General features: G+C 53.1%; 217 protein-coding genes, 1 tRNA gene, 4 pseudogenes and 3 riboswitches (1 of these 225 cut by a window edge). Of the genes and pseudogenes, 165 read left to right on the plus strand and 57 right to left on the minus strand.

The genetic code is table 11. The annotated features are described in order from the left end of the window. The first annotated feature begins 99 nt into the window (after positions 1-99). The 3 genes from KVT34_RS15800 (at position 100) to KVT34_RS15810 (ending at position 2,306) form a co-directional block, all read left to right on the plus strand. On the plus strand, positions 100-276 hold the full coding sequence (locus tag KVT34_RS15800; RefSeq protein WP_483311442.1) for a manganese catalase family protein: 177 nt from the start codon (positions 100-102) through the stop codon (positions 274-276). 374 nt (positions 277-650) lie between these two features. After that, positions 651-872, plus strand: coding sequence for a hypothetical protein (locus KVT34_RS15805; RefSeq protein WP_217559774.1), 222 nt, complete (start codon positions 651-653; stop codon positions 870-872). Between the two features lie 265 nt (positions 873-1,137). Then, positions 1,138-1,329: riboswitch (cyclic di-AMP (ydaO/yuaA leader) on the plus strand. Between the two features lie 11 nt (positions 1,330-1,340). Further along, complete coding sequence (locus KVT34_RS15810) at positions 1,341-2,306, plus strand: 3D domain-containing protein (RefSeq protein WP_217559776.1); 966 nt, start codon at positions 1,341-1,343, stop codon at positions 2,304-2,306. A gap of 46 nt (positions 2,307-2,352) precedes the next feature. Here the strand turns inward: KVT34_RS15810 and KVT34_RS15815 are convergent, their stop codons facing one another. After that, complete coding sequence (locus KVT34_RS15815) at positions 2,353-3,402, minus strand: polysaccharide deacetylase family protein (protein WP_217559777.1); 1,050 nt, start codon at positions 3,400-3,402, stop codon at positions 2,353-2,355. 145 nt (positions 3,403-3,547) lie between these two features. Beyond that, positions 3,548-3,689, plus strand: a riboswitch (cyclic di-AMP (ydaO/yuaA leader). A gap of 2 nt (positions 3,690-3,691) precedes the next feature. Between KVT34_RS15815 and KVT34_RS15820 the strand changes: the two genes are divergently transcribed. From KVT34_RS15820 to KVT34_RS15850, 7 genes are all read left to right on the plus strand, one after another. Continuing rightward, positions 3,692-4,546, plus strand: a complete 855-nt coding sequence (locus tag KVT34_RS15820; protein ID WP_217559778.1) for a C40 family peptidase — start codon at positions 3,692-3,694, stop codon at positions 4,544-4,546. A 129-nt stretch (positions 4,547-4,675) separates the two neighbouring features. Beyond that, positions 4,676-5,071, plus strand: coding sequence for a phage holin family protein (locus KVT34_RS15825; RefSeq protein ID WP_042229001.1), 396 nt, complete (start codon positions 4,676-4,678; stop codon positions 5,069-5,071). A gap of 383 nt (positions 5,072-5,454) precedes the next feature. Next, positions 5,455-6,156 (plus strand): pirin family protein, encoded by a 702-nt coding sequence (locus KVT34_RS15830; protein WP_217559779.1) that lies wholly within the window; start codon positions 5,455-5,457, stop codon positions 6,154-6,156. Positions 6,157-6,181: 25 nt separating this feature from the next. Beyond that, a complete protein-coding gene (locus tag KVT34_RS15835) occupies positions 6,182-6,511 on the plus strand; it encodes a hypothetical protein (protein WP_217559780.1) in 330 nt (109 codons plus the stop codon). Between the two features lie 143 nt (positions 6,512-6,654). After that, positions 6,655-6,921 carry a hypothetical protein gene (locus KVT34_RS15840; protein ID WP_042228996.1) on the plus strand — a complete coding sequence of 89 codons (267 nt, stop codon included), beginning with the start codon at positions 6,655-6,657 and terminating at the stop codon, positions 6,919-6,921. A 111-nt stretch (positions 6,922-7,032) separates the two neighbouring features. Next, positions 7,033-7,851: a sugar phosphate isomerase/epimerase family protein gene (locus KVT34_RS15845; RefSeq protein WP_217559781.1), complete on the plus strand. Its 819-nt coding sequence runs from the start codon at positions 7,033-7,035 to the stop codon at positions 7,849-7,851. 1 nt (position 7,852) lies between these two features. Further along, complete coding sequence (locus KVT34_RS15850) at positions 7,853-8,953, plus strand: Gfo/Idh/MocA family protein (RefSeq protein ID WP_217559782.1); 1,101 nt, start codon at positions 7,853-7,855, stop codon at positions 8,951-8,953. On the opposite strand, the gene KVT34_RS15855 is transcribed toward KVT34_RS15850, so the two are convergent. Beyond that, complete coding sequence (locus KVT34_RS15855) at positions 8,950-9,192, minus strand: hypothetical protein (protein ID WP_217559784.1); 243 nt, start codon at positions 9,190-9,192, stop codon at positions 8,950-8,952. The two genes, KVT34_RS15850 and KVT34_RS15855, sit on opposite strands and share 4 nt — an antisense overlap. Here KVT34_RS15855 and KVT34_RS15860 point away from each other — a divergent pair. Then, complete coding sequence (locus KVT34_RS15860; protein ID WP_217559785.1) at positions 9,191-10,399, plus strand: MFS transporter; 1,209 nt, start codon at positions 9,191-9,193, stop codon at positions 10,397-10,399. The genes KVT34_RS15855 and KVT34_RS15860 overlap by 2 nt on opposite strands. 136 nt (positions 10,400-10,535) lie before the next feature. After that, on the plus strand, positions 10,536-11,675 hold the full coding sequence (locus KVT34_RS15865) for an ROK family transcriptional regulator (protein ID WP_254634925.1): 1,140 nt from the start codon (positions 10,536-10,538) through the stop codon (positions 11,673-11,675). A 79-nt stretch (positions 11,676-11,754) separates the two neighbouring features. Here the strand turns inward: KVT34_RS15865 and nagA are convergent, their stop codons facing one another. From nagA to KVT34_RS15880, 3 genes are read right to left on the minus strand one after another with little or no spacing between them, the layout of a single operon-like run. After that, complete coding sequence (nagA, locus tag KVT34_RS15870; protein ID WP_217559786.1) at positions 11,755-12,951, minus strand: N-acetylglucosamine-6-phosphate deacetylase; 1,197 nt, start codon at positions 12,949-12,951, stop codon at positions 11,755-11,757. Further along, positions 12,948-13,676 carry a glucosamine-6-phosphate deaminase gene (nagB, locus tag KVT34_RS15875; RefSeq protein ID WP_217559787.1) on the minus strand — a complete coding sequence of 243 codons (729 nt, stop codon included), beginning with the start codon at positions 13,674-13,676 and terminating at the stop codon, positions 12,948-12,950. Before nagB ends, nagA begins: the two co-directional genes overlap by 4 nt. A 3-nt stretch (positions 13,677-13,679) precedes the next feature. Continuing rightward, positions 13,680-14,537 carry a MurR/RpiR family transcriptional regulator gene (locus KVT34_RS15880; protein ID WP_217559788.1) on the minus strand — a complete coding sequence of 286 codons (858 nt, stop codon included), beginning with the start codon at positions 14,535-14,537 and terminating at the stop codon, positions 13,680-13,682. Positions 14,538-14,754: 217 nt separating this feature from the next. Here KVT34_RS15880 and KVT34_RS15885 point away from each other — a divergent pair, with 217 nt between their 5' ends. Both KVT34_RS15885 and KVT34_RS15890 read left to right on the plus strand, forming a co-directional pair. Next, positions 14,755-15,435 carry an HAD family hydrolase gene (locus tag KVT34_RS15885; protein WP_217559789.1) on the plus strand — a complete coding sequence of 227 codons (681 nt, stop codon included), beginning with the start codon at positions 14,755-14,757 and terminating at the stop codon, positions 15,433-15,435. A 330-nt stretch (positions 15,436-15,765) separates the two neighbouring features. Continuing rightward, positions 15,766-17,031 carry an ArnT family glycosyltransferase gene (locus KVT34_RS15890; RefSeq protein ID WP_217559790.1) on the plus strand — a complete coding sequence of 422 codons (1,266 nt, stop codon included), beginning with the start codon at positions 15,766-15,768 and terminating at the stop codon, positions 17,029-17,031. 203 nt (positions 17,032-17,234) lie between these two features. On the opposite strand, the gene KVT34_RS15895 is transcribed toward KVT34_RS15890, so the two are convergent. Continuing rightward, positions 17,235-18,806 (minus strand): flotillin lipid rafts scaffold protein FloT, encoded by a 1,572-nt coding sequence (locus KVT34_RS15895; RefSeq protein ID WP_217559791.1) that lies wholly within the window; start codon positions 18,804-18,806, stop codon positions 17,235-17,237. A 21-nt stretch (positions 18,807-18,827) separates the two neighbouring features. Then, positions 18,828-19,364, minus strand: coding sequence for an NfeD family membrane protein (locus KVT34_RS15900; RefSeq protein WP_217559792.1), 537 nt, complete (start codon positions 19,362-19,364; stop codon positions 18,828-18,830). Between the two features lie 270 nt (positions 19,365-19,634). On the opposite strand from KVT34_RS15900, the gene KVT34_RS15905 reads away from it, so the two are divergent. From KVT34_RS15905 to KVT34_RS15920, 4 genes are read left to right on the plus strand one after another with little or no spacing between them, the layout of a single operon-like run. Further along, entirely contained in the window at positions 19,635-20,330 is a 696-nt protein-coding gene (locus tag KVT34_RS15905) for a glycosyltransferase family 2 protein (RefSeq protein ID WP_217559794.1), read from the plus strand. A 14-nt stretch (positions 20,331-20,344) separates the two neighbouring features. Continuing rightward, positions 20,345-20,734, plus strand: coding sequence for a DUF2304 domain-containing protein (locus KVT34_RS15910; protein WP_217559795.1), 390 nt, complete (start codon positions 20,345-20,347; stop codon positions 20,732-20,734). Then, positions 20,731-21,102: an EamA family transporter gene (locus tag KVT34_RS15915; RefSeq protein ID WP_217559796.1), complete on the plus strand. Its 372-nt coding sequence runs from the start codon at positions 20,731-20,733 to the stop codon at positions 21,100-21,102. Before KVT34_RS15910 ends, KVT34_RS15915 begins: the two co-directional genes overlap by 4 nt. A gap of 39 nt (positions 21,103-21,141) precedes the next feature. Further along, entirely contained in the window at positions 21,142-22,401 is a 1,260-nt protein-coding gene (locus KVT34_RS15920) for an ArnT family glycosyltransferase (protein ID WP_217559797.1), read from the plus strand. A 26-nt stretch (positions 22,402-22,427) separates the two neighbouring features. Here KVT34_RS15920 and KVT34_RS15925 read toward each other — a convergent pair whose 3' ends face one another. Genes KVT34_RS15925 through KVT34_RS15940 form a run of 4 tightly spaced genes read right to left on the minus strand, consistent with a single transcriptional unit; the run spans position 22,428 to position 27,479 of the window. Then, a complete protein-coding gene (locus KVT34_RS15925) occupies positions 22,428-23,555 on the minus strand; it encodes a YheC/YheD family endospore coat-associated protein (RefSeq protein ID WP_217559798.1) in 1,128 nt (375 codons plus the stop codon). After that, positions 23,555-24,922: a YheC/YheD family endospore coat-associated protein gene (locus KVT34_RS15930; protein WP_217559799.1), complete on the minus strand. Its 1,368-nt coding sequence runs from the start codon at positions 24,920-24,922 to the stop codon at positions 23,555-23,557. The genes KVT34_RS15925 and KVT34_RS15930 overlap by 1 nt, the downstream gene beginning before the upstream one ends. 4 nt (positions 24,923-24,926) lie before the next feature. Then, on the minus strand, positions 24,927-26,072 hold the full coding sequence (locus tag KVT34_RS15935) for a YheC/YheD family endospore coat-associated protein (protein WP_217559800.1): 1,146 nt from the start codon (positions 26,070-26,072) through the stop codon (positions 24,927-24,929). A 21-nt stretch (positions 26,073-26,093) separates the two neighbouring features. Further along, positions 26,094-27,479 (minus strand): YheC/YheD family endospore coat-associated protein, encoded by a 1,386-nt coding sequence (locus KVT34_RS15940; RefSeq protein ID WP_217559802.1) that lies wholly within the window; start codon positions 27,477-27,479, stop codon positions 26,094-26,096. Positions 27,480-27,940: 461 nt separating this feature from the next. Here KVT34_RS15940 and KVT34_RS15945 point away from each other — a divergent pair, with 461 nt between their 5' ends. The 6 genes from KVT34_RS15945 to KVT34_RS15970 all read left to right on the plus strand — a co-directional run bounded on the left by KVT34_RS15945 (position 27,941) and on the right by KVT34_RS15970 (position 34,632). Further along, positions 27,941-29,305: an ABC transporter substrate-binding protein gene (locus tag KVT34_RS15945; RefSeq protein WP_217559804.1), complete on the plus strand. Its 1,365-nt coding sequence runs from the start codon at positions 27,941-27,943 to the stop codon at positions 29,303-29,305. Positions 29,306-29,383: 78 nt separating this feature from the next. Further along, positions 29,384-30,337: a carbohydrate ABC transporter permease gene (locus KVT34_RS15950; RefSeq protein ID WP_217559805.1), complete on the plus strand. Its 954-nt coding sequence runs from the start codon at positions 29,384-29,386 to the stop codon at positions 30,335-30,337. 13 nt (positions 30,338-30,350) lie between these two features. Further along, a complete protein-coding gene (locus tag KVT34_RS15955; protein WP_217559806.1) occupies positions 30,351-31,196 on the plus strand; it encodes a carbohydrate ABC transporter permease in 846 nt (281 codons plus the stop codon). Between the two features lie 43 nt (positions 31,197-31,239). Next, positions 31,240-32,673, plus strand: a complete 1,434-nt coding sequence (locus tag KVT34_RS15960; RefSeq protein ID WP_217559807.1) for a PTS transporter subunit EIIC — start codon at positions 31,240-31,242, stop codon at positions 32,671-32,673. A gap of 16 nt (positions 32,674-32,689) precedes the next feature. Beyond that, positions 32,690-33,526, plus strand: a complete 837-nt coding sequence (locus tag KVT34_RS15965) for a PRD domain-containing protein (RefSeq protein ID WP_217559808.1) — start codon at positions 32,690-32,692, stop codon at positions 33,524-33,526. Between the two features lie 110 nt (positions 33,527-33,636). After that, a complete protein-coding gene (locus tag KVT34_RS15970) occupies positions 33,637-34,632 on the plus strand; it encodes an acrylyl-CoA reductase family protein (protein WP_217559809.1) in 996 nt (331 codons plus the stop codon). A 273-nt stretch (positions 34,633-34,905) separates the two neighbouring features. On the opposite strand, the gene KVT34_RS15975 is transcribed toward KVT34_RS15970, so the two are convergent. Next, positions 34,906-36,834 carry an ABC transporter substrate-binding protein gene (locus tag KVT34_RS15975; protein WP_217559810.1) on the minus strand — a complete coding sequence of 643 codons (1,929 nt, stop codon included), beginning with the start codon at positions 36,832-36,834 and terminating at the stop codon, positions 34,906-34,908. A 129-nt stretch (positions 36,835-36,963) separates the two neighbouring features. Between KVT34_RS15975 and KVT34_RS15980 the strand changes: the two genes are divergently transcribed. The 3 genes from KVT34_RS15980 (at position 36,964) to KVT34_RS15990 (ending at position 39,055) form a co-directional block, all read left to right on the plus strand. Further along, positions 36,964-37,131 (plus strand): hypothetical protein, encoded by a 168-nt coding sequence (locus tag KVT34_RS15980; protein WP_217559811.1) that lies wholly within the window; start codon positions 36,964-36,966, stop codon positions 37,129-37,131. A 123-nt stretch (positions 37,132-37,254) separates the two neighbouring features. Then, a complete protein-coding gene (locus KVT34_RS15985; protein ID WP_217559812.1) occupies positions 37,255-37,530 on the plus strand; it encodes a hypothetical protein in 276 nt (91 codons plus the stop codon). 187 nt (positions 37,531-37,717) lie between these two features. Then, entirely contained in the window at positions 37,718-39,055 is a 1,338-nt protein-coding gene (locus tag KVT34_RS15990; protein WP_009674567.1) for a DRTGG domain-containing protein, read from the plus strand. Here the strand turns inward: KVT34_RS15990 and KVT34_RS15995 are convergent, their stop codons facing one another. Then, positions 39,056-39,352 carry a YtpI family protein gene (locus KVT34_RS15995; protein ID WP_217559813.1) on the minus strand — a complete coding sequence of 99 codons (297 nt, stop codon included), beginning with the start codon at positions 39,350-39,352 and terminating at the stop codon, positions 39,056-39,058. Positions 39,353-39,518: 166 nt separating this feature from the next. Continuing rightward, positions 39,519-39,662, minus strand: coding sequence for a hypothetical protein (locus KVT34_RS16000; RefSeq protein WP_009674608.1), 144 nt, complete (start codon positions 39,660-39,662; stop codon positions 39,519-39,521). Positions 39,663-41,196: 1,534 nt separating this feature from the next. Here KVT34_RS16000 and KVT34_RS16005 point away from each other — a divergent pair. The 3 genes from KVT34_RS16005 to KVT34_RS16015 are packed head-to-tail and all read left to right on the plus strand — an operon-like array spanning position 41,197 to position 44,174. Further along, a complete protein-coding gene (locus tag KVT34_RS16005; protein ID WP_217559814.1) occupies positions 41,197-42,591 on the plus strand; it encodes a sensor histidine kinase in 1,395 nt (464 codons plus the stop codon). Beyond that, positions 42,588-43,211 carry a response regulator gene (locus KVT34_RS16010; RefSeq protein ID WP_042228946.1) on the plus strand — a complete coding sequence of 208 codons (624 nt, stop codon included), beginning with the start codon at positions 42,588-42,590 and terminating at the stop codon, positions 43,209-43,211. Before KVT34_RS16005 ends, KVT34_RS16010 begins: the two co-directional genes overlap by 4 nt. 24 nt (positions 43,212-43,235) lie before the next feature. Next, positions 43,236-44,174 (plus strand): polyprenyl synthetase family protein, encoded by a 939-nt coding sequence (locus KVT34_RS16015; protein ID WP_217559815.1) that lies wholly within the window; start codon positions 43,236-43,238, stop codon positions 44,172-44,174. Positions 44,175-44,215: 41 nt separating this feature from the next. On the opposite strand, the gene KVT34_RS16020 is transcribed toward KVT34_RS16015, so the two are convergent. Both KVT34_RS16020 and KVT34_RS16025 read right to left on the minus strand, forming a co-directional pair. Next, on the minus strand, positions 44,216-44,761 hold the full coding sequence (locus tag KVT34_RS16020; protein WP_241688885.1) for a sporulation membrane protein YtrI: 546 nt from the start codon (positions 44,759-44,761) through the stop codon (positions 44,216-44,218). Positions 44,762-44,763: 2 nt separating this feature from the next. Continuing rightward, entirely contained in the window at positions 44,764-45,096 is a 333-nt protein-coding gene (locus KVT34_RS16025) for a YtrH family sporulation protein (RefSeq protein WP_217559816.1), read from the minus strand. A 227-nt stretch (positions 45,097-45,323) separates the two neighbouring features. Between KVT34_RS16025 and hisC the strand changes: the two genes are divergently transcribed. The 10 genes from hisC to KVT34_RS16075 all read left to right on the plus strand — a co-directional run bounded on the left by hisC (position 45,324) and on the right by KVT34_RS16075 (position 58,112). Beyond that, on the plus strand, positions 45,324-46,418 hold the full coding sequence (hisC, locus tag KVT34_RS16030; RefSeq protein ID WP_217559817.1) for a histidinol-phosphate transaminase: 1,095 nt from the start codon (positions 45,324-45,326) through the stop codon (positions 46,416-46,418). Between the two features lie 47 nt (positions 46,419-46,465). Beyond that, positions 46,466-47,665, plus strand: coding sequence for a pyridoxal phosphate-dependent aminotransferase (locus KVT34_RS16035; protein ID WP_217559819.1), 1,200 nt, complete (start codon positions 46,466-46,468; stop codon positions 47,663-47,665). Positions 47,666-48,029: 364 nt separating this feature from the next. Further along, positions 48,030-52,241, plus strand: coding sequence for a DNA polymerase III subunit alpha (locus KVT34_RS16040; RefSeq protein ID WP_217559820.1), 4,212 nt, complete (start codon positions 48,030-48,032; stop codon positions 52,239-52,241). Positions 52,242-52,435: 194 nt separating this feature from the next. After that, positions 52,436-52,876: a phosphatidylglycerophosphatase A gene (locus tag KVT34_RS16045; protein WP_309244099.1), complete on the plus strand. Its 441-nt coding sequence runs from the start codon at positions 52,436-52,438 to the stop codon at positions 52,874-52,876. A gap of 432 nt (positions 52,877-53,308) precedes the next feature. Beyond that, positions 53,309-53,497: a hypothetical protein gene (locus tag KVT34_RS16050; RefSeq protein ID WP_009676703.1), complete on the plus strand. Its 189-nt coding sequence runs from the start codon at positions 53,309-53,311 to the stop codon at positions 53,495-53,497. A gap of 83 nt (positions 53,498-53,580) precedes the next feature. Then, positions 53,581-54,447, plus strand: coding sequence for an acetyl-CoA carboxylase, carboxyltransferase subunit beta (accD, locus tag KVT34_RS16055; RefSeq protein ID WP_217559821.1), 867 nt, complete (start codon positions 53,581-53,583; stop codon positions 54,445-54,447). Beyond that, on the plus strand, positions 54,437-55,411 hold the full coding sequence (accA, locus tag KVT34_RS16060; RefSeq protein ID WP_217559822.1) for an acetyl-CoA carboxylase carboxyl transferase subunit alpha: 975 nt from the start codon (positions 54,437-54,439) through the stop codon (positions 55,409-55,411). Before accD ends, accA begins: the two co-directional genes overlap by 11 nt. Next, a complete protein-coding gene (gene pyk / locus KVT34_RS16065) occupies positions 55,404-57,164 on the plus strand; it encodes a pyruvate kinase (RefSeq protein WP_217559823.1) in 1,761 nt (586 codons plus the stop codon). Before accA ends, pyk begins: the two co-directional genes overlap by 8 nt. 117 nt (positions 57,165-57,281) lie before the next feature. Further along, positions 57,282-57,713, plus strand: coding sequence for an acyl-CoA thioesterase (locus tag KVT34_RS16070; RefSeq protein WP_217559824.1), 432 nt, complete (start codon positions 57,282-57,284; stop codon positions 57,711-57,713). A gap of 3 nt (positions 57,714-57,716) precedes the next feature. Beyond that, entirely contained in the window at positions 57,717-58,112 is a 396-nt protein-coding gene (locus tag KVT34_RS16075) for an FxsA family protein (RefSeq protein ID WP_217559826.1), read from the plus strand. Between the two features lie 79 nt (positions 58,113-58,191). Here the strand turns inward: KVT34_RS16075 and ytvI are convergent, their stop codons facing one another. After that, a complete protein-coding gene (ytvI, locus tag KVT34_RS16080) occupies positions 58,192-59,325 on the minus strand; it encodes a sporulation integral membrane protein YtvI (RefSeq protein ID WP_217559827.1) in 1,134 nt (377 codons plus the stop codon). Positions 59,326-59,794: 469 nt separating this feature from the next. Between ytvI and ppk1 the strand changes: the two genes are divergently transcribed. Further along, entirely contained in the window at positions 59,795-61,903 is a 2,109-nt protein-coding gene (gene ppk1, locus KVT34_RS16085; protein ID WP_217559828.1) for a polyphosphate kinase 1, read from the plus strand. Here ppk1 and KVT34_RS16090 read toward each other — a convergent pair. Then, complete coding sequence (locus KVT34_RS16090) at positions 61,863-63,398, minus strand: Ppx/GppA family phosphatase (RefSeq protein WP_217559829.1); 1,536 nt, start codon at positions 63,396-63,398, stop codon at positions 61,863-61,865. The two genes, ppk1 and KVT34_RS16090, sit on opposite strands and share 41 nt — an antisense overlap. 274 nt (positions 63,399-63,672) lie before the next feature. On the opposite strand from KVT34_RS16090, the gene citZ reads away from it, so the two are divergent. The 4 genes from citZ (at position 63,673) to KVT34_RS16110 (ending at position 67,857) form a co-directional block, all read left to right on the plus strand. Next, on the plus strand, positions 63,673-64,785 hold the full coding sequence (gene citZ, locus KVT34_RS16095; RefSeq protein ID WP_042231153.1) for a citrate synthase: 1,113 nt from the start codon (positions 63,673-63,675) through the stop codon (positions 64,783-64,785). Between the two features lie 149 nt (positions 64,786-64,934). Beyond that, the gene (gene icd / locus KVT34_RS16100) at positions 64,935-66,233 is read left to right on the plus strand and encodes an NADP-dependent isocitrate dehydrogenase (protein WP_217559830.1); all 1,299 of its coding nucleotides are present in this window, start codon (positions 64,935-64,937) and stop codon (positions 66,231-66,233) included. A gap of 158 nt (positions 66,234-66,391) precedes the next feature. Beyond that, positions 66,392-67,336 (plus strand): malate dehydrogenase, encoded by a 945-nt coding sequence (gene mdh, locus KVT34_RS16105; RefSeq protein WP_217559831.1) that lies wholly within the window; start codon positions 66,392-66,394, stop codon positions 67,334-67,336. A gap of 107 nt (positions 67,337-67,443) precedes the next feature. Further along, positions 67,444-67,857 carry a hypothetical protein gene (locus tag KVT34_RS16110; RefSeq protein ID WP_309244100.1) on the plus strand — a complete coding sequence of 138 codons (414 nt, stop codon included), beginning with the start codon at positions 67,444-67,446 and terminating at the stop codon, positions 67,855-67,857. A 184-nt stretch (positions 67,858-68,041) separates the two neighbouring features. Here KVT34_RS16110 and yfbR read toward each other — a convergent pair whose 3' ends face one another. Both yfbR and KVT34_RS16120 read right to left on the minus strand, forming a co-directional pair. Further along, positions 68,042-68,623, minus strand: a complete 582-nt coding sequence (gene yfbR, locus KVT34_RS16115; protein ID WP_217559833.1) for a 5'-deoxynucleotidase — start codon at positions 68,621-68,623, stop codon at positions 68,042-68,044. A 1-nt stretch (position 68,624) separates the two neighbouring features. After that, positions 68,625-69,806, minus strand: a complete 1,182-nt coding sequence (locus KVT34_RS16120) for a polysaccharide deacetylase family protein (RefSeq protein WP_217559835.1) — start codon at positions 69,804-69,806, stop codon at positions 68,625-68,627. Positions 69,807-69,958: 152 nt separating this feature from the next. Between KVT34_RS16120 and KVT34_RS16125 the strand changes: the two genes are divergently transcribed. From KVT34_RS16125 to KVT34_RS16135, 3 genes are all read left to right on the plus strand, one after another. Beyond that, the gene (locus KVT34_RS16125; RefSeq protein ID WP_217559836.1) at positions 69,959-71,542 is read left to right on the plus strand and encodes a fumarate hydratase; all 1,584 of its coding nucleotides are present in this window, start codon (positions 69,959-69,961) and stop codon (positions 71,540-71,542) included. A 316-nt stretch (positions 71,543-71,858) separates the two neighbouring features. Continuing rightward, complete coding sequence (pnpS, locus tag KVT34_RS16130; protein ID WP_217559837.1) at positions 71,859-73,658, plus strand: two-component system histidine kinase PnpS; 1,800 nt, start codon at positions 71,859-71,861, stop codon at positions 73,656-73,658. 127 nt (positions 73,659-73,785) lie between these two features. Then, positions 73,786-74,505 (plus strand): response regulator transcription factor, encoded by a 720-nt coding sequence (locus KVT34_RS16135; protein WP_009676698.1) that lies wholly within the window; start codon positions 73,786-73,788, stop codon positions 74,503-74,505. A gap of 323 nt (positions 74,506-74,828) precedes the next feature. Here the strand turns inward: KVT34_RS16135 and KVT34_RS16140 are convergent, their stop codons facing one another. Then, complete coding sequence (locus KVT34_RS16140) at positions 74,829-75,698, minus strand: AraC family transcriptional regulator (protein WP_217559838.1); 870 nt, start codon at positions 75,696-75,698, stop codon at positions 74,829-74,831. Between the two features lie 205 nt (positions 75,699-75,903). Between KVT34_RS16140 and KVT34_RS16145 the strand changes: the two genes are divergently transcribed. Next, the gene (locus KVT34_RS16145) at positions 75,904-76,995 is read left to right on the plus strand and encodes a Gfo/Idh/MocA family protein (protein ID WP_042231144.1); all 1,092 of its coding nucleotides are present in this window, start codon (positions 75,904-75,906) and stop codon (positions 76,993-76,995) included. 432 nt (positions 76,996-77,427) lie between these two features. On the opposite strand, the gene cydS is transcribed toward KVT34_RS16145, so the two are convergent. The 5 genes and pseudogenes from cydS to KVT34_RS16170 form a co-directional block, all read right to left on the minus strand. After that, positions 77,428-77,562: a cytochrome bd oxidase small subunit CydS family protein gene (cydS, locus tag KVT34_RS32410; RefSeq protein WP_302695354.1), complete on the minus strand. Its 135-nt coding sequence runs from the start codon at positions 77,560-77,562 to the stop codon at positions 77,428-77,430. Positions 77,563-77,569: 7 nt separating this feature from the next. Continuing rightward, positions 77,570-78,595 (minus strand): cytochrome d ubiquinol oxidase subunit II, encoded by a 1,026-nt coding sequence (locus tag KVT34_RS16155; RefSeq protein WP_217559839.1) that lies wholly within the window; start codon positions 78,593-78,595, stop codon positions 77,570-77,572. Continuing rightward, positions 78,592-79,947, minus strand: a complete 1,356-nt coding sequence (locus KVT34_RS16160) for a cytochrome ubiquinol oxidase subunit I (RefSeq protein WP_217559840.1) — start codon at positions 79,945-79,947, stop codon at positions 78,592-78,594. Before KVT34_RS16160 ends, KVT34_RS16155 begins: the two co-directional genes overlap by 4 nt. 381 nt (positions 79,948-80,328) lie before the next feature. Then, positions 80,329-81,168 carry a hypothetical protein gene (locus KVT34_RS16165; RefSeq protein ID WP_217559841.1) on the minus strand — a complete coding sequence of 280 codons (840 nt, stop codon included), beginning with the start codon at positions 81,166-81,168 and terminating at the stop codon, positions 80,329-80,331. A 28-nt stretch (positions 81,169-81,196) separates the two neighbouring features. Further along, positions 81,197-81,541: pseudogene (locus tag KVT34_RS16170) on the minus strand (sensor histidine kinase); the annotation flags it as partial. 215 nt (positions 81,542-81,756) lie between these two features. Here KVT34_RS16170 and KVT34_RS16175 point away from each other — a divergent pair. Beyond that, positions 81,757-82,143, plus strand: coding sequence for a hypothetical protein (locus KVT34_RS16175; protein ID WP_217559842.1), 387 nt, complete (start codon positions 81,757-81,759; stop codon positions 82,141-82,143). Next, on the plus strand, positions 82,140-82,367 hold the full coding sequence (locus KVT34_RS16180) for a DUF7336 domain-containing protein (protein ID WP_217559844.1): 228 nt from the start codon (positions 82,140-82,142) through the stop codon (positions 82,365-82,367). The genes KVT34_RS16175 and KVT34_RS16180 overlap by 4 nt, the downstream gene beginning before the upstream one ends. A 268-nt stretch (positions 82,368-82,635) precedes the next feature. On the opposite strand, the gene KVT34_RS16185 is transcribed toward KVT34_RS16180, so the two are convergent. From KVT34_RS16185 to KVT34_RS16200, 4 genes are read right to left on the minus strand one after another with little or no spacing between them, the layout of a single operon-like run. Further along, complete coding sequence (locus tag KVT34_RS16185; protein WP_217559846.1) at positions 82,636-83,178, minus strand: phage tail protein; 543 nt, start codon at positions 83,176-83,178, stop codon at positions 82,636-82,638. Positions 83,179-83,194: 16 nt separating this feature from the next. Beyond that, positions 83,195-83,692, minus strand: coding sequence for a phage tail protein (locus tag KVT34_RS16190; protein ID WP_217559848.1), 498 nt, complete (start codon positions 83,690-83,692; stop codon positions 83,195-83,197). A gap of 24 nt (positions 83,693-83,716) precedes the next feature. Then, complete coding sequence (locus KVT34_RS16195; RefSeq protein ID WP_217559849.1) at positions 83,717-84,217, minus strand: phage tail protein; 501 nt, start codon at positions 84,215-84,217, stop codon at positions 83,717-83,719. An 11-nt stretch (positions 84,218-84,228) separates the two neighbouring features. Next, positions 84,229-84,711 (minus strand): GNAT family N-acetyltransferase, encoded by a 483-nt coding sequence (locus KVT34_RS16200; protein WP_217559850.1) that lies wholly within the window; start codon positions 84,709-84,711, stop codon positions 84,229-84,231. 246 nt (positions 84,712-84,957) lie between these two features. Between KVT34_RS16200 and KVT34_RS16205 the strand changes: the two genes are divergently transcribed. The 15 genes from KVT34_RS16205 (at position 84,958) to KVT34_RS16275 (ending at position 104,735) form a co-directional block, all read left to right on the plus strand. Beyond that, positions 84,958-91,059, plus strand: a complete 6,102-nt coding sequence (locus KVT34_RS16205) for a cadherin-like beta sandwich domain-containing protein (protein WP_217559851.1) — start codon at positions 84,958-84,960, stop codon at positions 91,057-91,059. Positions 91,060-91,302: 243 nt separating this feature from the next. Next, on the plus strand, positions 91,303-91,959 hold the full coding sequence (locus KVT34_RS16210) for a response regulator transcription factor (RefSeq protein WP_217559852.1): 657 nt from the start codon (positions 91,303-91,305) through the stop codon (positions 91,957-91,959). A 3-nt stretch (positions 91,960-91,962) separates the two neighbouring features. Beyond that, entirely contained in the window at positions 91,963-93,402 is a 1,440-nt protein-coding gene (locus KVT34_RS16215; protein ID WP_217559853.1) for a sensor histidine kinase, read from the plus strand. After that, the gene (locus KVT34_RS16220) at positions 93,399-94,151 is read left to right on the plus strand and encodes a hypothetical protein (protein ID WP_217559854.1); all 753 of its coding nucleotides are present in this window, start codon (positions 93,399-93,401) and stop codon (positions 94,149-94,151) included. The genes KVT34_RS16215 and KVT34_RS16220 overlap by 4 nt, the downstream gene beginning before the upstream one ends. A gap of 176 nt (positions 94,152-94,327) precedes the next feature. After that, positions 94,328-95,056 (plus strand): N-acetylmuramoyl-L-alanine amidase family protein, encoded by a 729-nt coding sequence (locus KVT34_RS16225; RefSeq protein WP_217559856.1) that lies wholly within the window; start codon positions 94,328-94,330, stop codon positions 95,054-95,056. Between the two features lie 30 nt (positions 95,057-95,086). Continuing rightward, the gene (locus KVT34_RS16230) at positions 95,087-96,487 is read left to right on the plus strand and encodes an ABC transporter substrate-binding protein (protein WP_217559857.1); all 1,401 of its coding nucleotides are present in this window, start codon (positions 95,087-95,089) and stop codon (positions 96,485-96,487) included. 20 nt (positions 96,488-96,507) lie between these two features. After that, positions 96,508-97,401: a carbohydrate ABC transporter permease gene (locus KVT34_RS16235; protein ID WP_217559858.1), complete on the plus strand. Its 894-nt coding sequence runs from the start codon at positions 96,508-96,510 to the stop codon at positions 97,399-97,401. A gap of 56 nt (positions 97,402-97,457) precedes the next feature. Then, positions 97,458-98,285 (plus strand): carbohydrate ABC transporter permease, encoded by an 828-nt coding sequence (locus KVT34_RS16240; RefSeq protein ID WP_217560156.1) that lies wholly within the window; start codon positions 97,458-97,460, stop codon positions 98,283-98,285. 50 nt (positions 98,286-98,335) lie between these two features. Continuing rightward, on the plus strand, positions 98,336-99,505 hold the full coding sequence (locus KVT34_RS16245; RefSeq protein ID WP_217559859.1) for an efflux RND transporter periplasmic adaptor subunit: 1,170 nt from the start codon (positions 98,336-98,338) through the stop codon (positions 99,503-99,505). Between the two features lie 243 nt (positions 99,506-99,748). Continuing rightward, a complete protein-coding gene (gap, locus tag KVT34_RS16250; RefSeq protein ID WP_254634928.1) occupies positions 99,749-100,816 on the plus strand; it encodes a type I glyceraldehyde-3-phosphate dehydrogenase in 1,068 nt (355 codons plus the stop codon). Positions 100,817-100,935: 119 nt separating this feature from the next. After that, positions 100,936-101,481: an RNA polymerase sigma factor gene (locus tag KVT34_RS16255; protein WP_217559860.1), complete on the plus strand. Its 546-nt coding sequence runs from the start codon at positions 100,936-100,938 to the stop codon at positions 101,479-101,481. After that, a complete protein-coding gene (gene lepB, locus KVT34_RS16260) occupies positions 101,462-102,694 on the plus strand; it encodes a signal peptidase I (RefSeq protein WP_217559861.1) in 1,233 nt (410 codons plus the stop codon). Before KVT34_RS16255 ends, lepB begins: the two co-directional genes overlap by 20 nt. Positions 102,695-102,923: 229 nt before the next feature. After that, positions 102,924-103,871 carry a helix-turn-helix transcriptional regulator gene (locus KVT34_RS16265; RefSeq protein ID WP_217559862.1) on the plus strand — a complete coding sequence of 316 codons (948 nt, stop codon included), beginning with the start codon at positions 102,924-102,926 and terminating at the stop codon, positions 103,869-103,871. 65 nt (positions 103,872-103,936) lie between these two features. Next, positions 103,937-104,515, plus strand: coding sequence for a DinB family protein (locus KVT34_RS16270; protein WP_217559864.1), 579 nt, complete (start codon positions 103,937-103,939; stop codon positions 104,513-104,515). 28 nt (positions 104,516-104,543) lie between these two features. After that, positions 104,544-104,735, plus strand: coding sequence for a hypothetical protein (locus KVT34_RS16275; RefSeq protein ID WP_217559866.1), 192 nt, complete (start codon positions 104,544-104,546; stop codon positions 104,733-104,735). 80 nt (positions 104,736-104,815) lie between these two features. Here KVT34_RS16275 and KVT34_RS16280 read toward each other — a convergent pair whose 3' ends face one another. Beyond that, the gene (locus tag KVT34_RS16280) at positions 104,816-105,994 is read right to left on the minus strand and encodes a DUF4272 domain-containing protein (RefSeq protein WP_217559867.1); all 1,179 of its coding nucleotides are present in this window, start codon (positions 105,992-105,994) and stop codon (positions 104,816-104,818) included. Positions 105,995-106,104: 110 nt separating this feature from the next. Here KVT34_RS16280 and pdxR point away from each other — a divergent pair, with 110 nt between their 5' ends. The 24 genes and pseudogenes from pdxR (at position 106,105) to KVT34_RS16400 (ending at position 129,422) form a co-directional block, all read left to right on the plus strand. After that, positions 106,105-107,553 carry a MocR-like pyridoxine biosynthesis transcription factor PdxR gene (pdxR, locus tag KVT34_RS16285; protein ID WP_217559868.1) on the plus strand — a complete coding sequence of 483 codons (1,449 nt, stop codon included), beginning with the start codon at positions 106,105-106,107 and terminating at the stop codon, positions 107,551-107,553. Between the two features lie 81 nt (positions 107,554-107,634). Then, complete coding sequence (locus KVT34_RS16290) at positions 107,635-108,324, plus strand: GNAT family N-acetyltransferase (RefSeq protein ID WP_217559869.1); 690 nt, start codon at positions 107,635-107,637, stop codon at positions 108,322-108,324. A 328-nt stretch (positions 108,325-108,652) separates the two neighbouring features. After that, positions 108,653-108,940, plus strand: coding sequence for a hypothetical protein (locus tag KVT34_RS16295; protein ID WP_217559870.1), 288 nt, complete (start codon positions 108,653-108,655; stop codon positions 108,938-108,940). Between the two features lie 182 nt (positions 108,941-109,122). Further along, positions 109,123-111,573, plus strand: a complete 2,451-nt coding sequence (locus KVT34_RS16300; protein WP_217559871.1) for a Kelch repeat-containing protein — start codon at positions 109,123-109,125, stop codon at positions 111,571-111,573. A gap of 15 nt (positions 111,574-111,588) precedes the next feature. Then, a complete protein-coding gene (locus tag KVT34_RS32610; RefSeq protein ID WP_217559873.1) occupies positions 111,589-116,388 on the plus strand; it encodes an RHS repeat domain-containing protein in 4,800 nt (1,599 codons plus the stop codon). Positions 116,389-116,722: 334 nt separating this feature from the next. Beyond that, entirely contained in the window at positions 116,723-117,571 is an 849-nt protein-coding gene (locus KVT34_RS16310; RefSeq protein WP_217559875.1) for a hypothetical protein, read from the plus strand. 74 nt (positions 117,572-117,645) lie between these two features. After that, the gene (locus KVT34_RS32735) at positions 117,646-117,798 is read left to right on the plus strand and encodes a hypothetical protein (RefSeq protein ID WP_217559877.1); all 153 of its coding nucleotides are present in this window, start codon (positions 117,646-117,648) and stop codon (positions 117,796-117,798) included. 12 nt (positions 117,799-117,810) lie between these two features. Next, a complete protein-coding gene (locus tag KVT34_RS16320) occupies positions 117,811-118,569 on the plus strand; it encodes a hypothetical protein (RefSeq protein WP_217559878.1) in 759 nt (252 codons plus the stop codon). 71 nt (positions 118,570-118,640) lie between these two features. Beyond that, a complete protein-coding gene (locus tag KVT34_RS16325) occupies positions 118,641-119,030 on the plus strand; it encodes a hypothetical protein (RefSeq protein ID WP_217559879.1) in 390 nt (129 codons plus the stop codon). A 95-nt stretch (positions 119,031-119,125) separates the two neighbouring features. Next, complete coding sequence (locus KVT34_RS16330; protein ID WP_217559880.1) at positions 119,126-119,572, plus strand: hypothetical protein; 447 nt, start codon at positions 119,126-119,128, stop codon at positions 119,570-119,572. A 10-nt stretch (positions 119,573-119,582) separates the two neighbouring features. Then, entirely contained in the window at positions 119,583-120,071 is a 489-nt protein-coding gene (locus tag KVT34_RS16335; RefSeq protein ID WP_217559881.1) for an immunity 26/phosphotriesterase HocA family protein, read from the plus strand. A gap of 203 nt (positions 120,072-120,274) precedes the next feature. Then, positions 120,275-120,973 (plus strand): hypothetical protein, encoded by a 699-nt coding sequence (locus KVT34_RS16340; protein WP_217559882.1) that lies wholly within the window; start codon positions 120,275-120,277, stop codon positions 120,971-120,973. Between the two features lie 134 nt (positions 120,974-121,107). Beyond that, positions 121,108-121,488 (plus strand): hypothetical protein, encoded by a 381-nt coding sequence (locus tag KVT34_RS16345; protein WP_217559883.1) that lies wholly within the window; start codon positions 121,108-121,110, stop codon positions 121,486-121,488. Between the two features lie 82 nt (positions 121,489-121,570). Then, positions 121,571-121,798, plus strand: coding sequence for a DUF7336 domain-containing protein (locus KVT34_RS16350; protein ID WP_217559885.1), 228 nt, complete (start codon positions 121,571-121,573; stop codon positions 121,796-121,798). A 463-nt stretch (positions 121,799-122,261) separates the two neighbouring features. Then, entirely contained in the window at positions 122,262-122,549 is a 288-nt protein-coding gene (locus tag KVT34_RS31850; RefSeq protein ID WP_309244101.1) for an Imm26 family immunity protein, read from the plus strand. Between the two features lie 146 nt (positions 122,550-122,695). After that, positions 122,696-122,845: a hypothetical protein gene (locus KVT34_RS16360; RefSeq protein ID WP_217559886.1), complete on the plus strand. Its 150-nt coding sequence runs from the start codon at positions 122,696-122,698 to the stop codon at positions 122,843-122,845. Between the two features lie 130 nt (positions 122,846-122,975). Further along, a complete protein-coding gene (locus KVT34_RS16365) occupies positions 122,976-123,164 on the plus strand; it encodes a hypothetical protein (RefSeq protein WP_217559887.1) in 189 nt (62 codons plus the stop codon). Positions 123,165-123,824: 660 nt separating this feature from the next. Then, on the plus strand, positions 123,825-124,133 hold the full coding sequence (locus tag KVT34_RS16370; RefSeq protein ID WP_217559888.1) for a hypothetical protein: 309 nt from the start codon (positions 123,825-123,827) through the stop codon (positions 124,131-124,133). Positions 124,134-124,187: 54 nt separating this feature from the next. Next, positions 124,188-124,379, plus strand: a pseudogene (locus tag KVT34_RS16375) (Imm53 family immunity protein); the annotation flags it as partial. A 57-nt stretch (positions 124,380-124,436) separates the two neighbouring features. Further along, a complete protein-coding gene (locus KVT34_RS31855; RefSeq protein ID WP_254634950.1) occupies positions 124,437-124,802 on the plus strand; it encodes an Imm64 family immunity protein in 366 nt (121 codons plus the stop codon). A gap of 294 nt (positions 124,803-125,096) precedes the next feature. Then, entirely contained in the window at positions 125,097-125,402 is a 306-nt protein-coding gene (locus tag KVT34_RS16385) for a hypothetical protein (protein ID WP_217559889.1), read from the plus strand. A gap of 197 nt (positions 125,403-125,599) precedes the next feature. Further along, a complete protein-coding gene (locus KVT34_RS16390) occupies positions 125,600-126,271 on the plus strand; it encodes a P-loop NTPase family protein (protein WP_254634929.1) in 672 nt (223 codons plus the stop codon). Positions 126,272-126,475: 204 nt separating this feature from the next. Further along, the gene (locus KVT34_RS16395) at positions 126,476-126,733 is read left to right on the plus strand and encodes a hypothetical protein (protein WP_217559890.1); all 258 of its coding nucleotides are present in this window, start codon (positions 126,476-126,478) and stop codon (positions 126,731-126,733) included. Between the two features lie 379 nt (positions 126,734-127,112). After that, positions 127,113-129,422: a M4 family metallopeptidase gene (locus KVT34_RS16400; RefSeq protein WP_217559891.1), complete on the plus strand. Its 2,310-nt coding sequence runs from the start codon at positions 127,113-127,115 to the stop codon at positions 129,420-129,422. A 338-nt stretch (positions 129,423-129,760) separates the two neighbouring features. Here the strand turns inward: KVT34_RS16400 and KVT34_RS16405 are convergent, their stop codons facing one another. Then, positions 129,761-130,807: a class I SAM-dependent methyltransferase gene (locus tag KVT34_RS16405; protein ID WP_217559892.1), complete on the minus strand. Its 1,047-nt coding sequence runs from the start codon at positions 130,805-130,807 to the stop codon at positions 129,761-129,763. Positions 130,808-131,006: 199 nt separating this feature from the next. Here KVT34_RS16405 and KVT34_RS16410 point away from each other — a divergent pair, with 199 nt between their 5' ends. The 11 genes from KVT34_RS16410 (at position 131,007) to KVT34_RS16465 (ending at position 142,561) form a co-directional block, all read left to right on the plus strand. Beyond that, the gene (locus tag KVT34_RS16410; RefSeq protein ID WP_217559894.1) at positions 131,007-131,888 is read left to right on the plus strand and encodes an aminoglycoside 6-adenylyltransferase; all 882 of its coding nucleotides are present in this window, start codon (positions 131,007-131,009) and stop codon (positions 131,886-131,888) included. A 25-nt stretch (positions 131,889-131,913) separates the two neighbouring features. Beyond that, the gene (locus KVT34_RS16415) at positions 131,914-132,183 is read left to right on the plus strand and encodes a magnesium and cobalt transport protein CorA (RefSeq protein ID WP_217559895.1); all 270 of its coding nucleotides are present in this window, start codon (positions 131,914-131,916) and stop codon (positions 132,181-132,183) included. Continuing rightward, positions 132,180-132,842, plus strand: coding sequence for a hypothetical protein (locus KVT34_RS16420; RefSeq protein WP_254634930.1), 663 nt, complete (start codon positions 132,180-132,182; stop codon positions 132,840-132,842). Before KVT34_RS16415 ends, KVT34_RS16420 begins: the two co-directional genes overlap by 4 nt. A 724-nt stretch (positions 132,843-133,566) precedes the next feature. Further along, entirely contained in the window at positions 133,567-135,102 is a 1,536-nt protein-coding gene (locus KVT34_RS16430) for a PucR family transcriptional regulator (protein ID WP_217559896.1), read from the plus strand. Between the two features lie 161 nt (positions 135,103-135,263). Then, complete coding sequence (locus KVT34_RS16435; protein ID WP_217559897.1) at positions 135,264-135,923, plus strand: aspartate/glutamate racemase family protein; 660 nt, start codon at positions 135,264-135,266, stop codon at positions 135,921-135,923. Between the two features lie 9 nt (positions 135,924-135,932). Beyond that, complete coding sequence (locus KVT34_RS16440; protein WP_217559898.1) at positions 135,933-136,856, plus strand: DMT family transporter; 924 nt, start codon at positions 135,933-135,935, stop codon at positions 136,854-136,856. A gap of 283 nt (positions 136,857-137,139) precedes the next feature. Then, a complete protein-coding gene (locus KVT34_RS16445; protein ID WP_217559899.1) occupies positions 137,140-138,762 on the plus strand; it encodes an OPT/YSL family transporter in 1,623 nt (540 codons plus the stop codon). 10 nt (positions 138,763-138,772) lie between these two features. Next, positions 138,773-139,834: an S-methyl thiohydantoin desulfurase family protein gene (locus KVT34_RS16450; RefSeq protein WP_217559900.1), complete on the plus strand. Its 1,062-nt coding sequence runs from the start codon at positions 138,773-138,775 to the stop codon at positions 139,832-139,834. A 53-nt stretch (positions 139,835-139,887) separates the two neighbouring features. Next, a complete protein-coding gene (locus KVT34_RS16455; RefSeq protein WP_217559902.1) occupies positions 139,888-140,820 on the plus strand; it encodes a DUF1177 domain-containing protein in 933 nt (310 codons plus the stop codon). Between the two features lie 86 nt (positions 140,821-140,906). Next, positions 140,907-141,578 carry an AroM family protein gene (locus KVT34_RS16460; RefSeq protein WP_254634931.1) on the plus strand — a complete coding sequence of 224 codons (672 nt, stop codon included), beginning with the start codon at positions 140,907-140,909 and terminating at the stop codon, positions 141,576-141,578. A 29-nt stretch (positions 141,579-141,607) separates the two neighbouring features. Continuing rightward, on the plus strand, positions 141,608-142,561 hold the full coding sequence (locus KVT34_RS16465; RefSeq protein WP_217559905.1) for an aminopeptidase: 954 nt from the start codon (positions 141,608-141,610) through the stop codon (positions 142,559-142,561). A 117-nt stretch (positions 142,562-142,678) separates the two neighbouring features. Here the strand turns inward: KVT34_RS16465 and KVT34_RS16470 are convergent, their stop codons facing one another. Then, positions 142,679-143,947: an ATP-binding protein gene (locus tag KVT34_RS16470; protein ID WP_217559906.1), complete on the minus strand. Its 1,269-nt coding sequence runs from the start codon at positions 143,945-143,947 to the stop codon at positions 142,679-142,681. 172 nt (positions 143,948-144,119) lie between these two features. Here KVT34_RS16470 and KVT34_RS16475 point away from each other — a divergent pair, with 172 nt between their 5' ends. The 4 genes from KVT34_RS16475 to KVT34_RS16490 all read left to right on the plus strand — a co-directional run bounded on the left by KVT34_RS16475 (position 144,120) and on the right by KVT34_RS16490 (position 147,900). Then, a complete protein-coding gene (locus KVT34_RS16475) occupies positions 144,120-144,713 on the plus strand; it encodes a TetR/AcrR family transcriptional regulator (RefSeq protein WP_217559907.1) in 594 nt (197 codons plus the stop codon). Positions 144,714-145,007: 294 nt separating this feature from the next. After that, positions 145,008-146,024: an aliphatic sulfonate ABC transporter substrate-binding protein gene (locus KVT34_RS16480; protein ID WP_217559908.1), complete on the plus strand. Its 1,017-nt coding sequence runs from the start codon at positions 145,008-145,010 to the stop codon at positions 146,022-146,024. Between the two features lie 130 nt (positions 146,025-146,154). Next, complete coding sequence (locus tag KVT34_RS16485; protein ID WP_254634952.1) at positions 146,155-146,910, plus strand: ABC transporter permease; 756 nt, start codon at positions 146,155-146,157, stop codon at positions 146,908-146,910. 78 nt (positions 146,911-146,988) lie between these two features. Further along, complete coding sequence (locus tag KVT34_RS16490) at positions 146,989-147,900, plus strand: TauD/TfdA dioxygenase family protein (RefSeq protein ID WP_217559910.1); 912 nt, start codon at positions 146,989-146,991, stop codon at positions 147,898-147,900. 526 nt (positions 147,901-148,426) lie between these two features. Here the strand turns inward: KVT34_RS16490 and KVT34_RS16495 are convergent. After that, the gene (locus KVT34_RS16495; RefSeq protein ID WP_217559911.1) at positions 148,427-149,101 is read right to left on the minus strand and encodes an SIMPL domain-containing protein; all 675 of its coding nucleotides are present in this window, start codon (positions 149,099-149,101) and stop codon (positions 148,427-148,429) included. A gap of 203 nt (positions 149,102-149,304) precedes the next feature. Here KVT34_RS16495 and KVT34_RS16500 point away from each other — a divergent pair, with 203 nt between their 5' ends. From KVT34_RS16500 to cysK, 15 genes are all read left to right on the plus strand, one after another. Then, positions 149,305-149,865: an AAA family ATPase gene (locus tag KVT34_RS16500; RefSeq protein WP_217559912.1), complete on the plus strand. Its 561-nt coding sequence runs from the start codon at positions 149,305-149,307 to the stop codon at positions 149,863-149,865. A 62-nt stretch (positions 149,866-149,927) separates the two neighbouring features. Then, positions 149,928-150,719 (plus strand): phosphotransferase enzyme family protein, encoded by a 792-nt coding sequence (locus KVT34_RS16505; RefSeq protein WP_217559913.1) that lies wholly within the window; start codon positions 149,928-149,930, stop codon positions 150,717-150,719. Positions 150,720-150,829: 110 nt separating this feature from the next. Continuing rightward, complete coding sequence (locus KVT34_RS16510) at positions 150,830-150,997, plus strand: hypothetical protein (protein WP_217559914.1); 168 nt, start codon at positions 150,830-150,832, stop codon at positions 150,995-150,997. Positions 150,998-151,142: 145 nt separating this feature from the next. Beyond that, a complete protein-coding gene (locus KVT34_RS16515; RefSeq protein WP_042231030.1) occupies positions 151,143-151,682 on the plus strand; it encodes a GNAT family N-acetyltransferase in 540 nt (179 codons plus the stop codon). 103 nt (positions 151,683-151,785) lie between these two features. Then, entirely contained in the window at positions 151,786-152,655 is an 870-nt protein-coding gene (locus KVT34_RS16520) for a transporter substrate-binding domain-containing protein (protein WP_217559916.1), read from the plus strand. A 33-nt stretch (positions 152,656-152,688) separates the two neighbouring features. Next, complete coding sequence (locus KVT34_RS16525) at positions 152,689-153,471, plus strand: amino acid ABC transporter permease (RefSeq protein ID WP_217559917.1); 783 nt, start codon at positions 152,689-152,691, stop codon at positions 153,469-153,471. Further along, positions 153,461-154,171: an amino acid ABC transporter permease gene (locus tag KVT34_RS16530; RefSeq protein WP_217559918.1), complete on the plus strand. Its 711-nt coding sequence runs from the start codon at positions 153,461-153,463 to the stop codon at positions 154,169-154,171. The genes KVT34_RS16525 and KVT34_RS16530 overlap by 11 nt, the downstream gene beginning before the upstream one ends. Beyond that, a complete protein-coding gene (locus tag KVT34_RS16535) occupies positions 154,168-154,920 on the plus strand; it encodes an amino acid ABC transporter ATP-binding protein (RefSeq protein ID WP_042231026.1) in 753 nt (250 codons plus the stop codon). Before KVT34_RS16530 ends, KVT34_RS16535 begins: the two co-directional genes overlap by 4 nt. A gap of 201 nt (positions 154,921-155,121) precedes the next feature. Further along, a complete protein-coding gene (locus tag KVT34_RS16540) occupies positions 155,122-156,183 on the plus strand; it encodes an LLM class flavin-dependent oxidoreductase (protein WP_217559919.1) in 1,062 nt (353 codons plus the stop codon). Positions 156,184-156,281: 98 nt separating this feature from the next. Further along, complete coding sequence (locus KVT34_RS16545) at positions 156,282-157,475, plus strand: amidohydrolase (protein ID WP_217559920.1); 1,194 nt, start codon at positions 156,282-156,284, stop codon at positions 157,473-157,475. Next, on the plus strand, positions 157,472-158,632 hold the full coding sequence (gene solA / locus KVT34_RS16550) for an N-methyl-L-tryptophan oxidase (protein WP_217559921.1): 1,161 nt from the start codon (positions 157,472-157,474) through the stop codon (positions 158,630-158,632). Before KVT34_RS16545 ends, solA begins: the two co-directional genes overlap by 4 nt. A 20-nt stretch (positions 158,633-158,652) precedes the next feature. Next, entirely contained in the window at positions 158,653-159,135 is a 483-nt protein-coding gene (locus KVT34_RS16555) for a DinB family protein (RefSeq protein WP_217559922.1), read from the plus strand. Between the two features lie 24 nt (positions 159,136-159,159). Continuing rightward, a complete protein-coding gene (locus KVT34_RS16560) occupies positions 159,160-160,485 on the plus strand; it encodes an LLM class flavin-dependent oxidoreductase (RefSeq protein ID WP_217559923.1) in 1,326 nt (441 codons plus the stop codon). A gap of 194 nt (positions 160,486-160,679) precedes the next feature. Continuing rightward, positions 160,680-161,243: an OsmC family protein gene (locus KVT34_RS16565; RefSeq protein ID WP_217559924.1), complete on the plus strand. Its 564-nt coding sequence runs from the start codon at positions 160,680-160,682 to the stop codon at positions 161,241-161,243. Between the two features lie 35 nt (positions 161,244-161,278). Then, on the plus strand, positions 161,279-162,244 hold the full coding sequence (cysK, locus tag KVT34_RS16570; protein ID WP_217559926.1) for a cysteine synthase A: 966 nt from the start codon (positions 161,279-161,281) through the stop codon (positions 162,242-162,244). A 257-nt stretch (positions 162,245-162,501) separates the two neighbouring features. On the opposite strand, the gene KVT34_RS16575 is transcribed toward cysK, so the two are convergent. After that, positions 162,502-163,848 carry an LLM class flavin-dependent oxidoreductase gene (locus KVT34_RS16575; RefSeq protein ID WP_217559928.1) on the minus strand — a complete coding sequence of 449 codons (1,347 nt, stop codon included), beginning with the start codon at positions 163,846-163,848 and terminating at the stop codon, positions 162,502-162,504. 276 nt (positions 163,849-164,124) lie between these two features. Here KVT34_RS16575 and KVT34_RS16580 point away from each other — a divergent pair, with 276 nt between their 5' ends. The 5 genes from KVT34_RS16580 (at position 164,125) to KVT34_RS16600 (ending at position 168,503) form a co-directional block, all read left to right on the plus strand. Beyond that, entirely contained in the window at positions 164,125-164,910 is a 786-nt protein-coding gene (locus tag KVT34_RS16580; protein WP_042231015.1) for a methionine ABC transporter ATP-binding protein, read from the plus strand. Further along, positions 164,907-165,575, plus strand: coding sequence for a methionine ABC transporter permease (locus KVT34_RS16585; RefSeq protein WP_217559929.1), 669 nt, complete (start codon positions 164,907-164,909; stop codon positions 165,573-165,575). Before KVT34_RS16580 ends, KVT34_RS16585 begins: the two co-directional genes overlap by 4 nt. A 56-nt stretch (positions 165,576-165,631) precedes the next feature. Then, the gene (locus tag KVT34_RS16590; RefSeq protein WP_217559930.1) at positions 165,632-166,498 is read left to right on the plus strand and encodes a MetQ/NlpA family ABC transporter substrate-binding protein; all 867 of its coding nucleotides are present in this window, start codon (positions 165,632-165,634) and stop codon (positions 166,496-166,498) included. A gap of 478 nt (positions 166,499-166,976) precedes the next feature. After that, positions 166,977-167,327 (plus strand): c2 calcium-dependent domain-containing protein 4C-like protein, encoded by a 351-nt coding sequence (locus KVT34_RS16595; protein ID WP_217559931.1) that lies wholly within the window; start codon positions 166,977-166,979, stop codon positions 167,325-167,327. A gap of 120 nt (positions 167,328-167,447) precedes the next feature. Continuing rightward, complete coding sequence (locus KVT34_RS16600; protein ID WP_217559932.1) at positions 167,448-168,503, plus strand: CotH kinase family protein; 1,056 nt, start codon at positions 167,448-167,450, stop codon at positions 168,501-168,503. 14 nt (positions 168,504-168,517) lie between these two features. On the opposite strand, the gene KVT34_RS16605 is transcribed toward KVT34_RS16600, so the two are convergent. Further along, positions 168,518-169,528 (minus strand): LacI family DNA-binding transcriptional regulator, encoded by a 1,011-nt coding sequence (locus KVT34_RS16605; protein WP_217559933.1) that lies wholly within the window; start codon positions 169,526-169,528, stop codon positions 168,518-168,520. A gap of 138 nt (positions 169,529-169,666) precedes the next feature. Between KVT34_RS16605 and fucU the strand changes: the two genes are divergently transcribed. The 6 genes from fucU to KVT34_RS16635 all read left to right on the plus strand — a co-directional run bounded on the left by fucU (position 169,667) and on the right by KVT34_RS16635 (position 178,256). Next, complete coding sequence (gene fucU / locus KVT34_RS16610; RefSeq protein ID WP_217559934.1) at positions 169,667-170,092, plus strand: L-fucose mutarotase; 426 nt, start codon at positions 169,667-169,669, stop codon at positions 170,090-170,092. 60 nt (positions 170,093-170,152) lie between these two features. After that, positions 170,153-171,943, plus strand: coding sequence for an L-fucose isomerase (locus tag KVT34_RS16615; RefSeq protein ID WP_217559935.1), 1,791 nt, complete (start codon positions 170,153-170,155; stop codon positions 171,941-171,943). A 27-nt stretch (positions 171,944-171,970) separates the two neighbouring features. Next, positions 171,971-173,497: a rhamnulokinase gene (locus KVT34_RS16620; protein ID WP_217559937.1), complete on the plus strand. Its 1,527-nt coding sequence runs from the start codon at positions 171,971-171,973 to the stop codon at positions 173,495-173,497. After that, entirely contained in the window at positions 173,490-174,152 is a 663-nt protein-coding gene (locus tag KVT34_RS16625) for a class II aldolase/adducin family protein (RefSeq protein ID WP_217559938.1), read from the plus strand. The genes KVT34_RS16620 and KVT34_RS16625 overlap by 8 nt, the downstream gene beginning before the upstream one ends. A gap of 352 nt (positions 174,153-174,504) precedes the next feature. Further along, complete coding sequence (locus KVT34_RS16630; RefSeq protein WP_217559939.1) at positions 174,505-177,561, plus strand: glycosyl hydrolase; 3,057 nt, start codon at positions 174,505-174,507, stop codon at positions 177,559-177,561. A gap of 164 nt (positions 177,562-177,725) precedes the next feature. Continuing rightward, a complete protein-coding gene (locus KVT34_RS16635) occupies positions 177,726-178,256 on the plus strand; it encodes a DinB family protein (RefSeq protein WP_217559940.1) in 531 nt (176 codons plus the stop codon). 261 nt (positions 178,257-178,517) lie between these two features. On the opposite strand, the gene KVT34_RS16640 is transcribed toward KVT34_RS16635, so the two are convergent. The 6 genes from KVT34_RS16640 to KVT34_RS16665 all read right to left on the minus strand — a co-directional run bounded on the left by KVT34_RS16640 (position 178,518) and on the right by KVT34_RS16665 (position 184,543). Then, the gene (locus KVT34_RS16640; protein ID WP_042231002.1) at positions 178,518-178,718 is read right to left on the minus strand and encodes a hypothetical protein; all 201 of its coding nucleotides are present in this window, start codon (positions 178,716-178,718) and stop codon (positions 178,518-178,520) included. A gap of 1 nt (position 178,719) precedes the next feature. Continuing rightward, on the minus strand, positions 178,720-179,727 hold the full coding sequence (locus KVT34_RS16645; RefSeq protein ID WP_217559941.1) for a TIR domain-containing protein: 1,008 nt from the start codon (positions 179,725-179,727) through the stop codon (positions 178,720-178,722). A gap of 127 nt (positions 179,728-179,854) precedes the next feature. After that, positions 179,855-180,406, minus strand: a complete 552-nt coding sequence (locus KVT34_RS16650; RefSeq protein ID WP_217559942.1) for a GNAT family N-acetyltransferase — start codon at positions 180,404-180,406, stop codon at positions 179,855-179,857. Between the two features lie 217 nt (positions 180,407-180,623). Continuing rightward, entirely contained in the window at positions 180,624-181,547 is a 924-nt protein-coding gene (locus KVT34_RS16655; RefSeq protein WP_217559943.1) for a Gfo/Idh/MocA family protein, read from the minus strand. A 165-nt stretch (positions 181,548-181,712) separates the two neighbouring features. Then, positions 181,713-182,612, minus strand: a complete 900-nt coding sequence (gene trhO / locus KVT34_RS16660) for an oxygen-dependent tRNA uridine(34) hydroxylase TrhO (protein WP_217559944.1) — start codon at positions 182,610-182,612, stop codon at positions 181,713-181,715. Between the two features lie 302 nt (positions 182,613-182,914). After that, a complete protein-coding gene (locus tag KVT34_RS16665) occupies positions 182,915-184,543 on the minus strand; it encodes a catalase (protein WP_217559945.1) in 1,629 nt (542 codons plus the stop codon). 312 nt (positions 184,544-184,855) lie between these two features. Continuing rightward, a riboswitch (cyclic di-GMP riboswitch) is annotated at positions 184,856-184,937 on the plus strand. Between the two features lie 129 nt (positions 184,938-185,066). Between KVT34_RS16665 and KVT34_RS16670 the strand changes: the two genes are divergently transcribed. After that, positions 185,067-187,754, plus strand: coding sequence for an EAL domain-containing protein (locus tag KVT34_RS16670; RefSeq protein WP_217559946.1), 2,688 nt, complete (start codon positions 185,067-185,069; stop codon positions 187,752-187,754). 24 nt (positions 187,755-187,778) lie between these two features. Then, on the plus strand, positions 187,779-189,107 hold the full coding sequence (locus KVT34_RS16675) for an ABC transporter substrate-binding protein (RefSeq protein ID WP_217559947.1): 1,329 nt from the start codon (positions 187,779-187,781) through the stop codon (positions 189,105-189,107). Positions 189,108-189,189: 82 nt separating this feature from the next. On the opposite strand, the gene KVT34_RS16680 is transcribed toward KVT34_RS16675, so the two are convergent. Beyond that, positions 189,190-193,179 (minus strand): glycosyl hydrolase family 18 protein, encoded by a 3,990-nt coding sequence (locus KVT34_RS16680; RefSeq protein ID WP_217559948.1) that lies wholly within the window; start codon positions 193,177-193,179, stop codon positions 189,190-189,192. A gap of 518 nt (positions 193,180-193,697) precedes the next feature. Next, positions 193,698-195,425, minus strand: a complete 1,728-nt coding sequence (locus KVT34_RS16685) for a methyl-accepting chemotaxis protein (protein WP_217559949.1) — start codon at positions 195,423-195,425, stop codon at positions 193,698-193,700. Positions 195,426-195,700: 275 nt separating this feature from the next. Between KVT34_RS16685 and KVT34_RS16690 the strand changes: the two genes are divergently transcribed. The 5 genes from KVT34_RS16690 to phoU all read left to right on the plus strand — a co-directional run bounded on the left by KVT34_RS16690 (position 195,701) and on the right by phoU (position 200,055). Continuing rightward, the gene (locus KVT34_RS16690) at positions 195,701-196,597 is read left to right on the plus strand and encodes a phosphate ABC transporter substrate-binding protein (RefSeq protein WP_217559950.1); all 897 of its coding nucleotides are present in this window, start codon (positions 195,701-195,703) and stop codon (positions 196,595-196,597) included. Between the two features lie 276 nt (positions 196,598-196,873). Further along, a complete protein-coding gene (gene pstC, locus KVT34_RS16695; protein ID WP_483311443.1) occupies positions 196,874-197,740 on the plus strand; it encodes a phosphate ABC transporter permease subunit PstC in 867 nt (288 codons plus the stop codon). Continuing rightward, positions 197,737-198,594, plus strand: a complete 858-nt coding sequence (pstA, locus tag KVT34_RS16700) for a phosphate ABC transporter permease PstA (RefSeq protein WP_042230989.1) — start codon at positions 197,737-197,739, stop codon at positions 198,592-198,594. Before pstC ends, pstA begins: the two co-directional genes overlap by 4 nt. A gap of 17 nt (positions 198,595-198,611) precedes the next feature. Next, positions 198,612-199,379, plus strand: a complete 768-nt coding sequence (gene pstB / locus KVT34_RS16705) for a phosphate ABC transporter ATP-binding protein PstB (RefSeq protein WP_217560158.1) — start codon at positions 198,612-198,614, stop codon at positions 199,377-199,379. A 16-nt stretch (positions 199,380-199,395) separates the two neighbouring features. Further along, positions 199,396-200,055, plus strand: coding sequence for a phosphate signaling complex protein PhoU (gene phoU / locus KVT34_RS16710; RefSeq protein WP_009671365.1), 660 nt, complete (start codon positions 199,396-199,398; stop codon positions 200,053-200,055). Between the two features lie 391 nt (positions 200,056-200,446). On the opposite strand, the gene KVT34_RS16715 is transcribed toward phoU, so the two are convergent. After that, entirely contained in the window at positions 200,447-201,196 is a 750-nt protein-coding gene (locus KVT34_RS16715; RefSeq protein ID WP_217559953.1) for an HAD family hydrolase, read from the minus strand. 207 nt (positions 201,197-201,403) lie between these two features. On the opposite strand from KVT34_RS16715, the gene polA reads away from it, so the two are divergent. The 5 genes from polA (at position 201,404) to KVT34_RS16740 (ending at position 207,021) form a co-directional block, all read left to right on the plus strand. Beyond that, complete coding sequence (gene polA, locus KVT34_RS16720) at positions 201,404-204,070, plus strand: DNA polymerase I (protein ID WP_217559954.1); 2,667 nt, start codon at positions 201,404-201,406, stop codon at positions 204,068-204,070. 40 nt (positions 204,071-204,110) lie between these two features. Next, positions 204,111-204,971, plus strand: coding sequence for a DNA-formamidopyrimidine glycosylase (mutM, locus tag KVT34_RS16725; protein ID WP_217559955.1), 861 nt, complete (start codon positions 204,111-204,113; stop codon positions 204,969-204,971). Positions 204,972-205,034: 63 nt separating this feature from the next. Beyond that, a complete protein-coding gene (locus KVT34_RS16730; RefSeq protein WP_217559956.1) occupies positions 205,035-205,805 on the plus strand; it encodes an MntP/YtaF family protein in 771 nt (256 codons plus the stop codon). Between the two features lie 44 nt (positions 205,806-205,849). After that, on the plus strand, positions 205,850-206,443 hold the full coding sequence (gene coaE / locus KVT34_RS16735) for a dephospho-CoA kinase (RefSeq protein WP_217559957.1): 594 nt from the start codon (positions 205,850-205,852) through the stop codon (positions 206,441-206,443). Then, positions 206,443-207,021, plus strand: a complete 579-nt coding sequence (locus tag KVT34_RS16740) for a lytic transglycosylase domain-containing protein (RefSeq protein WP_217559959.1) — start codon at positions 206,443-206,445, stop codon at positions 207,019-207,021. Before coaE ends, KVT34_RS16740 begins: the two co-directional genes overlap by 1 nt. A gap of 70 nt (positions 207,022-207,091) precedes the next feature. Here KVT34_RS16740 and KVT34_RS16745 read toward each other — a convergent pair whose 3' ends face one another. Then, the gene (locus KVT34_RS16745) at positions 207,092-207,322 is read right to left on the minus strand and encodes an alpha/beta-type small acid-soluble spore protein (protein WP_009671472.1); all 231 of its coding nucleotides are present in this window, start codon (positions 207,320-207,322) and stop codon (positions 207,092-207,094) included. Positions 207,323-207,433: 111 nt separating this feature from the next. On the opposite strand from KVT34_RS16745, the gene nrdR reads away from it, so the two are divergent. From nrdR to KVT34_RS16760, 3 genes are all read left to right on the plus strand, one after another. Then, a complete protein-coding gene (gene nrdR, locus KVT34_RS16750; RefSeq protein ID WP_042230981.1) occupies positions 207,434-207,916 on the plus strand; it encodes a transcriptional regulator NrdR in 483 nt (160 codons plus the stop codon). A 190-nt stretch (positions 207,917-208,106) separates the two neighbouring features. Further along, on the plus strand, positions 208,107-208,724 hold the full coding sequence (locus KVT34_RS16755) for a YuzF family protein (protein WP_217559960.1): 618 nt from the start codon (positions 208,107-208,109) through the stop codon (positions 208,722-208,724). Between the two features lie 190 nt (positions 208,725-208,914). Beyond that, positions 208,915-209,562 (plus strand): FMN-dependent NADH-azoreductase, encoded by a 648-nt coding sequence (locus KVT34_RS16760; protein WP_217559961.1) that lies wholly within the window; start codon positions 208,915-208,917, stop codon positions 209,560-209,562. 161 nt (positions 209,563-209,723) lie between these two features. On the opposite strand, the gene KVT34_RS16765 is transcribed toward KVT34_RS16760, so the two are convergent. Next, positions 209,724-210,176, minus strand: a complete 453-nt coding sequence (locus KVT34_RS16765; RefSeq protein WP_217559962.1) for a DUF441 domain-containing protein — start codon at positions 210,174-210,176, stop codon at positions 209,724-209,726. 188 nt (positions 210,177-210,364) lie between these two features. Here KVT34_RS16765 and KVT34_RS16770 point away from each other — a divergent pair, with 188 nt between their 5' ends. Continuing rightward, positions 210,365-210,700 carry a ribosomal protein L7/L12 gene (locus KVT34_RS16770; protein WP_217559963.1) on the plus strand — a complete coding sequence of 112 codons (336 nt, stop codon included), beginning with the start codon at positions 210,365-210,367 and terminating at the stop codon, positions 210,698-210,700. Between the two features lies 1 nt (position 210,701). Here the strand turns inward: KVT34_RS16770 and KVT34_RS16775 are convergent, their stop codons facing one another. The 3 genes from KVT34_RS16775 to KVT34_RS16785 all read right to left on the minus strand — a co-directional run bounded on the left by KVT34_RS16775 (position 210,702) and on the right by KVT34_RS16785 (position 213,050). Continuing rightward, the gene (locus KVT34_RS16775; RefSeq protein WP_217559964.1) at positions 210,702-211,466 is read right to left on the minus strand and encodes an SDR family oxidoreductase; all 765 of its coding nucleotides are present in this window, start codon (positions 211,464-211,466) and stop codon (positions 210,702-210,704) included. Positions 211,467-211,637: 171 nt separating this feature from the next. After that, positions 211,638-212,297: a FusB/FusC family EF-G-binding protein gene (locus KVT34_RS16780; protein ID WP_217559966.1), complete on the minus strand. Its 660-nt coding sequence runs from the start codon at positions 212,295-212,297 to the stop codon at positions 211,638-211,640. A 318-nt stretch (positions 212,298-212,615) separates the two neighbouring features. Beyond that, positions 212,616-213,050, minus strand: a complete 435-nt coding sequence (locus KVT34_RS16785) for an Lrp/AsnC family transcriptional regulator (RefSeq protein WP_217559968.1) — start codon at positions 213,048-213,050, stop codon at positions 212,616-212,618. A gap of 147 nt (positions 213,051-213,197) precedes the next feature. Here KVT34_RS16785 and KVT34_RS16790 point away from each other — a divergent pair, with 147 nt between their 5' ends. The 6 genes and pseudogenes from KVT34_RS16790 (at position 213,198) to KVT34_RS16815 (ending at position 218,029) form a co-directional block, all read left to right on the plus strand. Further along, the gene (locus KVT34_RS16790; RefSeq protein ID WP_217559969.1) at positions 213,198-214,199 is read left to right on the plus strand and encodes an oxidoreductase; all 1,002 of its coding nucleotides are present in this window, start codon (positions 213,198-213,200) and stop codon (positions 214,197-214,199) included. Between the two features lie 62 nt (positions 214,200-214,261). Beyond that, positions 214,262-214,768, plus strand: a pseudogene (locus KVT34_RS16795) (Rpn family recombination-promoting nuclease/putative transposase); the annotation flags it as partial. Between the two features lie 188 nt (positions 214,769-214,956). Beyond that, positions 214,957-215,742, plus strand: a complete 786-nt coding sequence (locus KVT34_RS16800) for an alpha/beta fold hydrolase (RefSeq protein ID WP_217559970.1) — start codon at positions 214,957-214,959, stop codon at positions 215,740-215,742. Further along, positions 215,717-216,304 carry a TetR/AcrR family transcriptional regulator gene (locus KVT34_RS16805; RefSeq protein WP_217559971.1) on the plus strand — a complete coding sequence of 196 codons (588 nt, stop codon included), beginning with the start codon at positions 215,717-215,719 and terminating at the stop codon, positions 216,302-216,304. Before KVT34_RS16800 ends, KVT34_RS16805 begins: the two co-directional genes overlap by 26 nt. A gap of 188 nt (positions 216,305-216,492) precedes the next feature. After that, entirely contained in the window at positions 216,493-217,065 is a 573-nt protein-coding gene (locus KVT34_RS16810) for a PadR family transcriptional regulator (RefSeq protein WP_217559972.1), read from the plus strand. After that, a complete protein-coding gene (locus KVT34_RS16815; protein ID WP_217559973.1) occupies positions 217,049-218,029 on the plus strand; it encodes a BtrH N-terminal domain-containing protein in 981 nt (326 codons plus the stop codon). Before KVT34_RS16810 ends, KVT34_RS16815 begins: the two co-directional genes overlap by 17 nt. 111 nt (positions 218,030-218,140) lie before the next feature. Here the strand turns inward: KVT34_RS16815 and KVT34_RS16820 are convergent. The 3 genes and pseudogenes from KVT34_RS16820 to KVT34_RS16830 all read right to left on the minus strand — a co-directional run. Then, positions 218,141-218,377 (minus strand): annotated as a pseudogene (locus KVT34_RS16820) (short-chain dehydrogenase); the annotation flags it as partial. Between the two features lie 395 nt (positions 218,378-218,772). Then, positions 218,773-219,027, minus strand: coding sequence for a hypothetical protein (locus KVT34_RS16825; protein WP_217559974.1), 255 nt, complete (start codon positions 219,025-219,027; stop codon positions 218,773-218,775). Positions 219,028-219,254: 227 nt separating this feature from the next. Continuing rightward, on the minus strand, positions 219,255-220,343 hold the full coding sequence (locus KVT34_RS16830; protein ID WP_217559976.1) for a hypothetical protein: 1,089 nt from the start codon (positions 220,341-220,343) through the stop codon (positions 219,255-219,257). 387 nt (positions 220,344-220,730) lie between these two features. On the opposite strand from KVT34_RS16830, the gene KVT34_RS16835 reads away from it, so the two are divergent. Beyond that, positions 220,731-220,880 (plus strand): hypothetical protein, encoded by a 150-nt coding sequence (locus tag KVT34_RS16835; protein ID WP_217559977.1) that lies wholly within the window; start codon positions 220,731-220,733, stop codon positions 220,878-220,880. Positions 220,881-221,133: 253 nt separating this feature from the next. Here the strand turns inward: KVT34_RS16835 and KVT34_RS16840 are convergent. Next, positions 221,134-221,206, minus strand: a tRNA-Ala gene (locus KVT34_RS16840). A gap of 191 nt (positions 221,207-221,397) precedes the next feature. On the opposite strand from KVT34_RS16840, the gene KVT34_RS16845 reads away from it, so the two are divergent. From KVT34_RS16845 to KVT34_RS16855, 3 genes are all read left to right on the plus strand, one after another. Further along, positions 221,398-221,745, plus strand: a complete 348-nt coding sequence (locus KVT34_RS16845) for a hypothetical protein (RefSeq protein WP_309244102.1) — start codon at positions 221,398-221,400, stop codon at positions 221,743-221,745. A 64-nt stretch (positions 221,746-221,809) separates the two neighbouring features. Next, complete coding sequence (locus KVT34_RS16850; protein ID WP_217559979.1) at positions 221,810-222,313, plus strand: VanZ family protein; 504 nt, start codon at positions 221,810-221,812, stop codon at positions 222,311-222,313. A gap of 61 nt (positions 222,314-222,374) precedes the next feature. Continuing rightward, a complete protein-coding gene (locus KVT34_RS16855) occupies positions 222,375-222,743 on the plus strand; it encodes a hypothetical protein (protein WP_217559980.1) in 369 nt (122 codons plus the stop codon). A 195-nt stretch (positions 222,744-222,938) separates the two neighbouring features. On the opposite strand, the gene KVT34_RS16860 is transcribed toward KVT34_RS16855, so the two are convergent. Then, on the minus strand, positions 222,939-223,232 hold the full coding sequence (locus KVT34_RS16860; protein WP_042230962.1) for a hypothetical protein: 294 nt from the start codon (positions 223,230-223,232) through the stop codon (positions 222,939-222,941). Positions 223,233-223,436: 204 nt separating this feature from the next. Between KVT34_RS16860 and KVT34_RS16865 the strand changes: the two genes are divergently transcribed. From KVT34_RS16865 to KVT34_RS16880, 4 genes are all read left to right on the plus strand, one after another. Next, on the plus strand, positions 223,437-224,102 hold the full coding sequence (locus KVT34_RS16865) for a tetratricopeptide repeat protein (protein WP_217559981.1): 666 nt from the start codon (positions 223,437-223,439) through the stop codon (positions 224,100-224,102). Positions 224,103-224,245: 143 nt separating this feature from the next. Beyond that, positions 224,246-224,398 (plus strand): hypothetical protein, encoded by a 153-nt coding sequence (locus KVT34_RS16870; RefSeq protein ID WP_217560172.1) that lies wholly within the window; start codon positions 224,246-224,248, stop codon positions 224,396-224,398. A gap of 5 nt (positions 224,399-224,403) precedes the next feature. Continuing rightward, positions 224,404-224,835 (plus strand): DUF86 domain-containing protein, encoded by a 432-nt coding sequence (locus tag KVT34_RS16875; protein WP_217559982.1) that lies wholly within the window; start codon positions 224,404-224,406, stop codon positions 224,833-224,835. Positions 224,836-224,946: 111 nt separating this feature from the next. Continuing rightward, positions 224,947-225,585, plus strand: a complete 639-nt coding sequence (locus KVT34_RS16880; protein WP_217559983.1) for a helix-turn-helix transcriptional regulator — start codon at positions 224,947-224,949, stop codon at positions 225,583-225,585. A gap of 313 nt (positions 225,586-225,898) precedes the next feature. Here KVT34_RS16880 and KVT34_RS16885 read toward each other — a convergent pair whose 3' ends face one another. Beyond that, entirely contained in the window at positions 225,899-226,684 is a 786-nt protein-coding gene (locus tag KVT34_RS16885) for an MBL fold metallo-hydrolase (RefSeq protein WP_217559984.1), read from the minus strand. Further along, the gene (locus KVT34_RS16890) at positions 226,672-227,331 is read right to left on the minus strand and encodes a bifunctional 4-hydroxy-2-oxoglutarate aldolase/2-dehydro-3-deoxy-phosphogluconate aldolase (RefSeq protein ID WP_217559985.1); all 660 of its coding nucleotides are present in this window, start codon (positions 227,329-227,331) and stop codon (positions 226,672-226,674) included. The genes KVT34_RS16885 and KVT34_RS16890 overlap by 13 nt, the downstream gene beginning before the upstream one ends. A gap of 188 nt (positions 227,332-227,519) precedes the next feature. On the opposite strand from KVT34_RS16890, the gene selD reads away from it, so the two are divergent. The 4 genes from selD to KVT34_RS16910 form a co-directional block, all read left to right on the plus strand. After that, a complete protein-coding gene (gene selD, locus KVT34_RS16895) occupies positions 227,520-228,581 on the plus strand; it encodes a selenide, water dikinase SelD (RefSeq protein WP_217559986.1) in 1,062 nt (353 codons plus the stop codon). Between the two features lie 39 nt (positions 228,582-228,620). Continuing rightward, positions 228,621-229,691: a tRNA 2-selenouridine(34) synthase MnmH gene (gene mnmH, locus KVT34_RS16900; RefSeq protein WP_217559987.1), complete on the plus strand. Its 1,071-nt coding sequence runs from the start codon at positions 228,621-228,623 to the stop codon at positions 229,689-229,691. Between the two features lie 191 nt (positions 229,692-229,882). Next, positions 229,883-230,404 carry a DUF948 domain-containing protein gene (locus tag KVT34_RS16905; RefSeq protein ID WP_217559989.1) on the plus strand — a complete coding sequence of 174 codons (522 nt, stop codon included), beginning with the start codon at positions 229,883-229,885 and terminating at the stop codon, positions 230,402-230,404. A 189-nt stretch (positions 230,405-230,593) separates the two neighbouring features. Next, on the plus strand, positions 230,594-230,686 hold the beginning of the coding sequence (locus KVT34_RS16910; protein WP_217559990.1) for a YtxH domain-containing protein. 249 nt of this gene lie beyond the right edge of the window; only the first 93 of its 342 coding nucleotides appear in the window; the start codon lies at positions 230,594-230,596; the stop codon falls past the right edge of the window.

Here is a 230,686-nt window from a genome sequence, read left to right on the forward strand (position 1 = left end):
TTTGGATCAGAAACCGAACTCCGAAGAAAGATAAATTAGTCTTGATAATTTGTTTCTTAAAATACAAAAGGCGATCCCATTGCCGACCTGTACGAAGATATCGCGGCGGAAGAAAAGGCCCGCGCCACCTATCAGTGGCTCATTGATATGACGGACGACGTCGATCTCCAGGATGGGCTGAAGTTCTTGCGTGAACGTGAGATCGTCCATTCCATGCGTTTCCGCGAAGCGGTCGAAATACTTAAAGACGAAAGGGCGGCACAGAAAATTTTCTAGCGCCCTAAACAAAAAGACGGGGAAACCCGTCTTTTTTCCGGGATTTTTGAGATACCCGGGCCGGTGCTTTCAATAGATATGGAAAAATTGAATAAGATTACTAATTTTTCCGGAACATCTCCCCTTCTGAAGGTGTCTTACTAATATAAAGGTTACAAGTAAACAGTCCGTTAAAACGGCGCATGCCTTCTAGGAGCAGTTGTTAGAAGCCGGGAATTGGCAAAAATTATGTCGCACTTACGAAATACCTTAAAAATTTCGTCAGCTTTCCGCGAAAAAATACCACATTTTTCCTATAATCATGTTAAAATGGAATAAGTTAGCAAGAAACTGAGGGCGAACTTTTATTTTGGAATATGGAGGAGGCTGCTATTATGGGAATCACATTAAGTCTGCTGATCGGCATGTTAGTTCTTTTGGCGGCATCATTGGGGCTGCGCAAACCGAAGGAATTCGACCGGTCCGATAACATGCCGTTTCGTCCTTTCGATGATATTTACGAGGGAAAGAAGAGGCCGACTGTAGAATCGGTACATAGCCAGGCAGTCGTGAAAATAGAAGAAAAGCCGAGAGAACGGAAACGAATCGCCAAATAAAGGTTTCCTCTTATGGGATGAATTACCTGGACATATGGTGAAGAAACCATGTCTTTTATGAGAAATAAATGAGAATTACATAAGCGGCTTGTGAGAAGGGCGTTAATTTTCTCTCCCGCGTTTATCCGGCCGAAAGGGCGGGGCAGGATTAAGATAGGCCTGACGGAGCAGCTTTTTACAGCGGGTTCACCTTTGGATTAAAAAAATGAAAAGGCTGTTTTCTGCCAATTTGTGTGTGTTTGTTTCTAAAGATGTATGTGATAGCTTGTGTAGAGAGCCGAAACTTCTTCCGTTTCCCGGATTTTCCAGGGGAGGATGAGGTGCGGGGGATGATTTATTTCGGAACCGTATGTGTAATGACTGCGGCGTCCGATAGGGGTGAATCGCTGTCATCAGCGTGGGCGACTTCTCAGTCCGAACCCGACAACTAACCTCGTAGGCAATACCGAGAAGGAGCGTACATCAACTATGGCTTTAAGGCATCATTGGAAAAAAACATGTGCTACTCTGCTGCTGGGTGCAGTGGTGGCGGCATCTTCCGCATTCCAGTCGCAGGCGGCTGAAACGGAAACGGCTAAAAACGACGGCCTGTTGTATTGGAAACTGGCCAAATCTTATCAGGAGATTGCAGCCGGAGTTACCGATACGGCAGGACAAGCGGCCGCTTCTGAACTTGCGCAATCTTTTATGACACCGGAAAATCAAACCCTGGTACTATTCGAGCCGAATTCCATGTGGAACTTCGCTTCCCAAATGAATATGGACGTTCTTGACCTGTTATCGTTAAATCCCGATGCGGATCCGCTTAGCCTGCCGGCAGGCAGCGAGTTGAAAATTGTGGGGGAAGCGGCCCCTGATCAGCTTAAAGCTTTAAACGCGACTGTAAAAGTCCCGGTCCAGGCACCGGCCAAAGTTCAGCTTGCATCTGCCTCGCCAAGTCAGACGATTAACATAAAACCTTCGGAGACTGTTCAAAAGACCGGCAAGCCGCAGGCTCCCGAACCGAAGAAAAGCGCGGAGAAGAAGGCCGTTAAGAAACCGGCTGTCCAAGCGAAAGCGGCTTCCGCAAAATCCGGCCAGACGCTGACCACCGCTGCGGGCAAACAGATTCAATACAAAAAAGTGCTGAATATCAAGGCATCGGCCTATTCAGCTGACCCGAGCGAGAACGGCGGATATGCCGGCATCGACTATTACGGCAACAAACTGACCGTCGGCACGATCGCGGTCGATCCGTCCGTAATTCCGCTTGGCTCCACCGTATATGTAACGGGTTATGCTTTCCCCGGCCTTCCGGCCAAGGGAATGATCGCCAAAGCGACGGACATCGGCGGCGCGATCAAAGGCAACCGGATCGATATTTTCGTTCCGGGTTCCAAAGATAGAGTAAACAACTTTGGCTATCAAAGTGTGAAAGTATACATTCTTAAATAACCATTAGCTAAAGAAGGCGGGAGCGAATGCTCCCGTCTTTTGTGCGTTACAAATCCTTTGGAATTCCCATTAGTTCCGGAACCGTGACTAGCTTGTAGCCGCTCGATTTCAAGGAACGGATCAAATCGGGAAGGGCCGTGATCGTGCCGCTGAGGTCGTGCTTGTCGTTTCCTCCCGCGCTGTGCTGCAGAATGACTGAACCGGCCCGGGCGTTGTCCACAATATTGTGGTACACCTGCTTGCCCGAAAGTCCTTTCCAGTCGAGAGAATCCACGTCCCAGTTCACGGCGAGCAGGTGATGGTCGGACATCCAGCGCACCTGCTCTTCATTGATGGCTCCGTAAGGAGGCCGCACCAGTCTGGGCGTATAACCGGTCAACGGTTTGATGACCTCTTGGGTACGCATAATTTGCGAAGAAAATTCCGAGGCGGTCAGTTTGGGCATAAAAGGATGGCTGTACGAGTGGTTGCCTACGACATGACCCTCCCGCACCATCCGGCGGATAATCTCGGGATGTGTTTGAGCGCGGCTTCCGATCACGAAAAAGGTCGCTTTCACCTGATGCTTTTTCAGAATATCGAGCACTTGCGGGGTATAGTTGAGATCAGGCCCGTCGTCAAACGTGAGCGCGACTTTTTTTCCTTGGGAGGTCCCTCTCATCCGGAAAACCGCCGGGTATTTGTGATGAATCTCGGCTAAGCTCAACTTCCGCTGTTCCGTTTTCTGAACGGCGTTAGCCTCCTGATGATTCTTCTGAACGGGGACGTCTTTCTTTTTCGGCTCCGGTTTGGGAACGGATGCGTTGTTAAGCTTTTTTGCGGCCACGGAAGGCGTAAGAATAGGAAGCGGAGCTGCCGGTGATACCGAAGGAGCCGCAGCGGTTTTTTCCTTGATCGCCGGAACTTTCGCGGGCCGGAATTTGGCTGGACCGGGTACGGATGACGGACCTGGATCTTCGCTTAGAGTGTGCGGGATAAAACGGTTTTCGTCCAGCCGGGAAGAGGCCGAGCCCTCGTCGGGCAGCTTTGCCGGAGAGCATGCGGAGACGAATGCCAGCAAAATGGCGGATGAGACAGCCAGGGCTGCACGTTTCATGGAGAACCCTCCTCTAATGGCGTTTTCACTAGTTTTGTTTAGATGGAGGAATTTTATCCGGGATTTGTTACAAAATAGACACAACAAAAAGGGTTGTCCGATTATGTAAATTATGTTAACCTTTCTAGGAGTGTCTTTGACACAATTTATACAAAAGCCGAATCCGGTGAATCAAAGCACCTGTACGGGGGACTTATTTCTGGGGTGAATGCCTGTTATTTCTTCAAGCTAGGGAACCTCTTTCCCGAACCCGTCAACTAACCTCGGAGGCCCAAGGAGGAAAATCGTTTTGAAGATTTGGGTACAAAGCGTTGTCGTTTCATGCGCCGTACTGACGGCCGGTCTATTCGCGGCCTCGGATGCTCATGCCAATGCCGCTCGTTCCGCTAAAGTGCAGGTCAACGACCAGCTGGTGAATACCGAAGGTACCGCACCTTTTATCGATTCCAGTAATAACCTGATGATTCCGCTTCGTCCTGTTGCGGAGAAATTGGGAGCTCAAATCGGATGGGAACGCGCAGGAACTCAAATGAGTATCTCGGTGACCGGGAACGGCCACAAGATTACGTTTACTACGGGGGAGAATCAGGCTCTCGTGGACGGCAAGAAGATCGACTTGCCAAGCAAAGCGCAGTTTTTGAACAATACAGTCTATGTTCCGATGAGATTTCTGGCGGATTCAATGTCTATCCGTGTGCAATGGGATAATGTGAATACGATTGCGATTTTCGATGCCGATGGACAGTACCATGCCCCGGCTTGGTATGCAACCGTGCCTCAGAAGTCGCAGAAGGAAAATACGATTGTAGCAACAGCCAATCAATACAAAGGCGTTCGTTACGTGTATGGCGGATCTTCGCCATCTGGATTTGACTGCTCCGGGTTTGTGCAATATGTATACGATAAGAATGGGGTAGATCTGCCTAGATCTTCTGCAAGTATGTATGCCAGCGCAGGGGTTAAAGTATCCAACCCGCAACCGGGCGATCTTGTATTCTTCGCAAGCAATTCCAAAATGCAGCATGTGGGTATTTACGTAGGGGCTGACAAATTCATTTCCGCGACAGATGATGGAGTGAAAGTGGACAGCTTGGGTAGCGCTTACTGGGGCTCTCGTTATGTTGGAGCCAAACGCGTTATGTAATCATACAAATTGTCATTTTTATGCCGTCCGGGTGCCACCGGGCGGTTTTTATTTATTTGTAAGCACTAGCCAAGTGTCGTTCCTTTCTACTGCCAGATTCATAGAATGGTAGAGAAAGGAGGGATTAAGATGAACCAAACGATTTTCGGAAGTTTGGCGGCTTTCGGCGCCTCGCTCGTTACGTATGCGTTTGGAGGGTGGTCTGAATTGCTTGGTTTCTTCCTCGTGGCTATCGCAATCGACTATGTAACCGGAGTTGCGGCCTCTTTGAAAGAAAAGTCCGGGTTGAACAGCAATATCGGCTTCTGGGGTCTCGCCAAGAAAGGACTTATACTGCTTATCATTTTGTTGGGCCACCGGATGGACATGCTCATTGGGAGCGACGTCGTGATGAATGCCGCTATTTATTTCTATCTGGTCAATGAGTTAATTTCCATTACTGAAAATTATGGCCGGCTCGGTCTGCCTCTTCCCGATAAAATCAGGGGAGTCATCGCTCAACTGAAAAATTCGAAGCAAGATTAAGTATTAATACCCGTTCCAAGCTGCTGTGAAACTCTTCCATTAGAAAAAGTTTCCTTCTTTTATTAAATTTATGATCGGACAAGGCTCTCGCTCAGGCGGGAGCTTTTTTTTATGACTTGGTCCTAATTCCTATTGTATGCGCTACTGAGGAAAGAAGGGTAACAAATTGATGACAAAATGAAATAATTGTAATATAAACGAAATATATAGTGACTTGAAATAAGTAAGTAAAAGGAGTATGATAAAGCAAAGAATGCGTGAAAAATAAGATCAAGAATTTAGCACGATTGTACTTCGCTATCAACTATCGTAACAAGGACATCCCGATGGCTCGGAAATTCATAAACGGCAGGACAAGCTTATATTGAAAGGTGTGTATGACAATGATCAAGATCTATCCCGCTTCATCCCGGTATTCCACGGATCACGGCTGGTTGGTCAGCCATTTTAGCTTTTCGTTCGCGGATTATTACGATCCGGACAATACCCGTTTCGGTCCCATGAGAGTGCTGAATGACGACACGGTGCAGGGCGGACGGGGATTCGGAGCCCATCCTCATCGCGAGATGGAAATCGTGACCATCGTTCTGGAAGGGCAGCTTCAGCACGAAGACAGCTCCGGCCACCGTGCGGTCACCACCTATGGAGGCGTTCAGCGGATGACCGCGGGAACCGGCATTATTCATTCGGAAATGAATCCGGGACAAGACGACGTTACGCTTTTGCAGATGTGGTTCGATCCGGAAGAGCGCGGTCTAGAACCTTCCTATGAGACGACCGAGTTCCAGATACAAGCGCTGAAAAATAATCTGCTGCCGGTGGTATCTAAACCAAAGGCCGGTCCCGGGGTCGCCGGCATCCATCAGGATATGAGCATCTACTTATCCGAATTGGACGGAGGAAAATCGGTTACGTTCGAGCAGCCGGAAGGCAGAAGGATTTTCTTCATGGTCCTGGACGGCGAGGCCGCGCTTAACAGCGGGACGATTTTGGGTAAAAGAGATTCAGCACGGATCACGGAAACTCCGTCGCTTACGATCAGCAGCGAGGCAGGCGCGCGTTTTATGCTGATTGATCTGCCTTGATACGCGGCAAAGAGGGGGAATACCTATGAGTGAAGCTCACCGTTTATATGTGAAGCATGCAGTTGGCAGCCGGACGCTGCTGGATACGAAGGAACTGGGCGGATTTCTGCATCTGTCCGAAGTTCCGGGAGGCTGGCGCTTTGAAATAAGCGGAGTCGATCTGGACGCGGCACGCGAAATCGCGGATTTCAGGGAGGAGCTCAACCTCTTTTACCTGGAGGAGGGAGAAGGGGAAGAACGCCAAAAATGGTGGTATTACGGCCATAAAACGCCGGATATCGACTATGAGGCCAACGGCCGAGTCCTCCACATTACGGTGGATACGCGAAAGGCTTACAGCAACCGGCACGTCTGAGGACGTCCGGTTTTTTTGTTGCGGATTTTTAGGATTGGCAAAAGTAGGCCGATTGCATTTTTACTTTCCGGGAATTATAATAAGAACAAATGTTCCTGTTTCGGTTCGGAAAATGTGATGACTCTAAAGGAGGCTGGCCGTTTATGTCAACGTTGGAGCGATACCTGGGAAGGAAAGTAGAGATTATCTATATGGACCGGAAAGGAGCGATCAGCCAACGCGACATTCGGCCGCTAGCTATAGCCGGCGATAAGGTTAAAGCTTATTGCTACGCGCAGCAGGGACTTCGCTTTTTCCGCAGCGGCCATATTCTGGCCTGGGTACCGCAACCCGAGGAAGAAACTTCAGGCAAACCGGAGTTTTACCCCCGCCGCAAAAAAACGCCGGGAAATCCCCGTCTTTATGGTTGACATCGCCGCAAAGACGGTTTAACATTTAAATTAAAGTGAACGTGATTTCACTTTTTTCTTTAATTAATTAATTTTTCCGCTGGAATAATTAATTCTCAGGAGGACTTACTTATGAAAGTATCAGTAGGCGGATTTTCTTTCAATCAGGCTTTTCTGAACGGAACGATGGATGTATTCGGTTACCTGGAAACGGTCCGGTACCGTTACGGGCTCAGCACCGTCGATTTATGGAACGGACAATTCGCGGACCGCTCTCATCCGCTGCTTAAACTGCCGGACCGGGAGTATTTAAAAAAAATCCGCCAGGCGATGGATGAGAAAGAAATGACGCTCGTGAACATTGCCATTGACGGAGCTCATCTGTGGGACCCCGATGCGGACAAAAGGGAAGCGCTTCACCAAAATGCGCTGGAATACCTGGACGCCTCTATTTTGCTGGGCGCGAAAACGGTCCGGATCGATACGGGCGGCCGCGGACAATCCGCTTTCTCGGACGAGGAACTGGATTATGTGGCGGGCCGCTACCGCGAATATTGTCAGATTGCGCAAGAGAACGGATTCACGATAGGTCCCGAGAATCACATGGGCCCGTCTCTCGTGCCGGGTGAAATGAAACGTCTGGCCGAAGCCGTGAATCATCCTTCCTACGGGTTTCTGCTTCATATGCACCGCTGGGATCAAGACCGGGAGCAGGGAGACGCTATCGTGGCCCCGTGGACCGTACACACGCATTTCGACGCTCAGACGGCCGGAGCGGACGATGCGGTTGAAACCATACGCATGCTGAAAAAGGCCGGCTACGACGGTTACTGGGGCGTTGAGCATCATGCTCACAAACAGCCTTATCTGGAAGTCGAATGGATGCTGACTACGGTCAAGCATCTGCTGCTCATGAGCGAAGACGAGAACAACGGGGAGGAACAGGTTTAACATGAACGCAATTCGGATCGGCATTATCGGAGTCGGACAAATCGGCAAAATTCATCTCGATCAATATAAATTAATTCCGGACGCGGAAATCGTGGCGGTCTGTGACGTGAATGAGGCGGAAGCACGCCGTGTAGCGGACCTGTACGGAATTCCGGAGGTTTACACGGACTATAACGAGCTGCTAAAGCGCGACGATCTGGATGCGGTGGATGTTTGCCTTCACAACAACTTTCACGCCCCCATCTCGATTGCCGCGATGAAAGCAGGCAAGCATGTATACTGCGAGAAACCGATCGCGGGCACTTACGCGGACGGTAAAGCGATGGTAGACGCTTCCCGCGAGTTCGGCAGGCTGCTGCACATCCAGCTCGGCACGCTTTACCGCAAGGAGACCAAAGCGGCCAAAGCGCTGATCGAAGGCGGCGAGCTGGGCCGCGTGTTCCACGCGCGCTCTACGGGCTACCGCAGACGGAACCGGCCATTTGTGGACGGCTACGGCACCCCGGCTTTTACGCGCAAGGAGACGGCTGCGGGCGGTGCGCTTTTCGATATGGGCGTCTACCATATCTCTCAGATGCTGTATTTGCTCGATTTGCCTAAAGTCGAGCGGATTTCCGGCAAGCTCTACCAGGAGACGGACATGGACCCGGGTCGCCGGGAATCCAGCGGTTTCGATGTGGAAGAGCTGGCGATCGGGCTTGTGCGCTTCGAGAAAGGCATCACGATGGACATCATCGAATCGTGGGCCGTTCATATGAATCCGTTCGAAGGAAGCTCCGTTCTTGGGTCCAAAGGCGGATTGCGCCTGCCGGTTAACGGGCCGGACGGCAATAAGCTGACGCATTACTCGACAAGATGCGACATGGATCTGGACACGACGATCGATCTGGACGCGGCCGATTTGCGCTGGCACCGTCTGCGTGCCGACGAAGAAGCCTACGATTCTTCCCAGCATCACTGGATCGCCGCTCTTCAGGGAAGAGTGAAGCTTCTGCCGACGGCGGAGATCGCTCTGCAGACCATGCTGATCAGCGAAGGCATGTACCTCTCCGATGCCCTAGGCCGCGAGGTTTCCGCTGATGAAGTGGAAAACCGGGCTTAAAGCTTAAGCGAAGCTTCGGCCAACCGGACACTAGCTCTTCCGGCTGAGGCATACAAAGAAGCGGGGCAGCGGGAGACCCGGCAGGGCACCGTTATCCCGTACAGCCTAAGCTGAAGCAGGGAGGCTCGGTATACGGCGGCAGAAAAGGAACCGCGTTTCCTGCCTGCCGCCGTTCCTTCCGGTTGGCGGAAGCCTGCCTGTTTACCTGCAACCGAATCGCAAAGGAGTTTGCTCATCATGACAACCGGGGCCGCCGAACGGCGCTCATTTACGATGTTTAAGCTGTATATTCTTTTTTTGTACGGCGCTTTTTCGCTCCTGTTCACTTATGTGCCGCTTCTGTTTCTGGAACACGGCTTGACCCGGTTTCAGATCGGCATGCTGATGGCGGGGGGCCCTTTTGTCTCCATCCTGGCCAATCCGTTCTGGGGTTATTGGAGTGACCGGATGCAAAATGTGCGGCGTACGCTCATTATTTTGGTCATTTGCAACCTCATCGTGGTTCAGCCTGTTTTTCACCTGCATTCGTTCTCTTGGCTTTATCTGGTCCTGCTTCTGTACTTTTTCTTTCAAAGCCCGACCTTTTCCCAGAGCAATAGTCTCATTCTAAGCACAATTGAAAATACTCCTTACAAGTTCGGCACGTTCCGCCTCTGGGGCTCGCTCGGCTGGGCGATTGCCGCCGTCGCGGCGGGACCTGTGCTGACTGCGGTTGGCATAGAACAGCTTTGGTGGCTGTACAGCGGTATTCTGATGATCTCGCTTCTGTTCGTTTTCAGCATTCCGCAGCCGAAACCCGCTGCTGCAAGCGATGCGCTGCCGGGAGGCGGATTCAAGCAGCTTTTGGGCAACCGTCCGTTTGTGATGCTACTTTTGCTGGGAGTTCTGATTTCGGTCCCGAACTCCATTAATTCGACCTTCGTGTCCATCTACCTGACGGATATGGGCGGATCTGCGACATGGATCGGCTGGGCCGCTTTTCTTTCTTCCGTTTTTGAGGCGCCGGTATTTCTTCTGCTGGACCGTTATCTGAAACGCGACTCCAGAACGATGTTTGTTTGCCTCGCCTTGGTCAGTCTGCTTTTCAGTATCCGCTGGCTGCTCATGATGCTTGTGGACAGCCCCATGCAGCTGATTTTTATTCAGCTTTTGCACTGCATTACATATGGAGGCTACTATTATATCGGAACGAACCTGACAGGTCATTTGATTCCGGCCCGTATGCGGGCGTCCGGCCAAGCGGCGTTTGCGCTTACTTGGGGCGGAGTGTCCGGAATTTTCGCGGGATTCGCGGGAGGCTGGATGTACGATACGCTCGGAGCCGGTAAAATGTACGGGATCGGAGCGGGAGTATCCTTGATCGGAATGGTCGGATTTCTGCTGATCTGGCACGGAATGCGGCAGTCGGCGGCTGATCGGGGAACGGATGCGGCTACAGGCGTTTGACAAATCCGGAAACATTTTAACGGAAATGGACCTGACACGGATTCGTAAGGAAAACGGGAAGCTTCCGGCATTGCGGGAAATCTGATGCCCGTGGCAAAATGATAGTGGATGAAATAAGCTTTGCAGGGAGTAGAGGATGATGAATCAGATTGGAAATCAACAAATGCTGCGGGAGATTAACAAGTCTCTGCTGCTGAACAATATTTATGAGCAGGGTCCGATTTCGAGAGTGGATTTGGCCCGGAAAACAAGACTAAGCCCGACGACGGTTTCCGTCCTGATGGAAGAAGCGATCCGCGAAGGGCTTGTGCGCGAGACAGGCACGGCCGGTTCGGGTGTCGGCAGGCGCATGACGCTTCTCGACATCAATGCCGCCGGCGGCTGTGTGCTTGGCGTAGATCTGTCCAACGCCCCGGCCCGCTGCGTTCTGCTGGACCTGCGGGGCAATTTGCTCGCATCGCAACCTTTGCAGCCGGCGCAGCCTCTCTTTGGGCCGGAAGCGATGTGCAGCGAGCTTCCCCAGCTCATCCGCGCCTTCCTGGAGGAGCAGGAGACGCCGCTTGCCACCATCCGGTGGATGGGCGTATCGATTCCGGGACGGATTGACGAGAAGCGCGAGAATGTCGTAAATTCGACCGTACTGGGCCTGGAGAATTTCCCGCTGAGAACGAAGCTTTACGAGGAGTTCAACATCCCGATGCATTTGGTGAACGATCTGGATGCCGCGGGTTTCGCCGAACGTTTTAACGGAACGGCCAAAGGTCTCCAGACGATCGTCTACATCCTCATCGATTACGGAATCGGCGCGGGTCTTGTGCTGAACAACCAGATCTACCGCGGCCGCCATGATCGTGCGGGACGTATCCGCGAGTTCAGCCGGTTCAGCACGGCGAATCTGTCCAAACGTCTGCTGGAGACGTACCCGGACACCTTCGGCGATGTGAGAGACGAAGAGCCGCTCGTCGTCCGCCGTTTCGTGGACTTGGGAATGCAGGGAGCGGAGCCCTTCGCGGGAGAGCTGGAGGAGATCATCGAGACGATCGCCTCCTACTGCGGGCACGTCCTGCAGCTGCTCAGCCCCGAGCAGCTCATTCTGGGCGGCTGGATAGGCGAGAGCGAGCCGTTCTTCACGCGGCTTGCGGAGCGCATCCAAAGCCGCGAGCAGGCGATCGTGCCGACGCCTGTCCATTCGCCCCGGTGGAAAGAGTACGGCGCTTCCATCGGCGCCGCTACGATCGGCCTCCACCGGATGTTCAAGTCGCGGACCATGAGCTGATCGCGATACGCATAAAAAAACCTCGTGCGGAACGAACGTAACGTTCCGCACGAGGTTTTTTGGTTTAAGGACGGAAGGCCTAAGCTTCCGTCACGAGGGAAAGTTCGCGTCCGAGTACCCAGGCGCGTTCGAGATCCAGCGATGGGCTGACGAGCAGGAAGTCCGCTTGTTTGCCGCGTGCGATGGAGCCCATGCGGTCCGCGACGCCCATCTGGCGGGCAGGGTTGCCGCTGGCGTATTCGCTCGCTTGCTGTACGCTGACTCCGATTTTGTTAACCATGAATTTGAAGGCGTCGATCATGGTCAGCGTGCTTCCTGCGAGGCTTCCGCCTTCTTTCAGGCGGCAGATGCCGTCCTTCATAATCACATCGAGTCCGCCGAGCTTGTAATCGCCGTCTTCCAGACCCGCGGCGGAAATCGCATCGGTGATCATGATGAGGTTATGCTGCTGCTTCGTCTGCGTCAGCAGCTGGACGCCGGCCGGGTGCACATGCACGCCGTCGGCGATAATTTCCGCATGAATCCGCGGATCGGTCAGCACGGCGCCGGCCGTGCCGGGATTCCGGTGATGCAGGGGAGTCATGGCGTTGAACGTATGAACGGCATGGCTCAAGCCGTGTTCAACCGCGCGCTGGATCGTCTCGTAGTCGGCATCCGTATGGCCTGCGGCCGCAACGATTCCGTGATCGCTGAGCCACTGGATGACGTTCATCGCTCCTTCCCGTTCGGGCGCGAGCGTCATCATTTTGATCAGGCCGGGGAAGCGGGCATGCCAATCTTCAAGCCACTCGGATGTCGGCAGGGAGATGAATTCCGGGTTCTGGGCGCCGCTCCATTTCGGAGAAATGAACGGACCTTCCAGATGAACCCCGATCAGCTGGGCATACGGCATTCCGCCGCGGATATAAGCGTCTGTGGCGGTGATAACCGCATCCAGCGCCTCGCGGGAGGCCGTGACGGAAGTGGCGAGCATCGCCGTCGTGCCTTTGGTGCTGTGGAAACGGGTGATCGTTTCCAGGGACTCCGCGGAAGCGTCCATGAAATCGGCCCCGTAGCCGCCGTGTACATGAACGTCGATAAAGCCCGGCAGCAGCCAGCTTCCTTGGGCGTCTACGGCGCCGGTCAAATCAAGCTCCGCGAGTTCATGCGCCTTGTAGATGCGTTCGATGCGGCCGTCTACGGCGAGCAGTGCGCCGTTGTCGACGATCGTATTTTCCGTCACAATTCGGGCGTTAACGATTAATATGCGCTCCTGCGCGGAAGTGGACGGGCTCATACGAAATTCCTCCCTGCTTCGGAATCGAGCAGAACGATGAGATGCGGGTGTGTCTGCAGCAGGCTTGCCGGACACTGGGTCGTAATCGGGCCGGTCAGCGCGCGGTGTACGATCTCCGCTTTGTCGGCGCCGCGGACAACGAGAAGAATCGTTCTGGCTTTAAGAATCGTTCCTACTCCCATCGTGAGAGCGTGCGTCGGAACGTCATTAATGGAAGGGAAGAAGCGTGCGTTGGCTTCGCGTGTTTTGTGGTCGAGCTCGACGAGATGAGTGCCGCTGTGAAGCTCGTCCGCCGGCTCATTGAAGCCGATGTGGCCGTTGTGGCCGAGTCCGAGAATTTGCAGGTCCACTTGTTTGATCTCGTCCAGCTCGCGATTGTAACGCGCGCACTCCTCCTGCGGGTCGGAGGCGTTGCCGTTCGGAATGCGGGTGCGTTCCGGCTGCACATCGATATGGCGGAACAAATGCTCGTTCATGTACGTACGGTAGCTTTCGGCATGACCGTCGGGAAGTCCCACATACTCGTCCAAATTGTACGTGCGTACGTTTTTAAAGCTCACGCGTCCCTTGTTGTAAGCTTTTACGATTTCTTCGTAAATGCCGATCGGCGTGCTTCCCGTAGCGAGACCGAGAACCGCATCGGGTTTCGTCTGTACAAGAGCGGTAATAATCCCCGCGCCCGCCTCGTTTAATTCCTGCTGATTTTCAAACTTGTGAATAATCATGGTTTACTCTCTCCCTTTGCTCCGGTATTTGCGGACCATCTGGTAGGTCCGTTCCAAACGGGTGACATGCTCGTCGAACCGGTCGCTGACCAGGCTCGTAAACAAAATGTCTATCACATGAAGCTGTGCGATCCGGGACGCCATATCTCCGCGGCGCATGCCTTCCTCCAAGGTAGAGGCGAACAGCTTGATGTCCGAAAGATCCGCCAGGGGGTTGGAGCCGTATTTGGTGAGGCTGATCGTCGTGGCCCCCCGTTCCTTGGCGCAAAGCAGCGCCTGAATCGTTTCAGGCGTATCGCCGGAGTAGGAAACCGCGAAGGCGACGTCGCCCGGCTGAAGGTTGGAAGCGGACGTGATCTGCATGTGAGGATCCGACCATGCGGTCGCGTACCTCCCGATCCGCACCAGCTTCTGGTGGAAGTCGAGCGCTACGACGCCCGAAGTGGCGACGCCGTAAAGGTCGATCTGCCTGGCGCTCTGAAGCGCGTCGACCGCAGACTGAACCTGCCTCAGGTCCAGCAGACGGGTCGTATCGGCAATAGAGCGCATATGGTTGGCTTCCATAGCCGACACGATTTCCTCCAGCGGATTCCCGGCGACAATATCTTGATAAGACTGGCCGGCAGGCTGAGTGGCGAGCTCCGCGCCGAGCTGGAACTTGAAATCCGTGTATCCTTGGAAGTGAAACGTTTTGCAAAAGCGGGAAATCGTAGCGGGACTCGTCTTCGACTGTTCCGCCAATTCCGTTATTCCCATGCGCACCACTTGACTGGAATGCTCGAGAATATAAATGGCAAGAACCTGTTCCTGGCGGTTCAGCCCGTGCTTCCGTTCTTCAATAGCCCGAAGAATGCTGGACATAGGTTTCCGCACCTTTTTTGAAAAAAATTTTAGTGAAATTGTAGTTTATAAAGAAAAACATTTTCATATTCATTCTAAAATATTTTATCCTCAACATCAATAGGAAGTCCTGGTGAAAAGCAGACGAACAGCGGAAAAATTTTCCGCGGGATAAGTTGACAAGCCCGGCACGGTTTGCCATCCTTAAAAGAAAACCTTTAGGATGTGGAGTCCAGCTATGAATCAGTCACCTGCACCGCAAGCGATGATTTTTGATTTGGATGGTACGCTCTTCAAAACGGAAACGCTTCTTCTGCCCGCCTATCATACGGCTTTCGACGCGCTTCGCCGCGAAGGGGTTTATGATGGCCCTACGCCGCCTGACGAGCGTATTCTCGGTGGGCTCGGCATGCTTCTCGAAGAAATCTGGGAGCGGGTTCTGCCCGATGTCCCGGCCGCGGTCCGCAGCCGCGCGGACGAGCTTCTGCTCGCCGAACAGATGGACCGGCTACGTCGGGGAGAAGGCATGCTCTACGATGGCATCGAGGAAACGCTGCAGGCGCTTCATGCCCGCGGGATCCGGCTTTTCGTCGCGAGCAACGGCCTGGAGGATTATGTCCGGGAAGTGATCCGGATGAAGGGGCTGGCGCCTCTTTTTACCGGGTTGTACAGTGCGGGCGAATACGCAACGAAGTCTAAAGTGGATCTTGTCAAACTGCTCCTGGAGCAGCACGGCTTACAAAGCGCCTGGATGGTAGGGGACCGCTCTTCCGATGTGGAAGCGGGTCACCGCAACGGGCTTAAGGTGATCGGCTGCGATTATGCGGGTTTCCGTTCCGAGCATGAGCTTGACGATGCCGATGTCCGGATTACGGCCTTTCCGGAGCTGCTCGAGCTGCTTCCACGAGTGGAAAACTGATCAGACGCTCCGACTTTTATAAATGAGCTGAATAAAGAAAATCCCCGGCGGGACAAGCTTTTATCCATCTGCCGGGGATTTTTGTTTCTAGGCGGAAGTGATTTCGGTATATATAGGATAGACCGTCCCGCGTTCCCGTATTTATTTTTTACGTAAAATTGAACGGACGCGGCATGGCCGTTGACGTTTCTCGGTTATGCTGGTACGACGGGAAGCGCAGCGGCGCTTTGAACGGAGTTTCTTATCAATTTTTAAGAAATGAAACCTTTTTAATCCAGCTAACGTTATAGGGACAGGAAGAATACGGTAATTCGGGGGAGGAAAAAGAGCGTGGGTGCATCCCGGTTGTGGAAAAAAATGCTGATTGTGTTCATCCTGGCTTTGGCGCTCGGCCTTAGGCTATTCTACGTACTGGGAGAACAATACGAGCCTGTGGAACATGATCAGAAGAATTATACGACGATGGCGGTACAAATGCTTGAAAAAGGGATTTACGGCTACAACGAGACCAAGTCCAACACGTTAGTGACTCCCGGCTTTCCCGTATTTCTGGCGGCGATTCTGGCCGTATTCGGATACACGGATATAGAACGCACGTTTATGGTGGTACGGGTTTTGCAAGTTTTTATCTCCCTCGGGGCCATTTGGTATATTTACAAGATCGGACTGAGGCTTTTCAACCGGACGACCGGCCTGATTGCGGCGTTTTTCGCTTCCATATACGGAACCTTCATTGTGGTGAATTCGTTGATCCTGACGGAGGTTATCTTCCTGACATCGTTTATGGCGCTCATTTATTACCAGGTCAAAATCGTACAGGAAAACCGCACCAGGGATCATCTCCTTGCAGGACTGCTCCTTGCCCTGGCCGTTCTGATCCGCCCGAATACGCTTGTGGTGGCGCCGGTTCCTTATATTTTCCTGTGGTTTCAGCACAAAAAACCTTATTTTAAAGAAATCAGCTTCGGGGTCCTCGCTTTCGCGCTGGGGATGCTTCCTTGGTGGATACGCAATGCGATCACCTTTCACGAAATTATTTTCATTTCCAAAGGGGGAGCGGGAAATCCGCTGCTGGGCGGAACCGATCCTTATTACCGGGGAACGCTGGACTGGAGCAAAGTCGACTTCAGCAACCAGCAGGGAGAGGCGATAAAACGCATCAAAGAAGGACTGCAGACCGATCCGGCTCTCTGGATCCGCTGGTTTACGGTGGGCAAAATGAAAGAGATGTTTCTGAACAAGTTGTACATAGGAGATTACGGCTCTTCGGTGCCTGCCTGGTATGCGCCCTGGATTCCACGGTTTCACAAGTTTCTGGTCTATGCGGGAATGGGTAGCTCCCTGATCGCCTTCTTTATCCATAAAAGCTACCGGTACCTGATTACCGTATTTCTTATTTTGCTGGGAACGCAGCTAATGTTTATCCCCGAAGCGCGTTACACGATCGGCATGATGCCGTTTCTTATGCTGATTATTTCCGCGCTGCTGGTTCAGGCGGTTTCCTATGCGGCAGGAATGGTCCGCGGCCGTAATAAGACGGTAAGCGAGGTCCCGAAAGATGTCCGTCCGGAAACGGACGGAAGTAAGGCTGTCTGAGGCGGTGCTGCCTCAAGGACCCTGCTCTGTCAAGCGAAAAGCCATGACCTTGTGAACTGCGGCGGCTCATGCCGGGATTCCGGTTCGCGCCTTCTGCCGTAAAAAGAAAATGAAAAAGCACTCGCATGGAGTGCTTTTTCATTACGTGGGGAGGGCGGCAGCTCTCCGCCCCCCATGTCGGTTGATTCCGGCCGGGGGGGCGATCAGCCCTGGTCCGGTTCGTCTTCCTTGGCGGCGGCGATTGCCCCAACTGCAGCAGCGGTTGCTGCGGGTGCGGGCTCCAGCTCCGCGGTCAGGGGCGCGGGCTTCGCTGCCGGCTTGGCGCTCCTCGACGTCAGGCCTTTGATAAGCCCCTCGACGTCGATTCCGGAGACGTTCTTGAGCATCTCGGGCGCGGTAGCCATCAGCGAGGTGACGTAGTTGCTGATGCGCGCGGCCCCTTCGCCGTGGCCCGTATCGACAACGGTCAGCTTGTCGATGCCTTTGATCGGTTCGGCGACCTTGCCGGCCAGCTCCGGAAGCATCTTGACGATGATGTCCAGCACGGCCGCTTCGCCGAACTTCTCGAACGCCTCGGCGAGCCGCTGCTTCGCTTCGGCCTCGGCCAGACCGCGCAGCCGGATGACGTCGGCTTCGGCCGTACCGCGGGCCCGCTCGGCATCGGCAAGGGCCAGACCGTCAAGCCGCTTCTGCTCGGCCATCGCCTTGGCCTCCGCTTCGATGCGGAACTGAAGCGCTTCCGCTTCGAGCATTTTGCGCGACTTCTCGGCTTCGGCGGCCTGCACGACCGAATACCGGTCCGCGTCGGCTTTCTTCTTCACCTCGGCGTCGTACTGCTTCTCGCGGCGCAAAATCTCTTTGGATTCGAGGTCGATCTCGCGCTCTTTCCGAACGAGTTCCACGCGCATCTGCTCTTCGACTACGCTTTGCTTGGAGCGAGCTTCCTGGATGTGGTAAGCCTGGTCGGCTTCCGCCTTGGCCATATCCTGGTCTTTCTTGAAGGCCGCGACCTTCAGTTCCTTCTCCTTGCTGGCCTCGGCGATGTTCGTATCCCGCAGAAGCTCGGCCTTCTGCCCTTCTTCTTCGGCTTTCGCCTTCTGGATACGGGCATCCCGCATGGCTTCCGCTTCGGCGATATCCGCATCGCGCTTAACGGCCGCGATTCTCGGTTTCCCGAGGGCATCGAGGTAACCGTGCTTGTCGCGGACGTCTTTGATCGTGAAGGAAACGATCTGCAGGCCCATTTTTTTGAGGTCCCGCGCCGCAACGCCCTGAACTTCTTGGGCAAACCGGTCCCGGTTGCGGTATACTTCCTCGACTGTCATGGAGCCGAGGATAGCCCGCAGGTGGCCTTCGAGAACCTCCTGGGCTTCGCTTTTCAGCGCTTCGGTCGGTTTGCCGAGAAACTGCTCGGCCGCGGTCGCCACATCTTCGACGGAACCGCCGATTTTAATAATGGCAACGGCGTCCGTCATGACCGGCACTCCCTGCTCGGTGTACACTTCCGGCGTCATGACGTCCAGCTTGTGCGAGAGCAGGGAAAGGAACTGGGCCTGCTGGAAGATCGGCAGTATAAACGCCCCACCGCCGCGCACGATTTTCATTTTGCGGCCGGATTCGTCGATGCTGACGTTTTTGCTCCCCAGAAAGGAGCCTGTGACGATCATCGCCTCATCGGGGCTGACCGTTTTGTAACGGGCCCAGAAGGCAATACCGAGAATAAGGATGACGCCGACTACGATGCCAGGGATGAGCAGTACATCTGGGTTCAGCATGGGCAAAACTCCTTTGTTTGGTTAGTTGAGAGGATCGGAATCCAGCGGGGAGACGAGCAGCACGCTGTTCTTTACCTCCACGACGACGACACGGAGGTGGCTCGGGATGCTCCGTCCGTCTAAGCTTTCCGCAATCTGATTGGTCACGCCGCCGCCGGTCCGCACCATGACTTCACCGTAACCAGAGGCGGGCACGGGCACGGTGACTTCACCGATTTTGCCGACCAGCTCCTGCAGCGAGAAGGCGACCGAATTTTCGCTGTTTTCCATCGGTTTGACGTAGACGAGGTACACCAAGCCGGATAAAACGACGGCTATCAGCAGAGAAAGCCCTCCGCTCTGCCAGGAAGTGAGTTCCGTGTACCTGGAGAGAAGAATGCCGGCCCCTCCGAAGGTTGTAATTCCCCCGACGAGAACCGCCGGCTGCAGGAATGGCAGGTGGTGTCCGGAGGCGGAGTCGAGCATACCCGAGAGATGGCCGAGAACTTCGCCGAAAATGAGGGTAGCCAAGGCAAAAAGAATGCCGGCTATAAATAGGCCCCAATACCAGGATTCCATGTCGTCCCTCCCTTATCAAATACTGGATATTGGATATGGGATTCTATACGGGTGAGACGGAGAAGGGTTTCGGTCCGGAATTCACAGGGGTAATGATTCAGGGGTTGTTCTTTCCAGCAGGAGGGATATCCTTTATACTGAATAAAGCTGATTTTGAACAAAATGATCGGGATTTTAAATCGTAGAGATTTCAATTTAACCGACTGCATAAGATAAACGAACAGCTGGACAAGGTGATTGAAAAGCAATGAAGGAGGAAGCAAGAAGGTTATGTCCAGACAAAGTGATGTACTCATTATTATTCCGGCTTATAATGAAGAAGACGCCATCCAACAGACCGTCGATCATTTGCGGGAACACGTTGAGTACGATTATCTGATCGTGGATGACGGCTCCAAAGACCGCACGGCGGCGATTATCCGGGAGCGGGGCTACAACGGTGTGCGTCTGCCCGTCAATCTCGGCATCGGCGGAGCCATGCAGACCGGGTACCGTTATGCCGCGAGACACGGCTATAAATATGCGATCCAGCTTGATGCGGACGGGCAGCACGACGCCCGGGACATAGACAAGCTGGTGCGGGAGATCCGCGAATCCGGCAACGATATGGTGATCGGATCCCGTTTTGTCGAGAAGAGTTCTTACAAAAGCAGCCTGCCCAGACGGATCGGCATCTACTATTTCTATATGTTGATCCGCATTCTTACAGGGAACCGGATCTTCGACCCGACGTCGGGATACCGGATCGTCAACAGCAAGATCATTAGGGAATTCGCCACCTATTATCCGGTTGATTATCCGGAAGTGGAAATTCTCGTCTCCATGGCCCGCAGCAAATACCGGATCAAAGAAATCAGCGTGGAAATGAAAAAACGGCAGGGCGGCGTTTCGTCCATTAATCCGGTTCGTTCCGTGTATTACATGCTGAAGGTAACCATGTTTTCGATCATCCGGAGAAGCTTCTAGGGAGGGCAATTATTTTGATTCAGGCTATTACGATCGGAATTACGGTCATTTTCTTGTTTCAGATTCTTTTCTACACGAGCAAGCATAAATTAAGAGACCGCCATGCGTTCACTTGGATTATGATCGCCCTGGCGGGACTTGTCACGGGCATTTGTATCCCGCTGCTCAACCGTTTCGCTCTCTGGATCGGCGTGTCATACATGCCGTCGCTGATCTTCCTGATCGTGATCGTGGTCACCTTGAGCCTGCTCGTCCATCAGACGATCCTGCTGTCCAAGCAGCAGGAGCAGATCAAGACGCTCGCACAAGAGCACGCGTACCTGGAGAACGAAGTGATGCGGCTTAAGGAACAAAGCCGAAACCAAGAAAGTTACACAGGAACGGGGAGACGGGAAACGCCATGAATCCGTTACATATCGGACTGATTTTACTGAATACGCTTATGCTGGTAAGCGGTCAATTTTTGTGGAAATTCGGGCTTTCGCGTAAAGCGGACCCTTTCGAAAGCCTGCAAAGTATCATTCATCTTATGTTTTCCCCGTTTATTCTGGGGGGGCTTTTCATCTACGGGCTTGCAACGGTTTTATGGCTGTTTATCCTGAATAAAGTGGACATCAGCATCGCCTACCCGATGCAGAGCATCGCTTATCTGATCACAGTCATCGGGGCGTATTATATTTTCAATGAACAAATGTCGGTACTTAAAATCGCCGGATGCGTTGTCATCCTGATCGGCGTGGGAATGATCGGTTTATCGGCGCGTTATTCGTAACGTGCTTTTGATTTTTTTACGGAAAGCGGGGAATGCGTCATGCCGCACAGGCTTCGATCTATACCGGTCCGGGGCTGGCTCTGGACGGTTGTGCTGCTCACGACCCTGTTGAAGCTGGTGGTGGTGTTTAAATACGGCTCCTCCTACAACTTGGGATCGGATGACCAGTCTTATCTGGAAACCGCGCGGATTTGGCTGGAAAAAGGAATGTTTACCTACAATGACCCGTCGAAGCCGACGGTGTTTATTACGCCTGCTCTTCCTGCTTTTATCGCCCTGTTTATGAGCGGTCTTGGAGCGGGGGACATGCTGGAACAGACGATCCGGGTTGTTCAGGTCGTCATGGTTTCTTTCTCGATGATTCTTTTGTTCAAAATCGGAATCCGGCTGTTTAACGAGAGAACCGCGCTGATCGCCGTCGTTTTGACGGCCGTTTATCCGCCGATGTGGAACATTTCGTTTTATATTTTGACGGAAGCTTTGTTTGTGCTCGCTCTGATGCTTCTGGTGCATGGCGCGCTGAAAGCGATGGACAAGCCGACCGCGGGAAATGCCGTCTGGTTCGGGCTGGTGTGGGCGTTTGCCGTTTACGTAAGGCCGACGATCGCGCTTTGGCCGGGATTTTTTCTGCTGCTGCTCATTTACTGGCGGACGATCCCGTGGAAAAAACTGGCGGCCTGTCTGGCGGTCTCCGCCCTGGTATTTGTCCTCTGCCTCATGCCGTGGTGGATCCGCAACTACGAAGTGTCCGGAGGGCAGTTTATTCCGCTGACGAAATCCAGCGGCAACCCGCTGCTCCTCGGCACGTTTCCTTACGGGCCTCCGACTGTAGCCGAACAGCGGACGTGGCACGCATCAAGCGATCTGTGGGTCAATGACGCGTTCGACACGCAGTGGGCCAAGGAGCGGATCCGAACGGGCTTTGCGGAGCAGCCGCTGTACTACCTCCAGTGGTACACGATCGGGAAGTTTGCAACCTTCTGGGGGGACGTGTACTATTGGAACGCCGTAAATTGGGTTAGTCTTATTCTGCCCGTAGGGATTCACTATACGATTCTCGGGTTCGGCATTCGGGGAATCTGGCTGGCGAGAGGAAAGCGGCTGACGTACCTTCTGACCGTGCTGTTCGCTTACATGTCCCTGCTTCACATGATTTATTTGGCGCATTCGCGGTATTCGGCTCCGCTGATGCCGTTTATGGCTCTTTTTGCCGGCTATGCGATTCTCCAGGCGTGGGAACGTAGAGGAAGAACAGGCGAAGCAGCCGGCCGTGAACATCAAAAACCATCCCTTCCGTAAAGCGGGGGGATGGTTTTTTTATGGGTTTATTTGGTCTTGTTTTTGTTTGCCAGATGCACGCTGTACCCGATAATGCGCGCCAGCGATTTTTTGCGGATGTGGGGTTCGTCGAATTTCATCGGTTTGGAGTTGGCTTCGAAAAACCAGATGCGTCCGTCGAGATCGACGCCCAGATCCATCGACATCTCCCCGAGTTTCTGCTTGGAGGTCTGTTCCACGCTGTTTGCCATAAGCAGTGCGGCGCTGCGCGCACGCTGGAGAATCCGCTTGGCCTTGAGTGATCCGAACGATTTCTCCAGAAGCCTTGCCGGATCGTCGATGGAACCTCCCCGAGGCACATGTGTCGTGATGCTCCGCTTGCCGGCGACTCTGGCTCCGATTCCGGTTACGCTCCACGTGCCTTTCGACGTCTTCTGAAGAAGCGCGCGCAGATCGAAAGGACGTTTGTTATAGCTTGAAAGGCGGATTCCCTGTTGAATGATATAGCTTTCGTCCTTTTTGTTCTCGACGATCCGGTTCCAGACATCGGTTAAGTTCGTGAATAACTCGTAATGCGAGTCCGCCGTTTCCTGCATGGTCAGCTTGTAAGTTTGCGCTCCGCTTTTCTTCGTGATCCGTTCCAGGCGCATGATCCCTTTGCCGGCTTTCCCTTCAACCGGTTTGAGGTAGATGAAAGGGAACCGTTTGAGCATCGACTCCAGGACGGCCTGGCTGCTCAACTGTTTCGTAACCGGCACGTATTTGCGGATTTCGGGAGATTGATCGAGCCATTCGAAGAGCGTCCATTTGTCGAAAAAGAACGGGTTGAACAAATGGACCTGCTTGCTGCGGATGCAGGCCTGGATCGTCCGCTGCACGTCACTCTGGATTTCGAGCCGGCGTGTCGGGATCCGGTTGTAAATGACGTCGGGAAGAGGCATCAGCTGCTTGCTCCATTTTTTTGAGGCAAGCTGATAACAGTAGGCCTGAACCTGCTTGCCGCTCAATTTCAGATCGGATGTAGTGACTACATAAACGAGAGCACCCTGTTCGTAGCCGGCTTTGATCAAATCAATGAAATTTTCACGATTTCCCGAGAATTGGCGTTTTGGATCGGGTGTTGTTAAAATTCCGATGCACAGAGGCTGCTGCTTTTTATGGGCGCTAACGTCCACTAACCATCCCTCCCCGCACGAAAGCGGCTTAAATAGACGCAGTGCTCATAGATATAGTTAAGGGAAGCTTTATCCTGGGATTTTAACCCCGGGTGTTTGAAGATGGAACGTCCCGGCTTCGCGTTCGCTTCGAACATCCATGTTTTCTCGTTCTGGTCGATGCCGAGATCGAAGCCGAGTTCCCCCAAACGGTGGTTATAGTTTTTTTCGATCGCTTCCGCAAGCTCGATGGACGTCTCTTTCATACGGGATAAAACGGCATCGCTTCTGCTGCCGTACACCTGCCTCAGCGCCTGCTCCGCCGTCATTAACTGGCCGCCGGTGCGCAGATGGGTCGTAACGCTTCCCTTGCCCGCCTTTTTAGCGCCGATGGCGGCGACGACCCATTGATTGCTGCCGTTCTTGGTCAGATGGAAGCGGAAATCTATGGGGCAGCCGTCGATCTCGATCAGCCGAATCCCCTGCTGGGTTACATAGCTGTTCAGCTTGCCGCGGTTGATGCCGAGCATTTTGACGAGCCCTTCGTATTTGTTGAAGCGCAGCAGCACATTTTTGCCGTTGCGGCGGTAGCGTACGAAATACCCGCGGTCGGTCGAATACGTGATGCGGTAAATGCCGATCCCGAGACTTCCCGCCGTCGGTTTCAAATAAATGAATTTGTGGCGGGTGAGAAGATCCTCCAGCTGTTCCGCCGTAGGATCCAGGACCGATTCGGGTACGTATTTAAAGGCCGGATCGTTTTCAAGCAGTCGGTACACATCCCATTTATCGAAGAAAGCCCAGTTGAATAAAGGGATATTTCGTCTGACGAAGCGCTGCTTGAAGTCCTCCATGGAGAGTAATTTCTCCGCTTTGCGGCTGGGAAGCCGGTTGTAAACCACATCCGGAAGCGGAACGGTTTTACGGACCCAGCCTCCCTGCGGTTGAAGCATATAGCCGTTTACAGTGCCCTGCTGCCAGTTGACATCCTTAGGCGAAAAGGCGATGTGGAACGATTTGCGTTCCCCCGGCTGCATCAGCGAGCGGATAAACGGTGTTCTCGTTCCGAAAGGACCGGCCGTGGTGTTGGACACATTCGTGAGAATTCCGATAACGGGACCGAGCCGGATATCTTTGCCGCTTCCGCTCGCTGCCAGGCACGGACCGATCCGCGGAAGTTTCACGGAAGTAATGACGGACTGGGGCAGATAGAGGTGGAGTCCGCTTTTTTTGATATATCGGGCCGGGAGTGTAATGGATTTGGAGCCGACCTGGAGCTGCAGCGTCTTGTTTTTTGACAAGCGCAGCGCCTTGGCCAGTTCACCGGATACCAAAATACTTTTTTCCTGTTTGGAATTTACGTGAACCGTGCACGTCGTCAAACTCATTGGGTTACCCTCCTAAACTTGTTGCCCCTGCCGGTTCCCGCTGCGTTCTCAGCAAATAGGCGGCATACCGGACCGGATTAGAGGCGGCTGAGCGGGCGGTTTTCCCGCCGTCAATGCTCTGGAAGGCTGCTCTGCCGGGCTTGGAATTAACCTCCAGAATGTGGATGCGTCCATCCCGGCAAACGCCGAAATCGATGCCCAGCTCGGCCAGACGCCCATGCGACGATTCCAGAATAAGCGCAATTCGATGGGATAAAACGGACAGTGTCTTCATTAGCCTGCCGGACGCCCCGCCGGGAAATTGTTCCCTCAGAAAAGCTTCGGCCTCGCTGGCGATGCCGCCGCCGTGGAGATTGGACGTCACGCTGCCCGGGCCGCCCGAGCGCACAACCATCCCGGTCAACTTCCATAGGCCGCGTCCGTCTTTTTGCATAAGAGAGCGGATATCGTAAGCCGTACCGTCCTGTGTAGTCAGCGGCAGGTACTGCTGGAGCAAATAGCGGCGTTTGCCTATGAAATCGCGGACCCAGCGCCGCATTTCCAGCGTCGTGCCGAAATCCTGCCGCACCGGGCGGTTCGCCAGGTCGCGGCCGCTTACGCTCCACGAAAAGTCCGTGCCGGGACTGCGGTAAACATGCAGGGTACCTTTGCCTTGCATGCCCGCTTCGGGCTTCAGAAAAGCGGCCCCGTGCAGCTCAAGCCACGGTTCCAGCTGGTGCGGATCAGTCAGGCGCCGGGTAAGCGGCAAATGCGGGGCGAGGGCCGGGTCGGCCGCCAGCAGACGCTGGACGTCCCATTTGCCCCGGAGGCCTCCGCCCAGAAACCGGATACCGGGCAGCCGGTGAAGCCGGTTCAACTGCCGGCGGTAAAGACGCTGCTCTGCGGAATTGGTGCAGAAGCAGCGGTCATAAAGGACGGCGGGAAGAGGGAAGGTGCCTTCTCTCCAAACGGAATCCGAGGGACTGTATAGGAAGCCGTCTACCGTCTCATATTCGAAAGAGATTCCGTCCGGGCTGAACACGATGACGTCGATTCCTTCTTCCGCCCCGTTCTGGCCCAGCCTCCGGAAAAAAGGTTCGGAATCTCCGGAGGGCGCCGTTTTACCCGGAGAGGCCAGAATGCCCAGACACCGATTCATTGTTTGATCCATACGACCCACCGCCTTCTTGTTCTACATAAAGCCGGCCAAATAAACGGCGTAGTCAAGGAGACGCCGGACGGACGGCCGCACAAGCGTTTCCTCAGCCGCGGAGGGAAGGGAGAATTCTTCGCGGGAAGGCTTGGAATTCACTTCCAGTAGTTTTACCTGCCCGGCGGTGTCAAGGGCCAGGTCCACGCCGAGCTCCCCGAACGTTCCCTTCACGTTTCTGCTGATGGCCTGAGCGACTGTCAGCGCCGTACTTTTTAAAGTACGCTGAATGCTCCCTTTGCGTGAGGCCAACGAAGTCCCGGCCAGCGCTTCCTGGACGGCTGTCATCGTTCCGCCTCTCGCAAGGTTGGATACGAAGTGCTGCTCCGCCGCGATCCGGGCCACGATGGAGCTCAGAACCCATTCTCCTCCGCCGTCTCGCTGAACGAGGGCACGGAAATCGACGGGACGGCCGCCGATCGTCAGCAGGTCCAAGCCTTCCTGGATCTGATAAGCCTGTGTCCGGATTTTTCCAGCCATATGGAAGTAAGCCTCGAATAGATCGGGATAGGGAAGGACGACGGTTCCGCTGAGCGCGGAGAACCGGACTTCACAGCTCCCGTCCTCCCGGACGTGCAGGCGGAAAATTCCTTTGCCGAGACTGCCGGAGGCCGGTTTAATAAATAAGGTCCGGTGCCGGGCGGACATGGCCTTCAACATGTGATAGTTGGAGAACGGATGAGACTCCGGCAGGCAGTTCTGAAGAGCGGTCTCACTGCCCAGAGCGGAGAATACGGCGTTCTTATCCAGGTATTTATCGTTGAAAATGTGCGTCTGGTGACGCAGTTGAACGGCTTTGAGGAAATGCTGGATTTCCGGTTTGTTTTCGTATTTGCGTGAAGTCAGCCGGTTGTAAATAACGTGCGGGACGGGAAAAATCCCTTTTCTCCATGCCTCGTCGAAATACAAGCCTCCCAGATCGGGAAAAGTGTGTATTTCCTCGGGAGAGAAAAAGAACAGGCTGACCCCGGCTTCCTCGCCTGCTTTGGTCAGCTCTCTGCAGAAGGTTGTCATGGAGCCGAACGGCATCTCCTGAGACGAGTAGAGCCTGCTGAGCAGAACCCCGACGAGCGGACCCGCGTAAAGCGTGGCGGCGGAAGGCTGATAAACGAGCGAGAGCCTGCACCCGCCAGGAATGCCGAGCCGGCGCCTCAGCGCCGGATGAAGGCATAGCTCTTCGTCCGGACTTCCGCCCGGTTCTGCAGCCGTTCGGACTACCGCTTCGCAGGACGCGGAACCGAAGCGAAGCTTGACGGCGCTGTCCGGGGCCAAGCGGCATGCCCGGATCATTTCCGGGCTCAGCAGGACGGTCCGTTCGTCTTCGTAGAGAGCGGGATCGAGGCTGCGGACATGGAAGATGCGGGTCATGGGAAAACTCCTTCGCTTCGCGGTATAAGCGGTGCCGGCGGCTGCAACTAAAGAATTACTTCATCATATGAGGACATATATCCCTTGGTGCAAGGGCGAATGCGGGGTTTCGGCCTTACGCCTGCCATGCCTTAGCGGCAGGAGGGTACCGGCACAAGATGACAAATATGGACAAAGTGTTAACAAAAGGATTGACGGGAGACAAAAGTCCTTGTAAGATGTAAGTAATTTCAATATTATCTTCATCCCGACAATTACATACCCAAACTTTAACATGTTACCGAAAGGGCATTAGTTAAAGAAGTGATCTTGCTTCTTTGACTATGCCCTTTTTTTGTGCTCTCGGGACCGCTAAGGAGGTGAGGAACTCCCGGTAAGAAGGCGTTGGTTGACAAAGCATCAGGGGGACCGCTTCAGTTTGTAACCGATTACAAAAGAACCTTTAAGGAGTGTTTGTACACATGAAAAGAAACAAATGGCTCAACATGGGAATTTCTTTGATGATGGTAACCGCAATCGCGGCAGGGTGCAGCAAAACGAACACAACGACTACGCCGGCAGCTACTCCGGGCGCGTCCTCGAACGCGAATTCGGGAGAAGCGGGCGGCAAGAAACTGACCGGCGAGTTCGAGATCCAATATTTTGTCGGCGGCTACGGCGACAGCTGGTGGAAGGCGGCCATCGACGAGTTCCAAAAGGCTAACCCGGACCTTAAGATCAAGCAGTCCGCAGGGGCCAAAATCAACGATCAAATGAAACCCCGCTGGATTCAAGGCAATCCGCCGGATGTGGTTTATATCGACGGAGCGGGCGCCAACGCGAGAACCATGTATCAGGACGGCCAGCTCATGGACATTACCGACTGGTTGAAAACCGCCAAAAACGCGGACGGCAAAAACATTATGGACCTGTTCATTTCCAAACCGGAAGAGTATGAAGCAGGCAAATACTACGATGTTCCGCTCGTCTTCGGATCGTGGGGAACGTTCTGGGACCGCGCCGAATTCAAGAAAAACAACTGGGAAGAGCCGAAAGACTGGGAGAGCTTCCTGGCTGTAGGCGACAAGATCAAGGATTCCGGCAAGATGAGCGTCTACATTCATACCGGCGTGTACCCGTATTACATTAACGGCGCGTTCCTGGATTCCGCAACCGTGGTGGCGAACAACTACGATACGTCCATTATCAAAAAAATCAACAACATGGAAGAAGGCGTATTCAAGAGCGAACCGGTCATGAAAGCGCTTGATAAGCTCATTCAAATGCGTGATAAGGGCTTCATCGACAAGGGCTCCGTCGCTTTGAACCACACGGACTCCCAAACGCAGTTCCTCCAGCATAAAGCGGCCTTTATCCCGAACGGACTCTGGGTTGAGAACGAAATGAAGAAGGACGTTCCGCAAGGCTTCGACTTCGGATTCATTCCGTCCGTTACCCAGGAAAAAGGCGGAAAAAACGTAGCGATTCCGACTACGGCCACGATGGGTATCGCCAAAAAAGCGAAAAACCCGGAAGCGGCAAAAGCGTTCATTCAGTTTATCTTTACCGAAAAACAAGCGGGAAAATGGGCGGAAGCGACAGGCGCTCTGCTTAACGTAAAAACGAACCTCGACAACACGTCCGCAAGCAACCTGGCAAAAACGGCCATCAAATCCTACAGCTCTCCGGAAACGGTTGTAGCTCCCGAGCCGGTTATTCCGGAAGACCTCAAAAAAGTGCGTAACGACTCCACGCTGGCTCTGACTCAAGGCACGATCACCAAAGAAGAGTGGGCGAAACGTATGGAAGACGAAGCAGCCAAGCAGCGCGCCAAATTGAAAAAATAAGCACCCATATCTCCGGAGTGATAATAAGGGAATGCGAATTCCCTTATTGTCGTTCCCAGGAAAGCGGAGGTTCACGCAATGAAAGGAAACCCTGTCACTAATCCGGCCGGAGTCATTACGGCGAAGAAGCCAAAGAGCGGACGCTCCAAGGTAAGGCGCAATCTGTTTATTGCCACCTTTATCCTTCCGACCCTGCTGCTCTATCTCGTATTCACCGTATATCCGATGCTCAAAGGCATCTACCTCAGCTTGTTCGACTGGTCCGGCGGCTCCATGGATTACAATTTTATCGGGCTGGACAATTTTAAAGAAATGTTCAAGGACCCCATTATTCCGAAAGCCCTGCTGAACGATTATTTCCTGGTGGCGGGCAAAGTGATCGGCTTTATGGTGCTCGCCCTGTTTTTTGCGGTGGCACTGACCCGTCTTAAGATCAAAGGCTCGGGGTTTTACCGGGCGATCTTTTTCCTTCCGAACGTAATCTCCGTCGTAGTCGTCGGCGTGCTATGGCGTTACGTGTACAACCCGAATCTGGGCTTCCTGAACTCCCTGATCGGCAAGATCAAAGGCGAGTCGTTCATATTTCCATGGCTGGGCGATGCGGCAACGGCGATGTGGGCACTGCTTCCTCCTTCGATCTGGGCCGGCGTCGGTTTCTGTACCCTGCTCCTCATCGCGGGAATTTTGAGTATCCCTGACTCTCTGTACGAAGCCGCAGGGCTTGACGGCGCCACCCAGTGGCAGCAGTTCTGGCACGTTACGCTTCCGCTCACATGGGAGCAGATTCAAACTTCCGTCATCTGGATCGTGATGACTACGCTCAACGGCTCCTTCATCATCGTCTCGATTATGACCGAGGGCGGGCCGGACAATGCGACCCAGGTACTGGGCTCCTACTTGTACCAGCAGGGCTTCAGGCAGTATCACCTGAGCTATGCGGCCGCGATCGGCGTATTGACGCTCGTTGTATCTCTGGTAACGACGGTTGCTTTGCAGCGGATTATGAAAAGAGAACCGTTAGAAATTTCGTAGAGGGGTTATACGCATGAGTGATGGACTGAAAAACCCGTTTTGGCGCATAGTCGTCAACCTGCTTTTAATCGTGTGGGCGATCATGGTGCTTTACCCGCTCGTCTGGACCGTCCTCGGTTCACTGAAGGATAACCAGCAGTTTTTCCAAGGTAACCCGTGGGATCTTCCCCAATTTCCGCTGTTGTTCTCCAACTTCAGCTACGTTTGGGATAAATACCAGTTCGGCGGCTATTTTATGAACTCGATCATTGTTACGGTTGTCAGTGTCCTGGCAGGTCTCGTCCTTTCGGCAATGACGGCTTACATCCTGGCCCGGTTTGCCTTCAAGGGAAGCGGCGTCCTCTATTACGTGTATATCGCTTCGATGATGATTCCCATGTTCCTCGGGATGATTCCCCTGTTCTTCCTGATGAGCGATATGGGATTGACCAATTCCCTTCTTGGGCTTATCATCGTATACACAGTTTCTACCATTCCGTTCAGCGTGTTCGTCCTGGTCGGATTCTTCAAAACCTTGCCGTCCGAAATCGAGGAAGCGGCCATGATGGATGGCGCCTCTTACTACGGCATTTTCTTCCGCATTATGATGCCTCTCGCCAAACCGGGACTCATTTCCGTCAGCATCATCAACGTGCTGAACACGTGGAATGAATACATTCTCGGCGTCGTACTCAATAGTGAACCTTCCAAATACACCCTTCCTGTGGGCATTGCCGTTATGCAGGGAGAGATGCAGTACCGGACGGAATGGGGTCCGCTGTTTGCGGCGCTTCTCATTTCCATGGTGCCTGTCATGATTTTCTATCTCATTTTTCAGCGTCAAATTGCCAGCGGAATTACAGCGGGTGCGGTTAAATAACGGCCCGCCGCTTTTTTCCGCAAGATGAAAAAGGTGAGCAAACATGCTGCATACGCTTCAAAAAATCGGCCGGTCTCTCATGATACCGATTGCCGTCCTGCCGGCCGCCGCAATTTTGCAGCGGCTCGGCGCTTTTACTTTCCAGGATCCGTTTCTGATCTTCATCTCGAAAATATTCAGCACCGGCGGCAATGCCATTGTGGATAACCTTCCTCTGCTGTTTGCGATCGGCATCGCTATCGGCATGACGTCCGGTCAAGGAGTGGCGGCGCTCGCGGCTACGGTAGGATACATCGTGTTTGTGAGAGCGCTTGCGACTTTTGAAAGCGTACCCGTAGAGCAGACGACGCCCGGATCCCATTTGGATATGGGCGTCCTCGGAGGGATGATGACGGGGCTTATCACCGTGATGCTGTTCAACCGGTTTCATAATATCAAACTTCCGGATTACCTCATGTTTTTCGGGGGCCGGCGTTTTGTACCTATCATTACCTCGCTCGTTATGGCAGGAATGGGAGGGATTATGGGCCTGATCTGGCCTCCCGTACAGGATGCGATCCGGGATGCGGGGCTCTGGATCGTTGATGCGGGGGGAATCGGCGTGTTCATGTACGGCTTTCTGAACCGGCTTCTTCTGGTTACGGGTCTGCACCACATTCTGAACAGTATCGTGTGGTTCCAGGTGGGCGAGTTTATGACAAATACCGGAACTTATGTTCATGGCGATATGACCCGCTACAACGCCGGCGATCCGAGCGCAGGCATGTTTATGAGCGGCTTTTTCCCGACGATGATGTTCGGCTTGCCTGCGGCCGCTTTGGCGATGATCAAATGCGCGCTGCCGGAGAAGCGGAAAAAAGTGGCCGCTCTGCTTTACAGCGCCGCACTTACCTCGATGCTCACCGGGGTGACCGAACCGCTTGAATTTTCGTTTATGTTTGCGGCACCGCTGCTGTACGGAGTTCATGCGGTTCTGAACGGACTTGCGATGCTGTTCATGCATCTGTTTAATATTAAGCTCGGTTTCAGTTTCTCGGGAGGATTTATCGATTTGTTGTTGAATTGGAAATTAAAGGAATTTCCTTTCGCGTTTCTGATCATAGGAGTTGTTTATTTTGTCGTCTACTACGGGTTGTTCCTGTTTCTGATTAAAGCCTTTAAATTAAAAACCCCGGGCAGGGAAGAAGACTTTCCCGGTTTGACCGCGGCGATCGTATCTTCGGCTCCGCCCCCGGAGGAAGAACGGATTACGGCTATCGTGAACAGCGTGGGAGGCATCGGCAATATCGTCAAAGTGGACTCCTGCATAACCCGGTTGAGGCTGTGGCTTAAAGAGGCTGAGGAAGTGGAGGAAGAAAAACTGAAGGAACTGGGTGCATTCGGAATTATGAACATGGGAAAGGGACACGTGCACGTTATTTTCGGGACGGACTCGGAGCTGATTAAGGAATCCATTGCCAAACGTTTAGCTGCATAGATGGAGGAGAACCTTTATGATTCAAAGAAAAATCATTCACGTGCTTTCCCATAATGTAGTCATGACGAAGCTTTCGACCGGCAAAAATTCAATTGCCTTCGGCAAAGGAATCGGATTCAAAAAACAACCGGGCATGATTATAGAGGACGCCGATATTTCGCAGGAATTTCTGCTGCATACTTCGGAAGTGCTGGAACATTACGAGCACATTCTTCATGCCGTCGACGTCAAAATTATCGGGATTACGGAAGAAGTGATCGCTTACGCGCAGGGGCATCTGGAAGGTGAGTTTTCCGAAACGATCCACGCCGCGCTGGTCGATCACATCAACTTTGCCGTGGAACGCTGCAAGCGGGGGGTTCATATCCTCAATCCGTTCGCTTACGAAATCAAGCACTTGTACGAGGAAGAATACCGGATAGCCAGCAAGGCGATCGATTTTCTGAATCAGCATCTGGATGTAAGGCTGCCGGACGATGAAATCGCGTTTCTGGCGATGCATTTCCATACGGCCCGGACCAAGGTGGAGAAAGGTACGGCGCTTGCGGTGGTCAGACTGGTCGCCCAGGTAATCGAGAGAGCCAAGGAGCTCGGTCTGGATTTTGACAATTCGTTTTCGACCGTCCGTTTTATTTCTCATTTAAAAGCGCTTATCGACCGGATCATGGAACAAAAAACGATACGGAATCCCCTGCTGGGTAAAATCAGCGAGGAATATCCCCTCGCGTTTCAAAAAGCGGTCCTTTTGGCGGAGCTGCTCAAGGCGAATCTCCAAAAACCGATTCCGATGGATGAAATCGGCTTTCTGGCTCTTCATCTCGAACGGCAGATGCAGCGCTCGGGGATGGACTAAACGCTTTCGCTGCTGCCGTAGGGAAAGTGGCGGGCTCCGGTCGGAAGCGGCACCCCCGCATTTTCTCGACGGCAGCAATCGTGATAAGATCGGAATGAGGAGGGATAATCATGACAGATTCCACATTCCGCGCCTTGCAGGTCGATAAGACCCGGCAGGGCGTTTCACTGGGTATACGCGAAATGACGGTGGAGGAGCTCCCCGAAGGCGAGCTGCTGGTGAAGGTTGCCTACTCCGGCGTCAACTTCAAGGACGGGCTGGCCTCCATGGCGGAGAGCAAGACCGTCCGTTCTTATCCGATGGTACTCGGCATCGATTTGTCGGGCACCGTCGTTTCATCGGCAGACCCGCGCTATAAGGAAGGGGACGAAATCCTCGTCACCGGCTACGCGCTCGGGACCGGCCATTTCGGCGGCTACAGCGAGCTGGCCCGGGTGCCGGCGGACTGGGCGGTGCCCGTGCCGGAAGGCCTGACGCCGAAGGACGTCATGGCGCTCGGCACAGCGGGCTTCACAGCCGCTCTCTCCATCCAGCGGCTGGAAGACAACGGCCTGCGCCCGGGCCAGGGTCCCGTGCTCGTCACGGGAGCTACCGGCGGCGTGGGCACCGCCGCCGTCTCCATGCTGGCGGGTCTCGGCTACGAGGTAGCCGCCAGCACGGGCAAAAGCTCCGAGCACGCGTACCTGCGCGGGCTCGGAGCAAGCGAGGTGCTGCCGCGCGAAGCGCTTGCGGCAGAAGACGGCAAGCCGCTCCGCAGCGAGCGGTGGAGCGCGGCGGTAGACCCTGTGGGCGGCGCGTCGCTTCCGTACGTGCTCGGCACGGTACGGTACGGCGGATCCGTCGCCCTCAGCGGGCTCACCGGCGGCGGGACGTTCCCCGCCACCGTGTACCCGTTCATCCTGCGCGGCGTGAACCTTCTGGGCATAGACTCCGTCTACTGCCCGGAAGGTTTGCGCAGGAAGCTGTGGGAGCGGCTTGCCGGCGACCTTAAGCCGCGCAGCCTGGGGGACATGATCCAGCGGGAAATCACGCTGGAGGAAGTGCCCGCTGCGCTGGAGGACATCCTGGCGGGCCGCATGCGCGGACGCGTCGTGGTGCGCCTGTAGCGCGCACGTGCCGGTGCGGCGATTCCCGCCGCGTATCATTTGCAGGGTCGTCTGTTCCTAAACGCTCCGCCCAAAGGCGGACGCCTATTAAAAAGCAGTCAGATGCGGGTTCCCGCGGCTGACTGCTTTTTTTTTGCGTATTGTCTTCCTTGCGGGGCGGCGCTGCTCTCGTCCGGCGCTGTTAGAGGCTCCATGCCGCCACAAGCACATATTTCCCTTGGGATAAAAATGCACGACCCGGCGCTGCTTCTCTTCCTAAGCTCAGCGTCTTTTTTACGGCCGTTCGTCCGCGGAATCCCGGACCCGGAAGCCGCTCCCGTCAACGGTTCTATCTCCCTCGTCAAGCGCTTCCTCGCCGGCTGTCTCCCTTAAGAAAAGATGACGGTAATCGACCCATCCCTGGCGGTCTGCACGAACGCCCCCGATCGAGGAGTGAGCGGCGACCCGGAACGTTTTTTTTAATAAAAAAAGCAGAGCCGTTTCCGCGTGGAGCATATCCTCGATCTTCAGCAGCTCCGCTGCCTGCCGTTCAAGGGAGGACTCGCGCTGGATTTGTCCCACCGCGTTTTGTATGCGGCTTTGGAGGGCGGAGCTCATATGCCTGTGGATGTAGTTGGTCGTTTGAAGGAGATAGCCGAGAAAACCTAGCGGAGAAGATGAAACCGGCATGAACATGCACATGTCTGCCTGATGGACATAGTCCCCGTCTGTAAAAGCGGCGATAGGCATCGTTTCGACTTTCACGCTGAGGCCGGCTTCCGTAAGTTTCCCGGCTATCCAGCGGGCATCTTCGCCGTGCTGGGCGTACGCAAGGAGCCGCAGCGTCTCACCGGTGTATCCCGATGTCCGGATCAGCTCGTCCACGGACAGAGACGTGCTGTCGCGCGCATATCCGGCGTTCAAAAGCAGTTCTTCCGGAAGCCGGGAACCTTGCTTCAACTGAAAATCCCGCATAATGCCCGACGAAGGCCCTACCCGGTTATCTCCGAGCTCCCGCGCCATGGCTCCGCGGTCGATAAGCCGGTCGATAGCCTGACGGAGGAGAGGGCTGCGGCACGGACCGCGTCTGGTGTTGAATGTGAGCACAGTGCTTCCGTCGAATACATGCTCCTCTTTGGCAAGAAAGCCTTGATCTTTATACGTCTGCGCAGGTATCGGGACATCCCCGTGGGAGACGATGAGCTTATCTTTCCCTTTCGGACGGTAGGAGGCAAGCTGTTCCGGTAAAATCCACATCTCGATCACATCCAGATGAGGCCGTACGCCGTAATAGCCGTCAAAGGCATGAAGCCGGCAAATATATTTGTCATAAAACTCCATCCGGAAAGGTCCTGTACCTATAGGAGAGCGGCCGAAAAGGGAGGGACTGTCCCGGACGATATCTTCCGGCACGATAGAAGCCGCGGGAAACGTCAGGAAGAAAGGCAGCAGATGATTGGACCGTTTGAGCCCGATCCGAAGCATGTAAGGGGTTATGGGAGTGAGAGACACCACATCTTGGATGAACCAGGACCAACTGGAGCCCGTAGCGGAATCGGCAAGCCGTTCCAGCGAGTATTTCACATCCCCCGCATCCATTTCCCGGCCGTGGTGGAAGTACACTTTTTTGCGCAGATAAAAGATCCACTCGGTGCCGTCCGCACTGCTTTCCCAATAATGGGCAAGCTGGGGGAGCAGATTTCCCGTTGCGGGATCGAGCTCGAGCAGCGTTGAAAACACATGGCTGATAAGTTGGCAGTCCGTAGCATAAATGGCGTGGGCGGGGTCGAGCGAAACGGGATGCCGGAACAAGGGCAGGCGCAGTGTATCCAGGACGGCTCCTTCGGAGGAGGCCGCAGTAAAGCCGAAATATCCGGACACCCAGTCCAGAAAACTGTCCTTAAGGGCGTAGTGACGCCCGTAGGTATGGATCAGTTCGACGGCGGCTTTGAAGTCGCCTTTGCGGGTTAAGTCCATCGCGGTCCGGGAGATGAGATCCGGAGCCGGGATCACGAAAGTAAGCAGCGAAGAGCGTCCGCGTCCGCAGCCCGGCTGCCAGCGGATCCAATCCAGCTGGGCCATTTTCTTAAGCAGGAGCTTTACATTTCGTACGGTGCAGAACCAGTGGCCGGCCAGCAGATCCAAGGTGATCGGAACCGGCTCGCCTTCGCGCGCATGCGGCTGGCTGACGCGCAGCTGCAAATAGTAATCGTAAAGCTGCATAGAGTCCGGTCTCCTTATAGTTGCAAAAAAGGGGAAAATATTAAAGGTAATTATACTCTTTTTGTTCCTCTTATTCCATCTATAATCGAAGATAGCCGGCCGCTTCACACAAAGAAAGGGGTTTGACGCATGTATCCGCAACCGTATTATCTGGAAAAAGAAATGGAACAGCACAACCGGGATCTGGATCGGAGACTCCGGGACTATACCAAGTTCGGACGTTTTCTCCACTCGAAACTTATGAACAGCAAGAACGGAACGAAGAACGCCAGTACAACCGCTAAATCCGCCGTATAAAACGTACTCATAAAGCTCCTGAGCCTGTCATAGGATGTAGTACAGGGCGGCATGTCCTTCAAGCTGCTGCGGGCAGAGGCTCGTAGGCGGGATGCCGTCACTTCAGGGGGAGCGTGAACAGTCGTGAAAGGATTCAAAAACGTGATTTTTATGAGCCTCGCGCTTGGAATGCTGCTGTACTCCGTACCGCAGCTTGATATTGGGGGAGGCTTTACCCTGCCGACGGTGTTCGGCGCGCTTTGGATCTGTTTCGCCCTGCTTATCATCGCGGCTCATCTGCACGAACTGCTCGGTGTCGATGAGGAGACCCGGCAGGAAATCGTCCGCGTCAAGCGGATGAAGCGCTGGCGGATGGAGCAGCGGCTGCAGGGCAAGAAAATGCTGGACCTGCGCAAGTAAAGTATCCGGCGGGCGCCGCAAACACCGCTGACACACCGGACACCGTAAGTCCCGTGAACACGCGGAGATGATACAGGCAGCGAAGAAAAACCAGACGGACGGCGCTTTCCGCGCTTTTCGTTTGGTTTTTCTTCGTCTATAATAAACTTAACAGACTAATACAGTGAATCGGACGGGGGTAGTACAGTTGGACGAAACGGGAACAGAGTCGTTAACGAAGCACGAACAGATTCTCCGCCATATCGAGAGCCTGAAGATCGGAAGCAAGATCAGCGTCCGTAAAATTGCGGATCAGCTCGAAGTGAGCGAAGGCACCGCTTACCGCGCTATTAAAGAAGCGGAGAATCAGGGCCTCGTTTCCACGAAGGAAAGAGTCGGCACGGTCAGGGTCGGCAAGCGGGAACGCCGCAATATCGATAAGCTGACCTTTGAAGAAGTCGTGAACATCGTGGACGGCGAAGTGCTCGGCGGCATGAACGGTCTGGAGAAGACGCTGCACAAGTTTGTGATCGGGGCCATGGAACTCGATGCGATGATGCGGTATGTGGAGGCGGGCTCGCTTCTTATCGTGGGCAACCGGGAGGAAGTGCACAGGTTGGCTCTGGAGCAGGGGTCGGGTGTTCTGATTACGGGCGGTTTCCATACGAGCCCCGAGATGACGAAGCTGGCGGATAAGCTGGAGCTTCCCATCATATCGAGCAGCTATGACTCCTTCACTGTGGCTTCGATGATTAACCGCGCCATTTACGACCGGCTGATCAAGAAAAAAATTCTGCTCGTCGAGGATATCTTGACGACGAACCCGCATGTTTTCGCTTTGAAAGCGAACAGCTCGGTCAAGGAATGGCGCGCGCTGGTCGAAGAGACGGGGCACAGTCGGTTTCCCGTCACGGACGAGTGGAACCGCGTTATCGGACTTGTGGCCCCCAAAGATATGCTGGGCGCCGATGCCGGCCAGACCGTCGACCGCCTGATGACGCGGAATCCTCTGACGGTCAGCCCGCAGACCTCCGTCGCTTCCGCCGCCCATATGATGGTATGGGAAGGGATCGAGCTGCTGCCGGTCGTGGACGGCAACCGCAAAATGCTCGGCGTGATCAACCGCAATGACGTGCTCAAGGCGATGCAGTATATCCAGAAACAGCCGCAGAACGGGGAGACGTTCGAGGATCTTATTTGGGGAAGATTCGAGGAGTTCCGGGACGAACAAGGGAACGTGGTGTTCCGCGGAACGATAACGCCCCAGATGACGAATCACCTGGGGACGGTTTCGGAAGGGGTCCTGACCACTCTCATGACGGAAGCGGCGTACCGCGTCGTGCAGACCGTCAAGAAGGGGGACCTCGTGATGGATAACATGTCGACCTACTTTATCAAACCGGTGCAGATCGAAAGCGAGATCCAGATCCGGCCCAACATTCTGGAAGTGAGCCGTAAATTCGGCAAAATCGATGTGCAGATTTACCATGCGGGCACTTTGGTGTGCCGGGCGATGTTGACGGCCCAGTTTATCGACGGCGTCTGATCAGCGGGACATACGGGAGAAATACGTATAATTGCGGATTCCCGCAAACAGGTTAAACAGTCCGAGCAGCAGGCAGACCGTCCCGAATATTCGGCGCACCGGCGTGTCCGAGAGGAAGAACAGCTGCGTCACGGCAATAAGAATAAGCATCAGCCCCATGCTGATATTCATCAGCGCGGCGTTGGTGCCTCTTTGCTTTGGATCGGTTTTCCGGCGGGAGCGGAAGCTGAAGACGACCGAGAAGAGCAGGGTAATAAAAATAAGCGTAGACAGTACGATTTGAACCGTTTCTAACATGTACGGAAAGCCCCCTACAGATTGTTTTGCCTTAACTGTACCGATTTTTCTTGGAAAAAGCAACGAAGCCGGGGCCTCTAAGGGCAACCGGCTGTCAAGAGTAAAAAAGGGATTTAATTCTTTCTGTCGAATAGATATCTAATCATTAAAGAAGACACAACACGGGTTAGTTGCTGATCTCTAATTTTTGCTGCAGTTTCTCCCAGGAGGATTCCAGCTGCAGCCGTGGTACTTCCACAGTTTCGAACTTTTCGATCAGCGTATCTTTGAGAAGATCTTCAAAAAAGTTATCGAATTGGTACTGGGTCATAAATAACACTCCTAAGTTCTGGTCTATGGATAAAAATGTATACTTTTATATTATCTTTAAAACCTTACAGAATCAGCGCAATTTTGTTTCGCAAGGATGCAAAATAATTTTCACTGATGCGCAAGAAAAGAAGGATAATAATGGAAAAAACTAGGTCTTGGATTAAAGACGTACCCGGGAACAGATGTCTTAAAAGCGTGTTCGGTGGTGCAATCAGCCCTGTTCCGTGAACAAGTACGCAATCAAGCTTGCGCATATATGCAGTCTAGTGCATACGAACCATAAAAAAGATTGCCTATCAGCAGTGAGCTGATAGGCAATCTTTTTGTTTTTTGCTATGATGTGGATAGGTTTACCACATAATATATCTTACTTCTGGTTTTTCGCTTGCCAAAGCTTTCTGTAAGGAATTCACTTCCATCTTAGTTAGAGATTCGGAGGATGCGGATGCGGATTTGGAACCAACTGCTTCTTTGACAGCTTGTTTCAGTTCGCGGGACCATAGTACTGCCGTTTGCATGACAGACACCTCGCTTTGTTCAGGATATATAACTTATTACCTATACTACAATAAAAACTGGAAATAGAAAAGGTGATTTTAATGAATTACAAAAAGAAATGGGTCATCTTGCTATTATTAGTAATCGTTTTCCTGCAGGTTGCTTTTTTTAAAGTAGCTTACCGATATCCTTACTTAGGAATACTGGCGGATCAGAATGCGGCAGGGCAATGGTACATAGCAGGATTAGAGAAAATAAGCATCGGCGATAAGGTTGGTTTTAAAACTAACGATATTGTAATTTCCATTGATGGTAAAGATCCGTCGGAACATGCGACTGTGCAAAAATATCACAGTATAGAACAAGCGGACAAAATCACTATTCAAAGAGACGGTCAAACCATGGAGTTTTCTCTGAAGGAATACTCCACGTCGATGACGATTGATATTCTTTCATTGATCGGAGAAATCTTCGCTTTTTTGTTTGCTTATTTCTTATATACTCGAATAGCAAATTCAGTATCGGCTTCCATGCTTTCCGTAGTATTTGCAAATATTGCGCTGATTTTTATGGCCATAGGCGCCTCGACACGGGCGGACATTCTGGCTAAAGGAGTGACTATGACCCTGGTCGCTGCTCTCCCTTTTGTGTTTCTTCACTTTCTTATTATGTTTTTTAAAGAGAGATCAAGCTTCAGCTTGCCGACCTATTTTATGAAATATGTTTATGTAGGACTGATTATTTTTACCGGGATACAGGCAGTGATGTTTCTGCCCTCTGCCGAATTTGAATTTTATTCCGAAGTTTATTACGGAACCATTTTTATTTTCATCTTGGGATTTACACTGAATCTGGCGCTGCTGGCATACTTGTACATTAAGTACCGAAAAACGAATGATTATTTGTTTACGGTGATTAAGACGGTTGTAATTGCTCTCACCTGTTCATTTTTTCCGTTGGTCTTTCTTACTTTCCTGCCAAGGTTAATTCTTAAACAAGAGCTTGCGTTTTCATATTACAGCGGGTGGTTTGTGATGATCTTTCCGGTTGTTTTCGGTTATTTGATGATGTCCAAGCAGCTGTATGATCTCGAAATTATATTGAGGAGAATCTACTACACGGCCTTTATTTCCACTCTGCCCAGTGGGGTATTGGTAATTGTCAATTACTTCATTTTCCAGAAGGATGCAAGTCTCAAGCATTTGGTCATCAGCTTCTTGACGACCTTAATCGTGCTTACTTTCGTCACCTATTCTCTCGAATATTTCGCCACCAGGCTTGAGAAGATTATGTTTCCCAGGAAATATTACCTGCAGCAGGCGCTGAAAAAGATCGCGAACGATCTTGGCGGAATTACAAATTTTCGTGAGTTGAGAGACATTATCCTGGTTGATATCGTGGATACCTTGCAGGTGCTAGGGGGAGCGATCGTGATCCAATACGCGGATGGAAATCTGGAAATTATCAGTGAAGGCAGCATTGACGAGAAGGAAGTACGACGCCGGGTCATGGGAAACGACTGGTTTGATTCCGATTATACGCGGACGTTCATCAAAGGGCATGAAGAGTATATCTCCTTTCTAGTCATGACGAAGAAAAAAACGAACACGTTCATGAACCGGGAAGAGACCGAATGGCTGAGCCTCATTATCTCGTATTTATCCGTCAGCCTGGAGAACTTGTATCTGATCCGCAAGCTGAACATGAAGCTGCTGGAGCTGGCCTCTGAGCTTCCCAACCAGGAAGGCAGCGAGGAATATGTCTGGTTCCGCAAAACGATGTTCGACCTTCAGGAGAAGGAACGGACGCGAATCGCGACCGATCTGCACGATACGACGATGCAGGATATTTTCTTCGTTCAACGGAAATTGAAAAATCTTCAGAAGCAGATGCTTAATCCCGATGAACACCGGCAGCTTAAAGATATTTTGAATCACCTGGAACTGATCAATATGAATTTGCGGCAGTGCTGCTTCGAGCTGAACCCTTATCTGCTTAAAAATATCGGGCTTGTCCGGGCGCTGCAGAACCTCGTGGATACCGAGTCGAGTCTCGGCGATTACGAAATTCAGTTCGTGACGGAAGGAAAGACGACGGCGATGGAGAATCTCGATTATGAGGCGAAACGTCATATTTTCCGCGTCATTCAAGAATTGATTACAAATGCGAAGAAACATTCGCAGGCCAGCAGGCTTTTCATCCGGCTTGTCGCAAGCGGGAACGAAGTTAGTATTCACTATGAAGACGATGGTATCGGATTTAAACCGAATTCGTCGTCAGGCAAGACGGTCGGCCGTTCCGGTATGGGCCTGGAGCAGATGAAAGGCCGGGTCCTGCATTTAAACGGACAGTTCACAATGGAATCCATGACGGGTAAAGGCGTTGAAGTCAGAATTCAGATCCCTATAAAGGAAGGCATACCGACATGAACAAAATACAACATATCCTAATAGTTGATGACCACCCCGCCATGGCTTACGGCACAAAGTTTATTCTGGAGCAGGAGGAGAATATTCAAGTGGTCGGCGTCGCGACGACCGGGGAAATGGGCGTCGAAATGATGGTGGAGCTCAATCCTTCCATCATTTTTCTCGATTTTCACCTTCCGGATTTAACGGGCATGGAAGTCGCGGTCAAGATGAGGGAATTGAACAAGGACGTTCAGATCGTGATTTTCACGGGCATCGATTATATGCCGATTCTGAACAATCTTCTGGAGCTCGGCGTTTGCGGCATCATGTCCAAAGACTCGAGCGAGGACCAGATCCGCAACATGATGCGGGCCTTGAAGGAAGGGCAGTCCGTCATTCCGATCTCCCTCCTGCATCAGATGAGGCTCAGCCACCCGGACGATGATTTGTCGAGTCTGACCGACGAGGAAATCAACATCATGAACCAGATCGTCAAAGGCGCCACCAATGAGCAGATTGCCGACGAGATTCATATGAGCAAGCGGTCGGTGGATAACTACGTGCGCAAGATCTACGACAAGTTCGGGGTGAAATCCCGGGCTCAGGCTATCGAGAAGTTTTTACAAATCAAGCGTTGACCAATCCCTAAAAGGCGGTGCAGTATGAAGGCTGAAGTTTGGAGCGATATTCAGGATCTCATTGAAACTTATTTTACCGTACCTTCCTTGAAAGAATTGCTGTTAAAAAGCGTGGCGGACAAGAAAGAAGAGCATTCCATCTGGGGGGAACTCACCTGGAGTGTTCACGATCTGCTCGGCGGAAGCAATCCGGCCATTCACCGGGCCGCCGCATTGACCGAGCTTATGCTGCTTGCGCTGGATATCATGGACGATATCCAGGATCAGGACAATACGGAGAAGCCGTGGATGACCGTGCCGCAGGAGCAGGCGCTGAACGTATACACGGGACTCGTGACGGCGTCCGTCTCCGAACTCGGAGCCTTGCGCCGCCAATACCCGGCCGCCCCTCTGCCCGATCCCGCCAAAGTATGCGAATTTATTACGGAGGCGATTAACGGCCAGCACCTGGACGTGACGAATGCCGTGCAGACGGAAGAAGACTATGTGGGAATGGTTCAGCGCAAATCCGGAACGCTGGTTCAACTGGCTCTGTACATGGGCTACGCCTGCACGGATGCGAACGCCGATGAAGATACCGTCGGCAAGCTGAACCGTCTGGCCGTCTACATGGGATTGATGGCTCAGCTCGACAACGATTTGAGCGATCTGCTCCGCTTCGACTACAAGAACGATCTCGTGCAGAAGAAGAAAACCATTCCGGTCCTGTTCCTGCTGGACGAGGAAGACACGGAATTCCCGGTTATCCGGCAGTATTACAACGGTGAAATCGACCAGCCTCAATTTTTAAAACATAAGCCGCAGTGCGTCCAGTATGTCGTGGACTCCGGCTGTATCGAATACACGCGTACGATTCAGAACTTGTATCTGCACCATGCGGACGAGCTGTTTGCCGAAATTCCGGCCGCTTCCGCGAATAAAGAGGCTTTCCGGGAGATCGCTCTGGCCCGTTTCGAGCTGTAACGCCCGTTTGCAGCCTGTCCTGCCTATTTTAATAGGAAAGGCTAGTAAGAGCCGTTAAAGGCGTCGTGATCCGGCACGATCGTTCCTTTGTCGGGAAGAGCTTGCTTCTTCGGTTCGTCCGCCGTAATCCACACGGTCAGCTCCGATTGTACGAGCGCCATCGCTTTGACATTGACGATGTAGTCTTTATCGATTACGCCGTAATACGTTTTGTTCGCGATAAGGCGTTCGTACAATTGGGGCGAATCCCGGATTTCCCCCAGCTTCTGCCCTTCGACGATTTTCAGATCCCTTTTGACCCGGTCCTCCAGCGCTTTCTGAACATGGCTTTCCAGCGGATGCTGAATATCATTGTACAAATGGACGGTCACACGCGTGATTAGTCCTTGTTTGTTTTTGAATTTGTTCAGCGTTTCGATATCCAGTTGAAGTCCGTTGTTTTCTTTTTTTAGGTTCCAGTTCTCGATCACAAGCACGTTGTAGGTATGATGATACAAGCTTAGAAACACGGCGCTGCCCACAATCCCCCCCGCTAAAAAAAGCCCGATACCCGCGAGGAAGCGGGGGTAACGATCGAAGCTGGGCATTTTCAAGACTGCCCGCCCCCCTTGCAGATCATCTGGATGAGCGATGTGCCCGTATGCGCCCCGATATAGGCGCTGATGATCAGCAGAATTTGCTTGAAAGCGGGAGAAAGCTGCCCGTCCTGAAAGTTGTCCTGGATCATCCGGATGGGGTCGATCGTGCCTCCGATTGCGGCGACCATCGCCCAAATTTTAATGTTCTCGGCGATAAGCAGCATCTTATAGGTCGGGGGCTGGAGCGACAGAACCGAGCCGATTCCCGCCAGCATGCTTCCTCCCATAACGACGCCGAAAGCTACGAAAAAATTGAGTATCGCGGAAGTGACAAAGCCCGTCACCTGATTCCCTTCTTTCTTTTTTGGACTTCTGTGCGGTTTTATTAGGGTCCCTTTGGTAAAGTCTATGAAGTTCCGTGAACGTTTATGATAGAGAAAAGAGACAAAGCCGGGGATTCTTGCAGAACGGCTCCGGTCTATATTTTTTTGCTAGAATCTCCGGGAAATTGCGTTATACTGATTAAAAGAAATTTTATCGGAGATCGCCAGGAGCAAAGGAGGCAGGTTTCTTGTACGCCAAAGCCCACATTCGCAGTATGGCTCCCTACATACCCGGCTTTCAGCCGGAAGCGGAGCAGCAGGTCATCAAGCTCAACTCAAACGAAAATCCTTATCCGCCCTCACCCGATGTGAGGAAAGCGCTGGCAGGTTTCGATTACGCTTTGCTGAGGCGCTATCCCAATGCGACGGCCGAGCCCGTAAGGGAAGTGCTGGCGGAGATTTACGGGGTAAACCGCAATCAGGTGTTCTGCGGCAACGGTTCCGATGAGATCATTTCTCTCCTGTTCAAAGCGTTCCTGGAGGAGGGAAGCACCATCGCCCTGCCGTATCCGACCTATTCGCTCTACCGGACCGCGGCGGACATCCACCGGGTGCACTGCGAATTCGTACCGACCCGGGATGATTTCAGCATCGATACGGAAGCTCTGCTCACCGTTCCTTCCCAGGCCATCATTCTCGTAAATCCCAATGCCCCTACGGGATTGCTAGTGTCCGTGGATGTGATTGAAGAGCTTGCCGGCCGATACAAAGGGCTTCTGATCGTAGATGAAGCTTATATCGATTTTGCCGACGGAGAAGCGAGCGCCTTGAGGCTGATCGGCTCCTGTCCGAACCTGCTGATTCTGCGCACGTTATCTAAATCGTATTCGCTTTGCGGAATTCGCTTCGGCTATGCGTTTGCGGACGAGGCTCTGATCGAGGCGCTCGACAAATGCAAAGATTCCTACAATGTAAGTATGCTTACGCAAACAATCGCGGCCGCCGCGCTGAGGGACCGGTCCTATTTCGACGAAACCGTCGGCCGTATCCGCGCGTCCAGAGGCAGCTTGGGCGGCAGTCTCCGCAGCCTCGGTTTTGCCGTTCCCGATTCGGAGACGAACTTCCTGCTCTGCACGCCTCCGGCCGGATCGGGATTATCCGCAAGAAGGATTACGGAGTGGCTCGCGGAGCGGCACGTGTACATCCGGCATTTCGATTCCCCGCTGCTTGAGGACAAAATCCGGATCAGCATAGGCACGGAGGAGGAGAACAGCAAGCTGCTGACACTCCTTGAAGACCTGCTTAACAGGCCGGAGGATGAAACGGCACCATCGGGAGATTAAATCTTCTTTTCGTTTACAAAAATAAAATGGTTTAAAGGAGCAACGCTATGACATCTCCAGCGAAAGGCGCAATTTCCGAAAAACTCGCAGGCCAGCTTGAAAAAGGCTCCTGGATCCGCAAACTCTTCGATGAAGGGAAGCGGCTGATCGACATTTACGGAGCCGACGAAGTGTACGATTTCTCGCTCGGAAATCCGGTAGTCGAGCCGCCCGAGGCTTTCCTGAAAGCACTGGCCGATACGGTAAACAGCGGCGAGCTGGGCAAGCACCAGTACATTCCGAACCAGGGGCTGCCTTCGGCAAGACAGAAAGTGGCGGATTATCTTAACGGCCGTTACGGAGGCAGCGTCAAGCCCGAACATATCGTCATGACGGTCGGAGCGGGCGGAGGGCTGAACGTGGTCCTGAAAAGCATCCTGAATCCGGGCGATGAAGTGATTCTGCTGACGCCTTACTTCGTGGAATACGACTACTATGCCGACAATCACGGCGGCGTGGCGGTTCATGTTCCCCTCGCGGACGATTTCAGCGTCGATACGGAACGTGTGGCCGGGGCGATCACGGAGAAAACACGCGCGATCATTATCAACACGCCGGGCAATCCGACCGGCACGCTTCTTACGCAGGACAATTTGAACGAATTGGGAAAAGTACTCGCCGAGGGCGAGAAAAAACACGGCGGCCTGATCTACATGGTGTACGACGATCCGTACAGCCAACTGGTCTACGACGCGGTTCCGCCGAACCCGTTTGCGGCATACGGGCGTACGATTCTCGTCAGCTCGTTCAGCAAAGACCTCGGAATCGCCGGAGAGCGTCTCGGTTACGTCGCGGTAGACGCTTCGGCAGACGATGCGCAGCTGCTCGCCCAGGCGTTCGTTTTCAGCAACCGCACGCTCGGATTTGTCAACGCGCCGGTTATGATGCAGCGTGTCATTACGCGTATGGATACGCTCGCCGTCGAGCAGCAGGAATACCGCAAGCGGCGCGATCTTATGGTCGGCGTGCTGCAGGAGGCCGGTTATGAATTCACCGTGCCGCAGGGAGGCTTCTTCATCTTCCCGAAGACACCGATTGCCGACGACGTCGAGTTCTGCCTGAAAGCGGTGCAGGAGCATCGCCTTCTGATTGTGCCGGGAAGCGGCTTCGGACGAGGCGGACATTTCCGGCTGTCCTACAGCGTGCCGATCAGGCAGATCGAGCGCTCCGGCAAAGTATTTAAGGCACTTCTGGATTCTTACCGGTAATCAAGCGGCGAGAAAGAGGAAAAGTCAGGCTGCTTGCCGTTTCCGGCGTGGCGCGGCCGTGGTTGACCAACGTCATGTGACGCCGAGCACCGCGTTGCTGTGATCTTCGCGCGGAGCGGAAAACTCCGGGTGCGCATTCCGGCACCGAGTGCCGAACCGTCCAACCCGGGACAAAAAGAAGCTCCCGCTGAGGCCGCATGGGAGCAAAATGACAACCAAAACCGTCTGCCCTTTCGGGTGCAGGCGGTTTTTTTAAAAGATAAAAACGGGACGGAGGTTAAATTTTTTTCGGGGCGAACGCATTTTCGCCTTTTTGAAAATTGTGATAGAATAGAAGAAAGGAAGTTTCGGAGGAGTAATGGCCATGAATTCGTTTGTACATCTGCATGTTCACAGTGAATACAGCCTGCTTGACGGGGCCGCCCGCATTCAGGACCTCGTGGAAACCGCCTCGCAGCTGGGCATGAAATCACTTGCGCTGACGGATCATGGCGTCATGTACGGGGCTGTACCGTTTTATAAGGCGTGCCGGGCCAAGGGCATCAAGCCTATTTTGGGCTGCGAAGCTTATTTTACGGAAGGGACGATCCGCACCAAGGGAACGCGGCAGGAGCAGCCGATCTATCATCTCATTCTGCTGGTCAAAAACATGCAGGGCTATCAGAACCTGATGAAGCTGTGCTCGGTCGGTCATCTGGAAGGGTTCCACTATAAACCGCGCATTGATCACGACCACCTCGCCCGCTATTCGGAAGGGCTTGTTTGTCTGAGCGCATGCCTGGGGGGAGAGGTGTCCCAGCATCTGCTTCACGACCGCAAGGAACAGGCAAAAGCGGCCGCCGAGCGGTATCGTTCTATTTTCGGCGAAGATTTTTATCTTGAGATTCAGGATCACGGGTCCATCGAGCAGAAAAAAGTCATGCAAGGCATGATCGAGCTGAGCCGAGAGACGGGCATCCCGCTTGTCGCCACCAACGACGTGCATTACGTCAGGGAACAGGATCATGTGGTGCAGGATGTGCTTCTGTGCATCGGAACCGGCAAGACGGTGGACGATCCCCAGCGGCTCAAGTTCGAGACGAGCCAGCTTTACCTGAAAAGCGAAGACGAGATGCGCAAGCTGTTCGCACATGTACCCGAGGCGCTCGACAATACGCTGCTTGTGGCGAAGAAGTGCGAACTGGTTTTGAATTTCGACCAGTCCATCCTGCCGAAATTCAAACCGATCCCCGAGGGGCTCAGCGCGGGAGAATACCTCAGGGAGCTGTGCACGGAGGGGCTTGCACGGCGCTACGAAAATCAGCCGGGCTGGAATGACCTGCAGGGGGAATACCGGCAGACGCTGGAGACGAGGCTTTCCTACGAGCTTGGCGTTATCGAGAGCATGGGATTCTCGGATTATTTTCTCATCGTTTGGGATTTTATCCGCTTCTCGCATGAGCACGGTATTATGACGGGACCCGGAAGGGGGTCTTCCGCAGGAAGTCTCGTTGCGTACGTGCTCCGGATTACCGATGTGGACCCAATCCGGTATAAGCTGCTCTTTGAGCGTTTTCTGAACCCGGAGCGGGTCACGATGCCGGATATCGATATTGACTTTAACGACGAGCGGCGGGACGAAGTTATCGATTATGTCGTGCAGAAGTACGGGCAGGAACACGTCGCTCAGATCATCACGTTCGGGACGATGGCCGCCAAGGCCGCCGTACGCGATGTGGGCCGGGTGCTGAACGTTCCGTACAACGAAGTGGACCGCGCCGCGAAAATGATTCCGGGACAGCTCGGCATGACGCTGGAAGCGGCCCTCAAAGTAAACCCGGATCTGAAGGAGCTGGCCGCGAAACAGCCTAAAACCGCAGAACTGCTGAATATGGCGAAACGTGTCGAGGGCATGCCGCGTCACGCTTCGACACATGCCGCGGGAGTTGTCATTTCGCGCGAACCGCTGACACACTATGTTCCCTTACAGGAGGGAACCGGCCAAACACCGCTGACCCAATACTCTATGGAGAATTTGGAGGCCATCGGTCTGCTGAAGATGGATTTTCTCGGCCTGCGGACCTTGTCCATCATCGAGCGGACCTTGAAATCCATTGAGGAGCAGGAAGGCATCAAGCTGGATTTGGCGAAGCTGGACATGGATAACGATCCTTTGACGTACGAGCTTCTCGGGAAAGGGGAGACAACCGGTATTTTCCAACTGGAGTCTCCGGGAATACGCAAGGTGCTTCGGGATTTGAAGCCATCGGGATTTGAAGATATCATTTCCGTTAACGCCTTGTACCGTCCGGGTCCGATGGAGTTTATCCCCCGGTACATCGAATGCAAGCACGGGCTGACGCAGCCGCAGATTCCGCATGAAGCGCTGGTGCCGATCCTTAAGGATACGTACGGCATTATCGTCTATCAGGAGCAGATCATGCAGATCGCTTCGGTCATGGCGGGATTTTCGCTCGGCGAAGCGGACCTGCTCCGTCGTGCCGTTTCCAAGAAGAAGCGCGAAGTGTTGGACGAGCAGCGCGCACACTTCGTGGAAGGCAGCGTCGGGTTAGGCTATAAGGAGGAAGAGGCGAACGGCGTCTATGACATGATCGTCCGGTTCGCGGATTACGGGTTCCCGCGTGCGCATGCAACCGCTTATGGCGTGCTGGCTTTCCAGACAGCGTACTTAAAGGCACATTATCCGCGGCATTTTATGGCTTCCATGCTGACGGCCGTCGTCGGTAATCACCGGAAAACGGCCGAATATGTCGACGAATGCAGACGGATGAAGCTTGAAGTGCTGCCGCCGGATGTGAATGAGAGCGGCGTTAATTTTACGCCTGTCGCTCCCAAAGCATCCCCGCAAGCTGCGGAAGAGACAGGCGAAGGGCATGCAGGGACGGACAACGGAGATAAGAACTCCGAGGAAGCCGCCGTTAGGGCCGAAAGCATTCGTTCCAAGGAAGAAAACCGGATAACTGGGGATTCCGGGGGATCCGCCAAGAGCGATGCCGGCGCTTCTCATGGCGGTAAGGGAGCCATCCGCTTCGGCCTGGCGGCGATCAAAAACGTCGGCACGAACGCTATAGAAGCGATTCTCAAGGAACGGCGGGAGAAACCTTACGAAAGCCTGCTCGATTTCTGCCGGAGAGTAGATCTGCGCGTCTGCAACAAACGCGTGATCGAATCTCTCATTCAGGGAGGGGCGCTTGACGGCTTTCCCGGTCACCGAGCCCAATTTGTCGCTATGCTGGACGATACGGTGGAGGCGGCTGTGAAATGGCGGAAAGAGCGGGATGATCTGCAGCTTCACTTATTCGGCTTCGTTGAGGAACCGAACTGGGAAGTGGAGATTCCGCAGGTTGCCAAGCTTTCCCGCACACAGCAGCTGGAGTATGAACGTGAGCTGCTGGGACTTTATATATCCGGTCATCCGCTTGATGACCATCAAGAGCTGTTGCAGGACCTGGAAGCGGACCCGCTGCATTATTTGCAGGATTATGCCGATAACAGCGAAGTTATCGTGGCGGGTATGGTTGTCTCCAGCAAAACGATCGTCACGAAGAAAGGCCAGCCTATGGCCTTCATGGATCTGGAAGACCGGATTGCGCGGGTCGAAGTGGTCTTGTTCCCGGAAGCGTGGAAAAAACATGCTCCGCTCGTGCAGAAAGGCAGCGTCGTCCTTGTCAAAGCGAAGCTTCAACTGCAGGACGAAGATCCGCCGAAGCTGCTGGCGGAAGCGCTGGCCGCGCCGGACGATCCGGCCGTCCGCCGCTGGCAGCGCCGCCCGCTGCGTCCGGGCGGCCAATCCGCCTCCGGCGGCAGTGCGCCGCGGGGAGCCGGAGCTGCGCCCCAAGGAGGGCGCGGCGCTGCGGCCGGGAACGCCCGCAGCGGGCAGCCGGGCGGAGGCCCGGGAGCAGGCAGCGGCGCGAACGTGAGCCCGGGCGCCGGCACGCGCACGGGCGGAGAAGCCGGCGCCCGAGCGGGCGTAAGCGGCGGCGCACGGGCTGCCGAAGGCAGCGGCCGGGCGGACGCGGCCACCGGAGGCGCGCAGGCGCCCGGCCGTTCCGCAGGCTCTGCGCGCGGCTCCAGCGTGGTGCGCGAGACACGCCGCGGAGCCGTCGGCTATGGCGCCGGAGAGCCCGGCCCTGCAGCCGGCGAAGCCCGCGGCGGGCAAGACGGCGGCCCGCGTCCGGGCGGCGGAGCCAGCGCTCACGCGGGCTCGACCGGCGCGGACGCAGGCCGGCCCGGCTCGTCCGGGCGAGCCGCAGACCGCGGCAGCGCTCATCCGCAGCGCTCATCCGCAGCCAAGCCTGCGGATGAGTCACGGCGCCCCGCCGCGCAGGGCACACCCGCCGGGACGCCCCGGCAGCGGGTGTACGTCAAGATTGCGGCTCATATGGAAGAGCCGCATAACCTTGTGAAGCTGCAGGAGCTGCTGCAGCTTCACGCGGGTCCGCTGGAAGTCGCGCTGTTTTACGAGCGCACCCAGCGGCTGCTGGCTTTGAGCGGCCAATACCGCGTCAAGCCTTCTCCGGAGCTGTTCCGTTCGATCGAACAGCTGATGGGCAAAGATTGTGTAAAGGTGAAATAATCCTCCATTTTCCGGCATATATTTGTAAAACTGCCAAAAACGACAGCCTGTCCGCGGCCGCGCGTTAACAGCCGGATAAGGGAGAAATGTAGCATGAGTGCGGAACTGGTGCTGCAAATGCTGCGGGAAAGAGGTGTAACCGCGGAAAGTATTGGCGAAATCGTTCTCAGCTCCAGAAGCCGTATAACAAGGCTTTGACGACAGAGGTTTGCCTGGAGAGCGTGATGACGGTGCTTGCCAAACGCGAAGTACAGCACACCCTGATGACCGGTATCGCACTGGACGAGCTGACGGAACGCAAGCTTCTTCCGGAACCGCTGCAAAGCATTTTGGAAGCGGACGAGCCCCTGTACGGGGGGGACGAGACGCCGGCTTTGGGAATTGTACATGTGTATGGTATGATCGGACTGACGAGCTTCGGCTATCTGGATAAGCGGAAAATAGGCGTTAACCGCGATCTCGACGACCATCGGCGGGAGATTCACGTGTTTCTCGACGATCTCGTGGCCGGGCTGGCCGCAGCGGCATTCGCCAGAATCGCTCATCAAAACAAACCCGATTCGGCTTATATCGAGGAACTTTGCGAAACCAGCGAAACCGGCGAGACCGGTGCGTATACGAAAGAGCCTGCATAGCCGGATTTAACTGCGGCAGGTGTCCGAACGGTCGAGCGCCGCCCTAGGCGAAGCGGCCTGGACCGCGGCGATAACGTCTGCGTGTCCGATTCACAAAAACTTCACCAGCCCGCGGGCGTGGGAAGTTTTTTTTGTCGGGAGATGCAGGCTAGGGAATATCTCACAGGGGAAATGCCTTGGTAATCGGGCTATGAATGCGGCAGTGCGGCTTGTTTAATCCTTCTTTTTCCATTCTTCGTAACCGATGTAAATTCATCCGCGTCCTCCTGTGGAAGACAACCCTTCCTTGCGGTAAAATTAGAGGTTGTGTTATCATTATTCCATTGTATAGACTTGCGAGAACGGAAAGTGAAGGCTAGAGATACGCTGCCGCGTCATTTTCATTTTGGCGCTATCCATTTTACCCGGGTACTGTTGAGGAGGTATATCCCCATGTGGACCGTGATTTATATTGCCCCCACCGCCAAAATTGCGGAGCGTATAAAGCAACGCCTGTCGGAGGAGGGGTTTCTGGTCCAAATCAGAGCAATCTCCATGACCAAGAACCAATTTGAAATCGTGGTTCCCGAGGGTGAAGTGGAAGAGGTTCAAGAAGTACTCAACACCATTTTACATCGCTGACCGCAGCGGTTGCGAAGGCGTGTTTTACGAAACCTCCGCAGCGAACGGCTGGAGCGGAAATTGTAAGCCAGAGAGGTGCAAATGTGCTAAAGGATCTTTTTCAGAAACGCAAATATGCAACTATCCCTTCCGAGAAAGCGAAACGCGATATACCCGAAGGGCTGATGAATAAATGTCCGCGCTGCGGAACTATTCAATACAGTAAAGAGCTTGAGAAGAACTTGAAAGTCTGTACGTCCTGCAATTATCATTACAAATTAAATGCGATGGAACGTATGACGATGACCCTCGATGAAGGGCGTCTGTTCGAGTATGACGAGAACATGGTTTCGGAAGATCCGCTCAGTTTTCCGGATTATGAGAATAAAATCACCAAAGCGAAGGACAAGACCGGCCTGAAGGATGCCGTCGTTACCGGTGAAGGTACGATCGGCGGATATCCGGTCGTCTTTGGCGCGATGAGTTTTGACTTTATGGGCGGCTCCCTCGGTTCCGTCGTTGGCGAGAAGCTGACACGCGCCATCGAGAGCGCCATCCAGAAGAAGTATCCGCTCATTCTGTTTTCGACCTCGGGCGGTGCCCGCATGCAGGAGAGCATTCTCAGTCTGATGCAAATGGCTAAAACGAGCGCGGCTATTCAGAAGCTGGACGAAGAAGGCGGCTTGTTTATCTCCGTCATTACCGATCCGACTTTCGGAGGGGTTTCGGCAAGCTTTGCCATGCTCGGCGATATTATTATCGCGGAGCCCGCGGCATCGTTCGGCTTTACCGGCCGGCGTGTCATCGAGCAGACGATCAGGCAGAAACTGCCCGACAACTTCCAAACCGCGGAATTCAACCTTCTGCGCGGACAGGTGGACAAGGTCGTGGCCCGCAAAGACATGCGGACAATGCTGATCAAACTGCTTGATATGCACGTGATGAAAGGGGATGCGAATTATGGCGGGTGAATTGTCATTTGAGCAGCCACTGACCGAGCTTCGCAGCAAAATTGACGAACTGAAGCGTTTCGGTGAAGAAAAGAAAATCGATTTCACGGATGAAATCCGGCGTCTTGAGGAACGGTATGCCGAGCTGCAGCAGGAATTGTATTCCACGATGTCCGCATCGGAGAAAATGCAGCTTGCCCGGCATCCGCAGCGTCCGACGACGATCGACTACATAGAGAGAATCTTTACGGACTTCGTGGAGCTTCACGGAGACCGTCTGTATGGGGACGATCTGGCCATTATCGGCGGCGTCGCCAAGCTGGACGGGCTTCCCGTTACGGTTGTCGGTCATCAGAAGGGCAAGGACACGAAGGACAACATTGCCCGCAACTTCGGCTCTCCGCATCCGGAAGGCTTCCGTAAAGCCCTTCGTCTGATGAAACAGGCGGACAAGTTCGGCCGTCCCGTCATTACGTTCATCGATACGAAAGGCGCGTTTCCGGGCAACGCCGCCGAAGAGAGGGGCCAAGGGGAAGCGATTGCGCGCAACCTGCTTGTCATGGCCGGTCTTCGCGTGCCTGTCGTCTGCGTCGTGATCGGCGAAGGGGGTAGCGGCGGAGCGCTCGCGCTTGGCGTCGGCAACCGGGTGCTGATGCTTGAGAATGCCATTTACTCGGTTATCAGTCCCGAAGGGGCCGCATCCATTTTGTACAACGATGCATCCAAATCCCTGCAAGCCGCCGAAGCGATGAAAATCACCGCCAAAGATATTGCGGAATTAGGCGTTATCGATAGCATCGTCCCTGAACCGCAGGGTGGTGCCCATCGTGATCTGGAGCTCCAGTCAGCGAATATTAAAGCGGCCGTTCTGGAGCACATGCAGCCGCTGTTAGCAATGTCGGAAGAGGAACTTAAAGAAGACAGGTACCTGAAATTCAGACAAATCGGCAGATACACATTTACTCAGGAGGGTAACCATGCGTAAGACAAAAATTGTATGTACGATCGGACCGGCAAGCGAGTCCAAAGAAAACCTTAAGAAGCTCGTAACGGCAGGAATGAACGTGATGAGACTGAACTTCTCTCACGGCGATTTTGAAGAGCACGGCGGCCGGATCAAAAATATCCGCGCTGCCTGCGAAGAACTCGGAGGCCGTAACGTATCCATTTTGCTGGATACGAAGGGGCCCGAGATCCGTCTCGGCAAGCTGAAAGAAGAACCGATCGAATTGGCAGCAGGCGAGATGATTACTCTGACGACCGAGGAAATTCTCGGAGATCGTGAACGCGTGTCCGTGACTTATGAAGGCCTGGCGGATGACGTTAAGCCCGGCGACACGATTCTGATCGACGACGGTTTGATCGGTCTGACGGTTGAAGCCGTTCAAGGAAACGATATCAAATGCCGCATCGTGAACAGCGGTCCGATTAAAAGCAAAAAAGGCGTGAACGTTCCGGGCGTCAGCATCTCGCTGCCGGGTATTACGGAAAAAGACGCTAACGATATCATATTCGGTATCGAGCAGGGCATCGATTTCATCGCCGCTTCTTTCGTCCGTAAAGCAAGCGACGTGCTTGAAATCCGCGAACTGCTTGAGCGCCACAACGCTTCGCATATCCAGATCATCTCCAAGATCGAGAACCAGGAAGGCGTTGACAACCTGGATGAAATCCTGGAAGTTTCCGACGGCCTGATGGTTGCCCGCGGCGACCTTGGCGTGGAAATTCCGCCGGAAGACGTACCGGTTGTACAGAAGCAGATGATCAAGAAGTGTAACCTGGTCGGCAAACCGGTTATTACCGCGACCATGATGCTTGACTCGATGCAGCGCAATCCGCGCCCGACCCGTGCCGAAGCAAGTGACGTGGCTAACGCCGTGTTCGACGGCTCCGACGCGGTTATGCTGTCCGGCGAGACGGCTGCCGGGAAATATCCGGTTGAAGCGGTAGAAACCATGTCCCGCATCGCACAGCGTGCGGAAGCGGCTCTGGAATACCGCGAAATTTTCCTGCGTCAAGCGCACGCGCTGCAAACGACGGTCACGGAATCCATTTCCCAATCCGTTGCGAACGCCGCTCTTGAACTGGATGCCAAAGCGATCGTAACCGCTACGGAAAGCGGCTATACCGCAAGAATGGTATCCAAATACCGTCCGAAGGCGCCGATCGTTGCGGTAACACGCAACCCGCAGGTTATGCGCCGTCTGAACCTCGTATGGGGCGTGCAGCCTGTCCTTCTCCACGGGGACGCGCAAACGACGGACGAGCTGTTTGAGCAAGCGGTCGACGGAAGCATCCGTGAAGGCTATGTGGATCTCGGCGATATCGTCGTGATCACGGCCGGCGTGCCGATCGGAAGCTCCGGTACTACGAACTTGATGAAGGTTCACCAGGTCGGCGAAATGATCGCCAAAGGAACCGGTATCGGCACCCAGCACGCGAAAGGCGTTGTCGTGACGGCCGAAACGGCCGAGGAAGCGGTCAGCAAAATGAAAGACGGCGCTATCCTGGTTACCAATACGACCGACAAGGATTACATGCCGGCTATCGAGCGTGCGGCAGGTCTGATCACGGATGTGGGCGGGATTACTTCCCACGCCGCAGTAGTGGCTCTGAGCCTGGGTATCCCGGTTATCGTGGGCGTCGACCGTGCCCTTGACCTGATCAAGGACGACATGGAAGTCACCTTGTTCCCTGAAGTAGGCATCGTGTACTCGGGACGTGCGCGCGTCCTGTAAGCGATTCGGATAAGAAAGGAGTGAGTCCGCCTGGTGCGGGTTCACTCTTTTTTTCAAACTGCGGGGACAGTGAATTGCATCCGAAATTCCCAAACGATGAAGACAGGAGGAAGGGCTGTGTCGAATGAAGCGACGAAGGAACGCGAATGGTTTCCGTACGGCGTCCGGGTCAGGTATCAGGAAACCGACCAGATGGGAGTCGTTTACCATGCCAATTACTTGACCTGGCTGGAAATCGCCCGCACGGAATATATCCGGGACAAAGGGTTTCCGTACAAGCGGATGGAGGAGTTGGGGCTGCTGCTGCCGGTCGTCGGTGCCGAACTGAAATATGTGCGTCCGGCCCGATATGACGACGAGATAACGATTCTGACCCGTGTCACAAGCTACACGACGGTGAAGCTGGAGTTTGAGTACGAAGTGCGGCGTGGAGAAGAACTTCTTGTAACGGGCCTTACGAGGCATGCTTGGGTGAATCTTTCTTGGAAGCCTGTACGTATAGATAAAGAAGTGCCTGAATTATACGAATGGCTGCAAAGGGGTGGATAGCCGTTGTTACGCATTGCGCTTGCCGTCTTTATTATCGTGCCGGTCCTTGAGATCGCTTGTATCATCGGTATGGCCCATCTGATTGGGGGCTGGATGACGTTCGGGCTGATTCTGCTGACGGGTCTTCTTGGGGCTCTTATCGTGAGAAAGGAAGCGTCCCGTTTCCTGCCTTACGCCCGCAATCAGCTGTCTGTGGGCCAGAACCCGACGGATTCCGTGCTGGACAGCGTCTGCATCTTTGTCGGCGGACTGCTGCTGATCGTGCCGGGCTTCCTTACCGATTTGGCGGGGCTGCTTCTGGTGCTTCCGTTCACACGGTCCTTGTTTAAAATGGGGCTGCTCGTTCTGCTGCAGAAGCTGATGAGAAACGGACGGTTCATGTTTATTAACCGCAGGTAAAATGAAATACGGAAGAGGCGATACGGCAAACTGCGCCGTTTCGCCGTTTTCGATTAAGCAGGTCGAAAAAAAAGCCCGGTCAGCGAACCTCCGTGTTCGCGGCCGGGCCATTTTTTATGTAACGGGCAATATCGTGAAAGACTTTCGCTTTATAGACCGCCGTGAGGACTACCATAAGCACGGGGCCGAGGATAAGTCCTACGACGCCGAACAGCTTAAGTCCCACAAACAATGCGATCAAGGCGGCGAGCGGATCCAGCCCTACACTTGAGGCGAGCACTTTGGGCTCCATTATTTGCCGCACTACGACGATCAGGCCGTACAGGACGGACAAACCGATTCCGAGGAAGAGGTTGCCTTTGAAAAAGCAGTAAATGATCCACGGAACGAGGACGGCTCCGGTGCCGAGATAAGGCATCAGATCGCACAAGCCGATCAGAAGGCCGATGGTGACGGCGAAATCCACACGCAGAATGATCAGCCCGATAATGACCGCGACCGTCGTCAGGGAAATGAGAATAAGCTGAGCGCGCATAAAGCCGAACAGCGCCTTCTGCAGATCGCTGGAAATGAGACGAGTCGCTTTGCGGACGGTTTCCGGTACCAGCATGGTGTAGCGCATCACGAGACGGTACCAGTCTTTGCTGATAAAGAAGGTCGCCATCAGCACGATGATCGACACGGTCGCTATGTTAGGCAGGGACTGGATGATATGAATCAGCGAGTTGACGATATATTTTAAGGCGTTGGAACTGAAATCGGCAATCGTCCCCGTAACGGAGCTGAGGTTGCTGCTGAGATCCAGATTGTTGGCTTTCATGAAATCGTTTAACTGCCCGACAATCCCCTGAAACCAGGCCGAATTCAAAAATTCGCTCGCCTGATCTTTCCAGCCATTGATCATACTTTGTAAATTTTCGGCCAGCGTTCCCAGTTCTACGATCACTTTCGTCACCAGCAGGGTCATGGCTGTAACCATGATGGCGATCAATAGAAGGATGACCAGCGTCGCGGACAGCCAGCGCGGCATTTTGGCCTTCCGCTGCAGCATGTTGACGATCGGATTGAGTACATAGGCCAGCAGCCAGCCGATGATGAAGGGATAAATCAGCGGGGACACGTACCGCAGCAGCAGCCAGCCCGCCACGAGGCACAGCAGGACCAGAGCTCCCCGGAAAATTTTGTGCAGCAGGTACGGATTGAACACTCTCATAGGCTTCCTCTTTCTGGCTCGAAATGAGTTTACTACAGGACCGGATGAATTCCTAAATCACAAGGAGCAAGTATAGTGTTTCTCTGAACTTCCCCGATTATAGGACCGTGCCTGTCTTAAGTTCTGACTTAGGTTCCGACTTAAGTTCTGAGAAACAATACCCGCAACAAGCCTCTGCTGAATCTGCGTCTGTGGATAGACTATGCGCTTTTTCATACGGATATCTCCTTTCTTAATATCTCTTTTGCCTGAAAAAGCGTAAAGATTCTGCTTCGTTCTATTCGACTTTATCGGAGTAAATCCTTGGCTGAACGCCGAAACGGGGCGAATTTAATACGGAGAAAACATTCCTCGAAACTTTTACATAAAATTAACATAACAAAAATACAGCGCGAACATGCCCCCTGAACAACCCTTGTACAATAGAGATATCGAATAGAAATTGCAGACAAGTGGGAGCTGGGGTTCCGTGGAAAACAAGCAAAAGACGGAAGGCGTTAAAAGCAACGATTGCTATAAGTATGTAAACCGTGATTTGAGCTGGATCGAGTTTAACCGCCGCGTGCTGGAAGAAGCTCAGGACCCGACGGCTCCGCTGCTCGAAAGAGCAAAATTTCTGTCCATCGTATCCAGCAATTTGGATGAGTTTATGAGTGTAAGGGTAGCGGGAATTCTGGACCAGATGAAAGCCGGCTATCATAAAAAAGACTTCACCGGCTATACGCCGTCCGGTCTGCTCAAGCGTCTCTTGAAGAGAGCGAACCGCATGGTAGCGGATCAGTATAAAACTTTTCGCGATTTGACACGCCAATTGGCCCGCGAGGGAATTTTTTTCCCTTCCTACGATGAACTCAACAGCACTCAGCAGAAGGAAATGGACACCTATTTTCATGAAATCGTATTTCCCGTGCTGACGCCGATGGCCGTGGACCAGAGTCGTCCTTTTCCGCTGGTGCACACGCAGTCCAATTATTTGGCCGTCGTTCTGGAAAGCTGTGTGCCGACGGACCTCCGCACGTATTTCGCCATTGTGAGAGTCCCGCATAATCTGGGCAGGCTTGTCCGGGTGCCCGTGCGCACCAACAGTAAGAAGCTGGAGTTTATCCGGATGGAGGAGCTGATCAAGCATCATATCGAGTCTTTGTTCAGCGGGTATAAGCCCATCGCCGTCAACGGTTTCCGGCTCACACGCAATGCGGACTTGACTCTGAACGAGGAAGGCGCGGAGGACCTTCTGGAAGAGATCGAGAAGGAGCTTAAGCAGCGCAGATGGGGGGCGCCTGTCCGGCTCGAGGTGGAGAAAGGAATCCACCCCTATGCCTTGGAACTATTGCGGGATGAGTTTGAAATCGGAGAAGGCTGTTTCGAAATCGACGGCCCGATCGATTTGACTTACCTGATCAAGCAATTGCCTCAGCTGGTCAGCGGGCGCGCCCATTTGTACTATCCTGTCCTGGAGCAGGTTTACGCCGAAGAGTTTGAGCATACGGACGATTTTTTCGAGGTGATCCGGGAGCGGGATGTGCTGCTTTATCATCCTTACGAGTGCTTCGATACGGTGGCGGATTTTATTTTGCAGGCATCCGACGATCCTTACGTGCTTGCCATTAAAATGACGTTGTACCGCGTAAGCGGAAATTCGCCGCTTATCGGAGCGCTGGCCAGAGCGGCAGAATCGGGCAAGCAGGTGACGGTCGTCGTCGAGCTTAAAGCCCGTTTTGACGAGGAACGGAATATCGCTTGGGCCAGAAAGCTGGAAAAAGCGGGGTGCCATGTCGTGTACGGTCTGGTCGGACTCAAAACCCATGCCAAAATCACGCTGGTCGTCCGTCAGGAGCAGGAAAGCCTCCGGAGATATGTCCATGTCGGAACCGGCAATTACAACGACAACACGGCCAAGCTGTACACGGATGTGGGGTTGTTTACGAGCCATCAGGTGATCGGCGAAGACGCCTCGGCCTTGTTCAACGAAATGACCGGCTATTCGTCGCCTCATGACTGGCAGGCGTTTATTGTCGCTCCCGCGGATATGAAGACGCGGCTTATCGAGCTTATCGAAAGAGAAGGACGCCACGCGCGTGCCGGCAAGCCGGCGCGTATCGTGGCCAAGATGAACTCGCTTTCGAATCAGGAAGTGGTGGACGCGCTGTACGAGGCTTCGCAGGCGGGCGTGAAGATCGACCTAATCGTGCGAGGGGTCTGTGTTCTTCGTCCCGGCGTTGCGGATCTGAGCGAAAACATCACCGTGCGGAGTATCGTCGACCGTTTTCTGGAGCATTCGAGGCTGTACTGGTTCGAGAACGGTGGCAGCCCCGACGTCTACTTGTCGAGCGCCGATTGGATGACCCGCAACTTGACGCGGCGGATTGAACTGATGTGCCCCGTCAGGGACGAAGAGCTGCAGCAGAGTGTGATCCATCTGCTTGAATTATGTCTGCAGGACAATGTAAAAGCCCGTTTCCTGCAGCCCGGAGGAAATTATATCCGGGCGGCTGAAAACGGGCCTAAAGTGAGAAGCCAGTTCGATGCCATGAATATTAATCGGTGGAAAGTGCGGAAGCGTGAATATACGCGGTAAAGGACCAGTATTTTCCGGTCTCCTCCGCGGTTTCTTCGATCGTTCCGATTTCCGACGGGTCCTGCTCTTTGCAAAGCAGATGCAAATGCAGCTCGCCCGGAACGAAACGCACGTCCAGTTCGGCGACGTTCCCGTTCTCGCCGTAATCCAAGGAGGAGGCCAGGCGGAGAAGAGAGCCGAGCTTGGCCGCGATGTCTTCATCGGACCTGTCCAGCACGCTTGCGAAAGGAAGCGCCTGCTGACGGGTCCGGTTTTTGTTTTTGAAGGTGGCGATCAGGGCGCACAGCACGATCTCCCGGTGGGTAAGCCCGTCGATGCGGGATTCCGTGATGAGGTGGAACGTATGGCGCCAGTGCTGGTAGCTGCCCACCGTGTAGCCTATCCGCTGCAGCAGCGCTGCGGCGTGAAGAAGCGAACGGTGGCGGGGCTGCAGCTCGGGCGCGCTATCCGCCAGCACATCGTACAAGGCTGCCGCATGGGCGGCTGCGCGGCGGAGATGATCGTGCGGCAGAGGCGTGTGCAGCTTCAGCATGTTGTCCACGCTGAATTGCAGCACATCGGTGATGGGCAGCCGCTCCGGCATGGCCGTTTCGTAGAACAGGCCGTCGCGCAGCCCCGCACTGCTCACGATAATCCGCGCTGCGGAAGTCTGCCGGTAAACGGAGTGAAGGAGGACGACTCCGGCAACAATAATATCGGCGCGTCCTTTGGACAGGCCGTCGAGCTTTTTGCGCTTCTCCACGGGAAGGGACGGGAGAAGGTCCATGTAGCTCTGGAGGTCGTTTTCCTCCAGCTCATAGTTGTGCATCACCGGGAGCGGGTAATCCACGCGCTTCTGGTTAAGCTTCGCCAGCGCCCGCCCGGCTCCGCCCAGGCTGATCAGGGGCAGCTGCGCATGCTCCCGGATCCAGGGGTGAAGGTCGATCGTGTCCCGGACGAGCGCCTTGAGCGCCTCGATCCGTTCCGGCCGGACGATTCCGCCAGGCGTGTACTCGCGGGCAGCCGTCACGGCGCCGAACGGGAAGGAAACGCTGTTCACCCGTTTGCGGTCCAGGAAAAGGGTGATCTCGGTGCTTCCGCCGCCGATATCCACGATGAACCCGTCCCGGACGTCGAGCGTGCTGACCACGCCTTGAAACCCGAGGCGGGCTTCTTCTTCGCCGGAGAGAATGTCGATGACGATGCCGGAACGCTCCGCAAGCTCCCGCGCGATATCTTCGGCGTTCGCGGCATTGCGGATAGCGGCCGTAGCGGCAGCCTTCACCGAATCGACGGAATAGGCGCCGCATATCCGTTTGAAACGGCGCAGCAGCGGCACGACGGACAGGATGCCGTCGTGAGTCATCGCTCCGTCTTCGCCGATGCGCTCGGACAGACGGGCCGTCTCTTTCGTTTCATGCAGAATCCGGTAGGCGCCCGGAGGCGTCACTTCGTAAATGACCAGACGGACCGAGTTCGATCCGATGTCGATAATGGCGTAGCGGCTGCTGTTCATATGCGTTCGGGCTCCTATATACGAGAAAATTTGTGAGCAATGTGGTATGATAAAAGAATGGCCGATTTGTCGGCTGCTCCGGTTCCTATTGTACCAATACCGAGTATAGACCACAAACCGGGCGAATGTGCACGAATGATGCAAGAAAGTTTATTTATTGTACTGATAATGAAGTTTTATGGGCTTTTGTTTCACATAATGGTCAAAATCCTTTATTATTAGTAAGAAAGCTAACGCAGTTTTTGTCAATCCAGTGAAATAAGGAGAGGTTTCCATGACAGCTACCAAAGGCTTGGAAGGTATTGTTGCCACAACATCGTCGATCAGCTCCATCGTGGACGGTGTGTTGACTTATCGCGGTCTAGATATCGATGATTTGGCGGAGAATGCCTCCTTTGAAGAAGTCATTTACCTGCTTTGGTTCGGCAAATTGCCCAATCAGGCCGAGTTGGACCAGCTCCGCAGCGATTTAAATGCGAGTTCTTCCATTCCGGACCAGGTTCTTGAACAAATTAAATTGTATCCTTCCGATACAAACGCGATGGCAGCGCTCCGTACGGCTGTATCCGCTCTTGCTTTGTATGATAAAGAAGCTAACGAGATGAGCCGCGAATCCAACGTTCGCAAGGCGATCAAGCTTCAAGCGCAAATTCCGACGATTATTGCGGCTTTCGCCCGCATCCGTGCAGGCAAAGAGCCTCTTGCTTCCAAAGGATACCCGTCCCTGGCTGCAAACTTCCTCTATATGCTTACTGGAGAAGAGCCGGATGAAACCGCTATCACAGCTTTGGATAAGGCGCTTGTGCTTCATGCCGACCATGAGCTTAACGCTTCCACGTTCGCGGCACGCGTAACCGTGGCGACGCTGACGGACATCTACTCCGGCATCACTTCCGCAATCGGCACCCTCAAAGGGCCTTTGCACGGCGGCGCGAACGAAGCCGTAATGGCGATGCTCGAGGATATCGGCGAAGTGGATAACGTCGTTCCTTACATCAACAAGATGTTGGAGAACAAAGAGAAGGTTATGGGCTTCGGACACCGCGTTTACAAGAACGGCGATCCGCGCGCGAAGCATCTGCAGAAGATGTCCCAGCAGCTGACGGAATCGACGGGTCTTGGCAAGTGGTACCAAATGTCCATTCAGATCGACGAGCTGGTAACAAGCCTGAAAGGCTTGAAGCCGAACGTCGACTTCTACTCCGCTTCCGTTTATACGTCCTTGAAAATCCCTCGTGATTTATTCACGCCGATTTTCGCCATCAGCCGCACATCCGGCTGGACTGCTCACATCTTGGAGCAATACGACAACAACCGTCTGATCCGTCCTCGTGCCGAATACACAGGCCCTACGAATCAGAAGTACATTCCGATCGAAGAACGTTAAATAAGCAGGCCGGCAATGAAGACGGGCGGCTGCGGGAGAAATGGCTGAGCCATCCCCCGCCCGGACAATCCGGCTTTCTCTTTGCGTGCGCCCGCAGTTAAACCGGGTGCGCAAGCTATGATCTTATAATCGATTAGGAGGATATTAACATGCCGAAATTTGAAAATTATGCACTGCCTACCGAAGGACAAGCGATTACGATTGAAAACGGTAAGCTGAACGTACCGAACAACCCGATCATCCCGTTCATCGAAGGTGACGGCACAGGTCCCGATATCTGGGCAGCTTCCCAACGCGTTCTGGACGCGGCTGTAGAGAAAGCCTACAAAGGCGAGAAGAAAATCGCATGGTACGAAGTATTTGCCGGCGAAAAAGCGTTCAACACCTACAACAACTGGCTGCCGAACGATACGCTCGAAGCTATCCGCGAGTACATCGTAGCCATCAAAGGACCTCTGACTACACCGGTAGGCGGCGGTATCCGTTCCCTGAACGTGGCGCTTCGCCAAGAACTGGATCTGTACACTTGCCTGCGTCCTGTTCGCTACTTCAACGGTGTGCCTTCCCCGGTTAAACACCCTGAGCTGGTTGACATGGTTATTTTCCGTGAGAACACGGAAGACATCTATGCGGGTATCGAGTATCAAGAAGGTTCCCCAGAAGTGAAGAAAGTCATCGAATTCCTGCAAAAAGAAATGGGCGCGAACAAAATCCGCTTCCCTGAAACTTCCGGTATCGGCATCAAGCCGGTTTCCAAAGAAGGTTCCGAGCGTCTGATCCGCGCGGCTATCGAATATGCAATCAAGCACGGCCGCAAGAGCGTTACGCTCGTTCACAAAGGTAACATCATGAAGTTCACCGAAGGTGCCTTCAAAAACTGGGGTTATGCGCTTGCCGAGAAAGAGTTCGGCGATAAAGTATTCACATGGACCGAATACGACAGAATCAAAGAAGAAAAAGGTACCGACGCTGCTAACCAGGCTCAAAAAGAAGCCGAAGAAGCCGGCAAAATCGTCGTAAAAGACGCGATCGCCGACATCGCCCTGCAGCAAGTCCTGACTCGTCCGACTGATTTTGAAGTTATCGCAACCCTGAACCTGAACGGCGACTACCTGTCCGACGCTCTGGCGGCACAAGTTGGCGGTATCGGTATCGCACCGGGAGCGAACATTAACTACATGACAGGCCACGCTATTTTCGAAGCGACTCACGGTACGGCTCCGAAGTATGCCGGACTTGACGTGGTTAACCCGGGTTCCGTTATTCTGTCCGGCGTTATGATGCTTGAGCACCTGGGCTGGCAGGAAGCGGCTGACCTGATCTATAAAGGTATCGAGTCCGCAATCGACGCGAAAACCGTTACTTATGACTTCGCACGTCTGATGGACGGCGCGACTAAAATCAAGTGCTCCGAGTTCGGCGACGAAATCATCAAGCACATGGGCTAATTGTTTGACGAATAAAAGGACCAGCCGGGCTTGCCCGGCTATTCCTTCATGTTCCGGCTTATTTGCCGGGACGGCAAGGGTAAGGCTGTTTTTACCATTTTCCTAAAAAACATGCCCGCTGTCCAAAGCGTGCAACAATGACCAGGAGGTAACTAAAAATGGCTATCCGTCGCAACAAAATTACGGTTGTAGGTGCAGGTTTTACAGGAGCGACAACGGCTCTTATGCTGGCTCAAAAAGAACTGGGTGACGTTGTCCTCGTTGATATTCCGCAGCTCGAAAACCCGACAAAAGGTAAAGCGCTGGATATGATGGAAGCTAGCCCCGTCCAAGGGTTTGACAGCAACATCGTAGGCACTTCTTCTTATGAAGACGCTGCCGGCTCCGATATCGTGATCATTACGGCAGGCATCGCCCGCAAACCGGGTATGAGCCGTGACGACCTCGTGAATACCAATGCGGGAATCGTAAGATCCGTTTGCGAAAACGTGAAAACACACTGCCCGGATTCCATCGTTATTATCTTGAGCAACCCGGTTGATGCCATGACTTACGTGGCTTATGAAGCACTTGGCTTTGAGAAAAACCGCGTAATCGGCCAGTCCGGTGTCCTGGATACAGCCCGTTACTGCACGTTTATCGCGCAAGAACTGAACGTATCCGTAGAAGACGTTCGCGGCTTCGTGCTTGGCGGCCACGGCGACGATATGGTTCCGCTCGTTCGTTATTCCAACGTAGGCGGTATTCCGATCGAGAAGCTGATCCCTACGGAGCGCATTGAGGCAATCGTACAGCGCACACGTACGGGCGGCGGCGAAATCGTGAACTTGCTCGGCAACGGCAGCGCATATTACGCGCCGGCGGCTTCTCTGGTTCAAATGGCCGAAGCTATCCTGAAAGACAAAAAACGCATTATTCCGGCTATCGCTCTCCTTCAAGGCGAGTACGGCTATGACAACCTGTTCATGGGTGTACCGACCCTGCTGGGCGCGAGCGGCATCGAGAAAGTATTCGAGCTGGAACTTACAAGCGAAGAGAAAGCGGCTTTGGACAAATCCGCGGACTCCGTTCGCAATGTAATCAAAGTCGTGACAGGCGCTTAAGTTAGGCCGGTTACCGCATATAACCCGGGCAGAAGAAAAGAGCCGATCCGGCTCTTTTCTTCTGCCCGGGTTCAAACGGGTGGAACTCCGGAAGGATGGGTCTTATTGTGCTTATTCTGCAAACTTTATTGTTTTTGCATGTGACAGGTGCTATTACGCTGGGCTTTTATCTGCTGCTTCCGCTTCTGCTTCACTCCAGCCTGAAACAACCGGAGGACGCCAGGCTGGGGCAGCTCAGGCTGATCCGGCACCTGAACCGGATCGGGCAGTGGATTTTGCTGGTACAGCTTGCAACCGGCGGCTATTTGATCAGCTTGGGCACTTACTCGGCAGCCTGGATAACGGCTGTCATCATGCTGTTCACTGCAGTCGGAGCCGCCGGAGGCATGCTCGGCGTGGTCCTCCGCCGCGTCATTAGCGGGCGGACGGAAGCGATGCGCCAGGCTTTCTGGTACAGCGCGGCCGCGGGGCTGGCTTTTGTGCTGCTTCTGGTGCTGAAGAAATTTCCGCAGATATTGTGAGAGACCGGCCGGTGATGAGGCGAGAGAGAGACCCAGGCAAAGAGGTGTGAGCGAGGACCAGGCAAAAAGGTACAAGCGAGTCCAAGTAAAAAGGCACACGAGCTGTCTGAGCAAAAGCTACGAGCGAGGTCCAAGCAAAAAGACGCGCGGACGGTCCGAGCAAAAAAACGAGCTGTCCGGCTAACTAATCGGACAGCTCGTCTAGGGTTTTCTCCAGGCTCGGAGCGAGCCGCGTCAGGAAGTACTCGACTTCCGGCATGTTCAGCTCCGTGATGGATTGCTCGATCTGCTTCTTGGCGGTGCCGAACTCCCGGTTGCCCGCCGACAGCTCGGCGGCGCATTTGAGGTAGGCGTCCAGCAGATCCGCGGCTTTGACAATCCTCGCAAGCTCGGGGTCCGCCGGGCCGAGTATAAGCGGCTCGTAAGCATGCCGGAGCTCGTCCGGGATCATCTGGACGAGCTTGTCGGCCGCCAACTGCTCCAGCTCGCGGAAATTCCGCAGAATGTGCGGGTTGTGATGCTTTACCGGCGTAGGAATATCGCCGGTGATGACTTCCGTCGCATCATGGAACAAAGCCATGGATACGACGCGGTCGGTCGGCCAGCTTCGGCCGAACACTTCGTTGCCGATGGTGCAGAGCACGTGGGTGAGAAGAGAGACGTGGAAGGAATGTTCCGCCACGTTCTCCCGCACCGTGCTCCGCATCAGGCTCCATCTTTCTATGTAACGCATCCGGTACAAGTAAGCGAAAAAATGATGTTCCATCTTACGGAGTTCCTCCCTGATGACTCTTACTGTCTTGGAATGTCAGGATTCGGGGTTCCTGCCGCCAATAGATCTGGCCGGTAGAGCGATTGTAGGTCACTTCGCGCCCGAGCAGCCGCTCCAGATCCGACAGGCCGATGACCAGTTCGCCGTGTTCGCGGCGTACGGGTTCGGACAGCTCGACGACTGAGGAAGCGGATTTAAACCGGCGGCTGCCGATCGAACCCGAGAAAACGCGGTTGTCCGAGCGGATCGTCACCGATTGCCCGTCGTCGGTAACGGCACCGCCCAGATGATCGACGGCCTCCGTCAGACGTACGGAGGCGGACGCCTGAGGCTGGGCGACCGCCCGGCGTTTGAGCGTCGTGTGCAGCCGCTCCGGCGTGATCCACGGGCTTCCCGCATTGATCCGCGGAATATGCATCCGGTCGGCATCGCGGGTCGCCATCTGCGGGATGATCGTAAAGCCGTAACGGAAGCCGGCTTTGCTGTACATCTCCGCGCCTTCGTCTGCGATAATGCCGTAAGGATAGGCAACCGTATCGACGGGCAGCTCCTGCAGCGGAGACAGGTTGGATGCGCAGGCTGCGGCATCGTTATAAATCCGGCTGCGGTACTGCTCGTCCGTTTCCTGAACGCCGTTTACCGTTTCGCGGCCGACGAGGGCGGCTTCTCCGCTATCCAGCTTCCGGTGTGAAGCGTTGGTGTGGCACTGATTTTCGATAAAATTCGTCTCGTGCGACATCCGGGTCAGTTCTTCCTTGGACATGGACGGAATCATGGTCCCTTTGGGATCGGCCAGCGTTTCGGTAATGATGAAGTTGACGGCGGGAATTTTTAATTCCTTCAGTACGGGATAGGCGTGCGAATACACGCTCTCATAACCATCGTCGAAAGTGACGAGAACGGCATTATCCGGGACGCTCGCACCCGCCAGATACTGTTTGAACTCCTGCAGAGTAATAAAATGATAGCCTTTGGCGAGCAAATAGTTGATCTGATCGCGGAACAGCTTGCTTGTAATGGTGCTGCTGCTTGTGTCTTGATCATGGATGTGGTGGTACATCAGTACGGCTACCTGATCCCTGTACCACATTTGGTACCGGTCGGCACCGGTCGGTATCAGCAGCGCGCTAAGCCCGAAGACGGCAAGCAGCAGCGCGCTCAGAAGTCTTTTGTACATGAATGGCCATGCTCCTTGTATCATATTTCCGTGGTAACAAGCGGCGTGAACGGTGTGTTATAATTAAAGCATAGTAAGAATAGCGGTGACTACCACAGAAATCACGGTCTTACGGTTGTTCTGATGCGACAAGAGGAGAGGAGATTAACACCATGCAGCATTTTCTACAAAGCGTATACGATTTGATTGTGGAAACATCCACTAACCTTCCGGCCGACGTCCGCCGGGCGATCCGCAATGCCCAGTCCCTGGAGGATAAGGGGACCCGTGCGGCGCTTTCGTTAAGCACCATTGCACAAAACATTGAGATGGCGGAAACGAACGTATCACCGATTTGCCAGGATACGGGAATGCCTACGTTTATTATACACTGTCCGGTCGGAGCTGACCAAATCACGATGAAGCGTCAAATCCGTGAAGCCGTCGCTCAAGCGACCAAAGACAGTAAATTACGGACGAATTCGGTCGATTCACTGACAGGCGCCAATACGGGCGATAACTTGGGTCCCGGCACACCGGTTATTCACTTCGAGCAGTGGGAACGCGACGATATCGAAGTCAAGCTCATACTGAAAGGCGGCGGCTGCGAGAACAAAAACATCCAGTACAGCCTTCCGGCGGAAATCCCCGGCCTGGGCAAAGCGGGACGCGATCTGGACGGAATCCGCAAATGCGTCATGCATTCCGTGTATCAGGCGCAGGGTCAAGGATGCAGCGCGGGTGTGATCGGAGTCGGCATCGGGGGCGACCGCACGACCGGCTACGAGCTGGCCAAGCATCAGCTGTTCCGTTCCCTGGACGATGTAAACCCGAACGAAGATCTCCGTAAGCTGGAAGATTACGTGATGGAGAATGCCAACAAGCTGGGCATCGGTACGATGGGCTTCGGCGGCCAAGTTACGCTGCTCGGCTGCAAGGTCGGTGTTATGAACCGTCTTCCTGCAAGTTTCTTCGTTTCGGTTGCCTATAACTGCTGGGCCTACCGCCGCCAAGGGGTTGTACTGAACGCCCAAACCGGCGAAATCGAGGATTGGGTGTATGAGCGCGGTTCCGACCAGCCGATGAACGAGGCGGCTCAGCCGGTAGCTGCAGCGGAAGCTTCGCAGCCGGAAGCCGTAGCTGCCGCTCCCGATGCCGACGAATCTGACGAGCGTCGTGAGATCGTTCTGCAAACGCCGATCAGCGAAGAGCAGATCCGCCAGCTGAAAGTGGGCGACGTGGTTATCATCAACGGAATGATGCATACCGGACGTGACGCGCTTCATAAATATTTGATGGATCACGACTCGCCGGTCGATCTGAACGGTGCGGCTATTTATCACTGCGGGCCGGTTATGAGTAAAGATCAAGCGGGCAACTGGAAAGTGAGAGCGGCAGGCCCAACCACGAGTATCCGCGAGGAACCTTACCAAGGGGATATTATTAAGAAGTTCGGCATTCGCGCCGTCATCGGTAAGGGCGGTATGGGCCCCAAAACGCTGGCTGCCCTGAAGGAGCATGGCGGGGTCTATCTGAATGCGATCGGCGGAGCCGCGCAATACTATGCGAGATGTTTCAAGAAAGTCGAAGGCGTTGACTTTATGGAATTCGGGATTCCGGAAGCCATGTGGCATCTGCAGACCGAGGGTTTTGCGGCCATCGTAACGATGGATTCTCACGGAAACAGTCTCCATGCGGATGTAGAGAAAGATTCGCTGCAAAAACTGGAGCAGTTCAAGGAGCCTGTTTTCGCCTAAGTGCATCCGTGGAGGCAAGCAATGCCGGTCCGTTCCAGAAATCGGACGAATCGGGTGGACGGTACGTTAGGATTAGACCTATTTGTTCGTGAGTTTTTTGCGATAGTATAGACGGACTTATTTCGCGGGTGGAAGCTCTGCCCGCAGGGCCGGAGGCGGGAAGCCTCCGGTTTTTTTACATTTTTTTAATGCCGGTTCTGCAGCGCTTCTTTACATAATCTTTACTTTTTTTACGTGCGGGGGAAGCGTACACTAAGGATTGATCTCCTATAGAAAACCGTTATGATGACCTCATGTTTGGAGTGAAGGTAAACTTATGCTCAAATTCAGAGCCCGATTGACACTGATTCTTATGCTGATGATCGGAGTTTCCATGCTGATCGCCGGTATTTTCATGGCAAAGCTGCTGGAAGATTCACATATCAAAGAGCTGGAAGCCAATCTGGTGCGCGAACTTCGAGTGATCGAAATGACCGGCGATTGGAACAAAGCCGGAGATTTGGCTTTCCTTATGCCTTATTATACGTCTCAGACGAAGCGGCTGAAGGAATTTACGGATGCCCGAGTGACGTATATCCGGGAAGACGGCAAGGTGCTGGGAGATTCGGATGAAAATCCCGAAGAACTGGACAACCACGCGGGCCGCAGCGAAATTCAGCAGGCAAACCGGGAAGGCGTCGGATATGCGATCCGGTACAGCGATACGCTTAAACGTAACATGCTGTATGCGGCTATCCCGGTACAGACAGCGGGCGGGGAGAAAACGGGATATCTGCGTCTGGCCATAAGCCTTGCGCAGGTAGAGAATACGATCCGCCAATTATGGCTGTTCCTTCTTATCGGGCTGGGGATCCTATTCCTTATTGCGGGTGTGACCAGCTACCGGATTGCCAGTGGGCTGACCCGGCCGATCGAGAACATAACGAATGTGGCGAAACAGATTACCAACCGCAACTATAAAGCGCGTGTGGAAACGAAAAGTTTGGACGAAGTGGGCCAGTTGGGTCAGGCTATCAACCGGATGGCGGACAGTCTGCATATGCAGATGAACCGTATTCTGGAGAACGAAGGCCGCCTCAAAGGCGTGTTGGAAAATATGGGGAGCGGCATTCTGATGGTAGACCGCGACCAGAGAATCGTGCTCGTGAACCGTTCGGCCGAAGATATTCTCGGTTTTTCTTCCAATGAATTGTATGGAAAAAAGTACGACGAAGCGAAGCAGCAGTTTGAGCTGACGCGGCTCATTCAGGAATGCATCGAAACAAATGAGCATATCCGCGAAGAAATCATTTTCTATTATCCGTCGGAACGGATTCTGGAAATCAACTTGAGCCCTATCTCGCAAGCGGATGGAGAATGGTCGGGCGTGCTAGTCGTTCTCCACGACATAACGGCGATGCGGCGGCTGGAGCGGATGCGCAGCGAATTTGTCGCGAACGTGTCCCATGAGCTGAAAACGCCGATTGCCGCGGTGAAGGGTTTTTCCGAAACGCTGCTGGCCGGGGCGCTGGATGACAAGGAAACGGCAAGGTCGTTCCTGCAAATTATTTTTGACGAAAGCGAGCGGCTCAACCGGCTGGTCGGGGATATTCTGGAGCTGTCGAAAATCGAATCGAAGCGAATTCCTCTGCAGTTGTCGCCGACGCATCTCCAAAGCATCATTCAAAAATCGCTTGACATGATGAAAGCGGAGGCGGACAAGAAGAAGATCTCGCTCAGCATGAATGTGGATGAAGCGCTGTTCCTGGAAGCGGATGAAGACCGCCTGAGGCAGATTCTGATTAATCTGATGGCCAACGGAATCAATTATACGCCGGAAGGGGGCCGTGTCTCGGTTTCGGCCGAACTCGCGGGATCGGGAACCGAAGGAGAGGACGAGCGGATCCGGATATCTATTAAAGATACGGGAATCGGAATTCCGAAAAAGGATCTTCCGCGGATTTTCGAAAGATTTTACCGGGTGGACAAAGCTCGTTCCCGCAGTTCAGGCGGGACAGGCCTGGGTCTGTCGATTGTGAAGCATCTGGTAGAGATGCATCACGGAACGATCCGGGTTGAGAGCGAGGTCGGCTACGGCACGGAATTTATTATCGAACTTCCGGTGATTCATCCGTAGGGACGGAGGAGTTTCATTTTTCGGACAAGTTTACGCGGCGTTAATATTTTATTTACATTCGATTTACATTCCACTGCTATGATAAACTTAAGATAGTAGTATAAGACGTTCAAGCGTGGGGGACACGATGTCACAAAAAATTTTGGTTATCGAGGACGAGCCTACGTTAGCGAGGCTGCTCTCTTATAATTTGACTCAGGAAGGTTACGAAACGAAAGTCGTGGATCACGGGGGAGACGGTCTGCAGGCGGCTATGCAGCAGCCGTACGATCTGATCATTCTGGACATTATGCTTCCGGGGTTGAATGGGTTTGAGGTGCTGTCCAAACTGCGGCAGAAGGGCAATGCGACGCCGGTCGTCATTCTGACGGCCCGTAATGCCGAGGAAGAAGTCGTGCAGGGACTGAAGCACGGTGCGGACGACTACATTACGAAGCCGTTCGGCGTCGCCGAGCTTCTGGCGCGGGTGGCGGCGGTTCTGCGCCGCACGCAGGCGGACGAGCCCGGCGGCGAGGGCAAGAAATCGACCGACAAGGTGATTGCGGTCGGCGATCTGCAAATCTTCCCCGAGAAGTACGAAGTCTATCTCGGGGAAGAATCCATCCCGCTGCGTCCGAAGGAGTTCGAGGTGCTGCTTTATCTTGTGCAGCGCCCCGGAGTCGTGATTACGCGGGATGACCTGATGAACATCGTCTGGGGCTTCGATTATATCGGAGGCCAGCGGACGGTGGATGTTCATGTAAGCTCGCTTCGCAAGAAGCTGGAGATGAACCAGCAGTCGGTTCAGATCGAATCCATCCGCGGCGTGGGGTACAAGCTCGTTGCCCATCAGGGCCGCAAGGTGTAGACGGGATCGGCGCGGCTCAGTGCCGCCGGTCTTGAGATCGCACCGCGCAGGCGATGCGCGTCCGATACGGAAAGTCCCGGGCTGCTGCCGGGACTGTTCCGCGTGCCGGCGCAGCAAGAAGAAAAGGCAGGTCCCGATGGGGCCTGCCTTTTCTTCGGTTGCTTGCGGCGCTATACGGCGGCTGTGCGGGATTTTTCCGGACGGCAGTGACTTTCGTCAGCACTGCCGGATGGGCCGCAAGGCCGGGGACGCCCCGGATGCCTGGCATACGCCGATCCGGCACGGTGTCCCAGCCTCTAAGGCGGCGAAGCCGAAATCCGCGCTTAGCGGTTCCATTCCAGCATTTTTTTGCGGAACTCGTGGGGCGAGCAGTGGTTGATCTTTTTGAAGGTTTTGTAGAAGTGAGCCATGTTCGGCATGCCGATCTGTTCGCCGACCTGGGCGACACTTATGTCCTGAGTCAGCAGGATTTTCTCGGCTTTTTTGATTTTCTTGAAATTCACGTAATCGAGGAAAGAAATGCCGAGTACTTTTTTGAAATATTTCACAAAATAATAATAGGAAATGTTGGCCGCCTTGCTGGCTTCATCCACGTAAACCTTGCCGTCGATATTCCGGTCAATGTACTCGAAAACCGGCTTCAAGCGGATCAGCTCGGCACTGTTGCCGTAATCGAGCAGGCGCTTCTCGTCGCTGCGGAGCAGAGAGAGCACGATCTGTTTCACGAGGATGGAGATGGCGATTTCATAGCCGACTTTTTTGCCGGCATACTCGGTGTAAATGTTGCGGATGCAAGCGAAAACCTCGTCGCGGATAGCGGGATTTTCCCGGAAAATATAATTCAACTTGCTTAGCGCGGACTGGGTCTCCGAAAAATAACGCAAATAAGCGATCCCGCTTTCGTCAAAGTAATGCTCCAGATCGAACTGGAACACATAGTAGACGAGTGTGGTGTCTGCCGACGAACGGTCCCGGTGGAGCTCGGAGGAACCGATGAGGACGACGTCTCCGGCTTTCAGGTTCACTCTTTCATTTTCAAGGTAAACGTCGAGTTCTCCTTCGACAATGGCGAGCATTTCGACTTCCTTGTGGTAATGCCACGGACTCGTCCGCTCGTCGTCACGACGGGCTTGAAAGACCCGCATGGACAAAAAAGGGTTTTCATAATTAATCTGTTCGTTATAGATTTCCACCAGCTCTGCCCCCGAATGACAAAATCGCATATAAGTATCGCCATATCTGTGATTTTATTTTGGCGAGGTATCTTCTATACTTTATTGTAGTACGATCGAGCAGGCAGGGGAAGTCGCTAAATTTTAGAACGCGCGTACATTTTGCCGCCATCCTGTCTGATTGTTAGTTACATACTCATGCTTACCATTTGAAGGAGGAACTGCAATGTCACAAAAGTACCGGATCGGAATTATCGGATGCGGAGGGATTGCAAACGGCAAACACCTGCCGAGTCTGGCGAAACTGCCTAACGTTGAATTGGTCGCATTCTGCGATATTGTCATCGAACGGGCGGAAAAAGCCAAGGAACAATACGGTTCCGGCGATGCTTGCGTTTACCAAGATTACCGTGAACTGCTGAAAGATTCCTCCCTTGATATAGTTCATGTCTGCACACCGAACGATTCTCACGCGGACATTACCATCGATGCACTGGAAGCCGGCAAACACGTCATGTGTGAAAAGCCGATGGCTAAAACGTCCGTGGACGCCCGCCGCATGGTGGACGCCGCCAAACGGACCGGCAAGAAACTGACGATCGGATATAACAACCGTTTCCGTTCCGATTCCCAGTATCTGAAAAAGCTTTGCGAAGACGGCGAGCTTGGGGAAGTTTACTTCGCCAAAGCACACGCTATCCGTCGCCGGGCCGTTCCGACTTGGGGCGTATTCCTGGATGAAGAAAAGCAGGGCGGAGGCCCGCTGATCGATATCGGGACTCACGCGCTCGACCTCACGTTGTGGATGATGGACAACTACAAACCGAAGGTTGTGCTGGGCACCTCGTACCACAAGCTCTCTCACCGGGCTAACGCGGCGAATGCGTGGGGACCTTGGGACCCGGCGAAGTTCACGGTGGAAGATTCCGCTTTCGGCATGATCACGATGGAAAACGGCGCAACGATCATTCTGGAATCGAGCTGGGCACTGAATACGCTTGAAGTCGACGAAGCGAAATGTACGTTGAGCGGTACCGAAGGCGGAGCCGACATGAAGGACGGCCTGCGCATCAACGGCGAGAAGAACAGCCGCCTGTACACGCAGAATATCGAGCTTTCCAGCGGCGGCGTAGCCTTCTACGAGGGTGCTTCCGAGAACGCACCCGATCTGGAGATGCGCATGTGGATCGACGCGATCGAAAACGACAAAGATCCGGTCGTCACGCCGGAACAGGCGCTTGTCGTATCGGAGATTCTCGAAGCGATCTACGAATCGGCGAAAACCGGCAAAGCGGTTTACCTGAACGAAGAGAAGTAAGGGCGGCCGCAGTCCGCTTAAAACAAAAAAGCATAGACAAAAATAAGCTCGTTTCCGTTAGCGGAGAACGGGCTTTTTTGCCGTCTGGGAGAAAGAGTTACGCACAATCAAAGAGGAGACAATAGGCAGAAGAAGCGGGGTGTCACATTCATGGAGCTTCATGGGGCCGCTCGAGGCTGGATTGCTTATCCTTCGTTCTCGTTATCGGCTGCGTCGTCTTCAAACGGTTCGCGATCTTCTTCGTAGTACATAGAGTCGGCACCTCCTTCCGTTCATCTATTCTTACATACTAGTTTATGATCGTTTTCTGCAAATTATCACCATGTAAGCGGCAGGTAAAATAAAAAAGGCGATTCTCTTACGGGAATCGCCTTTCTTTTCGCCAATGATAAGAATGGGTTGGCTAATCGGCACGGCTAGGGCAGAAAAGATTTAGTGCATACGCCGCTGTCGATCGCTTTCCGGCTCGTCCGTAACATCTTTGGCCCGTGGTGCCCACAGAAACAAGAAGAGCAGCGAGACCGCAATGACAATGGGAGGAGCATACATGATCATAAAATGTTCCACGTCAGCATCATCCTTTCTTATCCCGGTTTCCTTGAACGTAGCTCGCATCAAACAGGAACAGTCTCATCAGCAGAACAAGCGAAGGAATGAGGATCAGCAGGCCGGCGATAAAAGCGATAATAAGCGCCGTGCCCATGGCGGGATTGGTGAAATTTTCATGAATCGTGATGTACGGATACAGTATATAAGGCAGATGGGAGGCTCCGTACCCGAAAAAAGCAAAGGCGAACTGAAGCAGAACGAAGAGGAAGCCGAGACCCAAATGTCTTTTTTTCCAGACGGCGTAGACGGCAATCAGGAAACAGAGGAACGAGACGACGAACATCCAGGCGAGATCGAGCATTTTGGTGAAATGTTCGGGGTTATGCCGGGAGATCGCGAAAAAGACGAGTACGCTGGCCAGAATGGTCGGAATGCTCCAGAAAAGCGCATACCCGCGTACGATTTCAAAAGCGGCCTTATCCTGCGCCTTATGCGCATAGTAGGCCAGGAACATGGCGGAGATGTACAGCACGCTGACGATAGCGAGCAGCACGACCGACCAGGTATAGACGCTGCCCAGGAGGGCGCCCCAATCCAGGGTGATTTGGCCGGCGGTCTCCACGATCAGGCCGCCTTCCGAAATGGCCAGCACGGTCGATAAAGCAGCCGGGATCAGCAGTCCGGTAGCCCCGTAGATGAGCATGTACCACTGGTTGTCTTTGGACCCGTAGGTGCTGAACGCGTAGTAGGAACCCCGTAGTGCGAGAAGAATGAGCGCCAGGGACCCCGGGACGAGCAGCGCCGTGCCGTAATAGCGGGCGGTTTCCGGAAAGAATCCGACCAGGCCGATGTAGAAGAAGATAAGAAATACATTGGTGACTTCCCAGACGGGAGAAAGATAGCGCTCGATGATGCGGTGCGTGATATTTTTGCTGCCCGTAACGACGGAATAATAGCTGAAAAAACCGGCTCCGAAGTCAATGGAAGCCACGATCAGGTAGCCGAACAGAAACACCCACAGAACGGTAATGCCGAGCAGCTCCAGATTCATTCCAGGGGCCCCCTTTTCTCGAAAACGCCGAATGCGATCAATTCATCCGCAACGTCGTTGTTTTTGAACAGCTTGGACAGCACTTTTATCGCGGTCAAACCCAGGACGAGATACAGCAGACAGAACAGGAGCAGCATCGTGTCCACATGGGCCGACGTTGTGGCGGCTTCGGCCACTTTCATATAGCCGCGGAGAATCCACGGCTGCCGGCCTACCTCGGCATAGAACCAGCCGAGCCAGATGCCGAGCATGGAGAGCGGTCCGCAGGCGACGATTACCCGGAGCAGCCAGCGCGGAGCCGGCTTCGAGGCGCGTTTGCTGCGGCTGAGCCACAGATAGAGAGCCGCGATCACGATGGTGAGCATCCCGATGGTGACCATGCCGTCGAAGAAGTAGTGCACATAGAGAGGAGGCTCCAGCTCGTCGGGAATCTGATCCAGTCCTTTGACTTCAAAGCCGGGATTGCCGCCGGCGAGGATGCTCAGGGCGTACGGGATTTTCAGCCCGTATTTGATTTCTTTGTCCTCTGTCAAAATTCCGCCGAACACCAGAGGAGCTTTGGTCTGCGTCTCGAAATGCCATTCGGCCGCCGCCAGCTTCTCGGGCTGATACGCCGCCAGGAACTTGCCCGAGAGGTCGCCGATCGCGGCCGTTGCCAGCGCGAACACGAGACCCGCGGTTAGCGTAAGCTTGAGCGCCTTCTTGGCGTAAAGCCGGTCTCCTTTGCGGCGCAGCAGCGAGAAGGCCGCTATGGCCGCGAGAATGAACGCGCACGTCATGTAAGCCGAAGCGAGGACGTGGGAGACTTTCGTGGGCGTCGCCGGGTTGAACATGGCCGCGATCGGGTCCACGTTCGTGATTTTGCCGTTTTCAAGCGTAAAACCCTGCGGCGTGTTCATAAACGCGTTTACGGTCGTAATAAAAAAGGCCGAGGCGGAAGACCCGATGGCGACCGGGATGAGCAGCATCAGATGCCGTTTCGGCTTGAACCGGTCCCAGGTATACAAATAAATGCCGAGAAAAATCGCTTCGACGAAGAACGCGAACGTCTCCATAAACAGGGGCAGCGCGATGGCCTGCCCGGCGATTTCCATAAAGCTCGGCCACAGCAGGCTGAGCTGAAGGCCGATGGCCGTTCCGGTCACGACGCCGATGGCGACCGTAATGACGAAGCCGCGCGCCCAGCGGCGGGCCAGCAGGGTGTAGTACCGGTCGTTCTTGCGGATGCCCGTCCATTCGGCCAGAGCGATCATCACCGGAACGCCGACACCGATCGTGGCGAAAATAATGTGGAACGCGAGCGTGACTTCGGTGAGTATGCGGCTGTACAGCACAGGATCATAATGAAACACGGTGCATCATCTCCCCCTGGAATGTTCTTGTTTCGGGTACATGCAGGTGTATGCAGGCTCATACAGGCTTATGCAAACAATCTGCGCAGAAAGGAAAGCAGCATAACGGCGGCCACGACGAACATGAGGATCATCAGCCGTTTCTCCTGACGTTTAAACGGTTTCATGCTTTCACCGCCCCGGGAAATGATTGTAAAACGAAGAGATCTTAGAAAAATCAAACCAAATGCTTCTATGTTTATCTTACACACGTAGCTGTGATTATTTTCACAATACCTGTGAGTAAACGGTGAAGAATGGTTGACAAAATATTGACGGATGATCAAAAGAAGAAGCACCGTCCGGAAGCACGGGAAACGTGCGTCTGGACGGTGCTATTTGCTACTCCTGCTCTTTCTGGATTTTAGCGGGATTGTTGATTTTGTAAGGCACGGGATAGCGCGTCAGCTTCTTGGCCACGATTTTGGCTTCGAACGTGATCGTATCGCCGACTTCGAGCTCCAGCTTTTTCAGCGTCGCGCTATGGCTGGACCAGGCGGTGCCGATATCCGTTTCCGGCTCCACAATAGCCACATTTTCGTAAATGATGACCTCATCGTCGTTATCGGAAAAATGATTGGGAACCGTCGTGAAATCCTGTACCGTAGCGGTCATCTTCACTTTTCCTTCCGGAAGCTGAAGCTTGGGCGCTTTTTCTTTCTTGGCCTTCGCTGTAGGCGCATCGACGGCTTCGGATGCGGCGGCGGGCTTGTCGGGACCGGCCGGAGCGGCTTGTCCGGATATGCTCTCCGACTGTGGCGCCGTCACGGGCTCTGCGGCAGGCTGCGCTTGCTGCAAGGCACTTGCCGAAGTTTCGACGGCCTCATCCGCCGCGGTTTCCACATTCCCGGCCGACTCGTTCTCTTCCGAAGCATCGGCTTCGGGGGCGGCTTCGCCGGAGGACCACTGTCTCTGCCCGTAATTCGCCGCCTGCATTTCCTTCAAATAGGAAGGATGGATGCAGTGCTGCTGCTTGTTGTCAAGCTCGATGACAGCCGTCATTTTGTCGGTGTACCCGACGATGGTGCAGGGAACGTTCAGTCCGTTTCCCTTATAAAAAAAGGCTTTTGTCTTGACTGCCTTGCCGGACAGAAGGCCCCATTCCTTGCATTGTTCAATCTGCTCCGCCTCGTCTTCGAAGGCGTGGTAGATGCCGGGCTGAATCGTAAACGTGTATACCATCGCTTCTCCGCCTTTCTGTTTATCCCGTTTATTTTAACACTTTTCCGCCGTTACTTTCACTGTTTTCAGGGAAGATGAGCACGAACGTCGAACCGGCGCCTTCCCGGCTTCGGACGGAGATCGTACCGCCGTGGGCTTCGACGATCGACTTCGTGATCGACAGCCCAAGTCCGGCGCCGCCGTGTTTGCGGGTTCTGGAGGAATCGCTGCGGTAAAAGCGCTCGAACACATGTGCCGCGTGTTCTTCGGGGATGCCCGGACCGTTGTCCTTGACCTTCAGTGGGATCCCGTCCCTGTCCGCGGATAAAATAACCGTGATGACGCCGGTGTCCGGGTCCGTATGCTGGACCGCGTTATGAAACAGATTCAGAATCGGAAGTCCTGAGGGGGAAACCTTGGGGGCGGCCGGTCTTTTTTATATGGCGGTGTGTTATTTTGTGTATCTGGATGTAAGATTTATTTTCGACAAAATTTCCTAATGTTTAACCGTGAAATATTTTATATGATGTTAGTAAGGATTACATCGAGATTATTAAGCATAAAAACACTTTAATATCCTTTGAATGATATGAAAAATGAGGTCAGTCAATGGCGATTAAACATTTGGTGCTGGAATTGTATTGCTCGAAAACATGGTCTGATGCCGCCAAAGCGGCTGCAATGCCTTCCTTTTGCAAAAATGGCATAGGAGAGCCGGGATATCACTGCTTTGATAACGGCTGCGCGTACATGGCTTCTACTTATGCCCCTTATGAAATTGCTTATGCAGGAGAATACGGCGAAGTACTCGATATGGATGCATGGATTGGATTTGGCGGTGAAATGATCCCGGCTGACGCAGATGAGGCCAGAATCTCAGAACTTAAAAAAACATGGGAAGAAGTTTGCCGGAGAAAAATTCAGGAAGCGTATGAGGAGTATTTAAAATTAATGGGGGACCAGCCTCCCGAATTTGGAGGTAAAGGACAACTATGAGAACAGTTTTCTTATTACAACATAGCTATGAATGGAATGAAACCGAAAACACGAAAATAATCGGTATCTATTCTTCCAAAGAGAAAGCCGAAGCTGTGATCGAGAAATATAAAGAATTGCCGGGCTTTAAGCAATTTCCGGATGATTTTTACATAGATGCTTATAGAGTCGATGAAAATGAGTGGACCGAAGGGTTTATGTTTGGCTTGATCCGCGGAAATTAATCCGTATAAAAATGAACGTATTGACTCCTCAATGAGAATGACAGCCTGCGTATCTGATTTAAACTAAATGATCGTGAAAAAAGACGCCGTATAAAAAAGCCTTCCGCCCTATTGAGGTGCACCTCTTAGAGTGGAGAGTGGTCCCTTCTGGGTGAAATCCGATAAAATTCTAGGGGATGCATTTTTTTATGCCGGCGAATAAGCGGCAAACCTAATTTTCTACGAAAAAACCCTCCCGTTCTTTTAAGAAACGGAAGGGTTTTTGTTTTTACGATTTAGGCGGGAAGTCGCCGCTTAAACAGATGATGTAATTCATCGCGAGATACGGCTGCATGTTGTTATGAGGCAGGCTGCCGCCTGTCAGCTGAAGAAGTTGTGGATTCATTTGTACAGTCGGTGTCGGGTCATAAAGATTTCGTTGCTTTTGCCGACCGGGAAGGCCTTGCGGAGGGGACTGCGCCCAGTAAGCCTGACTTGGACCTGTTTGGTTGCCTACGGCATTGACCGACTGAGGGATATGGGTATGTGCCGGAATCTCGTTGGTCGTCAGAGTCACGGTAGGAGCCCCCGTAACCGAACCGACCGTACGGGGAGTGAGTCCGGAGCCGGTGCCTTGGTGCACAGGAGCCCGTCCCATCAAGTTCGGCAGGGCGAAGGTCGTTTTGCCGTCTCCGCCGTACTGTACGCCAAGGATAGCGTACAAGGCTGAATATTGTACGATCTGCAAAAGCTGTCCGTCGCAGAGCGCCCAGCCTCTCGGTGCAAAATTACCAGCGAATATGCGTATTTCTCCTAGATAAGCGTCAGCCATAAAATTGCTCCTTTCTTCAGTTCCTCGAAGGATAGATGCCTGTGAGGGCGATGGCGAAATTAACGGCCAGATAAGGCTGCATGTTGCTGTGAGGCTGGCTTTGTCCGGCTGCGGAAAGGGCGTCGTAATTCATTTGAACCGGGGCTTCCAAAGGTCCGTAAAGAGCGGATGTCTCCGCCCAAACGTTGTTTGCCGGCGTAAAGGCGGAAGCGGCATTACCGGAGCCGGATACCTGATGGGTATGCTGAGGCATTTCGTTGACGGTAAGAGTATGTGAGTCTTCGCCAGCGGATTGGCCATGCGGTATAGTCGCACTGACATGGATCGGAACGCGCCCGCGAAGGTCGGGAAGCTTAAACTCGTTGACCCCGTCTCCGCCGTATACGTTGCCGAGAAGAGAGTAAAGCACCTGATTCCTTTGAATCGACAAGGTTTGTCCTTCGCAGAACGCCCAGCCGCGCGGAGCATAACCGTTGGCGAAAACTCGGATTTCGCCCACAAAAGGTTCGGACATCGTTATTCCTCCTTAAAGATGATTTTAGTCTTGTGGCGGGTAGACCCCGTAAAGGGAAATAATAAAGGATACGGATAGCGTAGGCATCATATTGCTGTGCGGCTGGTTGCCGCCTGCGGAAGAAACGGTTAGCGCACTCATGGGAGTCGTGGTGCCGGTATTGGAGTAAATATTGGTAGGGGCGGAGGTCCAGGTCGCATTTACCGGTGAATCGACCGTACCTGCATTCATCGTCGCGTTCACAATGTGGGTATGCTGAGGCAATTGGCTCGATGTCAAGGTAACGGTTTCAGTGCCTCCTTTCGATGCTCGTGCATAGGACGGACTCGGATGGACGGGAACGCGGCCCTGCAAATCGGGAAGGGCAAAAGTTGTTCGACCATCTCCCCCGTAGGTAGTTCCAAGCAGGGCAAAAAGCGCCTCATTTTCCGAAATGTTTAAAATCTGTCCGTTGCACAGCGCCCATCCCTGCGGAGCGTAATTGCCGGCGAAGATTCTTATTTCGCCTAAGTAAGATTCACTCATACGTTTTCACCTCATCTACAAATTTCTTTCGACCATTCCATGGCCAGATACATATCGTCCTGTCTCGCATCAGCAGGTTGAAATCCGAGCCGTTCATACAGGGCAATCGCCCGGTGATTTCCTTTCAGAACGGAAAGTTGAAGCGGCAAGTTTCGGATGCGGGCTTCTTTCATAAAGCTTTGAAGCAGTTTTGTACCAAATCCTTGGTTCTGGAATTGCGGGAGGAGGGTGACGTCCACAATTCTTATGCTGCGGGGAGTTCGGTGGACCAGCATTCTTCCGGCTTTTTCGTCGCCGTGACAGTAGACCAGGTAATGATCGGCATCCGGGTATTGCAGCCGGTAGGAGCTTGTCTGAGCGTTGTACTGCATATGCAGAAAAGGACGCGCGACGGCCTCATCCCACCCCCATGCCCGTACTTCTGCCAGCCGGGAACTGCAGTACAGCTCGAACAGAAACGGCAGGTCTTCCGGTTCGGACACTTTTTTTAACACAGAAATCCCTCATCTCAAGGAGATAAGAACTATTTTCCATTTCAGAATAACACATGGCTTAGTCAAATTACATACATTTTGTGCTCTTAAAAGGACTAAATACCTATATTTTTTTGGTGAGTTTTTCCACTGTTTCTATTAAGATGTAGGTAGGCCTCAACGAAGGAAAGGAGCATCATTTACGACTTTATGAAAAATCGGCATGCATAGATTCAGTCACAAGAAAAAACGAATCGGGAGGATCACATGAGGGAGAAGAGTAAAACGGAATTCTGGGGCCGCTTTCTGCGGGTATTCCTAGTTTTTCTGCTTGCGGCCGGGACCGGCGGAGCGGGGAACTGGATTACGACAGCGGAGGCGGCGGGCACATGGGGCACCATAACTTCCGGAGTAGCGGATGATTTGAATCAAGTCGCTTTCGGAAACGGAAAATGGGTGGCCGTCGGTAACAACGGGATGATTTTAACGTCTTCCGACGGGATAAGCTGGAGCAAAACGAACATCGCCATTTACTCGGCCGTAGGGGTGACCTATGCGGGAAACCAATGGATAGTGACGGGAGCGAGCGGTAAAATCGCGACCTCGCCCGATGCCGTAACTTGGACGGTTCGCTCTACGGGAACGTCCGCTGATCTGAGTGCGCCTGCTTATAACGGCACCGTATGGGTCATTGTCGGATATAACGGGACTATCCTGAGCTCGACGGATGGCATCACGTGGACTCCCAGGACTTCAGGAACTACCGCCCATTTTTACGGCATTACGTACGGGGGCGGGTTGTTCGTAGCGGTCGGCGATGGAGGCGTGATAAGAACTTCCCCTGACGGCATCACCTGGACAACCCGTTCGGGCGGCGTGGAAACCTTGATGGACGTTACTTACGGAGCTAATCAATTCGTGGCGGTAGGATGGAATCAGAAGGTGCTGACTTCTACCGACGGCATCATTTGGACGCCCAGAACCGCTTCTGTTTCGGGGCTGAGCTTGTTCGGTATCGCCTACGGATCAAACAAGTATGTGGCCGTAGGGGATATCGGGGGGGCCGGCGCGATAGCCTCTTCTCCAGATGGCATTACATGGACCACGGAAAAAACGAACCTCAGCAACTTTTTAAACCGTGTGGGATTTGCAGGCGGAAGGTTTGTCACCGTAGGGGGGGCCGGCACTATGCTGACCCAGTATAACACGGTGTCTACAAACGCGAATCTGAGCAACTTGACGCTAAGTGCGGGAACGCTCAGCCCGGCGTTTGCATCCGGGACAACTGGTTATACGGCGGATGTATCAAACGGCACGGCAAGCATCAATGTGACCCCGACGGTAGCAGATGGCACGGCGACGGTAAAAGTGAACGGCAGCACGGTTACGAGCGGCAGTCCGTCGTCCATATCGCTTAGCGTGGGAGCCAACACTATCACCGTTGTGGTAACGGCGCAGGACGGCACGACACAGAAGACCTACACGGTCACGGTTACCCGAGCGGCACCGTTATCCACGAATGCGAATTTGAACAACTTAACGCTCAGCGCCGGAATGCTCAACCCGTCTTTCGCCTCCGGTACGACGACCTACACGGCCGGAGTGGCAAACAACGTGACGAGCGTCGACGTAACGCCGACCCTTGCGGACGGCACGGCGACGGTTAAAATGAACGGCAGCGCGGTGGCCAGCGGCAGTCCGTCGCCCGTATCGCTTAGCGTGGGAGCCAACACTATCACTGTTGTGGTAACGGCGCAGGATGGCACGACACAGAAGACCTACACGGTCACGGTAACCCGAGCGGCACCTTTATCTACGAATGCGAATTTGAACAACTTAACGCTCAGCGCCGGAACGCTCAACCCGTCTTTCGCCTCCGGTACGACGACCTACACGGCCGGAGTGGCAAACAACGTGACGAGCGTCGACGTAACGCCGACCCTTGCGGACGGCACGGCGACGGTTAAAGTGAACGGCAGCACGGTTGCCAGCGGCAGTCCGTCGTCCATATCGCTGAACGTGGGAGCCAACACTATCAACATTGTGGTAACGGCGCAGGATGGCACGACACAGAAGACCTACACGGTCACGGTAACCCGAGCGGCACCGTTATCCACGAATGCGAATTTGAACAACTTAACGCTCAGCGCCGGAACGCTCAACCCGTCTTTCGCCTCCGGTACGACGACCTACACGGCCGGAGTGGCAAACAACGTGACGAGCGTCGACGTAACGCCGACCCTTGCGGACGGCACGGCGACGGTAAAAGTGAACGGCAGCACGGTTGCCAGCGGCAGCCCGTCGTCCATATCGCTGAGCGTGGGAGCCAACACTATCAACATTGTGGTAACGGCGCAGGACGGCACGACGCAGAAGACCTACACGGTCACGGTAACCCGAGCGGCACCTTTATCCACGAATGCGAATTTGAACAACTTAACGCTCAGCGCCGGAATGCTCAACCCGTCTTTCGCCTCCGGTACGACGACCTACACGGCCGGAGTGGCAAACAACGTGACGAGCGTCGACGTAACGCCGACCCTTGCGGACGGCACGGCGACGGTTAAAGTGAACGGCAGCACGGTTACCAGCGGCAGCCCGTCGTCCATATCGCTGAGCGTGGGAGCCAACACTATCACCGTTGTGGTAACGGCGCAGGACGGCACGACACAGAAGACCTACACGGTCACGGTTACGCGAGCGGTGCCGTTATCCGGAATTGCCGATTTAAGTAACTTGGTTCTGAGCGGAGCCGCCTTAAATCCCGGATTTGCCTCCGGTACGATTACGTACACGTCCAGTGTGGCCTATGGAGTCACTGCTCTTGACGTAACGCCTACAGTGGCGGACAGCCACGCGACGGTTACGGTGGACGGCCGTCCCGCAACGAGCGGATCGGCATCATCCGTGACGCTGAACGTAGGGCCTAACCCGATTCCGGTTCTAGTTACGGCAGAGAATGGTTCCACAAAGACCTATACGGTCACGGTAACTAGGGCGGCAAGCTCCAATAACGCGGATCTGAGCGGAATCACGCTAAGCGGAGGCGCAGCGCTCAGCCCCGTTTTTGCACCGGGGACGACCCTTTATACGGTAAATGTTCCGAACAGTGTCTTCGGTTTGGACGTAACGCCGTCGGTGGCGGACAGCACGGCGGCGCTTAAAGTCAACGGCGCGGCAGCGGCAAGCGGTACTCCGGTTCCCGTCTCGTTGAACGTGGGCAACAATACGGTTACGCTGCTCGTCATCGCGCAGGACGGTACGCCCAAAATGTATACGCTGACGATCACCCGGGCACCTTCAAGCAACGCGCTGTTAAGCAGCTTAACGCTGAGTGCAGGCACGTTGACACCGGTATTCGATTCCGGCACAACGAGCTATACGGCGCAAGTGGCAACCGGCGTATCGAGCATTGATGTGACGCCCGTAGTCGCGGACGGCACGGCAATCATGACCGTGAACGGCAGCTCGGCACTAAGCGGTGCGGCGACTCCGGTGTCGCTCAACGTCGGCGACAACACGATTACCTTTGTAGTGACGGCGCAGGACGGAACGACGAGCAAAACGTACACGGTAACGGTTAATCGCGCGGCTCCGCTATCGGGCAATGCGGACTTAAGCTCGATCGCCTTAAGCGCAGGCACGCTCAACCCTGCATTCGCACCGGGAACTGCGGCCTATACGGTAAATGTGGCCAACGCTGTGAACACCGTTGACGTTACACCTACGACAGCGGACAGCACGGCTTCCGTCAAGGTGGAGGGAAAACCCGTGACGAGCGGAACCGCTTCTGCCGTATCGTTGAACGTAGGTTCCAATACGGTAAAGGTTCAGGTGATGGCGCAGAACGGGGGCGTTAAAACATACACGTTGACGATCACCCGGGCCGCATCCGGCAACGCGGATTTAAGCGGCATCTCGCTCAGCGAGGGGACGCTGACGCCCGTGTTTGATCCGGCACAGCTTAGCTACACGGCGTCTGTACCGAACGCTTCGGCCGGAATAGATGTAACGGCCGTGACGGCCGATGCGACCGCTTCAATCACCGTGAACGGAGACGCCGTAGTCAGCGGAACCCCTAAACCGGTTGCGCTGAATGTGGGCGATAACCCGATCACAATTGTCGTTAAAGCGGCGGACAACACGCTTAAAACGTATACCGTGACGGTCACACGCGCGGCTTCAAGCAACGCGGATCTCAGCGCTCTGACGCTCAGCGAGGGAACGCTGACGCCCGCCTTCGCCGCAGGAACGAAATTGTACACCGCCACTGTGGCATCGGATGTGTACGATCTGGATCTGACCGCACAGCTTGCGGACTTTACTGCGACGATGACCATCGGCGGAAATTCCGCTTCGAGCGGCCAGACCGTCAACATCTCGCTAAACACGGGGGCAAATCCGATAGCGATCGTCGTGACGGCGCAGGACGGATCAACGAAGACCTATACAGTCACGATCAACCGGGAAGCTCCGCCTTCGAGCAACGCGCTGTTAAGCGGGCTGACGATCAGCCCCGGCACGCTCAGTCCGGTTTTTGCCGGAACCCAGACCAGTTATACAGCGGATGTCGCCCACGATATAACCGAAATTACGGTAACGCCGGCGGCTGCCGACAGTACGTCAACGGTATCGGTTAACGGACACGTTCTGTCCGCGGGCGGCTCCGAAATCGTTCCGCTCCTGACGGGAGCGAACACGATAACCGTCCAAGTTACGGCACAGGACGGAACGAAGAATTCCTACGTTATCATCGTCACCCGGGCTGTTCCTCCGTCCGGCAACGCGGACCTCAGCGGTCTGGCCGTAAGCGCGGGAACGCTGACTCCGGCATTTGCACCGGGCGTGACGGCATACGCGGCTTCCGTGAACCACTCCGTATCGGAAGTTACGGTAACGCCGGCGGCTGCGGATCCTACCGCCACGGTATCGGTTAACGGAAGTGCCGTTTCGGCCGGCAGCGGCCGTCAGATCACGCTGAGCGTCGGCGCCAATCCGGTAACGATTGTTGTCACCGCGCAGAACGGGACCACCAAAACCTACACCGTTACGTTTACGCGCGAAAGCAGCGGAGGCGGTGGCGGAGGTGGCGGCGGCTCAACAGAGCGCCCGATCGACGGACGTATCGAGGTCGTTTCCTCTTCGGGAGAGGTGCTTAACCAATCCGTCAACAAGCTCATCGGAGATAACGTGAAGCTGTTTGCGGACATTTACAGCAATGACGGCGCCACGCTGTTCAAGCAAAATGTGAGCGTCGACACTTCAGGAAAGTTCACGCTTTACTCGCTTTCCGCCGGAACTTATAAAATCGTTCTTTCCTTGACTGCTCCTAATGGCGAAAAGCTTGCCGGAGCGGCCGGAACGCTTGTCGTAAGCTCCGACACGGCGGTGTTCCGGACGCCTGAAATCAACCCGTTCGGCACGATCCGAGACTTCGAGACAGGCGCTGCGCTTGCGGGCGTTAAGGTGACCCTGTACTGGGCCGATACGGAAAAAAATCGTTCCGCCGGAAAAATCGCGGGAACGCCGGTTTCTTTGCCGGAGCTTGCGCAAATGCTGCCGGGACAGAACAAGAATGCCCAAACCACTTCGAGTGACGGTCGTTACGGCTGGCTCGTATATCCGGACGGTGCCTACTATCTGATCGCCGAAAAAGACGGGTATGAAACCTATAACAGCAGAAGCGACCGGGGCGGCGGAATCGTTGCGAAAGATTTTACTTCTTTAAAACTCGATATCGCTCTGAAACCTTCGGGGACTTACCACGAACACAAGCCTTACATGGAAGGCTATCCGGACGGAACGTTCCGGCCGGGCAAAGGAATTTCGCGGGCGGAGCTGGCAGCCATACTGGCCAGACTTTTCGCGAATGAAACTTCCGCCACCGTGCAAAATCCGTTTGCCGATGTACCGGCCACGCACTGGGCTTCCCAGTATGTGACGGCCGTGTTCGGAGGCAAGCTTATGGACGGCTACCCGGACCGCAACTTTAATCCGGAACGAATTCTGACACGTGCCGAGATGGCCACGATTCTCGTGAAGCTGAAACAGCTTCCGGCCGTGCAGGGAAATTCCGCTTTCACGGACGTTCAAGGCCACTGGGCCGCTGAAAATATCCGGAAAGCGGAGAAGGCCGGTCTGCTGACGGGATTCGAGGACGGTTCGTTCAGACCGGATCAGTCGCTTACCCGGGCGCAGGCGGTCGTCATCTTCAACAAGCTGCTCGGCCGTCAGCCGGAAAGTGTTCCTGCGGGCATTCCGCAGGCATGGTCTGATGTTCCCGCCGGCTTCTGGGGATATAAGGACGTGACGGAAGCTTCCGTTTATCATGCATACAAGCACGTGAACGGCCGGGAAATTTGGAAATAACAACCCGAAAATAATAAACTTCAGCCGGACGAATCCTGAGGATTAACCGCATCTTATTTATAAGATGCGGCTTTTTTTGCCGATGAAGCTTGCCGGGTTCCTTCTGGGTTTCCGAATTTTTTGAGACGACTGAAGGTGATTGGATGCAGTTGGAGACATACATGCCGTGTGCATGTTTAATGCCGGTGCGTTATCATATAGAATGGATAGCAGAAGCTCAAACTAAAAGTAGGGGATTACCGGATGCAGAAGAAGATTTTGATCGTGGAAGACGATATCCATATATCCAACATCATTAAAATGAATCTCAACCTCGTGAACTATGCGACGGCAGAAGTCTACGACGGTATATCCGCGCTCGATGCGGTAAAACAGGACAAGTTTGATCTCATCCTGCTGGATGTCATGATCCCTAAGCTGGACGGATTTGCGTTAATGGAAAAAATGAAGTCCTGCGGGGTTCCGGTCATTTTTTTGACGGCAAGAAATTCGGTGTACGACAAAGTCAACGGACTGAGGCTGGGGGCCGACGACTATATGGTCAAACCGTTCGAAGCCATCGAGCTGCTGGCCCGGATCGAAACCGTGCTGCGCAGGTACGGCAAAGAAGAACAAGTGATAGCGTTTCAGAACCTCCAGGCGGATTTGAACAAAAGAGAAGTGACCGTGCAAGGAGAGCCCGTCGAGCTGACGCCGAAGGAGTACGACCTGCTGATCGTGCTGCTGAGAAATAAGAACATTGCCCTCTCCCGGGAACAATTCATTGATAAAGTTTGGGGGAGCGACTATTACGGGGAAACCAGAACCGTTGATATGCATATCAAATCGCTGCGCAAGAAGCTTCACCTGCAGGATCACATTAAGACTATTTACAAAATCGGTTACCGGCTGGAGGATTAACCGATGAAATTTTGGCAGAAAATTTATTTGTTTTCGATTCTGGTCTTCGTGTTCATCTTCAATGCGGCCTCAGTTATGGTCATCGAGCGGAGCCACGGGAAAATGCTGGATCAGGAAATCAACGGCGCGTTAAGTCAGAACATGAGCATTCATTCCAGCGTCGATGCGATTGTTCCGATTCTTCGTATTTACGATTCCATCGATTATGAGAAAACGGTACTAACGAATATGGCGAGCGAATTTGTGGCGAAGAATAGCGACCAGCGCATGTATTTAGAGATTTTGGACGATACGAACCGGGTTATTTTCAGCAACAACGATTTCAAGATGCCCGAGCACCGCGAGGAACTGGACAAGCTGGCCATGGATGAAATCCATTATATTTTACGGGATATCGGCAATCGCACGCTGTTGTTTACATCGAACCATACGGAAATCAATCACAAGAACTATGTGTTCACCTACACGAAAGACGTGACTTCCTTATACCAGGATCGCATGGATCAGTACCGGTTTTTCATCAAAGTGGATATCGCTGCCTGTTTGCTCTACATGCTCATTATGTTTTTCGTGAGCAGGGGATTGACCAAACCGATTGACCGTCTAAACCGGACGGCTCGGGTGATCGCACAGGGCGGCTTCTCGGAACGCGTCCGCTTGAAATCAAAGGATGAAATCGGCGTTCTGGCACAAAATTTTAATGAGATGGCCTCGGCTGTCGAGGAAAAAATAAATGACCTGAAGCGGCATAATGAAGAAAAACAAAGGTTTATTGATAATTTTACCCATGAATTAAAAACGCCGTTGACGTCGATTATCGGGTATGCCAACTTCTTAAGGACTACCAAATACAATGAAGAGCTGTACGTGGACGGATTAAACGTTATTTATTCGGAAGGCAAACGTCTGGAGTCACTTTCGATGAAGCTGATGGATCTGATTTTTCTTCAGGAGGATCATTTCCGCTTGGAGGAGCATGATCTGGGAATTCTCATTGCCGAAATAAAACCTGCTTTGGCGATGATGGCCAAAGAACACCGGGTAACGATCGTCACCGATTTGGAAGAGGGCAGGCTGAGGCTGGAAAAGGATTTGATTAAAATGTTGATTTTTAATCTGGTCGACAATGCGATTAAGGCTTCCGCAGAACAACAGAGCATTACGATTCGTACTTACTGGCGGGGCAGCCGCTGCACGCTTGAAGTGATTGACCAAGGCATCGGGATTGCCGAAGAGCATCGGGACAAAATTTTCGAACCCTTCTATATGGCGGATAAAGCGAGAACGAGAAGCAGCAACGGAGCGGGCCTGGGCCTCTCGATTTGTCAAAGCATCGCAAGTATTCACCATGCCGTGATCGAAGTGAGCAGCCTGGAAAATCAGGGCACGACGATTAGGGTCATATTCGACCGGACAAATCCGAAAGGCGGAATGAATCCATGAACAAGTTCATCGCGGTTGTCCTATGCGCGTCGTTCCTGGTTTTGACGACAGGGTGCGAAGGATTGTTCAACACGGTCAAGAAAGACGCGGTCTTGGTAAAAAAGATTTCGCAAGAGCATAAAATGAGCGAAGTGAAATACGAAGGCGTTCTTGCTCAGGATACGGTGAAGACACTCAGCCTCAATGCGGTCAACAAAACCTTCAACCAAAAGCTGAAGTTGGAAGAAGCCCGATTCGAACTGATGGCGGTGGACCGGAAGAATCTCGAAGATCTGCTGAATAAGACGGAGTACGGAGTCAGACCGATGCTGGAACGGAATCAGAAGATAAAGATGAATTCCGAGACGGAATTGAATAAAGTCCAGGGCGGTTTATTTTATGTAACCCTGACCCGCGCGGCCGATCCCGATGAAGTGTATGAACTTGTTCTGAACGCGAGAGACGGCGAGGTGTTGAAAGTTTCCAGTGACATCGCAAAGCCGGCCCCTATTGAAAAGGATCCGATCGTAATCCCGGACGGGGGGATCGAGATCGCTAACCGGTTTATTCAGGAAAAGGGAGCTTATGCCTTAGCCGATATGATTCCGGAAGAGAAAACAGCCCGACAGGGCGTCGCTGTGGAAGTGTATTATAAGAACAAGGAAACTGAATCGTTAGTCTACAGTGTCAAGGTTAATCTAAGAACGCAGCAAGTAGTCGGATTCAGCAAGGACATCATGGCTATACTCGGATATTTTTCGGATTCATAGACTAGCATAAAAAAAGCCGGCTGCAAATGCAGCCGGTTTTTTGTGCTGCCTTTTTTGTCTTTTTTACAAGTTCTATATAAGTCCATCTAACTTATCCTATAATCGCGTACTACACTGATGGAGTGCCACCCGGGAGTGTAGGAGAACGTCAGAGAAAATGGGAGTAAAGAGAGAGCATGAAAAGGAGCAGCAGAAAACAACTTCAGTCCCGCCGGGCGATATGGATAAGCATAATCGTGTTAACGGGAATGGTCTGGTCGCTATATAAGCTGTCCGCGTCCCTGACTTTGGCGAGTGCAAGCATACCTTCGGCGGAATTGGCCGTCTCGCCCGGCAAAAGTCATGTAGCGCTGCAAAATGGGACAAGCCGCTATAAAATCGTGATCGACCCGGGGCACGGGGGCAAGGACCCCGGTGCTGCGGGAGTGAGCGGTAATCAGGAGAAAGCGTACACGCTCGCGCTTTCCAAAAAGGTGTTCGATCAGCTCCGGCAGGATCCGGCATTTGAGGTGGTTATGACACGTACGGATGACACCTTCGTCGAACTGGGGGGGCGCGCCCAAATCGCGAATGAGCTTGGTGCGGACGCATTCATCTCCATTCATGGGAACACCTACAAGGACCCCGAAGTATCCGGCACCGAGACGTTTTATTATGCGGACGATAGTTCTGCGCTCGCACACAAGGTTCATGAGCAGCTGGTAAAAACGACCGGATTCAAGGACCGCGGTGTTAAAAAGGAAGGCTGGCAGGTACTGAGAGACAGTAAACAACGGGCTGTACTTCTGGAAGTCGGGTATCTCACGAACCCGGATAACGAAACGGATATGCTGAATGAAGCCCGCCAGATTCGAACGGCTGAAGCCATTGCGAATGGAATCAAGAAATATTTCACGGAGTTTTAACCTCGCATACAAAAGAAAGGAAGGATTTCAATGAGAAAAATTTCGTTCATTTTAATCGCCGTCATCCTAATGATTTCGGCCTCGGCTTGCAGCAGCCGTACGGGTAATGGAGAGGCGGCCGGCACCCAGAACGGGGATAAGACAACGGAAAGTCCAGACGGGGGAAAGACGGAAGGAAAGAAACCGGACGACAGCCCCAAAACGATCGTGTTTTCCACGTTTTTTCCGGATGATTTCTTTAAGGAAGCCAAAAAGCGGTATGAAGCGAAACATCCGAATATTACAATCGAGCTGAAATATGTGGAGACTGACGATGCACATGGAGAAGAGAATGTTGAAAAATTTATAAAAACGACGAATACCGCCCTATTATCCGGGAAAGGCCCCGATCTGATCGAAATGGATTTACTGCCTATCGGAAATTATGTGAATAAAAAATTGTTGGCTAATATAAGCGAAATGATGGATAAAGATCCAACCTTTAAGAGAGAGCAGTATTTCACGAACATATTGGACAACGTCAAGTTAAACGGCGGGGTTTACGGGATGCCCTTGAATTTCTTTACCTACGCATTCATCGGGAATGAAACGGCGATAGAGAAAAGCGGAGTGAAGATCGACGATAAGAACTGGAATTGGAGCCAATTTGCCGACGTGGCCAGAGAGTTGATGAAAGACGGGAATCAGAAGAACAAATCCGCCTTATATAGTATGCCGGAGTCTCTGCTGAATGAGATGGTTAAGGAGCAGTATGCCACGTTTGTGGATCCGGTGAATAAAAAGGCGAATTTCGAGACAGCTGCTTTTACCGGGCTCATGAAGCAGGTGAAATCTCTTTTCGATGACCAAATCGCCACAGATAAGCCGGTTCAAGCTTTGTTCAGAAGTGAATCGATCGTTTCGCCGGAATATTATATCCGCGATTTGAAGCAGAGCGAATATTTATCGAAAGGGGATGAGTTTACATCCAAGCTTTACGCCAAACCGCACGCGGATGGACAGAAAGCCGGAGGATACTTCCGGCCGTACAAAACCATCGGGATTAACGAAAAGTCTTCCGTGAAAGAGGAAGCATGGGATTTCCTTAAATTTATGCTGTCCGGCGAGGTTCAACAAGGGCCGGACCATGCCGGATTTCCGCTGAATAAATCCGTTTACGAGAAGCGAGTGCAGGAGCTGCTGAAAGTAGGGAAAGTGAAATCCGATCAGGAAATGGGTGTTTTGAAGGACAAAGTGTTCGATATCACGGCCAAGGATATTCAAGATTTGGACCGGTTCCTTTCCGAAGCGATTTATCCTTACGAATTTAAGCCCTCCAAGATCGGAGAAATTATCATAGAAGAGGCCAAATCTTATTTCAAAGGGCAGAAATCAGCCGAAGCCGCGGCAAAGTTAATTCAGAACAGAGTGACAACTTTCCTGAATGAATAATCGGGAATCGGGGTGAGGACATGGCGGACAAGCTTTATCGGAGCAATTCGTTTAAACGAAGGGGCAAGAATTGGATAGACGTTTTTCTTTTCTTGGGACCGAGTTTAGCGGGGTTTGCGATTTTTTATCTGATTCCGTTTGCTATGGGGTTCTTCTACTCTTTTCAGGACAGTACGCTTGGCGGCTCTTTTGTCGGTATCGAAAATTATAAGGAATTGCTGGCGAGCGGATCTTTCCGCAATGCGGCAGCCAACACTTTTCTTTTTACCATTGTAAGTGTGCCGCTGATCCTTGTCCTGTCCTTGATAGCTGCTCTCTTGCTGAACCGGAAACTGTTTATCCGGAATTGGCTGCAGACGGCTTTTGTTTTGCCGCTGGTGGTGCCTGCAGCCTCTGTCGTGATGATTTGGCAAATTTTATTCGACTGGAACGGTTCTGTGAACGCGTGGATGCAGAGCTTTCATTTGGAGCGGGTCGACTGGATGAAATCGGACTGGTCCGTGGGGGTGCTGGCGGTCGTATACAGCTGGAAAAATATCGGGTATAACATCATTTTATTTTTGGCGGGTCTCCAGAGTATACCGAAGGACTATTACGAAACGGCGGATATCGAAGGTGCCGGAACATTCCACAAGACCATTCATATTACGCTCGTGTATTTGACTCCGACGATGTTTTTGGTCGTTCTGATGTCCATTATCAATTCTTTTAAGATTTTCCGGGAAACGTACCTGATTGCAGGTGATTATCCGTACGACCGGATTTATATGCTGCAGCATTATATGAACAACATGTTTCTGTCCCTGGATATTCAGAAGCTGACGGCCGCGGCAAGTTTAATGGTAGGCTGTATTCTCATCCTGGTGACTCTTATGCTGTTTATAGAGCGACGCTTTAGACAGTTCATTGATTAGACGCAAGGACGGTGATAACGTTGGCTTTATTCCGGAAGGTCTCGCTGACGCTTGTCATGGGAGTTATCGCTGTGGTGATGCTGTTTCCCATTGGGGTTACCTTTGTAAACTCGCTTATGACGGAGGGTGAAATCGCCCATAATTATGATCTCATCGGCAAAATGTCCGATACTGCGGCAGGAGAAGGCTTCGTCAATCTGAAGCTGATTCCGGACTGGCTGTCGTTCCAACAATACATGGAAGTGCTGGTGTACAAGCCGGTATTCCTCCAAATGTTCTGGAACTCCGTCGGACTGGTCGCGCCTATCATCGCCGGGCAAGCTCTGGTCGCCTCTTTGGCCGGTTACGCTTTTGCCAAGCTCCGGTTTTGGGGGCGGGATAAACTGTTTGTCGTGTATCTCATGACGATGCTGATGCCGTTTCAGGTGACCCTCGTCCCCAATTACATGATGGCTCAGAAGCTTGGGCTTCTGAACTCGGCATCCGCCATTATTTTGCCGGGAATTTTCAGCGCCTTCGGGGTTTTTATGCTTAGACAATTCATGCTGCATATTCCGAATTCCTATATCGAAGCCGCCCAAATGGATGAGGCCGGGCATCTGAGGATTTTTTACAACATTATTCTTCCTCTTATTCAGCCCGGAATCGCCGGGTTGATCGTCCTGCTGTTTGTTGACAACTGGAATATGGTCGAGCAGCCGCTTATTTTTCTGGAGGATTCGTTCAAACAGCCGTTATCTTTATATTTATCACGTATCAACGAAGGAGCCAGGGGCGTCGCTTTTGCCGCATCCGTGCTGTATATGACTCCCATGGTGCTGCTGTTCTTGCATGCAGAGTCCCATTTTATCGAAGGAATTCAGTTGTCGGGAATTAAAGGATAGCCGGAACCTGCGAGTCAAAAGCTCCTTCTGAAATGTAAGAGGTGGTCTTAATGGAATTGCTGCATGCCGGGCAGGCGAGTGACAGACGCAAAAGAAAAATTCGTCTCTTTTCCGGTTTATTTATCGGGCTTCTGGTCGTATTTACGCTGCTCAGCAACACGTTTATGGCTTTGACTATCCCTAAGGTCGCGGTTGTAGTGCCGAGCCGGGGCCAGCTTGTTCATACGTTCAAAGGCAGCGGCGTTATCAAGTGGAGGGCTGAAACCGCCTTAACGAACAGCACGGGGTGGAAAGTGAAGAAGGTAGAAGTGAAGGAAGGGGATCGCGTCAAGAAAGGGCAGACGCTGGTGACTTACGACAGCCATGATGCGGAGCAGGATATCCTGGACCAGCAGGCCGGTCTTAATAAGCTCAAGCTTACTATGGAAGAGCTGCAAAGCCATTTTATCGAGGCGTCCCAGAACGGAGAAGACAAAAGCATTGAGGACGCCAAGCGTGCCATGGACATTCATAAAATCGATCTGGAAGTCCAGCAGCGGAAAATACAAAATCTTCAGGAAAAGCTGAAAAAGAACGTCAAGTTGACGGCTCCGTTCAATGGAATCGTCACGAAGATAAACGCTAAGGAAGGGCTTTCTTCCGAAAACGGAGGCTATGATGTCCGCCTATCCGACGAAAGCCTCGGTTTTGAATTTGAGCTGTCAGTCCCGGTCGACACCGCTGCCGAGTTAAAAACGGGAGACAAGCTGGAAGTTCAAGTGGAGGGGCCTGCTGCCGAAAAAGTCGAAGGGCAAATTTCGGAAATCCGCGAGCCCGGTAGCCCGGATACAAGCAAGACAGAGGAAGGCAGCACCGGTGACGGCGGTAAAACGGCCATGAATTTGCCGATGAAGCGTCTTCTCGTGACGCTGCAGGGTACAGGCACGGGCTTGAAGGAAGGCGCCGGTGTCCGGGTGGAACTGAGCAGAGCGACAGATCCCGATATACTACTGGTAGCCAATAAAGCCATTCACGAAGATAACACCGGAAAATACGTCTTTACAATCGAAGAAAGAAACGGTCCGCTCGGCAACGCCTTTTACATCCACAGAACATATATCACCGTCGCTGACTCCGATGATAAAGTATCGACGGTCATCCAAGGCCTGTTCGAACAACAGCAAATCGTAATCGAGAGCAGCGAGCCTTTGCAGGATGGCGATAAGGTGCGGATGCAATAAGGACGGATGAGGTGGAGATCCGAAGGAGTCAAAGAAACGGAACCGTAAACGTTAGCGGTGGGAGAGAGATCTTTAGGGACTCTCTCTTTTTTTTGATTTAATTAACCTGTGTATAATACTCATATATAAACAATTAAAACATACTATTGTCTTTTATGACGTCATAAATTATAATTGTGATGTACTAATTAAGCGACCAATGCGAATCAACTTAATATTTCACCTTACGGAGGAGGAGTTAGCTTGTCACAGGCTGCAGGAATTAGAGGAATCGGGATCAGCGGGATGGGGAGAATCGGACGCCTTGTCGTCCGGAAAATGTTTTCGGATAAAGGGCAGACTTCTCCGCTCAAGGCGATCAATACCATTTATCCGGCGGAGACGCTGGCTCACCTTTTAAAATACGATTCGGTCCACGGAAGATGGGACGCGAATGTGACGATCGCAGACGGGTGCCTGGTCATTAACGGGCAATCCATCCGGCTGACGTACGAAAGGGAACCGGAGAACATTTTGTGGGGACAAATGGGAGTCGATCTCGTCATTGACGCCACCGGCAAATTCAACGACCGTCAAGGTTCTCAGAGACATCTGAGCGCCGGAGCTTCCCGAGTTCTCATTACCGCTCCCGGCAAGCAGATGGATTTCACCGTCGTGATGGGCGTCAACGATCACCTCTATGATCCCATCAAGCATACCCTTGTATCCGCCGCATCCTGCACGACGAACTGCGTCGCTCCCGTGCTTCATATACTGGATCAGGCGTTCGGCGTACAGAGCGGTTGGATGAGCACAGTGCATTCGTATACGTCGGATCAGAAGCATCTGGACAATCCGCACAACGATTTGCGCAGGGCGCGGGCGTGCACGGAGTCGATCGTTCCTACCACGACGGGTGTAGGTAAAGCGCTTACAGATGTCCTGCCTCACTTGGCGGCTCATGTTCAGGGCGTTTCCCTGCGCGTGCCGACGCAGGATGTATCGCTGGTGGATTTGACGGTAAAAGTGTCCCGTCCGGCCGGGCTGGACGAGATCCAAGCGGCTTTCAAAAGCGCGGCCGCAGGCTCCATGTCCCCGTATGTCGCCTACTCCGACGAGCCGCTCGTGTCGGTCGATTATGTGGGCTGCCCGAATTCCGCCGTCGTAGACGGTCTCTCCCTGATGGCGATGGGCGATCAGATCAAAGTGCTCGCCTGGTATGACAACGAATGGGCTTACGCCTGCCGTGTCGTGGAGCTGGCGGAGCTTATGCGGGACAAAGTCAAGACCATTCAGTCCCGCGATGCCGAGGTCAGCAGCATGTTCGCCTAAAATTCCCGTGCTCTGTATGATAAACTAACAACAGAAAATAAAATGTACAAAGTTCCCTAAAACGGGAACTTTTTCTTTTGCGGGGAGTCTGTTTGTTCAGATAAGAAAGGGGGGAGCCCGTGGACGACGAGTATTTGAAGTACGTGTCCGAACTTCATCCGTCCGATTTAAGAACCTTAATGGAACAGCACGGGGAAGACGTATGGAACTATGCGTATTTTTTAACGAAAAAAAGGGACCTTGTCGACGACATCGCGCAGGATGTGTTTGTAAAAGCGTTCCGCAGCGTCGGTTCCTTCCGGGGCGAATGCAGCGTAAAGACCTGGCTGCTGAAAATCACCCGGAATACCGCGTTTTCGTACCGGAGAAAAGCTTTTTTCCGGCGGGTGATCCTGGCTGACTACGTCCGGGGAGAAAGCCCTTCCGCCGAAAGCGAATTTCTGGAACGCCACTTGGCCGATGAGGCATGGAAAATCGTGCTGGAGCTTCCCGCCCCCTACAGGGAGGTGCTGGTGCTGCAATCGATGCACGGGATGACGGTGGCGGAAATGGCGGCCGCCCTGGGAATTTCGGAAGGGACGGTAAAGTCCCGCATCCATAGAGCGCGCCGTAAAGCGGCTCAACTAGCGAAAGGAGGATTCCGGTATGAAGAGAACGGAAATTGAGACGGATCCGTTTGAGCTTTCGGAGAGGCCCTTTAACAAGCCCATGTTTGGAACGGAGTTGATGGATGCCGTGGAACGGAAAGTATGGAACGGGAGCGGTCTTGAAGCGGGCAGGCCCGCAAATAGGCGCAAGCGGTTCTATCTGGCGGGAACGGCTTTGACTGCCTTGCTCGTTTGTTGTGCCGTTCTGTTTATGGGGCCTCTCGGAGATAAAGCGAACGGAACGATCCGGGACTTAACGACACCACGGTATCCCCAGCGTGTAGAAGCGAAAGAAGGCTTGATGCTGGTAGACGATTATTCGATGAGCATGGTCGGCCAGAAAATGGAATACTACAGCGGCGGTTACGGCAGGTTAGTCGTCGATCCCCGGTTTAAGGCGGTACAGCAGTTCCGCCGCGGAGATGTGCTGTATTACCGGCTGCCGGTCACTCCCGGGTTTACGCCCAATCCCGAAATCAGCGGGTCTGACTCACAAACAGCCCGTGTGATCGGGCTGCCGGGGGAGAAGATTAGGATCGAGAAAGGCCGGGTTTACGTGAACGGGAAGAAGTTGGATACGTTCTACGGACAGGCGAGGATTGCTGGGCTTGACGAAGCCGCATACTTCAAGAACACGGAAGCGTCGGGCAGAAAGGATGCCTGTCCCCCGGATTGTGTGCAAGACAGCAAAGCCTATTTCAACGTGAATATGGCGGAGACGACCGTGCCGGACGGTTCTCTCTTCGTCCTGGGAGATTTCTGGTCGAAGAGCCATGACAGCCGGGAGTTCGGGGCCTTGGCGCAGGGGAACATTCAGGGAAAGGTGCTGGGATACGACGAAGCTGGAGCCCGCAGTCCTCACCAGACCTTTGCTTCCAGCAACCTGTGGCTTTACGGAATTCCGGATAAAATCGGCTTCCTGAGAGGTCAAATTCTTACCTCCCCCCCTAATAAAATCGTCTGGCATTTCTGGGGTGCCCGGGAAGAGTTCGAAGGCAAAAATTTGCGGATCGAAGGCATCCATACGAGTGACGGCGTTAAAAAACCGGTGCTGATCAACGAAGACGACAGCATTGTCTGGGAGTATGAGTGGGGACCGACCTACGGTCCGGTCAACGGGGCGGACGCGACCCAGCCCTCGCTTATCAAGCTGGACGAGAGCGGACAGTGGCGCCTCGATATTTATTTGGGCGGGAAATTTTTCGCAAGTATGTTCGTTAACGCGGAGTAGGACGCGATAAACCATAAGCGGCCGGGATGAAACGATTTTTCTGCCGATATCAATCGCGTAAACTCGACCTGCCGCGAACAGGCAGCAAAACAGGGAAGGAGCCGGCCGCCGGAAGGAGCTACGGCTCCTTCTTCCTTTCTTTGCTTGTAAGAAAAGCTGGCACACTTTCGCCGCCGGAGTTACGATAGGAGTAACTATCCGAACGTTGGCGACAAGGGGGCTTCACGCTATGAACAAAACCGACCGCATGCTGGCGATCATTTTGCGGCTCCAGCGCAAGGGCACGCAGCGCGCGGAAGATCTCGCCGCGGCCTTCGAGACGAGCGTGCGCACGATCTACCGCGACATGCAGGCGCTCTGCGAAGCGGGTGTCCCGGTCGTCGGGGCGCCGGGACAAGGGTACTCGCTCGTCGAAGGCTACTTCCTGCCGCCGGTCAGCTTCACGGCGGAAGAAGCCGTCACCCTGCTGCTCGGTCTCGAGTTTGTCGAGCAGCAGTTCGACGAGGCTTCCCGCGCCCAGGCGGGTGCCGCGCGGGCCAAGCTCGAGGGCGTACTCCCGGATCGGGTGCGCCGGGAGTCCCAGAAGCACCGCGAGGGCATGAAGCTCCTCGCGGGCCCGGGAAGCGCCGCCGGTAACGGAGCGGCGGCGCTGGCTCTGCTGCGCGGCGCGGTGCTGCAGGAGCGCACGGTGCGCTTTGCCTACGCGGCGAAGGATACGGCCATGCCGGGAGGCGAACGGCTGACGGTGCGCGAAGCCGATCCTTACGGGCTGGTCTACTTGAACAGCGCGTGGATGCTGATCGCCTTCTGCCGGCTCCGGCAGGAGGTCCGGCATTTCCGGCTGTCCCGAATCAGCGAGCTTACGCTGCTGGAGACCGTCTTCGAGAAGCCGGAAGAGTTCGACCTCCGGTTGTACAAGCCGGCGGATGACCGGCAGGGGGAAGTCCGCCTGCTTTTTCGCCGCGAGCTTGCAAACCGGGTTCGGGAAACGAACTACTATTATATAGAAGAAACGCAAAATGTGGAGCAGGGCCTGCTCGTCACGTTAAAGGTCAGATCGCCCGAGGAAATCCTCCATTGGGTATTGAGCTGGGGAGCGGGTGTTGAAGTGCTGGAACCCGAATCGCTGCGTGTTCGGCTGCGGGAAGAAATTCGGCGCATGGCAAAACGCTACTGACATACTGTTGTCAGCAGCGCTTTTGTATACTGGGTTCAACTTCATCTTAAAGGAGAGAACAACCCATGCAAACGAACCAGAACCAAAGCCAGAACCTCAACACGATCGACATCCTGAACCGCTTCGAACAACTGACCGAAACCTATATTCAGGAATTGGAGAATTACAGCCTGGAAGAGCTGACCCGCAAGCCCGAAGAAGATCAGTGGTCACTGGGGCAAATGTACGTGCATTTGATCGGGTCGGTTTTGTACCGGCATCTGCCTATTATGGAGGCCTGCCGCACTTCGTCCGGTTCGGAAGAGGCGGCCGGGAAAACGGAGAGTGGCATAGAAGCTTACGCCCGTGGCAGTTACCCGCCGATCCGGATTCAGATTCCGCCGTCCAAGGAATACACGCCGCTTCAACCGGAAAACAAAGATGAGCTCGTCAGCGGCCTTCGTGACGTCATTCGCGCCATGCGAGCTATCGAGCCGACGCTGGCCGATATTCCGTCGGCCAATACGGTGACGCACCCGGGTTTTGGCGAATTGAACGCGGTGGAATGGTTCGCGCTGGTGGAGATGCACTACCGCCACCATCTGCGCCAGAAGGAGCGTTTGGACGCTTTTTTGCGGGAGACAAAGGAAGCTTCCGGGGCCTGATAGGTGCGGATGGAGGCAAGACGCCTTCGTGCGAAAGCGAATTTCCCGGCGTGAATTCATAGGCAATGCGGACCCCGAGATTCACATAAGCGGCGGCCGCCTGTATCTGCCAAGGACGGACAAATACCGGAAAACCGGAAAACCGGAAAACCGGAAACCGGTTAAAATCAAAAGCCGCCTGTCAGTCGCGCAGGCAGCCCAAAAAGGAGCAGGCTCATAAAGAGCTGCTCCTTTTTGTATAGGGCGGCGTGGTTTATCGACTAGGCTTGGAGTCTCATCTTATGCCCTGGGTACCTGCGCCTACGTATCGGTGCTTACGTCATCCCACTCCGCATCCATATAGCGGACGAGCCAGTTCAAAGCCCGGTGCCTCTCCAGAACGACGCCGTCGTTCAGTCCGGCCGGGGCGGGATTGCCTTTGATCCGGGCATCTACGCAAGCCCAGTCATAGCGGTAAATCCGGTCCGCTTCCTCGAGAATGTCTGCTTTCGGCCGGACTTTTGCCTGCTCAAGGAACGTTTCAAAATTCCCGGCCAGCCTCAAAGCGTCCACGGCGGCCTGAACGTCGCATACGGAATCGGGATAGCCCAATTCTTCCGCGTACCCGAGGGACCAGAGCAGAACCCAGTAGCATTCGTACATCCAGGCGAACTGGATGGCATCCGTCGGATCGGGCGAATCGCTTTCGAGGAAAGCCCGTTCCTTCTCCGTAAAGAAAGAGGAAGCGCCGTACAGCTCGATAACGCCCTCGATAAACTCTTTCGCTTCTTTGATGTCCGCGCCTTCGGCAAGATCCGCGCCGTACATGGCGATCATGCATAGAGCGGTTGCGCGCGCGGCGATTTCCTCTTTGGTCCGGATAGCGGCGAATTCATCCCCGTCGATGACGGGTAAATGCTCGATGACAGGCACGCCCTGTTCCGTCAGCAGAGCCATATTCCGTTCTTTCCGCGCTTCCGCGGACGGAGACGACTGAATATGGGCGTCGATCAGATCCGTGCTGACCGTGACGGTGAAATCTTCTACCTCGGACTCGCCCTGTGCGCTCAACACCACCTGGCCTTCCGGGTTCAGCAGCTGGCCGGTCGGCAGGAACAAGACGGCATGCACGCGGGACGCCGCCTCCAATATCCGGTTCAGGGTGTCCGGGTCGATCTCCTTGGAAGAGACGATGCCGACAGCCGCGTTAAGAGCGGAAATCTGCTTGAGCACTTTGGCTTGAATGTGTTCGTGCGGCGTTTCGATCTGGCTGAAAAAGCCGTACATGCCCCGGATCATCGGCTCGAATTCGCCGGGATTGCCGTCCAGCGTCATCAAGGAAAACGTGACGGTCGTTTTGCTGAAAAGCTTTTTATCCACAACGGTAATCTGGTTCCCGTCCGGAGACAGCTGAACCTGCTTGTCCCCGAAGGCGCTGCGGATGGCTTCCGTTATTTTTTCGTACCCTTTTATCGAGATATAAAGCGTACATTGATTCATGCTGCACTTCCTCTCATCGCGTCGTTAACCCTATCATCATACCGAAAAACCGGTAAAGTTGTAAAATGTGGTATTCTAGCATTAAACCTAGAAAGATAGGAAGGATTCACGTGATTGGTTACCCTAAGCTGGACGAGCGGGACCCGCAGCCGCTGTATATGCAGCTCTACGTTCATATCAAGACCGGCATTATCCGGGGCGAGATCGCCGAACATACCCGTCTGCCGTCTATCCGCAAGCTGGCCGGTTTTCTCGGGCTGAGTACGACACCGGTCGAATCGGCTTACCATCAGCTTCTTTCGGAAGGCTATATCGCGAGCAGACCCAAGAGCGGCTATTACGTGGAAAAGCTCCCCGAGCCCTATGGGAAACTCGGTTCCTTACACATGGGAGAACTCCCGTCAGCCCACGAGGAGGAGCCTGACGCTGTCAGGAAACGCAGGTTCCGCTACGATTTTCATTTGTCGCGGAACGACTTCACGGCTTTTCCATACGGGACCTGGAAAAAGCTTGCGAACGAACTGCTCGTCCCGGACAACGAGAACCTGCTGTTTTTCGGCGACCCGAGAGGCGAGCGCAGGCTAAGGGAACAAATCGCCGCCTACCTCCGGCAGATGCGTGGCGTGGAATGTTCCCCGGGGCAGGTTGTCGTCGGAGCCGACCAGTTTAATCTGGGCGTCATTTTGAGCCAGATTTTGAAGCGGTACGGTTCGCGGCTCGCCGTGGAGAACCCCGGGTACCCGCTTATCCCGTCGATTTTCGGCAGGGCGGGCTACGAGATCTTGCCTGTGCCGCTGGAAGCGGACGGCATCGACGTCGGACGGCTTCACGCCGCCGGGGCCCGCCTCGTCACTGTCACGCCTTCGCACCAGTTTCCCCGCGGCATGGTGATGCCGGTCTCCAAGCGGCTGAAGCTGCTCCAGTGGGCGCGAGACACGGACGGCTTCATTCTCGAAGACGACTACGACGGGGAATTCCGCTACCACGGGCGTCCCGTTCCGGCTCTGCAGGCGCTCGTTCCCGGCGCTCCCGTCATTTATTTGGGCGGCTTCGGCCAAATTATGGCCCCGGCTCTCTGTGTCAGCTATATGGTGCTGCCGGACAAGCTCGTGCCGCTTTTCGACGCGCTGCGCAGAGAGATGATGTTCGAGCAGTCCGCCTCCAGGCTGCATCAGCATACGCTGGCGCTTTTTATGGAGCGGGGCTATCTGGAGAAGCATGTGCGCAGGATGCGCAAGCTTTACCGGAAAAAGCACGACAGGCTGACGGCAGCCGTCGGGCGTTTTTTCGGCAGCCGGGCCGCGGTGATCGGCAGAGACGCCGGATTCCATATCGTGCTCCGCGTGCGTGACGATCGGCCGGAGGCGGAACTGCTCCGGCTGGCGGAAGCGGACGGCGTTCATGTGTCATCGGCGGCGTTTTATTGGCCGGGGACGGTTCCGCCGGAAGGCGAGAAAGATTTTATGGTCGGATTCAGCGGGATTGCGGAAGAGGACATCGAGCCGGGTATACAGAAACTGAAGGAAGCGTGGTTCGGCGACGAGAATCTGTCGTCTTGAATTTTGTAAATCTGCTCATTTTGAAATGGATAGTTTGCTGGTATAACGGAGATAGACATGATCTATGGAGGTTTGAAAGCTATGAATGAACCTGTGAATGAATCAGTGAGGGAGCCTGTGAATACAGCTGTGAATGAACCTGTGAATGAACACGTGAACGGACCCGGGAGTGCCGTACCGGACCGCCCCCAAAGCGGCTCTCCGAACAAAGCCGGCGCCCCGGTGCCCGTACGTTTTCTGGAAGGGAAAAAGGTTTATTTGCGCCCCCTTGATACCGGGGACACGGAGACGTATTTCCAGCAGTTGTTTCAGCCGGAAACCCGCAAATTGACCGGCACGCAGAAACATTTTACAAGAAGCCAGATCGAGCGCTACATCGAAGGAAAAGCGCAGGACACGTCGAGCATTCTGCTGCTGATCGCCCTGGCCGAAACCGACGAGGTGATCGGGGACATCGCCCTGCAGGCTATCGACAGCTACAACTGCAGTGCGGGCATCCGCATCTCTATCGACAGCAGCAGAAACCAGGGCAAAGGCTGCGGCACGGAAGCGCTCAACCTTATGCTGGATTACGGATTCGGCATCGTAAATCTGCACCGGATCGAGCTGAACGTATTTGCCTATAACGAGCGTGCCCTCCACGTGTACGAGAAAGTCGGTTTCAAAAAAGAAGGTGTGCAGAAAGAAGCCCTCTACTATAATCACAAGTACCACGACTCGATTCTGATGGCGATCCTTGAACACGAGTACCGGGAACTTCACGGACTGTAGGGTTTGGGCGGAGCTGCTCCTATAGTGTTCTCACCCCGTTCACGCAAAAAAAGATCCTTCTTCCACTAACCATGGGTTAGGTGGAGAAGGATCTTTTTAACGGCTTAATTTGCCGGCTTTGCCTCTCTCATCACTCTGCATACCAGCCGCATCAGCTTTCATTACATGGCGGGGAAGAGGTGGAAGAACACTTTCGTCGTGAAGGAGCAGATATCTATGATTTTGAGCCTAAATACGACGTGTGGCGGTGTCCCGAATGTGCCCGAATTTATGTATTTAAGGGTGTGAGTTTGTTGTACCAATACAAATTGGAAAAGTAGGCGATTCGATGGTCCTTAACGGTATCGACTTTTCAGCGGAAGAAATCGAGGAAATTGAGCTTCTAAAAGAACTTTGTGAGGGCATAACCGTCGACGGAGTTGAAATTGTCGGTTTTAAGGTGCTTTCGGATTTATTGAACAATCGTGTTAGGTTCGAAGACTTTCCGCAGGAAGTATTACAGACTACGCAGCTTCAGGTGAACGATTATGTTTATTTCTGGTCGGATGTCGATTGGTTTGACAGCCGGCTGGCTGAGAGCGTGGCTATAAAATTTAGTAAAATGTTAGGGAATTGAGGTCAGCCGGGAAGTCCGGCTGGCTTTTTTTATACCGATAAATGCTCAGTTGGATTAATTCAAATTTAATGGGCTTCGACAAAAAGAGCTAAACAATCTGTTTGGGAAGGAGTCGATACTAATGTAGTTTGTTCGGAAAGGAGTTCAGAAAATAAAAGTACAATAAAAGAGGAGAACATAAAATGAAAAAACGTTATTTAAATTTTGTATGCTTGATGATTATTGTTGCTTTATTTTCGACTCAAACCGTGTCGGCTCATGTCCTCGGAGACTTCGTCAGCTCGATTGAGGAGAAGAATCCAACGGATCTTTTGCAAAGTCCATCGGTTTCTTCAAGTGTTTACGGGGACGTCTATAGTCAGCGAGGGCTTGTAGCCGCAAGTGGAGGCACTAAAATAGTCACCTACCAAGATGTATTTAAAGATGAACTTCATGGCCACGGCCAGAGTACGCTGCCTAACGATTCTATCCTTATAACAGGGGGACACGAATCTTATCCTACGGATAAGATATACACCTACTACCCGTTGGAAAATTCTCTGATCCGCAACTACGATCACCTCTTGCAACAAACATTCCATGATCATTCACAAACAACTATGCCTGACGGGCGTGTGCTGATCACAGGGGGGGAAAGTTATCCGTCCATATACAATTGGATGACGATTTATGATAAACAAAATTTTTATCGGCCCTTTTCCTCTCCAAAAGTTTCTTTACCTACAGGGCTAAGTAGACACGCTTACTCCGATATGGCGGGTAGTAAAATCTTGTTCACTGGGGGCAGATCATTTTATTCAGTGCCAGGTGGTTCTACAAACGTTATATATCCTAATTCTTATATCTACGATATTCAAAAGGAAGAAATCATAAGTGCCGCTTCCATGCCCAAAAAATTGTACAGTCATGCTCAGAGTACATTACCGGACGGCAAGGTGATGGTAACCGGCGGGGTTTCCGAGGATTTAAAGTCGTCCCATTCAACTTATATTTATAATCCGGGGACTAATGCCTGGAAGGAAGCTGCACCTTTACCGGTACCGATAGACAGCCATAGACAAGCTACTTTAGCAGATGGACGTGTTGTGGTCATCGGGGGAGAAACTAACGATGTGGAACGGAACACGATTTATTTTTATAATCCGCAAACCGATACATGGAAGCTCTCATCCACTCAACTTCCTTTTTCTTTGGCTAGGTTTGGCATGAGTTCTTTAAAAGATGGAAGACTGGTACTGACCGGGGGACACGGAAGCGGGAACGGACGGGCGGTGCTCATCATTACATTTAATAAATTACCTGTTTTGTCGGTAAACAGTACCAATCAAACGGTCAATCCGAATTATGGGAACTCGGTAATAACGCTATCCGGTACAGTAGCGGACCCGAACAATGATCCGGTAACGATAAGCGCAACAATTGCGGGTGTCACGAAATCGACGGTTGCGACGGTGTCAGGGCAATCTTGGTATCTGCAGTGGGATACGCAGAAAGATCCCATTCCGCAAGGGAGCTATACGAACATACCGGTTACCGCTAGCGATGGAGAAGACGAGGTGACGGCTGTTTTCAACGGGGTCGTTCAAGTGGACCGTAATCAAGCACCCTACGCTCCCAGTCATTTGGCGCCTGCGGGAAGCAAAGCTTCTCCGGCTATAACGGCGAGTACTCAATCGACACTGTCTTGGAGGTTTACCGATCCGGATAGCGGGGACGCACAATCAGCCTATCAAGTCATCATTAATAATGCGGCTACGAATGCAGCTGTTTTGGATACCAATTGGATTAGTTCTTCTCTATCCTCCTATTCTGTACCTGCCGGTATACTGAGCGGGGGAAGCATCTACGAGTGGAAGGTTCGTACCAAGGACAGCCGAGGCATGGTGTCTGATTATTCAGGTTCCGGCTATATTCGCCTAAACCAGATTCCTGTCCTTTCCTTGACTTCTTATACGGACGGAGAAGTTTTATCCGATAATATTTTGAATTTCTCATGGACCTATAAGGATGAACAGCCTCAACAAAGTTATCAAATTATGGGTACTCAGGACAATTGGTTAACTACGGGATACAATTCGGGTGTCATTTATTCAAATGCAGGCAGTCATACTACGACCCCGTTAGCCAACGGGATGTGGAGTTTTGCGATCGCGGTCAACGACGGCTTGGATTGGTCGGCTAAGGCGTACCGCAACAATTTGAAGCTGCCCAATGCTTTGGAGCCCAATGATACATTTAGCACCGCTTTTCCGATTCAATACCGGCTAACCTACAATTCTCAAATCAACCCTGCATCAGATAAAGATTTCTTCAGCTATAAGGCAATCTCTTCGGGAATTGACAAAGTTGGGTTGAAAGTCCCGGCGGGCAAAAATTATGATGTGCATGTTTATGATGCGAACCGGAATTTAATCGCGGCCGGAATTCGAGAATCAGGACAAGAAGAGAACGTATTGTATGAAGTAAGCGAAGGGAAATTATATTACATTGAAATTGTAGGTGTGAATGGAGACTTCCATTCCTCGGAAAGTTACGCCTTAACTGTAAGTCCCATTCAAGTACGTGTCCGAACCGATTACAAGTACGACAATAACGGTAATCTCATTACCAAAACCACAACTCAATCGGATTAAAGGGGAGGCTTAACTGTGAGAAGAATAGGGACTAGCGCCTTAGCCCTGCTGCTAATTCTGTCTTCCTTATTCGGAGACGGCAGTGTGATCTCGGCAGCAAATGAACCTGCTGCCGGATCGAATCCGGATACCATTTTTAGCAAGGCGGCACGTTACCATTACCCTGACGAAGTTATTCAACAATTGTTGGATGAAGGGTTTAGCTCGCAAGAAATCCAGCATTATATTCAAGATCCGACAATCAATAAAGATACGATTCAGAAAAAAATGCGGGCCCAAAGAAAAACCTTCATAAATGATTCCAAAAAAGCGGAAGGCACAGTGGTAAATGAGCTGACTGAAAAGTTCAGTACATCCTCTACGGGTATGGGGCAGTTGTCTTCTGAAATTCCTGATCACTCTTACGTTAGAACCCGTCCCGACGAAGCACCATACTCCGTACATACGGACAACGAATCCATATCTACTCTAAGTGGCGGGATATCCAGAAAAGAAACCGATTTGGTTCTTCCGGGGAGGAACGGACTTTCGTTTGCCTTAACCCGGATTTATGACAGTACCGATTCACAGTTCGGAGCTATGTATGTGGAAGGCGGATCGAATGCAAAGAGAACTCCGTATGATATGACGTTGTATCAAATCGGAGCAGGCTGGAAGTGGGATATCAGTTCGATCGAATATGATTACGGAACCAGATATTTGCACCTGGCCGGAGGCGGAGTGTATGAAATCGATAACACTAGCCTGCTCTTAAAAGGCTACCCTTGGCAGGATCTTACTTTAGCTAAAGATAATACGGTTACAGTGGATAACGAGACGTCCTATTTTGTTTTAAAAACGAACTCCGGAGTCCGGCAATATTTTAATTTCGAAGGACGTATTCTTCAAATTAAAGATTTGTATGGAAATAAAATAGAATTCCGGTATGCGGAGCATTCTTCGTTCGGTAAAGTTTTAAATTCCGTCACGGATTCAATCGGCAATGTTATTCAGATAGAATATAACGAGCAGAGTATTGTATTGACCAAGGGAAAGGAAATTGTCACGTATCACAAGAAAACGGAGCAGAATTTTTCCCTGCTCTCCAAAGTGGTCGATCAGGCTGGACGTGTAACAGCTTACGATTATCATCTGAAAACAGCGAGGTTTAACCTAGTTGGACCTAGCGGAGGAGGTTTTAATCCCTACGCTCTTTTGACAGGTATCTCCCATCCAACCGGTGCCAAAACTCTCTACGCTTACGAAGACAGTCCGGTTACCAGGTACACAAGTGAAATGTCCATTAACGAAGTTTACCGGGTGAAAAACAGAAAAGAGCAGATTGCTTATCAAGATGGATCGTTGGAAACGTATAATGACAAGACCGTCGAATATGAGGATGATATCGGGAGCTCTTATGGTAAAGATATTTATTTTACTCTTATTCTGTCAGACGGACTGACCCGTACTTCCTATCACAACAAAAAGGATTTTACGGACAAAATGACGCCGGTTGCCTATTATACCGAGCGCATATCCGAAGTCAGCGGCGATTCGCAGAAAACAACGGAATACAAGTACGACGTATCACGCAATTTTACTATTCCTACTTCTATCACCACTCAAACGACTAATTTACAAACTCATCAGCAATCTCCGCCGATTACGGTAGTAAGGTCGTATGACGGGTATAAAAACTTGTTAAGCGAAACCGATCCGATGGGAGTTCAATCAACGTATACGTACGATGATAAGTTCCATTTGCCCAGCAGTGTAACAAAGCCCGTTGGTGACCGGGTAATGCAGTATACGGAATTCACCCGGAATGACCGGGGAAGCTTGCTGCAAATCACGACTAAAGAAGGGGGCGCAGGAGGGAACATACTTAAGAAGACATCGTACGAAAATTACGATCCATACGGAAACTCACAACAGATCAGGCTGAAAGATACCCATAGAGATATCCTGGTTCAAACCGAATTCAGTGAAAGGAGTCAATTCGCGTTTCCAAGCAGGCAAAGTATCCAAACAGTCAATGCAGACGGTCAAGTCTCCACGGTTACCAAGGAATTTATTTTTCAACCGTCAACCGGGGCTTTAGAGAAATATAAAGACGGCAATGGGCATGAGACTATTTATGAGTACGACAAGATTGGCCGCTTGACCAAAGCCATGTTTCCGGACCAAAGTAATATTACCAATCTCTATCAAGATAATGAGAATAAAATTATTAGCAAGGACGAGTCCGGGTTAACATCCTACGCTTCATGGAACCCCATTGGATTGAAAATGGAAAGCGGCCTGGTTGAGTTTGGCACGTACAAAGCCAAAGCCAAATACGGCTACGATACGTACGGCCGCCAAATCTGGAACGAAGACGCCGTAGGGAACCGTACGCAGATCGGTTATGACGCCTGGAACCGGCAGAACCAGGTCACCTATGCGGATCAGGCCGTCTCCAGAATCGCTACGGACGACTACAATCTCACCCAGACGACAACCGATCCGGAAGGGAATATATTCAGGCAGACGGCAGACAAGCTCGGCAGAATCATTAAGAAAGAGCAGATCGCTCCAACCGCCAAAGTGCTCGGAACGTATCAATACAATTTTGCGGGGAACGTCGTTGCCAGCACGGATGCGAACGGCGGCACCACCGAGTTCCGCTACGACCCTCTGGGACAGCTGACCGCCGTCATCAATGCCAAAAAAGAAGAAACGAAATACACCTACGACCAGTTAGGGCAAATGATCCGCATCACGTATCCCGACAACAACACGACGCAGAAGAAGTATGATGAGCTGGGCCGTCTCATTCAGACCACCGATGCCACCGGCAAAGTGGAGAAGCTGTACTACGACGGCAACAACAACCAGATCCGGGCGACCGACAGGAACGGCACAGAGCTCAGCTACGTGTACGATGCGCGCAATTTCCTGATCGAGAAGAAAGCGCCGGACGAAACGATCCGCTATGCGTACGACCTTGCCGGACGGCGCACCCGGATGACAGATAACACGGGCACGACGCAGTACACGTACCAGCCGTCCACGGGGCAACTGTCCAAGGTTGTTTACCCGGACGGTAAAACGCTCGCGTACGATTACAACGCACTGGGCCTGCGAAGCTCCCTGAACGATCCGTCCGGCCAAAACACCTACTACCAGTACGACTCGCGCAACCGCCTGTCGAGCGTATCCTCTTCCCTCGCGGACGAGGAAGCGGCCTACAGCTATTACCGCAACGATCTTATCAAGCAGACCAGGCAGCGCAACGGAATCACGACCGCGTATACCTACAACGGGCTGCAGCTGCAAACGCTGACGCATAAGCAGGCGGACGGAACCGCGCTCAACACCTATGCCTACGAGTACGACGCCAACGAGAACGAAACCGCCAAAACCGAGAACGGCCAAACCTATCAATTCGGCTACGACCCGCTCAACCGGATCACTTCATCCAGCCAATACCGGGAAAGCTACGCGTATGATGCCCGCGGCAACCGGACTTCGTTCCAAACCAACCATGAAGTGAACAGCCCGGACGCCGACTACGTCTATGATAAAAAAGACCGGCTCTCCGCCGTAAAATTGAAGGATGGCAGCACCATCTCCTATACCTATAACGGAGACGGACTGCTGTACGAGCGCACAGACAAAGATGGAACCGCGCGCTACTATTACGATGGAGACCAGGTCATCGCCGAAGGCGACGGCAGCGGCAGCCTCAAAGCCCGCTATGTGCGGGGAAGAGAGCTTGTAGCCCGAGAGAGCGGCGGGAGCAAAGCCTACTACCTCCACAACGGACACGGAGATGTCGTCGAGCTTCGCAGCGAAACCGGAACTCGGTTGAACCAGTACGCCTATGACATCTGGGGCAACCCGACCGTAAGCGAGGAAAACATCTCCAACCCGTTCCGCTATTCCGGGGAATACTGGGATTCCGCAACCAAGCTCCAGTACCTCCGCGCCCGCTGGTACGATCCGAGTATGGGACGGTTTATTAATGAGGATACGTATGAAGGGCAGCTGGATAATCCGCTGAGTTTGAATTTGTATACGTATGTGGAGAATAATCCACTTACTCATGTTGATCCCTCAGGATTTTGGTGTACTTCGGATGACAAGAAATATTCGCATCCCGGCGGATGTAGTGACTCGAGTAACTGGAAAAACTATTCAGATGATATGAATCATGATGGTGATCAAATCCTAACCGGTTCTAATTTTGTAGGTCCTCCTGCTAGTTACACTTACCCAATAGAACTACGTTATGCACGATGGTATGCTGGGGAAGCTGCTGCATTTGAAGGGGCTTCAGATAGTGTGAAGCAGCAACTGGCTCATATGGCAAAGAGTGATTGGACATGGAGTGACGCTGTCAAATGGTTTGGTGCAGGAGCATTAACAGGAGCAGTAATGTTGGCACCATCAGCGGGTTTAGCTGCAATGGAGGTAGCAACTACAGGTACTTTTACTTACAATGCAACATTGATGTCTGGGGGGTCAATTGCTTTTGTAAGAATTCTATCAGGAATGAAATCGGCAAGTGCTGTACCTGCTCTTAATCAAATTGCTCAAAAATCTCTTGCAGTAAATAGACCAATAACAGGTATAATACGAAGTGATAGAACGGTTGAAGCATATGTTCAAGATGCGTCATATTCATTCTCACATAAAGGATTAGGACTTACAAAAGCTGACACTGGATTCAATATGTCTTTTTATGAAGGGAAATGGAGCATTACCGGATCAGGGTATGCAGCGAGTCAAGGTTGGAATAGGCCAACTGCGGCTCAAGAAAAGATGCTTCTTACAATGTTTGGGGTGAAGTAGAAATGGGTCTCTTCGATTTAATAAGACACAAGTATGCTGTTTTTTGTCCGATTTGTAAAAATGAGTTAAATTTGTATTCTTACGATTCGGATGATTCTATGTTATTCAAATGTATCTCGTGCAATGAATACTATGAGCGACCTGAACATTCATTGGATTTACAGCCAACAGATCGAGGTCACAGACTAAACGAACAACTAAAGAACATCGATTATCAGGAGTTCTACAATGGAAGTCCATCAAGCGAAGCTTTGGGACCGAGATGGATCAAATTCTTGAATAGACTTTCAAAAAGATAATAAGATGATTTATTCCACATGAGAGTAAAAGAATTGTGCTTTTCTTTAAGGGCTTAGTTAAAAGCTTCTTTAAAACGAGTATTTTAAACGAAATTTCTTTTAAAAACCATCTTGCAACTCGCTTGATGGTTTTCTTTTTTACTGTGGTGGTACAAAAATTATTAACGATGAGGAAAGGTGGAAAGCGTGTGAAGGAAATATCTCTTACCCTATTTACCTACCAAATCTTCAACAAACAGAATATAGCGGAAAGTGTATTTGATTCTTTAAGTGAGAATGGATTTTTATTTACTAAGATGGGAGTGACAGAACCTCTTAAAGTTAGTTATTCACGAGAAGAAGCCATTTCTTTATGGTGCTCGGAGACAGAAGGATGCTATGACATAGAATTAGAAAAAATGGTGGGGAAAGCCGGAAACTTCATGGCAAAAGGCCCAAAATCATTGTTCATGGGGAGTCAATGGTGGCATTGCCCGAATAAGAAAAAGCTAAATTATATGTACTTCATCTTCTCGGTTGATGTGTTTGATTCCAAAAAACAAGGAATCCTAAAGTTGTTTAAAGAGTTTATTGTACTTTTTGAAGCCGTATATGGAGAATTAACACATTCTGACGCTTTAAAAAGACAGCATGTCACAGGTACTCCGGATTTGAGATTGCCCGGTGTGTTCTGGTGCAATTATTATTCAAACGAGTATCTAGCATTCATGAATTGCAGAGAGCAAGTGGAATCTTTTAAGTGGTGGAAGAAAGAGGACATGGAAGAAGGCACGATGACCTTCCTGAGCGAAGACCCTAAAGAGTTGGTGGAGCCCAATTATCTAGAGGAAAATGCCAGACAGCATTTTGGCGAAGAGGTGTTTCTTGCGAAAGAAAGAATGTAAATAGGTACGAAAGAAAGTGAGGCAGCAGTTGATTTCAATTGTTGCCTTTCTTTTTATTAGGAGGAAGTAAATTGGTGTACTACATCGTAGGAGCTTATCTTAGTCAACATTCATGTGCGGCCAAAATCTCAGCTGCTATTTATGTGGCCTATAGAGCAGTAAGGTTAGCTCCGTCACTTTTACCGCCACTTTGGCCAACAATTTCTGCGAATATAGCAGTTCCTTAAGGAGCGAACGGTATGAATATAAAAAAGGCATTGGACAAGTATGTTGGTCCCAAACTAGCTGTATACGGGTTTGATTATGCTGGACGCAGGGATAATTTATCCTGGATGTATACACGAGAAATAAACAAGGTGACCCAATATATTGTTTTTTTCAAAAGCAGGTATGTACCTAATGGGTTAAGATTAGAGTTATATACTTCGTTAAAAATAACAGATGTAACCTATGGACATCAATTGATGGAAGATAATCTGATCTTGGGAGATTTTTGGAGTTTTCAAGATGACGACAGCCTAAAAGAAGTTCTGGAAGAGTTCGTATCCTTAACGATAGAAAAAGGGATACATTTGCTGGAACTAAAAAGTATCCCTATTCTGCAGCCTACGTTAGAACAGGCAAAAGAACTGCTTGAAAATCATGAATTATGGTTCTCAAAGTTCTATCTAAAAAAGAAGTTCAGCTTAGACCCATCAACACTCAAAGAAGTTGAAGATTTAATATTGGCTGAAAAAATGAAGCAGGTAGAATTAGACTGGAACTTTATCTTTGAAGTAAGTGCTTATGTCGGTGAAGTATATAAGAAGGCTTCCATGGGAGTTTGGGATTGGAATAAGTATTTTGATACGGTAACTATCCTGGATTCACAAGGCGAACCTTTAGCAAACCCATTAAATGAAGTTTTGCGATTTTGGAGTAACCCGGAAATGAAGTCCTATGGACTTCTGGAGGATTTTCAATTTTCGTATCAACTATATATGAAAGAAAATGACTAACCTCTTTATTAGGAGGGAGCAAATTGGTGTACTACATCGTAGGAGCTTATCTTAGTCAATAAAACTCCATTGTGTTAAATGCTACAGCTACAAATCAAATCGGTTTGAACGCTTCAACAAACAGATATACGGTAATAGATCCTCCTTATACTGCTGAAGAAGTGGGAACAGAAATACTAAAGTTGTTTCAACTATGTTTGAACGAGCCCGATTTGAAGGAAGAGATTTCGGGAAATCTTCCGGAAATGCTGAGGTATAAAACACCCAGTAAATTTAACAAAGCTTATTATCATGTCATTATACAGATGTTTTTAGACAGGCAAGTTTATGAATTTACACCTATGAAAAAAGAAGGTCCTGGTTACATTAATAACGGCAAAACCAAAGTAGCGATACCTTTTAATGCAACAAAAGATCAAATAGGAGAAGCATTATTGGAAGTATTTAAAATGTGTAAATAGTTAGTCAGCTCACGCTCAAAAATCAGTTGGGAAGTGTTAATATCGACCGCCTTGTGTTTGTCACTTGGCGGTCTTATCAAAGAGTGGAGGAAGTCATGAACCGGCTAATGGTATCTGCTTCGATGAATAAAAATAAAGACTTCATCATCTTTAATTCACTTGCTAAAGACAGTCTTGGACTAAGTTCTTCCACAAATCGAGTACTTTTTGTACATGCCCCCTTTAAAGCAGAAGATCTAGGGGGACTATTGATACAGGCATTTAAAATATGTAAGGAAGCTCCGTATTTAACTGAGAATATAAAAGGTAATCTGCATGAGGTAGTGGGTATAAAAACAGTTAATCAGTTTGTGAAAGAGTATGTACAAGTTATGATTACGTTGGATACGGATAAAGAGATATACGTATATTCCCCCACGAAAAGATACAAAACGAAAGGATATTTACGAGAAAAAGGTGACATGGAAATCCAAATACCTCAAATTTCATTATCGAGTGTAATAGGAGAAACCTTAATGAAATCATTTGAATGGAGCAAATGAGGTGAACTAAATGACAGAGGAATTTACAGAACTTCGAGTATTGAAGCGAACAAGAAAGAACCCAAAAATCGGTGATATTTTCGTTATGGAGCCAAAGGAAGATTTGTTTTATTTCGGCAAGGTCATCGATGCCAATGTAGTGAGTAAAAATCCCTTATTTAATGGAGGCTACTTAATCTATTTATATAATTATCCTGCAAAAACAAAAGAAATTCCAAATCAATTGGACCCCCACAATTTATTAATTCCCCCGTTAGTAACAAAGAAACAAGGCTGGTTAAAAGGATACTTTGAAACCGTTGGTTCAAGCGAGGTTACGAGTGATGAAAAGAATCTTGATTACGGTTTTTGGCACAGCACCTCAGAAAAATTTTATTCTCTTTCTTGGGAGATACTTAAAGAAAAGCCGAGTCAATTTATAAGAAACGGATTAATTAGCTACGGAGGAATAGACCGGGGTATTCACAGATTGCTTTCAGGCCAACCGCACAATTTATAAAGCATTTTTAATTAACTTACAAGAAACTTTTATGGGCCAATGGAGTATCTTATCCCTGAATGGTTTTAAACCGTCAGGGTTTCTTTTTGTGGAGCAGGTTCTTCGACTAATCAAATTTTGCTGCATGAGCCAGAGTATCAAAATGCAAAAATCGGACAAAACGGGAGCTATACAAACTACTAAGGGTACAAGGGGTGAACAAGATGTCTGAAATCATGTTAGTGATATTTACCTATCAAACCTTTAACAAAAAGTATATAGCTGAAAATTTTTTCGATACTCTATCAGAGTCTGGGACGGTTATTTCAAAAATTGGGCTAACAGAACCTTTAAAAATTAAATATTCTCGAGAAAAAGCTATAGAACTTTGGTGCAGTGAGACTGAGGGATGTTATGATCTAGAACTTGAAAAAATGGTTGGAAAAACAGGTTGCTTTAAGGGGAAAGCGGAAAAGCAAGCACTTTTCATAAATTCACATTGGTGGGAGTGGCCTAATAAGAAATCTATGAACTTTATTATTTTATCGTTTTCCGTAAAGATTTTTTTGCAAAAAAAGTGGGAGTTAACCTCTATTTTTAAACATTATATTAAATTATTTAATGGTCAATTTGGTTATATAACACATCGATTTTCGAAAGATCGACAGCATGTCACAGGTACTCCGGATTTGAGATTGCCCGGTGTGTTTTGGTGCAATTATTATTCAAACGAATACTTAGCGTTAATGAATTGCAGAGAACAAGTGGAATCATTTAAGTGGTGGAAGAAAGAGGATTTGGAAGAAGGGACAATGACCTTTCTAAGCGAAGACCCTAAAGAGTTGGCGGCGCCCAATTATCTAGAGGAAAATGCCAGACAGCATTTTGGCGAAGAGGTGTTTCTTGCGAAAGAAAGAAGTTAAATACGTAAGAAAGAAGATGAGGCGGCAAATTGGTGCATCACATCTTAGGTGCTTGTCAAGGAAGAACCCCAAGATCGGTGATATTCTTTTATTTAATGGAGGCCGCTTAATCTATTTATAAAGTGGGTGAGCAAATGTACTTGTCTGAAACCTCAGCGTTGAGATTAAAAGAACTTGGCTTTAAGAGAACTTATTATATTGATGAGATAGCACCATTTGACTTTTACAAAGTTAACGAAGAAGTATGGGTGTTAGGTGGTAGAATCTTGCCCGAAGGAGACTTACTAGCACCTTCAGACATTACTATTAAAGGAACATGGTTACCTAGTTTGACTGATTTAATGACGTGGTTGGCCGATAATAACTATACTTATACGTTAGAGTGCAAAGAAAGAGGTCATGGTTATGTAGTTCACGCATTAGATAGCGAAGGTAATACAACTAAGGGTAAAGGCGGTACTGCCGAACTTGCCTTTAGTAAAGTCATAGAGCATATATTAAAATCTACAAGATAATTCTCGTAATCTACATTACTCCTAATGATAGAAAGAATAAAGGTGAAAGATTTAGTGGAGTAGAGTTGAAGGGGGAATAACCATGCAAACAGTTTTTTTGCTGCAACATAGTTATGAAATAAACCAAATTGAATATACAAAAACAATTGGTATCTATTCTTCTAGAGATAAAGCACAGGATGTAATTAATAAATATAAAGAATTGCCTGGTTTTAAAGAATATCCGGAAGATTTTTATATAGATGAATATCATGTGGATAAAAATGAGTGGCAGGAAGGCTTCTTGAGTTCTAGTGCATTTGAAGATTGATTCTTGCTATAAGTATAAGTTATGCAAGGAGAGTTTATATTTCCACAAAGGACAACAACGGAGGTTGTGGTCCTTTGTTTAATTTTTGGAATGTATGATCTATATTTGAATGATCGCTGAATTAATAGACTGGATGTCTATATTACCTTTACGGTGGGTGAATTTGACGCTGTAACGGGTGGATAAACAGTACGAAAGAAAGTGAGGCAGCAATTGGTTTCAATTGATGCCTTCCTTTTGCTAAGTTATAGAAAGAGGGGATGAACGTAATGACAGAAGAATTTACAGAACTTCGTTTATTAAAACGAACAAGGAAGAAGCCGCAGGATGGAGACATTTTTGTCATGGAACCGAAGGAAAATCTTTTTTATTTCGGCAAAGTGATCAACGACAGTGTGGAGAGTAAAAATCTAAAGGATGGTATCTTGTTTATCTTTACAATACCCCTTCTGACACTAAACAGATTCCGAATAATCTCGATCCCTATAATTTGTTAATTCCCCCCATGGTTATTAATAAACAAGGTTGGTTGCAAGGTTATTTTGAGACGATTGGCTCAGAAATCGTTACTGATGAAGAGAAAAGTATTGATTTCGGATTTTGGGACATGACAAGGGAAAAATTCTATTCTCTTTCAGGAGAAGTCTTGAAGAAAAAACCTGAAATTTTTACTGGTTACGGATTAATAAGCTACGGAGGAATAGGTCGGGGTATTCACAGATTGCTTTCAGGAAAGCCGCATAACTTATAAGGGTTAATTCGCAATAATGGATATTTATATCAAGTAGGGATGATTTCAAATGCCCAGAAAGCTTGAAGCATGAATGCCGAATTATTTAAGACATGGGTACAGGAGGATGACTCACCATTGTAGATATCGAGGGAAAACACTACTTAGTGAAGCCGCTGCATAACATCGTTCAGGAGGAAATCGAGAGCGATGAGGAATTAAAGATGCTGATCAGGCAGGCCAAAAGGGACATTGCAGGTAACGAGACGTACACAACCGAAGAAATCCTGGTGGCCATTGAAAAGGGTGACCTATGAACATCAAATGGACCAAGCAGCCAGGGATAATTTAAAGCAACCAGAGTCAGCACTACACGCGGAAGAGACGTTTGAATCGGGCGGTTAAGCCCAATCGAACATGACCTAAGTTCATTGGAGGTATGAATACATGGGCCCACTAACAATTTTGGGAGCAGTTTCTGCAAGTATGGGTTTGGTTCAAATTATGTTTCCAAAGTTCATTTTAAAACTAAAACCACTTGGTATAAAAAGCTCAAAACAAATTAAGCAAGGAGGTTATATTACTCTACCATTGGGTGTAACTGTAATCATTTTTGATAGTATAGTATTAAAATAAGTCTTTGTAGATTTGAAAAAACACATCGTGATTTGCAATACAATGTGTTTTTTTGTGTTGATTTAACAATGTCAAGGATGCATGTTTAATGGAACAGAATCCCGTCTTTTTGTTTTGCTTGCAGCGATTTATAAATTAGGATAGGCAGGATATTGGTGCCATAGGGAGGATAAAAATGAACACATTTGAAAATTTAGATTCGATATTCCGGACTTGGTGAAGAAAATTGTCGTTCCACTGAGAGGTAAGGAAATAGACGAGCATTCTTTCGCAGAACTATTTAAGAAATTAGTATATTTACAAGGTGCGATAAAGGATGAACCGGTTATTAGCAGGAAAATTGCCGGGTATCTATTCTACCTCTACACTCAACTTGAGATTCAGAAAATCTATGCGAATAATGAGAAGGCTATAGCCATTCAAGAAAAGAGAACACGATTACTAACGTATCTTAGACAAATTTTTGGAGATATTCGCGAAAATAGCTAATTTTGACTAAACACAGATGATCAAGAAATATTAGAATATCTGGCGTGTTGTATCTGTTATATTTTGTATATAAGTGATTTATACTTAAGGGGGAAATTGGATTTGGTCATACCGCAGCTTAAAAGAATTCTAACAAGTAGTGAACCGCAATCTGCAGTATGAGGTGAAATCATGTTTGAAAACATAAATTTTTATCCTGGAGTAGTTAAATATAACGAGTATAAGATCGATAACAGTACCCTATTGCATGGGGACAATGACGATTTACAGGAAGATATGTTTTTTGTTAGGTACCCGAATAACTATGCATTAGATGTAGGTTGGTATTTGGGAACTCAGAGTTTTTTGATTTTTATTGTACGGAATTTAAACTGGGACGAGCCGGTCCTTAGAAAGGAATGTTTTACTTATAGCGAATTAGAAACGAATGTTATTCAATTATCAGATTGGTTAAAGGAATTAAACAAAGATTTTTTATGATATTTTTCTTGCACGAAATAGAGTAAAACATCAGGAGGAAGGCCATTGGAGATTTTGAGATGGTTACAGGAGTGGTACGCGTCACACTGTAATGGAGATTGGGAACATGATAGTGGTATTTGAATAACTACCATTGATAATCCCGGATGGTATGTTTCCATAAATCTGAGTGAGACGGAGCTGGCGAGCAGACAGGTAGATGTGGTTCAGATTGAGCGAACGGATGACGATTGGGTTCACTGTAAAATAGAAAAGGGTCTGGGCAACGAACGATTAAGTTTCACAACGGAACAGGACCCTACATTGCCATTTGATTATGCGTTTTGTGACCATGAAGCACAGATCGAGTTCTCTCCACGAGAATTCAAACCGGAAAGATACTCGCGGTCTTTTTGGCCGGACTTATCGAACGGTGAATTGAAGATAGCAAAAAGTAGTTGGCATATTAACGGATTAACGGAAAGACAGGAGCAATTATCAGGAGAGAGGTGTCCAATGACAAAGAAACCGTACAAAGAAATAGGCTCTTTAAGCATTCATTCTGTTTTTGAAGAAGACTCTGGAGTTTTAAAAGTATCCTTGAACGAGGCGGGTTATGTAGAGGTTAGTATTTCTGAGACCCATGAGCATGGAATGACTGCCGAGATAGATTTAACTTTCGAAGAGTAAGAGAGAGTATTAAAAAGCAGTAGCTAAAGCAAATGACATCCTTTTAAGCGATATTTTTCATCAAGAAAGGTATACAGTCGATTTTATAAACGTAAGCTGGCCGTCATTAAAAAGACAGGGATTTATATTAGTCAATGTTTTTGAACATTCGATTATTCTCGTAGTATCACTAACGCGCGGCGCAGATGCGGATATTATGATCGGTAAAGAAGAGATTTCACTGTTAGTATCTTTATTTAAAAAAGTTGAAATGAATAAATAACAAATTACTTAGTTAGCTATCAGGAGGTTGGAATGATCCTTGATATCAAACGTTTTGATGAATTGAAAAATTATTTGGGGATAAGGGTTACTGAAGAACCTCCGTTTGGTGGAGTTGATTACTTCTTCCCGTTTTTTGAAAAAATGAAGTCGGATTCTTCGGTACTCATTATAAAACTGGATGGAGAGAGGAAAGAAAATATGTACACCGCGCTGGTTTCAGGAAAATTATTAGGTGATGAAGGGTCGATTAGAGTAGATAATTCAAACCTTACAGAAGGTGTAGCATATGTAATTATAGAATATGCCAAGAGAGTTTGGGGATGGACTGATAATTAATAAGTCGTGCCATTTACTATCCCAATAGTACTATCATCAGAGCCTGAGAGCAGATTATCCCCATGAGTCCCCAACTTCAGCAAATGTTGAATGATAATTCTTAGCTGCTTTAGATTTCAAAATCATTTTTGTAACTTTGGAGCCGGTACATTATGAATGACTAAAGATACTCTTGAGAGGAGGCAGGCTCTAAACCAATGGTACAACCCATCGACACGGTTCGAGTAAAGAATTTGACGGTATTGGGCGATCCCAAGTTAGCTAACTATGGGCAGATGCGGGATTATTGCGAAAATTTTTCCTATGAGTTTAGAGGCGGGCATGTATACGGAATTATCGGCGAATGCGGTTCGGGAGGCTGGGTGTTATCCTATTTTTTAACGGGGAGGGAAAAAGCGCAGAACGGGACCTTATACCTGAATAACGTTCTTGCCGCGGACTCGTCTGTACTTGCTGAAGTTGGATGTTATGTTGGTGAGGGTGTCATTTCAAGAAAACGATTTGGAGGCATGACAGTACGGCAGCAAATCGAAAAGGGGTTAAAACAAACCAACAAATTCACTTTGAATGAGCTCGTAGAATGGTTTGAACTGTCGTCCTCACGTTTAGATCGAAACATAGAGCATATCAGTAACGAGAGATGGAACGCCTCCATAGCTATTGGACTCGCGCACGGCAAAACCCTATTTTGTTTTCCCTGGTTGAATACGGCGTGGATCCATTCTTTGAGAAGCCGAATTACAGCAAGTGTTAAGATACTGAAAGATCAAGGGGCAATCACCATAATCCCCACTGCCAAGACAGAGGCGTTAAATAATATTGCCGATTATTCTGTTGATATTTCCCTTGAAGAGGAGAAACTTAGTTGAGCTGGAATCCTCTTGGCTGAAAGAAGGGCTGGGTTTTGAGCGCCATGGATCTGGCACAGAAAGATTTAAAAGATCTTACGTAAAAAAAGTAGTAGGGGAGGATGTTTATTGGAATATGCGGAAACGGCTTTTTGGAATTTGGTGCGATGAGCGAAATGTACAGCAAATAAGCGGTGTCATCAAAAAATTCAAGGAGGAGAACTGTTGACCGCGAATTTCTACAAAATCCAAGAAATCATTAACGAATGGAATCCCATTGAGATTGAGCCCTTACTGGATGATGAGTATTCTTTAGAAATCAGATACATTATGGAATTTATAAATGAACAGAGATCCGATCTGTCCCTTCTTGCACTTAGAGATACAATAAACGAAGTATTCAATCAAGAATTTGAACGTTTTTATATACAAAGCGAACAAGCGCTTGCCATCGCGAAAAGGATTATGCATGTGTGTTTGTAGGCCGGCTAGGCGTAGATCTTCTAGAACCGGCAGGTTCTACAGCTTCGAACAGCAGCCCTCTTTTTAAAAATATTCCTTCTCAACTAAAAAATTTTTTTCTTAGATTCAACCCGCGGTCAATTGACAACTCGCAAAACCGATAGTATTATGAAATTGTAAAAATAACATAATAATTACATATTTACCAATGAAATTGCAGCCAAGAATAACTAACAGTTTGAAAATGGCTGTTTTTTTGTGCCATTCCAAGCGTGCATCCGGTTCAACTAACATAGAGATTTGAGATAATGAGCTTTTTGAAAGGGGAGTGTTTTGAAAGCGTTATCATCATAGGGTTGAAGAGCCTTGCATTAAAAAAATGATGGGAGATGAATGATGAATGAAAAAGAGTTTATCCGTGATTGTACTGAGTACAGTAATGGCGTTGTCCGCAATTCCGGTAGGCGCAGCCTCCGGCAATTCCGCGTCGGGTTCGCCGGCTGATTTGGCCGCTCCGCGTTTTATCGGGGAGAAGTGGGTTGCTCCGCAGAATGCTTCTCTGGAAGCGAAAGTATGGGGTTATCTGAACGCCAAGAAGGGGCTCCTCAATTTGACGGGGGATGCGGAGCAGACCATCCGGATCACGGATCAGGCGACGGATGCCGAGACAGGAACCCAGCACGTGCGTCTGAAGCAGTATATCCAGGGAATTCCGGTGTTCGGTACGGATCAGACGCTTCATTTTGACAAGGAGGGCAACGTCTCGGCGTATCTGGGCAGTACGGTTGCCGACAACGGCCAGCAGTCACTCACCGCTATCGCGCCGAAGATCAGTGCGGAGAAGGCGATTGCGATCGCGAACAAAGATATGGAGAAGCGGATCGGCAAGCTGGGTGCCCAGGAGCGGGAGCAGCAGGCGGAGCTGAACTTCTATCCGGTCAACGGGCAGAACGTGCTGGTATACATCACGGAAGTGAATGTGCTTGAGCCTTCCCCGCAGCGCGAGACGTATTTTATCGATGCGGCCACGGGCAAAATCGTGAACCAGTACGGCATGCTGGACCATGCGACCGGTACGGGCGTCGGTGTGCTAGGTGATACGAAAACGTTTACAACAACGCAAAGCGGCACCCAATACGTGATGCAGGATACGACGCGTGGCGGCGGCATCATTACTTATTCGGCGGGCAACACGCAATCGCTTCCGGGAACGCTGATGAGAGATGCGGACAACGTGTGGACGGACCCGGCGGCAGTCGATGCGCATGCTTATGCGGCAGTCGTTTATGATTACTTCAAAAATAATTTTAACCGCGACAGCCTGGACGGCAGAGGAATGGCGATCAAGTCGACGGTGCATTACGGAAGCCGCTATAACAACGCCTTCTGGAACGGTACGCAAATCGCATACGGTGACGGCGACGGCTCGACATTCCGCTCGTTCTCCGGCGATCTCGACGTCATCGGCCATGAGTTGACGCACGGAATTACCGAGAAAACGGCGGGACTCATTTATCAAGGAGAGTCCGGTGCGCTTAACGAGTCGATTTCGGACGTTTTCGGCAATACCATCCAAGGAACGAACTGGCTGATCGGGGATGACATCTATACACCGTCCATCCCGGGCGATGCGCTGCGCTCAATGGAAAATCCGACGCTGTTCAACCAGCCGGACCATTACAGCAACATTTACCGGGGGTCCGACGATAACGGCGGGGTGCATAAAAACAGCGGCATTCCCAACAAAGCGTTCTACCTGCTTGCTCAGGGCGGCACGCATCGCGGCGTCAGCGTAACCGGTATCGGCCGCGGGGATGCTGCCAAGATTGTCTATAAAGCTCTTACTTACTACTTGACGAGCACGTCCAATTTTGCGGCCATGCGTCAAGCGGCTATCAGTTCGGCCACCGATCTTTTCGGTGCCAACTCAGCACAGGTTAACTCGGTAAAAGCGGCTTATGCCGCTGTCGGCATCGGAAGCCCTCCAACTCAAGATACCCAAGCGCCGACGGCACCGGGAAATCTGGTCTCGACAGGCAAAACTTCGAGCAGCGTAACCTTGTCGTGGAGCGCGTCGACGGATAATGTGGGCGTGACCGGCTATGACGTGTACAGAGGCTCCGTGCTGGCGGCATCCGTCTCCGGCACAAGCGCGACCGTCAGCGGTCTGAGCCCAAGCACGGCTTACACCTTCACGGTGAAAGCGAAGGACGCGGCCGGCAACGTATCCCCGGCGAGCAGCCCGGTGACGGTAACGACCAACCCGTCGACCGACCCGACGGATACGCAGCCGCCTACGGCTCCGGGAAATCTGGTGGCGGCAGCCAAAACGTCCAGCAGTGTATCCCTGTCGTGGAGCGCATCGACAGATAATGTGGGCGTAGCCGGCTATGACGTGTACAACGGCTCGACGCTTGCTACTACAGTGACAGGTACGAGCGCGACCGTCAGCGGTCTGCAGGGCGGAACGTCCTACACCTTCACCGTCAAAGCGAGAGACGCTGCGGGCAACGTATCTCCGGCGAGCAACGCGGTGACCGTTACAACGGATACAGGCTCCGGCGCTGCCGCTTGGGCTGCGTATACCACTTACCAAGTCAACGATCTCGTCACCTACCAAGGGAAGACTTACAGAGCTCTTCAGGGTCACACGGCTATGCCAGGCTGGGAACCGGCTAACGTTCCGGCTTTGTGGGCAGTCGTTAGTTAAGATATAAAGTTAAGAGGCGGCCTGTTCCCGGTGTTGAACCGGGGACGGGGCGCTTTTTTTTATGGAAACGTTGCTTGTTATAACATATCTTACCGAGCATAGTTAGTACGTAACTATGGACTAATGTACCACTATTTTAAACTTGTAAATTTAAGAAAAATGTAAGATCGAGGAAGACTTAAATAAAGCGGGGGGGTGTGATATGCTGAATCAGCCCAAATTATAATCAAGACTTAAGACGCCACTTTTGAACAGCACAAAGACGTGACCGGACTGATCATTCACAATGACCAAGGATTCCAGTACACGTCTGCCTATGATGAATGTATGTTTTTCAGCTATTTAAGCAGCTTCGAGGTATCCAGTGAATAAGAATTCAAGTATTTACTGCAGTACTCTTCGTCAATCGGCAATGCGTATTCGAAATCAACTAGAATTGGTTCATCAGCTGGATTGGAAAGGGAGGCATTGTGTTTATACTCGTCACGTTTCTCAAGCTCGGCCGCGATCCTAAACTCTGATAATGCCTCATTGAGATCACCTTGTTTCCAAAGGATGACGCCAAGCGTATTGTGCGCCAGAGACCAATCAGGTCTTAATTGGATAGCGGTTCGTGCATCGCTGGCTCTGGCATCCAGATAGAATCCGCCTTGCAAGATGCCACAAATTGCCACGTCTAAATGTGCTTCAGATGCATGGATAGGATTTGCGTAATTGAAACCATCCTGAGAATCAATCACTTCATATTTGAAATGGTCCTCCCAATAAAATTGTACATTCGTAAGGTTTTTAAACTCCCAATGCAACAATAATTGCCCTTCTTGTGAACTCGGAAACGCACTCATTCCCAGATGTCGCAAAGAATGCCGAATGAATTTTCGTCTCTCAAAAACGATTGTATCTCCCTCGACTGACACAAACCAATTGTGAGACGGATTTGGCCCGAAAAGAAGTTCAAATTTCTTTTGGGGCGTCTCGATAAAACCGCGTTTTGAAACGCGCATCATTTCTTTGCAAGCATCGCTTGGAGAGTTTGTATGCTCAAACACTTGTCTGGAAATGGCAAAATCAAACGATTTGTTATCGAAAGGCAAATCTTCCGCGAAACATTCTAAATATTCAATGCCAGGCTTTACCTGCCTGCCTGATCGATGTGCAGAATATTCGAGATAGGGTTCTGTAACAACAGTTGCCTTGGAAAACGGGTTCGATCCTCCTCCGATATCAAGGACCTTATCCGAGTCGGTTACATTTAAAACATTTGCTAATATGTCGTCAAGCAAAACGGGATATACATTGCCGAACGAATTGGTCAAAGGGATAGGACGAGTGTAGCCTCTGAAATTTATATTGATAACTTGGTTAAAGTTAAAATTAGGATGCATGTGATTCCCTCTATTCTGATTTGATTCTATTATTCGACCAAAGTTTACCACGAAATAAATTTGAATGCTATTGAAAAACCATACTTCTTCTTGTAAGAGAACATGGACGTACTTAACATAAAGATTGAAGTTGGAGCAGTTAAGAGGACTATCAAGGAGCTTGCTTGTATTTAATATTGACCTAAGAGAGGGATTGCGGATGAGAACAGAGAAAGAAATGTTTGATTTATTAGAAGAGACTGCTCGCAAGGACGGACGAATTCGTGCGGTGTATATGAACGGCTCGCGCACCAATTCTAATGTCCCCAAAGATATTTTTCAGGACTTTGATATTGTTTATGTAGTAACGGAAACAGCTTCATTTATTAATGATGCAAATTGGATACACACTTTTGGTGACTTGCTTATGTTGCAAGAACCTGATAAAAATGACCAATCGATAGGCATGGATATGGATTTTACTCAATCATACGGGTATTTAATGCTATTTAAGGATGGAAACCGAGTAGATCTTCGCATTGAAACGAAAGAATCCATGCTTGAAAGATATGGCGGAGATAAATTGACAGTTCCATTGATAGATAAGGACGACTGCCTGCCACTCATTCCTGCTCCAACCGATATCGATTATCAGATAAAACAGCCTTCCGAGCAACGGTATAGAGTGTGCTGCAATAATTTTTGGTGGTGCCTGCAAAATGTAGCAAAGGGGATATGGCGCGACGAATTACCTTATGCGAAACAAATGTTTGAACAAGTCATTAGACCCCGGTTGGACGAGATGATTGCATGGTGGGTGGGCACTAAAAATGATTTTCAAGTTTCCATAGGAAAAATGGGGAAGTATCTGAAAATCTATCTTCCCGAACCTTATTGGGACCTGTATAAAGAAACCTATTCGGACAGCACTTATGAAAATGTGTGGAATTCGGTGTTCACGGCCTGTGAATTATTTAGAATTCTCGCCAAACATGTAGCTGAACATTTTGGGTTTACATACGAAAACAAGGATGATACGAATATGACTCATTATCTGATGCAGGTCAGGGAATTGCCTAGGGATGCGAAAGGAATATTTTGAATAGCATGAGGCAGGGGGATCTCAAATGGAACGGACACCCAAAGAGCGCCTGTGTTGGCTGCTAAGACTATACAAGGATAAAGAAATTCAAGCAGAAGAATTCTGCGAAGAATTTCATTTAACATACAATCACGATCTTGACGAGGAATTAACTGAAACGGAGAGAGTTCTTTTTAGAGAAATTGCTGCAGTAGCGGCGAGATTCTCTCCGTTTGAAGAGGATCACCAAAAATACCCGGGGGTGTATTTTACAACAGAGGATGTAGAGCGTGTAGTAGAGGGGAATGTTGGATGATTCATTTTTCTTTTAAGACAAACGAAGAATCTTATGCCCTATGTTATGAAATCGTAGAGTGCATGATGAGAGAGTTTACAATAGAGGAAAGCGAAGCTGTCTGCCGGATAAATCTTCAATGGTCGGAGATGGACTTTTTGGATGAAGACGATATCCGGTATCATGAAACTCCCGATGATTGGGCCTATATTATTTATTATGGACACGAGTCCCAATGGTGGGCTAGAAAAAACGATCCTACTTTAAAACCCAAACCGATTCATGAAAATACTAATAAAGAGCCTATAAAATGGACTTCTGTCCCTCGGGGGCAAGAATCTTTCATTATGAAAAAAGCGTTAATCGACATTTTACTAGATCCATATTCAACGGAAGCTGAAAAAGATGATGCGGCGATAGATCTGGGCGAACATTTTGAAGATGAAGAAACAATCGCTATCCTGCTGAAGGTATCTAATCAAGACGTTATAGGTGAAATGGTTGCTGCAAGCTGTGGCGAATCGTTAGCATACATATGGTTAAGAAAATCGGAAATCAATTACGATCAATTATTGCTTCTAAAGGAGGCGGCTTTATGTGAAGCCCTTTCTTTGATAAAAGCGCACAGATATGATTGGTTCGCGGAGTATGAACGAAGATTATCGCCGAAGGGAATTTAGAAACAGTGATGTTCAGATGGGCTGGCAAGAAGGACAGATAGACGTTCGGTGGAGGACACTTATGCATTCGTATAGGAGTGAGGCATTTTCATGGTGATGCCGAAAGCACCTCTTTACAGCATGAATCCGCTTTGCATGAAATAACGGTTTTGGATGATTTGATTAGGATCCAGAGCTCCTTCAAGCTTCGACCACCAATGGGTAGCGAGGAATAAGCTGGTTTCTATAACTCAATTAGGGGAGTACAGAATTTCATGAGAAAGCGATGTAGGAGTTGTAACGGTTATCTGAAATGGAGTAAAGTCTTCGTAGTTTTACATAAGAATAAGAAAGTAATCTGCGCTCACTGTATGAGTGAAGTTGAAGTCAGTTTGTTCAGTAAATGTATCTTTTTCTTCGTTAGTTTAGCACCCGTATTTGCGAATCTGATTGTTTATGTTAAAAGCGGAGATTTTTTTCAAATAGGTAAGCTCCCTCTAACCACAGCCTATATGATTTGGTACTGGCTGATTGCAATGATCGCCCCTTTTCTGGTCCCAATAAAACCCAAGCCACTCCCTCAAAAAGAAGGAGCCTCCTAACAGGCATCCTTCTTTTCCCTTGCCTGCCACGCCCCTCCTTCCCCACAAAAAAACGCAGAAATGATACAATAGACGCAGAAGTTTTTTTACCTTTGCCCCACGCACCAAGAAACGCACAAACTGTCTGAAATCGGGTGAACACGATGAATCTCAAAGGGATGACGGTCCGGGAGCTGCTCCAGCTTCCGATATTAAAAGACGCGTCGCTGATCAGCGGAGAAGAAGGGCTGGACCGCGTCGTGCGCTATATCGACATTATGGAGGTCCCGGATATCAAGGGCTGGCTGCGGGAAGGCGAGCTGATTCTGACCACCGGCTATTCCATGCGCAACGATCCGGGCCTGGTGCTGGAGCTGATGGAAGAGCTGAGAAGGGCGGATGCCGCGGCGCTTGCGATCAAACCGGAGCGGTTCATGGGCGGCATTCCCGCCGAAATGGTGGAGCTGAGCAACCGGTACCGGATTCCGGTGATCCAGATTCCGCCGGGAATTCCGTATATCGATATTACGCATACGGTGATGGAGCAGATTTTGAATACACAAGCGGCTCTGCTGCGCAGGTCCGAGGAAGTGAACAAGACGCTGACCGGTCTTGTGCTGCATAACAAAGGCATCCAGGTGGTGGCGGACAGCGTGGCGGAGCTGGTCCAGGCGCCCATCTGGGTGATCCACAAGAACGGCCGCGTCATCGTTTCGTCGCCGGCGGATGCGGGAGATCCGCCGGCCGGCCGGACGAAGAGCTGGGACGTGTCGGTGGACAAGCAGTTCGCCGGGCGCCTCATCATCGGGAAGGAACAGCTCGACGAGCTGGAGCAGGTCTGCATCGAGCATGCGCGGCTGGTGTTCTCGCTGGAGCTGATGCGCCGCAAGATCGCCTACGACACGGAGCAGCGGCTGCAGGGCAGCTTCTTCGAAGAGCTGCTGATGGGCTTGCCCTTGTCCAGGCAGGACGCGGAAAACAAAGGGAGGCAGCTCGGCCTCCAGCCGGACTGGTGCTGGGAAGTCTGCATCGTTGAAGGCGAGCCGCATCTGTTCGAGGAGCACGCCTCTCTGCCGGCCGCCCTGGGCGAGCTGACGGAAAGCGAGTCGGCCGCCCGCAAGGTCAAGTCCCATCTGTTCCGGCAGGGGGACCGGCTTGTCCTGCTGCTGGCATCGCCGGCGCCGAGCACGAAGCAGCCGGGCGCCGGCAAAACGGCCGGGTGGGCCGACGTTCTGGCCCCGCTGCTGGACTCCCACAGCCAAATCCGGACCGGTTTCGGCGGCAAAGCTCCGCTCTGGGAAGTGTATCGCAGCTACGTGAAGGCCAAAAAAGCGATGACCATCGGCGGCCGTCTGGACAAGGAACGCCGTACGTTCAGCTACGACGAGATCGAGATGTTCGATCTGCTGCTGGAATCGTCGGCCTATGTAGGGTTCGATGCGTTCACGGAGAAGAAGATCGGCAAGCTCTCCAAGTATGACCGGGACAACGGAACCGATCTTGTGCCCACCTTCTATGCTTACCTGGCGGCCGGGGGCAGTCTGATCGAAGCGGCGAACAAGCTGTACATCCACCGGAACTCCGTGAAATACCGGCTGGACCGCATCAAAGACATAGCTGACATAGACATGGAAGATACGTCGAAACGGCTGATGTATTATTTGTGCACGTCGTTTTATTTATTGAAAAATTTGGAATGAAATCCGGCCTTTTGTGCTCTGAGCACAAAGGGCCTTCGTTATTTTTGGCAGCCGAGAACATGGTCCGCCTCATTGGAAACGAATACAATATTACCAATCCAACATTAACAAGCCACACGAAGTCTACAAAAGCAAACGAAAACGAGGAAGGATGGGAAGCCATGATCGGAGTGATTCGCGTATTAACGACAGAAGATACGAAAGTTCTCGAGCAGCACGGAAAGTTACTGGAGCAGACGTACGGACTGCCGGTTGTGAGCAAATGCATTCCGGATCAGCCTCTCGGCATTTATAACGGGGAGACGGAAGCCATCGCCGTTCCGAAAATTGTCGAGCTGGGCAAGAGGATGGAGTCGGAAGGCTGCACGGTGCTGGTCATCTCCTGCGCGGCGGACCCGGCGATCGAGCCTCTGCGCGAAAGCGTCTCGGTGCCGGTCATCGGAGCGGGAAGCGCCGCGGCGTACGCGGCATTGTCCATGGGCCGGCCCGTCGGCGTATTGGGCATCACGGAAGAAGCGCCTGGGGTCATCCGCGATCTGCTCGGCGATAAGCTTGTCCGCTACGCGCGTCCCGAAGGCGTCACCAACACGACGGATCTCATGACACCGGCCGGACGCGAGAAAGCGGTCGAAGCCGCCCGCTCCTTGCTGGATGCGGGGACGAAGGTCATCGTGTTCGCCTGCACGGGCTTCTCGACCATCGGCCTGGCCGCCGTCCTCCGGAGCGAACTGCATGTTCCGGTCGTCGACGCCGTCGAAGCGGAGGGCTTGTTCGCCTCCCATTACTTCAAGCAGCTCGATGATGTCCGCGAGCCGAATTAAGCCCAGCCCGTGACTTGGACATCGGCCAGATCGTACCTGCTTCTGATCTTCTGCGTCTTCGTCTGGGCGCTGAATTACATGGTCCGCCAGGTACTGCTCCGGGAGTTTCCTCCCATGTTTCTCTCGGCGCTGAGCTTGACGATCGTGTCCGGCACCTTTCTGCTGTGGGCGTGGGGAACGCGCACTTTTGTGAAAATAACGGGAAAAGACGCGCTCTGGCTCTGCTGTTCGGCCGGAATCGGCCTCATTGCGAACCAGATCCTGCTGTTCCGGGGACTCCAGCTCACGACGGCCACGAACGCGTCGCTTATTTTTACACTGTCGCCTTTGTTTACGGCCGGCCTGGCCGCTCTTTTCCTGAAAGAACGGGTGACCTGGCGCATGGTGGCGGGCAGTGTGATCGCGATTTCGGGTCTGGCTTTCGCCTTGAATGTCCGCGGTTTGCAGTTTAATGCAGGCGACTGGATTATGGCGGGCGCGACGTTTACCTTTTCGTGCAACCTGATTTTTGTCCGCATTCTGACGAGGCGGCTGTCTCCCTTTATCGTGACGGTTTACAGCTTCGCGCTCAGCACCGTGCTCTTCGATCCGTTCGTTCTGGCGGCCGGGGAGGCCACCTGGATACATCCCGCGGGGATGTGGGCGCTCGTGATCGTGACGGTGATCGTGGCACAGGGGCTTACGGGGGTCATGTGGAACAAAGGGATGCAGACGCTAGGCGCGGCGAAAGCGGCCATCGTGCTGAATTTGCAGCCGCTAATGACGATGCTGCTGGAATTTCTTCTTTTCGGCCGCGCCGTTACGACTCCTCAGCTATTCGGGGCTGCGCTTGTTTTTACCGGGGTTCTCCTCGGAACGGTTCAACTGCGTATATTTTCCATGAAAAAGAAACGGACGTTACCGGAGGTTTTGCCGGAATCGGCCGGAAAGTAATTTCGTTCGGAAAGCGCCCGCGAGCCGGTTTTGTCATACCCTTGGGCTATATTCTAGTAAAGCTTTAAAGCGGTATGGGCGTGATGGAATGGGATGTTTATTACAAGGCGATTTTACCGAATTGCACTTTTATTTGTCGGAACATTCCATTTTGCACATACTACTTGTATAAAAAATACTTGCACCTCTGCCTTCGGCTTCATTCCCGTAACAGAGAAAAGTTTCCTCAAGGAAACAGATGACGGGAGAATGGTTCTACATCAAGTGATTAGGGGGATTGTCCATGGAAGAGAAAGAGGTAAAGGAAAAGGAAAAGGAAAAGAAGCACCCGAGTATTTTCGAGCCGTTCGCGCTGATCTTGAACATTGTCACCAGTGTGATCGGGGCCATTATCGGGATGCAGCTCGTCACGACGCTGGGGGTAACCCCGAATACCGCGATTATCGGAGCGCTTGTCGCGATGCTGATCGCACGGATTCCCGTGATGATATTCCGTAAATACAAATCGATTCACCGCCAAAATCTGGTTCAGACGTCTATTTCCTCGGCGACGTTCGGAGCGGCCAACAGCCTGCTCATTCCGATCGGGATTCCGTTTGCGATGGGCGCGACGGAACTGATCGTGCCGATGCTGATCGGAGCCGCGCTGGCGATGTTCGTCGACGCGACGCTGCTGTACAAGCTCTACGACTCCAAACTTTTCCCGGCAAAAGGAACTTGGGCGCCCGGCGTAGCTACCGCGGAGTCTATCCTGGCGGGGGACAAAGGCGGCAAGCGTGCGCTGCTGCTCGGCGTCGGTACCGTTATCGGGCTCATTGGCTCATATTTTAAAATCTCGATGTCCGCTTTCGGTGTCGCGTTTATCGGGAACATCTGGGCGCTGACGATGTTCGGCATCGGCCTGATGATCCGGCAGTATTCGGTGCCGTGGTTCGATATCGACGTCAATCAGCTGTACATCGCCCACGGGGTCATGATCGGCGCAGGTATCGTCGCGCTCATCCAGGCGGGGCTGCTCATTTTCAAGCGTCCGAAATCGGCGGAGTCCGAAGCGGGAGGCGAGGAAGAAATCACGGACAGCAGGCTGACCCGGACGGATAAAGAAGCCCGCCGCACCCTCAGCCTCGGTTTTGCCGCTTACCTGGTCATCGCGCTGCTCATTGCCGTCATCGGCGGGATTATGACGAAAATGTCGCTCGGCATGCTGATCGGCTTCATCATTTTCGCCGCTTTCGCGGCCTTCGTGCACGAGATTATCGTAGGGATCGCCGCTATGCATTCCGGCTGGTTCCCGGCATTTGCCGTCGCTTTTATTACGCTGCTGTTCGGTATGCTGATCGGGTTTCCGCCGGTTGCGCTTGCGCTTCTGGCCGGCTTTAGCGCGGCGACGGGACCGGCGTTTGCGGATATGGGTTACGACTTGAAAGCCGGATACATTCTCCGGGGCAACGGCAAAGATCCCGAGCTGGAGCTTCACGGGAGAAAACAGCAGTACATCACGGCGATGATCGCCTTTGGTGTCGCGCTGCTGACCGTGCTGCTCTCGTACAAAGGCTATTTCGCGCAAAACCTCGTTCCGCCTATCGACAAAGTGTACGTATCCACGATCCAGGCCGGAGCTTCGGCCGATATTGCCCGCCAGCTGCTGCTTTGGGCGATTCCGGGTGCGATTGTCCAATTGATCGGGGGGCCGTCCCGTCAGATCGGGGTGCTTTTCGCAACGGGTCTTCTGATCGTTTCGCCGAATGCGTGCTGGGCGGTACTCGTCGGTATTCTGATCCGGATCGTTGTTCTGAAAATTTTCAAGAAAAAAGCCGAAACGCCGATGAGCATTCTCGCCGCAGGCTTTATCGCGGGGGATGCTCTGTACAGCTTCTTTAGTTCCGTATTCAAACTCAAAAAATGAGGTGGCTTCCATGACGAGACTCAAGCTGAACGAAGAAATGGTAGAGCAGGCCGTTTACGGCGGTGCCGTTCTGGGCGGCGGTGGCGGCGGCTGGATCGAAGAGGGACTGAAGCTCGGACGCCTGGCGCTCGAAGTCGGCGAGCCCGAGCTGATCTCTCTCGACGAATTCGGGGACGACGACCTGCTGGTCACCGTCTCCATGGTCGGCGCTCCCGCGGCCAAAGAACAGTTCGTGAAGCCCGTTCACTATGCGAAGGCGCTTGAGATGCTCGCGGCCAAAATCGGCCGGCCCATCCAAGGGCTCCACACGAACGAGAACGGAGCCGGGACGACGGTCAACGGCTGGTTCCAGTCGGCGATCACCGGCGTGCCGCTCGTCGATTTCGCCTGCAACGGACGGGCTCACCCGACCGGCTCCATGGGCTCGATGAACTTGTCCGAGGTGGAGGACTACGTGTCCCATCAAGCGGCCGCAGGCGGCCGTGGCGACCGCTACATCGAGCTGAGCATCTCCGGGTCGCTGGACAAGGCGTCGACGATGATCCGCAAGGCTTCCATCGAAGCGGGCGGTCTGGTCGCCGTTGCCCGGAACCCCGTGACGGCGGCTTACGCGAGAGCCAACGGCGCGGCCGGGGCCATTACGCAGGCGATCGAAGTCGGCCGGGCGCTGCTCTCCGCGAAGGGAGAGGCCGCCATCGAGGCCGTGGTCGCGCAGCTCGGCGGCAGGGTCGTAACCGCCGGTACGGTAACGGACTTCTCACTGGAAACGGCGGGCGGTTTCGATGCCGGAACCGTTCGGATCGACGACGCGTACGAGATGACGTTCTGGAACGAGTACATGACGCTGGAGAAAGACGGGGAGCGATTTGCCACTTTCCCGGATCTGATCATGACGCTGGATGCGAAAACAGCGAAGCCGATCGTATCGGCCGCCATCGCGAAGGGGCAGCAAATTGCAATCATTGCGGTGCCCGCCGAGAAGCTCCTGCTCAGCACGACGATGAGAAACCGCAAGCTGCTGCAGGCGGTGGAAGACATTATCAAGAAGCCGGTACTTTCTTATCTGGATTAGATCCCGACTCATTCATTTCGACATCAAAGTGAATTCATACGGAGGAAGTTAACATGACCCTTAAACAAACGATGACCGTTCTCGATACACTGGACAGTATTTATGCAAGCGGAGCGAAGGTCAAAGAATTGTTCGACGCCTATCCCGGCGTATCGGTGACCGTTTCCAAAGTCAGCGGAGAAAAAGGAAGCACGGATTTCGTCAAAGTCGTAATCCCCGGCACGGACGGCAAAAGCAAGGGCGGCAGCGCGCCGACCTTCGGCATTATCGGCCGTCTGGGCGGCATCGGAGCGCGCCCGAGCCGCATCGGCCTCGTATCGGATGCGGACGGAGCGGTTGCGGCTGTCGCGGCCGCATTGAAGCTGGCGGATATGCAGACGAAGGGCGACGCGCTCCCGGGCGATGTGATCGTAACGACTCACATTTGCCCGGACGCGCCGACCCGCCCGCATGAACCGGTCGATTTTATGGATTCGCCGGTCGATATCCTGACGATGAACCGGGAGGAAGTCGTGCCCGAAATGGACGCGATTCTGTCCATCGACACGACGAAGGGCAACCGCGTAATCAATCACAAAGGCATCGCGATATCGCCGACTGTGAAGGAAGGGTACATCCTCCGCGTCAGCGACGATCTGCTCCGCATTATGGAGATGACGACCGGTCAGCATGCGGTGACGTTCCCGGTTACGATGCAGGACATCACGCCGTACGGCAACGACCTGTATCACATCAACTCCATCCTTCAGCCGTGCGTAGCGACGGATGCTCCCGTCGTCGGCGTCGCGGTCACGGCGCAATCCGTCGTGCCGGGCTGCGGAACGGGAGCGAGCCACGAGACGGACATCGCGACAGCGGCGCGTTTCGCCATTGAAGCGGCCAAGGAAACGACGTCGGGGACGTGCGCTTTCTACGACCCGGAGGAATTTAGCCTGATCACGAAGCTGTACGGGTCCATGAAAATTTTGCAGACCAGCGGCAAGTAAGCGGGGATCGGGACAGCAGACAGGGGAGGTTCCCCTGTCCTTTTTTTTCAGCCGCTTCGGGCGGATCTTACATGGGGGTGGAGAACATGGGAAAACTGGGAATGATCACAATCGGCCAAGCGCCCCGGACGGACGTGGCGCCGATTATCGAGCGCTGCCTGGAGGGACGGGCGGAACTCGTTCAAGGCGGCGCTTTGGACGGGCTGGATAAAGCGGACATCGAGAGGGAGCTTTTTCCGGAAGAAGGGCAATACGTACTGACGTCGCGTCTGGCGACCGGCGAATCCGTCGTAATGTCGCGCGAGAAGCTGCAACCTCTGCTGCAGAAGCGGATTAGCGAATTCGAGGAGGCCGGAATCCGGCACATTTTGCTGCTGTGCACAGGCGTATTCCCCGGCCTCCGGGCAGAGCGGTCGTATCTGATCGAGCCCGACCATCTTATCCCTCCTGCCGTCAAAGCGATGGCCGGCGGCCGCAGGCTCGGCGTGCTCGTACCGCTGCAGGAGCAGTGCGCAACGCTTGCGCAGAAGTACGAGCCCCACGGCTTGAGCCCGGTTTTTGCCGTCGCGTCGCCGTACAAACGGGATGAAGCCGAATTCCGGCGTGCCGCCGAGGAACTGAAAGAGAAGAGCGATATCATCGTACTGGACTGTATGGGGTACACGGAGGAAGCTCGGCAGTTCATGGCGGAGGCTTCGGGCAAGCCGGTGGTTCTATCCAATGCCCTGATGGGCAAGCTCGTATCGGAAATGATATAGAGGACGCCAAATTAGAAAGGATGAAGATCATGAACGAATCGCTCATCGAAGTCGGCAAACACGTGCTGCAAAGCAGTCTGGGACTGCAGGCCCGGGAATCATTCCTTGTCGTCTCGGACGAAGATAAGAGACATCTTGCGGAGCCGCTTTACGAAGCGGGAAAAGCGCTTGGCGCGGAGGCGGTGCTTATGGTCATGAAGGACCGGTACAGACCGGGGGAAGAGCCTCCTTCCGCAGTTGCCGCCGCGATGATCACCTCGAACGTGGTCGTCTGCATCACGAAGCAGTCCCTCACGCATACGCAGGCCCGCAAAAATGCGGCTGCCGCCGGAGCAAGGCTGGCCACGATGCCGGGCATTACGGAGGATATGTTCCTCCACGGCGCCATCTCGGCCGATTATGCCGAGGTTAAGCGTCTGACGGATCAAGTGACGAAGCTCTTAACCGGGGCCCGGGAGGTGCGCATCGAGAAGGGCGGCTACACGCTCGCTTTCCCTGTGGAGGGAAGAAACGGCGTGCCGAGCACGGGGCTGTATCTGAATCCTGGCGAGTCGGGGAATTTGCCGTCCGGCGAAGCGTACATCGCGCCGCTGGAAGGAACGGCGGAAGGGCAAATCCTGATCGACGGGTCCATTGCCGGAATCGGCAAGCTGAGCGAGCCTCTTCTGCTCACCATCGAACAGGGCCGTATCGTAAAAGCGGAAGGCGAAGCCGGTCCGCAGCTCCTGGGCATGCTCGGTGACAAAGACGGCCGGCTTCTCTGCGAATTCGGAGTCGGAACGAACGATAAAGCGAGAATTACCGGGGTCATCCTGGAAGACGAGAAGGTGTACGGCACGATACATGTGGCCTTCGGCAGCAACAATACGTTCGGTGGAACGATCACGGCCGGCGTCCATATCGACGGGCTCGTTAAGGAGCCGACCGTATATCTGGACGGCAAGCTGCTCATGGAGAAGGGGAAGCTGGCTCTTCAGGGGTAACACTCTGCCGGTTCCCGCCCCGTACTCTGTACAATCGGGGTCGCCCGCGGCCCATAAATCAATCGCCGGTCCTCTTATGCTCCGATAGAGCGTGAAGAGGCCGGCGATTTTTTTTTATCATCCTTCGGGATTGTTGGAAGCAAGGGGAAGCGAGAGCGTGAATTCCGTTCCCTTATGAAGCTCGCTGAACACCGAGACCGTGCCGTTCATGGAACGGATCACCTGATAAGAATACGTAAGGCCCAGGCCGGTGCCCGTATTTTTGGTGGAATAATAGATGGAGCCGAGCCGCCTCAACTGTTCTTTATTCATCCCGATTCCATTATCCCGGATATGTACTTTCACGAGCAGCCCGTCCGTATGCATACGCAGCGTGACGTTTCCTTTTTGTATGGCGGAACAGGCTTCGACGGCGTTTTTTACGAAATTGACAAGGAGCTGCTTCATTTCGGCTCTGTTAGCGGATAATCGCACGGGTTCGGACGGGACATGCAGGATCAGCGACACATTGTTCATTGTGGCATAGGGCGTCATAACCTCCGCGACAGCCTCCAGCTCATGGGCGAGATCGATGACTTCGCGTTTTTGCGTTAAAGGCTTGGACATGGATAAATACTCCGACAGAATCGCTTCCGTCCGCTTCACTTCCTCGATGCTGATGTCGATGAACCGGTGAAGTTTTTCGGGGGGCATTGCCTGATCTTGACGGATGAGCTTTAAAAAACCGAGCACGGTGGTGAGCGGGTTGCGCACTTCATGTACCAGGGAAGCGGCGACCTGGCCGACGGCCTCGATTTTTTCGCTCTGCAGGTACCTGAGGTACATGTCCTTATCCGTGGCGGATTTTTCAAACAAGTAGATCAGCAGCAGAACTCCGACCGAGTTGTGAACGGGTATGATCAGAATATGGTACGTCAAATGAGTCAGAATATAATCGGGCCGGTTGATATACAAGAGAAGAAGGGGAAAGAAAGAATAACAGAGTCCGGCCATAACGGCGACCAGGTACTTCTGGCTTGTCCTGTGGTAGACACTGCACAGCAAGACCGACAGGGGGAACGTAACCAGCAAAATGCCCAGAGCCGAAGAGGTCCCGGGACCTCCCAAATAAAGGCGGTACAGAACGAACTCCAGCATAAGCAGAAGGCCGACGCGAAACCCGCCGAACACAAGCGCGAAAAAAAGAATGACGTAACGGACATCGAACTGAATGCCTTTTTCGACGCTGGAAGCGAATGTCATGGAAAGAAACAGGCAGATCATGGAGGTAATCAGAATAAATTTTTGGGTGTAATTGGTGTCTCTGTCCCGGTAATAGAAGCTGTACAGTACGAAAGGCATAAGGGAAAAAAAGAGCTGAAGTAAAAGATCTTTGATCTGCGCCAATATCGCTCACCTTCTGGACGTGGTTATCTTCATCCGATCCCTAACACTATTCGGCAGGCAGAAGGAATTTTCTGGGGTTCAAAATGAATATTTCCAGGAAGCGGGAGAAACCGCAGTTTTCTGATTTCCTAAATGTGTTATAATCCACGGTATCGGAGAAAGGGGACCCGTTATGTCTGTGAATAACCCGGAAAAAGTAACGCGGCAGAGAGAAGAACGCAGGTCGCAGATTCTTCAGGCTTCCATCGGAATTTTCGCGAAAAAGGGCCTCGCGGCGGCCAAAATATCGGATATTGCGGAAGCGGCGGGGATTTCCCACGGCCATGTATACAACTATTATGCCTCCAAAGAAGAGCTGTTCGTCAGTCTGGTCAAGATGCTACAGGAAAGATACGGCAGAGTCTGCGAAGAGGCCCGCAGCCGGGCAGGAAATGCGCGCGATAAGCTTCTTTGGCATGCCCGGAAAATCGGGGAGGACGAGAATGCGCTGAACGGCATGCATGTCGTTCTGCATGCGGAGACGATCGCCGGTATTTCCGCGGAGGAAAAGCGGGAAATACCGCGCAGGGCCGTCGAAAACCTCCAGCCGATTATCGCGATCGTGAAGCAGGGACAAGAAGAGGGGACGTTCCGGGAAGGAAGACCCGAAGATTTGGCGGTGCTTTACTTCGCTTTGCTCAACGGTGTCAGCGGGGCCCGGCGCAGAGGACTTGGAGCCGTAGCGAGCCCGGATGAAGAGCAGCTGGTCGGGCTGCTTTGCAAATAAGCCGGGAAATATGGATGAGGGGCGGCCTTCTTTTCAAGTATTGTTAAAAAAGTATTGACTTCCCAAAAAGGGGCTGATAGAATCATTCCAACAAGGAGTGACTGACTAGTCAGTTAGTACATTTTTAAAACCGACTATTTTTATGTGAATATTAGGTTTAATTGTTTTAGGAGTGAATCGCGATAATTCTGGTATCCTACCGGTCCACTGGTGGCACCTTGCACGGCCCGCTTAACGCGCGCTGTCGGGTGTCTTTTTTTGTACTCAAAATTTTTGTGCAAAGGGGAACGGCGGATGAACAAACTTCAAGCATCGCTGGCGGCTGCGGCACTCGCCATAGGCTTGGCCGGACTTACGGGATGCGGCGCCGGACAGGCCGCGACAACCGCCTCGGGGACGGATGCGCCCAAGGGCACATATACCGTCAACCTCGCAAACAACGGGGGCGGCGGGCTGTTCCTCCTGGCCAAGGAGAAAGGCTGGTTCGAGGAGGAATTCGCTAAAATCGGCGGAGACGTCAAATGGTCCGAGTTTCCGAGCGGACCGGCTCTTCTGGAGGCGCTGGCCGCGGGACGCGTCGATTTCTCCTGGCTCGGGGACGGGGCGGCGATATCCGCTCAGGCGAACAACCTGCCGGTCACGACGCTGTCTCTGCTCTCCGAAGGCTTGAAAGGGCTCAACATCGTGATCGTCCCGGCCAAAAGCACCGCCCGGAGTCTTGCGGATTTGAAGGGAAAAAAGATCGCGATTGCCAAGGGGACTACGCTTCATGTTTTTTTCATCAAAGCGGTTAAGCAGGCGGGGCTGAAAGAATCCGACTTCCAGCTTATCCAGCTCCAGGCGGAAGAAGCTGTCGCCGCATTCGAATCGGGAGCGGTGGATGCCTGGGTCGGACTCGACCCGTATACGAGCATCCAGAAAGCCAAAAACGGCGCGCGCGTCTTGACGAGCGGGGAAGCTCTGAACATCAAAGCGCCGGTACTTACGATCGGCCGGACCGATTTTGTCAAGGAGCATCCGGGAGCGGCGGAAGCTTTTCTGAAAGGATTCGAGAAAGCGATAGCTTTTCAGAAGGAGCACCGGGATGAGGTCGTCGACTTCATAGCGAAGGCGAAGAAGGCGGACCGGGCGACGATCGAGCTGGTGGTACACAATACCGAGTATTCGAACGTTCCGATTTCAAAAGAGATTTTCGGCGTCCAGCAGGCCTCGGCGGACATTCTCCTGGAAGCGGGCTTTATCAAGAAGAAAATCGACGTGACGCAAAACACGGACAGCAAAGCGATTGAAGCCGTGAAAGCGGCTAAATAAGGAGAAGGAGGCGAAGACCGTGTCAGCTTTGGGACAATTGAACCCGTCTTCCCCGGCCGCCAAGGGCCTGGATGAGGGGGAAGGAAGACGAGCCGCCGCAGGAAGAGTATCCGCCAGACGCGGAGGCAAACTGAAAATTGCCCTGCTCGGGCTCGTGCTGCCGCTGGCGGCGCTTGCCGCCTGGCAGACGGCAAGCGGGCTGAAGCTGGTCTCCGCGACGTTATTTCCATCGCCGCTCAGCATTGCGGAGGAATTCGCGGGAATGGTTCAATCCGGAGAGCTTTTCCATCATCTGAGGGTGAGCGTGCAGCGGGCCGCCTATGGATTTCTGCTCGGCGGCTCGCTCGGTCTCCTGACCGGTATGCTGGTCGGATTGAGAAAAAGAGCCGAGTACATGCTCGACCCTACTCTACAGATGCTCCGCACCGTTCCGCATCTTGCGATCACGCCGCTTTTTATCCTCTGGTTCGGGTTCGACGAGTTGTCCAAAATTTTGCTGATCGCGCTGGGAGCTTTTTTCCCGCTGTATGTAAATACATTCCTGGGCGTCCGGAACGTGGACTCCAAGCTGTTTGATGTAGCCAAAGTGCTGGAGTTCAGCCGCTTCCGGCAAATTACGAAGCTGGTGCTCCCTTCGGCGCTGCCGAATGTCCTGCTCGGTCTCAGGCTGTCGCTGGGCGTCGCCTGGCTGGGACTCGTCGTGGCGGAGCTGATGGGATCAAGCGAGGGCATCGGGTATATGATCCAGGATGCCCGGCAGTTTTCCAGAACGACCGCCGTGTTTGTGGGCATCCTTATTTTCGCTGTTGTCGGCAAGCTTGTGGATTCCGTCGTGCGGCTGCTGGAAGAGCGGCTGTTGAAATGGCGCGACAATTACAAGGGATAGTCCCGGTAAGGGCAGACGCGCTGCCGGTCCGGGCTTGCCGCTGACGATAAATCAACCATTTTAAAGGAGGAAAAGAACATGAGTGAACAAGTGAAGGTAACCCCGGTTTCAGGAAGAATTGGTGCCATTATTGAAGGAATTTCATTGTCCGGCAGTCTCGATGAAAGCACGGTAGGTTTTATCCGCGAAAAGCTGCTCAAACATAAGGTTATTTTCTTCCGGGAACAAAATCACCTGGATAATGCCGGACAGGAAGAGTTTACAAAGCTGCTCGGCAGCCCGGTCGCTCATCCGACGATTAAGCCCAAAGACGGCACGGATTACGTGCTGGAGCTGGATTCGACCCACGGGGGCCGCGCCAACGTGTGGCATACGGATGTGACGTTTGTCGATGCATATCCGGCCGCTTCCATCCTCCGGGGGATTGTGATTCCCGAAGCGGGCGGGGATACGGTGTGGGCGAATACGGCAGCCGCTTATGAACTGCTTCCTGCGGAGCTGCGGGAGCTGGCCGACAAGCTGCGGGTGCTGCACACCAATGAATTCGATTATGCGGCCACGATCAGAACGGTTAACGCCTTGGGCAGCGAAGCGGCGCGCAAATACCGGGAGAGCTTCGCTTCCACGGTCTACGAAACGGAGCATCCGCTCGTCCGCGTTCACCCGGAAACGGGAGAGAAGACACTTGTTTTGGGCGGCTTCGCCAAAAAAATCGAAGGCTTCTCCGTTGCCGATTCCCAGAAGCTGATCGCCTTGTTCCAGGAACATATCACGAGCCTGGAAAATACCGTGCGCTGGCGCTGGGCCGAAGGCGACGTGGCGATCTGGGATAACCGCGCCACGCAGCATTACGCCGTGAACGATTACGGCGATCAGCACCGGGTCGTCCGCCGGGTCACGATTGCCGGCGACGTTCCGGTCGGCGTGGACGGCCGCAAGAGCGTCACGCGCATCGTCTCGGAGCCGGCGGCTGCGGCGAGCGCGTCGTAAGCGGGCTGCGGGCGCTCAGCCCTGCGCAGGGCTGGCGCGGGCGAGAGACGGAACGCCGACTGGAGGGAAGGCAGAGCCGAACGGGCGTGCAGCCGTAGAGGGAGCGCAGTCAAGCGAGAGCCGAAGGAGTGCGAAGCGGTAGAGGGAGCACGGTTAAGCGAGAGCCGAAGGAGTACGAAGCGGTAGAGGGAGCGTAGTCGAGCGAGAGCCGACAGGGAGCGCAGCCGGAGCCGAGCCATAGCGGAGCGGACACAGCGCCCGCCTGACCCGGCCCGCGCCTTCAGCGCGAGCCTTCGTGACGGCAGCAGGCAAGCGCCGTTCCCGCGGAGCCGCCGGGCTCGCCCACGAAGCACGGGTGCGTGTTCCGGCGTTGCTCCGGTATGGCCGCTTACCTCCCGCGCCCCTGCTCCCAACGTAAGAGAGCGTATCCCGGCTGGCGGATACGCTCTCTTCGTTGTGCTGTCCGGCCCAAAAAGAGCGTCCCCGACTGACGAGATAGGCTCTTTTTTCGTTGTGCCCGGCCGCGCTAGCTGAAGGTGTACCGCGCGCTCACGGCGGCATAAACATGCAGCTCACCCGGCTGAATCGGGGTGGTGGGACCGGCGGCCAGCATAGAGGCTTTGAACGGGACGGGCTCGTTCTGGCCGCTAAGCTCCCGGACGGACTCCGGAACCGTCGCCAAGGTGACCCCGAGGGACGCCGCTATCGTCAGCGCCTTCTCCCGGGCGTTCCGGACGGCGAGGGTCAGCGCTTCCTTGCTGTATTTCTGCGGCTGGGACGTCCGGAAAGAAATTCCCGAAACGGAGTTGGCCCCTTTGGAGACGGCGGTATCGACAATCGTTCCGGTTTCTCCGACCCGATCCGTCGTAATTTTCAGCAGATGAGTGACCCGGTAGCCGCGAAAAATCTGTTTGCCGTCCTGAAAGTCGTACTGGGGATCGATCCGGAATTCGTCCGTCTGGATGCTGCTCCGGGGGATTCCGAGCTGCAGGAGGGAGTCGATCACGGCCGAGATGATCCGGGCGTTCTCGGCCTGCGCGGGCGAGAGGGCTTCTCCCTCCGTGACGGCTCCCAGCACGATCACGGCTTGGTCGGGAATGACGGAAACGATTCCGTCGCCCCTAACTTCAATGACAGCCGGTTTGCCTGCCCGGTATCCGGGTGACGGGGGAAGCGGCGGCGGGGGTGCAAAACCGTACATGGCCGGTCTCCTTTCTGGATGCGAGAGGTGTTATATCTTAGTGTATGGAATCCGGGCCTTCCGCATGCCGGCAGCATGGATACGCCGTTCCACGGACGGACCGGCGGCAGGTTTGATTATAACGAAACTCTCCTTACGGCGTTTTGCCGGCGATTGGCTACAATGGAAACATGAGAAATCGTCCGCAAAAGGAGGGGATTGGCATGATTCGGGATATTCATGCGATGTTTTTGGTGACCGGCATTATGGCAAGCGGCAAATCGACGGTCGCGCAGCTGTTGGCGGAGCGGTTCGAGAAATCGGTTCATCTCCGGGGAGATCATTTCCGTAAAATGATCGTCAACGACCGCAAGGAAGTTCATCCGGACGCGGAAGCCGATCAAATGGAGCAGCTTCTGCTGCGGTACAGGCTGACCGCACAAGCTGCGGACACCTATTATTCAGCCGGATTCACCGTCGTGATGCAGGATGTCGTCGTAGGCCGCGTGCTGAACGATTTCCTCTCGCTGCTGGAAGACAGGCCCCTGTACGTGATCGTACTGTGCCCCGGCGAGGAGGAAGTCGCGCGCAGAGAAGCGGCCCGGTCCAAGAAGGGATACGGCGTATGGACCGTATCCGCACTGAACGGCGTGCTGCACGGGGAAACCCCGCGGGTCGGTTTGTGGCTGGACTCGACCGGTCTGACGCCGGAGGAAACCGTGGATGCGATTTTGGAGCGCGTATGGGAGGAAGGCGCTGTCCGGGCCCCGGATCTCGGGGATTAGGAACGCTCGGATCTACCGAGTGTGGTTCTTTTCGGAGGCGAACAAAAAAAGGAGGTGCTTACATGTCTAATCATTCAAATGAGGAATTGTTAGCGGGGGGCAACGTCTCAAAGGTATATAGGTCGGGTAATACGGTCAGAAGGGAATTAAAGCCGAATAGCCGCAACATTCATGCCCTGTTAAACCATCTTGACAACAAAGGATACGACTATGCCCCTAAATACCTGGGTACGGATGAAAAAGGAAGAGAAATTTTATCCTTTATCGAAGGAGAAGCCGGTAATTATCCTTTGAAGAAATATATGCGGTCAGATGATGTTTTACGGGAAATTGCGAAAATGCTCCGTCTCTATCATGATGCTGTAAGCGACTTTTCATTTGATGACAGTTGGCGGCCGTTAGATGGTACTCCACAACCTTTGGAGGTCATATGCCACAACGATTTTGCCGTATACAACATTATTTTTCAGCATGAAAAACCGATAGGCATAATTGATTTTGATGCGGCCGGACCGGGTCCGCGGCTTTGGGACATCGCTTATACGCTTTACACTTGTGTGCCGTTAAGCCGATTGCATCTTACTGAAACGGGCGAAATCGTTTACTATGATTCCTCTCAAGATGCTTCCCGCATTAAAAACAGAGTGAAATTGTTTTTTGATCGTTACGGGGAAGGATTTGCGGAAAATTACATAGACATGGTACTGCTGCGGTTGGAAGGATTATGTAAAACGATAACAAGAAGAGCGAGTGAAGGTGACCTTGCTTTTCAAAAGATGCTGGATGAAGGACATCTTGAACATTATCGAAAGGATATTGCTTTCATTTCCGAGCATAGGAAGGACTGGACTTAAATCTTTCTTCCGTTAAAGGGGCTATGAAGGAGGTTTTGGGCGTATTACCGGAACATAGGATTCGTTTATCTGGAAACCGTGACGGGAGAACGGATGGAGCGCCAACCTGTATGAGAAAAAGCTGTAAGACGGCTGCGGCATGCAGCCTTTTTTTGCGCAGCCCTTTTATCGTGAGCGGGGTGCGCGAAGTAACGGCGGAGCTGCCGGAACCCCATGCGGCTGGAAATGAGGCTTCTTTCAAAAAACAACAAAAAATGGTTGATAACGTCCCGCTTTAGTGGTACAGTATTAAAAACTTAGTATTCCGCTTTGAATTGTCGAGTATCGACCGGACAGCCGGAGAAGTCGCTTCTAGTGACCTCTCTGGCTTTTTGCGTTGTTACGCGCAGTTCCACACCTAGGAGAAAAAGGAGTGTCAGATCTATGGGAAGCTCACCCTCCATCGTCATCCGTGAAGCGGCAGAGGCCGATCGCGAAGCGGTTCGCGCGGTGATGCTTGAAGCTTATCTGCAGTATGCCGACGTCATGTCCGCGCAAAGGTGGCAGCAGTACCGGGAAGATATCGGCGCCGCCGCCGACAAGGGCGATCCCGTCGCGCGGCTCGTTGCCGAGGCGGACGGGAAAATCGTCGGAACCGTCCAGTTGTTCGTTTCCTCGGAGGCGGCTTACGGCAGGCCGGAGCTGGAGATCCATACGCCGATTATCCGCTACTTATCCGTCTCGCCGGAAGCGCGGGGCAGAGGCGTCGCGACGGAGCTTATTAAAGAAAGCGCGAAGCGCTCCCTGGAGCTCGGGGCCTCCACGCTGCATCTTCATACGTCCGATATGATGGCTTCCGCCGTGAGCCTGTATGAGCGGCTGGGATTCCAGCGCGCGTTTGACAAGGAGTTCCACAACGGCGAGGTGCTTGTCAAAAGCTATCGGCTGGAGCTGCGCGAATCCGCCTTTTTTACGGCCTCGTAGAGAAAATCTTTACATAGGAGAGCGCAGGCAGAGGTAAGGCGGACGGCAAGAAAAAGCGCGATACATGTTCAACTATCCATAACGAAGCGGGGGAGCAAGTCTAATGAAGAGACAGGTAAACAAATGGTTGGCGGGAGCGGGAATTTTAGTGTTGGCGGCAGTGTCTGCAGGCTGCGGCAAAACCGTTGAAACGGGCGGAGGGACGACCTCGGCGGCCACGGACAAACCGGGGGAAAGCCCGGCGGGCCAAGCCCGGAAGATCATAGTCGGCACGGGGACCAAGTTCCCGCAGGTGTGCTTTATCGACCAGAACGGCAAGCTGACGGGGTTTGACGTGGAGCTGATCAAAGAGCTAGACAAGCGGATACCGGAATACGAATTCGAATTCAAAACGATGGAGTTCCAGAGTCTGCTGCTCAGCCTGGAAACGAACAAGATCGACTTCATCGCCCATCAAATGGAAAAAAATCCGGAGCGCGAGCAGAAATATTTGTTCAATAAAGAGCCGTACAGCATTTTCCTGAACAAAGTCGCCGTCGAGATCAATAACGACACGATCAAATCCATCGACGATCTGAAAGGCAAAAAAGTCCGCACCGGAGCGACAAGCAACGAAGCGTACATCCTCCAGGAGTACAACAAGAAGAACAACAACGCCATCGAGATCGTGTACGACAACGCCACGGCCAACGATCTGGTGGATAAAATCCGCAAAGGGCGCATCGACGCCACGGTGACGTCGGATTTCGCTCTCCGCAACTATACGGACAAAGACGGCAAGGTCGCGCTGAAAACGGTCGGCGAGCCGCTCACGGAGTCGGATGTGCTGTATGTATTCCGCAAAACGGACGGAAAGCTGGCCGATCGGATCGATCAGGCCATCAAGGAAGTGAAAGCGGACGGAACCCTGTCCAAGCTGAGCATTCAGTGGCTTGGCCAAGATTTCTCGAACGTGGGCACGCAGAAGAAATAAGAACCCGAAGGTTCGTACGAGAGAGGTGGTATCATGGGCAGAAGATTCGAGGCGGACTATATCTTCTTCTTTATTCCGAAGCTGCTTTCCTATCTGCACATTACGCTGCTGATCGTGGGAAGCTCCATCCTGCTGGGGCTGATCATCGGGTTTCTTATCGCTTTGCCCCGGCTCTATAACGTGCCTGTCCTGAGGCGGATCAGCGGAGTCTACGTGTCCTTCTTCCGGGGGACGCCGATTCTCATTCAGCTGTTCCTGATCTATTACGGACTGCCGGAATTGCTGAAAATCGTCCAGGTGGACGTGTCCAAAACGCCGGTGCTCCTGTTCGTCATTCTGACCTACTCGCTGCACACCGGCGCCTATGTCTCCGAGATGATCCGGTCGGCGGTGGCGGCCGTTGACCGGGGGCAGGTCGAGGCGGCCTATGCGGTCGGCATGAACGGGTACGAGGCATTCACCCGGATCGTTATGCCGCAGGCGCTCGGGATCGCGCTGCCCGTTTTCGGCAACCTGGTCATCGGGAACCTGAAAGATTCCTCGCTCGCCTTCACGCTGGGCGTCATGGAAATGACGGGCAAATCCGAGACGCTGGGCACGGCGACGCAGCATTTTATCGAAATTTATATCGCGCTGTCGCTGATTTATTTCGTCGTCAGCTTTATTTTGCAGAAAGGCTTCGATGCCGCCGAGAAAAGACTGCTGCGCCACAGCAGGCCGCTTGCGGACACGTCCGGTAAAACGGCGGCGCGCCCGAACATCTTCAGACGGCTCCAGCCGGGAATCAAAAAGGAGGCGCCGGGCTATGAACCTTGATCCTTCCTTCATCGGCACGGCTTTTCTGAGCCTGCTGTCGGCTCTGCCGGTTACCCTGTATATCACGGCGGTCTCCGTACTGGGAGGGCTTGTGATCGGCACAGCCATCGCGCTGGTGCGCATTTACCGGGTGCCGGTTCTGTATCCGGCGGCGGTCGCGTACGTGACCTTTATCCGGGGAACGCCGATGCTGATGCACTTGTTCCTCGTTTATTTCGGGCTTCCGGCGGTGCTGGATACGCTCGCGGACCGTTACGGCTGGTCCTTTAACTCAGGTTCCATCCCGCTCGTCGCTTTCGTGATCATCGCTTTCTCCATCACGGCGGGGGCCTATATGTCCGAAGTGGTCCGGGCGGGCATCGGGGCGGTGGACCGGGGGCAGATCGAGGCGGCTTACGCCGTCGGCCTGACGACTGCGCAGGCACTGCGGCGCATCGTGTTTCCCCAGGCATTTGCGGTCAGCCTGCCCAATTTGACGAACTCCGTCATTTCCATGCTGCATGCGACCACGCTCGCTTTTACCATCTCGGTGGTGGAAATTAACGCCCAGGCCAACATCGTGGCGTCTACGAACTGGAAGTTTTTCGAAGCCTATATCGCGGCCGCTCTCCTGTTCTGGGGTATTACGGTCCTGGTGGAAAAAGCATCGTCCGCTCTGGAAAAGCGGTTTACTCTTTACAATCGGGGTGGAGTGGCATGATTAAACTGACGGGCATTTCAAAATCGTTCGGGAAGCAGGAAGTGCTGAAAGGCATCGACCTGACCGTGCATAAAGGAGAAGTAGTCGTCATCCTGGGGCCGAGCGGATCTGGCAAAACGACGCTGCTGCGTTGCATCAATTTTCTGGAAAAGCCGAACGCCGGCGAAGTGACGATCGGGGATTTTACCGTCGACTGCAAGCGCTCGGGCCGCAAAGAGATTCATACGCTGCGCAAGAAAACCGCGATGGTTTTCCAGCAGTACAATTTGTTTAAGCACAAGACCGTTCTGGAAAATGTGATGGAAGGACTGGTCGTCGCGCAGAAGCTTCCGAAAGACGAGGCACGCGCGCGAAGCGCGGAAGTGCTGCTGAAAGTGGGGCTTTCCGGGAAGCTGGACGCCTATCCGAGCCAATTGTCAGGAGGTCAGCAGCAGCGTGTCGGAATCGCGCGGGCACTGGCTCTGAATCCGGAAGTTATCCTATTCGACGAACCGACGTCGGCCCTGGACCCCGAACTGGTCGGGGAGGTGCTTGCGGTCATCCGCAAAATCGCCAAAGAAGGCATTACGATGATTGTCGTGACGCATGAAATGGGATTCGCCAGAGAAGTGTCCAATCATGTGGTCTTTATGGACGGCGGCGCGATCGTCGAGGAAGGCCCGCCGGGCGAGCTGTTTAACGCGCCCAAGGAAGAGCGGACCCGCCAGTTTTTGAAGCGGATCACTCCCGAACTGAACTATTCCATTTAAAACGCGGAGCCGGAAAATGACGGAACCGCAAAGATGCAACTGCAAAGATGGAAATGCAGAGACGGAAATGCAAAAGACGGAACTGCAAAAGACGAAACTGCAAAAGACGAAACGGCAAAGACAGAACTGCAAGAGACCAACTGCAAAAACGGTTCCGTCTGCACGGCCGGAATTTGTTTTTTACAAGGAGGAAACCAAGATATGGCCATTAAACTGAGTATTCTGGACCAGACCCCTATCTATGAAGGTGACACCGGGACAGAGGCTTTCAAGCGGACCGTTGCACTGGCCCGGCGGGCGGAGGAGCTCGGTTATCACCGCTTCTGGGTAGCGGAACATCACGATTCCGCGCACGTCGCCGGATCTTCGCCGGAAGTGCTGATCTCCCATCTGCTGGCCAAAACCGAACGCATCCGGCTCGGATCGGGAGGCGTCATGCTCCAACATTACAGCCCGTACAAAGTCGCGGAAAACTTTAACGTGTTGTCCGCGCTCGGACCGGGAAGGATCGATCTGGGGATCGGCCGGGCTCCCGGCGGGCTGCCGAGATCGACGCAGGCGCTCCAAAAAAACGTCGTGGATGCCGACTCCCTGACGGACAAAATCGTCGAGCTGCGCAAATTTCTTCACAACCGGCTGGAAGAAGATCACCCGCTGGCCGGTCTCCGCGCGAATCCGGTACCGGAGCGGCCCGCGGATCTTTACGTGCTCGGAGCGAGCACGGGAAGCGCCCGGATTGCGGCGGAACTGGGTCTGCCTTACGTGTTCTCGCTGTTTATCAACGGAGATCCGCAAACGGCCGTGGAAGCCATCGGAACGTACCGGCGCGAGTTCAATTACGCGGACGGCGCGCAGCCGGCGGCGATACTCGCTTTGTCCGTCATTGCGGCCGGGAGCGAGGAAGAGGCGGAGGAACTGGCCGGGGACCATAAGCTGGTCAAAATCCATCTGGAAAGCGGCCGGACGATTACGGTCAGCACCTTGGAGCATGCGGAGGAGTTCGGTAAGCAGAGCAGCGAGAACTTCACGATCGAGGTGAAGGAGCCTTCGGTGACGAAAGGAACGATCGAAACCGTGAAAAAAGAGCTGCTGGAGCTGCAGCGGGCGACCGGTGTGGACGAATTTATCGTTTTGACCGCGGTCAAAGATTTTGCGAAGCGGCTGCGGTCGTTCGAACTGCTGATCGAAGCGCTGTCGGGTGCGGACACGGCGGCTGAACCGGAAGCGGAAACGGCCGGTCGGCGCGTATCGGTAGAAGCTTGAGCTGCCGCGATTGGCGGGCGGCAATCCGCCGCCGCATCACGCTCTTAAGCAGCCTTAAGCAATCTTAAGCAGTCTCAGTCAAAAGGAGGGCGAGAGCCATGACTAGCGAAACGCTGGCGCAGCAAGAGCAGTTGGAAGAACTGGCCGCAAAACTCGTTGCGGCCCGGCGCCATCTGCATGAAAATCCGGAGCTGTCTCACGAAGAATTCGAAACGACGGCTTTTATTAAAGCCTGGCTGGAGGAGGCCGGCATCCGTATCGCCCCTTATTCCCTGCGGACCGGGCTGATTGCCGAAGTGGGGGGGCTGCGTCCGGGGCCTGTGGTCGCCATCCGGGCGGACATTGACGCGCTGCCGATCCGGGAAGAGACCGGCCTTCCTTACGCGTCCAAGGTTCCGGGGAAAATGCACGCCTGCGGCCACGATTTTCACACGGCGGCCGTTCTCGGAGCCGCTTACCTGCTCAAGCAGCAGGAAAAGGAGCTTCCGGGCACGGTCCGCTTCTTGTTCCAGCCGGCCGAGGAGAAAGCGAGCGGAGCTCTCAAAGTGATCGGCAGCGGAGCGCTGGAGAACGTGCGGGCCGTATTCGGGCTGCACAACAAGCCGGATTTGCCGGTCGGGACGCTCGGCATCAAGGAAGGCCCGCTGATGGCGGCTGCGGACGGCTTCGTCGCCGAGATAGAAGGCCGGGGCTCGCACGCGGCCCTGCCCGAAGCCGGCAGCGATCCGATCGTGGCGTCCGCGCAGATCGTTTCGGCGGTCCAGTCCATCGTCAGCCGCAACATCAGCTCGCTGGACAGCGCCGTCGTCAGCGTGACGAAGCTGCACAGCGGGACCGCCTGGAACGTGATTCCGGAGAAAGCACTGCTGGAGGGCACGATCCGCACCTTCGACGAAGGCGTACGGAGCCGCGTACTGGGCCGCTTTCGCGAGGTCGTCGAGGGAGTGGCGGCCGCCAGCGGAACGAAAGCGTCGCTCCGCTGGATTCAGGGCCCGCCTCCCGTGAACAATTCCGCCGAGCTGGCCGATCTTGCGAGAATCACGGCGGACGCTCTCGGCTACCGCACGATTACGCCGCTCCCGTCTCCGGCAGGCGAAGACTTCGCCTTCTATCAGCGGGAAGTGCCGGGGCTTTTCGTCTTCGTCGGGACGGACGGACCGCACGAGTGGCATCATCCGGCGTTCGACCTGGATGAAGCGGCTCTTCCGGTGAGCGCGCGATTTTTCTCGGAGCTGGCCCGGCGCGCGCTCCTGGAACTGGCCGAACGGCCCGCAGGCGGAGCAAACGGATGAACGGCGGGATGACGTATGACGTCATCGTGGTCGGAGCGGGCTCGATGGGCATAAGCGCAGGCTATCACCTGGCGAAGCAGGGAGTGCGGACGCTGCTCATCGACTCCTTCAACCCGCCGCACGGGGAAGGCAGCCATCACGGAGAGCCCCGGCTTATCCGCCACGCTTACAGCGGAGGGCCCGCCTACATCACGATGGCGCTGCGGGCCCAGGAGCTCTGGGAGGAGCTCCAGGCGGAGACCGGCGCGGAGCTGATGGTCCCGTCCGGGGTGATCAACATCGCGGGGGGTGACGCGTTCCGGACGCGGGCCGAAGACGCCCGGAAGCTGGGCGTCCGCGTGGAACTGCTGGACGCGGCCGAGATCGGCCGCCGGTGGCCGGGCTTCGAGCTGCCGGAGCATTTCGCCGGGATGTATGAACCGGACGCCGGATATCTGTTCAGCGAGAGGTGCGTCGCCGCTTACCGGAGGCTGGCCGAGGAGGCCGGAGCCCGGCTGCTGACGGATACGTCCGTGCGCCAATTGAACGCCCGGGAGGGCGGCGTCGCCGTTCATACGGACCAGGGCGTGTACTATGCGCAGCAGGCCATCCTCGCCACCGGCGCCTGGTTCCGGACGCTGGAGCCGTTCGTGAAGCTGCCCGTCCGGGCGGTCCGCAAAGCGGTAGGCTGGTTTCAGCCGAAGCAGCCTCTGTTCGGTGCGGGCCGCTTCCCGGGCTTCACCATCGGCAGCGGCGACGGAGGCTACTACGGCTTTCCGGACATCGGCGGCGCGGGGGTCAAAATCGGCAGACACGACACCGGCTTGGAATGGACGGCGGGCGAGGCGCTGGAACCCTTCGGCCGCTACGAAGAGGATGAAGGGGATCTGCGCCGGGCGCTGGAAGCTTATATGCCCCAGGCGGCAGGCCCGTTGAACCGCGGAGCCGTCTGCAAATATGAGCTTTCCCCCGACGAACAGTTTATGATCGACCGTCATCCGGTCCATCCGTCCGTTCTTTTGGCGGGAGGATTTTCGGGACACGGGTTTAAATTTTCGAGTGTCGTCGGGGAGATTCTCGCCGATCTGACGCTGTACGGACGGACACCGTTCGATATCGGGCCGTTTGCTTTGACGCGTTTTACACAAGGGTCCCCGGGTCCCATGGTCTCCGGATGACTACATAAGGAGGAAAAGAAATGAGCGGTTCCGGCATTTTAAACGTAGATATCCAACTTTACTTATCGGTATACGATAAATTGAAACTGGCGGTCGCGGGACTGGACGAAGAGCAGCTCAAGCGGAAAGAAGCCCCGGGAAAATGGAGCATTACGGAAGTGCTGGCGCATCTGGCCGACCACAATATCGTGGTCTCCTTCCGCATCCGCGAAATTTTGGCGGGCTCCGATAAGATTCTGCCGGGATTCGCTCAGGACCCGTGGGTGGAAGGACAGCGGGCGAACGAAAGCAGCGTTTCCGAACTATTGGACGCTTATGCGGCGCTGCTGCAATATAACGCGGTCTTGTTCCGGCGGCTTACAGAAGCGGATTGGGAGAAAACCGGTGTCAATTTCAAAGGGGAGACCGTCACCCTGGCGTCCGTCGTGAATGCTTTCACGGCGCATGTGCAAACTCATCTGGCGCAAATCGAACGGATCAAAACCGTGGTAACGGCGGTGTAAGAACAGCGGAAGGGGAGAAGGATCATGAGTAAAAAAAGACAGTTAAAGCTGGGCGCGCTTCTGCACGGTGTCGGCGGTAATCCGGCGATGTGGAGGCACCCCGACTCTCAGCCGGACGCGAGTGTGAATTTCGAGCTGTACAAAAAATGGGTGCGGAAGGCGGAAGCGGGCAAGTTCGATCTGATCTTCATCGCCGACGGCTTGTATATCAACGAGAAGTCGATCCCGCATTTCCTGAACCGTTTTGAACCGATTACGATTCTGAGCGCTCTGGCTGCCGTGAGTACACACATCGGCCTCGTCGGAACCCTGTCGACCTCGTACAGCGAGCCGTTTACGGTCGCCCGGCAGTTCGGTTCCCTAGACGTCATCAGCGGCGGTCGCGCGGGGTGGAACGTCGTTACTTCACCGCTCGAAGGGTCCGCGTTAAATTACGGCAAATCGCACCCCGAGCACGATCTGCGCTACAAAATCGCGGAAGAATACTTGGATGTGACAAAAGGATTGTGGGATTCTTGGGAAGACGACGCTTTCGTGCGGGATAAAGAGTCCGGCGTATTTTTCGATCCCGGGAAGCTGCACACCTTGAATCATCAGGGGGAATTTTTCTCCGTCCGGGGGCCGCTTAACATTGCCCGTTCCAGACAGGGGCAGCCGGTTATTTTCCAGGCGGGGTCCTCTGAAGTGGGCAAAAACTATGCGGCTAAAGTGGCGGACGCCATTTTCACCGGGCAGGAGAACTTGGAAGACGCCGTCCGCTTCTACAAGGAAGTGAAGGAGAGGGCCGTTTCGCACGGGCGATCGCCGGACGACGTGCTTATTTTTCCGGGCATCGGACCGATTATCGGATCGACCGAGGAGGAGGCGGAGCGCAAGTACCAGGAGGTTGCGGACCTGGTGACGATCGAGACGGCGCTCGATTATTTGGGCCGCTTTTTCGAGCATCACGATTTCTCACAGTATCCCCTGGATGAGCCGTTCCCGGATCTCGGCGATCTCGGCAAGAACAGCTTCCAAAGCGGGACCGACAAAATCAAGGAAGAAGCGAAAGAGAAAAACCTCACGCTTCGTCAGGTAGCTCTGCAGGCCGCAACGCCGAAAGGACGTTTTGTCGGAACGCCCGAAAAGGTCGCGGACCTTATCCAGGAGTATTTCGAAGCGGGCGCCGTGGACGGCTTTATGCTTTCCGCCGCCGTTCCGAGCGGGCTGGAGGATTTCGTGGATCACGTGGTGCCGATCCTCCAGCAGCGCGGCATTTTCCGCACGGAGTACGAAAGCGATACGCTCCGGGGCAATCTCGGGCTGCCGGTACCGGCCAACCGGTATGCGAAACAGCCGGAGACGGTGTGAGCCGAGAGCCGAGTTGATACGGTTTGGCGGCGCTGTGACGCTGTCGCGTATAGCATGCGCGTGAGTCCGGTGCCGTGTGCGTAGATCACGTTCGACGGGAAATCGCTGCCTCACCTGTTCTGAGGGGGATACTTTAGAGCAGGCGGGGCTAGTTAAGGAGCAGCAGTTCAATCCATGGGAACGGAGTGAGCGATATGAGCCAGTTAAACGATTATTTGGCCGCCAAAAAGAAGTCTCTGGAGGAGCGCGAGGAAGAGCGCGAACGAGTCTCGAATCAGCCGTCGGACGTACTGAAGGCCAAGGTAAGAGCAAAGGACAGGAGCGGCGTAAGGGAAATCCGTATCCGGAATTTCCAGATTCTTAGCGACAGCCTGCCGGATTTTGCCGGATTCGACCTCGGTCCGAATTCGGCGGAGATTCAGCTCGGCGTGCTCGGAAGCTGCCTGACGCACATCACGCTGATTCAGGCTGCCCTGCGCGGGGTTCCGCTGGAATCGCTCGAGGTGGAGGTTGAAGGCGAGCTCCACAAGTTCGCCGGAAAAGACGGCTACGAAGAGATCCCCTTCTGGCCACACAACATCCGCTACACGCTGCACATCGAGTCGGCCGCTTCCAAGGAAGAAATCGCGGAGCTTCACCGGGGAGTCGAGGAAGTCTGCCCTATTTTAAACCTGCTTCAAAGACCTCAGGAAATAACGGGCAAGGTACTGCACTCTTCCGGCAGCGGAGAAGCGGAAGAAGTAACGGCCGGAAGCTGACATCGCGATCCGTTAGCCGGGAGGAGGCGGATCTCATGTCCGCAAGAGACGGAGAAGAGGTTGAAGAGGCCGGAAACATTCCCGCAATGGCGGGCAGCGTACTGGAGCTGATCGGGGATACTCCGGTCGTCCGTATCCGGCGGCTGTCGGGATTGAACGACGTTGAGCTTTACGTCAAGCTGGAGTCGTTCAATCCCGGCGGAAGCGTGAAAGACCGTGCGGCCCGGCATATGATCGGGCAGGCCGAACGGGATGGCAGGCTGCTCCCGGGCGGTACGATCATCGAAGTGACCAGCGGAAACACGGGCATCGGCATGGCGTTAGTGGCGGCCGTCAAGGGATACAGGCTTATCGTAATCATGTCCGATAACATGTCGGCGGAACGTACGGGAATTCTGCAAGCGTATGGGGCGGAAGTCGTCCTCTACCCGGCGGAAGAAAAGATCGAAGGCGGCCTCCGCAGAGCCAGGGAGCTGGAAAAGCGGATTCCCGGCAGCTTCGTTCCCGTCCAGTTCGAGAATGCCGGTAACGCCGACGTTCACCGGTTTACGACCGCTTCGGAAATATGGGAGCAGATGCAGGGAAAATTGGACGCATTCGTGTGTGCCTCGGGCACCGGAGGCACGATAACGGGCACGGGGGAGTCGCTTAAATCCAGACTGCCGGATTTGCGCATTTATGTCGTCGAATCGCGCTGTTCACCCTTACTCTCCGGCGGAGAGCCGGGGACTCACGGCATCCCCGGAATCAGTCCCAGCTTTATTCCGCCGGTCCTCAACACGCAGCTCTACGACGAGGTGCTGCAGATCGGGGACGAGGACGCGCATGAGACGGCCAGAGAGCTGGCCCGCCGGGAAGGGCTTCTTCTCGGGCCTTCCTCGGGAGCGGCCGTATGGGCGGGAATCCGGATCGCCAAAAGGCTCGGGAGAGGGAAGAAGGTGCTCTGCATCGCTCCCGATACGGGGGAGCGTTATTTAAGCACGGGGCTTTACGATGCTTGAAACCGTGCCTCCGTTTGCCGTTAGCAGTCGCTGTTTCGCCGGCAAATAAGGCCTGAACGCACCGGCAGCGAATGTCGACACGCAGGGAAATATTGTGCGCAGCATGCAGGCTCCGTAGCGACAGCGAGCCCGCATACGCCAAAAGGAGCCCGTGGAATCCGGGCTCCTTTTCTTTGTGCTTTTGCGCGTTGCTTACCCGCTTCAAAAGCGCGCCACGAAGCAAGCGGCCGCCTTCCGGCGCGCTCGCGAGTGCCCGTTTACGGGCGGGATACTACCTCCCGGGCGTAGCGGTTCTCCGGCACTCGCAGTCCGAGGTGCTCTCGGAGCGTATCGCCCGCATACTCCGTGCGGAACAGCCCGCGCTGCTGGAGAAGCGGGACGACTTCCTCCACGAAATCGTGAAGTCCGTCCGGCAGCAGCGGGGCCATCAGCATAAAGCCGTCGGCTGCGCGTTCCGTAAACCACTCTTCGAGCGTATCGGCAATTTTCTCCGGGGTGCCGACCCAGTCTTCCCGGCTGAAGGAGCCCGTAAGAAGCGAGTAGACTTCACGAAGCGTCGGATTCTCCCGGGCGATAACGGGCTGGTGTTTCCGGTAATCGGATTTGTCTAGTTGAAGGCGGTCCAGACCCGCGTCGGCGGCTCGGGATTCCAGCGTTAAGCCGGTGAAATCGACACCGGGGAAATAGTCTTTCAGGAAGCTGAAACCCGTTTCCTCGGAAATATACGATTCAAGCTGCCTGTATTTCTCGTCCGCTTCTTCCTGCGTTCGACCGATTACCGGAAAAATCCCCTGCAAAATGACGACCTCATCGGGTGACCGGCCGAAAGAGGCGACTTTGCTTTTGAACGTGTCGTAAAACTCCCGGGCCTCCTGTTTGCTGTACTTGATGGAGAAAATCACTTCCGCCCGCTTGGCGGCGAACTGCTGGCCGGATTCCGAGGTCCCCGCCTGCACCAGCACGGGATACCCCTGAGGCGAACGCGCGATATTCAGCGGTCCCTCGACGGAGAAGAATTCGCCCCGGTGGTTAAGGCGGTGCATTTTATCCGGATGGAAGAAAACACCGCTTTCCTTGTCCTGAACGAAGGCATCGTCCTCCCACGAATCCCAGAGCCCCGTCACGACCTCGACGAATTCCTCCGCTCGTTTGTAACGGAAGCCGTGCTCCAGATGATCCTGCGCTCCGAAGTTCCGGGCCGTGCTGCCGGACAGGTCGCGTGTCGTCACGATATTCCAGCCCGCCCGGCCTTTGCTGATCTGATCGACGGACAGCAGGGAACGCGCCAGATTGAACGGCTCGATGTAGGACGTGGAAGCGGTGGCGACGACGCCGATCTTGGACGTGGCGCCCGCAAGCGCGGTAATGAGGGTAACCGGCTCGAAACGGTTCAGGATATTCGGATGAGAATCCTCATTGATGGCGAGACTGTCCGCGATAAAAGCGATATCGAACTTGCCGCGTTCGGCCGTTTGGGCGAGCGCTTTGTAATAGTCGACGGAGATGCTGGCGCTTCGCTGCGCGTTCGGATGTTTCCACGAGGCGACATGCATTCCGGTGCCCACGAGGTAGGCGGATAGCTTGATTTGTCTGTTGGCTGCCAAAGGGGTTCCTCCTTATAACCTAGTTTTTTCATAGGAATAATATGTTAAACATTAACATCAAGCGCCGGAAGCCGTCAATCCTCGTTTTTTATTCTCAAAAGGCGGTTGACAAGAGGGAAAAGCTGATATAAATTAAACAAAAGACATTGGTTTAGTCGGAAATAACTTCATAAGTCGTTAGTTGACCAGATCGCTGGAAACTAAGCTCTTTACCGGACGGCCGGTAAGGTGGGCTTGGTTTTTTTTATTGAAAAAATTTCCGGGCAGGTGTAGCACATGATTCTCGTAGAAAATCTGACCAAGTCGTACAAAAGCGCCGGCGGCCCCGTAACGGCCCTGGAAAACATCAATCTGCGCATACAAAAGGGGGATATTTTCGGCATCATCGGATTTAGCGGGGCGGGGAAATCCACATTAATCCGCTGCCTCAACCGGCTGGAGGAGCCCGATTCGGGCACGGTGGAAATCGAAGGGCTGCGCATCACCGACCTGGACGAGAAGGAGCTGCGGATGGCCCGCCGTAAAATCGGCATGATTTTTCAGCAATTCAATCTGCTCGATTCCAAAACCGTGTTCCAGAACGTGGCGTTTCCTCTTAAAGTGGCGGGAGTTCCCAAACCGCAGCTGGCCGAGAGAGTAAGAGAGATTCTGGATCTGGTGCAGCTGGGGGACAAAGAAAACGTCTACCCGTCCCAGCTCAGCGGAGGCCAGAAGCAGCGGGTCGGCATTGCCCGGGCGCTTGTGAACGAACCGGACGTCCTTCTGAGCGATGAAGCGACCTCGGCGCTCGACCCGCAGACGACGTATTCGACGCTGGAGCTGCTCAAAGACATTAACCGCCAGCTGAATTTGACGATTGTGCTGATCACGCACGAGCTGGACGTCCTCCAGCACATCTGCCGCAATATGGCGGTCATAGAAAAAGGTAGAATTGTAGAGACCGGAACCGTGGATAAGTTCTTTCTCCAGCCGGAGAGCGATACCGCAAGAAGATTCGTCAGTATTATCGACCATTACCGCAGGGAGCGGACGGTTCTGGAAGGAGCGGGGGCAGGCATATGAGAGACGATTTGGTCGGGTTGCTGGTCGAAGGACTGCAGGAGACGCTGTTCATGGTCGTCTGGGCTTCCTTGTTCGCTTTTCTGCTGGGCAGCGCGCTCGGCATCACTCTGGTAGTTACCGAAAAAGGCGGCATTCTTGCGGCCCCCAGGCTGAATAAAGTAATCGGGACCGCGATCAATGCGGTACGGTCCCTGCCGTTCATTATTCTGATCGTGCTGCTTCTCCCGCTTGCCCGGCTCATTGTCGGCACGACGCTGGGACCGACGGCGGCGATTGTGTCCCTCTCGATCGGAGCCGCTCCTTTTCTGGGACGGATTATCGAAAACTCGCTGAAAGAAGTCAGCTCCGGCAAAATCGAAGCGGCCAAATCGGTCGGCGCCTCGCCCTGGACCATCATCTTCCGCGTGCTGATACCGGAGGCGCTTCCGGCCCTGATCCGGGCTGTCACGATCGGCGTCATCGCGATCACGGAATTTACGGCGGTAGCGGGCGCCATCGGTGCGGGAGGTCTCGGCAGCCTGGCCATCCGGTTCGGTTACCAGCGCTTCCGGGAAGATATCCTGATTGCCACCGTTATTCTTATTATTCTGATTGTCCAGATTATCCAGTGGTCCGGCGATTCCATCGCCAAATCGGTCATCCGCAAACGCTTCAAACTTGAATAAACGATCCGACCGTTTTATCTGTTTTTCCATTACATAGAAGAAAGAAGGCGTGTTTCATGACACCCACACGATTAAGCGCACTTGCAGCCATTCTGCTGGCTGTTACGTTGACGGCTGCCGGATGCGGAAGCCAAGGCAAAGGAGAGGTAGCCGCTTCGGAGAAAGCCGGCAGTACGCCGGGAGCGTCCAAAGAACCCGCCAAAGAGGTGAAACTTACCGTAGGAGCGGCGGCCGTTCCGCATGCGGAGATTCTGGAAGTCGTAAAACCGAAATTGAAAGAGCAGGGAATCAGCCTGGACATTAAAGTGTTCGATGACGAAGGCCAATTGAATCCGGCTTTGAAAGACAAACAGATCGACGCGAACTATTTTCAGCATGTGCCGTACCTGGATTCGGTCAAGAAAGAGAAAGGGTTTGACTTTGCGGTGACCGCCAAGGTTCATGTGGAACCCATCGGATTTTATTCGAGCAAGCTGAAATCGAAGGACGAGATCAAAGAAGGCGCGAAAATCGGCATTCCGAACAATCCCTCCAATGAATACCGGGCGCTGGTCCTCCTGCAGCAGCAAGGGCTTATCAAGCTGAAGGAAGGGCTGACCACCTACGAGGCTACGCCGAAGGATATCGTGGATAATCCGAAAAACCTGAAGTTTTTCGAAACGGATTCCGCCACTCTGCCGAGGGCTCTGCCGGATTTGGACGGTGCGATTATTAATACCAATCTCGTCCTCGAAGCCAAGCTTGATCCCAAATCGGCCTTATTCCGGGAGGATGCCAACTCTCCTTACGCGAATGTGATCGTAGTCCGCAAAGGCGATGAGAGCCGGGAAGAAATCAAAAAGCTGGATGCGGCGCTTACCGGCCCGGAAGTGAAGAAATTTATCCAGGACAAATACGGCGTTGCCGTTGTCCCGGCTTTTTGAACAAGGCTAAGGTCCTAAACTAATCGTATGTCTGAAAAAAAGACGCACAGACCGAATTCCGGGCTGGGGCGTTTTTTTGCGATATTAGAGTGAAGGGAATACCTGTGCAAACGGATATTTTAAAAACGAGACAAGAGTACACCAATGACCATACCGATCTGCATGTTAGCTCATATGTATATACTATCTTGATAGATGGAGGGTAGTTCAAATGAGCGAGTATCCCGATTTATTTGAAAGTTGGTGGGCAAAGGATGAACGAGCTCAGTCGGTTGAAGGTATAATAGAACCTCCCGGTTTTCAGGGAGATCGTTTGGACCGGCGTACAACAGGAGATCGGGCAAGGGACAACCGGACAAGAGGAAACCGTCCCGCAGATCATCGGACTTTAGGTAACCGCACAGGTGGCAGTCGGACCTTAGGTCATCGTACGGCAGGCAGCCGGAGCGATGGAAACCGGAAGGAAGGAAACCGCACGTTGGGTAACCGTACGCTGGGTAACCGGACGGAAGGGCGGAGAGACGAATTCGGCTTGCAGCATCCGCAAAACCTTCCCGGAGGAATCTGGCCGAGTCACTGGGACGCACCTGCAGATCGACTGGAGAGGGAATTCGCCAGGGAAGATCGCACCGGGGACAGGCATACCGGAGGCAACCGTACGCGAGGCATCCGTACCGAAGGCAGTCGTACGAGAGGAAACCGTACCGAAGGGAGCCGTGCGGGAGGAAACTATTCGGGAGGAAACCGTGCGGGTGGCCGCCGGACGCAAGGGTTCCCCGCGCGCCTGGCCGCTCCCGTATTCACAACGAAACCGGCCAAAAAACGTTAGATTGAACTTTGGTGGTCCGCATTGTGCCGCGGCGCCTGCATTTCGCATAAGGTAACGTAACAAGAACAGCCTATCTTGACGGATAGGCTGTTTTCTTATAGCGAAAGGCGGAGGAATCTGATGTCGCTTCCTCATTTTCAACTGACAATCGGCACCGATGGGGACCGCAAACTGAGGCAAAATGTGTGGAACCGCCGGTTCGTGCCGGCGCTTCTGTCGGACGGGAGCGGCAGCGTGCCTATCCGAATCGGATACCGGGGCGGGCATACCCGCGAATATGCGAAGAAATCGTATGAAATCCGCATAAAGGGCAGGACCTATCATCTGAATGCCGAATACGACGATCCTTCGCTGATCCGCAATGCGTTGTCGTTCCGGTTTTTCCGGACGATCGGCGTGCCGAGTCCGCACACCCGTCATGTCGTGCTGACGATCAACGGCAGAAACGAAGGCGTGTATGTGCTGATCGAGGCGGTTAAGCGGTCTTTTTTCCGGCGGAGGGGGATTGTTATGAAGTCTCTCCTCTATGCAAGCAACGACTGCGCGAATTTTTCACTGAAAGATCCGGATACCCGCAAGCGTAAAAAGACCTTGTTCGCCGGCTACGATCTCATGATCGGAACGGGCCGGGACCGGGACAAGATGAAAGCGTTCATCCAGTCCATCCATGCGCTTAAAGGAGACCGACTGAAGGCTTTTCTGCGCAGGCACGTGGATCTCGACAATTACTTGCGATGGCTGGCCGGGGCCGTGATGACGGGGAATTATGACGGTTTCGAGCATAACTATGCGATCTACGAGCATAAACCGACCGGGAAGTACCGGATGATTCCGTGGGATTACGAAGGCACTTGGGGGCGGAATTGTTACGGGAAAAGAGTAAACAGTAATCTCGTGAGGATCACCGGGTATAACGACTTGACCGAAAAAGTGCTGGAAAGCAAGGAGGTTCGGCAGCGGTACAAGGCTCTTTTGAAACACCTTACGGGCACGGCGTTTACGAAGGACCGCATCATGCCCGTCGTGTATGAGATGCACGAACGCATTGCCCGGGATGTATACAAGGACCCCGGCCGTCAACAAAGTCTGTCCCTGTTCCGGTCGGAGCCTGAAGTGATCGAGCAGTATATCGAGGACCGGCGGAAAGATATCCAAGAAGAAATCCGGCTGTTATAGGTTCGTCCGGCGGCTCACCGGTCCCATGTGCGGGTCGAGGAACGGATGAGAAGTTCGGAGGGCAGCATGATTTTGCGGTTATCGGAACCGGGGCCGTTCTCGATCCGTTCGATCAGAAGCTGCATGCCGAGGGCACCGAACTGATACGCGGGCTGGGAGGCTACGGTCAGAAAAGGATTCACGGTCTCGGCGGGACCTAAATCGTCGAAGCAGACAACCGACACATCTTCCGGAACGGATAAGCCTCTCTGTCGGAGTGCACCGATAATCCCCACGGCGAGCAGGTTGTTCGCCGCGAAAATCGCCGACGGCGGGGAAGGAAGAGAGAGCAGCGCCTGCAGCGAGGCCTCGTCCTGAAACTCGCGGTAGTTCAGCGACACGACCAGGCTCTCGTCCAGGGGCAGTCCGCCGAGCAGATGCGCTTCCCGGTAGCCGGTATACCGGAGCCGGGCCGTAGATACATCGGGCGAGCCGTTGACCAGAGCGATGCGCTTGTGTCCGAGGCCGATCAGGTGCTCGACTAGTTTTCTCGCCCCGTCTTTGCTGTCCCCGAGAACGACATCCGTCTCGATCCCGGGCACTTCACGGTCCAGAATCACGAACGGAATCCCGTGCTTCTGAAGCTGCCGGAGCTGATCAAGAGAAGCGTCTCCGGTAGGAGCGAACAGGACGCCGTCCACCCGGGTGGAGAGGATCATCTCCACGTAGTCTTTTTCCTTGCCGTAATCCTCGTCGCTGTTGCCGAAGAGAAGCTTGTAGCCGGACCGCTTCGCCGTATCCTCGGCTCCCCGCGCAATCGTGGTGTAGAAAGGATTCGTAATATCCGTAATCAGCAGCGACAACAGCTTCGTTTTTTGCAGAACGAGGCCGCGGGCCATGGAGTTGGGGATATAATTCAGCTCTTCCATCACCTTGCGAACGCGCTTGCGGGTCGCCTCGCTGATTCTTCCGGAGTTATTGATAACTCTGGAAACGGTCATGGCGGAGACATTTGCTTTTTCGGCTATATCATAGATTGTAATCAATCGTTATCACCTTTTCATGCTTGAGTGAGTTTATTGTATAAAAGAAAACCGTTGACAGCAAGAGAGGGAGCTGTTAATTTTGTGTTATCGGTAACTCTAATTTTATCTCTAGCTGGAACAGAGAGAGGAGACGACTTGATGCTGAAAGGAATTCCCTCCATTCTTTCGCCGGAACTTCTGAAAGTGCTGATGGAAATGGGCCATGGGGACGAAATCGTCCTGGGGGACGGCAACTTTCCGGCGGCGAGCCATGCCAAACGCCTGCTCCGCTGCGACGGTCACGGCGTGCCCGAGCTTCTGGAAGCGGTTCTTGCCTTGTTTCCGCTCGATACATACGGTGATCAGCCGGCTCAGCTTATGGCGGTCGTTCCGGGCGATCCGGTTCAGCCGGTCATTTGGGAGACGTACGGTGAAGTGATCGGAAGGCATTTGCCCGGCGTCCCGTTGGGGCAGTTGGAGCGATTCGCTTTCTACAAACGGGCCAAAGAAGCTTACGCCATTGTCGCCACAAGTGAAAGCGCTTTATATGCGAACGTTATTTTAAGGAAAGGCGTCGTTACGTGACTGTAGAAGGTCTATTTATACGATGAGGTTTATCGATAACTCTATAAGGAGGAAGATCAAATGACCAACCGTGAACACAGATGGAGCCGTCCATTCCCGAAAATCGGCATCCGTCCGACTATCGACGGACGCCGTAAAGGGGTGCGCGAATCGCTTGAAGAACAGACCATGAACATGGCTAAGGCGGCCGCCGCCCTGCTCAGCGGCAATTTGCGCTACCCTGACGGAACGCCGGTGGAATGCGTCATTGCCGACACTTGTATCGGCGGCGTAGCGGAAGCGGCTGCGGCTGCGGACAAATTCGCCCGGTCGGGCGTGGGCGTATCCGTCACCGTGACTCCGTGCTGGTGCTACGGAACCGAGACGATGGATATGAACGCCTCTATTCCGAACGCCATCTGGGGCTTCAACGGGACGGAGCGTCCGGGAGCCGTTTATTTGGCCGCCGTGCTTTCGGCCCATGCGCAGAAAGGGATTCCGGCATTCGGCATCTACGGCAAGGATGTGCAGGACGCGGGCGCGGCCGGCATTCCAGATGACGTGCGGGAGAAGCTGCTCCGTTTTGCAAGGGCGGCTCTGGCCGTGGCGGTGATGAAAGGAACGTCCTACTTGTCCGTCGGCTCCGTTTCTATGGGAATTGCGGGTTCGATCGTAAGCGAGGAGCTGTTCCAGAATTACCTCGGCATGCGCAACGAATACGTGGATATGTCGGAGCTTGTCCGCCGGATGGAAGAAGAAATTTACGACAAGGAGGAGTATGGGCACGCACTCGCCTGGGTGAAGGACAACTGCAAGGAAGGCCCGGACAACAATCCTGCGGCCATTCAGACGTCCCGGGAACGTAAGGACAAGGACTGGGAAACCGTCGTTAAAATGACCCTGATCATCCGCGACCTGATGACCGGAAATCCGAAGCTGGCCGAACTTGGTTTCGGCGAGGAAGCGCTGGGGCATAACGCGATTTTGTCCGGCTTCCAGGGGCAGCGCCATTGGACGGATCACTTCCCGAACGGGGATTTCATGGAAGCGATGCTGAACAGCTCCTTCGATTGGAACGGAAGAAGAGCGCCTTATCTTGTGGCCACCGAGAACGACAGCCTGAACGGCGTAGCGATGCTGATGGGATACCTTCTGACGCACACGGCCCAAATTTTCGCCGACGTCCGCACGTACTGGAGCCCCGAATCGGTGAAGCGGGTGACGGGTTATACGCTGGAAGGCGCCGCGGAGCACGGGATTCTCCATCTCATCAATTCCGGCCCGGCGGCACTGGACGGTACGGGGCAGCAGTCCCGGGACGGCGCGCCCGCCATGAAGCCTTATTGGGAGATTACGGAGGAAGAGGTGGACAAATGCCTCGGCGAAACGTCCTGGCGGCCCGCGGCCGTGGAGTATTTCCGGGGCGGCGGCTACTCGTCGGACTTCCTGACGAAGGGCGGGATGCCCGTCACGATGACCCGGATCAACCTGGTGAAGGGCCTGGGTCCAGTGCTTCAGCTTGCCGAAGGGTACACCGTCGATCTGCCGGACCACGTGCACGACGCGCTGGATAAGCGAACCGATCCCACATGGCCGACGACCTGGTTCGCGCCGATCCTGACGGGAGAGGGCTCGTTCCGCGACGTGTATTCGGTGATGGACAACTGGGGCTCCAATCACGGCTCCATCTCTTACGGGCACATCGGGGCCGATCTCATTACGCTCGCGGCGATGCTGAGAATTCCCGTTTCCATGCACAATGTCGATGAGAAAAATATATTCCGGCCGCGCGTATGGAGTTCGTTCGGGACCCGGGATGAAGAAGCGGCGGACTTCCGCGCGTGCGCTAACTTCGGCCCTTTGTATAACTAAAAAGCCGGACAGGGAGAGGGACTTTTCATGAGCGTAGAAAAGAACGGCCTTCACATGCTGGCTGTGGACTTCGGAGCGAGCAGCGGGCGGACGGTGCTCGGCACTTTCAACGGATCGCGTCTGGCCGTCGAGGAAATCCACCGCTTCTCCAACGATCCCGTCCGCCTGGGCGGCAGTCTTCACTGGGATTTTCTGCGGCTGTTTCACGAGATGCTCCAGGGCATCCGGGCCTGCAAGCCGTTTACGGCGGGGGCTCCCGCTTCGCTGGCCGTGGACACGTGGGGCGTGGATTACGGACTTGTGGACGGCAGGGGCAGGCTGCTCGGGAATCCTTACCACTACCGGGATTCACGGAACGAGCCCGCGATGCGGCGGGTGCTGAACCGGATACCGGAAGAAAAATTGTACCGGCGCACAGGCATCCAGACCCAATCGATCAACACGCTGTTTCAGCTCGAAGCGGAAAGGGAGGCGGCCTCCGGGGCCGGCGAAGATGTGCGGATGCTGTTTATGCCCGACTTGTTCCGCTACTATCTATGCGGAGAAATTTCGGCGGAATACACCATCGCCAGCACGTCCGGTCTGCTCGACCCGCAGCTGCGCGGCTGGGATGAAGAAGTGCTTGCCCTGCTTCCGCATCCGCGGGCGATGTTCCCTTCCATCGTGATGCCGGGAACCGCCACCGGCAGTCTGCGCGCCGCATTAGCCGAAGAGCTGCAGATGAGCAGCTTCCCGGTCGTGGCGGCGGCTTCCCATGATACGGCCTCGGCCGTAGTATCCGTCCCCGCGCAAGCCGGCGGCAGCTATGCGTTTATCAGCTGCGGCACCTGGTCGCTGATGGGGGTGGAGACGGAGCGGCCCGTCATCACCGAACAGAGCCGGAAGCTCGCCTTCACGAATGAAGGCGGAGCGGACGGCCGCATCCGGCTGCAGAAGAACATCATGGGCCTGTGGCTTTTGCAGGAATGCCGCCGGTATTGGGAGCTGGAAGGCGAGACGCTTACCTTCGGGGACATGCAGGCGATGGCGGCGGGAGAAGAAGCGGCTGCGGCCTACGTCGATCCGGAAGACCCCGTGTTCCTGGCGCCGGGGAACATGCCGGAGCGCATCCGCAGCCGGTGCCGGCAGACCGGCCAGCCCGTCCCGCAGACGAAGGCGCAGCTGATCCGCTGCATCGTGGAAAGCCTGGCGATGAAATTCAGCCAGACCCTCCACGAAATCGAGGAGCTGCTGGGCCGGAGGCTGGACGCCGTCCATATGGTCGGCGGAGGTATCCGTAACCGGCTGCTCTGCCAGCTTACGGCGAATATCACCGGCCGGTGCGTCATCGCGGGGCCGGTCGAAGCGACCGCCGTCGGCAGCCTGCTGATGCAGGCGAAGGCCCGCGGCGAGCTTCATACCCGGGACGAAATGCGGCAGGTCGTGCTGGCCTCATTCCCGCCGGATGTGTATTCTCCCGAGGATACCGGCCGGTGGCAGGAAGCTTATGCGCGTTACAGGAAGATCAACGCAAACGCCCATCATTCCGAGAGGAGCGTCAACGGAAATGACTGAACGGAAACTAAGAGAAGAATTAACGAAGTACGCCGCCAAAAGCGTAGCGAAAGGTCTGGTCGTCGGCCCCGGAGGCAATATCAGCGCAAGGTCGGGAGAATTTATGTACCTGTCGCCCAGCGGATTTGCACTGGAAGATATTGAGCCGCATCAGTGGGTGCCGGTCCACATTCCTACCGGTGAAATCGGGGATACCGACTTCCGCCCTTCATCCGAGGTGCTGATGCACCTGTTCTGCTACCGGGCAAACCCCCTGCTCCAGGCTATCGTGCACACGCATCCCGCCTACTGCATTGCCTTGACGCTTGTGGACGATGAGCTGCCCATGCTTTTTCCGGATCAGGCGGCACTTGTAGGGGATGTCGCGTTTGTCCCTTATGTCGTGCCGACGACGGACAAACTCGCTCATCTGGTGGCGGAGAAGGCGGACCGTTACAGCTCCATGCTGCTTAAAAATCACGGTCTGGTGACCACGGGCAAAAATCTCCGGGAAGCGTACTACCGGACCGAAGTGATGGAAGAGAGCGCGAAAATTTATATGATCGCCAAATCGGTCGGAGAGCCCAGACGACTGACGGAAGAGGAATATAAAGAGATTCAGGGGCTGGAGAGCGAAGCTTACCGGGTTCAACTGCTTCAAAATATGAAGGAGTAGCTTCGGGGGATGGCCGCAGTATGGCAGTGTTGCCGGATGACTATGGCTGCATGCTGAGGTGTCCGGCGGTTCAGAGGCTTAAAAGGAAAAAACCGCTTTTCCGTTAATCGTACCAGCGTACTACTGTAAGCGCAGTCCACCGGGGCTGCGTTTTTCTTTTATTTCGTTGAAGGGGAAGGAGAAAAAAAGGGAACCGATCCGAAATGAGGCGCCTGTTCGAGGCCTCCGGTAGGCTGATACGATAAAGACGTACGGGCTTCGTCCGTTCATCCTAAAAGGAAAGGGAGGAGGGGTTCGAATTCCGATAAAATGAAAGCGTTTCCCAATGACTTAACTTTTAAGGAGGAATGAAATGAAAAAACTTTTTGCCGGTCTGCTTGCACTGGTCCTGCTCGTTTCCTTGCTTCCCGAACGAGGCACTTCCGCTTTTAGCGGCGAGGTCGCTCTGGGTTCCGGTTCTTACTCGACCGTGCTGCCTCCGGGCTCCGTCGATACACAGAGCATGATCTACAAGACCGCGAACGTCACCGGAGCGATGCCGACCAACGACTGGTGGAGCAACCTCGCCTGGGACACCTTCTCGGAAGCCCAATATCCGCATCCGCTGGCGATGAAAAACGGCTCCGGCGGCATCCGCATTTATTATCCGGGCAACCGGATCACGGCGAATTCCAGCTGCGTCTGCGGCTGGATCAACGACATTCACGACTTCACAGTCGGCCACACGGGCGTGGCCGCTTTTCCCGACGCGAAGGTGGACGGTTACAGCGACTGGTTTGTGAAGTCGCAGTACAAGAGCGGCGCCAGCGAGATGAACGTCAGCTACGGGCATGGTTCGCCGTACGTCTACTTCACTTATGCGGGCGGAAATCCCAAGCTGAGCTTCTACGACGCGCCTGCCGTATGGTCCGGAAGCGCGAGCACGCCGGTGCTCGGCATTACGGTCGCGGGCGCTCACTACGGTTTGTTCGGGGCGAACGGCAGCACATGGAGCGGGATCGGCAGCGGCACGCTGACGAACAACGGCAGCTCGTACTTTTCCGTCGCGGTCTTGCCGGACCCAAGCCAGTCGACGCTGAACAAGTTCGCTCAGTACGCTTACTCTCATGTCACCGGCACGCAGGTGTCCTACAGCTACAATTCCGCCGCAAGTGAAGTGACATCGACTTTCACTTTCACGACGCAGGCTAAGCAGGGCTCGCAAAGCGGTACGATTTTCGCCCTGTATCCGCATCAATGGAAGAACAGCCCGACGCCGCTTCTGTCCTATACGTACGGCTCGGTGCGCGGCCTGATGAAGACGGGCGAAGGAGGTTCCTTCCAGACCCGCATGAAGTTTAACGGCGTCCTCCCGGCGCTGCCGGACAAGGGCTCCTACGACCGCGGGCAGCTGCAGCAGTACATCGACCAGGCGGAGGCCGAAACGTACACCGGAGACGGCGACACCTACTGGATCGGCAAGCGCCTCGGCAAACTCGCCTCGCTGGCTCCGATCGCCGACCAGATCGGCGATACGACGGCGGCGAACAAGTTCCGCAGCGAGATCAAGAGCATCCTGCAGAACTGGTTCAAGGCGAGCGACGGTAGCGGTAATCTTAAGAGCGGCAACGTGTTTTACTACAACCGCAACTGGGGCACCGTGATCGGCTACCCGGCCAGTTACGGCTCCAACAACGAGCTGAACGACCACCATTTCCACTACGGCTATTTCATCAAGGCTGCCGCGGAGGTCGCACGTGTGGACAAAGCTTGGGCTTCCGCCTGGGGGCCGATGGTGAATTTGCTGATCCGCGACATCGCCGGCAGCAGCCGCACGGACACGATGTTCCCTTACCTTCGCAACTTTGACCCGTATGCCGGCCACTCATGGGCTTCGGGGCATGCTCGGTTCGGAGACGGCAACAACAACGAATCGTCTTCCGAAGGCATGAACGCCTGGGCGGGCATGATTCTGTGGGGACAGGCGACGGGCGACACCGCGATCCGCGACACGGGCATCTCTCTGTACACGACCGAGATGAACGCGATCAACGAATACTGGTTCGACGTGACGGACGCAAACCGTCCCGCAGGTTTCACCCGGTCGACGGCGAGTATGGTCTGGGGCGGCAAAACCGTCGGCGACGGAACCTGGTGGACCGGCAATCCGGAAGAGGTCCACGGCATCAACTGGCTGCCTTTCACGGGAGCTTCGCTTTACCTGACGCAGTACCCCGACTATGCCGCCAAAAATTATAACGCGCTGGTATCCGAGAACGGCGGCACGAATTTCGACGCTTGGGAAGATCTCGTCTACATGTACCGGGCGATATCGAATCCGGCTGAAGCGAAAAGCTTCTGGTCCTCGCGCGGCAATGCGCTTTCGGCCGAAGCCGGGAACTCCAAGGCGTTTGCGTACCATTGGATCTACAATCTGGACGCAATGGGTGTCCAAGACCGCACCGTGACAGCCGATACGCCGCTCTACGCCGTATTCGTGAAGAACGGCGTCCGCACCTACACGGCATACAACACGGGCAGCTCTGCGATTAGGGTCACGTTCTCCGACGGTAAGACGATGTCGGTGCCTGCGAACGGTTCGAACACGGAAGGGGCCGGAGGTTCGACACCAACACCGACACCAACACCAACACCGACGCCGACACCAACACCGACACCAACACCGACACCAACACCAACACCGACACCAACACCAACACCAACACCAACACCAACACCAACACCAACACCAACGCCGGCTCCATCGTCTGCGCCGATTCCCGGCAAAATCGAAGCCGAAAGCTACGCTTCAATGAACGGCGTCCAGACGGAAACGACGACGGACACGGGAGGCGGCCTCAATGTCGGCTATCTGGACACGGGGGACTGGATGGACTACCGCGTCAATGTCGCGAAGGCCGGAACCTACACGCTGCAGGCTCGGGTGGCCAGTCCGAACGGAACCGGCCAGTTCCAGCTCCGCTCCGGCAGCAATACGCTGGCGACGGTGAACGTCCCGAACACCGGAGGCTGGCAGACCTGGACGACGGTCTCGGCCCAGGTGCAGCTGGCAGCCGGCCCGCAGACGCTGCGGGTCGCGATCAGCGGTCCGCAATTCAACATGAACTGGCTGCAGTTCGCAGCAGCGGACAACGTACTGACCTATACCGCTTCGGACTATACCGCTACGGTTACGAAGTCGGGCGCGTCGGAAACGGTCGTATTCGCTCCGAAGACGTCTGCGGCCTATGTAGACATCCACTACAAGGTGAACGGAGCGAACCAGCAAAACGTGCGGATGACCGCCAACAGCGGCAGTTGGACGCATACCATCCAGGGGCTGGCAGCCGGTCAGCAGGTCGAGCTGTGGTTCACCTACGAGAAATCCGGTCCGCAGTACGATTCGGCTCACTATACCTATATGCATTGAGGCTTTGCGGTGGACTGCACAGGATGCTTGGCCGGATATCGGTAGAAGCCGGACCGGCCTGGCTCCGGCATTTCGGGGGGAGTCCCTAAATTAAGGATGAAGGAAACACGGGAACGCGCTATGATGGGGTGAGAAGGACGCTTATACACAAGGAGGCGAGACGTATGATTTTTTCCGAGCTGGAACCCTTTCTGGACAAAAAAAGACGGGAGCTCCTGGTGGCGCTGGACGCTTTCGGACCGGAGGAACGGCACCTGACCGAGTATGAGGGCGGCTGGAATCCGGTTCAGATCGTCGAACACCTGAGCATCGCGGAGGAGCAGGTCATCGCCGAAATCGGGAGGCTGCTGAACGGCGAAGCTGTCCGGCCATCCGAGCCGGAGGAACGGAAGCTGGTGGATATCACGGCGCTGTTCGAGCAAAAAGGACTCCTCGACACGCCGAAAAAGTCTCCGCCTTCCGCATTTCCGACCGGAAAAGTGGCGTATGAGGACGGGCTGGAGCGGCTTGCGGAAGTACGCGGCAACCTGAAAGCGTTTTTGCCTCTTTTGGCCGCAAGAGAGACGAACCGTCTGGTGTCCCTTCATCCCCTCGGCGTGGAACTGAATGCCTGCCAGTGGCTGCAATTCAGCGCTTTTCACGAATGGGGTCATATCCACCAACTGAAACGGATTCGCCGGGCTCATTCAAGTTAGCGGAATAAAGAGTACCGGATGAGGGGGCGGAAAGCGGGCTGCTACGCTTCCGTTAATCCAAACTCGGATCTATCGGAATGCGCGTCCTCCCATCCCGCGTCTCTCTGTCCTCCAACCCTCCATCTCTCCATGCTTTCGCCCTCCATACTGCGCGCCTAACGCAGCCGAACATACGGATACACGGATACCTTGGTGCCTGAACAGCAAAAACCCGCCCCTTTCTTGCGAAAGGAAGCGGGTTGTTATCATTCTGTATGGGCGTCAGCCTTGAAGATAGACCGGTGTTTCGTACACGGCTTCTTTCTCCAAAACGAGCTGGAAAGACTGTTCTTTTCCGTCTACGGAAGGACCGATGGAATAAATGGGACCCGAGGAATCCCGTTGGGCCAAGACTTTGCCAGCAGATTTGGCGGAACGACGACGCTTTAATCCGCTGTTCGATCTGTTTCTGACCGGTTTCATCTTATTCCCCTCCCAACAAATCGTTTACCGAACTGATCAGCTGCCCGTTCAGGCCGGCTATCTTATTCAACTGCTCCGAACTCAATGTGTCCTGGCCGATCATATGCACGGTCAGCACATACTTCTTAGCTAAAGGATAACATATCAAATATTCATTTTCAATGGAGGAAGAGTGCAGATTCATCGTGACTCTGTTGTTCAAATGAGCGTCCACCACGAGGATCCGCTTGTCTTCGGGACCCAGATTTTCATTGGCCGTCAAGGGATAAGTCCGGTTCATCGTGCCGATGTTCGAGGTGCCCGCGACCTGCTTGATCCACTCGTCCTGCTCCGCGCTGTGAATCGTGACGCCCTTAACCGTAAACTGGGGCGGGCATGTGTAGGAGATCCGGATTCCCTCGCTTAGCGTCTGGAGGGAATTTTCCTCCTCCGGTTTGAAGGGAACCCCCTTTAACAGGGTACGAAAAAGACGCAGAATGCGTGCGAGCTGGTTGATCGTCGGCAGCTCCGAAAGACAGCCTAATTCGCGCATCTTTCTTTTGACGGTGCTGCAAGCCGCGGCCGTCGCTTGAACCCACTCATCGGCTTCGGAACGGATTTCGAACGTAAGGGCATTGACCCCGAACAGGTCCGAAGGTGTCCGCAGCCCGCCGACGGCCGTTTCGTTAACGCTTTCAGGAATATGATCCGGCAAAAGAAAAAAGACGCGTTCCCTGCCCAGGCGGCTCATAAAAAGCCCCATTTCAAAAATGGTGTTATCCCTGGCCGAGGCATACTGCTTGCCGCGGATTTGAACGACGTCGTCCGTCGATAAGATGAAAAGGGCGAAATCGTTGTTCTGCACCTGTTTATCCAAATCTTCCATGGTATACCGCCCGGGATTGAAGGCACCGGCAAACCAGGGGTTCACCTGAGCGGCCGGGGAGAGATTTTCCAGCACACCTTCCGCGATAGGAATCGCTTCCCTGGAAGAGCCGATAAACACTTTCGGTTTCCGTTGTTGGTCCATACGTACTCCTTTTTTTCCAAAAGTCGCCTGCTTCTTTAAAAATAGCGCAAGGGAGCTTATTTGTCCATGCGGCAGAAGTAGGACGATGCGAAAAGGAAGAAGAGGGCGGTAATCCGACTCCCTTCGACTATGTGCGCTGATAGGACCTTTTATGAAAATCGGTGATCGATTCAAAAAGAAGCCGGCCGTCGTCCGCGAGCTTCCCTTCGGGGCTTAAATTCACATACATCGCCTGATAGCGCTCCGGCACCCAGCTGTATTCGTGAACGTAGTCCGTCAAATGAAACCCGCACGCTTCCCAGAAACGCCGCCGGCTCCGATGGCCGGGTCCGTCGCCCGCCTCCGCTTCGATCAGTATGCCGCTGAGGCCGCGTTCCCTTCGGGTCCAATTTTTAAGCGCTTCTATAAAAAAACGCCCGGTGCCTTGTCCGCGGCAATCTTGACGGACGGCGATGTAGTCGATCAGAAGCGCCCGTACCGAAGGCAGTTCTCCGGTAATCGCCATAACGGCGGCCGTATTTTCGACAATCCCGAGATGCAGGAAACAGAGCTTCCTTTGGAACATCTGACGGATGATCCGGATAGGCTTTCTTCCGTGATCCGGAAAAGCCTCGTTGTAGAGGGGCTCCGCTTCCCGCCAAAGCTTTTCGTCCCACTGCGCGGTCGTGATGATTTTCATCGGTACCTCCGGTCTGGTATGGATGGGCAAAAAAGCACACGCGACAAAAAAACAAAAAGAAAGAGCGGACCTCACGGAAACGTGAAGCACTCTTTCATAGTTTAAGCGAAAAGAGGCTCTTTCAAACGGAAGAATGGGGCCGGCCGGCGGGCAAGAGAATAGGCATTCCTTTTGAAAGATCGCCTTTCAGGCGACCGGCCGGGAGATGAAGCCTCTCTTATCCCCAGGCGGATACTCCCTGTTTTTCAAGCTCCTTGACAATCTCCTCGCAGACGCGGTGGGTTTCCAGGGCATCCCGCGTTGACTGCAGAGGCTGACCGCCCTCTTTTACCGTTTGGATAAAATGATCAATAATGGCATGAAAACCCCGGCGGTGCAGAACGGGATCCCAATCGTTGAATTTGTAATGCCGCTCGCCGCCGTCCGCCAGTTCTACAGCTGTATTGAGATCCTTCACCGACCATTTGCGGCCGCCTCCGATCATTTCCACGGTTTCTTCGCTGCCGCCGCTGTCCCGGTTCATCATGCCGACGGCCGTGAAGCCGTCGCCGCTGAGCTGAAGCATCACATGGTACAGCTTGCCGTCCTGCTGGTGGGACGTGACGTTAATGTCCCGTACGGCTCCCGGCACAAGATAGCGCAGCGTATCGACGACATGGATGAAATCGTCGAGGATGAACCGGCGCGCGAAGTCGGGGGAGTGGGGGCGGTTTTTTTGCATCAGAATCAGGTTCGGTGATGATTTCTCTTTAGCGGAAACGTAGAGGGGAGCGAAACGCCGGTTAAAGCCGACCATCAGAATGAGGCCGTTTTTTTCGGCAAGCTCCGTAAGCTCCAAGGACTCCTCATATGTATAGGCAATAGGCTTGTCCACATAGACGTGAATGCCGCTTTGCAGAAGCTGCTTCGTGATTTCCGCGTGGGATTCCGTTGAAGAGTGGACGAAAGCCGCCCGAATGCCCCGGCTGATCAGCTCGCCGACCTCCGTAACGGTTTCGCTGATCCGGTAAACGGAGGCAAGCTGCTCCAGGGTAGCGGTATTTCGCGTGCAGAAGATAAGTTCCACGTCGTTTCTTGCGGTGATCACCGGCAGGTAAGCTTTGCGGGCGATGTCGCCGAGCCCGATAATACCAATGCGCATAAAGTCTCCTCCTCGAATGTTCTTCTTCCATTATAGCGGAACTTCGCAGCTCTTTCCCGCAAAAAGAAGAATCCCCGGCCCCTCCTTATCGGAGAGTGTCCGGGGATTCTCGGCGGCGGACGATCACGGCCGCTTTAGGCAGGCGCGCGCCGCCAGCGAAGCTGCTTAACGCGCGGAAAGAACAAGCTCCTCGCATTTGTCCGAGCAGCAGCCGCTGTGCTTCTCTTCGCATTCCGGGCAGCAGATGTGCTGGAGATGGCAGAAGTCGTTCGCACAGTTGATGAACGTGTCGGCAGGCTTGCCGCAGTGATGGCATTTACCCACGACGATATCTTCTTCGGTGTGATTAATCGGCACCGAAATCCGTTCGTCGAAGACGTAGCATTTGCCGTCGAAAAGTCTTCCTTTCACTTCCGGATCCTTCCCGTAAGTGACGATGCCGCCTTCGAGCTGCGCGACATCTTTGAAGCCTTCCTTGATCAGGAAGCCGGTCAGCTTCTCGCACCGGATACCGCCCGTACAATACGTCAGGATCGTCTTGTCCTTCAGATCGGCCATGTTTTCCCGGATCCATTCCGGGAATTCGCGGAACGCTTCCACGTCCGGCCGGATCGCGTTGCGGAAGTGGCCCAGATCGTACTCATAGTTGCTGCGTCCGTCGAGAACGATCACGTCTTCGTTTTGAAGCTGTTCGTGGAACTCGGCCGGAGACAATCTTTTTCCGCTGATCACATTTGGGTCCAGCTCTTCGTCGTAACGGAAAGTGACCAGCTCTTGTTTGAAGCGGACGAACATTTTTTTGAATGCATGCTCTTCGGCCGGATCGGTTTTGAACACCATATCGGCAAAAAGAGGGTTGGCGTGCATGTCCGACATATACTGCTCCGTCTGCTCAACCGTACCGGATACGGTTCCGTTGATGCCTTCGGCGGCAATCAGAATCCGGCCTTTCAGGCCGAGATTTTTGCAGTATTCCCGGTGCTCGGCCGCGAATTCTTCGGGATTTGCGATCGGGACGAATTTATAGTAAAGCAAAATGCGGTAAGGCTGCTGCGTATCGTTCATGGTCAGTACCACCTGTCTATCTAAAGTTTTGGGAGAAAAGGCTGCGTTCAATCAACAACGGTAGAAAAGGGAGCGCCCTTTCCTACCGTTATTGAGGAGTAACTTGAGGATTCATGCATCTATTATAGAAGATATCCCGGACTTAGTAAACATTTTAGCTTCTTAAATAGCGAATGGAAAGTGATAGGATATTTTGAGGCGGCGGGTATCAGAAGCTTCTATTCATAATTGTCAGCAAAAACGCGAACACGGAAAAACGGAAAACAGTTCCCTGTTCTCCGTTTTCGGGGTGCCGGCGGCTTTTAGTAGCCGTCCGTTTTGCGTCCGGCTTGTTCCGCTTTCCCGGCGCCTTCCCGGTTTTGCACCGTCCCCTTGTGTTCGGACGAGGCAATCGCCTTGTCCAGCCCCTCCGCTACGCGGCGGCCGTATTCCGCATCCGCCTGGGTGAAATACTCCACCATCTTGTCGCGGATGACAGGCTTGCAAATCTTGAGGTTGTTGACGAGATTGGAGATCAGCTCGTCTTTCTCCCATGGCTCGAACTTCCGGTACGTGTCGCCCGCCTGTCCGAAATCGTTCGGTCGGTCGATTTTCTCGCGGACCAGCTTGGCGTTGTACGCCGGCTCGTGTTCCCGTCCGCGCGGCGGCGCTTCCTGCAGTCCTCCGAGCGAAGAAGGCTCGTAATTGACGTGAGGATTTTGTCCGGGCGCCCGGTCCACGAAGTAAGTCATCTGGCCGTCGCGCTGGTTCGTCGAGACATGCTTTTTCGGAGCGTTGACCGGCAGCTGCAGGTAGTTGGTTCCCACCCGGTGGCGCTGCGTATCCGAGTAGGAGAAGGTGCGGCCCTGGAGAAGCTTGTCGTCCGAGAAATCCAGGCCGTCCACGAGAACGCCCGTACCGAAGGACGCCTGCTCGACTTCGGCGAAGTAGTTCTCCGGGTTTTTGTTCAGGACCATTTTGCCGACCGGAAGGAACGGAAATTTCTCGTGATCCCACAGCTTGGTCGGATCAAGGGGGTCGAAATCCAGCTCGGGGTGCTCGTCGTCGCTCAGAATTTGAACGCTGAGTTCCCACTCGGGATAGTCGCCGCGTTCGATCGCTTCGTACAAATCCTGGGTAGCGTGGCTGTAGTTTTTCCCTTGTATTTCGTTCGCTTCGTTCTGGGTCAGGTTGCGGATGCCGTTTTTAATCGGTTCCCAGTGGTATTTGATCAGCACTCCCTCGCCGTTTGCGTTGACCCATTTGTACGTATTGACGCCGGACCCCTGCATTTCCCTGTAATTGGCCGGGATTCCCCAAGGAGAGAACAAGAACGTCACCATATGCGTCGCTTCCGGGGAATTGGAGAGGAAATCGAACATTCTCTCCATATTTTGAACACCTGAAACCGGGTCCGGGCGGAAGGCGTGAACCATGTCCGGGAACTTGAGCGGATCGCGGATAAAAAAGATTTTCAGATTGTTCCCGACAAGATCCCAGTTCCCGTCTTCCGTATAAAATTTGACGGCAAAGCCGCGCGGGTCACGGAGTGTTTCGGGCGAATGAACACCGTGTATGACTGTGGAGAACCGGACGAATACCGGCGTTTTTTTACCGGCCTCCTGAAAAAGCTTGGCGCGGGTATACTTGGCGATCGGCTCTTCGCCGACTTTACCGTACGCCTCAAAATAGCCGTGAGCGCCTGCGCCGCGGGCGTGTACAACGCGCTCGGGAATTTTCTCGCGGTCGAAATGGGAAATCTTTTCGAGAAAATGGTAATTTTCCAGGGTAGAAGGACCACGGTTTCCGATGGTGCGGATATTCTGATTATCGGTGATCGGATGACCCTGCCGGTCGGTCAGCGTCGTTTCCTGCTCGCCTTCGGCGAGTCTTTGGTCGGCAGGTCCGCCGGCTCCCGTTGCGGCCGTACCGTTGTTGATCTCGTCTTTCATGACCCTATCCCTCCTTATTCTTGTTAGACTGTTTCCATTATTTTCAGAGGGGGCCGAAACTATGCATGAAACGGAAAGTCGGCGGGAGGGAGCAGGGTAAGCTTCCGGCTGATTATCGACCGAATGGCGCGAAGTGAAACTTTCGGGATCAAGCGGAAAAATGCGGTAATCGTTGGAAATCCCTTCCTTCATTCATCCGGCTATTATTAAGATTTTTAAAAAATGCGACTTTTGCCCTATTTTACTGTTGTTAAAAAGAGGAAAGAGAACTAGGGCGTCGAAATTATTAACTAACGAATCTTTAGTTGAATAACTCGATAAAGGCAAACTATCGCGAAAGCATAGGACGCAAAGCCACGGGTCTAAAGCGCAGCTAGACAGCCGGGTTACCGAAGTTGGATGAGTGGAAGTGGAGGCTGCTGTTTTGTAAGCGGTCTTTTATTTTTGCCGGTATCCATTAAGTAAGTTCGGACATGTGGCGGTGCTCACATTCGTACTTTTCGGCAGAAATGGAGGACAGCGTGTGAAAACTATTCATTCCCTTTTACAAAATAAAGCCCGCCTTACGCTGGGATACCTGCTCTGTATCGCTTTGGCGCTTCTTTTCGAAGCCAGCGAGCTTCATCTTATTTACGGAATCGCCTTCTCGTTTTCCAGCATCTTTCTCCTGTTTGCCGTATCGTTGTTCGGCGTCCGTCTGGGCCTCCTGGCCGGCGTCATTACCCAGCTTTTCTCCTTCTTTTTTCTACATCATCCCGCATTCGAATGGATCGGCCTTCTTGAAATTGCCGGGGTCGGACTCCTTAACCGGAAAAAACCGGGGCGGCTGCTTGTCTGGGACAGTATTTACTGGCTGCTGATCGGGCTTCCGCTGATGTTCGTCATTTATTACGGATTGTACAAATTTCTATCGGACGAGCTGATTCTGATGCTCCTGATTGCGCTCTCGAACGGGCTGTTCAATGCGCTAATCGTCGATATTTTGCTGAAGTACCTGCCTCTTTTTCACTGGTTCGGCCTCGTCAAAGAGCGGGAGAGAACCTATTCCTACAGCAAGGTCCTGTTTCACCTGTCGATTATGGCCGTGGCGCTTCCGTCCCTCCTTTATATCGTGATGAACAGCTGGTATTCCGAGAAATTGTCCATCCAGAACTCCAGGCAGCTTGCGGTAAACACGGCCAACAGCATCAACCAGGAGCTGAACCAATGGGAAGCCGAGGATATCCTCGGCATCAGGCTCAAGGGGCGGATACAAGTGGGTTATCTGCAGGAACTGGTGAATAAATACACCTCGGAGCAGTTGTTCCGGATCGTCATTACGGACAGGTCCAATAAAGTTTTGGCGGCCGATCGTCAGAGCTACAAGCTGAACCAGATTTATGACTGGAAAAGCGGCAAAAATGTCGTGGGACTGGACGACAACTTTTACCAGGTTCTGCCCGCCCGGGAGACTGCGGCCTTGCCCGCCCAACAGTGGAGAGAGGGCAGCTACATCTATGACAATGCGGTCGCCAGGATGCCCCTGCATGTGTACATCGACATTCCGATCCGCCATTATCAGGTCAGTGTGTTCGCCCAGTACTTGTCGCAGCTCTGGTACCTGCTTTTATTCGCGGCTGCGGCAGCCGCCACCGCCTTATATTTAAGCCGTGTTCTGGTTCACGGGCTGTCCAAACTGGCGACCTCCACAACGGACTTGCCGGAAAAATTGAAGCAGATGAAAGAAATCGAGTGGCCGAGCAGCCGCGTTTCGGAGATTACCTCTCTGACGTATAACTTCCGGCAGATGTCGCTGAATCTGATGAGCATGTTTCACCAAGCCCAGGACATGAACCAGCGCCTGCAGGAGCAGACGGACAAGCTTCGTCTTTCGGAGGAAAAGCTTCATCAGCTCGCTTTTTACGACATCCTCACGGGGCTTCCCAACCGCCTGTATTTCACAACCTACCTGCAGAGCCTGCTTTTGGAAGCGGCCCAAGCACCGAAGCAAGTGGCGGTCATGTTCGCCGATTTAAACCGCTTCAAGCAAATTAACGATACGCTGGGCCACGATATCGGTGATCTGCTGCTCAAGGAGATCGCCGAGAGATTCACCCGAAGCGTTGAGGAATCGTGCAAGCTGTTCCGGATCGGCGGAGACGAGTTCGTCATCGTCATTGAAGATGCCGGTGACGCCAAAGCGGCAGCCGTGGCGCACAGCATGTTTGCGGCCCTTGAAGAGCCCATCCGGCTGATGGAATCGCCTCTGTACAGTTCGGTCAGCATCGGCATCAGCATGTTTCCGCGAGACGGCGACACGATGGAGACCATCGTCAAAAACGCGGATATGGCGATGTATTTCGCCAAATCCGTAGGCTGCAGCAACAGCTATCAGTTCTATGAAGAAGAGCTGAAGATCCGTTTCTCCGAAGAAATGATGATCGACAACGGTATTCAGGAAGCGCTTTCGAACCATCAGCTTGTTCTGCATTATCAGCCGAAGGTCGATACGGTTACCGGCGCAATAAGCGGAATCGAGGCGTTGGTGCGCTGGGAGCATCCCGAGCTGGGGCGCATTTCGCCCGATAAATTTATTCCACTTGCCGAAAGATCGGGGATCATCTACAAAATCGACGAATGGGTATTGAAGGAAGCCTGTCGTCAGAATAAAGCGTGGCAGGATGAGGGGCTTCCCAAAGTTCCGATTGCCGTGAACATTTCGCCCCTGCATTTTTCCCAGACGAATCTGCTGGATATGATTCATGGCGCGCTGGAAGAATCGGGACTGGAAGAATCCTACCTGACTCTGGAGATTACGGAAGGAGTCTTTATCGAGAATGTCGAACAGGTCATCGGTATCATAAGCCGGATCCGGGAGCGGGGCATCCATATTTCGATCGACGATTTCGGGACCGGATACTCTTCCCTTAACCAGCTTCAGCGTCTGCCGATTTCACATGTGAAGCTGGACCGCTCTTTCATCCGGGATATCGGCGGGGAGCCCAAAAAAGCCGCCGTGGCCAAGGCGATCATCGAGCTGGCTCACAGCATGAATATGACCGTCGTGGCGGAGGGAGTCGAAACGGCCGAGGAATCGGAATATTTTACCCGGTGCCGGTGTGACGAGCTCCAAGGCTACTATTTCAGCAGACCTTTGCCGGCCCCGGAATTTTCCCGTCTTCTCCAAAGAGGAAATTATGCCGGACTTTTTGCCGGGGGACATACAGAATAGCTATTCGATGGGAGGAAACGAGTTGTGGTTAAACTCACTAAAATCTTCGTGCTTCTGCTCCTGCTCACAGTATCCACAGCGGGCTGCTTCCGGTCCGAGCCGCTCATTCCCGCTTCAACGCCGCCCGCCGAAAAGCCGGCTCCCTCCGGGGACAAGAAGGCTGTTCCGAACCATTTGTCGATATGGACCCATTACGGCGGGATCGAAACCATGGCGGCCAAATTCAAAGAAAGCTATCCGGATCTGAGCATAGACATAAAGGTCATTCCTTACTCCGAATATACGGGAGCTTATCTGCAGGCACTGGCGGACGGGAAGCCGCCGGACGTCATGATGGTCGACAGCGCCGATTTCGGCAATTTCTCCGCGATTGAAGGGCTGGAGGATTTGCTCCAGCCCCCTTATCAGGCGGGGAAATACCGCAACGATTTCAGTCCTTCCATCTGGGAAAGCGTCATGTCGGCGGACGGAAATGAGCTGATTGCCTTTCCGCTGTCCACGACGCCTACCGTCACCTATTACCGGGAGGACATTATGAGGCAGTACGGGTTCCCTTCGGAGCCCGAGGAGCTTGCCAAGTATATGGAAGATCCCGCAAATTGGCTGCATATGGCCAAGGAGCTTCGCGAGCATAACATTTATTTGACGCAGTGGGTGAACGAAACGGTCCAGCTCTTCGAGCGTTCGGAAGGCATTTTCGACCGCAAGCTGAACTTTATGCGCTACAATGAGGCGTTCCACAAAGCGGTCGAGATCGCCAAGAAAGTGAACGATTTCGGCTTGGAGGCCCACCTGGACGTATGGGGCGATATGGGCCGGAAGGCGGTCCAGGACGGAACGATCGCCATGATGTATTTTGGGACATGGGGAGTCGAACAGATTAAAGAATGGGCGCCCGAGACGGCCGGCAAATGGCGTGAAACGAGACTTCCCTTCGGTTTGTACGGCTGGCAGAACAGCACCAATTTCCTTCTCCCTTCGGACGGGGTCAACAAGGAGATGGGCTGGAAATTCATTGAATTCGCCGTTACCGAATACAGCAAGGACGGTCTCAGCGGAGCGGTTCCGGCGTATTTGCCCGCCCGGGGCAACGCGAAGGAATTGGCGGCCACGAACCCGTTCCTGGGTGGACAGAAAACCTATGCGCTTCACGAGGATTTGATGACCCGGGTGAGAGAATTTCCTACCACGCCGCTGGACGTCAAGGCCCAGGAAATCTGGGAGAGCGAGATCGCAAGCGGCATTGAGAAAAGACTGGCGACCAAACAGATTATCGCGGACGCACGAGATAAAATCGAACAGTCCCTTGCGAAAGAAAAGCAGATTTTACTGAATACCATGAAGAAAAAATAAAAAACAGCAGCCCGCCCGTCAATATGGGGCGGAGCTGCTGTTTTCCGTTTCGGTCCGATGGGCATGACTGCCTAATCAGTCTTTATTTTTTAGTCCAGAGAGCCGGCACGTTGGAAGGCTCCCAGCCCTGCAGGGAGGTGTGCGGCTGCCGGCAAATATAAGTCGAGCCGTTGTATGTGACTTCGTCGTTAGCCTTGTAGCTGACACCGGCTGCCCATGCGGCAGGACCTCCGGGAGATGCCGGGTCCGTCGTTGCCTGGATGGAAGCGGCTGCGGATACGTTACCCGCCGCATCCAGGGCTTTTACGGTGAACGTATAGGCCGTGGATGCGGTCAGTCCCGTGATAACGGCGGACGTACCAGTGACGTTCACCGTATTGGCGCCGTACGAAACGGTGTAGCCCGTTACGCCGACATTATCCGTCGAAGCGGTCCAGCCGAGGCTGACACTGCTCGAAGATTTGGCCGTTACTTTCAGGGCTGTTGGCGCCGTAGGCGCCGTCGTGTCGCCGGAGCCGCCGCCGTTAGCGGTTGTGACGGCCAGCGGCGTGCTTGCCGCGGATACGTTGCCGGCCGCGTCTTTCGCTTTTACGGTAAACGTGTAGGAGGTGTTTGCCGTTAGATTGCCGACGTTGTAGGTCGTGCTTGCCGTATCGGCAATTTTGACCGATCCCTGATAGACTTCGTAACCGGTTACGCCGACATTATCCGTAGATGCGTTCCATGTAAGCGTGACGCCTGTAGCCGTTACGTTGGAAGAACGGAGATTCCCCGGAACGGAAGGAGCCTGAGTATCTCCGGGAGTTCCCGGGCCGAAGCTGTCCAAATAGGCGCGGTGGCTGTTCGAGAACTCGAAATTGTTGAATTTATCCCAGTTGATGGACCAGGTCATCAAACCTCTCAGTCCAGGTTGAACGGAACCGCGGAGGGTATAGGAGCCGAAAGCTTTGCCTTTCATCAGATAGTCCAGCGCTTTATGCACTTCGGAGACGCTTGTGAAGCCGCCGCCCGCGTTTCCGTTAGCCGGAAGGCCGACCACGACTTGATCCGGACGGAGCGCCGGGAAGAAGGAGTTCGGGTTTTTGGCGATCGGGAAGCCCGTAAGCAGCATGTCGGTCATGGCCACGTGGAAATCGGCTACGCCCATCGTGTGGTACTGATCGTCCAGTCCCGTGATAGGGCCCGAGTTATAAAGCTGAACCTGCAGCCAGTCCAAAATATCACGTACGCCGTAAATCACCGGCAAGTAAGCACCGGCACGCGTATCGCAGCCGCTGCAAGTGCCGCCGTAGAAGGCGTAGCCGAGCTGGACGAAAAACGTTTCCGGAGCCATAGTCAGCATGAATTTGTCGCCAAACGAATCATGCAGCTCGCGGATTGCGGAAATCAGGTTCGTAATGACCGGTGTGGTCGGATTTTTGAAATCGGCATCGCCCGGGTTCAGGTACAGGGAATGGCCTTCGAAGTCGATATCCAGGCCGTCAAAGCCGTATTTGGAAATGATGGATTTCATGGAGCTTACAAAATTGCTGCGTGCGCCGGCCGTTGTCAGCTGGACTTGGCCGTTCGCGCCGCCGATGGAAATGATGACTTTCTTGCCTTGGCTTTGCAGATACGCGACATCGGCTTTAAAATCGGCATCTGTGTAGTTGAAAGGCGTGAATCCGATCGTTCCTGTCGTCGACCCGCCTACAGGCTCGGCGAAGGAAACGTTAATGACATCGAACTTGGGGGAGATGTCGCGCAGGCGAATGAAACCGGAACCGTTGTCGAAGTTGTGCCAGTAGCCGACGAGCACCTTGGTGCTCGCAGGCAGAGCAGAAGGCGAAGCCGTGCTTGCGGCGGAGCTTCCCGGAGTAATGGCCGGAATAGCCGCTCCCGCGCCTGCGATCAGATTAGAGGCAAGCGCCGCGCCCCCGGAAGAAACAGAAGCGGGAGAACCCGCTCCCGCTCCGCAATCGCTGATAAGTTTCCACACGCCGTATTGGTTGGAAGAATCCGGGCGTTCGCCCTGCGTCCACCATTTTGCTTCATAGATTTTGCCGTTGTAGGAGACGCGCTGTCCGCCCGTATACGATTTGCTTGTGTCCCAAGCCACCGGGCAACCGGCGCCGCCGGAGCCACTGTCCGTCGTAGCCGAAACGGTCGCCGCTGCGGAAAGGTTACCCGCCGCGTCCTTTGCTTTTACGCTGAACGTATAAGCGGTGCCGGCCGTAAGGCCGCTGATCGTTGCGGTTGTACCGGTGACGTTGACGCTCGTGCTGCCGTAAGATACGGTGTAGCCGGTTACGCCTACGTTGTCGGTGGAAGCCGTCCAGCCGAGTGTTACGCTGGTCGACGTTTTGGCCGTTACGGCCAGATTGGCCGGAGCCGTCGGAGCCGTCGTATCCGTTCCGCCGCCCGAGTTAGCATCGGTGGTGACGGATACGGCGGAGCTTGCCGCGGATACGTTGCCTGCCGCATCCTTCGCTTTTACCGTGAAGGAGTAAGCCGTGCTTGGCGTCAGACCAGTGATCGTTGCGGATGTCGTTGTCACGTCAACCGATTTGGTGCCGTAGGTGACGGTGTAGCCGGTTACGCCGACATTGTCCGTCGAAGCGCTCCAAGAAAGCGTAACGCTTGTGGACGTTTTAGCCGTCGCTGTCATGTTGGCCGGTACGGAAGGTGCGATCGTATCGCCGACCGGTGCGGAACCTGCCAGATCAGTCGTGACTTTCTTCAGAAGCGTCTTGTTGCGGTCGCCGCTGAATTCCCAGAGCATGCCGCCGCCAAGACCTTTGGACTTGATGAAGCTTGTTTTATACCCGATGGATTCGGCATCGTCGTAAGAGATGAACGTGCCGTTCGTAGCGTTGTACAGGAACGGAACTTTCGCCGTGTTATTCCAGTAGCGGGTGTATCCGTTTTTGTTGATATAGTTGGCTTCCAGATCGTAGAAGTCGAAAGAGCCTTTCTCCCACGTTCCGGTAGTCGCCAGACCGGCGCACTGCTGGTATTCGCCGTTAGCCGTGTTCTTGCAGCCGCTCCAGCCGCGTCCGTAGAAGGCAAGGCCGAGAACGATTTTGCTTGCCGGTACGCCTGCGTTGATGTGCCCTTGTACGCCTTTTTCCACATTGAACGTGTCCGCGTTCGGTACGCCTGCGGCGATTGCGGCCGGATCGGTATAGAGCGGAGCGTTGTGAGCGCTGACCGTCTGCCAGCCGCCGTTAAAGTCGTACGTCATGATGTTGATCCAATCGAGGTACTTGGCCATATTGCCCAGTTCGGTGTTGGCCGCGTAAGTCGGACCTGCGCCGGAAGCGATGGTCAGGAAATATTTCTTGTTGTCCGCCGTGCCTGCGGCATCCAGCTTCTCACGGATTTTCTGAAGAAGCAGTGTGTAGTTCTGCTTATCTTCCGGACGAGCGGAGTTGCCTGCAAGGCCGCCGCCAACCGGATACTCCCAGTCGAGGTCTACGCCGTCGAACTGATATTTGCGGATAAAGTCGACCGCGGAGTTTGCGAACACTTCACGTGTCGCAGCGCTCGCCGCTACATCGGAGAAACGGTTGGACCAGGACCAGCCGCCTACGGAGATGATCGTTTTGAGGTTCGGGTTGGCCTGTTTTAGCTTGATCAGCTGTTTCAGGTTACCGCGGATAGGCTCATCCCAAGTATCGCCGGGGAAGCTTTTCTGCGTGTCGATCCAAGGATCGCCGAGAACGATCGTGCCGTTCGGAACGTTAATGTTGGCGCCCGCAGCATCTTGGCAGGCCCACGTTTGCGGATTCGGACCGGTCGGGTCCGGGTTGCCGTGTTTGCCGTTCCAGCAGATGTCCGCGAAAGCGTAGTTGATGTGCGTAACCTTCGAGGCATCGACATCGGCTACATTGTAATTGCGGCCGTAAGCCGCCCACGAAGGGTAATAGCCCACGATTTTATAAGATTCGGCCGCCGACGCTTTCTGCGCGCTTAAGCCCAGGAACGGGAATAAAGACACAATGAGGGTTACGATCAGCAGGATGCGGAGCGCGACCCGGGCCGGTGAGTGGGAACGCCGGATTTTGGCGGATTGCCGGGATTTCAGATTCATTAAGTAATGCCTCCTTTTCGGATAGGGAAATTATGGTAACGCTTTCATTAATGAGAGTCCACAGAACTTTAACAGCATCCGGAGTGATCCGCATGGGTTGCGGTTCCTGGCTGCATGCACCTCCTTTATGAGATAACCGTCGGAATGGGAGAAGAAGGGTGTAAAGTTGAACGCCTAACCATGACAGGTTTGGATATAAGCGACAGGCGAACGAGCTTGAAAAAGCGAAAACGCAAAAATCTTCTCTCGTAATGCAGCGGTTAACTAATTTCAGTATCAAGGAAAATGGTGGGAAGCAAAAGGGATAACATTTGACGATAAGGGGGAATTTTCTCTATTTTCCGCCCTTTTCTTACACGGAACTGACACGAGAACTGAACAAAGGTCAATTAAAAAGGAGTGCCTCATGAGCGAAAAGCCGTGTCTGGATAAAAGCCGCGGGTTCCGCGCAGAAATGGCTTCTCGACATGCAAAAAAGCACCGCCATGACGGGGTGCTCTTTCGGTTATTTCCGGCGTTTACGAAGCTTCGCCGATTTTGAACTTGTTGATTTCGCGGTACAGGCTTTCCGCGAGTCCGTTCATCTCGTCGGCCTGTACGGCGATGCTCCGAATGGAGGCGTCGTTCTCGGTCGAAGCCGAGGTGACTTCCTGCACGCCCGCGGACGTCTGCTCGGCAATTTCCGCCATGTGGCGGATGGTGCCGACGAGCTGCGCGCTGCTGTGCAGGGAACGCTCGATGCGGCCGTTGACGAATTGAATCTGATTCGTCACGACTTCCATCGCGCGTTCGATCGCCTCGAACGAGCCGAGCGATTCGCGGACGGTCAGCTCCTGGGCGTCCGCATGGCGCCTCGCGTCCGTGACGCGGGCCTGCATCTCGAGCATCCGGCTCTCGACGGATGCGATCGTACCCGCGGCGCGGCGGGCCTCGTCGCTCGACTGCTGCGCGAGCTGACGCACTTCCGCGGCGATGACGGCGAAGCCGCGCCCGCTGGAGCCGGCGGCGGCCGCCTCGATGGCGGCGTTCAGCGCCAGCAGGTGGGTTCTGGACGCGATCTCGGTAATCGCGTCCAGAATCGCTCCGATGCGGCGGGAATCGCCCGCGAGCGTCGCCATCGCTTCCTGCACCTGCCCGAGCACCCGCCGCGTAGCGCTGCTGGCTTCCTCGAGCGAGTGCACGGAGCGGGAACCCTGCACGGTGACCTCCGCCGCTTCCCGGCTCGCCTGGCTCATCACCGCCGCATACTCGGCGATCTCGCGCGTCTCGCTTTCGAGCCCGGCGACGGAGGTGGACGCGTGCTCGGAGTCCGCCGCCTGCTCGAATGCGCCGTGCGCAATGGCGGACATCGCCTGGACGATGTCCGCGTTGGCCGCCGCCGTGTCGGTGGACACCCGGCGGAACGTGACCGACTGTCCGGCCAGTGCCGTCGCGATGCCACTCGTATGCTCGAGCATACCGCGGACCTGGGCGGTCATCCGGTCGAAGCTGCGGCTGAGCTCGCCCAGCTCGTCCTGCGTGCGGCTTCCGATTTCATGCCGCAGATCGCCGGACGCCATGCGCGCGACCGCTTCCTGGAGCTTGCGCACCGGAATGAGGAAGGAGCGGATCAGCAGGACGGCGACAACCGCGGAAGCGAGAAGGACGAGGACGGCCGCGGCGATGGTGACGGTGACGGTCTGCGCGATGACTTTCTGGGAGTCATCGACAGCCGCTTGCGCATCGGCCGAGAAGGCGACATAAAACTTGTCGACCAGCTTAAAAATCGTTTCGCGCAGCGTCTGTCCTTCGCCGTAATAATGAAGCATGCTCAGCTCCATCTCTTTGGGGCTGACTTTCTTCTCCTGGACGAGCTTGGCGGCCGCGTCGAAATTGTTTATGTAATCCGCGGAAGCGACGATAAGCCCCCCGCGCCACGCTTTTTCCTCTTCGGTGCGGGCGGTTTCCTTGATGGCGTCGAGAAGACGGCTGTATACCTTTCTCGTCCGTTCGTAACTCTCTATATAGGAAGGATCTTTGGAAAGCTCCAGGCCGGAAGCGATAATGCTGAGCTCCTGAACCGTTTCTTTCAGCTCCAGCGCAGTCGTTTTCATGGCGACCCGCTCGTTTTGCAGCGCGATCTGCGAGTTGATTTTACTGATTTGATGTACCAGGAAAAAAGCCATGGCCACAAACAGCAGAATCAGAACCCCGAAGCTGGCGATCAATTTGCGTTTCATTGTGCTCAAATAGAAGAAATTCCCCATGTTCACCCTCCGATAGGTTCTTTGTGTAGAAAATGACTTATAAATAGGTCTATAGTCGCTTTAATTGTAAGTCTTAAGTATTAGAAAAATTGAAGGCTTTTGTAAACCGGAAGTTAAAAAGGTTCATTTCGAAGGGGGAGGGAACGTTTAGGGACGGTTCGTGAAAGTTTTACATGAAATTTACGTTTGGACGACTTGCAGTTTACATTCGCTTGTTACGATGTCCTAGGAAACACAAAACAAAGATAGAAACGTCAAAGGAGGACATGTACAACATGTTTAAGTTCATGTCGAAAAAAGGGTTATCCATCTCGCTAGCTGCAGTACTTACTCTGGGGGTATTGGCTGGCTGCGGAAAGACAGACACAAACGCAAGCAGCCCCGCAACATCGAACAAGCCTGCCGAAACAACGGCGGCTCAAGAAATTTCCGGAACGGTTACGGCTTCCGGTTCCAGCGCTCTTCTCCCGCTCGTGAAAGAAGCGGCGAAGCTGTTCATGGAAAAGAATCCGAAAGTTACGATCAACCCGACGGCCGGCGGTTCCGGCAAAGGTCTTAAAGACGTAGCGGACGGCATTTCGAATATCGGAAACTCCGACGTTGCCGCTGGCGATGAATACAAAGACAAAAACCTGAAAGAACACGTGGTTGCAATCGCTCCGTTCGCTCTTATCGTAAATCCTGATGTGAATATCGAAGGTTTGACGAAGCAGCAAGCAGCCGATATTTTCATGGGTAAAATCAAAAACTGGAAAGAAGTAGGCGGCAAGGACGCTCCGATTAACGTCGTTCACCGTCCGGATTCCTCCGGTTCCCGCAAGCTTGTCCAGCAAATCGTTCTTGAAGGCAAAGACTTCACAAAAGAAGGCGTCGTTCAAGAAAGCACGGGTGCCGTTAAAACAGCCGTAGGCAGCCAATCCGGCTCCATCGGTTACATTGATACGCCGTACCTGGACAACACCGTTAAAGCTCTGAAATTCGACAACGTCGCTTTCTCCAAAGAGACGATCAAAGACGGCAGCTACAAGCTGTTCGGAACCGAGCGCATGTATACGAAAGGCGACCCTACCGGCGCGACTAAGGCTTTCCTTGACTACATCATGAGCCCTGAGTTCCAATCGAAGAAAGTTGAAGAGCTGAAGTTCCTTCCGGCTGACCTTCTGAAAAAATAAAAAGCGTTACTTCCGTGGGATGTCCTGAAGCTTATTAACTTCGGGGCATCTTTTTTTTGCCGCAAAATTTACACGGGCTTTACAATTGATTAATTTTGTATTTACAAACAGGGCCTATGATTAAGAAGAATCATTTAGTACTTTGTGCTTACCGACTATGCACGCATTCCGATTGAAGGGGGCTTCCCGTTTGTGAACACTTACGCTCAGCAAACAACGAAGACGAAGGAGCAGAGCCGACAAAACCGTCAAAGCCAGAAAGGACCCACGCGCTGGATGAAACTGCAAAAACGGCAGGACAGCGTGATGAAGCTGCTGTTCGTCGGCAGTGCGTCACTCGTCTCGATTGTCATATTTTCGATTATTTTGTTTGTCGGTGTACAAGGCATGCGCACCTTCTCGGGCGTCAGCCCGATTGAATTTTTCTTTTCGACAGACTGGACGCCAAGCGCGGACAAATACGGAGCGTTTCCGTTCCTGTTCAGTACTTTTCTGTTAACGATGCTCGCCATCGTACTTTCGGTCCCTCTCGCCGTAGCGGGAGCCGTCTTCATGGCGAAGATCGCACCGAAATGGGTGAGAGAGATCATGCGTCCGGCAACGGACCTTTTCGTGGGCATTCCGTCGGTCGTATACGGCCTGATCGGCCTTACGGTCATCGTGCCTTTTATCGGAAAAGTGGTGAACGGGACAGGATACGGTATTTTGCCGGCGGGAATTATCCTCGCGATCATGATTCTGCCGACCATCCTGTCTATCTCGGAGGATGCGATCCGAGCTCTGCCTCCGCGGCTGGAAGAAGCGTCGCTGGCGCTCGGAGCCACCCGCTGGCAGACGATTTGGCGCGTACTTCTTCCCGCGGCACGGCCGGGGATTTTGACGGGCGTGGTGCTGGGAATCGGAAGGGCTATCGGAGAGACGATGGCGGTATTTATGGTCATCGGGAACTCGCCGCAAATGCCCAAATCGCTGATTGACTCGACCACGGTTCTTACGACGGCAATCGTCAAGGACATGGGGAATACGAACTACGGATCGACCTGGAACAACGCGCTGTATTTGATGGCCTTTGTTCTGTTGATCACTTCGCTGCTGCTTATTCTCATCATCCGTGTCGTATCAAGAAGGAGTGAAGTGAAATGAACAGTAAAACGACTGACCGGATCGCCACGCTGTTCTTCTGGGCAACCGGCATCTTTATCCTGCTGATCCTGGCCTGGTTCCTGATCCGGATTCTCGGTGCGGGGCTGCCGCATCTTACCTGGGACTTTATCACGGGCAAGCCGGAGGATATTGTGGCAGGAGGGGGTGTCGGACCCCAGCTCTTCAACTCGTTCTATATTTTATTTCTCTCTCTGCTGTTCTCGCTGCCGATCGGGCTGGGAGCGGGGATCTACCTGGCGGTATACGCCAAGAAATCCCGTTTCACTGAAATTGTCCGCATGTCCGTCGAGACGCTGTCTTCCGTTCCATCCATCGTATTCGGTTTGTTCGGATTTCTGTTGTTCGTGGACTTGATGAATTTTAAAATTTCGATTTTGAGCGGTTCCCTGGCTTTGGCGCTTCTGAATCTGCCGGTTCTTGTCCGGGTCACGGAGGAATCGATCCGCACCGTGCCCGAATCGTACTGGGAAGCGAGTCTTGCGCTCGGTTCGACAAAATGGCAGGCGATCCGCAAAGTGCTGATCCCAACCGCATTGCCGAGCCTGATCACGGGCATTACGCTCGTAGCCGGGCGCGCACTGGGTGAATCGGCCATCCTGATTTATACGTCGGGGCTTTCCGTTTCCCGGCATTTCCCGGATTTCAATCCGCTGACGATGGGCGAAACGCTCTCCACGCACTTATGGTACATCCAAGCGGAAGCCATCGTGCCGGATGCGAAGAAAATTGCGGAAGGCAGTGCGGCGCTCCTTCTTGTAGTCGTTCTGATCTTCAACCTGCTTATCGGCATTCCTAGCCGAATCATCCAAAAAAGACTTACGGGAGGGAAATAACCTTGACAGCTCCTGCCATGAATATTGCGACCGATACGAAAATAAAAGTAAACGGGCTGGATCTTTTTTACGGAGACAACCAAGCCCTTCACGGAATTGATCTGGACATCGCGCCGAATACCGTATCGGCCCTGATCGGGCCTTCCGGCTGCGGAAAGTCGACCTTTCTGCGCACGCTCAACCGGATGAACGATTTGATCGACAGCGTGAGGATTAACGGGACCATTAAGGTGGACGGCCAAGATATTTATTCGCCGGAGAGCGATATCGTGTCTCTGCGCAAACGCGTGGGTATGGTTTTCCAGCGTCCGAATCCGTTCCCGATGAGCATTTACGACAACATTGCTTACGGACCGCGCATCCACGGCCAGAAAAAACGCGCCGTTCTCGACGAAATCGTGGAACGCAGCCTGCGTCAGGCCGCCCTTTGGGACGAAGTGAAGGACCGCCTGAACAAGTCGGCCCTGGGCCTGTCCGGCGGCCAGCAGCAGCGTCTGTGCATCGCCCGTCTGCTGGCGGTCGAGCCGGAAGTGCTGCTGATGGACGAACCGACCTCGGCGCTCGATCCGATTTCCACCTTGAAGGTGGAGGAGCTCACGCAGACGCTGAAGGAGCGCTACACGATTATTATCGTGACGCACAACATGCAGCAGGCCGCGCGTATCTCCGACCGCACGTCTTTCTTCCTCAACGGGATTCTCGTTGAGACCGATCAGACCGACAAGATTTTTACAAATCCGAACGACCAGCGCACCGAAGATTACATCACCGGACGTTTCGGTTAACTCTAAGGGGGCTTCAATGAATAATCGCCTTAATTTTCAGCATTCGATTGACGATCTGCAGAATGAACTGCTCGATTTAGGCTCCATGGTTGAAAATTCCATTCACCAGGCTGTCGAAGCGCTGACCCGGCTGGATACGGATCTCGCGCGGCGCACGGTCGAGGATGACGACGCGGTGGACGAACTGACGCTGCGCATCGAAGAAATGTGCCTGAAGCTGATCGCGCTGCAGCAGCCGATGGCGGGCGATCTGCGGATTATCGGCACGGCCCTCAGCATCGCGACGGATCTGGAGCGGATCGCGGACCATGCCGTGGACATCGCGAAGATTACGATCCGCCTGTCCGGAGAGACGCTGGCCAAGGAATTGATCGACATTCCGCAGATGGCCGAAATCTCCAAAGAGATGCTCCGCGAGAGCCTGGTCGCTTATATGAACCGCAACGTTCATATGGCCGCTTCGCTGGCGGAGAAGGACGATCAGGTGGACAAGATCTTCAGCCGCATCATGACCGACGTCATCGGGATGATGAATGCGGATTTCACCCGCAACCGTCAGCTGACGCACCTGATCATGGTGGCCCATTACTTGGAGCGGGTGGCTGACCATGTGACGAACATCGGCGAGAGTGTAATTTATATGGTCACGGGCAAACGCAAAGACTTGAATGTATAGAACGGCTTCAATGCCGTCTGATACGGGGTCGTACGTACCGGAGAACCCGGCTTCGCATGTAAGAATACGGGGATGTAAACATGCAAGGGTGTAAGAATGTAAGGATGGCGGACGGCGCTGAGAACATAGCCGTAGCCAGCTTGGCGTTACAAAGTAGCGAGACCCAAACAGCTTGCCGGGAACTTCCCGGCAGGCTGTTTCTTTGTGATAGGGGGCAGACGTGAAATCCTGAATCCGAAGCTATACGCCCATGACGGGATATGTAAGGTCAAATTCACCAGCGCATGCAAGGCAAGGCCGATTAAAAACCGCCCCTCAGGGCGGCTCTGCGCATGATTTTATGAGATTATTCCTGCATGGCGCGAAGGGGACGGCGCCTCAAAAGCTTCGGCTAAAGCACATGCACCAATTGCTTGACGGACCGCACGATAATAACCTTCTGGCGGCCGACTTTCCGCTGGGAAATCTTTTTCACATGAGGCGGGTAAATCCAGACGGCATCCAGGCCGCAGCGGGTGGAGCCGATGATGTCGTTTTTCCACGAGTTGCCGACCATGACGCCTTGGCCCGGAGCTATGCCCGTTTCTTTCAGGGCGGTCCGGTACAAACCCGGATGCGGCTTGCGCGGTCCGTTTTTCGTGGAGCTGAAGAGCAGCTTCTCGGGGAAAAAGGAGGACAGCCGGAGCTGCCCGATGTCCCTCTCCAGTCTTTTGCGGCTGCCGTTGCTGATGACCGCAAGCTTGTAACGCTCGCCCAGAGCCGACAGGGTTTCTTCGACACCGGGAAAAAGCCGGACATAGTTTCCTTCCGTTTCTTCAATTTGCTCGAAAAAGCCTTTGGCGAACGTTTCGTTCACCGATATGGGAAAAGCGTCCAGCGCCTTTTCCAGGCAGGCTATCCGCATTTCTTCACTGGGACGGTGGCCCCGGGGGCGCAGTTTCCGCAGTTTTTGCCACTCCTGCTTATAAATCTGAAGCGCATTTTCGGGGGAAGCCGCCCCGTCTTCTTGTTCCCATCTTCCGGTGTAGTCTCCCAGTACCTCCGTAAATGCCGAATCGAAGCACTGCCTGCGGTCGACCAATGTATTGTTCATATCGAAAAAAATCATTTTCTTGGGAGCCGGAAAAAAAAAGGGACTCATCTCGGTCCTCCTTCCCTCGCCGGACGAATCCAGCTGAAAACACCGGACGCGCCGGCTTTGCATCGTACTATCAGTCTATGTGCGGAAAGCGGAGAACATCACCGCAAGCCCGGGAGGATAGGCTCAAAAATTACCGGGCTGAAACTTTTTCATATTCGTCCAGCCTGTGCTATCATGAACGTATATGTCCAAAATTCGGGGTGTAAGATGGAAAAATTGATCGTTATTGATGGAAACAGTATCGCGAGCCGCGCCTTTTACGCGCTGCCTCTGCTGAGCAATTCCGCCGGTCTTCATACGAATGCCGTTTACGGATTCACGACCATGCTCCTCAAATTGATTGAAGAAGAAAAACCGACTCATTTTCTCGTGGCTTTCGACGCGGGCAAAGTGACGTTCCGACATAAAGATTACACGGAATACAAGGGCGGACGCGCCAAAACGCCGCCGGAGCTGTCCGAGCAGTTCCCTCTGATCAAGGAGCTGATGAACGCTTTCGGTATCCGCCAGTTCGAGCTGGAAGGCTATGAAGCGGACGATATCATCGGCACGCTGACCAAGTCTGCGGAGCAGGAAGGCAAGGATGTGCTGGTCGTTACCGGCGACAAGGACATGTTGCAGCTCGTATCGGATCGTGTGACGGTTGCAGTGACCCGCAAAGGAATCAGTGAAGTGGAGCGTTACGATCCGGCGGAAATTAAAGCAAAGTACGGTCTCGTTCCGGCACAGATCATCGACCTCAAAGGTCTGATGGGCGACACTTCCGACAATATTCCGGGCATTCCCGGAGTAGGCGAGAAAACAGCCCTGAAGCTGCTGCACGAGTACGGTTCCGTCGAATCCGTGCTGGAGCACGCGGACGAAATGAAGGGTAAGATGAAGGAAAAGATCCGCGACCATGCGGATTCGGCACGGATGAGCAAGGAAATCGCGACCATTTTCCGCGAAGTGCCGATGGATACGGACTGGAGCAGCCTCGCCTTCTCCGGTTTCGAAACGCCCGAGCTTGCGGCCATGTTCCGCAAACTGGAGTTCAAGTCGCTGCTCGAGAGGCTTGACTTCTCCGGCGCGGGGGGAGCGGACTCTCCTGAAGGGGCGGAGTCCGGCCCCGCGGAAGAGCTGGTTGTCCGCCTGATAGACGCGGACAACATCACGGAGCTGACCGGCGCGCTGCAAGACGTAAGCGCGCTGCACGTGGAGGCCGTGGGGGACAACGCTCACACGGCCGAGCTGGTCGGGGCGGCTTTTCACACGCCGGAAGCGGGCTACTACGTGCCCGCGGCCGTGTTGACCGCTCCCGGAGCGGAAGCGCTGCGCGCCTGGCTCGCGGACAAGGGTTCTCCGAAGAGCACGTGGGACCGCCACCGCGCGGAGCTGGTGCTCGCCTGGAACGGCATCACGCTGGCCGGCGTGACGTTCGACGTCATGCTCGCGGCGTACCTGCTCGATCCGACGGAGTCGTCGCTTACGCTCAGCGGCATCGCGGATAAGTACGGCGCGCTTCATGTGGCGCCGGACGAAGCGGTCTTCGGCAAAGGCGCGAAGTTCCGCCTGCCGGAGCCGGAAGCCGTCGCGGAGCATCTCGTCCGCAAGGCCGACCGCATCTCCCGCCTGGACGTCTCGCTGCGCGAGAAGCTGGAGCAGGCGGATATGAAGCAGCTCTACTACGAGCTGGAGCTTCCGCTCTCGGGTGTGCTTGCGGATATGGAGCTGCGCGGCATCAAGGTCGATACGGCCGGATTGAAGCAGCTTGGCGATGAGCTCGCCGTGCAGATCGAACGGACGATGACGGAGATTTACCGCCACGCCGGCATGGAGTTCAATATCAACTCTCCGAAACAGCTCGGAGAAGTGCTGTTCGAGAAGCTCCAGCTTCCCGTCCAGAAGAAAACGAAGACAGGCTACTCCACGGATGCCGAGGTGCTGGAAAAACTGGCCCCTTACCATGAAATCGTACAAGGCATTCTCCATTACCGGCAGCTCGCCAAGCTCCAGTCCACGTATGTGGAAGGGCTGCTGAAAGAGGTTCGGAAGGAAACCGGCAAGGTTCATACGTACTACAGGCAGACGATCGCGGCCACGGGCCGGCTCAGCAGCCAGTATCCGAACCTGCAGAACATTCCGATCCGGCTGGAGGAAGGGCGCAAAATCCGCAAGGTGTTCGTGCCTTCCGAGCCCGGCTGGTCTATTCTGGCCGCGGATTACTCACAGATCGAGCTTCGAGTGCTCGCTCACATTTCCGGTGACGAGAATCTTAAGGAAGCTTTTACGAATAATATGGATATTCACACGAAAACGGCCATGGATGTATTCGGCGTAGCCGAAGCCGATGTGGACGCGAATATGCGCCGCTCGGCGAAGGCCGTTAACTTCGGCATCGTTTACGGGATAAGCGATTACGGGCTTTCCCAGAACCTGGCCATTTCCCGTAAGGAAGCGAGTCAGTTTATCGAGCAGTATTTCGCCGTTTTCCAGGGTGTCCGCCAGTATATGGATGACATTGTGAAGCTGGCCCGCGAACAGGGCTACGTCACGACACTGCTGCAGCGGCGCCGGTATTTGCCGGAGATTACCGCCTCTAACTTTAACCTCCGTTCTTTCGCGGAAAGAACGGCGATGAATACGCCGATTCAAGGAACGGCGGCCGATATCATTAAGCTGGCCATGGTGCAAATGGACGAGCGGCTGAAAGCGGAAGGCCTGAAAAGCCGGATGCTCCTGCAAGTGCATGACGAACTGATTTTCGAAGTTCCGCCCGACGAGCTGGAAACGATGCGCCGCATCGTGCCCGAGGTTATGGAAGGCGCGCTTGCGCTGGACGTGCCTCTGCTTGCCGAAGTGGATTACGGATCCAACTGGTATGAAGCGAAATAGGGAGATTATGAAAACACAGCATGAACCGAGGTGAAGCGCCATGCCGGAATTGCCGGAGGTGGAAACCGTCAGACGGACGCTCAGCCGACTGGTCGTCGGCAAGACGATAGGAGAAGTGGAAGTCCGCCTGAAACGCATTATTCAAAAACCCGAAGAGCCGGAGCTATTCGCCGATCTTCTGGAAGGCCAGACGATTCAAGGCGTGAGCCGCAGAGGCAAGTTTCTGCGTTTCCTGCTCGATGACGGCGTGTTAGTATCCCATCTTCGTATGGAAGGCCGCTACGGCCTTTACGAAGGTTCGGACGAGGTGGAACCTCACACGCATGTGATTTTCCGCTTTACGGACGGGACCGAACTGAGATACCGCGATGTGCGGCAGTTCGGTACGATGCATCTTTTCGCGGGAGAGGAAGATCTGACCAGCAAGCCGCTTCATAAGCTGGGCATTGAGCCGCTGGACGAGTCCTTTACGTTCGATGCGTTCCGTCAGGCCATCGGCAAACGGAGCACGAAGATTAAACCGCTGCTGCTTAATCAAGCATACATCGTCGGGCTCGGTAATATTTATGTAGACGAGGCGCTTTTTCTGGCGGGAATCCATCCCGAGAGGGAGGCGGCTTCGCTGACCCGTCTTGAGCTTCAGAAACTTCACGAAGCGATTGTGCATACCCTCAAAAGCTCGGTCGAGGCCGGGGGCTCTTCCATCAAATCGTACGTAAACGGCCAAGGCGAATCCGGAAATTTCCAGCATTCCCTGAACATTTACGGCCGGAACGGCAAACCCTGCGTTACCTGCGGCAGCTTGATCGAGAAAACCGTCGTCGGCGGCCGGGGCACGCATTTCTGCCTGAAATGCCAGCCTCTCAAAAGAAAGCGCAGCGCGCCTAAAAATAAGCTTTAGCACAACTCCTCCTACCCCTCCATATGATAAGTGTGTAGAAAACGCAGGTAGGAGGAATGAGGCGTGCTTCCATTTTTTTCTCTGTTGATTCTGGCTCTGGCCGTCAGTCTGGACGGTTTCGGAGTAGGGATGATGTACGGCTTGCGTAAAATCCGTATCCCGCTTCCGTCCCTGGCGATCATTTCCCTTTGCTCGGGAATCATCATTTACATTTCGATGAGTTTTGGAGTGTGGCTGTCGCGGTATTTATCCCCGCACTATGCCGGGATGCTCGGTGCGGTCATTCTGATGGGCATCGGAATCTGGGCGCTGGTTCAGTTTCTGGCACAGAAGCAGGGCAATGACGGCGACGGTGATGAAAAGGAACGTACACAGGCGGAGAACGGAAAGGCTGCGGTAACGGCCGGAACGTCCCGTTTGGAAGCCGTATTCCAGTCTAATCCGGTTGCGGCCCGCCGCCCTGAAGCCAACGGGACAGAAACGGAGCGCGAGCCGCGGATGCTTTCGATCGAGATCAAGCGGCTCGGACTCGTAATTCAGATTCTGCGTACGCCTTCTGCGGCCGACGTGGACCGATCCGGCAACATTTCTTCTTCGGAAGCGACGCTGCTCGGAATCGCGCTGTCCCTTGACGCTTTCGGCGCGGGAATCGGTGCCGCTTTGATCGGGTATACCCCGCTGCTGACATCGGCGGTAATCGCGGTAACGAGCGGACTCTTTATTTACTTCGGCCTGAAAATCGGCTATCAGTATTCGGGGCTCGGCTGGATTCGTAAAGTTTCGGTGCTGCCGGGAATCGTCCTGATCCTGATGGGCATTTCCAAACTGTTTTAGCTGTTATACCTTAAAAAATGTGATTGACGTGGGAGTCGAGTGAAATGAATATAGGACTCACGGGAGGTATCGCCTGCGGCAAAAGCACGGTCTCGGCCATGCTTGTCCGCCGCGGTGCGATTCTTATAGACGCCGACCGGATCGCGCGCGAAGTGGTAGAGCCGGGGAGCCCCGTTCTGGCCCAGGTCGCCGCGCATTTCGGACAAGATATGCTGCTGCCGGATGGCTCGCTCCACCGTAAAAAACTGGGCGAGACGGTTTTCGGGAACGAAGAAGCGCGGAAAGCTCTCGAAGATCTTCTGCATCCGTCCATCCGTGCTCTCATGAAAGAAAGAATGGCCGCCGCGGAGCGTGAATTTCCGGACAAGCTTGTCGTGGTGGACGTGCCTTTGCTCTACGAATCGGGACTTCAAAGCATGTTTTCGTCCGTTATGGTCGTTTATGTGCCGAGAGATGTCCAGCTGAGGAGACTGATGGAGCGGGACGGACTGAACGCCGAACAGGCGGAATCCCGGCTTGCGGCCCAGTGGCCCATTGAACGTAAAAAAGAGCTTGCGGATAGCTGTATCGACAATTCGGGGACCCTGGAGCAGACGGAGCAGCTTGTCGAGCGGTTCTGGCTTCAAAGGGGGCTGTAATGAAGCTTCTGCGGAAAAAGCGGGTATTCGCCCTGCTGCTGCTCGGATTTGTTTTTCTTCTGTTCAGCAACGGTCTTTTTATCGGGCAGATGATCTATCCCATTCACTATCGTGAAGAAATCCGGCAGAATGCCGCACAGTACCAGGTCGATCCGTTTCTGATTGCGGCGATCATCAAAGTGGAGACGAATTTCAACCACGACCGGGAATCCAAAAAAGGAGCTGTCGGCATTATGCAGCTCATGCCCGATACGGCGGAATGGATTCGCGAAACGTCCAATACGAAATCGGCCGACTTCCGCGACCCGAAACATAATATCCAGCTTGGCTCCTGGTACCTGGCTTGGCTGAACAAGCAGTACAAAGGAAACTGGCTTTATTCTATAGCCGCGTATAACGCGGGTCAGGGAAACGTCAGCAAGTGGAAAAACAACGGCGTCTGGGACGGGACGGAAAAAACCATCAACAAGATCCCGTTCGGCGAAACCCGGCATTATGTACAGAGGGTGCTGTATTATCAGCAGAAATTCAAGAAGCTTTACGGCGAGGAATGGGATCAAAGCGCGGGAAGCAAATAAAGAAGCACCGAACCCGGCGGGTGTAGCCGCCGGATCCGATACTTCGTTGCTGCTTGGTTTCCGCTAGAAGTTAGCGGGATTGGCCTTGACCGGCCAGTTGTTGTTCGGCGATTTGCACCAGTCTGCGAGTAATGTGACCCCCGATAGCACCCGTGTCGCGAGTAGCCATGTTACCGTAGTAACCGTCTTGAGGAATCGCAATACCAAGCTCTTGGGCAACTTCATATTTCAGCTGATCCAAAGCTTGGTTAGCTTGTGGAACAACCAGTACGTTGCTGCTGCGAGATTGTCCTGCACCCATTTCTGTTCACCTCCTTGTCGATGGTAGAACTATTATGTGCGTTTTTGTAGGCTTGATAACAAGCAACATTTGGGAGTAAAAATAAAGAACGGACGAGAGGAGGAATCCCCGATGAAATGCCCGTTTTGCGAGCACAACGGCACGAAAGTACTGGACTCCCGCTCGGCTAACGACAACAAATCGATCCGCCGGCGCAGAGAATGCGAGAAGTGCCAGCGGCGGTTTACGACGTTCGAGATGGTGGAGGAAACGCCTCTTATCGTGATCAAGAAGGATGGCAGCCGCGAGGAATTTAACCGCGACAAAATTTTGCGCGGGTTAATCAGAGCCTGCGAGAAACGCCCGGTATCCGTGGACCGGCTGGAGCAAATCGTCTCCGAGGTCGAAATGCAGGTGCGTAATATGGCTCACGCGGAAGTGGACAGCATGAGAATCGGAGAACTCGTGATGGAGCAGCTTTACCCGGTCGACGAGGTGGCCTATATCCGCTTTGCGTCGGTGTACAGGCAGTTTAAAGATATCAACATGTTCCTGAAGGAACTGGAGCAAATTTTAGGCAAAACGAATTTGAGCGCATTGAAATCGGACGGTTAGAGGCCGGAACGAGCTTGCAAGGCTTTCTTCTTGAAAAGAGGAAAGTCTTTTTTGCCGTTTAGCCGGGGGGAATGGCCGGAACTACAGGCATCTCCCGCACAGCCGAAGATAACAGCGGGAAGGCAACAGGCATATCTCCGCATCCGCCGCCATATCTTTCAGGGTGGAACGGCTCAAAGGAGGCGACGATATGTCGATGACGCAAGGAAACGGGCAGGGAGTGCCGTGGGGATTCGGGAAACCCGAAGTTCCCGATTACACGAAAGTGACACAGGGGCAGGCGCAGCTGCCGGGGTATCCGCCCCAGCAGGGCTCTCCGTTCGGAGGCGGGGGCAATCTGCCACCGTTCACTCAAGGTCCGCCACCGGGAGGGATGACCGGCGCTTTTCCGCCGCAGGGAGCTTACCCGGAGAGCTTCGGCTCAGCCGACGGCTGGCCAGGACAGGCGGGATTTCCTCCGGGTTCTCAATCCGGAGGCGGAGGTTTCGCGCCTTTCCCGCAGGGAGACTTCGGATCGGTCGGCGGAGGGGCAGGGCAGGGGGGCTACGGCTACGGCTACGGCGCTCTTGAGGCGGGCGCCCTTTCTGGAGGCGCTCCGGTCGCGGTGCCGCAGCCTTTTTTCAGCATCGATCCCTATGTGTATCTGACGCTTAGAACGATTGTCGGCCGAGGTGTGGTGGTAGAGACGGTTCGCGGAAGCAACCGGGGTGTTCTGACAGATGTGAAACCGGATCATGTCGTGGTACAGGAGGACGGTAAGAAATTTTTTATCCGGACGGCCCAAATCATTTGGGTGATGCCGGAGTAGAACCTTATCGAAGGCTAAGAGCCGCCGGATTCCGGCGGTTTTTTTTGTACGCATTGGACTGCCTGGAATTAAATTTTATATAGCTGCTTTACAAAAGAAAGTGACTATGATAATATACTTACATAAAGTAAGTTATTGAATACAAGTTAGCCGATACAAATATTCGAAATCCGACTAGGAGGAAATCAAAATGAACAAATTATTATATATCACTGCAAATCCAAGAGAGGTGGACCGTTCTTTCGGTCTTCAGGTCGGGGAACATTTTCTGGAGGCGGTGTCGAAAGAAAATCCGGATCTTCAAGTGGAACGCGTAGATGTGTACGAAGAGCATATTCCCCTTATCGACGCCGATGTGCTGAACGGCTGGGATAAGCTGCGTGCCGGTGAAGCGCTCAATGAAACGGAAGCGGCTGCTATCAACCGGATGAATGAAGTGCTGGAGCAGTTTTTGTCGGCGGACGGCTACGTATTCGTCACTCCGATGTGGAACCTGAGCTACCCGCCGATGCTGAAAGCTTACATCGACAACATCGCGATTGCGGGAAAAACGTTCCGTTATACCGCCAACGGACCCGAAGGGCTCATGTCCGGTAAAAAAGTCGTTCACATCCAAGCGCGCGGAGGCATTTATTCCGAAGGACCGGCCGCGGACTTTGAATTTACCGACAAATATTTGCGCGGAATTATGGCATTCATCGGAATCACGGACTACGAGCATGTCTATGTGGAAGGCATCGCGGCTTTCCCGGACAAAGCGCAAGAGCTAGTGCAAGGCGCCAAAACAAGAGCCGCGGAAGTAGCCGCTCAGTTTGCGAAAACCCCATCGCGAGTATAAGCTTTCCCCCTTGCGGTGTTCCCATATTAACGCAAAAAACTGCCCCTTTCTGAACTGCACCCCCATGTTAGACACGATCTGACATTGGAGGTTCCGTTCATTCTGAGAGGGCAGTTTTTGCGTTTGGAGCCGGGCGGTACGACAGCAACTATTGGTACGTCTCAGCCTTTGCCGATAAGCAGGGAGAGCAGACCGGCCGCTATCAGAGGGCCGACGGGGACACCGCGGAACAGCGCGACGCCAAGCACGGTGCCGATAAGCAGTCCGGCTACCACATTCGGCTGGTTCGTCATGAGCAGAGCGCCCCGGCCGCCCAGGTATGCAACGGTGATTCCGATCAGCACGGCCAGAAGCGATTTCCAGTGCATAAAGGACTGGAGAATGGCCTGGACGGGCATTTTGCCGCTGGCGATTGGCGTCATGACCCCAATGGTCAAAATGACGACGCCGATCGTAAGTCCGTATTTTTCCAAGAAGGGAAAGGCTTGATGTACATTCATCACCCGCAAAAGCAGGAGAACGAGCATGGCAATCGTAACGGTCGAATTGCTGCTGAGCAGCCCCAGAAGGGCCAAACCGAGCAGCAGGATGGAAGGCATGTCCACTTGGGCCATCTTCAAATTCCCCTTTAGGTCTTTTTTGTTTCCATTGTATAGCATGGAAGCCGCGTCAACAAGGAAGAGACCGGTCAAGAGGAGGACGATAGCATTAGAAGCCGGCCGAGGAGTTGCGGGGTTATGGTATAATTCCCTATACGAGGGCAGATCATCCAAACAGATCCCCCGCCGAAAGGAGCGATTCCATGGAAACGATCGAATGGGTAGCGGCCGGAGCGCTGATTCTCTCTTTGCTGCTGCTGATTAAAGTGTTCGGCCTTCAAAGCCGGATTAACGGCATCCAAGACGATCTGGAGTGGCTGAAAGGACGGGCGGAAGGACAGGTGATAAACCCGTTAAAGCCATCGACGGCCGCCCAGTCCGAAAAGCCCGCTTCGGCACAGACGTCCCTTCTTGACGAAAGAGTGCACCACTTGCTTGCGCAAGGCGACAAAATCAAAGCGATCAAACTCGTGAGAGAAAAGAGCGGAATGGGTCTTAAAGAAGCCAAGGATTATGTGGATAATCTGGAACGCGGCTAGCTTACAGGCGTGATCCTCCGCTTGCGTCGATCAGTTGGCCGGTTACCCATCGGCTGTCCGGTGACGCGAGGAATGCCGCGATATCCGCGACGTCTTCCGGCTGCCCCCATCTTCCGAAGGCGGATAGTCCGGCGGCGAACTCCTGTCCGCCGGTGCTTTGCAGCGTTTCGGCGTTCATGTCCGTATCGATGATGCCCGGCTGGATCGCATTGACCGTAATGTTCCGGCTTCCGAGATGCTGAGCGAGCACATAAGTCAGCGTATTGAGGGCTCCTTTCGATACGCTGTATCCTAGCAAATTGGGGAAAGCGATACGGGTTACGGCCGAAGAGATGTTAATGATCCGGCCGTTTTCTTTTAGACGCGGCAGTGCTTTCTGAATGATGAAAACAGGCGCCTTGACATGGATATCCATGACTTCGTCCCAGGACTCCGCCGTCGTTTCCTCAAGGGTTAACGTCTGGCCGATCCCCGCGTTGTTCACGAGAATGTCGAGGTGATTGCCCCCGGTGAATTCGAGCAGACCCGTGTCCAGCACGGCTAACAATTGATCAATGCCGCCCGCGGAAGTCAGATCGGCGCCTATGGCAAAAGCGGAGCCTTCACGGCTTTGTATCTCGCGTACTACTTCCAGTGCCGCATTGCGGTTCTTCCCGTAATGGACGGCAACGAGCGCCCCTTCCTGCGCCAGGCGGAGCGCAATGGCGCGCCCGATTCCCCGGCTTGCCCCGGTTACTAATGCGACTTTCCCTTGCAATTTACTCATGTTTTATCTCTCCTTTTCTTGGTTCATGTACAGTTGTAACACAGGAGAAGATTTGAAATGTTGCGCTCTCATTCTTTGTGGTTACGCATATCCGAAAATCAAAAAGAGCCTGCCGTTAGCGGCAGGCTCTTGGATATTTGCGCGTGCATATTCAATTATTTACTTGCCCATTTACGATTCCTGGCCAACCACTTCCCGGACAAATTTATCGAGGGCAGTGACATTCGTGATGTTCTGGTTGCAGACGGTACTGTCTACACACAAGTAGTTCCCGATCGCTTTATAGTAATCGGATGACGCTTTGGCCGGTCTTGATTTCGTGACCGCGGTAAACAGCGCGACTTCTTCGTGCTTGTTGCACAGAAAGCAAACGCCTTTGTTCGCCGGTGTATATCGTCCTTCGATTCCGATCAGTTTTCCGTTCAATTGGTACACGAGAAACAATTTATTCGTCGCGATGTCGGTCCAGCCCAGATAAGTGACATAACGGTAGTCGATTTCGGACAGGTCGGGAATCTTAAGTTTCTTGTTCTTCGGAAAAAGCTTGGCGAGCTGCTTTGCCGTCGGTGCCGGAAACGGCGCCAAGTAGGGTTCCAGCGATTCCGGATAATGCTTGAATTCTTCTGCCGTACGCAATCCTGAAATCTTCTCCAGCAGTTGTTTTTGAAGGCCGTCCGCCTCCGGGAATGCTTCAAGCAGTTTGAACGGAGCGCTGGATTTGACCGATTCCACGACTTTCGGATCGGAAACGGTTTCGTGGGTCTTCTGAAGCAGAAGACTCTGCTTTTTAATGACATTATATTGATGGTTTCTAATAAATGGTTGTATCATGGCTTTCAGCCCCTTATTTTTTATTTAAGCTAAAAAAATAAGTGCAAAGCCCATTATTAGAAACGATATAAGCTTTTTCGGGCGACTATGTTATCGTGAATCGTCCGCCCATGCAAAGTATCGCCCCATAATCAGGCTTCGCATGAGCCGTGTCTTGTACCAGCAAATTGATTTGCCATTTGTACCGACCTCCTCTTATCCGACCATTATAATGGCAATCGGGCATCGCTGCAATGTCGAAATCAGCTATAAAAACTTTTTGCCAAGGCGGAAAGGCCTCGGGAATAGAGGTAGGAACGGCTTTAAACGGAATACGTATTACAGTTCGCTTGTTACAAGACTTTTATCCTCGAATGCGGTCGAAAGTACAATCAAAGTCGTTGAAAAGCCGAAAGCGCTGCATTCATCAAGAAAGCCGGTCAACGATTCCGTCGTTTCGCTCAGCACCTTCATTAAAAAGTTGTATTCCCCGCTGATCCGGTAGAGATCGACGATCTCAGGAGATTTTTCGCTGAAAGCTGCGAAGCCTTTGCAATCGGTCGTTTTGAACAAAACGAACGCCGTGGTTTGCTTGCCGAGCTTTCGTGGTGAAAGCTTTGCGCGGTAGCCCGTAATAACTCCCTGCTCTTCTAACTTACGCAGTCTTTCGGTTACGGCCGGCTGTGACATCGCGATCATCCGGCTCATCTCGGAGACGGGGATCCGGGCATTTTCATGCATCAAAGATAAAATTTTCGAGTCGATTTGATCCATACTGGCAGACACCTCATTATTAAAGGTAATAGGAAGTATACAACTTGATAACTTAGTTATTTGAACTTCTATTCCTTAATAATACTATGTGATAGGGGTATTTTTCATTATAAAATGTCATTAACCATTCGCGAAGGAGAATGAAAGATGACAAGAACCTTAAACGACCCGATAACTATCGGCGGAATCACGTTAAAAAACCGGCTGATCATGGCGCCGCTGCAGCAGTATAAGGGAACTGCCGAAGCGTATGCGACGGAGCATCACATCGAGCATTACGGGCGCAGAGCGAAGCACGTGGGACTCATCGTTTTGGAATCCACGGCAGTTTCTTCGAATGGAAGGTTGTGGGCAAACGATATCGGCATCTATACGGACAGGCACGTGGAAGCGCTGCGGAAAGTGACGGATGCCGTCCATGCGCACAATACCCCGGTCTTTATCCAACTGTCGCACGGGGGAAGAAAATCTTCGCCGGAAGTTACGACTGCTTTGGTCGCACCGAGTGCGATTGCATTCGACGATCAATACGGCATGCCGCAAGAATTATCGGCAGAGGGGATCAGTTCTATCCTAGGCGAATACCGGATGGCGGCAAGGCGCAGTAAGGAAGCGGGGTTTGACGGCATTGAGCTGCACGCGGCGCACGGGTTTTTGATTCATCAATTTTTATCCCCGTTGTCCAATAAACGGACCGATGCTTACGGGGGAAGTTCCGAGAACAGGGCCAGGTTTTTAAAAGAGGTCTTAGCGGCTGTCAGAGATGAGGTAGGCCGTGATTATCCGGTCATTATCCGGATTTCGGCCACCGACTACAGCGAGGGCGGACTGATCCCTGAAGAATGGGCCCGTATGCTAAAGCCGCTGGAGTCCGAGCTGGACGCTATCCATGTTTCTACGGGCGGGATTATCCCGGTGCAGCCCAGCGACGTATACACCGCTTATCAGCTGCCTCATGCGGCCGCCATCAAGCAGCATTTCGAAATTCCGGTCATCGCCGTCGGGAAAATTTATACCCGCAGCCTCGCCGACCGCATCCTTGAAGACGGTTTGGCGGACGTTATCGCGATCGGCCGCCCTCTATTGGAGAATCCGGATTACGCGGAGGGGATGTTGACGGTGAGGGGAACGGCGATTAAGTTTGGTTGAGGGGACGACTTTCAGAGAGGGCGGCAGCTTTTACACGTTCCATAGGTTCGATCGTCAAGGCGAACTATACGTTTATTTCCAACGACCGGTATCATAATGTCTATCATTTGAGGGAAGATCACACGGGGCTGGAGCTATGTGACGATATCGAAGTTCATTTTATGGAACTGTCCAAACTGGACGAGAAGGCTGCTCCGGTTGAAGGCGGTCTGATCAACTGGCTGTTGTTCTTGAAAGGTGTGGACAAAACGAATTGGGAGGTGCTGAAAATGAACGAACCAACTTTGAAAAAAGCCATGGATACGCTGGAGTTTCTGAGCCAGGACCGGGAAGCCCGTCGATTATATGAAGAACGTCAGAAGTATTTGCACGATGAAGCTTCCATGATTGAGTGGGCGACGGAAAAGGGCATGGCTAAAGGAATAGCTAAAGGAATAGCCGAAGGCGAGCAAAAGAAAGCCATCGAAATCGCCCGAAACATGCTCGACCTTGGGCTCGAAGTTTCAGTCATCGCCAAAGCGAGCGGTCTTTCCGCAGCGGAAGTGGAGTCGCTGAAATCGGTTCAATAGAGGGGAATGAACTCTAGGGGATTGGTCCCCCCGGACATTAAAAACGCCACTACATGTAGTGGCGTTTTATTTTTGGAGCCATTAGGGATAAGTCTGAAGAACTCCACACTATTTTCATTGACTGTACGTTCAGTCATAAATATAATAATAGTGACGGTACATATTTCCACGATAGGGAGGCTAACAGAATGGAACTCTATTATGAAATTCAAGGATCTGGATCTCCGATCGTCATGATTCACTCAGGCGGCGTCGATTCGAGGGTGTGGAGGTACATGGCACAGGATCTGACGCAATCATTTAAGGTGATTACCTTCGACGGCCGGGGAACCGGACGTTCGGCCGCTTTGCTGGAACCGACTTCATTAGTGGAGGATTTGCGTAAACTCCTCGAACATCTGGGTTTGGACTGTGTCACGCTTGTCGGGCATTCAATGGGAGGGCAAGTCGCGACGGATTTTGCACTGTCTTATCCTTCCATGGTAGAACGGCTTGTGGTGATCGCTCCATCGTTAACCGGATATGCCTTTTCGGACGAATTTACTCAGTATATGGCATCGGTAAATGCAGCCGCTCCCGATATTTCTAAGCTTGTGGAGCTTTCCTTGGCCGGACCGATTTATCGCGCTGCAATGGCGAGTCCGCACCAGGATTTTCTGCGTGAATCGTATACTCACTACATGACGAGGGTCTTCACCGAGTGGAAAAGCTTCGAGGTTCTCTGGCCGGAGCCGCCGGCGATTGAACGGTTAGACAAAATTGCCTCGGAAACGTTGTTTATACAAGGTACGATAGACTGGCCGGACATGAAAAAAATCGCCGAACATTTCAAGCGTGTTCCTTTGATCCGGTTCGCCGAAATTGAAGGGGCGGATCATATGCTTGTCCTGACCCATGCGGAAGAACTCTCTAATCTCATTCGAAATTTTATGCTAGGGGAACTTAACGATGCCGCGAACCCAGGAAGAGAATGATCGTATTCGTCAGGCTGCCAAGGAAAATATTCGTAAGGCCGCAATGGAGGTTTTTATCGAGAAAGGGTATCATGCCTCTGTCATTGACGATATTGCCAAAAGAGCTGGCGTTTCAAAAGGTCTTATGTACAACTATTATAAAGGGAAAGAAGATTTGCTCGCGGAAATGGTTAAGATGCGCATAGAGGAAATTAACCATGTGATGCACACGGCCGCTGCACTCAGTTCGCCTTCCGAACAGTTGAGGCATATTATTGAGGGTGCAATTAACAACGTCAAACAGCATCCGAAAATATACCGATTTTACTTGCATCTTCAAACCCAGCCCGAAAAGGATAAAATTCTGTCCCGGTACAGCCAGATGCTCAATGAGGCGATGGCGGATCAATTCGAAGTGCAATGCGGCTTTTTTGCCAAACTTGGCAGTGCTGACCCGAGAATGAGGTCACTGTACTTTTCTTCGACTTTACACGGCATGATGCTCATGATTTCTACCTATCCGGATGGCTATCCGGTTGAAGAAATCAAAGAGCAGACGATTCGGCAGTTTTGTGAAAGCTAAACCCTCGGGTTCGGCCACGCTGGCTTCAGTAACACAAAAAAAGCACTCGGAAGAGTGCTTTTTTGTGTTGTTGGAGCTAGGGAGCGCCAAACGTGCCTGTATTATTTATCTGGTAGTCTCGGTTATTGACCTTATATTACACTAGTGTTATATTACATATATGAAATACTAAATATAAGGGGGCCTCCATGCACACGATTTCGAATGTCGAATTCATGCTCCTGCAAATGTTCGCGGAATGTGGTCAAGCTTCCGGATACGATATCAAGAAGCTAGTCGATCAGCGAGGTTATAGAGAATGGGCTAATATCGGTACGACTTCGATCTATACAGGACTGAAGAAATTGAACGATAAAGGGTGGGTCACACCCGAGGAATCCGACGGGAAATCCGGCAAGGGACCCATGCCGACCCGGTTTTCCCTCACCGAAGCTGGTATGGCCAAGTTGAGAAATGAAATCCTTGAAAGTCTGTCTTCAACAAGGGAACGCGACAACCGCTTCGATCTCGGATTGGCTGCTTTGCCTCATATCGGGAAAGACGAGGCTATCCTTGCTTTACGGAAACGGCTGGATTTCCTTGCACAAATTTCGATGAAAATTAACCAAAAGTACGAATCACAAGGCGGTGTCAGCATGCCGCTGAACGTAAGGGCACTGTTCTTGCATCCGATAAGCTTAATCGAGAACGAGCAGGCGTTCGTTGTCCGTCTAATAAATGAATTGTTGGAAGAGAGAGGGTTACATGACAAAAATCATTGAAAGTTTTGTTCCTTATCAAGGGGAACATTGCGAGACGACCGCCATCGGCAATTTGCTGCAACATGCTGGGGTCCGGCTAACTGAACCGCTGTTGTTCGGACTCGGGCAAGGGCTTGGATTCATATATTGGGACTCGAAGGGAATGGAATTTCCGTTTATCGGAGGAAGGGTAAAACCGGACGCATTGATTGCCAACCTCGCCAACCGGCTTGATTTGACCGTCAATATTCAAGAAACGTCGTCCGTCGACAAGGCTTGGAAGAACGTACGGAGCTGCATCGAACGCGGAATTCCGGTTGGGCTGAAATTAGACTCCTATTACTTAGATTATTTTACGAACAAAGTGCATTTTGCCGGTCACTATGCGGTCTTACACGGCTTCAACGATGAACACGCCTACATGGCGGACACTAGACAGCAGGGCGGACAGGTGAAAACGAGCTTGACAAGTTTGGCCGCGGCCAGAAACGCAAAAGGGCCCATGAGTTCCCGAAATCGTTCCTTTACGCTCGAGCCAATCGATGAATTACCTCCGCTCGTTCCAGCTATACGCGAATCCTTGACCAAGAATGCGTATGACTATCTGAACCCGCCCATTCGCAATATCGGCAATAAAGGCATTGTAAAAATGAGCGATGAAATCTTAAAGTGGCCTTCCCGCAGCAACAATATCGAACATGATTTATGTCTGACCGCGTTGCTGATGGAGCGGGCGGGCACCGGCGGTGCTTTGTTTCGGAATTTGTATCGGGATTTTTTGAGAGAATGCGCCGATCTGTTGGAAGAGCGGAAAATCGAACAAGCCCATGGTTTGTTTTTGGAAATAGCTCCGATGTGGGTCAGTGTTTCTGCGTCGATCGACCGTGCGGGCAGAACAGGTGACTACCAAGAGCTATTGCGAGCGTCGAAACTTTTACTTGAGATAGCGGATAAAGAACGCACAGCCATGGAATTATTGTTGTGAATATCCTCTCTCCGAACCCTTGGTTCACAAATGAAAACAAGCACCTCGCAAAAGGTGCCCAGTAAACTGCGGTAAGATCCGAGTATACAATTACATATCTCTGGGGCAGTATTACGCATTCAAATCCGTTATTGCTGGAATATGAATTTCTTTAACACAGGAAACCCTGGAGAGGTTGACGACGCATTTCACAATTGAGACAATATCCTGTACAGGAATTCTTGTGCCGCTATATTCGGCAATCGCTTTGTCCGCACCATCCTCATAAGGAATTTCTGCTGCCAGTTCGCCCGGATTCACACAAGTGACCGCAATGCCATCCTTACGAACATGCTCTCGCAGTGCATGCTGACCTCATCGCTGCGAGCGATGCGCTCTCCCGCCATTGGGTATTTCACTACCATAGAAATTAATTTACCCAGAACGTTGGGTCAGTCTGATCGAATTCACCCTGAAATGTAAGAGAAACACTAATAGTATTATCATACCTATCAATAATCCTACCCATTTGGCAATCCCTAGATATCAGTAGGCCGATAATGATTCTTCTGAATCCAATAATTTAAAACGTAACCCGTAATGACTCGTAACCATTGAGGAGGTTTAATTAGACTAACCAGTTCGATCTAATGCTTGACTCCTGCAATCTTGCTTCATCCAAAGAAAGCCAAAGAGAAAAGAAGCTAACATTGAAGAACGATGTCAGCACCAGTATACAGAGCAAATTAAATATGTCTAATCGGTCAAATAAAGTTAAATGCCTTTGCAAAAGCATCAAGGTCATCAATGATAAACAAATCACTACTCCAATTACCTGGCCACACAGCATGCAACGTTGTAGTTTTATTAATAACCCTATGATAGGCTTCCAGAAGCTTCGGCCTATCTGACTTATTTTTATGATAAACTTGCGACACATGGTCGTTTTTATCTACCTCAAAATAACAAACTGTACTCATGCTATACGGGAAGTTAGTCGCTTCCTTAGCACTTCTCATCAATAACACTCCTTTATAGTTATGAATTATATTTATAATAAAAAAAATCCCTCTTTATTATTTTTAATTAGAATTTTTCCGTGTCTCGTCGCGAGAAAATTCCTATGAAAACACGGATGTTCTTCATTCGTGATTTTGCTTCAATTGCCTGACATGCTCCTAACCATACAAATTGTAGGATTCCCGCAACTTCATAACATTCATCTGGATTTATTTTCCAGAAAAATTTATGAAACAGAAGCAGTCTTGCGCTTACGTAAATCTAATATGGATATATTTATATACAATTGTATTGTATCGGTGTAGACATGATTTCTAATAAATTGCTTAGTTTTTTCAATCTCGCTATCAGTAAAACATGCAATTAAATAAAATGCATTTTTATAGTTAGTAGATAACATATAGTCTGTCAATTGTTTTTCATATCCTTTTTTTAAATATGAACTACTTGCTCGTTTAATTTCAATTAACACCTTTTCATCTTCTTTTTTATTTCTATACAGTTTAAAATCTACTTTTCCATTTCCTAATAAAGCTTCTCTAGTAATATCAATTTCTTGATTATAAAAATACGCATCCATAATATTTTCTAAAATTAATTGAATACGTTCTTCTAGAATGGGAGTATTATTTTCCCAAAACAATTTATATAAATTTCCATATTTCAATCTATGACTAATATAATTAAGCATTCCAGAGACTTCACCTGAAAGAGTAATATAGCTGGATTTATATTCATTTTGAATATCTAAAGGCAAAATGTCATAATAAAAATCAATGTTGATACCTAGATATTTTTCTAAATTAGTATCACCAAGCTTACGATTATTATATAATTTATCAATTAATAAAAAATCTGTCTCTTCAAATAAACAATCAGAATAATTAAAAATATCATAATAATTATTCTGGCATTCTTTCAATGACATATCGTTAAATTCGTCATATTCTTTATATTCGTAAAAGTCTAATCGACTAGCCTCATTAATTAATGAATGACATTTATCATCAAAATATATATCATCAAATTGTTCCATATCTTCTCTCATATTTGCCAAATAATCAAGGAAATTATACAAAGCTAATTCGTGAAAAGCACTCATACTGTGGTAAAACTCGTCTTCTGTCCATCTAAATAATTCCTCGAAGATTTTTATGCACTTATGATATTGTTCTCTGAACAAATATTTAGGTAAAATGATTTCAAGTTTATCTCCAATATCTATGTAGTCATCTTCATTGAAAATCTCTATTTGTAAAAAATGATGAATAATATAGTTATAAACCTTTAAATGATTAGTATTAAACAAAAGCATATTCATATCCCCCTCTAATAACACTCTTTTATTATATTTCGACAAAGAAGCTCACTTTTAGAGACTTTTATCGGTGGGGGTAACTAAGTAAAATTCGACTCCCTATAAGCCCTACAATGTCAGAGTAATCTTTACTGCTTTTCCGCCTTTGATGAAGGAAAACTTCTAACCAGCAAGAGAATCCACCTGATCTGGATTGTAGTTATATGGTGATTTTACCTTGCTCTACCATCCGCTAAACACTAAATGTTTCACTAATGAAACCTTGATTCTTTTGGTTTTTTTATTGAGTATAGCATTAAAACAATAAAGTAAACCTGCAACAAAAACGACATATCTGCCGTTTTTGTTTAATGTGTTGGTGTAGCCTAGGGGGATGTCCGAATCTTGATTAAACGGCTGACGAAGTTAACTCGGCGCAGCATGCTAGCGGAAGATTCGGACGCCGTGCTCCTGCACGGAAGCAAAGCTTCGAAGCCTATTCACTCGTTCCGTGCGCGCGGACTGAACCCTCGGGGTTCGGCCCCCTGGACATAAAAAACGCCACTACAGATGTAGTGGCGTTTTTACTTATGGAGCCTAGGGGGATGTCCGAATCTTTGATCTAAAAGGCTGACGAAGTTAACTCGGCGCAGCATTCTAGCGGTAGATTCAGACGCCGTGCTCCTCCACAGAAGCAAAGCTTCGAAGCCTATTCACTCGTTCCGTGCGCGCGGACTGAACCCTCGGGGTTCGGCCCCGCTTGGCTCAAACAACAAAAAGCACTCCGTAGAGTGCTTTTTGTCTTATATGGAGCCTAGGGGGATCGAACCCCTGACCTCATCGCTGCCAGCGATGCGCTCTCCCAGCTGAGCTAAGGCCCCGTATCATACCCGTGATTTGTATTATACATAGATCCAACGTTCAAAGCAAGCCAAGCCGCTTTAAAACTCCAAGCACCCGAAAAAGTACTTTTTTTGACGCATTCACCGGTCCGTCTTTGTTGTAAGCGGCTGCGTTTTCATGCTACCCTAAGGTCAGTATGCGTTCCGCCGGAACGTAATTTTTGGCAGGAGTGGTCCTATTGTCGAATAATACGCTCTACTGGGTGTTTACGGTTCTAATATTCGGAATCACGTTGATCATGGGAATCGTCATGATGAGGCGCACCCGTAAACTATGGCTTTCCTTTGGAATTTCGACTTTATTCAATACCGTGATGACGGTTTTGGTCTGCCTCTGGTGGGCCCGTATTACGGATGACGCCTACAGTGTGCTGTTTCATAACGCGTTTTTCCTGCTGGGCTATTTCAATGTCGTCATTATCGACTTTTTTGCTCTGGTGAGTATCCAAAGAAAGACATCGGGCGAAGGAGCCAAAAAACGTAAAAAAACATACGAAGAAGAATACGGGGACACCTGATAGTCCGGCTGCTCGGCAGTTGGAGAACATCAGGCAGTTCGTGTAAGGAGGCTGGCACAAAGAAATGAAGCCCCGTTTGCGCACGTATGGCTGGTGGCTGGCTGCGACGCTAGTGTGGATGATATTTATTTTCGCAAAATCCGCCGAGACGTACCAGGAGCAGGATATGCGGCCTTTTATCCGGGATCTGGTTCAGGAGGATGTACTCCGGCAGTGGATTCCCCAAGTGGAATTTACTTACGACGGCGGACTGGTCACGTACAAAAAGCCGTATGATTTCACCGAATTCATCATCCGTAAAGCCGGCCACGTATCGGAGTTCGCGCTGCTCGCTTTTCTCTGGATCCGCACGCTGCTTGCGATGAAAAGGCCTTTCTGGACCGCATGGCTGGCCGGCGGTGTTCTGACCGTATTGTATGCCGCATCCGACGAATGGCACCAGAGCTTCGTTCCGGGACGGACGGGACACGCCATTGACGTAGGAATGGACAGCGTGGGCGTGCTGCTGGTCATGGCTGTTTTCGCGGGAATCCGGCTCATCCGGGCTGGGAAAGTTCGCAGCCGATAAAATACGCTTCTCCGGGCATACTACCCGCTAAAGGATACGATGCCAAAGACAGGAGAGAGCTATGGATACCTACATCAAGCACGCTAAAGTAACGCGGATTACAAATCACAAAGACGTCCAAGTAGCCGATGTCGAATTTGCGGTAGAGGGCTTTGACAAGCCTCTGCTGGCCAAGTTCGAAAAGCCTCACGGGGCATCGTCCTCAGGCAGCGCCGGGGAAACGTCTTTCAAGCTGGGTCCGGTTTACCGCAACGACGCCGATCAGACGCTGGATTGGTACAACAACAACCTGCATGACGCGTACGAGGACGTTACCGCCGAGCTGCTGTCCAGCTCGACCAACATCTACGAGCTGCAAAAAGATCAGCTGGAAGCGAGGCTGCTGGAGCATGGCGACGTCAAGCGTGAACTTCAGGAAGGCCGCTTTTAAACAGCCCGGAGGCTCCTCTCAAGGTTATAAAGATGCACGGAACTCGCGGCTGCGGTAAGCCCACCCGCCCTTATACCCGGCCCGGGCCGCAGAGCCCCTTCCGTTAAAAAAGATCGCTTTTCCGTCCGGAGGACGAAGAAGCGATCTTTTTTAATTCCGATACCCCCGAAGGAAAAAGAACCCCTTGGCGGGAGATTACTTAGTTCCTTTTTCCAATTGAACGGGCAATCCGTACTTAGGCGCCACCTGCTGATACTTCTTGTCCACCGACTGCCAGCGGAACATGCCGAGGAAAAACCCGATAAAGCAGAACACGATCAGCCGGATCGGCAGCCAAATCCCGATCAGTTCGCCGGCCAGCGAGTATTCCAGAAGCGAGACCAGAGCAGTCAGCACAAGTCCTACCGGGAGTGCGAAGTTGAGCATAACGTACATACCGGGACCTTTGCGCCGCATAACACTCCATTTACGCGCTTGTTGTTCATTCATATTCAGACCGAAATCCTTTCTGCGTGAGAATGCTGAGTCTAATTATACTAAAAAGAGGCCGGAAGCACATACCTCCTTCAGGAAAAATGTCCCGGCCCCCGCACACGGATGTCACAACAATGTCACACAAACAATTTCATGAGGTTTTTTGGAAATTATGGTACGATAAGTTGCGGAAAGAAAAGGTCGGAAGGAGAGATAGGTTTGCTTGGGAAATTTTTTCTGTTCTCGCTCTTGCTCTATATCACCCGGAGTCCTCTGCTCGCATTGATCATTCTGCTCGTCGTTTTGTATGTCATCGACCGCCGTTTTATCGGTCTCTCACCCAGTCTGCTGCGGCCCTTGAAAAGAAACCGGCGCATCTCGCAGCTGAGGCAGGAACTGCGCGCGAATCCGCATCACGCTTCCTCGAAGCTGGAATTGGCGCGTCTTCTGATCGACAAACGGAGATACCGCGAGGCGCTTGTCTATTTGCGCGAGGTGGAGCCGGTCATGTCCGAATCGGCGGATGTTTCCTACGAAATCGGCCTGTGTCTGCTGAAAATGGATCAGCTGCAAGAAGGCCTTGCTTACATGACCAAAGCGCTGGAGCTTAACCCGCGCGTCAAATACGGCGATCCCTATTTGCAAATGGGTGAAGCCCTCGCGGAAAGCGAACCGCAGCGGGCCGTGGACATGCTGGAACGTTTCCGCGACGAACAATCTTCTTCGGTGGAAGCGTATTATCGTCTGGGGCTGCTTTACGGCAAACTCGGCCGTACCGAAAAAGCGAAGGAAGCTTTCCGGGAATCCCTCGACGTATACAAATCTTTACCTAAATACAGCAGGCGAAAACAGCGCCGTTGGGCGATCCTTGCCCGGTTTAAGTGACGATTGGCGTCAAACGCTTGCGAAGCTGCCGCCCTGAAGCCCGCGGCTTAGCTTGACGGCGGCGCCGGGGGTTGGCTACACTTAGTTGAGAGAAGAAAGCGGCGCAAGCCGACAAGAAAGGTACTGGAACACAGATGGATCTAATGTACATTGCAGCGGCCGCCGGAGATAGCGGGAAGTCCAAGCTCAGCATGGAATACTTGATGCAGAGCGTACTCCTGGTCATAATCGTCGTGATTATGTTCGTTGTTATGCTGGCCTGGTCGAAATGGAGCAAGAAAAGGAGGCGGAAATAGCCGCCATGTATTATGTTAATGTAGATCAAATCAAACAAAGACTCGCTTTCGTACCCGAACTGCTGACAGGCTGCACCGAGCTGGAGCAGGCATTCTCGAACGGGGACAAGCGTCTGATCACGTACCTGGCCCAAGAGCGTGTTCTTCATCTGGCGATCGAAACCGTCACGGATGTGGGGAGCCTGATCATTGACGGCTTTCTGATGAGAGACGCGAGCAGCTATGAAGACATTATCGACATTCTGGGAACGGAAAAAGTGTTTTCGGAAGAAACGACAGCGGCTTTGCTGGCGCTGGTGAAACTTCGCAAGCCTCTCGTACAGGAGTACGATACGTTTTCCAGAGAAGGGGTACACCCTCTGCTGAAAGAACTGCCCGTCATTCTCCCGGATTTCACCCGTTCGGTGGAAGCTTTTATCGAAAAAGAAATGATCTGACACTCGGGGAAAGACGCAACCAGGTGTTTTTATACTTTTATGTTTCATAATTTACTTATGCCCAAGGTTACGATACAATGAGACTATCTAGGCATCAGGCAGGTGATTCTCATGTATCGCGACGCAGAGCTGTCGACCCGCAAAATCGTGTTATCTCTGCTCAGGACCCGGGGCCCTCTCAGTGTAGGGGAACTTGCCAAGGAGCTTGGGATTACGGAGATGGCCGTCAGACGCCATTTAAACACGCTGGATCGAGATGGTTTTATCGAATCAAAACTGGCACGCCAGGCAATGGGCAGGCCTTTGCATATGTATTCGCTCACGAAAGAAGCGGATGATTTATTTCCCAAGAAATATAACGCGCTGACTCTGGATCTTCTGGAGGAGCTGGTTGCGGAAGAAGGCGAAGGAAAACTGACGCGGCTATTTCAAAGGCGCAAAGACAAACTTTCGGAGCGCTACAGCTCCCGGATGGAAGGCAAGTCTTTCCCGGAGAAGGTCGCCGAATTGGCCCGGATTCAGAACGACAACGGCTATATGGTAAGTCTGGAGCAAGGGGAGAACGGGGATTATATTCTGAACGAACATAACTGCCCGATCGCCCAGGTTGCGGACCAATACCAGCAGGCCTGTCAATGTGAGCTTGCCTTATTCCAGGAGCTGCTCGGAACGCCGGTCGAACGCACCGAATGTTTGGCCAAAGGCGGGACCAAGTGCGTGTATCAGATTCGCCGGGCGGAGAGCTTCTGATTTGTAGTACCGGCCGCGTTACAAAGAAAAGAAGAAGCCAGCCTCGTCCTTACGGACGTCGGGGAGGGCTTCTTCTTTTTGCCTGTATAGAGCTGCCGGAGGACTCGGGGGCGGGGCCGATGCCCAAGGGCATTCCTTCTATTATCGAGTGCCGTCCGGAATAATAGAACGGGTTGAAGACAGCGACCAAGCATCATTGGAAGCTGCGGAGAACAAAAAGCTGCGTGGCAGGAGCGGGAGCGGTTGTATAACCGGAACCGGCGGCTCGTGCGGCATCGCGCTTCTTATCCGCACGGAAGGCAAGAGACTGGCGTTAGCCGGAATCGCGGGACAGAGCGATGCTCAGCCCGGCTTGAGCGAACTTGACGTCGGAGGGGAGCGCGTAATCTTCCAGCAGGTCGATTCCGTGCGACAGATGCGTGAAAACAGCACGGGAAGGCTTCACTTCCCGCAGCAGCTCAAGCGCTTCCGTCACATCGTAGACGGAGCGCCCGGCTCCTTCCTCCTTGTAGAAGCTCGTGCCGAGCACAAGGAGATCAAGACCATGCATAGGAGCTTTCTCCTGCTCGTTCAAGCCGATGGAATCGGGGCAGTAGACGAAGCTGTATTGCTCCCCGCGATCAAACCGCAGGGCAAAGGAAAATCCGTTTGCCCCGTGCGTTACCTTCCACAGGCGGATCTCCCAGCCGCCGAAGGAGAAACCTTCATCGACCGCGATATAATCGAGATTGCGGTCGATCCAGGGGAAGATGGCGCGGATCCGGTCCACGACCTCCGCGGCGGCATACACTTTGCCGCGGATGCCCAGCCAGCGGCATAGATCGGCGTACTCAGGAAGGCCGCCGATATGGTCGTAATGCGCATGGGTAATGAGCACATGGCGCAGGTCTCTAAGGCCGGCCCGCTCCATTTGCAGGCCCCAGTTCGGTCCGCAGTCAAGGAGCAGACTGCCCTCGGCCGTGCCGGTGTCCAGCAGGGCGGACGAGCGCAGCCTGCGGTTGACCGCGGTTGTGCGGGCTTCCGTGCAGACGCCGCAGTCGCAGTAGGCGCGGGGGACGCCCATGGAGTCGCCGGTGCCGAAGAATGTCAGGACGTCCATACGGCTTCCTTCCACTGGGAGACGGCTTCCGTAAACCGGCGTGCATTCGCGGTGATGACGTCGAAGCGACCCGCGTCGATATCGGCGAGCTTGCACAAGGAGCTGCCTACGCCGGCCGCATAGCAGCCCGCTTGCAGATATTCGCCGATGTAGCCGGCCGTGACACCGCCGACGGCGACCATAGGCACCCGGTCCAGCGGGCCCATCAATTCGCGTATGTAGGTAAGACCGAGACCGGTGCTCGGGAACACCTTGACGGCCTGTGCGCCGGCTTTCCAAGCGCGGACAATCTCGGTCGGCGTCATCGCGCCGGGGAAGATCGGGATGCCTTGCGAAACCGAATACGCGATCACGGCCTCGTCGGTGTTCGGAGTAACGAGGAAGGAGGCACCGGCTTCGATGGCCTGCCGCGCATCCTCCAGATCCAGAACGGTGCCCGCTCCGATAAACATACGGCCGCCGAGCCTGCTCTTCAGTTCCCGGATCATGTCCAGCGCCCCGTCCGTATTAAGCGTGACTTCGAGGACGGTAACACCGCCTTCCAGCATCGCTTCCGCCGTGCGGATAATTTGTCCCGGTTTGACGCCACGGAGAATGGCGATAAGTCGGGTGCGTTCCAGTTCCTGGAGTCCCTGTTCACGTTCCACTTCGTTCACTTCGCTTTCGGTTGTTTAAGCGGGAAAAGCTCCCGTATATCCCCATGTTATCACATGAAAAGGCGCGGCGTCATGACCAACCGGCGAGGGGCACAGGACAAGATTATTTTAAGAATCCGCAAGCTTGGTATACAATAGAAGAAGTGTGTCAACCATTCTGTGTGAAAAGGGTGAACCCCATGAAAGATGCTCAACCCGTCAAATTAACTTCCCTCTCCAGCAAAGGAGGCTGCGGCTGTAAAATCGGTCCGGCCGATCTGTCCCAAGTTCTGCGGGGAATGCCGGCTCCGCTGCCGAATCCGAATCTGCTAGTCGGTCTGGATACGAGCGACGATGCGGGCGTATATAAACTTAACGATGATCTGGCTCTCGTGCAGACCGTCGATTTTTTTACTCCGATTGTAGACGATCCGTATTCTTTCGGTCAGGTTGCGGCAGCGAACGCGATCAGCGATATTTACGCCATGGGCGGCAAACCGCTGACCGTGCTGAACATCGTGGCTTTTCCGATCAAAACGCTCGATAAGCAGGTGCTTACCGATATTTTGAGAGGGGCGGCCGATAAAGTCCAGGAAGCCGGCGCCACGCTTGTGGGCGGCCATTCCATCGACGATAACGAGCCGAAATTCGGCCTTGCCGTAACGGGGCTGATTCATCCGGACCGGGTGCGGACCAATGCGGGAGCGAAGCCCGGGGACAAGCTCATTCTGACGAAGCCGATCGGCGTGGGTATTTTGACGACGTCCATCAAAAAGGATCAGCTCAGCGAGGAAGAAGTACGGCGCGTCACATCGGTGATGGCGACGCTGAACAAAACGGCCGCCGAAGTCATGGACGGCTTCGAAGTGCACGCGTGCACGGACGTCACCGGCTTCGGGCTGCTCGGACACGCGTCCGAGGTTGCCAAAGGCAGCGGCGTGGGCGTGCGTATCGGCGCCGATGACGTGCCGTTTCTTCCGCGCGTGCGCGAGCTGGCCGAGGCCGGCTTCGTACCGGGCGGCACGAAGAACAATTTCGCGCACGTACAGGATACGGTCGATTTCGATCCGTCCATCGATCAAATCGGCCAGTGGATGCTGTGCGACGCGGTGACATCCGGCGGGCTGCTCATTTCGGCGGCGGCTGCGGATGCGGACGAGCTGCTGGCCCGCCTGCTCGCCGCAGGCGTCGAAGCGGCGATGATCGGCGAAACGACGGCCGATCATCCGGGGCGGATTGCCGTCGCGAAAACCATCCGTTAACAGCCCGTTTTCCGGCAAATCAAAGGAGTGTTTGCACCAATGTTTCGTGATATTACGGTTGAACAGCTGCTTGAGCTTCAGGAGCAGCGGGGCATCCAGCTGATCGATGTGCGCTCGGAGGGAGAATTCGAAGAGTTCACTATCCCTGGAAGCAGAAATATTCCGGTGTTCGACAACGGGGAACGTAAGGAAGTCGGCACCATCTATAAACAGGTCAGCGTCCAGGCGGCGAAGGAGAAGGGGCTGGAGATTTTTTCGGCCAAGCTGCCGTCATTTATTAAACAATTCGAAGAAATTCCCGGTCAGAAAGCCGTCTTCTGCTGGCGCGGGGGCATGCGGAGCAAAACGGCCGCGACCGTGACCTCGCTGATGGGAATCCAGATGTACAGGCTGTCGGGCGGTATCCGTTCTTACCGCAAATGGACGCATGAAAAGCTGGAAACGTTCGAGTTCAAGCCGGTCTGTGTCGTGATCGCCGGCCCGACCGGTTCGGGCAAAACCGAGCTGCTTCAGAAGCTGAAAGAAGCGGGATATCCGGTGCTGGACCTGGAGACGATGGCACAGCACCGCGGCTCTATTTTCGGCCAGATCGGACTGCGTCCCAGCAACCAGAAGACGTTCGAGTCGAGACTGGTCCATGAGCTGATGGAAGTCAATGAACAGCCTTTCGTCCTTGTGGAAGCCGAGAGCAAACGCGTCGGGAAGGTCGTCATGCCCGATTTCCTGTTCGATGCCAAGGAAGCGGGGATCCCCCTTTTCCTGGACATTCCGATGGAGCGCCGTGTGGCCAATATCTTGGCGGACTACCAGCCGTCTTTGCATAAGGAAGAATGTATCGATGCGTATCAGCTCATTAAGAAGCGCATCCATTCGCCCATTGCGGCCGCCATTGAGCAGTATTTGAAGGAAGACCGGTTTGGCGAGGCGGTCGCTCTGATGCTGGAGCATTATTACGACCCCCGCTACGCGCATGCCGCGCAGAACTATGAGCAGGAAATCGTTACGCTGCAGGCCGCGGATACGGATGAAGCTTTCCGTCTGGTTACGGCCCAGCTCAAAGAACGCTTCCCGGGCTATCGTCCCAAAATTCAGTCGTCGAACGCTGTCTGACGATCGGTTTTATGCACCCGTTCCTCCCGTTTTAAGCGGGATGGACGGGTGTTTTCACGTTTTTTTCCATTTTTCTTCCGGAAACTGTGTCAAAAACGGGAGATACGCTTATACTGTATTATCCCCTGGGCATTCGTCTAGAAGACAGACAGCCGCAGCGGGGGCACACTAACAGCGGAGGTGGCGAAAGGATGACGTGGATCGAATTGTCCGCGGTCTGTGCGGCAATCGCGTTTGCGATCCTGGTCTGGCAGGCGGTACTGGCGCTGCAGGCGTTCCGGCAGTCGCTGATCCGGCTGGAGGAAGCGCTCGGAAAGTCCCGGCTGCGGCTGGAGGAGACGGCGGACCGGACAGCGGAGCTTCTGGAGGAGACGAAAGAGCTCGCCGCAGAGACACGGTCGCACCTCCGCACCGCCCGGAGTGTTCTGGACGGAGCCGCAAAGTTCGGCACCGCCCTGCATGAAGGCGCGGAAGCTGTCGGCGGTGCGGCGTCCGCGCTGGCGGAGTCGGTTCTGAAGGTACAGCAGGCTGTACATACCCGGCAGAACCGGATTGTGGAAGCAGCCGACTGGACGGCCGCGGGAATCGAGCTGTGGCAACGATGGCGGAAAAGCGGAAGCGAAGCCGCAGCCGGATCCTCCGAACCTTCGCGGGATTCAGGCGCTCCGCCTTCGGCCCGGCGGGGAAACGGCGTTTCCCCGGATGGTCTGTAAAGGCGGCAGAACCGTGGATACCGGAAGTTGTGAGCCGTAAGCCAAAGCCGCGAGGCCGCCGACGTATCGCCCCCGCTCCGCAAGGGCTAGACTGCCGATCGGCAGAGAGCGGATGCACTGAAGGCCGGACAGCGGGATAAGGTTCGCGCGGTCCGGAAACCCCCACCAATTTTAAAGGAGAGATGCTAAATGGCTAACTCGACAAGAACGAAAGATCTGGTATTCGGAGCGTTGTTCGGAAGTGTTGTGGGCGCGGTGACGGCGCTGCTATTCGCTCCTAAG

The sequence above is a fragment of the Paenibacillus sp. GbtcB18 genome (assembly GCF_019091125.1).
Classification (GTDB): Bacteria; Bacillota; Bacilli; order Paenibacillales; family NBRC-103111; genus Paenibacillus_F; species Paenibacillus_F chitinolyticus.

What these genes read in the sequence shown, in the direction of transcription:
- KVT34_RS16740 (WP_217559959.1), top strand. Translation starts at nt 206,443, where the DNA reads ATGAAGCTTCTGCGGAAAAAGCGGGTATTCGCCCTGCTGCTGCTCGGA.
- KVT34_RS16270 (WP_217559864.1), top strand. Translation starts at nt 103,937, where the DNA reads ATGCAAACGAACCAGAACCAAAGCCAGAACCTCAACACGATCGACATC.
- KVT34_RS15960 (WP_217559807.1), top strand. Translation starts at nt 31,240, where the DNA reads ATGCTGCATACGCTTCAAAAAATCGGCCGGTCTCTCATGATACCGATT.
- KVT34_RS16875 (WP_217559982.1), top strand. Translation starts at nt 224,404, where the DNA reads ATGTATTATGTTAATGTAGATCAAATCAAACAAAGACTCGCTTTCGTA.
- KVT34_RS16235 (WP_217559858.1), top strand. Translation starts at nt 96,508, where the DNA reads ATGGCGGACAAGCTTTATCGGAGCAATTCGTTTAAACGAAGGGGCAAG.
- KVT34_RS16190 (WP_217559848.1), bottom strand. Translation starts at nt 83,692, where the DNA reads ATGTCCGAACCTTTTGTGGGCGAAATCCGAGTTTTCGCCAACGGTTAT.
- KVT34_RS16520 (WP_217559916.1), top strand. Translation starts at nt 151,786, where the DNA reads ATGAAGAGACAGGTAAACAAATGGTTGGCGGGAGCGGGAATTTTAGTG.
- KVT34_RS16435 (WP_217559897.1), top strand. Translation starts at nt 135,264, where the DNA reads ATGATCGGAGTGATTCGCGTATTAACGACAGAAGATACGAAAGTTCTC.
- KVT34_RS15975 (WP_217559810.1), bottom strand. Translation starts at nt 36,834, where the DNA reads ATGCAGCTTTACGATTACTATTTGCAGCTGCGCGTCAGCCAGCCGCAT.
- KVT34_RS16420 (WP_254634930.1), top strand. Translation starts at nt 132,180, where the DNA reads ATGATTCATTTTTCTTTTAAGACAAACGAAGAATCTTATGCCCTATGT.
- cysK (WP_217559926.1), top strand. Translation starts at nt 161,279, where the DNA reads ATGTCCGCAAGAGACGGAGAAGAGGTTGAAGAGGCCGGAAACATTCCC.
- KVT34_RS16565 (WP_217559924.1), top strand. Translation starts at nt 160,680, where the DNA reads ATGAGCCAGTTAAACGATTATTTGGCCGCCAAAAAGAAGTCTCTGGAG.
- KVT34_RS16245 (WP_217559859.1), top strand. Translation starts at nt 98,336, where the DNA reads ATGGAATTGCTGCATGCCGGGCAGGCGAGTGACAGACGCAAAAGAAAA.
- KVT34_RS16685 (WP_217559949.1), bottom strand. Translation starts at nt 195,425, where the DNA reads ATGGGGAATTTCTTCTATTTGAGCACAATGAAACGCAAATTGATCGCC.
- KVT34_RS16015 (WP_217559815.1), top strand. Translation starts at nt 43,236, where the DNA reads ATGAAGGCTGAAGTTTGGAGCGATATTCAGGATCTCATTGAAACTTAT.
- KVT34_RS16510 (WP_217559914.1), top strand. Translation starts at nt 150,830, where the DNA reads ATGAGAAAAAGCTGTAAGACGGCTGCGGCATGCAGCCTTTTTTTGCGC.
- KVT34_RS16860 (WP_042230962.1), bottom strand. Translation starts at nt 223,232, where the DNA reads ATGAATGAACAACAAGCGCGTAAATGGAGTGTTATGCGGCGCAAAGGT.
- KVT34_RS15845 (WP_217559781.1), top strand. Translation starts at nt 7,033, where the DNA reads ATGAAAGTATCAGTAGGCGGATTTTCTTTCAATCAGGCTTTTCTGAAC.
- KVT34_RS16035 (WP_217559819.1), top strand. Translation starts at nt 46,466, where the DNA reads ATGACATCTCCAGCGAAAGGCGCAATTTCCGAAAAACTCGCAGGCCAG.
- KVT34_RS16665 (WP_217559945.1), bottom strand. Translation starts at nt 184,543, where the DNA reads ATGAAAGACGAGATCAACAACGGTACGGCCGCAACGGGAGCCGGCGGA.
- KVT34_RS15895 (WP_217559791.1), bottom strand. Translation starts at nt 18,806, where the DNA reads ATGCTGAACCCAGATGTACTGCTCATCCCTGGCATCGTAGTCGGCGTC.
- KVT34_RS16020 (WP_241688885.1), bottom strand. Translation starts at nt 44,761, where the DNA reads ATGCCCAGCTTCGATCGTTACCCCCGCTTCCTCGCGGGTATCGGGCTT.
- nagB (WP_217559787.1), bottom strand. Translation starts at nt 13,676, where the DNA reads ATGATTATTCACAAGTTTGAAAATCAGCAGGAATTAAACGAGGCGGGC.
- polA (WP_217559954.1), top strand. Translation starts at nt 201,404, where the DNA reads ATGGAAAAATTGATCGTTATTGATGGAAACAGTATCGCGAGCCGCGCC.
- KVT34_RS16495 (WP_217559911.1), bottom strand. Translation starts at nt 149,101, where the DNA reads ATGTACGGTTTTGCACCCCCGCCGCCGCTTCCCCCGTCACCCGGATAC.
- KVT34_RS16225 (WP_217559856.1), top strand. Translation starts at nt 94,328, where the DNA reads ATGAAAAGGAGCAGCAGAAAACAACTTCAGTCCCGCCGGGCGATATGG.
- KVT34_RS16460 (WP_254634931.1), top strand. Translation starts at nt 140,907, where the DNA reads ATGGGAAAACTGGGAATGATCACAATCGGCCAAGCGCCCCGGACGGAC.
- nrdR (WP_042230981.1), top strand. Translation starts at nt 207,434, where the DNA reads ATGAAATGCCCGTTTTGCGAGCACAACGGCACGAAAGTACTGGACTCC.
- icd (WP_217559830.1), top strand. Translation starts at nt 64,935, where the DNA reads ATGCCGAAATTTGAAAATTATGCACTGCCTACCGAAGGACAAGCGATT.
- KVT34_RS16625 (WP_217559938.1), top strand. Translation starts at nt 173,490, where the DNA reads ATGACTGAACGGAAACTAAGAGAAGAATTAACGAAGTACGCCGCCAAA.
- KVT34_RS15815 (WP_217559777.1), bottom strand. Translation starts at nt 3,402, where the DNA reads ATGAAACGTGCAGCCCTGGCTGTCTCATCCGCCATTTTGCTGGCATTC.
- KVT34_RS16480 (WP_217559908.1), top strand. Translation starts at nt 145,008, where the DNA reads ATGAACAAACTTCAAGCATCGCTGGCGGCTGCGGCACTCGCCATAGGC.
- KVT34_RS15835 (WP_217559780.1), top strand. Translation starts at nt 6,182, where the DNA reads ATGAGTGAAGCTCACCGTTTATATGTGAAGCATGCAGTTGGCAGCCGG.
- KVT34_RS15850 (WP_217559782.1), top strand. Translation starts at nt 7,853, where the DNA reads ATGAACGCAATTCGGATCGGCATTATCGGAGTCGGACAAATCGGCAAA.
- phoU (WP_009671365.1), top strand. Translation starts at nt 199,396, where the DNA reads ATGAATAATCGCCTTAATTTTCAGCATTCGATTGACGATCTGCAGAAT.
- KVT34_RS16220 (WP_217559854.1), top strand. Translation starts at nt 93,399, where the DNA reads ATGAACAAGTTCATCGCGGTTGTCCTATGCGCGTCGTTCCTGGTTTTG.
- KVT34_RS16145 (WP_042231144.1), top strand. Translation starts at nt 75,904, where the DNA reads ATGTCACAAAAGTACCGGATCGGAATTATCGGATGCGGAGGGATTGCA.
- KVT34_RS16450 (WP_217559900.1), top strand. Translation starts at nt 138,773, where the DNA reads ATGACGAGACTCAAGCTGAACGAAGAAATGGTAGAGCAGGCCGTTTAC.
- mdh (WP_217559831.1), top strand. Translation starts at nt 66,392, where the DNA reads ATGGCTATCCGTCGCAACAAAATTACGGTTGTAGGTGCAGGTTTTACA.
- ytvI (WP_217559827.1), bottom strand. Translation starts at nt 59,325, where the DNA reads ATGAGAGTGTTCAATCCGTACCTGCTGCACAAAATTTTCCGGGGAGCT.
- KVT34_RS16780 (WP_217559966.1), bottom strand. Translation starts at nt 212,297, where the DNA reads ATGATACAACCATTTATTAGAAACCATCAATATAATGTCATTAAAAAG.
- accA (WP_217559822.1), top strand. Translation starts at nt 54,437, where the DNA reads ATGGCGGGTGAATTGTCATTTGAGCAGCCACTGACCGAGCTTCGCAGC.
- KVT34_RS15935 (WP_217559800.1), bottom strand. Translation starts at nt 26,072, where the DNA reads ATGGATCAAACAATGAATCGGTGTCTGGGCATTCTGGCCTCTCCGGGT.
- KVT34_RS16405 (WP_217559892.1), bottom strand. Translation starts at nt 130,807, where the DNA reads ATGCATCCTAATTTTAACTTTAACCAAGTTATCAATATAAATTTCAGA.
- KVT34_RS15860 (WP_217559785.1), top strand. Translation starts at nt 9,191, where the DNA reads ATGACAACCGGGGCCGCCGAACGGCGCTCATTTACGATGTTTAAGCTG.
- pstB (WP_217560158.1), top strand. Translation starts at nt 198,612, where the DNA reads ATGAATATTGCGACCGATACGAAAATAAAAGTAAACGGGCTGGATCTT.
- KVT34_RS16125 (WP_217559836.1), top strand. Translation starts at nt 69,959, where the DNA reads ATGCAGCATTTTCTACAAAGCGTATACGATTTGATTGTGGAAACATCC.
- KVT34_RS16770 (WP_217559963.1), top strand. Translation starts at nt 210,365, where the DNA reads ATGGAAACGATCGAATGGGTAGCGGCCGGAGCGCTGATTCTCTCTTTG.
- KVT34_RS16185 (WP_217559846.1), bottom strand. Translation starts at nt 83,178, where the DNA reads ATGGCTGACGCTTATCTAGGAGAAATACGCATATTCGCTGGTAATTTT.
- KVT34_RS16530 (WP_217559918.1), top strand. Translation starts at nt 153,461, where the DNA reads ATGAACCTTGATCCTTCCTTCATCGGCACGGCTTTTCTGAGCCTGCTG.
- KVT34_RS16180 (WP_217559844.1), top strand. Translation starts at nt 82,140, where the DNA reads ATGAGAACAGTTTTCTTATTACAACATAGCTATGAATGGAATGAAACC.
- KVT34_RS16600 (WP_217559932.1), top strand. Translation starts at nt 167,448, where the DNA reads ATGTCGCTTCCTCATTTTCAACTGACAATCGGCACCGATGGGGACCGC.
- KVT34_RS16090 (WP_217559829.1), bottom strand. Translation starts at nt 63,398, where the DNA reads ATGAACAGCAGCCGCTACGCCATTATCGACATCGGATCGAACTCGGTC.
- KVT34_RS16870 (WP_217560172.1), top strand. Translation starts at nt 224,246, where the DNA reads ATGTACATTGCAGCGGCCGCCGGAGATAGCGGGAAGTCCAAGCTCAGC.
- KVT34_RS16765 (WP_217559962.1), bottom strand. Translation starts at nt 210,176, where the DNA reads ATGGCCCAAGTGGACATGCCTTCCATCCTGCTGCTCGGTTTGGCCCTT.
- KVT34_RS16615 (WP_217559935.1), top strand. Translation starts at nt 170,153, where the DNA reads ATGACCAACCGTGAACACAGATGGAGCCGTCCATTCCCGAAAATCGGC.
- KVT34_RS16240 (WP_217560156.1), top strand. Translation starts at nt 97,458, where the DNA reads ATGGGAGTTATCGCTGTGGTGATGCTGTTTCCCATTGGGGTTACCTTT.
- KVT34_RS16500 (WP_217559912.1), top strand. Translation starts at nt 149,305, where the DNA reads ATGATTCGGGATATTCATGCGATGTTTTTGGTGACCGGCATTATGGCA.
- KVT34_RS16490 (WP_217559910.1), top strand. Translation starts at nt 146,989, where the DNA reads ATGAGTGAACAAGTGAAGGTAACCCCGGTTTCAGGAAGAATTGGTGCC.
- KVT34_RS16350 (WP_217559885.1), top strand. Translation starts at nt 121,571, where the DNA reads ATGCAAACAGTTTTTTTGCTGCAACATAGTTATGAAATAAACCAAATT.
- KVT34_RS15920 (WP_217559797.1), top strand. Translation starts at nt 21,142, where the DNA reads ATGCCGCACAGGCTTCGATCTATACCGGTCCGGGGCTGGCTCTGGACG.
- KVT34_RS16755 (WP_217559960.1), top strand. Translation starts at nt 208,107, where the DNA reads ATGTCGATGACGCAAGGAAACGGGCAGGGAGTGCCGTGGGGATTCGGG.
- yfbR (WP_217559833.1), bottom strand. Translation starts at nt 68,623, where the DNA reads ATGGAACATCATTTTTTCGCTTACTTGTACCGGATGCGTTACATAGAA.
- pstA (WP_042230989.1), top strand. Translation starts at nt 197,737, where the DNA reads ATGAACAGTAAAACGACTGACCGGATCGCCACGCTGTTCTTCTGGGCA.
- KVT34_RS16785 (WP_217559968.1), bottom strand. Translation starts at nt 213,050, where the DNA reads ATGGATCAAATCGACTCGAAAATTTTATCTTTGATGCATGAAAATGCC.
- KVT34_RS16745 (WP_009671472.1), bottom strand. Translation starts at nt 207,322, where the DNA reads ATGGGTGCAGGACAATCTCGCAGCAGCAACGTACTGGTTGTTCCACAA.
- mnmH (WP_217559987.1), top strand. Translation starts at nt 228,621, where the DNA reads ATGTTTCGTGATATTACGGTTGAACAGCTGCTTGAGCTTCAGGAGCAG.
- KVT34_RS15950 (WP_217559805.1), top strand. Translation starts at nt 29,384, where the DNA reads ATGAAAGGAAACCCTGTCACTAATCCGGCCGGAGTCATTACGGCGAAG.
- KVT34_RS16760 (WP_217559961.1), top strand. Translation starts at nt 208,915, where the DNA reads ATGAACAAATTATTATATATCACTGCAAATCCAAGAGAGGTGGACCGT.
- KVT34_RS16320 (WP_217559878.1), top strand. Translation starts at nt 117,811, where the DNA reads ATGAATATAAAAAAGGCATTGGACAAGTATGTTGGTCCCAAACTAGCT.
- KVT34_RS16680 (WP_217559948.1), bottom strand. Translation starts at nt 193,179, where the DNA reads ATGAATCTGAAATCCCGGCAATCCGCCAAAATCCGGCGTTCCCACTCA.
- lepB (WP_217559861.1), top strand. Translation starts at nt 101,462, where the DNA reads ATGAAGAGAACGGAAATTGAGACGGATCCGTTTGAGCTTTCGGAGAGG.
- KVT34_RS16215 (WP_217559853.1), top strand. Translation starts at nt 91,963, where the DNA reads ATGAAATTTTGGCAGAAAATTTATTTGTTTTCGATTCTGGTCTTCGTG.
- KVT34_RS16330 (WP_217559880.1), top strand. Translation starts at nt 119,126, where the DNA reads ATGAACCGGCTAATGGTATCTGCTTCGATGAATAAAAATAAAGACTTC.
- KVT34_RS16340 (WP_217559882.1), top strand. Translation starts at nt 120,275, where the DNA reads ATGTCTGAAATCATGTTAGTGATATTTACCTATCAAACCTTTAACAAA.
- KVT34_RS15900 (WP_217559792.1), bottom strand. Translation starts at nt 19,364, where the DNA reads ATGGAATCCTGGTATTGGGGCCTATTTATAGCCGGCATTCTTTTTGCC.
- KVT34_RS16465 (WP_217559905.1), top strand. Translation starts at nt 141,608, where the DNA reads ATGAACGAATCGCTCATCGAAGTCGGCAAACACGTGCTGCAAAGCAGT.
- KVT34_RS16580 (WP_042231015.1), top strand. Translation starts at nt 164,125, where the DNA reads ATGATTCTCGTAGAAAATCTGACCAAGTCGTACAAAAGCGCCGGCGGC.
- KVT34_RS16515 (WP_042231030.1), top strand. Translation starts at nt 151,143, where the DNA reads ATGGGAAGCTCACCCTCCATCGTCATCCGTGAAGCGGCAGAGGCCGAT.
- pyk (WP_217559823.1), top strand. Translation starts at nt 55,404, where the DNA reads ATGCGTAAGACAAAAATTGTATGTACGATCGGACCGGCAAGCGAGTCC.
- KVT34_RS16825 (WP_217559974.1), bottom strand. Translation starts at nt 219,027, where the DNA reads ATGAGAAGTGCTAAGGAAGCGACTAACTTCCCGTATAGCATGAGTACA.
- KVT34_RS15915 (WP_217559796.1), top strand. Translation starts at nt 20,731, where the DNA reads ATGAATCCGTTACATATCGGACTGATTTTACTGAATACGCTTATGCTG.
- KVT34_RS15810 (WP_217559776.1), top strand. Translation starts at nt 1,341, where the DNA reads ATGGCTTTAAGGCATCATTGGAAAAAAACATGTGCTACTCTGCTGCTG.
- KVT34_RS15945 (WP_217559804.1), top strand. Translation starts at nt 27,941, where the DNA reads ATGAAAAGAAACAAATGGCTCAACATGGGAATTTCTTTGATGATGGTA.
- KVT34_RS16280 (WP_217559867.1), bottom strand. Translation starts at nt 105,994, where the DNA reads ATGAATCAATGTACGCTTTATATCTCGATAAAAGGGTACGAAAAAATA.
- KVT34_RS16385 (WP_217559889.1), top strand. Translation starts at nt 125,097, where the DNA reads ATGATCCTTGATATCAAACGTTTTGATGAATTGAAAAATTATTTGGGG.
- KVT34_RS16545 (WP_217559920.1), top strand. Translation starts at nt 156,282, where the DNA reads ATGACTAGCGAAACGCTGGCGCAGCAAGAGCAGTTGGAAGAACTGGCC.
- KVT34_RS15970 (WP_217559809.1), top strand. Translation starts at nt 33,637, where the DNA reads ATGACAGATTCCACATTCCGCGCCTTGCAGGTCGATAAGACCCGGCAG.
- KVT34_RS15880 (WP_217559788.1), bottom strand. Translation starts at nt 14,537, where the DNA reads ATGTCCAGCATTCTTCGGGCTATTGAAGAACGGAAGCACGGGCTGAAC.
- KVT34_RS16365 (WP_217559887.1), top strand. Translation starts at nt 122,976, where the DNA reads ATGGGCCCACTAACAATTTTGGGAGCAGTTTCTGCAAGTATGGGTTTG.
- KVT34_RS16390 (WP_254634929.1), top strand. Translation starts at nt 125,600, where the DNA reads ATGGTACAACCCATCGACACGGTTCGAGTAAAGAATTTGACGGTATTG.
- KVT34_RS16370 (WP_217559888.1), top strand. Translation starts at nt 123,825, where the DNA reads ATGTTTGAAAACATAAATTTTTATCCTGGAGTAGTTAAATATAACGAG.
- KVT34_RS16175 (WP_217559842.1), top strand. Translation starts at nt 81,757, where the DNA reads ATGGCGATTAAACATTTGGTGCTGGAATTGTATTGCTCGAAAACATGG.
- KVT34_RS16165 (WP_217559841.1), bottom strand. Translation starts at nt 81,168, where the DNA reads ATGGTATACACGTTTACGATTCAGCCCGGCATCTACCACGCCTTCGAA.
- KVT34_RS16655 (WP_217559943.1), bottom strand. Translation starts at nt 181,547, where the DNA reads ATGCGCATTGGTATTATCGGGCTCGGCGACATCGCCCGCAAAGCTTAC.
- KVT34_RS16430 (WP_217559896.1), top strand. Translation starts at nt 133,567, where the DNA reads ATGAATCTCAAAGGGATGACGGTCCGGGAGCTGCTCCAGCTTCCGATA.
- KVT34_RS16505 (WP_217559913.1), top strand. Translation starts at nt 149,928, where the DNA reads ATGTCTAATCATTCAAATGAGGAATTGTTAGCGGGGGGCAACGTCTCA.
- trhO (WP_217559944.1), bottom strand. Translation starts at nt 182,612, where the DNA reads ATGAACGATACGCAGCAGCCTTACCGCATTTTGCTTTACTATAAATTC.
- solA (WP_217559921.1), top strand. Translation starts at nt 157,472, where the DNA reads ATGAACGGCGGGATGACGTATGACGTCATCGTGGTCGGAGCGGGCTCG.
- KVT34_RS15885 (WP_217559789.1), top strand. Translation starts at nt 14,755, where the DNA reads ATGAATCAGTCACCTGCACCGCAAGCGATGATTTTTGATTTGGATGGT.
- KVT34_RS15825 (WP_042229001.1), top strand. Translation starts at nt 4,676, where the DNA reads ATGAACCAAACGATTTTCGGAAGTTTGGCGGCTTTCGGCGCCTCGCTC.
- KVT34_RS15840 (WP_042228996.1), top strand. Translation starts at nt 6,655, where the DNA reads ATGTCAACGTTGGAGCGATACCTGGGAAGGAAAGTAGAGATTATCTAT.
- KVT34_RS16195 (WP_217559849.1), bottom strand. Translation starts at nt 84,217, where the DNA reads ATGAGTGAATCTTACTTAGGCGAAATAAGAATCTTCGCCGGCAATTAC.
- citZ (WP_042231153.1), top strand. Translation starts at nt 63,673, where the DNA reads ATGACAGCTACCAAAGGCTTGGAAGGTATTGTTGCCACAACATCGTCG.
- KVT34_RS16120 (WP_217559835.1), bottom strand. Translation starts at nt 69,806, where the DNA reads ATGTACAAAAGACTTCTGAGCGCGCTGCTGCTTGCCGTCTTCGGGCTT.
- selD (WP_217559986.1), top strand. Translation starts at nt 227,520, where the DNA reads ATGAAAGATGCTCAACCCGTCAAATTAACTTCCCTCTCCAGCAAAGGA.
- KVT34_RS16645 (WP_217559941.1), bottom strand. Translation starts at nt 179,727, where the DNA reads ATGGACCAACAACGGAAACCGAAAGTGTTTATCGGCTCTTCCAGGGAA.
- KVT34_RS16455 (WP_217559902.1), top strand. Translation starts at nt 139,888, where the DNA reads ATGACCCTTAAACAAACGATGACCGTTCTCGATACACTGGACAGTATT.
- KVT34_RS16210 (WP_217559852.1), top strand. Translation starts at nt 91,303, where the DNA reads ATGCAGAAGAAGATTTTGATCGTGGAAGACGATATCCATATATCCAAC.
- coaE (WP_217559957.1), top strand. Translation starts at nt 205,850, where the DNA reads ATGAATATAGGACTCACGGGAGGTATCGCCTGCGGCAAAAGCACGGTC.
- KVT34_RS16335 (WP_217559881.1), top strand. Translation starts at nt 119,583, where the DNA reads ATGACAGAGGAATTTACAGAACTTCGAGTATTGAAGCGAACAAGAAAG.
- KVT34_RS16290 (WP_217559869.1), top strand. Translation starts at nt 107,635, where the DNA reads ATGAATGAACCTGTGAATGAATCAGTGAGGGAGCCTGTGAATACAGCT.
- KVT34_RS15830 (WP_217559779.1), top strand. Translation starts at nt 5,455, where the DNA reads ATGATCAAGATCTATCCCGCTTCATCCCGGTATTCCACGGATCACGGC.
- KVT34_RS16265 (WP_217559862.1), top strand. Translation starts at nt 102,924, where the DNA reads ATGAACAAAACCGACCGCATGCTGGCGATCATTTTGCGGCTCCAGCGC.
- KVT34_RS16855 (WP_217559980.1), top strand. Translation starts at nt 222,375, where the DNA reads ATGGATACCTACATCAAGCACGCTAAAGTAACGCGGATTACAAATCAC.
- KVT34_RS16805 (WP_217559971.1), top strand. Translation starts at nt 215,717, where the DNA reads ATGCCGCGAACCCAGGAAGAGAATGATCGTATTCGTCAGGCTGCCAAG.
- KVT34_RS15855 (WP_217559784.1), bottom strand. Translation starts at nt 9,192, where the DNA reads ATGATGAGCAAACTCCTTTGCGATTCGGTTGCAGGTAAACAGGCAGGC.
- KVT34_RS16650 (WP_217559942.1), bottom strand. Translation starts at nt 180,406, where the DNA reads ATGAAAATCATCACGACCGCGCAGTGGGACGAAAAGCTTTGGCGGGAA.
- KVT34_RS16525 (WP_217559917.1), top strand. Translation starts at nt 152,689, where the DNA reads ATGGGCAGAAGATTCGAGGCGGACTATATCTTCTTCTTTATTCCGAAG.
- KVT34_RS16475 (WP_217559907.1), top strand. Translation starts at nt 144,120, where the DNA reads ATGTCTGTGAATAACCCGGAAAAAGTAACGCGGCAGAGAGAAGAACGC.
- KVT34_RS15865 (WP_254634925.1), top strand. Translation starts at nt 10,536, where the DNA reads ATGATGAATCAGATTGGAAATCAACAAATGCTGCGGGAGATTAACAAG.
- KVT34_RS16635 (WP_217559940.1), top strand. Translation starts at nt 177,726, where the DNA reads ATGATTTTTTCCGAGCTGGAACCCTTTCTGGACAAAAAAAGACGGGAG.
- KVT34_RS16050 (WP_009676703.1), top strand. Translation starts at nt 53,309, where the DNA reads ATGTGGACCGTGATTTATATTGCCCCCACCGCCAAAATTGCGGAGCGT.
- pnpS (WP_217559837.1), top strand. Translation starts at nt 71,859, where the DNA reads ATGCTCAAATTCAGAGCCCGATTGACACTGATTCTTATGCTGATGATC.
- KVT34_RS16885 (WP_217559984.1), bottom strand. Translation starts at nt 226,684, where the DNA reads ATGGACGTCCTGACATTCTTCGGCACCGGCGACTCCATGGGCGTCCCC.
- KVT34_RS16905 (WP_217559989.1), top strand. Translation starts at nt 229,883, where the DNA reads ATGACGTGGATCGAATTGTCCGCGGTCTGTGCGGCAATCGCGTTTGCG.
- KVT34_RS16345 (WP_217559883.1), top strand. Translation starts at nt 121,108, where the DNA reads ATGTACTTGTCTGAAACCTCAGCGTTGAGATTAAAAGAACTTGGCTTT.
- KVT34_RS16690 (WP_217559950.1), top strand. Translation starts at nt 195,701, where the DNA reads ATGTTTAAGTTCATGTCGAAAAAAGGGTTATCCATCTCGCTAGCTGCA.
- KVT34_RS16010 (WP_042228946.1), top strand. Translation starts at nt 42,588, where the DNA reads ATGAACAAAATACAACATATCCTAATAGTTGATGACCACCCCGCCATG.
- KVT34_RS16410 (WP_217559894.1), top strand. Translation starts at nt 131,007, where the DNA reads ATGAGAACAGAGAAAGAAATGTTTGATTTATTAGAAGAGACTGCTCGC.
- KVT34_RS15955 (WP_217559806.1), top strand. Translation starts at nt 30,351, where the DNA reads ATGAGTGATGGACTGAAAAACCCGTTTTGGCGCATAGTCGTCAACCTG.
- KVT34_RS15965 (WP_217559808.1), top strand. Translation starts at nt 32,690, where the DNA reads ATGATTCAAAGAAAAATCATTCACGTGCTTTCCCATAATGTAGTCATG.
- KVT34_RS16560 (WP_217559923.1), top strand. Translation starts at nt 159,160, where the DNA reads ATGAGTAAAAAAAGACAGTTAAAGCTGGGCGCGCTTCTGCACGGTGTC.
- KVT34_RS16555 (WP_217559922.1), top strand. Translation starts at nt 158,653, where the DNA reads ATGAGCGGTTCCGGCATTTTAAACGTAGATATCCAACTTTACTTATCG.
- KVT34_RS16005 (WP_217559814.1), top strand. Translation starts at nt 41,197, where the DNA reads ATGATCTTTCCGGTTGTTTTCGGTTATTTGATGATGTCCAAGCAGCTG.
- KVT34_RS16300 (WP_217559871.1), top strand. Translation starts at nt 109,123, where the DNA reads ATGAAAAAACGTTATTTAAATTTTGTATGCTTGATGATTATTGTTGCT.
- KVT34_RS16415 (WP_217559895.1), top strand. Translation starts at nt 131,914, where the DNA reads ATGGAACGGACACCCAAAGAGCGCCTGTGTTGGCTGCTAAGACTATAC.
- KVT34_RS16155 (WP_217559839.1), bottom strand. Translation starts at nt 78,595, where the DNA reads ATGAATCTGGAGCTGCTCGGCATTACCGTTCTGTGGGTGTTTCTGTTC.
- KVT34_RS16640 (WP_042231002.1), bottom strand. Translation starts at nt 178,718, where the DNA reads ATGAAACCGGTCAGAAACAGATCGAACAGCGGATTAAAGCGTCGTCGT.
- KVT34_RS16585 (WP_217559929.1), top strand. Translation starts at nt 164,907, where the DNA reads ATGAGAGACGATTTGGTCGGGTTGCTGGTCGAAGGACTGCAGGAGACG.
- KVT34_RS16590 (WP_217559930.1), top strand. Translation starts at nt 165,632, where the DNA reads ATGACACCCACACGATTAAGCGCACTTGCAGCCATTCTGCTGGCTGTT.
- KVT34_RS16620 (WP_217559937.1), top strand. Translation starts at nt 171,971, where the DNA reads ATGAGCGTAGAAAAGAACGGCCTTCACATGCTGGCTGTGGACTTCGGA.
- KVT34_RS15905 (WP_217559794.1), top strand. Translation starts at nt 19,635, where the DNA reads ATGTCCAGACAAAGTGATGTACTCATTATTATTCCGGCTTATAATGAA.
- nagA (WP_217559786.1), bottom strand. Translation starts at nt 12,951, where the DNA reads ATGAGCCCGTCCACTTCCGCGCAGGAGCGCATATTAATCGTTAACGCC.
- KVT34_RS16715 (WP_217559953.1), bottom strand. Translation starts at nt 201,196, where the DNA reads ATGAGTCCCTTTTTTTTTCCGGCTCCCAAGAAAATGATTTTTTTCGAT.
- KVT34_RS16815 (WP_217559973.1), top strand. Translation starts at nt 217,049, where the DNA reads ATGACAAAAATCATTGAAAGTTTTGTTCCTTATCAAGGGGAACATTGC.
- KVT34_RS16810 (WP_217559972.1), top strand. Translation starts at nt 216,493, where the DNA reads ATGCACACGATTTCGAATGTCGAATTCATGCTCCTGCAAATGTTCGCG.
- KVT34_RS16800 (WP_217559970.1), top strand. Translation starts at nt 214,957, where the DNA reads ATGGAACTCTATTATGAAATTCAAGGATCTGGATCTCCGATCGTCATG.
- KVT34_RS15805 (WP_217559774.1), top strand. Translation starts at nt 651, where the DNA reads ATGGGAATCACATTAAGTCTGCTGATCGGCATGTTAGTTCTTTTGGCG.
- KVT34_RS16135 (WP_009676698.1), top strand. Translation starts at nt 73,786, where the DNA reads ATGTCACAAAAAATTTTGGTTATCGAGGACGAGCCTACGTTAGCGAGG.
- fucU (WP_217559934.1), top strand. Translation starts at nt 169,667, where the DNA reads ATGCTGAAAGGAATTCCCTCCATTCTTTCGCCGGAACTTCTGAAAGTG.
- KVT34_RS16205 (WP_217559851.1), top strand. Translation starts at nt 84,958, where the DNA reads ATGAGGGAGAAGAGTAAAACGGAATTCTGGGGCCGCTTTCTGCGGGTA.
- KVT34_RS16775 (WP_217559964.1), bottom strand. Translation starts at nt 211,466, where the DNA reads ATGAGTAAATTGCAAGGGAAAGTCGCATTAGTAACCGGGGCAAGCCGG.
- KVT34_RS16295 (WP_217559870.1), top strand. Translation starts at nt 108,653, where the DNA reads ATGGTCCTTAACGGTATCGACTTTTCAGCGGAAGAAATCGAGGAAATT.
- KVT34_RS16630 (WP_217559939.1), top strand. Translation starts at nt 174,505, where the DNA reads ATGAAAAAACTTTTTGCCGGTCTGCTTGCACTGGTCCTGCTCGTTTCC.
- KVT34_RS16540 (WP_217559919.1), top strand. Translation starts at nt 155,122, where the DNA reads ATGGCCATTAAACTGAGTATTCTGGACCAGACCCCTATCTATGAAGGT.
- KVT34_RS16830 (WP_217559976.1), bottom strand. Translation starts at nt 220,343, where the DNA reads ATGCTTTTGTTTAATACTAATCATTTAAAGGTTTATAACTATATTATT.
- KVT34_RS16445 (WP_217559899.1), top strand. Translation starts at nt 137,140, where the DNA reads ATGGAAGAGAAAGAGGTAAAGGAAAAGGAAAAGGAAAAGAAGCACCCG.
- KVT34_RS15940 (WP_217559802.1), bottom strand. Translation starts at nt 27,479, where the DNA reads ATGACCCGCATCTTCCATGTCCGCAGCCTCGATCCCGCTCTCTACGAA.
- KVT34_RS16230 (WP_217559857.1), top strand. Translation starts at nt 95,087, where the DNA reads ATGAGAAAAATTTCGTTCATTTTAATCGCCGTCATCCTAATGATTTCG.
- KVT34_RS16040 (WP_217559820.1), top strand. Translation starts at nt 48,030, where the DNA reads ATGAATTCGTTTGTACATCTGCATGTTCACAGTGAATACAGCCTGCTT.
- mutM (WP_217559955.1), top strand. Translation starts at nt 204,111, where the DNA reads ATGCCGGAATTGCCGGAGGTGGAAACCGTCAGACGGACGCTCAGCCGA.
- KVT34_RS16000 (WP_009674608.1), bottom strand. Translation starts at nt 39,662, where the DNA reads ATGACCCAGTACCAATTCGATAACTTTTTTGAAGATCTTCTCAAAGAT.
- KVT34_RS15995 (WP_217559813.1), bottom strand. Translation starts at nt 39,352, where the DNA reads ATGTTAGAAACGGTTCAAATCGTACTGTCTACGCTTATTTTTATTACC.
- KVT34_RS15930 (WP_217559799.1), bottom strand. Translation starts at nt 24,922, where the DNA reads ATGAGTTTGACGACGTGCACGGTTCACGTAAATTCCAAACAGGAAAAA.
- KVT34_RS16850 (WP_217559979.1), top strand. Translation starts at nt 221,810, where the DNA reads ATGAAGCCCCGTTTGCGCACGTATGGCTGGTGGCTGGCTGCGACGCTA.
- KVT34_RS16535 (WP_042231026.1), top strand. Translation starts at nt 154,168, where the DNA reads ATGATTAAACTGACGGGCATTTCAAAATCGTTCGGGAAGCAGGAAGTG.
- pstC (WP_483311443.1), top strand. Translation starts at nt 196,874, where the DNA reads ATGAAACTGCAAAAACGGCAGGACAGCGTGATGAAGCTGCTGTTCGTC.
- KVT34_RS16880 (WP_217559983.1), top strand. Translation starts at nt 224,947, where the DNA reads ATGTATCGCGACGCAGAGCTGTCGACCCGCAAAATCGTGTTATCTCTG.
- KVT34_RS15980 (WP_217559811.1), top strand. Translation starts at nt 36,964, where the DNA reads ATGTATCCGCAACCGTATTATCTGGAAAAAGAAATGGAACAGCACAAC.
- KVT34_RS16400 (WP_217559891.1), top strand. Translation starts at nt 127,113, where the DNA reads ATGAAAAAGAGTTTATCCGTGATTGTACTGAGTACAGTAATGGCGTTG.
- KVT34_RS16790 (WP_217559969.1), top strand. Translation starts at nt 213,198, where the DNA reads ATGACAAGAACCTTAAACGACCCGATAACTATCGGCGGAATCACGTTA.